This window comes from Streptomyces sp. NPDC094032 (assembly GCF_040303965.1).
Lineage (GTDB): Bacteria > Actinomycetota > Actinomycetes > Streptomycetales > Streptomycetaceae > Streptomyces.
This window is the reverse complement of sequence record NZ_JBEOUE010000005.1, coordinates 57,094-283,356: the sequence shown is the minus strand read 5'-3', so window position 1 is coordinate 283,356 and position 226,263 is coordinate 57,094. Positions and strand designations below refer to the sequence as shown.

General features: G+C 72.5%; 209 protein-coding genes, 3 pseudogenes and 2 riboswitches (2 of these 214 cut by a window edge). Of the genes and pseudogenes, 91 read left to right on the top strand and 121 right to left on the bottom strand.

The window, feature by feature from the left end; translation table 11 throughout:
* The 5 genes from ABTZ54_RS10925 to ABTZ54_RS10905 form a co-directional block, all read left to right on the top strand.
* On the top strand, positions 1-634 hold the 3' portion of the coding sequence (locus ABTZ54_RS10925) for a hypothetical protein (protein WP_351659867.1). It extends 626 nt beyond the left edge of the window; only the last 634 of its 1,260 coding nucleotides appear in the window; its start codon lies beyond the left edge, outside the window; it ends in the stop codon at positions 632-634.
* An 83-nt stretch (positions 635-717) separates the two neighbouring features.
* Positions 718-1,983, top strand: a complete 1,266-nt coding sequence (locus ABTZ54_RS10920; RefSeq protein WP_351659864.1) for a DUF4145 domain-containing protein — start codon at positions 718-720, stop codon at positions 1,981-1,983.
* Positions 1,980-2,837: a carbohydrate kinase family protein gene (locus ABTZ54_RS10915; RefSeq protein ID WP_351659861.1), complete on the top strand. Its 858-nt coding sequence runs from the start codon at positions 1,980-1,982 to the stop codon at positions 2,835-2,837. The genes ABTZ54_RS10920 and ABTZ54_RS10915 overlap by 4 nt, the downstream gene beginning before the upstream one ends.
* A complete protein-coding gene (locus ABTZ54_RS10910) occupies positions 2,834-3,460 on the top strand; it encodes a 2'-5' RNA ligase family protein (RefSeq protein ID WP_351659858.1) in 627 nt (208 codons plus the stop codon). The genes ABTZ54_RS10915 and ABTZ54_RS10910 overlap by 4 nt, the downstream gene beginning before the upstream one ends.
* A complete protein-coding gene (locus ABTZ54_RS10905; protein WP_351659855.1) occupies positions 3,457-4,233 on the top strand; it encodes an inositol monophosphatase family protein in 777 nt (258 codons plus the stop codon). Before ABTZ54_RS10910 ends, ABTZ54_RS10905 begins: the two co-directional genes overlap by 4 nt.
* A gap of 18 nt (positions 4,234-4,251) precedes the next feature.
* Here ABTZ54_RS10905 and ABTZ54_RS10900 read toward each other — a convergent pair whose 3' ends face one another.
* From ABTZ54_RS10900 to ABTZ54_RS10885, 4 genes are read right to left on the bottom strand one after another with little or no spacing between them, the layout of a single operon-like run.
* Positions 4,252-5,409 (bottom strand): acetyl-CoA C-acetyltransferase, encoded by a 1,158-nt coding sequence (locus ABTZ54_RS10900; RefSeq protein WP_351659852.1) that lies wholly within the window; start codon positions 5,407-5,409, stop codon positions 4,252-4,254.
* A gap of 20 nt (positions 5,410-5,429) precedes the next feature.
* The gene (locus ABTZ54_RS10895) at positions 5,430-6,047 is read right to left on the bottom strand and encodes a TetR/AcrR family transcriptional regulator (protein ID WP_351659849.1); all 618 of its coding nucleotides are present in this window, start codon (positions 6,045-6,047) and stop codon (positions 5,430-5,432) included.
* Between the two features lie 15 nt (positions 6,048-6,062).
* The gene (locus tag ABTZ54_RS10890; RefSeq protein ID WP_351659847.1) at positions 6,063-6,848 is read right to left on the bottom strand and encodes an SDR family oxidoreductase; all 786 of its coding nucleotides are present in this window, start codon (positions 6,846-6,848) and stop codon (positions 6,063-6,065) included.
* Positions 6,845-7,996: an acyl-CoA dehydrogenase family protein gene (locus ABTZ54_RS10885; protein ID WP_351659844.1), complete on the bottom strand. Its 1,152-nt coding sequence runs from the start codon at positions 7,994-7,996 to the stop codon at positions 6,845-6,847. Before ABTZ54_RS10885 ends, ABTZ54_RS10890 begins: the two co-directional genes overlap by 4 nt.
* A 62-nt stretch (positions 7,997-8,058) precedes the next feature.
* Between ABTZ54_RS10885 and ABTZ54_RS10880 the strand changes: the two genes are divergently transcribed.
* Complete coding sequence (locus ABTZ54_RS10880; RefSeq protein ID WP_351659841.1) at positions 8,059-9,240, top strand: acyl-CoA dehydrogenase family protein; 1,182 nt, start codon at positions 8,059-8,061, stop codon at positions 9,238-9,240.
* Complete coding sequence (locus ABTZ54_RS10875; RefSeq protein ID WP_351659838.1) at positions 9,240-10,226, top strand: acyl-CoA dehydrogenase family protein; 987 nt, start codon at positions 9,240-9,242, stop codon at positions 10,224-10,226. The genes ABTZ54_RS10880 and ABTZ54_RS10875 overlap by 1 nt, the downstream gene beginning before the upstream one ends.
* Here the strand turns inward: ABTZ54_RS10875 and ABTZ54_RS10870 are convergent.
* The 4 genes from ABTZ54_RS10870 to ABTZ54_RS10855 are packed head-to-tail and all read right to left on the bottom strand — an operon-like array spanning position 10,221 to position 12,502.
* Complete coding sequence (locus ABTZ54_RS10870; RefSeq protein ID WP_351659835.1) at positions 10,221-10,745, bottom strand: pyridoxamine 5'-phosphate oxidase family protein; 525 nt, start codon at positions 10,743-10,745, stop codon at positions 10,221-10,223. The two genes, ABTZ54_RS10875 and ABTZ54_RS10870, sit on opposite strands and share 6 nt — an antisense overlap.
* Before the next feature lie 41 nt (positions 10,746-10,786).
* Positions 10,787-11,158, bottom strand: coding sequence for a VOC family protein (locus tag ABTZ54_RS10865; RefSeq protein WP_351659832.1), 372 nt, complete (start codon positions 11,156-11,158; stop codon positions 10,787-10,789).
* Positions 11,159-11,207: 49 nt separating this feature from the next.
* Positions 11,208-11,927, bottom strand: coding sequence for a VWA domain-containing protein (locus ABTZ54_RS10860; protein ID WP_351659829.1), 720 nt, complete (start codon positions 11,925-11,927; stop codon positions 11,208-11,210).
* Entirely contained in the window at positions 11,924-12,502 is a 579-nt protein-coding gene (locus ABTZ54_RS10855; RefSeq protein ID WP_351659826.1) for a PadR family transcriptional regulator, read from the bottom strand. The genes ABTZ54_RS10860 and ABTZ54_RS10855 overlap by 4 nt, the downstream gene beginning before the upstream one ends.
* A 105-nt stretch (positions 12,503-12,607) precedes the next feature.
* Here ABTZ54_RS10855 and ABTZ54_RS10850 point away from each other — a divergent pair, with 105 nt between their 5' ends.
* From ABTZ54_RS10850 to ABTZ54_RS10840, 3 genes are read left to right on the top strand one after another with little or no spacing between them, the layout of a single operon-like run.
* Entirely contained in the window at positions 12,608-13,735 is a 1,128-nt protein-coding gene (locus tag ABTZ54_RS10850) for an LLM class flavin-dependent oxidoreductase (RefSeq protein WP_351659823.1), read from the top strand.
* Positions 13,732-14,454 carry a glucose 1-dehydrogenase gene (locus tag ABTZ54_RS10845; RefSeq protein ID WP_351659820.1) on the top strand — a complete coding sequence of 241 codons (723 nt, stop codon included), beginning with the start codon at positions 13,732-13,734 and terminating at the stop codon, positions 14,452-14,454. Before ABTZ54_RS10850 ends, ABTZ54_RS10845 begins: the two co-directional genes overlap by 4 nt.
* Positions 14,451-15,338: an alpha/beta hydrolase gene (locus ABTZ54_RS10840; RefSeq protein ID WP_351659818.1), complete on the top strand. Its 888-nt coding sequence runs from the start codon at positions 14,451-14,453 to the stop codon at positions 15,336-15,338. The genes ABTZ54_RS10845 and ABTZ54_RS10840 overlap by 4 nt, the downstream gene beginning before the upstream one ends.
* Positions 15,339-15,446: 108 nt before the next feature.
* Here ABTZ54_RS10840 and ABTZ54_RS10835 read toward each other — a convergent pair whose 3' ends face one another.
* The 3 genes from ABTZ54_RS10835 to ABTZ54_RS10825 form a co-directional block, all read right to left on the bottom strand.
* Positions 15,447-16,907, bottom strand: coding sequence for a glutamate synthase subunit beta (locus tag ABTZ54_RS10835; protein ID WP_351659815.1), 1,461 nt, complete (start codon positions 16,905-16,907; stop codon positions 15,447-15,449).
* Positions 16,900-21,459 (bottom strand): glutamate synthase large subunit, encoded by a 4,560-nt coding sequence (gltB, locus tag ABTZ54_RS10830; protein ID WP_351659812.1) that lies wholly within the window; start codon positions 21,457-21,459, stop codon positions 16,900-16,902. The genes ABTZ54_RS10835 and gltB overlap by 8 nt, the downstream gene beginning before the upstream one ends.
* Before the next feature lie 484 nt (positions 21,460-21,943).
* Positions 21,944-22,672, bottom strand: a complete 729-nt coding sequence (locus ABTZ54_RS10825) for a VIT1/CCC1 transporter family protein (RefSeq protein WP_351659809.1) — start codon at positions 22,670-22,672, stop codon at positions 21,944-21,946.
* A 230-nt stretch (positions 22,673-22,902) separates the two neighbouring features.
* Between ABTZ54_RS10825 and ABTZ54_RS10820 the strand changes: the two genes are divergently transcribed.
* The 7 genes and pseudogenes from ABTZ54_RS10820 to ABTZ54_RS10790 all read left to right on the top strand — a co-directional run bounded on the left by ABTZ54_RS10820 (position 22,903) and on the right by ABTZ54_RS10790 (position 31,131).
* Positions 22,903-23,901 (top strand): ADP-ribosylglycohydrolase family protein, encoded by a 999-nt coding sequence (locus tag ABTZ54_RS10820; protein WP_351659807.1) that lies wholly within the window; start codon positions 22,903-22,905, stop codon positions 23,899-23,901.
* A 365-nt stretch (positions 23,902-24,266) separates the two neighbouring features.
* Complete coding sequence (locus tag ABTZ54_RS10815) at positions 24,267-25,445, top strand: ADP-ribosylglycohydrolase family protein (RefSeq protein WP_502997226.1); 1,179 nt, start codon at positions 24,267-24,269, stop codon at positions 25,443-25,445.
* Positions 25,426-26,577, top strand: coding sequence for an ADP-ribosylglycohydrolase family protein (locus ABTZ54_RS10810; protein WP_351659801.1), 1,152 nt, complete (start codon positions 25,426-25,428; stop codon positions 26,575-26,577). Before ABTZ54_RS10815 ends, ABTZ54_RS10810 begins: the two co-directional genes overlap by 20 nt.
* Before the next feature lie 137 nt (positions 26,578-26,714).
* Positions 26,715-28,188, top strand: a pseudogene (locus tag ABTZ54_RS10805) (ADP-ribosylglycohydrolase family protein).
* A complete protein-coding gene (rbsK, locus tag ABTZ54_RS10800) occupies positions 28,185-29,096 on the top strand; it encodes a ribokinase (RefSeq protein WP_351659798.1) in 912 nt (303 codons plus the stop codon). Before ABTZ54_RS10805 ends, rbsK begins: the two are co-directional and overlap by 4 nt.
* Positions 29,093-30,307 carry a CaiB/BaiF CoA transferase family protein gene (locus ABTZ54_RS10795; RefSeq protein ID WP_351659795.1) on the top strand — a complete coding sequence of 405 codons (1,215 nt, stop codon included), beginning with the start codon at positions 29,093-29,095 and terminating at the stop codon, positions 30,305-30,307. Before rbsK ends, ABTZ54_RS10795 begins: the two co-directional genes overlap by 4 nt.
* A complete protein-coding gene (locus tag ABTZ54_RS10790; RefSeq protein ID WP_351659792.1) occupies positions 30,304-31,131 on the top strand; it encodes an HpcH/HpaI aldolase/citrate lyase family protein in 828 nt (275 codons plus the stop codon). Before ABTZ54_RS10795 ends, ABTZ54_RS10790 begins: the two co-directional genes overlap by 4 nt.
* 80 nt (positions 31,132-31,211) lie before the next feature.
* Here the strand turns inward: ABTZ54_RS10790 and lgt are convergent, their stop codons facing one another.
* The 11 genes from lgt to hisI form a co-directional block, all read right to left on the bottom strand.
* The gene (gene lgt, locus ABTZ54_RS10785; RefSeq protein WP_351659789.1) at positions 31,212-32,234 is read right to left on the bottom strand and encodes a prolipoprotein diacylglyceryl transferase; all 1,023 of its coding nucleotides are present in this window, start codon (positions 32,232-32,234) and stop codon (positions 31,212-31,214) included.
* 64 nt (positions 32,235-32,298) lie between these two features.
* Positions 32,299-33,114 carry a DsbA family protein gene (locus ABTZ54_RS10780; protein ID WP_351659786.1) on the bottom strand — a complete coding sequence of 272 codons (816 nt, stop codon included), beginning with the start codon at positions 33,112-33,114 and terminating at the stop codon, positions 32,299-32,301.
* A 64-nt stretch (positions 33,115-33,178) separates the two neighbouring features.
* On the bottom strand, positions 33,179-33,997 hold the full coding sequence (gene trpA / locus ABTZ54_RS10775) for a tryptophan synthase subunit alpha (RefSeq protein ID WP_351659783.1): 819 nt from the start codon (positions 33,995-33,997) through the stop codon (positions 33,179-33,181).
* Positions 33,994-35,241, bottom strand: coding sequence for a tryptophan synthase subunit beta (trpB, locus tag ABTZ54_RS10770; protein WP_351659780.1), 1,248 nt, complete (start codon positions 35,239-35,241; stop codon positions 33,994-33,996). The genes trpA and trpB overlap by 4 nt, the downstream gene beginning before the upstream one ends.
* A gap of 577 nt (positions 35,242-35,818) precedes the next feature.
* On the bottom strand, positions 35,819-36,061 hold the full coding sequence (trpM, locus tag ABTZ54_RS10765) for a tryptophan biosynthesis modulator TrpM (RefSeq protein ID WP_351659777.1): 243 nt from the start codon (positions 36,059-36,061) through the stop codon (positions 35,819-35,821).
* Between the two features lie 8 nt (positions 36,062-36,069).
* Positions 36,070-36,879, bottom strand: a complete 810-nt coding sequence (trpC, locus tag ABTZ54_RS10760) for an indole-3-glycerol phosphate synthase TrpC (protein WP_351659774.1) — start codon at positions 36,877-36,879, stop codon at positions 36,070-36,072.
* A gap of 131 nt (positions 36,880-37,010) precedes the next feature.
* Positions 37,011-37,496: a DUF2752 domain-containing protein gene (locus ABTZ54_RS10755; protein WP_502997225.1), complete on the bottom strand. Its 486-nt coding sequence runs from the start codon at positions 37,494-37,496 to the stop codon at positions 37,011-37,013.
* A gap of 83 nt (positions 37,497-37,579) precedes the next feature.
* Complete coding sequence (locus ABTZ54_RS10750) at positions 37,580-37,834, bottom strand: HGxxPAAW family protein (protein WP_351659771.1); 255 nt, start codon at positions 37,832-37,834, stop codon at positions 37,580-37,582.
* Positions 37,835-37,948: 114 nt separating this feature from the next.
* The gene (locus ABTZ54_RS10745) at positions 37,949-38,605 is read right to left on the bottom strand and encodes a TIGR02234 family membrane protein (RefSeq protein ID WP_351659768.1); all 657 of its coding nucleotides are present in this window, start codon (positions 38,603-38,605) and stop codon (positions 37,949-37,951) included.
* 25 nt (positions 38,606-38,630) lie between these two features.
* Positions 38,631-40,124 carry an anthranilate synthase component I gene (locus ABTZ54_RS10740; RefSeq protein ID WP_351659765.1) on the bottom strand — a complete coding sequence of 498 codons (1,494 nt, stop codon included), beginning with the start codon at positions 40,122-40,124 and terminating at the stop codon, positions 38,631-38,633.
* A gap of 11 nt (positions 40,125-40,135) precedes the next feature.
* Entirely contained in the window at positions 40,136-40,504 is a 369-nt protein-coding gene (hisI, locus tag ABTZ54_RS10735) for a phosphoribosyl-AMP cyclohydrolase (protein WP_351659762.1), read from the bottom strand.
* A gap of 84 nt (positions 40,505-40,588) precedes the next feature.
* Between hisI and ABTZ54_RS10730 the strand changes: the two genes are divergently transcribed.
* Entirely contained in the window at positions 40,589-41,224 is a 636-nt protein-coding gene (locus tag ABTZ54_RS10730; protein WP_351659760.1) for a TIGR03085 family metal-binding protein, read from the top strand.
* Positions 41,225-41,326: 102 nt separating this feature from the next.
* Here the strand turns inward: ABTZ54_RS10730 and ABTZ54_RS10725 are convergent, their stop codons facing one another.
* The 10 genes from ABTZ54_RS10725 to hisD form a co-directional block, all read right to left on the bottom strand.
* Positions 41,327-42,565: an MFS transporter gene (locus ABTZ54_RS10725; protein ID WP_351659757.1), complete on the bottom strand. Its 1,239-nt coding sequence runs from the start codon at positions 42,563-42,565 to the stop codon at positions 41,327-41,329.
* Between the two features lie 4 nt (positions 42,566-42,569).
* Complete coding sequence (locus ABTZ54_RS10720; protein WP_351659754.1) at positions 42,570-43,157, bottom strand: ArsR/SmtB family transcription factor; 588 nt, start codon at positions 43,155-43,157, stop codon at positions 42,570-42,572.
* Between the two features lie 119 nt (positions 43,158-43,276).
* Entirely contained in the window at positions 43,277-44,032 is a 756-nt protein-coding gene (gene hisF, locus ABTZ54_RS10715) for an imidazole glycerol phosphate synthase subunit HisF (protein ID WP_351659751.1), read from the bottom strand.
* Complete coding sequence (locus ABTZ54_RS10710; protein ID WP_351659748.1) at positions 44,029-44,442, bottom strand: RidA family protein; 414 nt, start codon at positions 44,440-44,442, stop codon at positions 44,029-44,031. Before ABTZ54_RS10710 ends, hisF begins: the two co-directional genes overlap by 4 nt.
* Positions 44,439-45,167 (bottom strand): bifunctional 1-(5-phosphoribosyl)-5-((5-phosphoribosylamino)methylideneamino)imidazole-4-carboxamide isomerase/phosphoribosylanthranilate isomerase PriA, encoded by a 729-nt coding sequence (gene priA / locus ABTZ54_RS10705; protein WP_351659745.1) that lies wholly within the window; start codon positions 45,165-45,167, stop codon positions 44,439-44,441. The genes ABTZ54_RS10710 and priA overlap by 4 nt, the downstream gene beginning before the upstream one ends.
* The gene (gene hisH / locus ABTZ54_RS10700; protein ID WP_351659742.1) at positions 45,164-45,811 is read right to left on the bottom strand and encodes an imidazole glycerol phosphate synthase subunit HisH; all 648 of its coding nucleotides are present in this window, start codon (positions 45,809-45,811) and stop codon (positions 45,164-45,166) included. The genes priA and hisH overlap by 4 nt, the downstream gene beginning before the upstream one ends.
* A complete protein-coding gene (locus ABTZ54_RS10695; protein ID WP_351659739.1) occupies positions 45,808-45,972 on the bottom strand; it encodes a CG2302 family histidine operon protein in 165 nt (54 codons plus the stop codon). The genes hisH and ABTZ54_RS10695 overlap by 4 nt, the downstream gene beginning before the upstream one ends.
* Before the next feature lie 2 nt (positions 45,973-45,974).
* Entirely contained in the window at positions 45,975-46,568 is a 594-nt protein-coding gene (gene hisB, locus ABTZ54_RS10690) for an imidazoleglycerol-phosphate dehydratase HisB (RefSeq protein WP_046907028.1), read from the bottom strand.
* Positions 46,565-47,695, bottom strand: a complete 1,131-nt coding sequence (locus ABTZ54_RS10685; RefSeq protein ID WP_351659736.1) for a histidinol-phosphate transaminase — start codon at positions 47,693-47,695, stop codon at positions 46,565-46,567. Before ABTZ54_RS10685 ends, hisB begins: the two co-directional genes overlap by 4 nt.
* Positions 47,692-49,035 (bottom strand): histidinol dehydrogenase, encoded by a 1,344-nt coding sequence (gene hisD, locus ABTZ54_RS10680; RefSeq protein WP_351659733.1) that lies wholly within the window; start codon positions 49,033-49,035, stop codon positions 47,692-47,694. Before hisD ends, ABTZ54_RS10685 begins: the two co-directional genes overlap by 4 nt.
* 178 nt (positions 49,036-49,213) lie before the next feature.
* Here hisD and ABTZ54_RS10675 point away from each other — a divergent pair, with 178 nt between their 5' ends.
* The 4 genes from ABTZ54_RS10675 to ybaK all read left to right on the top strand — a co-directional run bounded on the left by ABTZ54_RS10675 (position 49,214) and on the right by ybaK (position 53,271).
* Positions 49,214-50,815: an oxidoreductase gene (locus ABTZ54_RS10675; protein ID WP_351659730.1), complete on the top strand. Its 1,602-nt coding sequence runs from the start codon at positions 49,214-49,216 to the stop codon at positions 50,813-50,815.
* A 148-nt stretch (positions 50,816-50,963) separates the two neighbouring features.
* Entirely contained in the window at positions 50,964-51,995 is a 1,032-nt protein-coding gene (locus ABTZ54_RS10670; protein ID WP_351659727.1) for a hypothetical protein, read from the top strand.
* A gap of 30 nt (positions 51,996-52,025) precedes the next feature.
* Entirely contained in the window at positions 52,026-52,763 is a 738-nt protein-coding gene (locus ABTZ54_RS10665; protein ID WP_351659724.1) for an LON peptidase substrate-binding domain-containing protein, read from the top strand.
* Between the two features lie 7 nt (positions 52,764-52,770).
* On the top strand, positions 52,771-53,271 hold the full coding sequence (gene ybaK, locus ABTZ54_RS10660) for a Cys-tRNA(Pro) deacylase (protein ID WP_351659721.1): 501 nt from the start codon (positions 52,771-52,773) through the stop codon (positions 53,269-53,271).
* Positions 53,272-53,292: 21 nt separating this feature from the next.
* On the opposite strand, the gene ABTZ54_RS10655 is transcribed toward ybaK, so the two are convergent.
* From ABTZ54_RS10655 to ABTZ54_RS10640, 4 genes are all read right to left on the bottom strand, one after another.
* Positions 53,293-53,916: a DUF2567 domain-containing protein gene (locus ABTZ54_RS10655; RefSeq protein ID WP_351659718.1), complete on the bottom strand. Its 624-nt coding sequence runs from the start codon at positions 53,914-53,916 to the stop codon at positions 53,293-53,295.
* A 34-nt stretch (positions 53,917-53,950) separates the two neighbouring features.
* Positions 53,951-54,781: an ABC transporter permease gene (locus ABTZ54_RS10650; RefSeq protein ID WP_502997222.1), complete on the bottom strand. Its 831-nt coding sequence runs from the start codon at positions 54,779-54,781 to the stop codon at positions 53,951-53,953.
* A 61-nt stretch (positions 54,782-54,842) separates the two neighbouring features.
* Complete coding sequence (locus ABTZ54_RS10645; RefSeq protein ID WP_351659963.1) at positions 54,843-55,814, bottom strand: ABC transporter ATP-binding protein; 972 nt, start codon at positions 55,812-55,814, stop codon at positions 54,843-54,845.
* 20 nt (positions 55,815-55,834) lie between these two features.
* Positions 55,835-57,133, bottom strand: a complete 1,299-nt coding sequence (locus ABTZ54_RS10640) for an NYN domain-containing protein (protein ID WP_351659715.1) — start codon at positions 57,131-57,133, stop codon at positions 55,835-55,837.
* Positions 57,134-57,350: 217 nt separating this feature from the next.
* On the opposite strand from ABTZ54_RS10640, the gene ABTZ54_RS10635 reads away from it, so the two are divergent.
* On the top strand, positions 57,351-57,524 hold the full coding sequence (locus ABTZ54_RS10635) for a hypothetical protein (protein ID WP_351659712.1): 174 nt from the start codon (positions 57,351-57,353) through the stop codon (positions 57,522-57,524).
* Between the two features lie 74 nt (positions 57,525-57,598).
* Here the strand turns inward: ABTZ54_RS10635 and dnaE are convergent, their stop codons facing one another.
* The gene (gene dnaE / locus ABTZ54_RS10630; RefSeq protein ID WP_351659710.1) at positions 57,599-61,138 is read right to left on the bottom strand and encodes a DNA polymerase III subunit alpha; all 3,540 of its coding nucleotides are present in this window, start codon (positions 61,136-61,138) and stop codon (positions 57,599-57,601) included.
* Positions 61,139-61,306: 168 nt separating this feature from the next.
* Here dnaE and ABTZ54_RS10625 point away from each other — a divergent pair, with 168 nt between their 5' ends.
* The 5 genes from ABTZ54_RS10625 to ABTZ54_RS10605 all read left to right on the top strand — a co-directional run bounded on the left by ABTZ54_RS10625 (position 61,307) and on the right by ABTZ54_RS10605 (position 67,443).
* On the top strand, positions 61,307-62,632 hold the full coding sequence (locus ABTZ54_RS10625; protein WP_351659707.1) for a DUF2252 domain-containing protein: 1,326 nt from the start codon (positions 61,307-61,309) through the stop codon (positions 62,630-62,632).
* A 91-nt stretch (positions 62,633-62,723) separates the two neighbouring features.
* A complete protein-coding gene (locus ABTZ54_RS10620) occupies positions 62,724-63,443 on the top strand; it encodes a hypothetical protein (protein WP_351659706.1) in 720 nt (239 codons plus the stop codon).
* Between the two features lie 58 nt (positions 63,444-63,501).
* Positions 63,502-64,317 (top strand): DsbA family protein, encoded by an 816-nt coding sequence (locus ABTZ54_RS10615; protein ID WP_351659703.1) that lies wholly within the window; start codon positions 63,502-63,504, stop codon positions 64,315-64,317.
* A 159-nt stretch (positions 64,318-64,476) separates the two neighbouring features.
* Positions 64,477-66,126, top strand: coding sequence for an alkaline phosphatase D family protein (locus ABTZ54_RS10610; protein ID WP_351659701.1), 1,650 nt, complete (start codon positions 64,477-64,479; stop codon positions 66,124-66,126).
* A 348-nt stretch (positions 66,127-66,474) separates the two neighbouring features.
* On the top strand, positions 66,475-67,443 hold the full coding sequence (locus ABTZ54_RS10605) for a zinc metalloprotease (RefSeq protein ID WP_351659699.1): 969 nt from the start codon (positions 66,475-66,477) through the stop codon (positions 67,441-67,443).
* Positions 67,444-67,516: 73 nt separating this feature from the next.
* On the opposite strand, the gene ABTZ54_RS10600 is transcribed toward ABTZ54_RS10605, so the two are convergent.
* The 6 genes from ABTZ54_RS10600 to ABTZ54_RS10575 are packed head-to-tail and all read right to left on the bottom strand — an operon-like array spanning position 67,517 to position 72,561.
* Positions 67,517-68,086 (bottom strand): dienelactone hydrolase family protein, encoded by a 570-nt coding sequence (locus ABTZ54_RS10600; protein ID WP_351659697.1) that lies wholly within the window; start codon positions 68,084-68,086, stop codon positions 67,517-67,519.
* Positions 68,087-68,116: 30 nt separating this feature from the next.
* Complete coding sequence (locus ABTZ54_RS10595) at positions 68,117-69,703, bottom strand: Na+/H+ antiporter (protein ID WP_351659695.1); 1,587 nt, start codon at positions 69,701-69,703, stop codon at positions 68,117-68,119.
* Positions 69,704-69,761: 58 nt separating this feature from the next.
* The gene (locus ABTZ54_RS10590) at positions 69,762-70,232 is read right to left on the bottom strand and encodes a GNAT family N-acetyltransferase (protein ID WP_351659692.1); all 471 of its coding nucleotides are present in this window, start codon (positions 70,230-70,232) and stop codon (positions 69,762-69,764) included.
* Entirely contained in the window at positions 70,229-71,170 is a 942-nt protein-coding gene (locus tag ABTZ54_RS10585; RefSeq protein ID WP_351659690.1) for an RluA family pseudouridine synthase, read from the bottom strand. The genes ABTZ54_RS10590 and ABTZ54_RS10585 overlap by 4 nt, the downstream gene beginning before the upstream one ends.
* Before the next feature lie 52 nt (positions 71,171-71,222).
* Positions 71,223-71,804 carry a signal peptidase II gene (gene lspA, locus ABTZ54_RS10580; protein WP_351659687.1) on the bottom strand — a complete coding sequence of 194 codons (582 nt, stop codon included), beginning with the start codon at positions 71,802-71,804 and terminating at the stop codon, positions 71,223-71,225.
* Positions 71,805-71,838: 34 nt separating this feature from the next.
* The gene (locus ABTZ54_RS10575) at positions 71,839-72,561 is read right to left on the bottom strand and encodes a TraR/DksA family transcriptional regulator (protein ID WP_351659685.1); all 723 of its coding nucleotides are present in this window, start codon (positions 72,559-72,561) and stop codon (positions 71,839-71,841) included.
* 562 nt (positions 72,562-73,123) lie between these two features.
* On the opposite strand from ABTZ54_RS10575, the gene ileS reads away from it, so the two are divergent.
* Complete coding sequence (gene ileS / locus ABTZ54_RS10570; RefSeq protein WP_351659682.1) at positions 73,124-76,267, top strand: isoleucine--tRNA ligase; 3,144 nt, start codon at positions 73,124-73,126, stop codon at positions 76,265-76,267.
* A gap of 168 nt (positions 76,268-76,435) precedes the next feature.
* Here the strand turns inward: ileS and ABTZ54_RS10565 are convergent, their stop codons facing one another.
* From ABTZ54_RS10565 to rsmH, 16 genes are all read right to left on the bottom strand, one after another.
* Positions 76,436-77,533, bottom strand: a complete 1,098-nt coding sequence (locus ABTZ54_RS10565) for a DivIVA domain-containing protein (RefSeq protein ID WP_351659679.1) — start codon at positions 77,531-77,533, stop codon at positions 76,436-76,438.
* Between the two features lie 67 nt (positions 77,534-77,600).
* Positions 77,601-77,891, bottom strand: coding sequence for a YggT family protein (locus ABTZ54_RS10560; protein WP_046907005.1), 291 nt, complete (start codon positions 77,889-77,891; stop codon positions 77,601-77,603).
* Positions 77,892-77,961: 70 nt separating this feature from the next.
* The gene (locus tag ABTZ54_RS10555; protein WP_351659675.1) at positions 77,962-78,585 is read right to left on the bottom strand and encodes a cell division protein SepF; all 624 of its coding nucleotides are present in this window, start codon (positions 78,583-78,585) and stop codon (positions 77,962-77,964) included.
* Between the two features lie 139 nt (positions 78,586-78,724).
* Positions 78,725-79,444: a YggS family pyridoxal phosphate-dependent enzyme gene (locus tag ABTZ54_RS10550; RefSeq protein WP_351659672.1), complete on the bottom strand. Its 720-nt coding sequence runs from the start codon at positions 79,442-79,444 to the stop codon at positions 78,725-78,727.
* Positions 79,441-80,181, bottom strand: coding sequence for a peptidoglycan editing factor PgeF (gene pgeF / locus ABTZ54_RS10545; protein ID WP_351659669.1), 741 nt, complete (start codon positions 80,179-80,181; stop codon positions 79,441-79,443). Before pgeF ends, ABTZ54_RS10550 begins: the two co-directional genes overlap by 4 nt.
* Positions 80,178-81,392, bottom strand: a complete 1,215-nt coding sequence (gene ftsZ / locus ABTZ54_RS10540) for a cell division protein FtsZ (RefSeq protein WP_351659666.1) — start codon at positions 81,390-81,392, stop codon at positions 80,178-80,180. The genes pgeF and ftsZ overlap by 4 nt, the downstream gene beginning before the upstream one ends.
* A 280-nt stretch (positions 81,393-81,672) precedes the next feature.
* Positions 81,673-82,470, bottom strand: a complete 798-nt coding sequence (locus ABTZ54_RS10535; protein WP_351659663.1) for a cell division protein FtsQ/DivIB — start codon at positions 82,468-82,470, stop codon at positions 81,673-81,675.
* A gap of 24 nt (positions 82,471-82,494) precedes the next feature.
* A complete protein-coding gene (gene murG / locus ABTZ54_RS10530; RefSeq protein WP_351659660.1) occupies positions 82,495-83,589 on the bottom strand; it encodes an undecaprenyldiphospho-muramoylpentapeptide beta-N-acetylglucosaminyltransferase in 1,095 nt (364 codons plus the stop codon).
* A gap of 6 nt (positions 83,590-83,595) precedes the next feature.
* Positions 83,596-84,936: a putative lipid II flippase FtsW gene (gene ftsW, locus ABTZ54_RS10525; protein ID WP_351659657.1), complete on the bottom strand. Its 1,341-nt coding sequence runs from the start codon at positions 84,934-84,936 to the stop codon at positions 83,596-83,598.
* A 55-nt stretch (positions 84,937-84,991) separates the two neighbouring features.
* The gene (gene murD, locus ABTZ54_RS10520) at positions 84,992-86,428 is read right to left on the bottom strand and encodes a UDP-N-acetylmuramoyl-L-alanine--D-glutamate ligase (protein ID WP_351659654.1); all 1,437 of its coding nucleotides are present in this window, start codon (positions 86,426-86,428) and stop codon (positions 84,992-84,994) included.
* Positions 86,410-87,480 (bottom strand): phospho-N-acetylmuramoyl-pentapeptide-transferase, encoded by a 1,071-nt coding sequence (mraY, locus tag ABTZ54_RS10515; RefSeq protein ID WP_351659651.1) that lies wholly within the window; start codon positions 87,478-87,480, stop codon positions 86,410-86,412. Before mraY ends, murD begins: the two co-directional genes overlap by 19 nt.
* Positions 87,477-88,904 carry a UDP-N-acetylmuramoyl-tripeptide--D-alanyl-D-alanine ligase gene (locus ABTZ54_RS10510; protein ID WP_351659648.1) on the bottom strand — a complete coding sequence of 476 codons (1,428 nt, stop codon included), beginning with the start codon at positions 88,902-88,904 and terminating at the stop codon, positions 87,477-87,479. Before ABTZ54_RS10510 ends, mraY begins: the two co-directional genes overlap by 4 nt.
* A 4-nt stretch (positions 88,905-88,908) precedes the next feature.
* Complete coding sequence (locus ABTZ54_RS10505; RefSeq protein ID WP_502997221.1) at positions 88,909-90,618, bottom strand: UDP-N-acetylmuramoyl-L-alanyl-D-glutamate--2,6-diaminopimelate ligase; 1,710 nt, start codon at positions 90,616-90,618, stop codon at positions 88,909-88,911.
* Between the two features lie 16 nt (positions 90,619-90,634).
* Positions 90,635-92,614, bottom strand: a complete 1,980-nt coding sequence (locus ABTZ54_RS10500; RefSeq protein ID WP_351659642.1) for a peptidoglycan D,D-transpeptidase FtsI family protein — start codon at positions 92,612-92,614, stop codon at positions 90,635-90,637.
* A 4-nt stretch (positions 92,615-92,618) separates the two neighbouring features.
* A complete protein-coding gene (gene ftsL, locus ABTZ54_RS10495; RefSeq protein ID WP_502997224.1) occupies positions 92,619-93,155 on the bottom strand; it encodes a cell division protein FtsL in 537 nt (178 codons plus the stop codon).
* 47 nt (positions 93,156-93,202) lie between these two features.
* On the bottom strand, positions 93,203-94,162 hold the full coding sequence (gene rsmH, locus ABTZ54_RS10490; RefSeq protein ID WP_351659636.1) for a 16S rRNA (cytosine(1402)-N(4))-methyltransferase RsmH: 960 nt from the start codon (positions 94,160-94,162) through the stop codon (positions 93,203-93,205).
* A 329-nt stretch (positions 94,163-94,491) separates the two neighbouring features.
* Here rsmH and ABTZ54_RS10485 point away from each other — a divergent pair, with 329 nt between their 5' ends.
* The 4 genes from ABTZ54_RS10485 to ABTZ54_RS10470 all read left to right on the top strand — a co-directional run bounded on the left by ABTZ54_RS10485 (position 94,492) and on the right by ABTZ54_RS10470 (position 99,947).
* A complete protein-coding gene (locus ABTZ54_RS10485) occupies positions 94,492-95,031 on the top strand; it encodes a beta-class carbonic anhydrase (RefSeq protein ID WP_351659633.1) in 540 nt (179 codons plus the stop codon).
* A gap of 157 nt (positions 95,032-95,188) precedes the next feature.
* On the top strand, positions 95,189-96,217 hold the full coding sequence (locus ABTZ54_RS10480) for an AAA family ATPase (RefSeq protein ID WP_351659630.1): 1,029 nt from the start codon (positions 95,189-95,191) through the stop codon (positions 96,215-96,217).
* Positions 96,217-97,575, top strand: coding sequence for a DUF58 domain-containing protein (locus ABTZ54_RS10475; RefSeq protein ID WP_351659627.1), 1,359 nt, complete (start codon positions 96,217-96,219; stop codon positions 97,573-97,575). Before ABTZ54_RS10480 ends, ABTZ54_RS10475 begins: the two co-directional genes overlap by 1 nt.
* Positions 97,572-99,947: a transglutaminase TgpA family protein gene (locus ABTZ54_RS10470; RefSeq protein WP_351659625.1), complete on the top strand. Its 2,376-nt coding sequence runs from the start codon at positions 97,572-97,574 to the stop codon at positions 99,945-99,947. The genes ABTZ54_RS10475 and ABTZ54_RS10470 overlap by 4 nt, the downstream gene beginning before the upstream one ends.
* Before the next feature lie 111 nt (positions 99,948-100,058).
* On the opposite strand, the gene ABTZ54_RS10465 is transcribed toward ABTZ54_RS10470, so the two are convergent.
* From ABTZ54_RS10465 to ABTZ54_RS10455, 3 genes are all read right to left on the bottom strand, one after another.
* Entirely contained in the window at positions 100,059-100,460 is a 402-nt protein-coding gene (locus tag ABTZ54_RS10465; protein WP_351659622.1) for an SCO2097 family morphological protein, read from the bottom strand.
* 303 nt (positions 100,461-100,763) lie between these two features.
* Positions 100,764-101,552, bottom strand: a complete 789-nt coding sequence (locus tag ABTZ54_RS10460; RefSeq protein ID WP_351659619.1) for a methyltransferase — start codon at positions 101,550-101,552, stop codon at positions 100,764-100,766.
* Positions 101,553-101,618: 66 nt separating this feature from the next.
* Positions 101,619-102,149 (bottom strand): SAV_6107 family HEPN domain-containing protein, encoded by a 531-nt coding sequence (locus ABTZ54_RS10455; protein ID WP_351659616.1) that lies wholly within the window; start codon positions 102,147-102,149, stop codon positions 101,619-101,621.
* A gap of 160 nt (positions 102,150-102,309) precedes the next feature.
* On the opposite strand from ABTZ54_RS10455, the gene ABTZ54_RS10450 reads away from it, so the two are divergent.
* The 5 genes from ABTZ54_RS10450 to ABTZ54_RS10430 all read left to right on the top strand — a co-directional run bounded on the left by ABTZ54_RS10450 (position 102,310) and on the right by ABTZ54_RS10430 (position 108,426).
* Positions 102,310-103,206: an ATP-binding cassette domain-containing protein gene (locus ABTZ54_RS10450; protein WP_351659613.1), complete on the top strand. Its 897-nt coding sequence runs from the start codon at positions 102,310-102,312 to the stop codon at positions 103,204-103,206.
* Positions 103,178-105,265, top strand: a complete 2,088-nt coding sequence (locus ABTZ54_RS10445) for a YhgE/Pip family protein (protein ID WP_351659610.1) — start codon at positions 103,178-103,180, stop codon at positions 105,263-105,265. Before ABTZ54_RS10450 ends, ABTZ54_RS10445 begins: the two co-directional genes overlap by 29 nt.
* Positions 105,266-105,284: 19 nt before the next feature.
* Entirely contained in the window at positions 105,285-105,893 is a 609-nt protein-coding gene (locus ABTZ54_RS10440; RefSeq protein ID WP_351659608.1) for a TetR/AcrR family transcriptional regulator, read from the top strand.
* Positions 105,894-106,337: 444 nt separating this feature from the next.
* Positions 106,338-106,976, top strand: a complete 639-nt coding sequence (locus tag ABTZ54_RS10435) for a DUF4126 domain-containing protein (protein ID WP_351659605.1) — start codon at positions 106,338-106,340, stop codon at positions 106,974-106,976.
* Between the two features lie 22 nt (positions 106,977-106,998).
* On the top strand, positions 106,999-108,426 hold the full coding sequence (locus ABTZ54_RS10430; protein WP_351659602.1) for a phytoene desaturase family protein: 1,428 nt from the start codon (positions 106,999-107,001) through the stop codon (positions 108,424-108,426).
* A 10-nt stretch (positions 108,427-108,436) separates the two neighbouring features.
* Here the strand turns inward: ABTZ54_RS10430 and ABTZ54_RS10425 are convergent, their stop codons facing one another.
* From ABTZ54_RS10425 to ABTZ54_RS10405, 5 genes are all read right to left on the bottom strand, one after another.
* Complete coding sequence (locus ABTZ54_RS10425; RefSeq protein WP_351659600.1) at positions 108,437-109,255, bottom strand: hypothetical protein; 819 nt, start codon at positions 109,253-109,255, stop codon at positions 108,437-108,439.
* A gap of 51 nt (positions 109,256-109,306) precedes the next feature.
* Positions 109,307-110,224: a methylenetetrahydrofolate reductase [NAD(P)H] gene (gene metF / locus ABTZ54_RS10420; protein ID WP_351659597.1), complete on the bottom strand. Its 918-nt coding sequence runs from the start codon at positions 110,222-110,224 to the stop codon at positions 109,307-109,309.
* A 123-nt stretch (positions 110,225-110,347) separates the two neighbouring features.
* Positions 110,348-110,998 (bottom strand): thiamine phosphate synthase, encoded by a 651-nt coding sequence (gene thiE, locus ABTZ54_RS10415; RefSeq protein WP_351659594.1) that lies wholly within the window; start codon positions 110,996-110,998, stop codon positions 110,348-110,350.
* A gap of 92 nt (positions 110,999-111,090) precedes the next feature.
* Positions 111,091-111,456 (bottom strand): Rv2175c family DNA-binding protein, encoded by a 366-nt coding sequence (locus ABTZ54_RS10410; RefSeq protein WP_132915613.1) that lies wholly within the window; start codon positions 111,454-111,456, stop codon positions 111,091-111,093.
* A 43-nt stretch (positions 111,457-111,499) separates the two neighbouring features.
* Complete coding sequence (locus ABTZ54_RS10405; protein WP_351659591.1) at positions 111,500-112,756, bottom strand: NAD(P)/FAD-dependent oxidoreductase; 1,257 nt, start codon at positions 112,754-112,756, stop codon at positions 111,500-111,502.
* A gap of 82 nt (positions 112,757-112,838) precedes the next feature.
* Positions 112,839-112,951: riboswitch (TPP riboswitch) on the top strand.
* Here ABTZ54_RS10405 and thiO point away from each other — a divergent pair.
* The 6 genes from thiO (at position 112,949) to ABTZ54_RS10375 (ending at position 118,712) form a co-directional block, all read left to right on the top strand.
* Positions 112,949-114,112 carry a glycine oxidase ThiO gene (gene thiO / locus ABTZ54_RS10400; RefSeq protein ID WP_351659588.1) on the top strand — a complete coding sequence of 388 codons (1,164 nt, stop codon included), beginning with the start codon at positions 112,949-112,951 and terminating at the stop codon, positions 114,110-114,112. It overlaps the preceding riboswitch by 3 nt.
* Positions 114,109-114,309 (top strand): sulfur carrier protein ThiS, encoded by a 201-nt coding sequence (gene thiS / locus ABTZ54_RS10395; RefSeq protein WP_351659585.1) that lies wholly within the window; start codon positions 114,109-114,111, stop codon positions 114,307-114,309. Before thiO ends, thiS begins: the two co-directional genes overlap by 4 nt.
* A 3-nt stretch (positions 114,310-114,312) precedes the next feature.
* Positions 114,313-115,113, top strand: coding sequence for a thiazole synthase (locus ABTZ54_RS10390; protein WP_351659582.1), 801 nt, complete (start codon positions 114,313-114,315; stop codon positions 115,111-115,113).
* Between the two features lie 187 nt (positions 115,114-115,300).
* A complete protein-coding gene (gene pknB, locus ABTZ54_RS10385; protein WP_351659579.1) occupies positions 115,301-117,193 on the top strand; it encodes a Stk1 family PASTA domain-containing Ser/Thr kinase in 1,893 nt (630 codons plus the stop codon).
* Between the two features lie 6 nt (positions 117,194-117,199).
* Positions 117,200-118,048 (top strand): deoxyribonuclease IV, encoded by an 849-nt coding sequence (locus ABTZ54_RS10380; protein ID WP_351659576.1) that lies wholly within the window; start codon positions 117,200-117,202, stop codon positions 118,046-118,048.
* A 67-nt stretch (positions 118,049-118,115) separates the two neighbouring features.
* The gene (locus tag ABTZ54_RS10375) at positions 118,116-118,712 is read left to right on the top strand and encodes a DUF4396 domain-containing protein (protein ID WP_502997220.1); all 597 of its coding nucleotides are present in this window, start codon (positions 118,116-118,118) and stop codon (positions 118,710-118,712) included.
* Between the two features lie 6 nt (positions 118,713-118,718).
* Here ABTZ54_RS10375 and ABTZ54_RS10370 read toward each other — a convergent pair whose 3' ends face one another.
* Positions 118,719-119,351, bottom strand: a complete 633-nt coding sequence (locus ABTZ54_RS10370) for a sulfite oxidase-like oxidoreductase (protein ID WP_351659574.1) — start codon at positions 119,349-119,351, stop codon at positions 118,719-118,721.
* A 197-nt stretch (positions 119,352-119,548) separates the two neighbouring features.
* On the opposite strand from ABTZ54_RS10370, the gene bfr reads away from it, so the two are divergent.
* On the top strand, positions 119,549-120,025 hold the full coding sequence (gene bfr, locus ABTZ54_RS10365) for a bacterioferritin (protein ID WP_351659571.1): 477 nt from the start codon (positions 119,549-119,551) through the stop codon (positions 120,023-120,025).
* A gap of 24 nt (positions 120,026-120,049) precedes the next feature.
* Here the strand turns inward: bfr and ABTZ54_RS10360 are convergent, their stop codons facing one another.
* Positions 120,050-120,334 (bottom strand): (2Fe-2S)-binding protein, encoded by a 285-nt coding sequence (locus ABTZ54_RS10360; protein WP_351659568.1) that lies wholly within the window; start codon positions 120,332-120,334, stop codon positions 120,050-120,052.
* Positions 120,335-120,456: 122 nt separating this feature from the next.
* The gene (locus ABTZ54_RS10355; RefSeq protein WP_351659565.1) at positions 120,457-121,809 is read right to left on the bottom strand and encodes a class II 3-deoxy-7-phosphoheptulonate synthase; all 1,353 of its coding nucleotides are present in this window, start codon (positions 121,807-121,809) and stop codon (positions 120,457-120,459) included.
* A 91-nt stretch (positions 121,810-121,900) separates the two neighbouring features.
* Here ABTZ54_RS10355 and ABTZ54_RS10350 point away from each other — a divergent pair, with 91 nt between their 5' ends.
* Positions 121,901-121,957: a trp operon leader peptide gene (locus ABTZ54_RS10350; protein WP_206963125.1), complete on the top strand. Its 57-nt coding sequence runs from the start codon at positions 121,901-121,903 to the stop codon at positions 121,955-121,957.
* 123 nt (positions 121,958-122,080) lie between these two features.
* The gene (locus ABTZ54_RS10345) at positions 122,081-123,970 is read left to right on the top strand and encodes an anthranilate synthase family protein (RefSeq protein ID WP_351659562.1); all 1,890 of its coding nucleotides are present in this window, start codon (positions 122,081-122,083) and stop codon (positions 123,968-123,970) included.
* 13 nt (positions 123,971-123,983) lie between these two features.
* Here ABTZ54_RS10345 and ABTZ54_RS10340 read toward each other — a convergent pair whose 3' ends face one another.
* From ABTZ54_RS10340 to ABTZ54_RS10320, 5 genes are all read right to left on the bottom strand, one after another.
* Positions 123,984-124,982, bottom strand: a complete 999-nt coding sequence (locus ABTZ54_RS10340) for a 2-hydroxyacid dehydrogenase (RefSeq protein WP_351659560.1) — start codon at positions 124,980-124,982, stop codon at positions 123,984-123,986.
* A gap of 71 nt (positions 124,983-125,053) precedes the next feature.
* Positions 125,054-126,043 carry an ATP-dependent 6-phosphofructokinase gene (locus tag ABTZ54_RS10335; protein ID WP_351659557.1) on the bottom strand — a complete coding sequence of 330 codons (990 nt, stop codon included), beginning with the start codon at positions 126,041-126,043 and terminating at the stop codon, positions 125,054-125,056.
* An 84-nt stretch (positions 126,044-126,127) separates the two neighbouring features.
* Entirely contained in the window at positions 126,128-126,799 is a 672-nt protein-coding gene (locus ABTZ54_RS10330; RefSeq protein WP_502997219.1) for a response regulator, read from the bottom strand.
* The gene (gene macS / locus ABTZ54_RS10325) at positions 126,796-128,028 is read right to left on the bottom strand and encodes a MacS family sensor histidine kinase (RefSeq protein WP_351659554.1); all 1,233 of its coding nucleotides are present in this window, start codon (positions 128,026-128,028) and stop codon (positions 126,796-126,798) included. Before macS ends, ABTZ54_RS10330 begins: the two co-directional genes overlap by 4 nt.
* Before the next feature lie 34 nt (positions 128,029-128,062).
* Complete coding sequence (locus ABTZ54_RS10320; protein WP_205628205.1) at positions 128,063-128,809, bottom strand: lysophospholipid acyltransferase family protein; 747 nt, start codon at positions 128,807-128,809, stop codon at positions 128,063-128,065.
* A gap of 221 nt (positions 128,810-129,030) precedes the next feature.
* Here ABTZ54_RS10320 and ABTZ54_RS10315 point away from each other — a divergent pair, with 221 nt between their 5' ends.
* Together ABTZ54_RS10315 and ABTZ54_RS10310 are read left to right on the top strand one after the other, a co-directional pair.
* Positions 129,031-129,813, top strand: coding sequence for an alpha/beta hydrolase (locus tag ABTZ54_RS10315; RefSeq protein WP_351659551.1), 783 nt, complete (start codon positions 129,031-129,033; stop codon positions 129,811-129,813).
* Entirely contained in the window at positions 129,806-130,453 is a 648-nt protein-coding gene (locus ABTZ54_RS10310; RefSeq protein WP_351659548.1) for a hypothetical protein, read from the top strand. Before ABTZ54_RS10315 ends, ABTZ54_RS10310 begins: the two co-directional genes overlap by 8 nt.
* Positions 130,454-130,465: 12 nt before the next feature.
* Here ABTZ54_RS10310 and ABTZ54_RS10305 read toward each other — a convergent pair whose 3' ends face one another.
* From ABTZ54_RS10305 to ABTZ54_RS10280, 6 genes are all read right to left on the bottom strand, one after another.
* On the bottom strand, positions 130,466-131,227 hold the full coding sequence (locus tag ABTZ54_RS10305) for an endonuclease/exonuclease/phosphatase family protein (RefSeq protein ID WP_351659954.1): 762 nt from the start codon (positions 131,225-131,227) through the stop codon (positions 130,466-130,468).
* Between the two features lie 116 nt (positions 131,228-131,343).
* Positions 131,344-132,285 (bottom strand): ROK family glucokinase, encoded by a 942-nt coding sequence (locus tag ABTZ54_RS10300; protein ID WP_351659546.1) that lies wholly within the window; start codon positions 132,283-132,285, stop codon positions 131,344-131,346.
* A 78-nt stretch (positions 132,286-132,363) separates the two neighbouring features.
* Positions 132,364-132,804 carry a DUF5304 domain-containing protein gene (locus ABTZ54_RS10295; RefSeq protein WP_351659543.1) on the bottom strand — a complete coding sequence of 147 codons (441 nt, stop codon included), beginning with the start codon at positions 132,802-132,804 and terminating at the stop codon, positions 132,364-132,366.
* A gap of 52 nt (positions 132,805-132,856) precedes the next feature.
* Entirely contained in the window at positions 132,857-133,990 is a 1,134-nt protein-coding gene (locus ABTZ54_RS10290; RefSeq protein ID WP_351659540.1) for an ArsA family ATPase, read from the bottom strand.
* A 206-nt stretch (positions 133,991-134,196) separates the two neighbouring features.
* On the bottom strand, positions 134,197-134,640 hold the full coding sequence (locus ABTZ54_RS10285) for an SRPBCC family protein (protein WP_351659537.1): 444 nt from the start codon (positions 134,638-134,640) through the stop codon (positions 134,197-134,199).
* A 69-nt stretch (positions 134,641-134,709) separates the two neighbouring features.
* Positions 134,710-135,465: a metallophosphoesterase family protein gene (locus ABTZ54_RS10280; protein ID WP_351659951.1), complete on the bottom strand. Its 756-nt coding sequence runs from the start codon at positions 135,463-135,465 to the stop codon at positions 134,710-134,712.
* A 295-nt stretch (positions 135,466-135,760) separates the two neighbouring features.
* On the opposite strand from ABTZ54_RS10280, the gene ABTZ54_RS10275 reads away from it, so the two are divergent.
* The gene (locus ABTZ54_RS10275; RefSeq protein ID WP_351659534.1) at positions 135,761-137,557 is read left to right on the top strand and encodes an AMP-dependent synthetase/ligase; all 1,797 of its coding nucleotides are present in this window, start codon (positions 135,761-135,763) and stop codon (positions 137,555-137,557) included.
* Positions 137,558-137,684: 127 nt separating this feature from the next.
* Complete coding sequence (locus tag ABTZ54_RS10270) at positions 137,685-138,203, top strand: hypothetical protein (protein WP_351659532.1); 519 nt, start codon at positions 137,685-137,687, stop codon at positions 138,201-138,203.
* Between the two features lie 36 nt (positions 138,204-138,239).
* Here ABTZ54_RS10270 and ABTZ54_RS10265 read toward each other — a convergent pair whose 3' ends face one another.
* The gene (locus tag ABTZ54_RS10265) at positions 138,240-139,382 is read right to left on the bottom strand and encodes a glycosyltransferase family 4 protein (RefSeq protein WP_351659529.1); all 1,143 of its coding nucleotides are present in this window, start codon (positions 139,380-139,382) and stop codon (positions 138,240-138,242) included.
* Between the two features lie 86 nt (positions 139,383-139,468).
* On the opposite strand from ABTZ54_RS10265, the gene ABTZ54_RS10260 reads away from it, so the two are divergent.
* Entirely contained in the window at positions 139,469-140,776 is a 1,308-nt protein-coding gene (locus ABTZ54_RS10260; RefSeq protein ID WP_351659526.1) for a glycosyltransferase 87 family protein, read from the top strand.
* On the opposite strand, the gene ABTZ54_RS10255 is transcribed toward ABTZ54_RS10260, so the two are convergent.
* Positions 140,734-141,990, bottom strand: coding sequence for an MATE family efflux transporter (locus tag ABTZ54_RS10255; protein ID WP_502997218.1), 1,257 nt, complete (start codon positions 141,988-141,990; stop codon positions 140,734-140,736). The genes ABTZ54_RS10260 and ABTZ54_RS10255 overlap by 43 nt on opposite strands.
* Positions 141,991-142,032: 42 nt before the next feature.
* Here ABTZ54_RS10255 and ABTZ54_RS10250 point away from each other — a divergent pair.
* A pseudogene (locus ABTZ54_RS10250) lies at positions 142,033-142,482 on the top strand (PadR family transcriptional regulator); the annotation flags it as partial.
* Here the strand turns inward: ABTZ54_RS10250 and ABTZ54_RS10245 are convergent.
* From ABTZ54_RS10245 to ABTZ54_RS10225, 5 genes are all read right to left on the bottom strand, one after another.
* On the bottom strand, positions 142,479-143,693 hold the full coding sequence (locus ABTZ54_RS10245; RefSeq protein ID WP_351659523.1) for a hypothetical protein: 1,215 nt from the start codon (positions 143,691-143,693) through the stop codon (positions 142,479-142,481). The pseudogene ABTZ54_RS10250 and the gene ABTZ54_RS10245 overlap by 4 nt on opposite strands.
* A 48-nt stretch (positions 143,694-143,741) precedes the next feature.
* On the bottom strand, positions 143,742-144,755 hold the full coding sequence (locus ABTZ54_RS10240) for a C40 family peptidase (protein ID WP_351659521.1): 1,014 nt from the start codon (positions 144,753-144,755) through the stop codon (positions 143,742-143,744).
* Positions 144,756-144,944: 189 nt separating this feature from the next.
* Positions 144,945-145,973 carry a C40 family peptidase gene (locus ABTZ54_RS10235; RefSeq protein WP_351659518.1) on the bottom strand — a complete coding sequence of 343 codons (1,029 nt, stop codon included), beginning with the start codon at positions 145,971-145,973 and terminating at the stop codon, positions 144,945-144,947.
* Positions 145,974-146,238: 265 nt separating this feature from the next.
* Positions 146,239-147,603 carry an NYN domain-containing protein gene (locus tag ABTZ54_RS10230; RefSeq protein WP_351659515.1) on the bottom strand — a complete coding sequence of 455 codons (1,365 nt, stop codon included), beginning with the start codon at positions 147,601-147,603 and terminating at the stop codon, positions 146,239-146,241.
* A gap of 45 nt (positions 147,604-147,648) precedes the next feature.
* Positions 147,649-147,891, bottom strand: coding sequence for a hypothetical protein (locus tag ABTZ54_RS10225; RefSeq protein WP_046908952.1), 243 nt, complete (start codon positions 147,889-147,891; stop codon positions 147,649-147,651).
* Positions 147,892-148,055: 164 nt separating this feature from the next.
* Between ABTZ54_RS10225 and ABTZ54_RS10220 the strand changes: the two genes are divergently transcribed.
* On the top strand, positions 148,056-148,790 hold the full coding sequence (locus ABTZ54_RS10220; RefSeq protein ID WP_351659512.1) for a rhomboid family intramembrane serine protease: 735 nt from the start codon (positions 148,056-148,058) through the stop codon (positions 148,788-148,790).
* Positions 148,787-149,068, top strand: a complete 282-nt coding sequence (locus tag ABTZ54_RS10215; protein WP_351659509.1) for an Lrp/AsnC family transcriptional regulator — start codon at positions 148,787-148,789, stop codon at positions 149,066-149,068. The genes ABTZ54_RS10220 and ABTZ54_RS10215 overlap by 4 nt, the downstream gene beginning before the upstream one ends.
* Positions 149,069-149,162: 94 nt before the next feature.
* On the opposite strand, the gene ABTZ54_RS10210 is transcribed toward ABTZ54_RS10215, so the two are convergent.
* From ABTZ54_RS10210 to ctaE, 6 genes are all read right to left on the bottom strand, one after another.
* Complete coding sequence (locus ABTZ54_RS10210) at positions 149,163-150,572, bottom strand: aminotransferase class V-fold PLP-dependent enzyme (RefSeq protein ID WP_351659507.1); 1,410 nt, start codon at positions 150,570-150,572, stop codon at positions 149,163-149,165.
* Between the two features lie 178 nt (positions 150,573-150,750).
* Positions 150,751-150,867: riboswitch (SAM riboswitch) on the bottom strand.
* A gap of 86 nt (positions 150,868-150,953) precedes the next feature.
* Complete coding sequence (gene trpD, locus ABTZ54_RS10205; RefSeq protein ID WP_351659504.1) at positions 150,954-152,018, bottom strand: anthranilate phosphoribosyltransferase; 1,065 nt, start codon at positions 152,016-152,018, stop codon at positions 150,954-150,956.
* Between the two features lie 127 nt (positions 152,019-152,145).
* The gene (qcrB, locus tag ABTZ54_RS10200) at positions 152,146-153,771 is read right to left on the bottom strand and encodes a cytochrome bc1 complex cytochrome b subunit (protein ID WP_351659502.1); all 1,626 of its coding nucleotides are present in this window, start codon (positions 153,769-153,771) and stop codon (positions 152,146-152,148) included.
* Positions 153,768-154,820, bottom strand: a complete 1,053-nt coding sequence (qcrA, locus tag ABTZ54_RS10195; protein WP_351659499.1) for a cytochrome bc1 complex Rieske iron-sulfur subunit — start codon at positions 154,818-154,820, stop codon at positions 153,768-153,770. Before qcrA ends, qcrB begins: the two co-directional genes overlap by 4 nt.
* Entirely contained in the window at positions 154,817-155,626 is an 810-nt protein-coding gene (gene qcrC / locus ABTZ54_RS10190) for a cytochrome bc1 complex diheme cytochrome c subunit (protein WP_351659496.1), read from the bottom strand. Before qcrC ends, qcrA begins: the two co-directional genes overlap by 4 nt.
* 75 nt (positions 155,627-155,701) lie before the next feature.
* Positions 155,702-156,322 (bottom strand): aa3-type cytochrome oxidase subunit III, encoded by a 621-nt coding sequence (gene ctaE / locus ABTZ54_RS10185; RefSeq protein ID WP_351659493.1) that lies wholly within the window; start codon positions 156,320-156,322, stop codon positions 155,702-155,704.
* Positions 156,323-156,509: 187 nt separating this feature from the next.
* Between ctaE and ABTZ54_RS10180 the strand changes: the two genes are divergently transcribed.
* A complete protein-coding gene (locus ABTZ54_RS10180; RefSeq protein ID WP_351659490.1) occupies positions 156,510-156,911 on the top strand; it encodes a DNA-binding transcriptional response regulator in 402 nt (133 codons plus the stop codon).
* Between the two features lie 32 nt (positions 156,912-156,943).
* Here ABTZ54_RS10180 and ABTZ54_RS10175 read toward each other — a convergent pair whose 3' ends face one another.
* The 4 genes from ABTZ54_RS10175 to ctaC all read right to left on the bottom strand — a co-directional run bounded on the left by ABTZ54_RS10175 (position 156,944) and on the right by ctaC (position 161,413).
* Positions 156,944-158,200 (bottom strand): L,D-transpeptidase, encoded by a 1,257-nt coding sequence (locus ABTZ54_RS10175; RefSeq protein WP_351659487.1) that lies wholly within the window; start codon positions 158,198-158,200, stop codon positions 156,944-156,946.
* 119 nt (positions 158,201-158,319) lie between these two features.
* Positions 158,320-158,718, bottom strand: coding sequence for a cytochrome c oxidase subunit 4 (locus ABTZ54_RS10170; protein ID WP_132915653.1), 399 nt, complete (start codon positions 158,716-158,718; stop codon positions 158,320-158,322).
* Entirely contained in the window at positions 158,715-160,451 is a 1,737-nt protein-coding gene (ctaD, locus tag ABTZ54_RS10165; protein WP_351659484.1) for an aa3-type cytochrome oxidase subunit I, read from the bottom strand. The genes ABTZ54_RS10170 and ctaD overlap by 4 nt, the downstream gene beginning before the upstream one ends.
* Complete coding sequence (gene ctaC, locus ABTZ54_RS10160) at positions 160,448-161,413, bottom strand: aa3-type cytochrome oxidase subunit II (protein ID WP_351659481.1); 966 nt, start codon at positions 161,411-161,413, stop codon at positions 160,448-160,450. Before ctaC ends, ctaD begins: the two co-directional genes overlap by 4 nt.
* Before the next feature lie 278 nt (positions 161,414-161,691).
* On the opposite strand from ctaC, the gene ABTZ54_RS10155 reads away from it, so the two are divergent.
* Positions 161,692-163,074, top strand: a complete 1,383-nt coding sequence (locus tag ABTZ54_RS10155) for a cysteine desulfurase/sulfurtransferase TusA family protein (protein WP_351659478.1) — start codon at positions 161,692-161,694, stop codon at positions 163,072-163,074.
* Between the two features lie 102 nt (positions 163,075-163,176).
* Here the strand turns inward: ABTZ54_RS10155 and ABTZ54_RS10150 are convergent, their stop codons facing one another.
* Positions 163,177-164,151 (bottom strand): carbohydrate kinase family protein, encoded by a 975-nt coding sequence (locus tag ABTZ54_RS10150; RefSeq protein ID WP_351659475.1) that lies wholly within the window; start codon positions 164,149-164,151, stop codon positions 163,177-163,179.
* 131 nt (positions 164,152-164,282) lie between these two features.
* Here ABTZ54_RS10150 and ABTZ54_RS10145 point away from each other — a divergent pair, with 131 nt between their 5' ends.
* A complete protein-coding gene (locus ABTZ54_RS10145) occupies positions 164,283-164,489 on the top strand; it encodes a hypothetical protein (RefSeq protein WP_351659472.1) in 207 nt (68 codons plus the stop codon).
* A gap of 73 nt (positions 164,490-164,562) precedes the next feature.
* Complete coding sequence (locus ABTZ54_RS10140) at positions 164,563-165,993, top strand: hypothetical protein (RefSeq protein WP_351659469.1); 1,431 nt, start codon at positions 164,563-164,565, stop codon at positions 165,991-165,993.
* Positions 165,994-166,053: 60 nt separating this feature from the next.
* Here the strand turns inward: ABTZ54_RS10140 and ABTZ54_RS10135 are convergent, their stop codons facing one another.
* Positions 166,054-166,410 carry a HesB/IscA family protein gene (locus ABTZ54_RS10135; protein WP_351659466.1) on the bottom strand — a complete coding sequence of 119 codons (357 nt, stop codon included), beginning with the start codon at positions 166,408-166,410 and terminating at the stop codon, positions 166,054-166,056.
* Positions 166,411-166,676: 266 nt separating this feature from the next.
* Between ABTZ54_RS10135 and nadA the strand changes: the two genes are divergently transcribed.
* The gene (gene nadA / locus ABTZ54_RS10130; protein ID WP_351659464.1) at positions 166,677-167,864 is read left to right on the top strand and encodes a quinolinate synthase NadA; all 1,188 of its coding nucleotides are present in this window, start codon (positions 166,677-166,679) and stop codon (positions 167,862-167,864) included.
* Between the two features lie 75 nt (positions 167,865-167,939).
* Here the strand turns inward: nadA and ABTZ54_RS10125 are convergent, their stop codons facing one another.
* The 5 genes from ABTZ54_RS10125 to ABTZ54_RS10105 form a co-directional block, all read right to left on the bottom strand.
* Positions 167,940-171,062, bottom strand: coding sequence for an efflux RND transporter permease subunit (locus ABTZ54_RS10125; RefSeq protein WP_351659461.1), 3,123 nt, complete (start codon positions 171,060-171,062; stop codon positions 167,940-167,942).
* A 179-nt stretch (positions 171,063-171,241) separates the two neighbouring features.
* Positions 171,242-171,931 carry a response regulator gene (locus ABTZ54_RS10120; protein WP_351659458.1) on the bottom strand — a complete coding sequence of 230 codons (690 nt, stop codon included), beginning with the start codon at positions 171,929-171,931 and terminating at the stop codon, positions 171,242-171,244.
* Positions 171,928-173,175 carry a sensor histidine kinase gene (locus ABTZ54_RS10115; RefSeq protein ID WP_351659455.1) on the bottom strand — a complete coding sequence of 416 codons (1,248 nt, stop codon included), beginning with the start codon at positions 173,173-173,175 and terminating at the stop codon, positions 171,928-171,930. Before ABTZ54_RS10115 ends, ABTZ54_RS10120 begins: the two co-directional genes overlap by 4 nt.
* 63 nt (positions 173,176-173,238) lie before the next feature.
* On the bottom strand, positions 173,239-173,517 hold the full coding sequence (pspAA, locus tag ABTZ54_RS10110; RefSeq protein WP_351659452.1) for a PspA-associated protein PspAA: 279 nt from the start codon (positions 173,515-173,517) through the stop codon (positions 173,239-173,241).
* A gap of 27 nt (positions 173,518-173,544) precedes the next feature.
* Positions 173,545-174,339 carry a PspA/IM30 family protein gene (locus tag ABTZ54_RS10105; protein ID WP_351659449.1) on the bottom strand — a complete coding sequence of 265 codons (795 nt, stop codon included), beginning with the start codon at positions 174,337-174,339 and terminating at the stop codon, positions 173,545-173,547.
* A 249-nt stretch (positions 174,340-174,588) separates the two neighbouring features.
* Between ABTZ54_RS10105 and ABTZ54_RS10100 the strand changes: the two genes are divergently transcribed.
* The gene (locus ABTZ54_RS10100; RefSeq protein WP_351659447.1) at positions 174,589-175,191 is read left to right on the top strand and encodes a DUF3043 domain-containing protein; all 603 of its coding nucleotides are present in this window, start codon (positions 174,589-174,591) and stop codon (positions 175,189-175,191) included.
* A gap of 44 nt (positions 175,192-175,235) precedes the next feature.
* Positions 175,236-175,982 carry a class I SAM-dependent methyltransferase gene (locus ABTZ54_RS10095; RefSeq protein ID WP_351659444.1) on the top strand — a complete coding sequence of 249 codons (747 nt, stop codon included), beginning with the start codon at positions 175,236-175,238 and terminating at the stop codon, positions 175,980-175,982.
* 55 nt (positions 175,983-176,037) lie between these two features.
* On the opposite strand, the gene ABTZ54_RS10090 is transcribed toward ABTZ54_RS10095, so the two are convergent.
* Complete coding sequence (locus ABTZ54_RS10090; RefSeq protein ID WP_132915666.1) at positions 176,038-176,244, bottom strand: hypothetical protein; 207 nt, start codon at positions 176,242-176,244, stop codon at positions 176,038-176,040.
* Positions 176,245-176,324: 80 nt separating this feature from the next.
* Between ABTZ54_RS10090 and ABTZ54_RS10085 the strand changes: the two genes are divergently transcribed.
* The 4 genes from ABTZ54_RS10085 to ABTZ54_RS10070 all read left to right on the top strand — a co-directional run bounded on the left by ABTZ54_RS10085 (position 176,325) and on the right by ABTZ54_RS10070 (position 181,284).
* Positions 176,325-177,527, top strand: coding sequence for a bifunctional adenosylcobinamide kinase/adenosylcobinamide-phosphate guanylyltransferase (locus ABTZ54_RS10085; RefSeq protein WP_351659441.1), 1,203 nt, complete (start codon positions 176,325-176,327; stop codon positions 177,525-177,527).
* A gap of 112 nt (positions 177,528-177,639) precedes the next feature.
* On the top strand, positions 177,640-178,701 hold the full coding sequence (gene cobT, locus ABTZ54_RS10080) for a nicotinate-nucleotide--dimethylbenzimidazole phosphoribosyltransferase (protein ID WP_351659438.1): 1,062 nt from the start codon (positions 177,640-177,642) through the stop codon (positions 178,699-178,701).
* Positions 178,702-178,798: 97 nt separating this feature from the next.
* Positions 178,799-180,559 (top strand): phosphatidylglycerol lysyltransferase domain-containing protein, encoded by a 1,761-nt coding sequence (locus ABTZ54_RS10075; protein WP_351659435.1) that lies wholly within the window; start codon positions 178,799-178,801, stop codon positions 180,557-180,559.
* Entirely contained in the window at positions 180,556-181,284 is a 729-nt protein-coding gene (locus tag ABTZ54_RS10070; RefSeq protein ID WP_351659432.1) for a hypothetical protein, read from the top strand. The genes ABTZ54_RS10075 and ABTZ54_RS10070 overlap by 4 nt, the downstream gene beginning before the upstream one ends.
* Here ABTZ54_RS10070 and ABTZ54_RS10065 read toward each other — a convergent pair.
* Positions 181,224-181,988, bottom strand: a complete 765-nt coding sequence (locus ABTZ54_RS10065; protein WP_351659429.1) for a hypothetical protein — start codon at positions 181,986-181,988, stop codon at positions 181,224-181,226. The two genes, ABTZ54_RS10070 and ABTZ54_RS10065, sit on opposite strands and share 61 nt — an antisense overlap.
* Before the next feature lie 88 nt (positions 181,989-182,076).
* Here ABTZ54_RS10065 and cobS point away from each other — a divergent pair, with 88 nt between their 5' ends.
* Complete coding sequence (gene cobS / locus ABTZ54_RS10060; RefSeq protein WP_351659426.1) at positions 182,077-182,841, top strand: adenosylcobinamide-GDP ribazoletransferase; 765 nt, start codon at positions 182,077-182,079, stop codon at positions 182,839-182,841.
* An 80-nt stretch (positions 182,842-182,921) separates the two neighbouring features.
* A complete protein-coding gene (locus ABTZ54_RS10055) occupies positions 182,922-184,847 on the top strand; it encodes a hypothetical protein (RefSeq protein WP_351659423.1) in 1,926 nt (641 codons plus the stop codon).
* Positions 184,848-184,861: 14 nt separating this feature from the next.
* Here the strand turns inward: ABTZ54_RS10055 and ABTZ54_RS10050 are convergent, their stop codons facing one another.
* The 5 genes and pseudogenes from ABTZ54_RS10050 to ABTZ54_RS10030 form a co-directional block, all read right to left on the bottom strand.
* Complete coding sequence (locus ABTZ54_RS10050; protein ID WP_351659420.1) at positions 184,862-185,668, bottom strand: endo alpha-1,4 polygalactosaminidase; 807 nt, start codon at positions 185,666-185,668, stop codon at positions 184,862-184,864.
* Entirely contained in the window at positions 185,665-186,282 is a 618-nt protein-coding gene (locus ABTZ54_RS10045) for a spherulation-specific family 4 protein (RefSeq protein WP_351659417.1), read from the bottom strand. The genes ABTZ54_RS10050 and ABTZ54_RS10045 overlap by 4 nt, the downstream gene beginning before the upstream one ends.
* Positions 186,283-186,295: 13 nt before the next feature.
* A complete protein-coding gene (locus tag ABTZ54_RS10040) occupies positions 186,296-187,558 on the bottom strand; it encodes a hypothetical protein (protein ID WP_351659414.1) in 1,263 nt (420 codons plus the stop codon).
* Positions 187,559-187,649: 91 nt separating this feature from the next.
* Positions 187,650-189,023, bottom strand: a pseudogene (pelF, locus tag ABTZ54_RS10035) (GT4 family glycosyltransferase PelF); the annotation flags it as partial.
* Positions 189,024-189,059: 36 nt separating this feature from the next.
* Positions 189,060-191,120, bottom strand: a complete 2,061-nt coding sequence (locus ABTZ54_RS10030) for a hypothetical protein (RefSeq protein ID WP_351659411.1) — start codon at positions 191,118-191,120, stop codon at positions 189,060-189,062.
* 300 nt (positions 191,121-191,420) lie between these two features.
* Between ABTZ54_RS10030 and ABTZ54_RS10025 the strand changes: the two genes are divergently transcribed.
* The 6 genes from ABTZ54_RS10025 (at position 191,421) to ABTZ54_RS10000 (ending at position 201,249) form a co-directional block, all read left to right on the top strand.
* Entirely contained in the window at positions 191,421-192,929 is a 1,509-nt protein-coding gene (locus ABTZ54_RS10025; RefSeq protein WP_351659408.1) for a leucyl aminopeptidase, read from the top strand.
* Between the two features lie 295 nt (positions 192,930-193,224).
* Positions 193,225-194,613, top strand: a complete 1,389-nt coding sequence (gene lpdA, locus ABTZ54_RS10020; protein ID WP_351659405.1) for a dihydrolipoyl dehydrogenase — start codon at positions 193,225-193,227, stop codon at positions 194,611-194,613.
* A gap of 62 nt (positions 194,614-194,675) precedes the next feature.
* On the top strand, positions 194,676-196,430 hold the full coding sequence (gene sucB / locus ABTZ54_RS10015) for a 2-oxoglutarate dehydrogenase, E2 component, dihydrolipoamide succinyltransferase (protein WP_351659402.1): 1,755 nt from the start codon (positions 194,676-194,678) through the stop codon (positions 196,428-196,430).
* Positions 196,431-196,551: 121 nt separating this feature from the next.
* Complete coding sequence (locus ABTZ54_RS10010) at positions 196,552-197,175, top strand: GntR family transcriptional regulator (protein ID WP_351659399.1); 624 nt, start codon at positions 196,552-196,554, stop codon at positions 197,173-197,175.
* A 319-nt stretch (positions 197,176-197,494) separates the two neighbouring features.
* Positions 197,495-200,209, top strand: a complete 2,715-nt coding sequence (aceE, locus tag ABTZ54_RS10005) for a pyruvate dehydrogenase (acetyl-transferring), homodimeric type (RefSeq protein WP_351659396.1) — start codon at positions 197,495-197,497, stop codon at positions 200,207-200,209.
* Positions 200,210-200,253: 44 nt separating this feature from the next.
* Entirely contained in the window at positions 200,254-201,249 is a 996-nt protein-coding gene (locus tag ABTZ54_RS10000) for a helix-turn-helix transcriptional regulator (RefSeq protein WP_351659393.1), read from the top strand.
* On the opposite strand, the gene ABTZ54_RS09995 is transcribed toward ABTZ54_RS10000, so the two are convergent.
* Positions 201,240-202,163, bottom strand: coding sequence for an SDR family oxidoreductase (locus tag ABTZ54_RS09995; protein ID WP_351659390.1), 924 nt, complete (start codon positions 202,161-202,163; stop codon positions 201,240-201,242). The two genes, ABTZ54_RS10000 and ABTZ54_RS09995, sit on opposite strands and share 10 nt — an antisense overlap.
* Positions 202,164-202,262: 99 nt before the next feature.
* On the opposite strand from ABTZ54_RS09995, the gene ABTZ54_RS09990 reads away from it, so the two are divergent.
* Positions 202,263-202,778, top strand: a complete 516-nt coding sequence (locus tag ABTZ54_RS09990; RefSeq protein WP_351659948.1) for a DUF4240 domain-containing protein — start codon at positions 202,263-202,265, stop codon at positions 202,776-202,778.
* On the opposite strand, the gene ABTZ54_RS09985 is transcribed toward ABTZ54_RS09990, so the two are convergent.
* Together ABTZ54_RS09985 and ABTZ54_RS09980 are read right to left on the bottom strand one after the other, a co-directional pair.
* On the bottom strand, positions 202,775-203,647 hold the full coding sequence (locus tag ABTZ54_RS09985; protein ID WP_351659387.1) for an SDR family NAD(P)-dependent oxidoreductase: 873 nt from the start codon (positions 203,645-203,647) through the stop codon (positions 202,775-202,777). The genes ABTZ54_RS09990 and ABTZ54_RS09985 overlap by 4 nt on opposite strands.
* On the bottom strand, positions 203,647-204,441 hold the full coding sequence (locus ABTZ54_RS09980; protein ID WP_351659385.1) for an SDR family NAD(P)-dependent oxidoreductase: 795 nt from the start codon (positions 204,439-204,441) through the stop codon (positions 203,647-203,649). The genes ABTZ54_RS09985 and ABTZ54_RS09980 overlap by 1 nt, the downstream gene beginning before the upstream one ends.
* A 120-nt stretch (positions 204,442-204,561) precedes the next feature.
* On the opposite strand from ABTZ54_RS09980, the gene ABTZ54_RS09975 reads away from it, so the two are divergent.
* Positions 204,562-205,230 (top strand): TetR family transcriptional regulator, encoded by a 669-nt coding sequence (locus ABTZ54_RS09975; RefSeq protein WP_351659382.1) that lies wholly within the window; start codon positions 204,562-204,564, stop codon positions 205,228-205,230.
* A gap of 170 nt (positions 205,231-205,400) precedes the next feature.
* Here the strand turns inward: ABTZ54_RS09975 and ABTZ54_RS09970 are convergent, their stop codons facing one another.
* A complete protein-coding gene (locus tag ABTZ54_RS09970) occupies positions 205,401-205,898 on the bottom strand; it encodes a GNAT family N-acetyltransferase (protein ID WP_351659379.1) in 498 nt (165 codons plus the stop codon).
* Between the two features lie 46 nt (positions 205,899-205,944).
* On the opposite strand from ABTZ54_RS09970, the gene ABTZ54_RS09965 reads away from it, so the two are divergent.
* On the top strand, positions 205,945-206,865 hold the full coding sequence (locus ABTZ54_RS09965; protein ID WP_351659376.1) for a TIGR01777 family oxidoreductase: 921 nt from the start codon (positions 205,945-205,947) through the stop codon (positions 206,863-206,865).
* A 223-nt stretch (positions 206,866-207,088) separates the two neighbouring features.
* Positions 207,089-208,384 (top strand): NAD(P)/FAD-dependent oxidoreductase, encoded by a 1,296-nt coding sequence (locus ABTZ54_RS09960; protein ID WP_351659374.1) that lies wholly within the window; start codon positions 207,089-207,091, stop codon positions 208,382-208,384.
* 19 nt (positions 208,385-208,403) lie between these two features.
* On the opposite strand, the gene ABTZ54_RS09955 is transcribed toward ABTZ54_RS09960, so the two are convergent.
* Positions 208,404-209,861, bottom strand: coding sequence for an NsdA family TPR-like regulatory protein (locus tag ABTZ54_RS09955; RefSeq protein WP_351659371.1), 1,458 nt, complete (start codon positions 209,859-209,861; stop codon positions 208,404-208,406).
* 344 nt (positions 209,862-210,205) lie between these two features.
* On the opposite strand from ABTZ54_RS09955, the gene lipB reads away from it, so the two are divergent.
* From lipB to ABTZ54_RS09935, 4 genes are all read left to right on the top strand, one after another.
* Positions 210,206-211,033: a lipoyl(octanoyl) transferase LipB gene (gene lipB, locus ABTZ54_RS09950; protein ID WP_351659369.1), complete on the top strand. Its 828-nt coding sequence runs from the start codon at positions 210,206-210,208 to the stop codon at positions 211,031-211,033.
* Between the two features lie 102 nt (positions 211,034-211,135).
* A complete protein-coding gene (gene lipA / locus ABTZ54_RS09945) occupies positions 211,136-212,104 on the top strand; it encodes a lipoyl synthase (RefSeq protein ID WP_351659366.1) in 969 nt (322 codons plus the stop codon).
* Between the two features lie 185 nt (positions 212,105-212,289).
* Positions 212,290-212,499: an SCO2195 family GlnR-regulated protein gene (locus tag ABTZ54_RS09940; RefSeq protein WP_351659363.1), complete on the top strand. Its 210-nt coding sequence runs from the start codon at positions 212,290-212,292 to the stop codon at positions 212,497-212,499.
* A gap of 10 nt (positions 212,500-212,509) precedes the next feature.
* Positions 212,510-213,220: a DUF4191 domain-containing protein gene (locus ABTZ54_RS09935; RefSeq protein WP_351659361.1), complete on the top strand. Its 711-nt coding sequence runs from the start codon at positions 212,510-212,512 to the stop codon at positions 213,218-213,220.
* A 124-nt stretch (positions 213,221-213,344) separates the two neighbouring features.
* On the opposite strand, the gene ABTZ54_RS09930 is transcribed toward ABTZ54_RS09935, so the two are convergent.
* On the bottom strand, positions 213,345-213,812 hold the full coding sequence (locus tag ABTZ54_RS09930) for an RDD family protein (protein ID WP_351659358.1): 468 nt from the start codon (positions 213,810-213,812) through the stop codon (positions 213,345-213,347).
* Positions 213,813-214,056: 244 nt separating this feature from the next.
* On the opposite strand from ABTZ54_RS09930, the gene glnA reads away from it, so the two are divergent.
* On the top strand, positions 214,057-215,481 hold the full coding sequence (gene glnA, locus ABTZ54_RS09925) for a type I glutamate--ammonia ligase (protein WP_351659355.1): 1,425 nt from the start codon (positions 214,057-214,059) through the stop codon (positions 215,479-215,481).
* 105 nt (positions 215,482-215,586) lie between these two features.
* Here glnA and ABTZ54_RS09920 read toward each other — a convergent pair whose 3' ends face one another.
* Entirely contained in the window at positions 215,587-216,546 is a 960-nt protein-coding gene (locus tag ABTZ54_RS09920; RefSeq protein WP_351659353.1) for a hypothetical protein, read from the bottom strand.
* Positions 216,547-216,736: 190 nt separating this feature from the next.
* Between ABTZ54_RS09920 and ABTZ54_RS09915 the strand changes: the two genes are divergently transcribed.
* From ABTZ54_RS09915 to ABTZ54_RS09900, 4 genes are all read left to right on the top strand, one after another.
* Positions 216,737-218,149, top strand: coding sequence for a hypothetical protein (locus ABTZ54_RS09915; protein WP_351659350.1), 1,413 nt, complete (start codon positions 216,737-216,739; stop codon positions 218,147-218,149).
* A 13-nt stretch (positions 218,150-218,162) separates the two neighbouring features.
* A complete protein-coding gene (locus tag ABTZ54_RS09910) occupies positions 218,163-218,411 on the top strand; it encodes a hypothetical protein (protein ID WP_351659347.1) in 249 nt (82 codons plus the stop codon).
* Positions 218,412-218,661: 250 nt separating this feature from the next.
* A complete protein-coding gene (locus ABTZ54_RS09905; RefSeq protein ID WP_351659344.1) occupies positions 218,662-219,390 on the top strand; it encodes a cyclodityrosine synthase in 729 nt (242 codons plus the stop codon).
* Positions 219,387-220,556, top strand: coding sequence for a cytochrome P450 (locus ABTZ54_RS09900; RefSeq protein ID WP_351659341.1), 1,170 nt, complete (start codon positions 219,387-219,389; stop codon positions 220,554-220,556). The genes ABTZ54_RS09905 and ABTZ54_RS09900 overlap by 4 nt, the downstream gene beginning before the upstream one ends.
* Positions 220,557-220,609: 53 nt before the next feature.
* On the opposite strand, the gene ABTZ54_RS09895 is transcribed toward ABTZ54_RS09900, so the two are convergent.
* Positions 220,610-220,885 carry a hypothetical protein gene (locus ABTZ54_RS09895; protein WP_351659339.1) on the bottom strand — a complete coding sequence of 92 codons (276 nt, stop codon included), beginning with the start codon at positions 220,883-220,885 and terminating at the stop codon, positions 220,610-220,612.
* 149 nt (positions 220,886-221,034) lie between these two features.
* On the opposite strand from ABTZ54_RS09895, the gene ABTZ54_RS09890 reads away from it, so the two are divergent.
* Entirely contained in the window at positions 221,035-221,394 is a 360-nt protein-coding gene (locus ABTZ54_RS09890) for an arsenate reductase family protein (RefSeq protein WP_351659337.1), read from the top strand.
* A gap of 51 nt (positions 221,395-221,445) precedes the next feature.
* Here the strand turns inward: ABTZ54_RS09890 and ABTZ54_RS09885 are convergent, their stop codons facing one another.
* Positions 221,446-222,345, bottom strand: a complete 900-nt coding sequence (locus tag ABTZ54_RS09885) for a Gfo/Idh/MocA family protein (RefSeq protein ID WP_351659334.1) — start codon at positions 222,343-222,345, stop codon at positions 221,446-221,448.
* A 296-nt stretch (positions 222,346-222,641) separates the two neighbouring features.
* On the opposite strand from ABTZ54_RS09885, the gene ABTZ54_RS09880 reads away from it, so the two are divergent.
* The 3 genes from ABTZ54_RS09880 to glnII form a co-directional block, all read left to right on the top strand.
* Positions 222,642-224,051, top strand: a complete 1,410-nt coding sequence (locus ABTZ54_RS09880; RefSeq protein WP_351659331.1) for a hypothetical protein — start codon at positions 222,642-222,644, stop codon at positions 224,049-224,051.
* Complete coding sequence (locus tag ABTZ54_RS09875; RefSeq protein ID WP_351659329.1) at positions 224,048-225,196, top strand: ARPP-2 domain-containing protein; 1,149 nt, start codon at positions 224,048-224,050, stop codon at positions 225,194-225,196. Before ABTZ54_RS09880 ends, ABTZ54_RS09875 begins: the two co-directional genes overlap by 4 nt.
* Positions 225,197-225,346: 150 nt before the next feature.
* Positions 225,347-226,263, top strand: the 5' portion of a protein-coding gene (gene glnII, locus ABTZ54_RS09870; RefSeq protein WP_351659326.1) for a glutamine synthetase. The gene runs 115 nt beyond the window's last position; only the first 917 of its 1,032 coding nucleotides appear in the window; its start codon is at positions 225,347-225,349; its stop codon lies beyond the right edge, outside the window.

Here is a 226,263-nt window from a genome sequence, read left to right as displayed (position 1 = left end):
CCGGCAGACCGCCGACACGGTGCGGATCTCGGCGGACTGGAGCGCGCTGGTGCTGCGGCACGGCGCGGCGTTCCTCGGCCACCGCCCCGACGCGGGCGACGGGGACTTCTACGAGTTCGGCGCGCTGCACGCCCGGACCGTGTACCTGGACGCGATCCTGCTCGGCACCATCCAGCGCGACCATATCGACGAGCTCACCGAGGGCCTGTCGGACGTCTTCGACGGGCCGCGGCTGGCCCGCCGGGTCACCGCCCTCGAACGCCACATCGCCGCCTTCCGCAGCACGTACTGGCGGCAGCACCTGACGGCGCACGGCCCCGCGAACGAGCTGCTCCTCGCCTTCCAGGCGCAGTACCGGCTCGCCGACCGCTTCGCGGAGATCCTCGCCGAGGCGGCCGACTACAGCCGGCTCGTGCAGACGCAGGACAACCAGCAGATCGCGGGCGCGCTCGGTGTGCTGACGATCCTCGGCCTCCCGCTGAGCACGGCCCTGGGCATCCTCCAGGTCATGGGGGACGACAGCGGGGCGCATCTGCTGATCGGTCTCGGCGGGGCCCTGGTCGCCACCGTCGGCGCCTTCGCCACCCGCTACGGCCGCATCGTCCTGGCCTCGCTGAGCGGGGGCCGGAGGTAGCCGGACGAGGCGCAGAAGTGGCTGGCGGGCACCCGCCGGCCTTGGTAACTTCCGCGAAAAACAGTGAAGAGGACACGGGCGACGTGACGGTGAACGAGGGGGAGCCGATCCGGTTGTACCGGAAGGCGTTGCGCTACGCGGAGGCTGACCCGGAGGTCTTCCTCAGCACGGCACGGAGAGCGGCGGAGTCGATCCTGTTGAATATCGCCATGCAGCAAGCGGTCGGTTCCAAGCCGACGCTGGAATCCTTACTGACGACCCTCACGGCGAAGGGCCTGGTCCCGCCCAAGGTCGTGCTCGCCGTGCGGACCATCCAGAACTACGGCAACTTCGGCAGTCACGCGCAGGAAGCCGGCGACGAGGAGATCTCCTCCGAGGACGTGCAGCCGTGCCTCAACGCGCTGAACCAGCTGGCGGTCTGGTACGGCAGGACCACCGCGTCGCTCGCGGAGGACGAGGCCCAGCACGAGCTGTCCGCGCTCCAGCACCGTACGGGGACGACGCGGCTCGCCGACTCCACCCTGATCGTGGTGAAGGCGATCCTGCTGGGCTGCGGGTTCGACGAGCTCCTGGCGCGTCGCCACCATCGCGTCGTCCATGTGCAGATGCCGTGGTCGGACAGTCTGGTGACGGACGTCGCCCGGGGTCTGCTGGACCTCGCCGTCTACAACGAGCAGCGGCTGCTGCGGCTGCTGGAGACGGACCCGGAGGTCGCCGCCCACGTCGTCCCCATCGGCCGGGTCGGCTACTCCATGGGCGGCCGCAACTTCTACCTCCTCGCCGCCCGGGACGGGCGCTGGGGAAACACCACGGGCGAGGAGTTCCTGCGCGATCCCGCGGGGGCGACGATCGCCGTGCCCAAGCACAGCGACATGTTCGACAACATCCTGAGTGTGTTCTCGACGGACGAGGAAGGGCTGGCCGAGCGGGGGATACGGATCCTCGACGTACCGCACCACCTGGGCCTGGAGCTGTTCCACCTCAACGGGGACGTCCTGGCGGTGGGCGGTCAGAACCTGCGGATGCACGCCATGGAGGACGACGCCTACTTCGAGCTGCTGAACTCCGAGATGCTGCCCCCGGGCGCCCAGGCGCAGCTGCGGTCCGCGGCCTCGAACGTCCTGCTGGCCAACCGCCGCTGGCTGGAGGGTCTCAGGGTGCCGCCGGAGCGGCTGCACCAGGAGTTCATGCGTTCCTTCCACGATCTGAGCTCGGACGAGGCGCGGTTCGAGGAGCTGGTCCGCGACCTGGTCACGCACGCCTCGTTCCCGTTGCAGAACACCGCCGAGAGCAGGGAGCGGCTGGTGCGGCACGTCCTGTTCGAGAGCTACCGGCTGGGGCGCCCGTGACGCGGCCCCGCCGTGTCCTGGTGGCCGGGGGCACCAACTTCGACATCATCGTGCACGCCGGGCGGCTGCCCGAGGAGCACGAGAAGCTGCGCGGCGGCGCGTACAGCGCCCAGCCGGGCGGCTCCGCCGCCAACACGGCGCTCGGGCTTGCCCGGCAGGGCTGCGAGGTGCGGCTGGTGTCGGCCGTGGGCGACGACCTGCTCGGCCGGGTGTGCCTGGACGACCTGCGGGCGGGCGGGGTGGGCACCGGACTGATCCGCGTCGAGCCCGCCGCGCGGACCGGCATGGCGATCGTCCTCGCCGCAGGCGAGGGCAAGCGGATGATGACCTTCGCGGGCGCGGACCGCGACGCGGCCATCGCCTCGGTCACCGAGGACGACGTCCGCGCGGTGGACCACGTCCACCTCGTCGGGGAGCCCCGGCCGTCCCTCGTACGGCTGGTTTCGCTCGCCCGTGGGGCCGGCCGCTCCGTCTCCGTGGAGTGGAACGGCCGGGACATGGGGACGTCCCTCGGGCGGGGAGCGCTGAACTTCATGAACGCGGACGAGGCCGCCCGGCTGCCGGAGGCCGTGCCCGGCGACCCGGAGTCCACGGCCCGCCGGTACGCCGCTGCCCTGTCCGGTCATGTGATCCTGACCCTGGGGCCGCGCGGCGCGCTGTGCGCGGCGCCGGACGGGACGGTCGTCACCGAACCGACGGTGGCGGTACGCCCGTTGGACCGCACCGGAGGCGGCGACGCGTTCGACGCGGGCTTCCTCGCCGGCTGGTTGGGCGGGGAGGCTCCGGCGGCCTGTCTGCGCCGGGGGCTCGACGCCGCACTGCACGTGATCACGAAGATTGGAGCTCAGCCGTGACGAGATGGCTCGGCATCGCCCTGCTGCCCAGTGCGGAACACCGCACCACCGCGATTCGCCTCCAGCGGGAGGTGGGCGGCGACCATGTGCTGCACCCGCCGCTGAGCCCGGACGGCAATCTGCCTCATGTCACCGTGTTCCAGGGCCCGTTCCTCGACTCCTTGGACCCGGCGGCGGAGCTCGACCGGATCGTGGCCTCCGTGGACGCGCCGGAGCGGATCGGCCTGGCTTCGCCCGGGGTCGTCTATCAGCCCACCGGCTGGGTGTTCCTCGCGCTGGAGCGGCCCCCGCTGCTCGACCGGATCCAGCAGGTGACGCTGAAGGCGCTGGAGCCGTACCTGGACCGGGCGGCGTTCGACCCGGCCAAGGACGTCTCGCGGTTCACGCCGGACGAGCGGGAGAGCTTCGAGCGGTACGGGTACCGGTACACCGGTCCCGCGTACGCGCCGCACATCACCCTGGGGCGCGCCGAGGAGTCGGTGGCCGAGGAGCTGGTCCGTTCGGCACCCGAGCGGGTCGGCATCCCCGTGGACTGGGTCTTCGACCGCTTCAGTTTCTACGTGATGGGCGAGAACGGCGCCCACGCGGAGATCCTGGAGGAGCGGGCGCTGGTCCCGAGGTGACATCACCGGACGAGCTCCTGGTCCTCGCGGGCGAGGCCGTCGACGCGGGGGCGCGCTGGCTGGCCGGGGCGGGCCCGGACTGGGTCAGGACCCGGCACAAGCCCTCGGGCGAGGAGGTCACCGACGCCGACGTGGAGATCGAGCGGCGGGTCTCGGAGTTCCTGCGCCGCCGGGCCCCGGACGTTCCGGTCGTGGGCGAGGAGGGCTTCGCCGGAGGCCCGCTGCCCGAGCGGTGCTGGCTGCTCGACCCGGTCGACGGCACGATGAACTTCACGCGTGGGGCGCCGCTGTACGGCATCTCGCTGGCGTACGCGGTGGACGGGGTGCCGCGGCTCGGGGTGATCGACGCCCCCGCGCTGGGCCGCCGCTGGACGGCCGGGGGGCGGGATCCGGCCGGCCCGGCGTCGCCCGGTGCCGTGCGGGAGCTCGGGCGTGCAGTCGTCGGTCTGACCGGCACGGGTTCGGGCGGCGCCCGGGCCCGGGCCGTGCTGGCGCTGCTGCACGACGAGGCGTACCGGATCCGGATGCAGGGCTCGATGGCGCTGGACCTGGCCGGTGTCGCCGAGGGCTGGATCGACGCCTGCCTGTGCATCGGCCCGAAGCCCTGGGACGTGGCGGCGGGGGTCCCGCTGGTCCGGGAGCGCGGTCTGACGGTCCTGGGCGCGGACGGCGCGGAGTACGTCCTCGGCTCCCCGGTGCTGGCCGCCGGGAGCCGTGAGGTGGCGCGGGAGCTGCTCGACCGGTGGGGGCGGGCCGCGGCGGCCCGCCCCTGACCGGGGCGCGGACCGGCCCTACAGCCGCTCGATGATCGTCACATTGGCCTGGCCGCCGCCCTCGCACATCGTCTGGAGGCCGTAGCGGCCGCCCGTGCGTTCCAGTTCGTGGAGGAGGGTGGTCATCAGTTTCACGCCGGTCGCGCCGAGGGGGTGGCCGAGGGCGATGGCGCCGCCGTTGACGTTGACGCGGGCGGGGTCGGCGCCGGTCTCCTTGAGCCAGGCGAGGACGACCGGGGCGAAGGCCTCGTTGATCTCGACCAGGTCGATGTCGTCGATGGTCAGGCCGGTCTTCTTCAGGGCGTGGGCGGTGGCGGGGATCGGGGCGGAGAGCATGCGGATGGGGTCCTCGCCGCGGACCGAGAGGTGGTGGACGCGGGCGCGGGGGGTGAGGCCGTGCTCGCGGATCGCGCGTTCGCTCGCGAGGAGCATCGCGGCGGCGCCGTCGGAGACCTGGGAGGAGCAGGCGGCGGTGATGGTGCCGCCCTCGACGACCGGGTTCAGTCCGGCCATCTTCTCCAGGGTGGTGTCGCGGCGCGGGCCCTCGTCGACGGCGACCTCGCCGTAGGGGACGGTCTCGCGGGCGAAGCGGCCCTCGTCGATGGCGCGCAGGGCCCGCTGGTGCGAGCGGAGGGCGAACTCCTCCTGGTCGCGGCGGGTGATGCCCCACTTGGCGGCGATCAGCTCGGCGCCGTGGAACTGGTTGACCGGCGCGTCCCCGTACCGCGCCCGCCAGCCCTCGGAACCGGCGTACGGGCCCTCGGTGAGGCCGAGCGGGTCGGCGGCCTGCCGGGAGGCGAAGGCGATGGGGATCATCGTCATGTTCTGCGTGCCGCCCGCGACGACCAGGTCCTGGGTGCCGGAGAGGACGCCCTGGGCGGCGAAGTGGACGGCCTGCTGGGAGGAGCCGCACTGGCGGTCGATGGTGACGCCCGGGACCTCCTCGGGCAGTCCGGCGGCGAGCCAGCTGGTGCGGGCGATGTCGCCGGCCTGCGGGCCGACGGTGTCGAGGCAGCCGAAGACGACGTCCTCGACGGCGGCCGGGTCGACTCCGCTGCGCTCGACGAGGGCCTTGAGGACGTGGGCGCCGAGGTCCGCCGGGTGGACGGCGCCGAGCCCGCCCTTGCGGCGGCCCACCGGGGTGCGGACCGCTTCGACGATGTAGGCCTCGGGCATGGCTGTTCCTCCTGGGGTGGCTAGATGCGTACGGCGATCCCGTCGAGCACCATCGAGAGGTACTGGCGGGCGATCTCCTCGGGGCTGTGCTGTCCGCCGGGGCGGTACCAGGACGCGGCGACCCAGACGGTGTCGCGCACGAAGCGGTAGGTGAGCCGGACGTCGAGGTCGGCGCGGAAGACGCCGGCCGCGACCCCGCGCTCCAGGGTGCCGAGCCAGGCCTTCTCGAACTTGACCTGGGAGTCGGCGAGGTAGTGGAAGCGGTCCTGGTCGACGAGGTGGCGGGACTCCTTCTGGTAGATGGCGACGGCGGCGCGGTGCCGGTCGATCTCCCGGAAGGACTCCGTGACGAGGGCCTCGATGGTCTCCCGGGGGCCGAGTCCGGCGGCGAGCACGGTGTCGTAGCCGTCCCACAGCTCGTTCAGGAAGGTCGAGAGGATCTCGTCGAGCATCGACTCCTTGGAGTCGAAGTGGTAGTAGAGGCTGCCCGCGAGCATGCCGGCCTCGTCCGCGATGCGGCGGACGGTGGTGGCGTTGTAGCCCTGGGCGGCGAACACCTCGGCGGCGATGTCGAGGAGCTCACGGCGCCGCTCGGGCGAGGCGGTCACCTGGGTCTTCTTCTTACTGGTCGTTGGCACACGTCCATTCTGGTCCTACGGGTGCTGGCTGCTGACGGAGACCGTCTCGCCGGTCATGTACGAGGAGTAGGCGCTGGCCAGGAAGACGATGACGTTGGCGACCTCCCAGGGCTCCGCGTACCGCCCGAATGCCTCGCGGGCGGTCAGCTCGTCCAGGAGTTCGGCGGAGGTGACCTTGACCAGGTGGGGGTGCATGGCGAGGGAGGGGGCGACGGCGTTGACCCGGACCCCGTACGCGGCGGCCTCGACGGCGGCGCAGCGGGTCAGGGCCATCACCCCGGCCTTGGCGGCGGCGTAGTGCGCCTGGCCCTCCTGGGCGCGCCAGCCGACGACGGAGGCGTTGTTGACGATCACGCCGGTGGTGCCGGTGTCGCGGAAGTGGCGCAGGGCGGCCCGGGTGCAGCGGAAGGTGCCGTTCAGGGTGACGTCGAGGACCCGGCTCCACTGCTCGTCGGTCATGTCGGCGAGGGTGGCGGTGCCGCCGAGGCCGGCGTTGTGGACGAGGACGTCGAGTCCGCCGTGGAGCCGTACGGCCGTGTCGTACAGGGCCTGGACCTGGGTCTCGTCGGTGACGTCGCAGGGCTGTGCGGCGACCTTGTCCGCGCCGAACTCGGCGGCGAGGGCGGTCTCGGTCTCCTTGAGGCGGCGGGCGTGGGCGTCGCTGATCAGGACCCGGGCGCCCTCCTCCAGGAGGCGGCGGGCGGTGGCGCCGCCGATGCCCGCGCCGGCGGCGGCGGTGACGACGGCGGTGCGGCCGGCGAGCAGGCCGTGGCCGGGGACGTAGGCGGGCGCGGTGGTCACGGTCGCGGCTCCTTCGGGAGGCCGAGCACCCGCTCGGCGATGATGTTCCGCTGGATCTCGCTGGACCCGGCGTAGATGGTGTCGGCGCGGGAGAAGAGGAACAGGCGCTGCCAGTCGTCGAGTTCGTACGGTTCGGCGGCGGCGAGGGTGGCGGCGGCGCCGCGGATCTCCATGGCGAGTTCGCCGAGGTCGCGGTGCCAGTGGGACCAGTAGAGCTTGGCCATGGAGGGCTCGGTGCCGCAGCGGGCGTTGGCGCGCATGGTGCGCAGTCCGGTCCAGGCGCGGACCAGGCGTTCACGGATGTACGGGTCGCGGGCGGCGCCGTTGGCCTGGGCGAGGGCGACGAGCGCCTCCAGTTCGCGGCGGAAGCCGACCTGCTGGCCGAGGGTGGAGACGCCGCGCTCGTAGCCGAGGGTGGCGAGCGCGATCCGCCAGCCGTCGCCGGGGGCGCCGACGACGTGCGTGGCGGGGGTGCGGGCGCCGTCGAAGACGACCTCGTTGAACTCGCTGGTGCCGGTGAGCTGGACGATGGGCCGGATCTCGACGCCGGGCTGGTCGAGCGGGACGAGGAGGTACGAGAGTCCCTCGTGGCGGCGGGCGGTGCGGGGTTCGGTGCGGGCGAGGACGAAGCACCACTGGGACTCGTGGGCGAGGGAGGTCCAGATCTTGCGCCCGTCCACGACCCACGCGTCGCCGTCGCGGACGGCCCGGGTGCGGACGGCGGCGAGGTCGGATCCGGCGTCGGGCTCGCTGTAGCCCTGGCACCAGAGCTCCTCGACGGCGCGGATGGGCGGCAGGAAGCGGGCCCGCTGCTCCGGGGTGCCGTGGGCGATGAGGGTGGGGCCGAGGAGCTGTTCGCCGATGTGGTTGACGCGGGCGGGCGCGTCGGCGAGGGCGTACTCCTCGTGGAAGGCGATCTGCTGCTCGATGCTCGCGCCGCGCCCGCCGTGCTCCTCCGGCCAGCCGACGCAGGTCCAGCCGTGCGCGGCCATGTGCCGTTCCCAGGCGAGCCGTTCGGCGAACGCCTCGTGCTCGCGGCCGGGTCCGCCGAGGCCCCGGAGGGCGGCGAACTCGCCGTGCAGCCGGTCCTGTAGCCAGTCCCGTATCTCCGCGCGGAACTCCTCGACGCTGCTCATGGCGCTCGTCATGACGGTCAAGGTAACCTACCAAACACTTGTTAGGGAAGTTCGGGGAAGGAGGTGGGGGTCCGATGGACCTCTCGTACACCGCCGAGGAGCAGGCCTTCCGGGCCGAGGCCCGGGACTGGCTGCGCGCGCACGTCCCCGCCGCGCCGCTGCCGTCCCTGGAGACCCGGGAGGGCTTCGCCGCACACCGCGCCTGGGAGGCCGAACTCGCCGCCGCCCGCTGGTCGGTGGTCTCCTGGCCCGAGCAATACGGGGGCCGGGGCGCGGACATCTTCCGCTGGCTAGTCTTCGAGGAGGAGTACTACGCGGCGGGCGGACCCGGCCGGGTCTCGCAGAACGGCATCAACCTGCTCGCCCCCACCCTCTTCGCGCACGCCACCGAGGAGCAGCGGGCCCGGGTCCTGCCGTCCATGGCGACCGGGGAGACGATCTGGGCGCAGGCCTGGTCCGAGCCCGAGGCCGGCTCCGACCTCGCCTCGCTGACCTCCCGGGCGGTACGGACCTCCGGCGGCTGGCTGCTCTCCGGGCAGAAGACCTGGTCCTCCCGGGCGGCCTTCGCCGACCGGGCCTTCGGCATCTTCCGCACCGACCCCACGGGGGCGGCGGAGGGGAAGCCGCACCGGGGCCTGACCTATCTGATGTTCGACCTGCGGGCGCCCGGCGTGACCGTCCGCCCCATCGGACGGCTCGACGGCAAGCCGGCCTTCGCCGAACTCTTCCTCGACGAGGTGTTCGTACCCGACGAGGACGTCATCGGCGAGCCCGGCCAGGGCTGGCGCATCGCGATGTCCACCACCGGCAACGAACGCGGCCTCATGCTCCGCTCCCCCGGCCGCTTCCTGGCCGCCGCCGACCGGCTCGCGCGGCTCTGGCAGGAGCGGGGGGACGGGGGGAGTGCCGCCGGGCACGGCCACGGGGGCGACACCGCGCTGCGGGATCGGGTCGCGGACGCGCTGATCGGGGCCCGCGCCTATCAGCTCTTCACCGCGGCCGGGGCCTCGCGGTTCGCGGCGGGGGCGGTCATCGGGGCGGAGTCGAGCCTCAACAAGGTCTTCTGGTCGCGGCTGGACATCGCCCTGCACGAGACGGCGCTGGACCTGCTCGGCGCGGAGGGCGAGCTGGCCGACACCGAGTGGGCCGAGGGGCATGTCTTCTCCCTCGCCGGGCCGATCTACGCCGGGACCAACGAGATCCAGCGCGACATCATCGCCGAGCGCCTGCTCGGCCTCCCGAAGGGCCGCCGCTGATGCGCTTCCTGCCGACCGACGAGCAGCGCGACTTCGCGCGCTCCCTGGACGCGATGCTCTCCGCGTCGGACACCCCGGCCGCCGTACGCGCCTGGGCCGGGGGCGACCCGGGGCCCGGCCGCGCCCTGTGGACCCGGCTCGCGGAGGCCGGCGTCCTCGCGCTCGCCGCCCCGGAGGCGTACGACGGCGTGGGTCCGCTGCCCGTCGAGCTCGCGCACGCCTTCGTCGCGGCGGGCCGCCACGCCGTCCCGGGCCCGCTCGTGGAGACGGTCGCGGCCACGGCCCTCCTCGCCGACCTGGCCGAGCGCGGCGAGCCGGGCCCGGCCAAGCGGCTGCTGCCGGGGCTGGTGGGCGGCGGGACGGTGGCGACCCTGGCGGTCACCGGGGTCTCGCCCTTCGCGCTCGACGCCGACACCGCCGACCTGGTCCTGGTCGTGGACGGCGAGGAGCTGCGGATCGCCCCCGGCCACGGGGAGGTCCGGGTCTCCGCCGATCCGGCGCGGCGGCTCGCCCGGCCCGCGCCCGGGGGGGAGCCGCTCGCGGCCGGGCCCGCGGTGGCCGCGGCGGCGGCGACGGCCGGGCGGTGGGCGCTGCTCGCGACGGCCGCGCAGGCGCTCGGGGTGGGGCTCGCGCTGCTCGACCGGACGGTGGCGTACGCGAAGCAGCGCACCCAGTTCGGGGTGCCGATCGGCTCGTTCCAGGCGGTCAAGCACCGGCTCGCGGACACCCTGATCGGCCTGGAGTTCGCCCGGCCGCTGCTCTTCGGAGCGGCGCTCACGTTCGAGAGCGGCGATCTCGCCGCGGCGAAGGCGCTCGCGGGCGAGGCGGCGTACGCGGCGGCCTCCACCGCCCTGCGGGTGCACGGCGCCGTCGGCTACACGGAGGAGCTGGACCTCTCGCTGTGGCTGCGCAAGGCCCGGCCGCTGCGGGACGCCTGGGGCACCCCGTCCTGGTGCCGGGCCCAGGTGGTCGCCGCCGCCTCATGACTCCCGGGGCGGGGTGTCGTCGTTGCCACGCCGGATGGTGCGCGGCGGCCGACCCGGCACCCAGGTGCGCAGCACGAGGTCCTCGCCCTCGACCGAGGTGCGGACGACCTCCGTCAGCTCGGCCCGGAAGAGGTGGAACGGCAGCGGCTGACCGGCCTCCTTCGCGTACCACTCCAGGGTCCGGGTGTCGGTGATCTCGACGGCCCGGCCGGAGAGGCGCACGTCGCCGCCGCCCATGCCGGTGCCCTCGCCGGGATTGGCGAGCAGCGCGAAGCGCGGGTCCCGCAGCAGGTCCCGCGCCTTGCGGGAGTGCGGCATCATGCCGAGCCAGAGCTCGTCGGCGCGGAAGTCCGCCTCGATGCCGCTGAGCCGCGGCGAGCCGTCCCTGCGGAGGGTGGCGAGGGCGTGGTGGGTGTACTGCCCGAAGCGCTCGCGCACGGTGGCGGCGAGGTCGGGCTCGGCGGCCTCGAAGACGGCCCAGGCGGCGGGGGCGGCGGGGGTGGTTCCGGTGTCTCCCATGGTTCCAGGAGACACCGGAATCCCGACAACCTCCGTCTGGATTACTCCGCGTGCTCGGCCTTGCTCCGCTCGACGCAGAATTCGTTTCCTTCGGGGTCGGTAAGGACCGCCCAACCCGTGCCGTCGGGCCTGCGGCGGTCGTCGAGCAGCGTGGCGCCGAGGCCGAGCAGCCGCTCGACCTCCTCGTCGCGGGTGCGGTCCTGCGGCTGGAGGTCGAGGTGGACCCGGTTCTTCACCGACTTCCCCTCGGGCACCTGGATGAAGAGCAGGCCGGCGCCCTGCGACTCGACCAGCGCCTCGGGGTCGCCGGGCCGACCGTCGGAGACTTCGGTGTCGAGGACCCGGGCCCAGAAGGACGCCAGGGCGTAGGCGTCGGAACAGTCGATGGTCACATGGCGCACAAGAGAACTCATGCCGCCACTATCGTCCGCCCCCCAGGGGGTCGACCACCCGATTTCCCGGTCAGGGGCGGACGATGCCCTGGGAGCGCGCCGCCGCGAGCCAGGCGGGGAACTCGGCGACCAGCCGGTCGTACAGCTCCTCGTCCGGGACCTGGCGCGGGTCCTTCCCGGCATGGAAGAAGCCCGCGTTGTCGACCGGCCGCTTCGCGGGGACGGCCAGTTCGTCGAGCCGGCGCAGGAAGTCGAACTGGCGGCTCTCCGGGTCGCCGAAGCCGATGAACTGCCAGAAGATCGGCAGCCGGGCCGCCTTGCACACGTACCGCTCGGCGGCGACCTTGTCGATCGGGCCGCCGTCGGTCTGGAAGACGACGAGCGCGGGTGCCGTGCCGCCGCTGTCGAGGTAGTGGTCGATGACCGCGTCCATCGCCAGGTGGTAGCTGGTCTTGCCCATGTGTCCGAGGCCCGCGACGATGCGGTCGATCCGGCCCTCGTGGCCGGCGAGTTCGATGTCGGTCTCGCAGTCGATGCCGGTGGAGAAGAAGACCACCGGCACCCGCCCGTCGTCGTCGAGCTGCGCGGAGAGCCCGAGCACCCGGTCGGCGAGGGCCTGGACGCTGCCGTCGGCGTAGTAGGGGCGCATGGAGCCGGAATAATCGACGACCAGGTAGACGGCGACCCGCTGTCCGTCGACGCCGTGCCGCCGGAGCGCGGCGCCGGCCGTCTTGTACAGGCCGACCAGCGCGGGGGCGGTCTCCTCGACCTTGCGCAGGCTCACCGTCACGGGCGCTCCCTCTCCAGCTCCTCGATGTCCGCGAGCATGGCGTCGGCCAGGTCGCGCTCGGCGGCGTAGTACCGCTCGGCCCACTTGAGGGTGAGCAGGGGGTACGCCCAGGAGGCGTCGGCCCCGGCGTCGGCGGCGTCCGCCTCGGCGCGCAGCCGCATGGTCTCGGCGTGCTCCCGGTGTCCGGCGAGGACCTCCCGGGTCCGCTCGGGTTCGAGCAGGTGACCGAGCCAGAGCCGCAGCATCGGCCCGTGCTTGAGGACCGGCGGGTCGACGGGGGCGGTGCGGGCCCAGGTGCGGACGGCGGCGAGGCCCGCGTCGGTGACGCGGTAGACGCGCTTGTCGCGGGAGCCGGACTCCGGGGCGACCAGGCGGGAGGTGGCGTAGCCGGCCGTCTCCAGGCGCTTGAGCTCGGCGTAGATCTGGCTGAAGGACGGGCTCCAGTAGAAGAGGCTCAGCGAACGGTCGGACCATTTCTTCAGGTCGTAACCGGACAACTCCCGCCCGAAGGAGAGCAGTCCGAGCACGGCCCAGCTGGTCGCGGGCAGCGCGGGCACCTTCTCGTCGTCCACCACGCTCGGCAGTCTACGTCTCTTCCCTCCTCTCCCTATGCCTGCTAGAAGTATTTCGATTAGGCATACGCTGGCGTACCACTGATCGGTTTCGGGAGGAGCTCCCCCGTGAAGTTCTCGATGATCTTCGAAGCACAGCTCGTCGACCCCACCCCCGCCCGCGAGCACCAGGTCATCCGCGACTGCGTCGAACAGGCCGTCCACGCCGAGGAGATGGGCTTCGACCGGATCTGGGCGGTCGAACACCACTCCCTCACCCAGTACGCCCACATGAGCGCGTCCGAGATCTTCCTGACCTGGGTCGCCGCCCGTACCTCGACCATCCGGATCGGCCACGGCGTGGTGACCCTGCCCTTCGGCTACCAGCACCCGGTACGGGTCGCCGAGCGCACCGCCATGCTGGACGTGCTCTCCGGCGGCCGGGTCGACATCGGCGCCGGGCGCGGCGCGACCCGCCAGGAGACCCGCATGTTCGGGGTCGACCCCGCCGACACCCGCCCGCAGATGGAGGAGGCCCTGCGGATCCTCGCCGCCGCCTGGCGCGAGCCCGAGTTCGAGTGGCACGGCTCGATCGACATCGGCCCCGGCGCGGTCCTGCCCCGCCCCGTGCAGGGCCCGCACCCCCCGCTCTTCATGGCCTGCTCGCAGCACGACTCCCTCAAGCGGGCCGCCGAACTCGGCGTCGGCGCACTGGTGATGGGCTTCGCGGGCGCCGACGACGTCCGCGCGATGCGCAAGGTATACGACGAGGCCATCGCCGTACGGGACGGCTCGCAGCTGGTCTCCACCGAGGTCAACGACCACTTCTCCGCGCTCTGTCCGACGCTCGTCCTGGACGACGCCGCCCGCGCCCTGCGGCTCGGCACCCGCGGTCAGCGCTTCTTCGCCGAGTCCATCGCCCACTGGTACGGGGGCGCGCCCGCGCCCACCGGCTACGCCGAGGACGAGGACCACGCGGGGGCGCTGGAGCGGGAGCGGCGGGATCTTGTCGCCCGGCTGCACGAGGCGCACATCCCGGCGCGGCCGGTCGACACCGGCACGTACAACACCGACCACGCCTACGGGGACGCGGACACCGCCATCGCCTATGTCGAGCGGCTGCGGCGGATCGGCGTCGACGAGGTCATGTGCCTGATCCAGATGGGGACCGTGCCGCAGGAGGTCTGCATGGAGACCATCCGGCAGTGGGGCGAGAAGGTCATCCCGCACTTCCGCGCGCTGGAGGCCGCCGCGTGAGCGGGCTCGACGGCAGGACGGTCGTCGTGACCGGCGCGGCGCGCGGGCAGGGCGCCGCCGAGGCCCGGCTGCTCGTCGCGGCGGGCGCGCGGGTGGTCCTCACGGACGTACGCGAGGAGGAGGGCCGGGCGGTCGCCGCCGAGCTCGGCGGGGCGGCGCGCTTCGTCCGGCACGACGTGACCTCGGCCCGGGACTGGCGGGCCGTCACGGACACCGCGCTGGCCGCCTACGGACGCCTCGACGGCCTGGTCAACAACGCGGCGGTGTGGCGGACCGCGCCGGTGGAGTCGGAGACGTACGAGAACTTCGAACTCCTGCTCAGGGTCAATCTGCTGGGCCCCTTCCTCGGCATCCAGGCGGTGGTCCCGGCGCTGCGCGAGGGCGGCGGGGGCGCCATCGTGAACGTGTCGTCGACGGCCGGGCTCGTCGGCGTCCCGGGCCACGCGGCGTACGGCGCGGGCAAGTTCGGGCTGCGCGGCCTCAGCCGCTCGGCGGCCCGGGACCTCGCCCCGTACGGCATCCGCGTCAACTCGGTCCATCCCGGCGCGGTCGACACCCCGATGACGGCGGCGGTCGCGGACAAGGACTGGTCGCATGTGCCGCTGGGCCGGATGGGCCGCCCGGAGGAGGTCGGCGCGCTGGTCGCGTACCTGCTCTCGGACGCCGCGTCGTACGTGACGGGCGCGGAGTTCACGGTGGACGGGGGGCTCACGGCATGACGCCGGAAGGGCTGGAGCCCGATCCCCTGACCCCGGCCGCGCGCGCCCTCTGCGACGCGCTGTCGGCCGGTTTCCCCCGGCCCGAGGCGGGTGCGGAGGCGCTGCGGGCCGCTGCCCGGGCGCATCTGGGCGTGCTCCCGTCGGGGGCCGTGGACATGGTGGCGGACCGCGTCCCCGTGCGCGTGTACGAGGGGGAGGCCGAGCTCGTCGTCGTGTTCGCGCACGGCGGCGGGTGGGTGCTGTGCGATCTGGACACCCACGACCGGCTGTGCCGCGCGCTCGCCGCCCGTACCGGGGCGACCGTGGTCTCGGTCGGCTACCGGCGGGCGCCCGAGCACCGCTTCCCGGCGGCCGAGGACGACGTGTACACGGTCCTGGAGTGGGCGGCGGCCCGGTATCCGGGACGCCCGCTCGTCCTGGCCGGCGACTCCGCCGGGGGCAACCTCGCCGCGGCCGCCGCGCTGCGCGCCCGTGACCTGGGCGGGCCCGCGCTCGCGGGGCAGCTCCTGGTCTACCCGGTCCTGGACCACCGGCTGGCGGGCGCGTCGGCGGAGACGTACGCGGAGGGCTTCTTCCACACCACAGCCCACATGCGCTGGTACTGGGAGCAGTACGTGGGCCCCGGCGGCGACCCGGCGCCCGCCTCCCCCGGTCTGGCGGCCGAGCTCTCCGGTCTGCCGCCCGCCCTGATCGTCCTCGCGGACTGCGACCCGCTGCGCGACGAGGGGCTCGCCTACGCCCGGCGCCTGTCCTCGGCCGGCGTGCCCGCCCACATACAGCTCCACACGGGCATGTTCCACGGCTTCCTGGGCGGCCTGGGGCTGCTGCCCGAGGCGGACGAGGCCCTGGCCGGGGCGGCCTCCTGGCTCGCGGCCCGGTCCTGAACGCGCATCGGCGCCCTACCCCTGTCGTCCGGTCGGGGACATTCGGGGGGGGCGCCGCGCTCAGTTCCGTACCTCGTTGTACGGGACGTTCTCAGGGGGTCCGGCCGGTCAGACCGTCAGGGAACGGTCCGTCGGACGGATCGGGGCCGGCAGGGAGCTGGCGCCCGTCAGGTGCCGGTCCACGCCACGGGCGGCCGAGCGGCCCTCCGCGATGGCCCAGACGATCAGCGACTGGCCACGGCCGGCGTCTCCGGCGACGAAGACGCCATCGACGTTGGTGGCGAAGTCCGCGTCACGGGCGATGTTACCCCGCTCATCGAGGTCTAGACCAAACTGCGCCACGAGGCCGTTCTCGACGTCCGTGCCGGTGAAGCCCATGGCGAGGGTGACCAGCTCGGCGGGGATCTTCCGCTCGGTGCCCGGCTTCTGGGTCAGCTTGCCGTCGACGAACGCGACCTCGACCAGGTGCAGGAACCGGACGTTGCCGTCCTCGTCGCCCTCGAAGTGGGTGGTGGAGACGGAGTAGACCCGCTCGCCGCCCTCCTCGTGCGCCGAGGTGACCTTGTAGAGCATGGGGAAGGTCGGCCAGGGCTGGCCCGGGTTCCGCTCCTCGCCCGGCTTCGGCATGATCTCCAGCTGGGTCACGGAGGCCGCGCCCTGGCGGTGCGCCGTACCGACGCAGTCCGCGCCGGTGTCGCCGCCGCCGATGACGACCACGTGCTTGCCCTCGGCCGAGATCGGCGAGGCCACGAAGTCGCCCTCGACGACCTTGTTGGCGAGCGGCAGGTACTCCATCGCCTGGTACACGCCCTTGAGCTCCCGGCCCGGGACGGGCAGGTCGCGGGCGGTGGTGGCGCCGGCGGCGACGACCACCGCGTCGAACCGCTTGCGCAGGTCCGTCGCGGTCAGGTCGCGGCCGATCTCGATGCCGGTGCGGAACTTGGTGCCCTCCGCGCGCATCTGCTCGATGCGGCGGTTGATGTGCCGCTTCTCCATCTTGAACTCGGGGATGCCGTAGCGCAGCAGACCGCCGATGCGGTCGGCCCGCTCGTACACGACCACGGTGTGGCCGGCCCGGGTCAGCTGCTGGGCCGCGGCGAGACCCGCCGGGCCCGAGCCGATGACCGCGACGGTCTTGCCGGACAGGCGCTCGGGGGCCTGCGGCCGGACGTCGCCGCCGTCCCACGCCTTGTCGATGATCGAGACCTCGACGTTCTTGATGGTCACGGCCGGCTGGTTGATGCCGAGCACGCACGCGGCCTCGCACGGAGCCGGGCACAGGCGGCCGGTGAACTCCGGGAAGTTGTTGGTGGCGTGCAGCCGCTCCGACGCCGCCGACCAGTCCTCGCGGTAGGCGTAGTCGTTCCACTCGGGGATGAGGTTCCCCAGCGGACAGCCGTTGTGGCAGAACGGGATGCCGCAGTCCATGCAGCGGCCGGCCTGCTTGCTGATGATCGGCAGCAGGGAGCCGGGGACGTAGACCTCGTTCCAGTCCTTGACGCGCTCGCCCACCGGCCGGGTCTTGGCGACCTCGCGCCCGGTGGTCAGGAAGCCCTTGGGGTCAGCCATGGGTCGCCGCCTCCATCATCTTCTCGGTGGTCTCGGTCTCGGAGAGACCGGCGAGCTCAGCGGCGTCCTTGGCGGCGAGCACTGCCTTGTACGTGGTGGGGATGATCTTGCTGAACCGGTCCGCGTGCGCGGTCCAGTCGGCAAGCAGCTTCTCGGCGACGGTCGAGCCGGTCTCCTCGGCGTGGCGGCGCACGACGTCGTGCAGCCACGCCTTGTCGGTGTCCGACAGGGCCTCTACCGCGCCCAGGTTGCCGGAGTTGACGTTGTCCCGGTCGAGGTCGATCACATAGGCGACGCCGCCGGACATGCCGGCCGCGAAGTTGCGCCCGGTCTCGCCGAGGACGACCGCCGTGCCGCCGGTCATGTACTCGCAGCCGTGGTCGCCCACGCCCTCCGAGACGACCAGCGCGCCGGAGTTGCGGACGCAGAAGCGCTCGCCGGTACGGCCGCGCAGGAACAGCTCGCCGCCGGTCGCACCGTACGCGATGGTGTTGCCCGCGATGGTGGAGTACTCGGCCAGGTGGTCGGCACCGCGGTCCGGGCGGACCACGACCCGGCCGCCGGAGAGGCCCTTGCCGACGTAGTCGTTGGCGTCGCCCTCCAGGCGGAGGGTGACACCGGCCGGCAGGAAGGCGCCGAAGGACTGGCCCGCGGAGCCGGTGAAGGTGATGTCGATGGTGTCGGCCGGGAGACCGGCACCGCCGAACCGCTTCGTCACCTGGTGGCCGAGCATGGTGCCGACCGTCCGGTTGATGTTGCGGATCGAGACCTGCGCGCGGACCGGCTGGGCGGCCTCGGCGGACTCGGCGTTCAGGGCCTCGGCGGCGAGCTCGATCAGCTCGTTGTCGAGGGCCTTCTCCAGGCCGTGGTCCTGCTCGACCAGGGCGTGGCGGACCGCGCCCTCGGCCAGCTCGGGCACGAAGAACAGCGGCTCCAGGTCCAGGCCCTGCGCCTTCCAGTGGGAGACCGCGCGGCTGGTGTCGAGGAGCTCGGCGTGGCCGACCGCCTCCTCCAGGGTGCGGAAGCCCAGCTCGGCGAGGAGCTCGCGGACCTCTTCGGCGATGAACTCGAAGAAGTTGACGACGAACTCGGGGTCGCCGGCGAAGCGGTCGCGCAGCACCGGGTTCTGGGTGGCGATGCCGACCGGACAGGTGTCCAGGTGACAGACGCGCATCATGACGCAGCCGGAGACGACGAGGGGCGCGGTGGCGAAGCCGAACTCCTCGGCGCCGAGCAGCGCGGCGATGACCACGTCGCGGCCGGTCTTGAGCTGGCCGTCGGTCTGGACCACGATCCGGTCGCGCAGGCCGTTGAGCAGCAGCGTCTGCTGGGTCTCGGCGAGGCCGAGCTCCCAGGGGCCGCCCGCGTGCTTCAGCGAGGTGAGCGGGGAGGCGCCCGTACCGCCGTCGTGGCCGGAGATGAGCACGACGTCCGCGTGGGCCTTGGACACACCGGCCGCGACCGTGCCGACGCCGACCTCGGAGACCAGCTTCACGTGGATGCGGGCGGCCGGGTTGGCGTTCTTCAGGTCGTGGATCAGCTGGGCCAGATCCTCGATGGAGTAGATGTCGTGGTGCGGCGGCGGCGAGATCAGGCCGACGCCGGGCGTCGAGTGCCGGGTCTTGGCGACCCACGGGTAGACCTTGTGGCCGGGCAGCTGGCCGCCCTCGCCGGGCTTGGCGCCCTGGGCCATCTTGATCTGGATGTCGTCCGCGTTGACCAGGTACTCGCTGGTGACGCCGAAGCGGCCGGAGGCGACCTGCTTGATCGCGGAGCGGCGCTCCGGGTCGTAGAGGCGGTCCGGGTCCTCGCCGCCCTCGCCGGTGTTCGACTTGCCGCCGATCCGGTTCATGGCGATGGCGAGGGTCTCGTGGGCCTCGCGCGAGATGGAGCCGTACGACATGGCGCCGGTGGAGAAGCGCTTGACGATCTCGGAGACCGGCTCGACCTCGTCGATCGGGATCGACGAGCGGTCGGCGGCGAAGCCGAACAGGCCGCGGAGCGTCATGAGGCGCTCGGACTGCTCGTTCACCCGGCCCGTGTACTGCTTGAAGATGTCGTACCGCTTGGAGCGCGTGGCGTGCTGGAGGCGGAAGACGGTCTCCGGGTCGAACAGGTGCGGCTCGCCCTCGCGGCGCCACTGGTACTCGCCGCCGATCTCCAGGGCGCGGTGCGCCGAGGGGATGCCGGTGGCGGGGTACGCCTTGGCGTGGCGGGCGGCGACCTCCTTGGCAACGACGTCGAGGCCGGCGCCGCCGATCTTGGTGGCGGTGCCGTTGAAGTACTTCTCGACGAAGGCGGTGTCGAGGCCGACGGCCTCGAAGACCTGCGCGCCGCGGTAGGAGGCGACGGTGGAGATGCCCATCTTGGACATCACCTTGAGGACGCCCTTGCCCAGCGCGTAGATCAGGTTGCGGATGGCCTGCTCGGCCTCCAGGCCCTCGATGAAGGTGCCGGCGCGGACCAGGTCCTCGACGGACTCCATGGCCAGGTACGGGTTGACCGCGGCGGCGCCGTAGCCGATGAGGAGGGCCACGTGGTGCACCTCGCGGACGTCGCCGGCCTCGACCAGCAGGCCCACCTTGGTGCGCTGCTTGGTGCGGATGAGGTGGTGGTGGACGGCCGCGGTGAGCAGCAGCGACGGGATCGGCGCGTGCTCGGCGTCGGAGTGCCGGTCGGACAGGACGATCAGGCGGGCGCCGCCCTCGATCGCCGTGTCGGCCTCGGCGCAGATCTCCTCGATACGGTCGGCCAGCGCGTCGCCGCCGCCGGAGACCCGGTAGAGGCCGGAGAGCGTGGCGGCCTTCATGCCGGGCATGTCGCCGTCGGCGTTGATGTGGATGAGCTTGGCCAGCTCGTCGTTGTCGATCACCGGGAAGGGCAGCGTGACGCTGCGGCAGGACGCGGCGGTCGGGTCGAGCAGGTTGCTGCCGGGGCCCAGCGAGGAGCGCAGGCTCGTCACGAGCTCTTCGCGGATGGCGTCCAGCGGCGGGTTGGTGACCTGCGCGAACAGCTGGGTGAAGTAGTCGAAGAGCAGCCGGGGGCGGGCGGACAGGGCCGCGATGGGCGAGTCCGTGCCCATCGAGCCGATCGGCTCGGCGGCGCTGCGGGCCATCGGGGCGAGGATGACGCGGAGCTCTTCCTCGGTGTAGCCGAAGGTCTGCTGGCGGCGGGTGACCGAGGCGTGGGTGTGCACGATGTGCTCGCGCTCGGGGAGGTCGGAGAGCTCGATCTCGCCGGTCTCCAGCCACTCCGCGTACGGGTTCTCGGCGGCGAGGGCGGCCTTGATCTCGTCGTCCTCGATGATGCGGTGCTCGGCGGTGTCGACGAGGAACATCTTGCCGGGCTGGAGGCGCCCCTTGCGGACGACCTTGGCGGGGTCGATGTCGAGGACGCCGACCTCGGAGGAGAGCACGACCAGGCCCTCGTCGGTGACCCAGTAGCGGCCGGGGCGCAGACCGTTGCGGTCGAGGACCGCGCCGACCTGGACGCCGTCGGTGAAGGTGACGCAGGCGGGGCCGTCCCAGGGCTCCATCATCGTGGAGTGGTACTGGTAGAAGGCGCGCCGGGCCGGGTCCATCGAGTCGTGGTTCTCCCACGCCTCGGGGACCATCATCAGGACCGCGTGCGGCAGCGAACGGCCGCCGAGGTGGAGCAGCTCCAGGACCTCGTCGAAGGAGGCGGAGTCGGAGGCGTCCGGCGTACAGACCGGGAAGATCCGGTCGAGGGAGCCCTCGCCGAAGACGTCCGACTCCAGCTGGGCCTCGCGGGCGGTCATCCAGTTGCGGTTGCCCTTGACCGTGTTGATCTCGCCGTTGTGCGCGACGAAGCGGTACGGGTGGGCGAGCGGCCAGCTCGGGAAGGTGTTGGTGGAGAACCGGGAGTGGACCAGGGCCACGGCGGTGGCGCAGCGGCGGTCCGACAGGTCCGGGAAGAAGGGCTCCAGCTGGCCGGTGGTCAGCATGCCCTTGTAGACGATCGTGCGGGCGGAGAGCGAGGGGAAGTACGTCCCGGCCTCGCGCTCGGCGCGCTTGCGCAGGACGAAGGCCTTGCGGTCCAGCGCGATGCCGGTGCTGGCGCGGTCCGCGACGAAGAGCTGGCGGAAGACCGGCATGGTGGAGCGGGCGGAGGCGCCGAGCAGCTCGGGGGCGACGGGGACCTCGCGCCAGCCGAGGACCTCCAGGCCCTCCTCGGACGCGATCGTCTCGATCCGCGAGACGGCCTGTGCGGAGCCGTCGGCGGGGAGGAACGCGATGCCGACGGCGTACGCGCCGGCCTCGGGGAGCTCGAATCCGGCCACCTCGCGCAGGAACGCGTCGGGGACCTGGAGCAGGATTCCGGCGCCGTCTCCGGAGTCGGGCTCGGAGCCGGTGGCGCCTCGGTGTTCGAGGTTGCGCAGTACGGTCAGCGCCTGCTCGACCAGCGCGTGGCTGGCTACACCGGTGAGGGTGGCCACGAACCCGACACCACAGGCGTCGTGTTCGTTACGGGGGTCGTACATCCCCTGCGGGGCGGGGCGACCGTCCATGGGCGACCAGGCGTCGGAACGCATCGGCTCTCCCGTCGTCGTCGTGGCATATGAAGCTGCCGAGGGACGACGTTGGCCCTCCGCGAAATTTCGTGCAGGTTACATGATGGCTGGCTTCTCGGAAAGTGGATAGCTCATTCCAGCATGCGGACACCGCGCGTGCGAGCGGTGGCGATTTTTCCGGCCGTGATCCTGCCGGGGGAGACGGGAAAAAGGGGTTCCCATGGCTCCCATGGGCGGGGACGGACCGGGATTTCCTGGGGGTCGTCGTCGACCCGTCACAGAGCGGGCCTCATTGCCCGCGGCGCTTACGCCTCATGCCCGGTGGTCAGGCTTTCGAAACCGCCGGGTAACCGGCTAGATATGTGGCGCTGTGCATAGTGTCTCACCGCGGCGGTGGTTCCGCTCCGGGATATACGTCACAGAGACAGGGGCCTTCGGTCGTGTCTTCGGACATGCGGAAGGCCCCCGGTCCGGGGACCGGGGGCCTTGGTGGCGCGGGGGGGAGCTACAGAGCTGCCCCGAGGAGCATGCCGAGTCCGTACGTGACGGCCGCGGCGGCGCCGCCGAGGACGAGCTGGCGCATTCCGCTGAACAACCAGCCCCGGGCGGTGACCCGGGCGACCAGGGCGCCGCAGGCGAAGAGCCCGACGAGCGCGAGCAGCACGGCCGGCCACAGCGCGGTCGCGCCGAGCAGGAACGGCAGTACGGGCAGCAGGGCGCCGAGCGCGAACGAGCCGAACGACGACACGGCGGCGACCATCGGCGACGGCAGGTCGTCGGGGTCGATGCCCAGCTCCTCGCGGGCGTGGATCTCCAGGGCCTGCTCCGGGTCCCTGGACAGCTGCATGGCGACCTCGCGGGCGAGCGCGGGCTCGACACCACGGGAGACGTAGAGCGCGGCCAGCTCCTCCATCTCGTCGACCGGGTGCTTGCGCAACTGGCGCCGCTCGACGTCCAGTTCCGCCTGGACCAGCTCGCGCTGCGAGGCGACCGAGGTGTACTCGCCGGCGGCCATCGAGAAGGCACCGGCCGCGAGCCCGGCGAGGCCGGTGATCACGACGGTCTGCGTGGAGACGGCGCCACCGGCGACACCGGTCATCAGGGCCAGGTTGGAGACGAGTCCGTCCATCGCGCCGAAGACCGCGGGGCGCAGCCAGCCGCCGTTGACGTCCCGGTGGGTGTGGTTGTCGCGGTGGGCCTCGTGGAGCGGTGCGACGGCTTCGATGATGGACATGCTTCTCCCCTGTCTTTCCAGCGGGTTCGGCACGCCCGCCCCCTTCGACACCCTCGAAAATACGCCCGATGTAAGGGGCGCGCCAGCAAGCCAGGCCGTACTTACTAAGGCTCGCTTTACTGAGGAAGGCCTTCCTGACCTGCTGTCACCCGGGTGACAGAAACGTTTCCGTGGAGGGTCGGGCCCCCTTTCGTGGCAGGCATTCGGGCGGGCGTGGAAGGGGAGCGAACATGATCGGCGAGACGGTGTGCGACATCCGGGAGCGCGCGCGGGGCGCGCTGCTCGGACTCGCGGTCGGCGACGCGCTCGGCGCGCCGGCCGAGAACCTGCGGCCCTCGGAGATCCGCCGCCGATGGGGCCGGATCGAGGGCTTCGTGACGGACCGTCCGGCGGGCACGGACGACACCGAGTACGCGATCTTCTCCGGGCTTCTGCTCGCCCGGCACGGCTCGGCGCTGACCGTCGCCCACGTCGAACGGGCCTGGCACCACTGGATCGCCGACCTCGACGAGGGCCCGTTCCGTGGCGCCGGCTTCTCCGAGCGCGGCACCCTGGAGAACCTGCGCCGGGGCCTGGCCGCCCCCATCTCCGCGCAGCACCGGCACGCCTGGAGCGACGGACTCGCCATGCGGGCCGCGCCCTTCGGGGTCTTCGCGGCGGGCCGCCCCGCCGAAGCGGCCCGGCTCGTCGCCATCGACGGGAGCGTCAGCCACGAGGGCGAGGGGATCTACGGCGGCCAGGCCGTCGCGGCGGGCGTCGCGGCGGCGATGACCGGCGCCTCGGTCACCTCCGTCATCGCGGCGGCCCTGTCGGTCGTCCCGATGGACTCCTGGACGGCCCGCTCGATGCGCCGCGCGGTGGTGGCGGCGCAGCGCGTCCAGACCGACCCGCTGACCCGGGAGCGCACGGTCCGCTCGGCGGTCGTCATCGGCGGCTACCCCTGGACGGACCTGGCACCCGAGGCCGTGGCCCTGGCCTTCGGCGCCTACGCGGCCGCCCGCGGCGACTTCCGCACGGCGGTCCTGACCGCCGTCAACATGGGCCGCGACGCCGACACGACGGCCGCGGTGGCCGGCGCCCTGGCCGGCGCCTCGGGCGGCCTGGCCGCCATCCCCGAGACCTGGTCCACAGCCATCGCCCCGGTCACGGGCAGCTGCCTCCCGTCGATGCGCGGCTACCACGTACTGGACATCGCGGACCTGCTGACCCCGGAGGAAGAATCCCGATGAGCGGAGACACGACGACAACAGCACCAACGGAAACCCCGACACCCGCCGGCGCCACCGGCGCGGCCGCTGCCGCCGCTACCACTGGCGCGGCCGCTGCCGCCGCTGCTGGCACGGCCGCTGTCGCCGCCGCTGCTGCCGCCGCTGCCACCCCGGCTGCCTCTGCCACCCCGGCCGCCGCTGGCGCCCCAGGCGCCGCTGCCGCCACCCCAGCCGCCGCTGGCGCCGCTGGCGCCGCCACCTCCGCCCCAGCTGTGGGCAATCGTTCCGCAGGGCGGAACGGGTGGGCACAGCCCACCACGGCGGAGACCGCCCCCCACTACCCCGGCCCCCAGGACCCGCCCCCACGACGGCGCCGCGCCCCGGTCCTGAGCACCAGAACCCCCACCGCCCGCCCTCAAGCAACGCGCCGCGACAAGACGGAAGGCCTCCTCCTGGGCCTGGCGGCCGGCGACGCCGCCGGATGGCCCGCCGCCAGACACCGCGCCACCCGCATGCCCGAATGGACCCGCCGCCTCACCCGCGAACTCGACACCTTCGCCGAGCAGAACGCGACCACCACCCTCCCCGTCCCGATCGCCCTCAACCAGCCCCCCGAACCCCTCCTCCTCGGCCCCTCGGACGACGCCGAATGGGCGGTGTTCACCGCCGAGGCCCTGCTCGCCTCGGCGGGCCCGCCGTTCGACGCCCTGCCCCCCGAGCGCCGCCTCCGCGCCGCCGTCGACACGGCCTGGAACGCACTCGCCGCCCAGGTCGCCGCCGCCGCCGACCGCGCCCCCGAGATCGAGTCCGCCGTCCTCCCCCTCCGCGCCCGGATCTCGGTCCGCGCCGGCCTCGGCAACCTCGCCGCCGGGCTGCGCCCACCCGCCACCGGCCACGACAACCCGCACTACTTCGACGACGCCGCCTGCGTCCGCGCCGCCGTGCTCGCCCTGACCCACCCCGGCGACCCGGCCGCCGCCGCCGGACTCGCCGAGTTCGACGCCCGGTACACCCAGGACGGCGACGGCGTGCACGGCGCGCGGGCGATGGCGGCGGCCACGGCCGCGGCCCTCGGCGGCGCCTCGCCCGAGGAGGCCGTGGCGGCCGCCCTGGCCCAGTTGCCGCCCGCCGCCGAGATCGGCCGCAACGGCCGGTACGCCGTCGAGCTCGCCCGCTCCGCCGGCTCCGCCTTCGAGCTCGTCCCGCTCCTGGAGCACCGGATCGTGGACCACGTCTACAGCTACGGCATCGCCGCCGCCGAGACGGTCCCGGTCGCCCTCGCCCTGACCCTCGCCGCGCGCGGCGAACTGGCCGCCGCCGTACCGGCCGCGGCCTGCCTGTCCCGGGTCGCCGACTCCGCCCCGGCCCTGGTCGGCGCGCTCACCGGCGCGCTGGGCGGCGGCGGTTCGGTCCCGGCGACCTGGCGGGAGGCCTGCCGCACACTCGCGGGCTGCGCGCTGCCCCGGCTCGCGGGCACCGACCTGGTGGAACTCGCCGGTCTCCTCGCAGCCACGGAACCGGCCGACCCGGGTGGACAATTCCGACATGACACCCACTCTGGATGACCGGATCACCGGCAGCCTCATCGGGGCCGCCGTCGGCGACGCCCTCGGCGGCCCCGTCGAGGGCTACACACCCGCCCAGATCCTGGAACGCCACGGCGGCCGCGTCACCGGCATCGTCGGCCCCTGGAACGGCGAGGCCTGGCGCACCGCGCGCCCCATCGCGCCGTACCACAAGGGCGACGGGCACGTCACCGACGACACCTTGATGACGCACGCCCTGATCAGGGTGTACGAGAAGGTCCGCGACCACCTCGACGCGTACGCCGTCGCCGAGCACCTGGTCCCCGAACTCATGGGCCGCCCGGTCTGGATCCCCGAACTGGAGGCGGAGGCCCTCCCCCTCCAGCGGGTGTTCCTCGCCGAGAAGTGGATCGTGACCCGGCTCCACTACGCCCACGCCGACCCGCGCGAGGCCGGGACCGGCAACATCGTCAACTGCGGCGCCGCGATGTACATGGCCCCGGTCGGCCTGGTGAACTCGGCGAACCCGGCGGGCGCCTACGCCGAGGCGCTCGACGTCGCGGGCGCCCACCAGTCCTCGTACGGCCGGGAGGCGGCCGGCGTGTTCGCGGCGGCGGTCGCCGCCGCCTGCGTCCCCGGCGCCACCGCCCGCTCGGTCGTCGACACGGCGCTGTCCCTCGCCAAGGACGGCACCCGCGCGGCGATCCGGGCGGTCGCCGACGTCGCCGTGGAGCACCACGACGTCGAGTCCGCGCTCGACCCGCTGCGCCGCGCGGTCGCCCCCTACGACTCCGTCGGCCCCGACTACCGCGCCCCCTCCCTCGACGCCCGCCGCCCCTCCCGCGTCCACACGATCGAGGAACTGCCCGTGGCCCTCGGCATGCTGCTGGTCGGCGACGGCGACTACCGGCGTACGGTCCTGGGCGCGGTCAACTACGGCCGGGACTGCGACTCGATCGCCACCATGGCGGGCGCGATCAGCGGCGCGCTGGGCGGCGAGTCGGTGATCCCCGCGGAGTGGGCGAAGCGGGTGGCAGAGGCCAGCCGCCTGGACCTACACGCCCCGGCGACCGCCCTCGCCACGGTCGCCCGCGAGGTCCACACCCGTGACACCGCCCGCCGGCGGGCCCACGAGTCGGCCTACGCGATCCTGACCGGCCAGGCCCGGTGACGACCGCCGGGGCCGGGACACCGGCCAGGACCCGCGCGCCCGCCCGACCGGCTGCGGCTGCGCACGGCCCGTCGGACCCGCACGGCCCGTCGGACCCGGCCTGGCCGACCGACCCGCACGACCCGGCCGAAGCCCCGCTGCGGCTGACCTGGGTCCAGCCCGAGGACCTGGTCGGGCACGAGCTGCGCCAGGCCGCGGAGGACGGCCGCGACGCCACGGCGCTCGCCGCCCGCTGGTACGCGGCCGGCGGCCCCCCGGCCCCGGCGACCGCGGGAGCGTCCCCGGCCACCCGCCCAGAACTGCGCCCCCTGGCCGAGGAGCTCCTGGACGCCCTGGCCATCCTCCCCTCCCCCCTGACCTCCCACGAACCGACCGCCCTCCCCGCCATCATGGCGACCTGCCCCGCCTGGCCCCACCGCCCGAACGACCCGGACCCCCACACGAAACGCCCCGGCCTCCCCACGCGGCCCGCATCGCCCGCTCTGCCCCCACCGCCCGCCGCACAGGCCCCCCAAGCGCCCCCCCCCGGGCGCGCCCGACGACCCCCTCCTCCCCCGCCTGCACGCCGCCTGGCTCGGCCGGGCCGTCGGGTGTCTGCTCGGGAAGCCCGTCGAGAAGCTGCCCCTGGACGGCATCCGCGCCCTCGCCCGCGCCGCCGGCAACTGGCCGCTCGCCGACTGGTTCACCGCCCGTGGCGTGCCGCCCGCCCTGCTGGCCGCGTACCCCTGGAACCGGCGTTCCGCTCCCACCTCCCTCGCTGAGAACATCTCCGGGATGCCCGAGGACGACGACCTCAACTACCCCCTGCTCGCCCTGCTCCTGCTCCGCCGTCACGGGCGGGACTTCACCACCGCGGACGTCGCCCGGCTCTGGCTCGACGAGCTCCCGGCCGGCCGTACCTTCACCGCCGAGCGGATCGCCTACCGCAATCTGCTCGACGGCGTCGAACCTCCCTCCACCGCCTCCCGCCGCAACCCGTTCCGGGAGTGGATCGGCGCCCAGATCCGCGCCGACGTGCACGGCTGGACCCACCCGGGCGACCCGGCCGCCGCCGCCCGCCAGGCCCACCGGGACGCGGTGCTGACCCACACCGGCAACGGCGTGTACGGCGCCCTGTTCGTCGCCGCCACCCTCGCGACCGCCGCCGGCGGCACCGCCGACGTCCACGAGGCCCTGGCGTCCGGACTCGCCGTCGTCCCACCGGAGTCACGGCTGGCCGAGGCCGTCCGGTACGGCATCACCGCCGCCCGCGCCGCCGCCCGCGCGCCGCACGCCTTCGACCCGGTCGTGGACCGGCTCCACGCCCGGTACGGCGGGTATCACTGGGTGCATGCCGTCCCCAACACCGCCCTGCTCGCCGCCGCCCTCACCCACGCCGACGGCGACTTCACGCGCTCCGTCTGCGCGGCCGTCTCCGGCGGCTGGGACACCGACTCCAACGGCGCCACGGCCGGCTCCGTCGCCGGACTGCTCGCCGGCCACCCGGACCGGATCCCCGCACACTGGACCTCCCCTCTCGACAACCGTCTCTCCACCTCGGTGCCGTCCTTCGACGGCATCGGTTTCGACACCCTGGCCGCACTGACCCACTCGGAGGCCGTACGCCCATGACCAGCATCGTCGTGCTCGGCAGCACGAACATGGACCTCGTCGCCTATGTGCCGAGGGCCCCCGCCCGCGGCGAGACCGTGACCGGCCGCGAGTTCCGCACCGTCCCCGGCGGCAAGGGCGCCAACCAGGCCGTCGCCGCCGCCCGGGCCGGGGCCGAGGTGTCGATGATCGGCGCGGTCGGCGCCGACGACTTCGGCGCCCGGCTGCGGTCCGCGCTCGAACACAGCGGGGTCGACACCGATCTGCTGCGCACCGCCGAGGGCCCCTCGGGCACCGCGCACATCGTCGTCGACGACGAGGGCGCCAACGCGATCGTCGTCGTCCCCGGCGCCAACGGCACCGTCACCTCCCTCACCCACGGCGACGAGGCCCTGATCGGCACCGCCGACGCCCTGCTGCTCCAGCTCGAACTCCCCCTCTCCGTCGTCGTCGAGGGCGCCCGCACCGCCCGCGGCCTCGGCGTGCGCACCGTCCTCACCCCCGCTCCCGCGCGGGCCCTGCCCGCCGAACTCCTCTCCGTGACGGACCTGTTGGTGCCCAACGAGCACGAGGCCGCCGCCCTCACCGGTCTCACCGACCCGCACGCCGCCGCGCGGGCCCTGCTGCGGGACGTCCCCGAGGTCGTGGTCACCCTCGGCTCCGCCGGCTGCCTGTACGCCGCGCGCGACGCCGAACCGGTCGCCGTGCCCGCGCCCCGCGTCCGGGCCGTGGACACCACCGCCGCGGGCGACACCTTCGTCGGCGCCCTGGCCGTCGCCCTGGCCGAGGGCCGGCCGGTGGCGGACGCCCTGGCCTGGGCCTCGGCCGCCGCCGCGCTCTCGGTCCAGCGCCCCGGCGCGTCCACCTCGATGCCGTACCGCTCCGAGATCGAGGCGGCGGCCGGTGCGCTGGAGGCCGACCCCGCATGACCGCCGCCGACACATCCACCGCCCCGGCCCCGCCCCTGCGCGGACTGCGCGTCCTCGACCTCGCCACCCTCTTCGCCGGTCCGCTCGCGGCGATGATGCTCGGCGACTTCGGCGCCGACGTGGTCAAGATCGAGCACCCCCGCAGGCCCGACCCCTCGCGCGGCCACGGCCCGGCGAAGGACGGGGTCGGTCTGTGGTGGAAGGTCCTGGGCCGCAACAAGCGGACCATGACCCTCGACCTGTCCACCCCCGGCGGCCGCGACACCCTGCTGCGGCTCGCCGCCGACGCCGACGTGATCGTGGAGAACTTCCGGCCCGGCACCCTGGAGCGCTGGGACCTCGGCTGGGACGAGCTGTCCACCGTCAACCCGCGCCTCGTGCTCGCCCGGGTCACCGGCTTCGGCCAGTTCGGCCCGTACGCCCACCGGCCCGGCTTCGGCACCCTCGCCGAGGCCATGAGCGGCTTCGCCGCCATCACCGGCGAACCCGAGGGACCGCCGACCCTGCCGCCCTTCGGCCTCGCCGACTCCATCGCCGCCCTCGCCACCGCGTACGCGGTGATGACGGCACTCACCGCCAGGAACACCACCGGCCAGGGCCAGGTCGTCGACCTGGCCATCATCGAACCGATGCTCTCCGTCATCGGACCCCACCTCCTCTGGTACGACCAGCTCGGATACGTCCAGCCCCGCACCGGCAACCGCTCCCGCAACAACGCCCCGCGCAACACCTACCGGACCGCCGACGGCTCCTGGGTCGCCGTCTCCACCTCGGCCCAGTCCATCGCCGAGCGCGTGCTGCGCCTGGTCGGCCGGCCGGAGCTGATCGCCGAGCCCTGGTTCGCCGACGGCACCGGCCGGGCCGCCCACGCGGAGCTCCTGGACGAGGCGGTCGGCTCCTGGATCGCCCGCCACACCCGCGACGAGGCCATGGCCGCGTTCGAGAAGGCGGAGGCCGCCATCGCCCCGGTCTACGACGTCCGGGACGTGCTCGCCGACCCCCAGTTCCAGGCACTCGGCACCGTCACCGAGGTCCCGGACCCCGAACTGGGCCCGCTCCGCATGCAGAACGTCCTCTTCCGGCTCTCCGGCACCCCCGGCGGAATCCGCTGGGCCGGCCGGCCGCACGGCGCCGACACCACCGCACTCCTCACCGAACTGGGCCTCACCGGAACCGAGATCGACGCCCTGCGCGCGGAGGGAGCCGTATGACCGGCCCCGTCACACCCCCCGGACCCGCTCCCCTCCCCCTCACCTGGCTCTACGCGCCCGGTGACCGCCCGTCCACCGTCCGCCGGGCCCTCACCTCCGGAGCCGACGTCGTCATCGTGGACCTGGAGGACTCGGTGGCCCCGGACCGCAGGGCCTACGCCCTGGCCGCCACCGCCGAACTGCTCGCCGAGCCCCACCCCGTACCGATCCATGTCCGCATCCACGCACCCCGTGACATCCCCGCACTCGCACCCCTCCCCGGGATCGTCGCTCTCCGTGTTCCCAAGGTGACACACCCCACTGACATCCACCGGATCGCCGAGCTCGCCCAGGGCCTCCCGCTCTACCCGCTCCTGGAGAACGCCCTGGCCGTGGAGCACGCCTACGCCATCGCCGCCGCCCATCCCTCGGTCCACGGCATCGCCCTCGGCGAGGCGGACCTCCGGGCCGATCTGGGCGTACGGGAGGACAGCGGCCTCGACTGGCCGCGCAGCCGGATCGTGGTCGCCGCCCGCGCCGCCGCGCTGCCGCCCCCGGTCCAGTCGGTCCACCCCGACGTCCGCGACCTGGACGCGCTGGCCGCGGGGTGCGCGCGGGGCCGGGCTCTGGGCTTCCTCGGCAGGGCCGCGATCCACCCCCGCCAGCTCCCGGTCATCGCGCGGGCCTATCTCCCCACGCCCGACGAGATCGCCGCGGCCGAGGAGGTCGTCAAGGCGGCGGAGACCGAGGAGGGGGCGCTCGCGCTCCCCGACGGCCGCTTCGTGGACGCGGCGGTGGTCGAGGGCGCCCGCCGCGTCCTGGCCCTGGCGGCCCGTACGGCCTGAGGGCGACATACGGAAGGGCCGCCGGGACCCGATGGTCCCGACGGCCCTTCGCCGTGTGTCTGTCGCCCGGATCCTCCGGGTCAGCGCCCGCCGGCCCCGGCGGGCTTGTCCGCGCCGTCCTTGGCGTCGGCGTCCTCGGCCGGCGCGTCGGCGGACGCCTCGCCCGCCTCGTCCCGGGGAGCGTCGTCCCCGTCGGCATCCTTCTTGGCGTCGCCCTCGGCGTCGGCCTTCGCACCCTCGGCGTCGGCCTTCTCGTCCTTCTCGGCCTTCTCCTTGGCGTCCTTCTCGGCCGCCTTCGGCTCCACGATCTCCTCGCGGCCCGGGCGGACCTTCGCGGAGATCACCATGTAGACGACCGCGAGGACGAAGACGATGATCGCCGTCCACACGTTCAGCCGCAGGCCGAGGATGTGGTGCGCCTCGTCGACGCGCAGGTACTCGGTCCAGACGCGGCCCGCGCAGTACGCGGCGACGTACAGCGCGAAGGCGCGGCCGTGGCCCAGCTTGAAGCGGCGGTCCGCCCAGATGACCAGGAGCGCGACGGCGACGCACCACAGCGACTCGTAGAGGAAGGTCGGGTGGTAGAGGCCGGCTTCGCGGTTGGGGCCCGCGGTGATCTTCAGCGCCCAGGGCAGGTCGGTCGGCTTGCCGTAGAGCTCCTGGTTGAACCAGTTGCCCCAGCGGCCGATGGCCTGGGCGAGGGCGATACCGGGCGCGATGGCGTCCGCGTACGCCGGGAGCGGGATGCCGCGGCGGCGGCAGCCGATCCAGGCGCCGACGGCACCGAGCGCGATGGCGCCCCAGATACCGAGGCCGCCCTCCCAGATCTTGAAGGCGTCGACCCAGTTCTCACCCTCGCTGAAGTACAGCTGGTAGTCGGTGATCACGTGGTAGAGCCGGCCGCCGACGAGGCCGAAGGGCACGGCCCAGACGGCGATGTCGGCCACGGTGCCGGCGGTGCCGCCCCGGGCGATCCAGCGCTTGTTGCCGAGCCAGACGGCGACGAAGACACCGATGATGATGCAGAAGGCATAGCCGCGCAGCGGGATCGGTCCGAGGTGGATCACGCCGGTCGACGGGCTGGGAATGTAGGCAAGGTCCATGGCAGGTCCGACGCTACCTTGCCGGGCGGGCCTGGCGGCAGCCAGCCCGGCAACTTCTCCGTAACTACTCGGCCGGGGAGGCCGTGCCCGCCTTCTTGCCCTTGTTGGCCTCGGCGACCCACTTCTTCAGATTCTCCGGGGAGATCTGCTCGTTCCCCTTCGACGGGAAGATCGATTCGCCGTTGAGCAGGACGGACGGGGTGCCGGTGAACTCGCTGGCCTTGAAGGCGTCGTTCGACTTCTTCACCCAGGCGTCGTGGGTGCCGTCCTCGACGCAGCTGCGGAAGGTGGGCGTGTCGAGGCCGGGGACCTTCGCGGCGAGCTCGATGAGCCTGCTGTTCTTCGCGTAGGCGTCGTCGGTCTCCTGCGGCTGGTTGATGTAGAGCACGTCGTGGTACTGCGTGAACTTCCCGGCGTCCTGGGCGCAGGCCGCCGCGTTCGCGGCGCGCAGGGAGCCGCTGCCGCCCATGTTCCCGTCGATGAGGGTGGCGAGGTGGTACTCGGCCTTGACGGCGCCCGAGGCCTCCAGCTCGTGGATGGTGTCCCGGAAGAAGTTCTCGAACTGGGCGCAGGCGGGGCAGCGGAAGTCCTCCCAGATCGCGAGCGTGGACGGGGCGTCCGGCCTGCCCTGGGGGATGGCGGGCTTGTCGCCGCCGATGGCGCCGGTGGGGGCGACCACGGGGCCTGCCTTGTCGGAGCTGCCCTTGCCGCCGCTGTTGGCGGCGATCACGCCGACGACGGCGGCCAGGCCGAGGACGCCGACGACCGCGGCCGACACGATGAGGACGCGCCGCTGCTTCTCACGGGCCTTGTCGCGCTGCCGCTGCTGCTGGAGGCGCTCCCGCGCGCTCTGGGTACCGTCACTGTTCTTCTCGCTCACGCCCTCAGCAACGAACCGGGGAGGCACCACCGTGCCTCCCCGGTCCGAAATCCACCCGTATGGGTTACGCGGTGCGGCGCACGCCCTCGGCGAGTTCGGCCGCCAGTTCCCTTACGGCGCCGAGCGCGGCGGTCTCGTCGCCGTCGGCGTCGAGGATCCGCTGGACGAAGGCGGAGCCGACGATGACGCCGTCGGCGAAGCCCGCGACCTCCTTCGCCTGCTCCGCGTTGGAGACGCCGAGGCCGACGCAGACCGGCAGGTCCGAGGTGGCCCGGGTGCGGCGGACGAGGTCGGAGGCCTGCTCGCCGACCGACGCGCGGGTGCCGGTGACTCCCATGAGGGAGGCGGCGTAGACGAAGCCGGAACCGGCCGCGGTGATCGTGGCGAGCCGGGCGTCCTGGCTGCTGGGCGCGACGACGAAGACGGTCGCGAGACCGTGCTTGTCGGCGTGCTCACGCCAGAGGGCGGACTCCTGGACCGGCAGGTCGGGCAGGATGCAGCCCGCGCCGCCGGCCGCGGCGAGCTCCTCGGTGAAGCGCTCGACGCCGTAGCGGTCGATGGGGTTCCAGTAGGTCATGACGAGGACCGGCTTGCCGGTGGCCGCGTGGGCCTCCCGTACCGTGCGCATGACGTCGGCGATCTTGACGCCGCCGCGCAGGGCGATGTCGTCGGCGGTCTGGATGACCGGGCCGTCGAGGACCGGGTCGCTGTGCGGCAGACCGACCTCGACGACGTCGGCGCCGCCGTCGAAGACCGCCTTGATGGCGGCGATGCCGCCGTCCACGGTCGGGAACCCGGCCGGGAGGTACGCGATGAGCGCGGCGCGGTTCTCGGCCTTGGCCTTGGCCAGGGTGTCGCTGAGCAGGTGGATGTTCCCGGTCACTTGGCGGCCCCCTCGGCTCCGTTGTCGTACAGCCCGAAGTAGCGAGCCGCGGTATCCATGTCCTTGTCGCCGCGCCCGGAGAGGTTGACGAGGAGCAGCGCGTCCTTGCCGAGCTCCTTGCCGACCTCCAGGGCTCCGGCGAGGGCGTGCGCCGACTCGATGGCCGGGATGATGCCCTCGGTACGGGAGAGCAGGCGCAGGGCCTGCATGGCGGCGTCGTCGGTGACGGCGCGGTACTCGCCTCGGCCGCTGTCCTTGAGGTAGGCGTGCTCGGGGCCGATGCCGGGGTAGTCGAGTCCGGCGGAGATCGAGTACGGCTCGGTGATCTGGCCCTCCTCGTCCTGGAGGACGTAGGAGCGGGAGCCGTGCAGGATGCCGGGCTCGCCCGCGGTCAGGGTGGCCGCGTGCTCGCCGGTCTCGACGCCGTGGCCGGCCGGTTCGCAGCCGATCAGGCGGACGTCGGCGTCCGGGATGAAGGCGTGGAAGAGGCCGATGGCGTTGGATCCGCCGCCGACGCAGGCGATGGCCGCGTCGGGGAGGCGGCCGGCGCGCTCCAGGATCTGGCGGCGGGCCTCGACGCCGATGACGCGGTGGAAGTCGCGGACCATGGCGGGGAAGGGGTGCGGGCCCGCGACGGTGCCGAAGAGGTAGTGGGTGTTGTCGACGTTGGCGACCCAGTCGCGGAACGCCTCGTTGATGGCGTCCTTGAGGGTGCGGCTGCCGGACTTCACGGCGATGACCTCGGCGCCGAGGATGCGCATGCGGGCCACGTTGAGGGCCTGGCGCTGGGTGTCGACCTCGCCCATGTAGATGGTGCAGTCGAGGCCGAAGAGGGCGCAGGCGGTGGCGGTGGCGACGCCGTGCTGTCCCGCGCCGGTCTCCGCGATGACGCGGGTCTTGCCCATGCGCTTGGTGAGCAGGGTCTGGCCGAGCACGTTGTTGATCTTGTGCGAGCCGGTGTGGTTGAGGTCCTCGCGCTTGAGGAAGACGCGGGCGCCGCCGGCGTGCTCGGCGAAGCGGGGGGCCTCGGTGAGGGCGCTGGGGCGGCCCGTGTAGTTGACCATCAGGTCGTTGAGCTCGCGGGCGAACTCGGGGTCGGCCTTGGCCTTGTCGTACTCGACGGCGACCTCGTCGACTGCGGCGACGAGGGCCTCGGGGATGAACTTGCCGCCGTAGGCGCCGAAGTAGCCCTCGGGGGTCGGAATCTGACCCTCCGGGTCCGGAATGAAGAACTCGCTGGACATGCGGTTGCTCCTCGCGGGGCGGGTGCCCCGGGTACGCGTGCTGGAAGTGGTCACGGTATGCGCACGATCCCCCACGTCCACCCGTGCCGCCCCGCCCCGCCCCGTTGTGGGCAATCGTTCCGCAGGGCGGAACGGGTGGGCACAACGGAACGGCGCCCCCTGCCGGGCCTAGGCTTCCGCGCCTGAACGCCCCGCCCCCGGTGCGCCGCACTGGTGGGTGCGGGTCAAGGCACTAGGAGCGAAGGCGCCGCAGAGGGCGCCGTCCCGTGTGCCCACCCGTCCCGCCCCAGCGGGACGATTGCCCACACGGGGGTGGGCAAGGCTGGGACGGCGCCCCGGCCCACACGGGGGTGGGCAAGGGTGGGACGGCGCCCCGGCCCACACGGGGGTGGGCAAGGGCGGGACCGCACCCCCCGCCCACACGGGGGTGGGCAAGGACGGGACCGCGCCCCCCCCGGGGGGGGGGACGCGTGCCCGCGCGGGGTGGCATGGGAGACACGGGGTGGCGGCCTCGCTGAGTGGGTCGGCTCGGCTGCCCGCGCGCGTGGCGGGAGTTACGGGCCGGGCTCGGGCGTGGCTACGTGTTGGTGGTGGTGTGCGCCTGGCGCGGGCGCCATCGCATGCCGTTGACCTGGCCCGGCTCGTCGCCGATCACGTACCGGACCCGGCGGCCGTGGACACGGCGGGCGGGTGCGCGGCAGCCGCGCGGCCGGCAGCCCCGGGCCAGCGGGGCGTGGGCGGGCGCGGCGGCGGTGCGGAGGAGAGTACGGCGCGCCGACGGGACCTCTGGCGGGGTCGGCGTGGCGCGTCGGACGGTCATGGCGGAGGTCAGCTCCGGCCGTGGCGCAGGGCCGGGTGGGCGCCGGCGGCGACCAGGTCGGCGACGGCGGTCTTCGGGTCGCGGCCGGTGACCAGCGACTCGCCGACCAGGACCGCGTCGGCGCCGGCGTTGGCGTACGCGATCAGGTCGTGCGGACCGCGCACACCGGACTCGGCGACCTTGACGATGTGGTCAGGGATCTCGGGCCCGACGCGCTCGAAGGTGGAGCGGTCGACCTTGAGGGTCTTCAGGTTGCGCGCGTTGACGCCGATGATCCGGGCGCCCGCCTCGACCGCCCGCTCGACCTCGTCCTCGTCGTGGACCTCGACCAGCGGGGTCAGGCCGATGGACTCGGCCCGCTCGATGAGGGAGACCAGCGCCTCCTGCTCCAGGGCGGCGACGATGAGGAGCGCGAGATCCGCTCCGTACGCCCGCGCTTCCCAGAGCTGGTAGGCCGTGACGATGAAGTCCTTGCGCAGGACCGGGATGTCGACCCGGGCGCGGACGGCCTCCAGGTCGGCGAGCGAGCCGCCGAAGCGGCGCTGCTCGGTGAGGACGGAGATGACGGCGGCGCCGCCCGCCTCGTAGTCGGCGGCGAGGGCGGCCGGGTCGGCGATGGCGGCGAGCGCGCCCTTGGACGGGCTGGAGCGCTTGACCTCGCAGATCACCTTGACGCCGTCGCCGCGCAGCGCGGCGACACCGTCCTTGGCCTGCGGCGCCTTGGCGGCGCGCTCCTTGAGCTCGTCGAGGGAGACCCGCGCCTGCCGCTCTGCGAGGTCGGCGCGCACGCCTTCGATGATCTCGTCGAGCACACTCACGCGAGAGGCCCCCTTCCGGGACGGTGACGGTGTTGATGAACGCCGAGGAACAGTGTTCAGCCATGTCGATGGTATCCGCAGGTGGGCCCCGGACCCGCATCGGTTGGGGACGCGTCCCACCTGCTGGGACTTCAGGGGGCCAGCGCGGAGCCGAACGGGAGGTTCCGCACCAGGGTGAAAAGGGCCAGAACGGCCCCTACGCCCCACCACAGGACCGGGGAGACGGCCAGGCGCATCGGGACGCCCTTGATGGCGCGAATCAGCCAGACGGCCATGACGACCGCGAAGACGCCGTACCCGACGACGGCCAGCGCGTTCGCGCCGAGTGCGGCGCCGAGGTCGCCGTGGACGAAGGCGTGGGCGCTGCGCAGACCGCCGCAGCCGGGGCAGTAGATCCCGGTGAAGCGGAGCAGCGGACAGACGGGGTAGTGGCCGGGTTCGTTGGGGTCGACCGTGCCGACGTACGCGAAGGCGGCGGCGACCCCGGCGAGGGTGCCGAGCGGGGCGAGCAGCCGCCGGGCGAGGGGCCTGGGCGGCACGGGGGCGGCGTACGGGCCGGGTGGCGGCCCCCACGCGTCCCGTACGGGTTCGGTCTCGGCCTGCGCCGTCGGCTTCACGTCCACCCGGTGATTCTCGCCCCTGACGCGCGAAGGCGCAGCCCCGCGTCGCGGGACTGCGCCTTCCGGGTGAACTGGGAGCGTCAGGCGCGGGCCTTGACGCTCTCGGTGGCGACCTCACGGGCGGCGACGACGGCGGCCGACTGCTTCGGCATGCCGAGGCCCGCGACCTTCATCACGCCGCCGACGATGCCGCCGAGGACGATGACGCCGATGCCGCCCCAGAAGCCGGGCACGTTGGCCGCCACCATGAAGACTCCGGCGATGCAGAAGCCGATGAAGGAGATGATGACACCGGTCCAGGCGGCCGGGGTGTGTCCGTGGGCGCTGCCCGCCATGAGTTGCTCCTCGTTGATGTTGCTCGGTGGTGACGTCTCATTCTTCCGCACATGGGGGCGCGGAGATGAATCGGGGTGCCCGAACGATCACGCGTCGCGCCCGCGGTCCGCCCGTCAGTCGCCGCGGGTGGGGTCCTCGCCGCGGTCGAGGGCCTTCCACAGCTCCTCGGGGCGGTCCGGATCGGCCGTCGCGGAGCGGCGTGCCGCGCGGGGTGCGCCGGAGCGCTCGTAGCGGCCGCCCATGGCGGGCCAGGCCTTGCCGTAGCGCAGGGCGAAGAGCCCGGCGGCCAGGATGAGGACGGCGCCGGCGGCCGTCACGTACGGCCAGACGGTGTGGCTGAGGCCGTCGACGACGGCGGCGGTGTTGCCGCTGATACGGGCCGCCTCGGCGTTCAGGGCGGCGCTGTCGGAGGCGCCGAGGACGGCGGCGAGGGCCGCTCCCGCGCCGCTGAGGGCGAGCAGGGCGGCGACCAGGGTGCGGCCGGTGCGGCGGACCGCGAAGACGGCGACGAGCGCGGCGAGGCCGACGATCGCCAGCGCCGTCGGCACGCCGGTGACGGTGCCGCCGTCGGCCTGGACGGGCACGGCGCCGCCGCCGACGGCCGCGGTGCCCTCGGCCCAGATCTGGCCCGCGGAGAGCAGCACGACGGTGGCTCCGAGGGCGCCGAGCAGGAGGGCCGCGGCCAGGCTGCGGCGGGCGCCCGAGGAGGCGGCGCCGACCGGGCGGGCGGCTCGGGGCTGGGGTACGGGTACGGCACTCACGTACCCCACTATCCCCTACCGGCTCAGTGTCCGTTCATCCGGTCGTGGTCATCCGGTTGGCGGTGTGGACGGCGCGGAGCACCGCCGCGGCCTTGTTGCGGCACTCGTTGTCCTCGCCGACCGGGTCGGAGTCGGCGACGACACCGGCGCCCGCCTGCACGTACGCGGTGCCGTCGCGGAGCAGCGCGGTGCGGATGGCGATGGCCGTGTCGGAGTCCCCGGCGAAGTCGAGATACCCGACACACCCGCCGTACAGGCCGCGCCTGGTCGGTTCGAGCTCCTCGATGATCTGCATCGCGCGAGGCTTGGGCGCGCCGGAGAGGGTGCCGGCCGGGAAGCAGGCGGTGAGCACGTCGAAGGCGGTCTTCCCCTCGGCGACGGTGCCGGTCACGGTGGAGACGATGTGCATGACGTGCGAGTAGCGCTCGATCGACATGAAGTCGACGACCTCGACGGAGCCCGGCTCGCAGACCCGGCCGAGGTCGTTGCGGCCGAGGTCGACGAGCATCAGGTGCTCGGCGCGCTCCTTGGGGTCGGCGAGCAGCTCCTCGGCCAGGTCGTGGTCCTCCTGCGGGGTGGCGCCGCGGTGCCGGGTGCCGGCGATCGGGTGGACCATCGCTCGCCCGTCCTCGACCTTGACCAGCGCCTCGGGCGAGGAGCCGACGACGTCGAAGCCGTTCTCGAAGCGGAAGAGGTACATGTACGGGGAGGGGTTGGTGGCCCGCAGGACCCGGTAGACGTCCAGGGCGCTCGCGGCGCACGGGGTCTCGAAGCGCTGCGAGGGCACCACCTGGAAGGCCTCGCCGGCCCGGATGCGCTCCTTGATGTCCTCGACGGCGTCCTGGTAGGCCTTGCCGCCCCACAGGGCGGAGAACTCGGGGAGTTCGGAGGCGGGCAGGGCGGCGGGGACGGTGGCGACCGGGCGGGCCAGGTCGGCCTCCATCGCGTCGAGCCGGGCGACGGCGTCCGCGTACGCCTCGTCGACGCCGGTCTCCAGGTCGTTGTGGTTGATCGCGTTGGCGATCAGCAGGACCGTGCCGTCCCAGTGGTCGAGGACGGCGAGGTCGCTGGTGAGCAGCATGGTGAGCTCGGGCAGCTTGAGGTCGTCGCCGCCGTGCTCGCCGATGCGCTCCAGGCGGCGGACGATGTCGTAGCCGAGGTAGCCGACCATGCCGCCGGTGAAGGGGGGCATGCCCGCCGCGAGGTCGCGGGGCGTGTGGAGGGTCTCGACGGTCGCCTTGAGGGCGGCCAGCGGGTCGCCGTCGACGGGGACGCCGACCGGCGGGGTGCCGAGCCAGTGCGCCTCGCCGTCCTGGACGGTGAGGGTCGCGTCGCTGCGGACTCCGATGAAGGAGTAGCGGGACCAGCTGCGCCCGTTCTCCGCGGATTCGAGGAGGAAGGTGCCGGGGCGTTCGGCGGCCAGCTTGCGGTAGAGCCCGACCGGGGTGTCGCCGTCCGCGAGGAGCCTGCGGCTGACGGGGATGACGCGGCGGTCGGCCGCCAGCTTGCGGAAGTGCTCGAGATCCATGGCGCCAGACCCTACTCGGCCGCGAGGAGGACGTCGGCGTCGAAGCAGGTCCGGGCGCCGGTGTGACAGGCGGCGCCCTCCTGGTCGACCGTGACCAGGATCGTGTCGGCGTCGCAGTCGAGCGCCACCGACTTGACGTGCTGGACGTGGCCGGAGGTGTCGCCCTTGACCCAGTACTCCCGGCGGCTGCGGGACCAGTAGGTGCAGCGGCCGGTGGTGAGGGTGCGGTGCAGGGCCTCGTCGTCCATCCAGCCGAGCATGAGCACCTCGCCGGTGTCGTACTGCTGCGCGATGGCGGGGACGAGACCGTCCTCGCTCCGCTTGAGGCGGGCGGCGATGGCCGGATCGAGGTCGCTGGGGGTGCGGGGCGTGCTGCTCATGCCGCCATTCTGCCGCGCCCGGTGGGGAGGTCCGGCGGTGCGTCCACTGGGCGGACGGGTGGGCGCGGTCGTACCCTGGCGAGCATGTCGACCCATGCCAAGCGTGAACGCCTTCTGCTCGCCGACCTGTTGGAGGCGGCCGGCCCGGACGCGGCCACGCTCTGCGAGGGGTGGCGGACCCGGGATCTGGCCGCCCATGTGGTGGTGCGCGAGCGCCGCCCGGACGCGGCGGCCGGTTCGGTGGTGCCGGCGCTGAAGGCCAGGCTGGAGCGGGTGCAGGCGGAGTTCGCGGAGAAGCCGTACGAGGAGCTGATCCAGCTCATCCGCACGGGTCCGCCGAAGCTCTCCCCGTTCACGATCAAGCAGGTGGACGAGGGCGCGAACGTGGTGGAGTTCTATGTCCACGCCGAGGACGTGCGCCGGGCTCAGCCGGACTGGTCGGCGCGCGAACTCGACCCGGTCTTCTCCGACGCGCTCTGGTCGCGCCTGGAGAAGTCCGCCCGGCTGCTCGGCCGCAAGGCCCCGGTCGGCCTGGTGCTGCGCCGCCCGAACGGGCAGACGGCGGTGGCGCACAAGGGCACCCCGGTGGTGACGGTCTCCGGGGAGCCGGGCGAGCTGACGATGTTCCTGTTCGGGCGCCAGGACGCGGCGAAGGTGTCCCTGGACGGCGAGCAGGAGGCCGTGGACCGGCTGCACGAGACGAAGCAGCTGGGGATCTGAGCCGGGGCGTTCAGGGAGCGGCGCTGTCTATCCGTACAGGGAGCGGCGCTGTCCGTCCGTACAGGGAGCGGCGCGATCCATCCGTACAGGGAGCGGCGCTGTCTACTTCGACAGCTCCGCCCTGCGGACCGCCGGGACGAGGAGCCCGTACACCCCCGACAGGGCGCAGACGGACGCGCTCACCACGTACACCGGGCCGAGGCCCCACAGGCCGATCGCCGCGCCGGTGAGCGGGTAGCTGAGCGGGGCGAGGCCGAGGGAGCAGAGGCCGGCCACGGCGGTGACGCGGCCGAGGTAGGCGGGGTCGCAGTGGGTCTGGAGGAGGGCGTTGCACAGCGCTCCGGAGAGTCCGGCGAGCAGGCCGATGGCCAGGGCGACGGCGACCGCGACGGGCAGCAGCGGCGCGTAGGCGAGCGCGCCGATGGCGACGGCGCCCAGGATCATGGTCCAGCCGCTGACGGCCCCGGCGCGCGGTACGTGTCCCCGTACGGTCAGGAGCAGCGAGGCGGCGCCCGCGCCCGTGCCGAAGCCGGCGAGGATCCAGCCGATGCCGGACGCGCCCCAGCCGCGCTGCTCGGCCAGGACGGCGAGGCCGACGTTGAGGGGGCCCGCGAAGCCGAGGTCGCTGAGGAGCACGATGACGATCAGCGGGCCGAGGACGCGGTGCCCGCGCAGATAGCGCAGGCCGTCGGCGAGGTCGCTCAGGGCGGTGCCGCCGCGGGCCTCCTCGGCGGCCGGGAGCGGGCGGAGCCGCAGCGCGCACAGCAGGGGGATCGAGAGGGCGAAGAGGACGCCGGCGGCCCCGAAGGCGGTGGCCGGGCCGCCGACGGCGACCGCGAGTCCGCCGAGCGGGCCGCCGAGGACGGCGCCGCTGCGGTACGCGAGGCCGCGCAGGCCCTGGATCCGGGCGAGTTGGTCGGGCGGGGCGATGCGCGGCGGCAGGGCGCCGACCGCGGGCAGGAACAGGGCGTCGACGGTGCCGAAGACGAGCGCGGCGGCGGCGAGCACCCACAGGCCCGGCGAGGTGAGGAAGAGGACGGCGGCGAGGCCGAGGACGACGAGGCAGCGGACCGCGTCGGAGCCGATGACCACCCGGCGCGGGCCGAAGCGGTCGGCGACCACTCCCCCGCCGAGCATGAGCAGCGCGCGGGGCACGGCGCCGACGGCGAGGACGAGTCCGGCCTGGACGGGGGTGCCGGTGCTGACGACGCTCCAGGACAGGGCGAGGTAGTAGACGCTGTCGCCGAGCGTGGAGGCGGTGTAGGCGCCGGCCCAGCGCAGCACGTTCGGGTCGCGGTGGGCGGGGCGCGCGGGTGCGGCGGGGGCCGTGGTGGTGGCCATCGACTCAGCCCCGGTACGGGAAGCCGAGGAGGTGGACGGCGACGTTCTCGCGTCCCTCGGTCTCGCCCGCGGCCTCGGCGGCGCGGGCCCGCGCGTCGTACTTCCTGAGGACCGCGTCGAGCTCCTCGCCGAGTGCGGCGAGTTCGGCGGAGGTGAGCCGGGGCAGCCACTCCGAGCTGAGGGCGGCGGACCGCCAGGCCTCGGACCAGGTGTGCCGCTCGTCGAGGAAGCGGCGATGCATCTCGGTGCGCTGGGCGTTGACGGTGCGGCCGAACGCGGCGCTCGCGGCGGCGAGTTCGGGCGCGCCGTCGAGGTCCTCCTCGCGGATGCTGAATCCGTAGGAGCTGGGCTGCCACCAGCGCTCGCGGCCGTCGGCGGACTGGGTCTCGGCCTCCTCGATGAGGCCGTGCTCGGCCAGCTTGCGCAGGTGGTAGCTGACGAGGGAGACGGCCTCGTCGACCTGGTCGGCGAGCTGGGAGGCGGTGGCGGTGCGGGCCACGAAGAGGGCGCGGTAGAGGCGCATCCGCAGCGGGTGGGAGATGGCTTTGAGGGTGCCGAGATCGGTGATCCGGCGGTTCTCCGACGAGGTCATGTCACGACCCTAGATAGGAAAGAAAACTTGCGCAATGGATGTTGCGCAAATAATCCTGCACATCTGGGCAAAGGAGGAGGCCCCCGGGGATCCCGGGGGCCTCCTCACACAGCCTGCGATCAGCGGACCTGGTGGCCCGCCTCCTTCAGCGCCTGCTTGACCTCGCCGATCCGCAGATCGCCGAAGTGGAAGACGGAGGCCGCGAGCACCGCGTCCGCGCCCGCCGCGATGGCCGGCGGGAAGTCGGACAGCTTGCCGGCGCCGCCGGAGGCGATCACCGGCACGGTCACGTGCTTGCGCACGGCCGCGATCATCTCGGTGTCGTAGCCGTCCTTGGTGCCGTCCGCGTCCATCGAGTTGAGCAGGATCTCCCCCGCGCCCAGCTCGGCGGCCCGGTGCGCCCACTCGACGGCGTCGATGCCGGTGCCCCGGCGCCCGCCGTGCGTGGTGACCTCGAAGGAGCCGGTCTCGGTACGGCGGGCGTCGACCGACAGGACGAGCACCTGGCGGCCGAAGCGCTCGGCGATCTCGCGGATCAGCTCCGGGCGGGCGATGGCGGCGGTGTTGACGCCCACCTTGTCCGCGCCGGCCCGCAGCAGCTTGTCGACGTCCTCGGCGGAGCGGACCCCGCCGCCGACGGTCAGCGGGATGAAGACCTGCTCGGCGGTGCGGCGCACCACGTCGTAGGTGGTCTCCCGGTTGCCGGAGGAGGCGGTGATGTCGAGGAAGGTCAGCTCGTCGGCGCCCTCGGCGTCGTACAGCTTGGCCATCTCGACGGGGTCGCCCGCGTCCCGCAGGTTCTGGAAGTTGACGCCCTTGACGACCCGGCCGTTGTCCACGTCCAGGCAGGGGATCACGCGTACGGCGAGGCTCATGCGGGGTCTCCCTCGGTGGCCTCGGGGCGGTACGCCTCGACCTCGACCTCGACGACCAGACGGGGGTCGACGAAGCCGGAGACGATGATCATGGAGGCGGCGGGGCGGACGGCGTCGAAGAGCTCCTTGTGGGCCCGGCCGACCTCGTCCACATCGCGCGCGTGGGTGAGGTACATACGGGTGCGGACGACGTGCTCGGCGCCCAGACCCAGCTGCTTCAACGCGTCGAAGGCCACGTTGAAGGAGTTGACGGTCTGGTCGTACGGACCGCCGTCGGCGATCACGCCGCCCACCACGGAGGTGCAGCCGGAGACCAGGACGGTCCCGTTCGGCAGCTCCACCGCGCGGGAGTAGCCGAACTGCTCCTCCCAGGGGGCGCCGGTCACGACCTTGCGTACGGAGTCGGTCATACGGCCACCGCCTTCAGGGCCTCTTCCAGGGTGAACGCCTTGGCGTACAGCGCCTTGCCGACGATCGCGCCCTCGACGCCCAGCGGGACCAGGCCGGACAGGGCCCGCAGGTCGTCCAGGGAGGAGACGCCGCCGGAGGCCACGACGGGCTTGTCGGTGGCCGCGCAGACGTTCCGCAGGAGCTCCAGGTTGGGGCCCTCCAGGGTGCCGTCCTTGGCGATGTCGGTGACCACGTAGCGGGCGCAGCCCTCGGAGTCGAGGCGGGCCAGCGTCTCGTACAGGTCGCCGCCGTCACGGGTCCAGCCCCGGCCGCGCAGGGTCGTGCCGCGCACATCCAGGCCGACGGCGATCTTGTCGCCGTGCTCGGCGATGACCTTGGCGACCCACTCGGGCGTCTCCAGGGCGGCGGTTCCCAGGTTGACGCGGGTGCAGCCGGTGGCCAGGGCGGCGGCCAGCGAGGCGTCGTCGCGGATGCCGCCGGAGAGCTCGACCTTGATGTCCATGGCTTCGGTGACCTCGCGGACCAGCTGCCGGTTGTCGCCGGTGCCGAAGGCGGCGTCCAGGTCGACCAGGTGCAGCCACTCGGCGCCGGAGCGCTGCCACGCGAGGGCGGCCTCCAGGGGCGAGCCGTAGGAGGTCTCGGTGCCGGACTCGCCGTGCACCAGGCGGACGGCCTGGCCGTCGCGGACGTCTACGGCGGGGAGGAGTTCGAGCGCGCTGGTCACAGGGTTCCGATCCAGTTGGTGAGGAGCTGGGCGCCGGCGTCGCCGGACTTCTCGGGGTGGAACTGGGTCGCCCACAGGGCCCCGTTCTCCACCGCGGAGACGAACGGCTCGCCATGGGTGGACCAGGTCACCTTGGGGGCACGGATGTGCGGGTTGCCGATCTCCAGCTCCCACTGGCGCACCCCGTAGGAGTGCACGAAGTAGTAGCGGGTGTCGGCGTCGAGGCCGGCGAAGAGCTCGCTGCCCTCGGGCGCGTCGACCGTGTTCCAGCCCATGTGGGGCACGACCGGCGCCTTCAGCGGCTCGACCGAGCCGGGCCACTCGTCGAGGCCCTCGGTCTCCACGCCGTGCTCGATGCCACGGGCGAAGAGGATCTGCATGCCGACGCAGATGCCCATGACCGGGCGGCCGCCGGAGAGCCGGCGCCCGATGATCCAGTCGCCGCGGGCCTCCTTGAGGCCCTCCATGCAGGCGGAGAAGGCACCGACACCGGGGACGAGGAGCCCGTCGGCGTTCATGGCCCGCTCGTAGTCGCGGGTGATCTCGACGTCGGCGCCGACCCGGGCGAGGGCCCGCTCGGCGGAGCGGACGTTGCCGAAGCCGTAGTCGAAGACGACGACCTTCTTGGAGCCCGTCACGCTCATGACCACACGTCCAGCCGCAGCACACCGGCCGCCAGGCACATGGCGGCGCCGATGGAGAGCAGCACGATGAGGCCCTTGGGCATCTTCTGCTTGGCGAAGGAGTAGATGCCGCCGAGCAGGAAGAGCCCGACGACGATCAGGATGGTGGAGAGGCCGTTCACGTTTACAGCGCGCCCTTCGTGGAGGGGAGGATTCCGGCGGCGCGCGGGTCGCGCTCGGAGGCGTAGCGCAGGGCGCGGGCGAGCGCCTTGAACTGGCACTCGACGATGTGGTGCGCGTTGCGCCCGTACGGCACGTGGACGTGCAGGGCGATCTGCGCCTGGGCGACGAAGGACTCCATGATGTGCCGGGTCATCGTCGTGTCGTAGGAGCCGATCATCGGCGCCATGTTCTCGGGCTCGGTGTGCACCAGGTAAGGGCGGCCGGAGAGGTCCACGGTGACCTGGGCGAGCGACTCGTCCAGCGGGACGGTGCAGTTGCCGAAGCGGTAGATGCCGACCTTGTCGCCGAGCGCCTGCTTGAAGGCGGCGCCCAGGGCGAGGGCGGTGTCCTCGATGGTGTGGTGCGAGTCGATGTGGAGGTCGCCGTCGGTCTTCACGGTCAGGTCGAACAGACCGTGCCGGCCGAGCTGGTCGAGCATGTGGTCGTAGAAACCGACCCCGGTCGACACATCGACCTTTCCGGTGCCGTCGAGGTCGATCTCGACGACGACGGACGTCTCCTTGGTGGTGCGCTCAACGCGGCCTACGCGGCTCATGCGTCCTGCTCCTTCTTCAACTCACGAACCGCGTCGAGGAACGCGTCGTTCTCTTCGGGGGTGCCCGCGGTGACCCGCAGCCAGCCCGGTACGCCGTTGTCCCGGACCAGGACGCCCCGGTCGAGGATCTTCTGCCAGGCCGCGTGGGAGCCCTCCGCTCCGTCGAAGCGGCCGAACTGGACGAAGTTGGCGTCGGACTCGGTGACCTCGTAGCCGATGGCCCGCAGCTCGGTGACGAGGCGGTCGCGCTCGGCCTTGAGCTGCTCGACGTACCCGAGGAGGGTGTCGGTGTGCTCCAGGGCGGCGAGCGCGGTGGCCTGGGTGACGGCGGACAGGTGGTACGGCAGGCGCACCAGCTGGACGGCGTCGACCACGGCGGGGTGGGCGGCGAGGTAGCCCAGGCGCAGTCCGGCGGCGCCGAAGGCCTTGGACATGGTCCGGGAGACCACCAGGTTCGGCCGGCCCTCGATGAGGGGCAGCAGCGAGTCGCGGTGGCTGAACTCCACGTACGCCTCGTCCACGACCACCAGCGAGGGCTTGGCCGCCTGGGCGGCCTCGTACAGCGCGAGGACCGTCGCGGCCTCGACGGCGGTGCCCGTGGGGTTGTTGGGCGAGGTGACGAAGACGACGTCCGGCGCGTTCTCCGCGATGGCCTGCTCGGCCGCCGCGAGGTCGATGGTGAAGTCCTCGTTGCGGGGTCCTGAGATCCAGCCGGTGCCGGTGCCTCGGGCGATCAGGGCGTGCATCGAGTACGAGGGCTCGAAGCCGATCGCGGTGCGGCCGGGCCCGCCGAAGGTCTGGAGCAGCTGCTGGAGGACCTCGTTGGAGCCGTTGGCGGCCCAGACGTTGCCCATGGCGACCGGGTGCTTGCCGGTACGGGTGAGGTAGCGGGCGAGCTCGGTGCGCAGCTCGACCGCGTCCCGGTCGGGGTAGCGGTTGAGGCCGCGCGCGGCCTCGGCGACCCGCTCCGCGATCCGGGCCACCAGGGGCTCGGGCAGCGGGTACGGGTTCTCGTTGGTGTTCAGCTGGACGGGGACGTCGAGCTGGGGCGCGCCGTACGGGGACTTGCCCTTCAGCTCGTCGCGGATGGGGAGGTCGTCGATGGCGACCTTGTCGTACGCGGTCACTTGCTCTGCGGCACCTTCCACCCGAACCGGGCCTTGATGGCGGCGCCGTGCGCGGGCAGGTCCTCGGCCTCGGCGAGGGTCACCACGTGGTGGGCGACCTCGGCGAGCGCGTCGCGCGTGTAGTCGACGATGTGGACGCCGCGCAGGAAGGACTGCACGGACAGGCCCGAGGAGTGGCAGGCGCAGCCGCCGGTGGGCAGGACGTGGTTGGAGCCGGCGCAGTAGTCGCCGAGCGAGACCGGGGCCCAGGGGCCGACGAAGATCGCGCCCGCGTTGCGGACCCGGTCGGCGACGGCGGCGGCGTCGGCGGTCTGGATCTCCAGGTGCTCGGCGCCGTAGGCGTCCACGACCTTCAGGCCCTCCGCCAGGCCGTCGACCAGGACGATCGCGGACTGGCGGCCGGCCAGCGCCGGGACGATCCGGTCGTCGACGTGCTTGGAGACGGCGACCTGGGTCTTGAGCTCGGCCTCGACGGCCTCGGCGAGCTCCTCGGAGGCGGTGACCAGGACGGAGGCGGCCATCGGGTCGTGCTCGGCCTGGCTGATCAGGTCGGCGGCGACGTGCACCGGGTCGGCGGTGGAGTCCGCGAGGACGGCGATCTCGGTGGGGCCGGCCTCGGCGTCGATGCCGATACGGCCCTTGAGAAGGCGCTTGGCGGCGGCGACGTAGATGTTGCCGGGGCCGGTGACCAGGTTGACGGGGGCGCAGCCGGGCGCGCCCTCGGTGCCTTCGGTGCCGTACGCGAACATGGCGACGGCCTGGGCGCCGCCGGCGGCGTAGACCTCGTCGACGCCGAGCAGGGCGCAGGCGGCGAGGATGGTCGGGTGCGGCAGGCCGCCGAATTCCCTCTGCGGGGGCGAGGAGACGGCGATGCCCTCGACACCGGCCTCCTGGGCCGGGACGACGTTCATCACGACGGAGGACGGGTACACCGACCGTCCGCCCGGCACGTAGAGCCCGACGCGCTCGACGGGGATCCACTTCTCGGTGACCGTGCCGCCGGGCACGACCTGGGTGGTGTGGGTGGTGCGGCGCTGCTCGCGGTGGACGAGGCGGGCGCGCCGGATGGACTCCTCCAGGGCGGCGCGGACGGCCGGGTCGAGCTCGTCGAGGGCGCGGGTCAGCTCCTCGGCGGGCACGCGCAGGCTCTCGACGCGGACGCCGTCGAACTTCTCCCCGTAGTCGATCACCGCCGCTGCGCCATGATGCCGGACGTCCTCGCAGATGGGCCGCACCTTCTCCAGGGCGGCTTCCACGTCGAACTCGGCACGGGGCAGCAGGTCACGCAGGGCGGCACCCTCGGGGAGGGTCGCGCCGCGCAGATCGATTCGAGAGATCACGGGTCAATTCTCTCAGACGCCCCACAGCCCCGGACGCCCGTATCACTGGCTGATACGGGCCACTCTGGCGTCTTGTCGCCACTCCTGACCGTTAGCGTTCAGTCCGTCACTCAGCGGGAAGAACGGCTGTACGAATCCGGGGAAGTGAAGCGGAGTCGTGGAAAGCGAGGGGGCGGCAGTGACCGAGCCGCGCGTGGACGACGGAGTGCCGGAGGGCCTGACCGGCCCGGAGCGGTTCATGTGGAGGGCGTTCCGGATCGGCAAGGCGTGTGATCTCAGGGAGGGGGTCGCGGAGCGGGACGATCCGTTCGACCGGCAGGTGGTGTGGGGCGAGCAGCGCAGCGTGCGGGCCGAGGTGGTGGCGCTGCTGCTGCTCGACGGGCCGCCGGCCCGGTCCGGGCGCGTCGCGGCCCTGAAGCTGCGCGGGGCGCGGATCACGGGGGTGCTCAATCTGGCGGGCGGCACGATAGGGCCGTACGTGGAGATGAGCGGCTGCCGCTTCGACGGCGAGGTGGTGCTGCCGGAGGCCCACTTCGGGACGCTGCGGATGGTCGAGTGCGCGATACCCCGGCTTGAGGCCGCGCGGCTGCACACGGCGGGCGACCTGCATCTGCCGCGCTGCCGGGTGGAGCGGGGCATCCGCCTGACGGACGCCCAGATCGGCACGGACCTGCTGATCAACCAGATCCGGGTGTGGCCGGACCGGCGCGGCCGGGCGATCACGGCGGACGGTCTGGTGGTCGCGCAGGACCTCCAGGCCGAGCTGATCGAGACGTACGGGGAGCTCAGCCTGCGCGGGGCGAAGGTCGGCGTGTCGCTGAGCCTGCGGGGCAGCGTGCTGCGCGGCGCCCAGCAGCGCCGCGCGCTGAACGCGCCGCAGCTGACGGTCGAGCGCACGCTCTATCTGAACGCGGCCTGGGTGTACGACGCCTCGGGCGACGCGACGGCCACCCCGCCGTACGGGGTGACCCCGTCGCAGGGCGCCCGGCGCAAGCCCGTCGAGTGCCACGGCGGGGTGCGGCTCGACGACGGGCGCTTCGGCGACTCGCTGGACCTGCACTACGCCCGCTTCCTGCTGGACGGCTCGCGGCGGGAGGAGCTGTCGCTGCGCCGCATCGCCACGCCCGAGCTGCGGTTCAACGGCGAGCGCCCCGAGGAGGGCCGGGTGGTGCTCAACGGGGCGAAGGTGGTGACGCTCATCGACCTGTCCACCAGCTGGCCGGGCCCGGGCGGCCTCGCGCTGAGCGGCTTCGTCTACGAGAACCTGGTGCCGTACGGGCACTTCCCGCTGAGCCGGCGTCTGGAGTGGGTCGCGGCGGCGACCCCGGAGTACGCGCCGGAGCCGTACGAGCGCCTGGCGACGGTGCTGCGCAACAGCGGGGAGGACGCCGACGCGCGCGAGGTGCTGCTCGCCAAGCAGCGGCGGCGCCGGGAGACCCTGCCGGTGGCCGGGAAGCTGTGGGGGTACGTCCAGGACCTGGCGGTGGCCTACGGCTACCGCCCGGGGCGGGCCATGCTGTGGATGGCGGTGCTGTGGGCGGCGGGCGCGTACGCCTTCTCGCACTACACCCCGGTGGCGCTGAAGCCGGGCGAGGCGCCGAAGTGGAACGCCACCCTCTACGCGCTCGACGTGCTGCTCCCGGTGATCGACCTGGGCCAGGCCGGCTACTGGCGCATGGAGGGCTTCTGGCAGTGGGCCTCCACGGTGCTGATCCTGCTCGGCTGGGTGCTTGCGACGACGGTGGCGGCGGGGGCCTCGCGTCTGCTGAGACGCGGGTAGCCGCCCGGGAAGGGTGAGGAGCGGGGGGCCGGACGAGCACCGTCCCGCCCCTTTCTTTACGCTGTCTTGACCCTGGCCAGAACAACCTTCCCACCGCCACCAAGTCTTCACAGTCGCCCACTGGCGCCGCCCTCACCTGCGGTTTTCAATGATTCGCACCATGTCACTGCTCCGCGCCCTGATCGGCACCGCCCGCATGGTCCGGCACGCCCCGCGTCTGGCCGCCGGGCTCCCGCCGGACGACGACGTGCTGCTCGACGTGCCGGACGGGCGCCTGGCGCCGGCCCTGGTCGCCGCCGCCCAGGGGGACCCGGAGCCGGCCGCCAAACTCCTCGCGACCACCCGGGACGCCGCCGACTGGGAGAACCGCGACCGTTACGTCACCCGGCTGAGCACCTTCGCGTACAGCAGGGACGAGTGGCTGCGGCACTGGCTCTCGACCGCCCCGCACGACCCGGACGCCCTGCTCGTCAAGGCGCAGCTCGCCGTGCGCAGGGCCTGGGAGTCGCCGGCCAGGGCCGAGCGGCTGCGCGAGCTCGGGCCGCTGATCGAGGCGGCGACCGACGCCGCGCCCCGCGACCCGGTGCCGTGGCGGCTCGCCCTCGACCACGCGCGCGGCACCCACGCCCGGCACACGGAGTTCGAGGCGCTGTGGGAGCAGGCCGTGCGCCGCGCCCCGCACCACTACGGGTGCCATGTGGCCGCGCTCAAGTACCTGTCGGCGCAGTGGTACGGCTCGCACCGCGAGTGCTTCGACTTCGCCGAGCAGGCCGCGGAGGACGCGCTGCCGGGCTCGCTGGTCCAGGCCCTGCCGGTGCGGGCGGCCTTCGCGCAGTTGCTCTCGGAGCCGGGCCAGGGGGTGGCGGGCGACCGGATGGACGCGGCGGCCGACCGGGCGCTGGCCCTGTCGGCCGCGTACCCGGCGGGCGACCTGTGGCCCGCCGAGGTGCGCAATCTGCTCGTCCACGTCCTCCTGGGGCGGGCCCGTCACCACGACGCCCTCGCGGAGTTCGCCCGGATCGGGACCCGCGCGACCAGCTTCCCCTGGCGGCTGCTCGCCGACGACCCGCTGGGCGCCTTCCTGGAGGCCCGGACGGCGGCCGTCCGGGCGGTCGCGCGCCGGACGCGGGCGGGCGCGGGGCACCCCGGACCCGCGCCCGGACGACCGGGCCGGTGGTGACGGCTCGGTCGGCCATTACGCTTGACCGCTGTGACCACCGCTCGCCTGCCCCTGTTCCCGCTCAACGCGGTGCTGTTCCCGGGCCTCGTGTTGCCGCTGAACGTCTTCGAGCAGCGCTATCGCGCCATGATGCGCGAACTGCTGAAGACCGACGATTCCGAGCCGCGGCGTTTCGCGGTCGTGGCGATCCGGGACGGCCGGGAGGTCGCGCCGACGGCGCCCGGTCTGCCGGACCAGACGGCGCTGCCCGAGAAGGGCCCCACGGCCGGTTTCGGCCCGGACCCGATCCAGGCCTTCCACCGGGTCGGCTGCATCGCCGACGCCGCCCAGATCCGGGAGCGCCCGGACGGCGGCTTCGAGGTGATGGCCACCGGCACGACCCGGGTGAAGCTGCTCTCGGTCGACGCGAGCGGGCCGTTCCTGACGGCCGAGCTCGAAGAGATCCCCGAGGAGCAGGGCGACGAGGCGGGCACCCTCGCCGAGGGCGTGCTGCGGGCCTTCAGGAACTACCAGAAGCGGCTCGCGGGCGCCCGCGAGCGTTCCCTGACGACCAGTGAGCTGCCGGACGACCCCTCGGTGGTGTCGTACCTGGTGGCGGCGGCGGCCGTCCTCGACACGCCGTCCAAGCAGCGGCTGCTCCAGGCGCCGGACACGGCGACCCGGCTGCGCGAGGAGCTGTCGCTGCTGCGCTCCGAGACGGCGGTCCTGCGCCATCTGCCGTCCCTGCCGGCGGTGGAGCTGACCCGCGCGCCGACCAGCCCCAACTAGGAGAGGCATGGCTGCGAAGAAGCAGAAGAAGAACACCGGCGGCACCCCGGCGACGGTGGCGCTGACGGCGGCCGGCACCCCCTACACCCTGCACTCCTACGACCACGACCCGGCGACCCCGTCGTACGGCGAGGAGGCGGCGGAGGCCATGGGCGTCTCGCCCACCCGGGTCTTCAAGACCCTGGTGGCGGACGTGGACGGCGAGCTGACGGTGGCGGTGGTCCCGGTCGCGGGCCAGCTCGACCTGAAGGCGCTGGCCTCGGCGGTGGGCGGCAAGCGGGCGGCGATGGCGGACCCGGCGGCGGCCGAGCGCACCACCGGCTACGTCCGGGGCGGCATCTCCCCCCTGGGCCAGCGCAAGCGCCTGCGCACGGTCCTGGACTCCTCGGCCGAGGAGCACCCCACCATCTGCATCTCGGCCGGCCGCAGGGGCCTGGAAGTGGAGCTCTCCCCCCAGGACCTGGCGGCGCTCACGGGCGCCGTCGTGGCCCCCATCGGCCGCGGCTGAGCCACCGCGGCCACCCCGGGGTCAGGCCTGGGGCAGCGGCGGCCAGGCGCCGTCCTCGGGCTCCGGGTCACGGGGCCCGAAGAGCGCGGTCAGCGCGAGATGCGTGATCATCGCGGCGATGGGCCAGGCCAGCATCGCAGCGGCCGCCATGTTGAGCTCCAGCGGCGCCTGGAAGTCGACATTGGGGCCGACCGCCTTGGCGTGGGCGACGACATCGCGCGTGGGCCCGAGCCAGACGCCCGTGCCCCAGGCGAGGAGCGAGCCGAGGACGCCGCCGAGGGCGAGCCCGAGGACCAGGGCGATGCCGCCGTGCCGGTGGACGAGGAAGACCAGGACCGCGGCGACCGCGCCGAAGCCGAGGGCGAGCAGGACGAACGTTCCGTCCATGCCGATCGCCGCCTCCCCCTCGCTGTTGCGCAGGAAGACCGCCTTGCCGTCGGAGACCAGGGTGACCCGCGGCGCGAGCCACAGCCAGAGCAGTCCGAGCAGGGCGCCCGCCACGCCGGAGACGGCGGTCACCACGGCGGCCTGGCGCAGCTCGGTGCCGGTGCTCGGGGCGCCGTCCGGGTCGGCCTGCGCGGGGTGGGGCGCGGGCCACCGGGAGTCGTGCGGCGGCTGGTGCGGCGGAGTCAGAGGTGCGGTCACCACGCCATCGTGCCAGGTGCAGCTGTGTGCCGCCTCAGCGGACCGCCGCCCGACGGTACGCCCAGGTGGCGACGGCCAGCGAGACGACGCCGACCGCCGCGCAGACCGCCAGGTCCAGGCAGACGGCCGTCCAGTCCGGGCGGGCGTCGAAGGTACGGGCCAGGGCCTCCACCCCGTACGTGGAGGGCAGCAGGTCGCGCGCCCAGCCGATCGGCGTGGGCAGCCGGTCCGGCGGCAGGACGCCGAGCAGCAGCGCCGCCGACATGCCCAGCTGCCCGAGCAGGGTGGCGATCTCCTGACGCGGCGCGAGCAGTCCCAGCGCGGCGCCGAGCCCGGCGAGGGCGGCGCCGGACAGCGGCACGACCGCGGCCAGGATCCACAGGTTCCCGAGCGGCAGCCCGAACAGCACGGAGCCCGCGACGGCGGTCACGACGGTCCCGGGCACGGTGAAGGAGGCGTACGCCCCGGCCGCGCCGAGCACCACGGCGGCGGGCGGCACGGGCAGCGTCGCGTAGTGGTCGAGTCCGCCGCCGGCCCGCAGCTGCCCGAAGTACTGGGCGAGCAGGTTGAGCGCGACGAAGGCCACGACGAGCACGGCGGAGCCCGCCACGACGGCCCGCGCCTCGTCGCCGCCGTCCACGACCCCCCGCATCAGGACCATGATCCCGACGGACTGGAAGGTCGCCACGAAGAGCAGCGGGATACGGGAGACCCGGGCGCGCGACAGCTGCGCGCGGTACACGGCGGCGAGCGCCGGCAGCAGCCGGGCGCGCGGGGCGAGGGGCGCGGCGGCCTGGTCCTCCGCGTCCGTGGCCGGGTCGCCGAGGACGGTGGCGGGCAGGGCCTCCGCGGGCAGGGTGCTCAACTCGTACAGCTCCTGAGTGGGGGCAGGTGCGACAGGTGCGACAGCCGGGGCGAGGGGGACGTCACGCCTTTACCAGTCCCCGGTTCTCGCCGCCGAGGGCGAGGTAGACGTCCTCCAGGCTCGGCGTCGCCAGCGTGAAGTCGTCGAGGGCGGCGAAGGCCGCCCCGCCGGTCACCGCGGCGACCGCCGCACGGGCCTCGTCGGGGGCGAGCCGGAGCGTCCAGCGGCGCCCGGACTCCTGGGCCGAGGCGCGGAGCGCGGCGACCTCGGGGACCTCCAGGGGGGCCCGTTCGCGCCAGACGAGCTCGACCCGCACCTCCCCCGCGACCCGTTCCTTGAGTCCGGCGGGGGTGTCGCAGGCGATGACCCGGCCGCGGTCGATGACGGCGACCCGGTCGAGGACGGTCTCGGCCTCGATGACGTTGTGGGTGACGAGCAGCACGGTGGCGCCCTGCTCGGCGCGCCGCCGGTCGACGGCGGCCCATACGGCGCGCCGGGCGACGGGGTCCATGCCGGTGGTGGGCTCGTCGAGGACGAGGACCGGGCGCTCGCCGACGAGGGCGGCGGCGACACAGGCGAGCCGGCGCTGTCCGCCGGAGAGCTTCTTCAGGGGGCGCCCGGCGATCTCCGCGAGGCCGAGCTCGTCGAGGACGGCGTCGCGCGCGGCGCGGGCCTCGCGGGCGCCGAGCCCGCGCAGCCGGCCGGTGGTCTCGGCGGCGAGGGCCACGGTCAGCTCGTCGAGCGCGGTGGACTCCTGGCCGAGATGGGCGAGGAGCCGGGAGGCGCGCTCGGGGTGGCGCACCAGGTCGTGGCCGAGCATCCGGACGGAGCCGGAGTCGGGGCGCATGAGTCCGGTCAGCTGGCGGACGAGGGTGGACTTGCCGGCGCCGTTGGGTCCGAGCAGCCCGAAGATCTCGCCGCCGCGCACGTCGAGGCTGATCCCGTCGGTGGCCCGCACCTCGGGGGTCGCGGGTGCTCCGCGGCTGCCGCGCGTGGCGGGGTACGTCTTGACCAGATCCCGCACCACGCACACCGTACTCACGAGGGATGAGCCTACGGGGTCCCCCGGCTCTCCTCGGGCGCGGGGGCGTGTTGGGCGGCGGCATGGACGTCGATCTCGCGCCAGAATCCTGCCCGGATCGCGTACCGGTCGTGCTCGTCGATCTGGTCGTCCTTGTGGGCGAGGAGGCCGAAGCGGGCGGCGTAGCGGAGGAGTTCGCCGTCGATGCGGTGCGGGATGCGCGGGTACATGACGGCCAGCTTCTGGACGTGGAGCGGCTCGGGGAGCCGGTCGAGCCAGCGGCGGGCGAACACCTGACCGACCTCGTAGGGGTCGCCGCCGACGGTGGTGATGTCCTCCTCGCGGTCGGCCCAGCGCTGCTCGGCGCTGGTGAGCTGGGCGAGGGTGGGCAGGAAGGCGGTCTCGGCGGCTTCGCCGAGGGCGGTGCCGGGCCGGTCGATCCAGCCCCGGTCGGAGGACCAGCGCAGGGTGGCGCCGACGGCGTGCGGGGCGGCCGGGGCGGCGGGCCCGCGCAGGGCGGCGAGGTCCTTGGGCGTGGGGACGGTCTTGGCGGAGGCGGGCGCGGGGACGCCGGAGCCGTTCACGCCCTCGTCGTCGACGGGCGAGGCCGCCGGGGGCACCCCGACGGCGTCCGCGCGGGCCCCTTCGCGGGCGGCACCGGCCGCGGCGGCCCGTTCGGCGGAGGCGGCGAGCGCCGACTCGGGCAGCGGGGCGGAGAGGATGGCGGCGATCTCGGGGCGGGGCACCGGCGGCGGGGCGCACAGCCCGCTGAGGTCCTTGGCCCGGACGGCGCGGGTGATCCAGGTCCGGTCGAGCACCCGGCGCTCGTCGGCCTCGGCGACGAGGTCCTCCGACTGGTTGTAGTCGCCGTCGGCGGCCTGGACGGCCCACAGGTGGACGGCGACCCCGTGCTCCTTGGCGGACATGAGTCCGGGCAGCAGGTCGCCGTCGCCGGTGACGAGGACGATGTCGGAGCAGGCCCCGTTCCTGGCGAGCTCGGTGAGCTCGGTGTGCATGGCCGCGTCGACGCCCTTCTGCGCCCAGCGCCCCTCGGCACGGGTCAGGGCGCCGAGCCGGACCGTGACCCGGGGCATCACGCGCAGCCTGCGGTGCTCCGGCTGGGGCACCCGGTCGGGCGCGCCGTCGAACCAGTAGATCCGCAGCAGCGGCAGCTGGGTGTCGGCCTCCGCGCGTTCGCGCAGCTGCTGGATGAGCGCGGCGTGATCGACGGTGATCCGTGAGCGGGCCGGCTCCCCGGCGAGGAGGCTGGCGGCGGCGCCCAGCAGATAGCCGGCGTCCACCAGGACGACGCAGCGGTCCACGTGTTCCACCCTCTTTCGGGAACCTCGGGATCGGAAGTGCTCCAGGTTGCTCCGAGTCTGCCCGACCGGGCCGACGTAGAGGTCCGGAACTGGATCATCGGCGTGGCGGATCTCACGCGGAGGCCCCGATTACCGTCCGTAATGATCCAAAATGCGGCGCTTCCTGCCGTATGTGAATCTGACAGCGGCCCTGGCCCCCACACCCCCTTGAGGAGGCATCATCCCCATGGCCAAGAACCGAAAGCAGGACCGCAGTCAGCAGCGCGGCTCGCAGGCGGAGCGCGGCGCCCAGCAGGCGCAGGCGTCCGCGATGGAGTCCCAGGCCGAGCAGCGCGCCACCCAGGTGACACCTGGTGACATGGCACGCAAGGGCCGTCAGAAGCGCTTCGGGCACAACTGACGGATCCACGGCAAAGGGGCGCGCCCGTGACGACGGGCGCGCCCCTTGCGCGTGCGCGGTGTGCGAGGCGCCGCCTAGCCGGCCAGGCAGGACGGTCCGAGCAGCACCTTCAGGTCGCCGAAGAGCGCCGGGTCGGGCTGGACCCGGTGCCGGTCGAGCCGGAGCACGGTGGTGGAGCGCGGCCCCTGGAGCTTGATGCGGACCTCGGTGTTGCCCCGGTGGTGCTTGAGGATCTCGCCGAGCCGGCTGACCATCGGCGGGGTCACCTTGACGGTGGGGATGGTGAGGATCACGGGCGCGTTGGTCCCGGCGTTGGAGAGGTCGGGGACCATCAGCTCCATGGCGACCAGGCGGGGGATGTCCTCGCGCTTGTCGAGCCGGCCCTTGACGAAGACGACCGTGTCCTCGACGAGCTGGGTGGAGACCAGCTGGTAGGTGGCCGGGAAGAACATGCACTCGATGGAGCCGGCCAGGTCCTCGACGGTGGCGATGGCCCAGGCGTTGCCCTGCTTGGTCATCTTCCGCTGGAGGCCGGAGATGATGCCGCCGATGGTGACGACCGCGCCGTCGGCGTGCTCGCCGCCGGTGAGCTGGGAGATGCCGGCGTCGGTCTTGTCGGACAGGACGTGTTCGAGACCGAAGAGCGGGTGGTCGGAGACGTAGAGGCCGAGCATCTCGCGCTCCTGGGCGAGCAGGTACGACTTCTCCCACTCGACGTCGGAGAACTCGACGTCCAGGCCGAAGCCGGGCTCGTCGCTCGTCTCCTCGCCCATCCCTCCGAACAGGTCGAACTGGCCCTCGGCCTCCTTGCGCTTGACCGCCACCACGTTGTCGATCATGGGTTCGTGGTGGGCGACCATGCCCTTGCGGGTGTGGCCCATCTCGTCGAAGGCGCCGGCCTTGATCAGCGACTCGATGGTCCGCTTGTTGCAGACGACGGCCTCGACCTTGTCGAGGAAGTCGGGGAAGGTGGCGTACTTCCCCTTCGCCTTGCGCGACCTGATGATCGACTCGACGACGTTGGTGCCGACGTTGCGGACGGCGGAGAGGCCGAAGAGGATCACGTCGTCGCCCTGGGCGGCGAAGTTCGACTCGGACTCGTTCACGTTCGGCGGGAGCACCTTGATGCCCATGCGGCGGCACTCGTTGAGGTAGACGGCGGACTTGTCCTTGTCGTCCTTGACCGAGGTGAGCAGACCGGCCATGTACTCGGCGGGGTAGTTCGCCTTGAGGTAGGCGGTCCAGTAGGAGACCAGGCCGTACGCGGCGGAGTGCGCCTTGTTGAAGGCGTAGCCGGCGAAGGGGACCAGGACGTCCCAGAGGGCCTGGATGGCCTCGTCGCTGTAGTTGTTCTTCCGGGCGCCTTCCTGGAAGATCGTGAAGTTCTTGGCCAGCTCGTCGGGCTTCTTCTTGCCCATGACGCGGCGGAGGATGTCGGCCTCGCCGAGGGAGTAGCCGGCGATGATCTGGGCGGCCTTCTGCACCTGCTCCTGGTAGACGATCAGGCCGTAGGTGACCGCGAGCACCTCTTCGAGCGGCTTCTCCAGCTCGGGGTGGATCGGGGTGATCTCCTGCTGCTTGTTCTTGCGCAGGGCGTAGTTCGTGTGCGAGTTCATGCCCATCGGGCCCGGCCGGTACAGGGCGGACACGGCGGAGATGTCTTCGAAGTTGTCGGGCTTCATCAGCCGCAGCAGGGACCGCATGGGTCCGCCGTCGAACTGGAAGACGCCGAGGGTGTCGCCCCGGCAGAGCAGTTCGTACGTCTTCGGGTCGTCGAGCGGCAGGGCCAGGAGGTCGAGCTCGATCCCCTTGTTGGCCTTCACCATCTTGACGGCGTCGTCCATGATCGTGAGGTTCCTGAGGCCCAGGAAGTCCATCTTGATCAGGCCGAGCGACTCGCACTGGGGGTAGTCCCACTGCGTGATCGTCACGCCGTCCGTGTGCCGCACCCAGATCGGGGCGTGGTCGACGATCGGCTCGCTGGACATGATCACGCCGGCCGCGTGCACGCCCATCTGGCGGACCAGGCCCTCGACGCCCCGGGCGGTGTCGATGACCTTCTTGACGTCCGGCTCGTTCTCGTACATCGCGCGGATCTCGCCGGCCTCGCTGTAGCGCGGGTGCGAGGGGTCGGTGATGCCGTTGAGGTCGATGCCCTTGCCGAGGACGTCGGCGGGCATGGCCTTGGTGAGCCGGTCGCCCATGGCGTACGGGTAGCCGAGGACGCGCGCGGAGTCCTTGATGGCGTTCTTCGCCTTGATCTTGCCGTAGGTGCCGATCATGGCGACCTTGTCGGAGCCGTACTTCTCCGTCACGTACCGGATCACCTCGACGCGCCGACGCTCGTCGAAGTCGATGTCGACATCGGGCATCGAGATGCGCTCGGGGTTGAGGAAGCGCTCGAAGATCAGGCCGTGCGGGATCGGGTCGAGGTCGGTGATGCCCATGGCGTACGCGACGATCGAACCGGCCGCGGAGCCTCGGCCGGGGCCCACGGCGATGCCCTGCTTCTTCGCCCACATGATGAAGTCGGCGACGACGAGGAAGTAGCCGGGGAAGCCCATCGAGATGATCGTGTCCATCTCGTACTCGACCTGCTTCAGGCGGTCCTCGGGGATGCCTCCGGGGAACCGGCGGTGCATGCCCCGCATGGTCTCCTCGCGGAACCAGGTGGTGTCGGTGTACCCCTCCGGGATGTCGAACTTCGGCATGAGGTTCTTCTCGACGAACATGCCGGTGGTGTCGATCTGCTCCGCGACCAGGAGGGTGTTGCGGCAGCCCTCCTGCCAGGCGTCCGAGGAGTCGATGGCGTACATCTCGTCCGTGGACTTGAGGTAGTAGCCGGTGCCGTCGAAGCGGAAGCGGTCCGGGTCGGAGAGGTTCTTGCCGGTCTGGATGCAGAGCAGGGCGTCGTGCGCGGTCGACTCGTGCGCGTACGTGTAGTGCGAGTCGTTGGTGACCAGCGGCGGGATGCCCAGCTTCTTGCCGATCTCCAGGAGCCCGTCGCGGACCCGGCGCTCGATCTCGATGCCGTGGTCCATCAGCTCCAGGAAGTAGCGGTCCTTGCCGAAGATGTCCTGGTACTCGGAGGCGGCCTTCAGGGCCTCGTCGAACTGGCCGAGACGCAGCCTCGTCTGGAGCTCGCCGGAGGGGCAGCCGGTGGAGGCGATCAGGCCCTCCGACCACTGGGAGATGGTCTCCTTGTCCATCCGCGGCCACTTCTGGAGCCAGCCCTCGGCGTACGCGTCGGAGGACAGCCGGAAGAGGTTGTGGAGGCCGGTGGCGTTCGCCGCCCAGATGGTCTTGTGGGTGTAGCCGCCGGAACCCGAGACGTCGTCCCGCTTCTGGTGCGGCTGGCCCCACTGGATCTTCCGCTTGTTGCGCCGGGACTCCGGGGCGACATAGGCCTCGATGCCGATGATCGGCGTCACACCGGCCTTCTTGGCGCTGTGGAAGAAGTCGTAGGCCCCGTGCAGGTTGCCGTGGTCGGACATGGCGATATGGGTCATGCCCATCTCGTTGCACGCGTTGAACATGTCCTTCAGCCGCGCGGCACCGTCCAGCAGGGAGTACTGGGTGTGGACGTGGAGGTGCGTGAAGGGCGGCTTGGTCACGGGGAGGGCCTCCGATGAATTCCTGGGGGGACAGCGTGGAAGTCTACGTCGCTCGACTGACAACGGGCGGGCACTCGCGAGTAGCGTCGGGCGTTGGGGACAGAGAACACCTGTCCCATTTGTCATGCACCCTTTTGAGCCATACCCCCGCACCAGGAGGCACCCTCGATGTCGGTCCCCCAGCCCACCGCGACCGAGCGCGGTGAGCAGATCCTCGCCGTCTTCGACACCGCCTTCGGCGAGCTGCTCGCCGCCGACCCCGCCGCCTTCAAGGTCAAGTTCCGCAAGATGGCCGGCTCCGCCTTCGCCTTCTACCGGGGCACCGCCTGCCTGTTCTACAGGGACCTGGAGCGCGAGGCGCACGGCGGCCCGTACCTGGACGAGCGGACCGGCCGGGTGTGGATCCACGGCGATCTGCACGCCGAGAACTTCGGCACGTACATGGACGCCAACGGACGGCTGATCTTCAACGTCAACGACTTCGACGAGGCCTACGTCGGCCCCTTCACCTGGGACCTCAAGCGGCTCGCCGCCTCCCTGGCGCTGCTGGGCTACACCAAGGCGCTCAGTGACGAGCAGATCACCGAGCTGGTGCGGATCTACGCCGCCGCGTACCGGGAGCGGATCCACGCGCTGGCGACCGGCGCCAAGGACGACGAGATCCCGCCCTTCACGCTGGACACCGCGGGCGGCGCCCTGCTCGACGCCCTGCGGGACGCGCGCGGGATGACCCGTTTCGGCCTGCTGGACTCGATGACGGAGATCCGCGAGTTCGAGCGCCGCTTCGCCTCCGGCGGCGGGGCGATCGACCTGGACGCGGCCACCCGCTACAAGGTCCTCGCCGCCTTCGACGGCTACCTGGAGACCCTGCCGGAGTCGAGCCTGGTCCGCCCGGACTCGTACCGGGTGAAGGACGTCGTCGGCCGCCGCGGCATCGGCATCGGCTCGGCCGGCCTCCCCTCGTACAACATCCTCCTGGAGGGCCACAGCGACGCCCTGGAGAACGACGTCGTCATCTACATGAAGCAGGCGCAGACGCCGGCGGTGTCGCGCCATGTGACGGACGCGGCGGTACGGGAGTACTTCCGGCACGAGGGCCACCGCACCGTGATCTCGCAGCGGGCGCTCCAGGCGCACGCCGACCCGTGGCTGGGCTGGACCGAGCTGGACGGGGCGGGGCAGCTGGTCGCCGAGGTGTCGCCGTACGCGGTGGACCTGGACTGGTCGGACATCGACGACCCGGAGGAGATCGCGGCGACCGTGGCCGACCTCGGGCGGGCCACGGCGGCCATGCACGCGGCGGCGGACGACTCCAGCGGGCAGTCCCTGGTGCCGTTCTCCACGGAGCGGGCCATCGACGCCGCCATCGCAGCGGACGAGGACGGTTTCGCCGAGCTCCTGGTGGAGTTCGCGCACTCCTACGGCGCGCGGGCGCGGGCCGACCACCAGATCTTCGTGGACCTCTTCCGCAACGGGCGCATCCCGGGGCTGTAGGGGCGGAAGGGGCCGGTGGGACCGCCCGGCGCGGTCCCACAGCTCTCCCTTAGGGACGCCTTACGGGCGGGCATGACACACTTCCACGGCGATGGACATGGCAAGCACCCAGCTGAGAGCCCTCCGGGCGGCGCTCTTCACGACCCTGGTCGTGGCGCTGTCCGTGGCCTCGCATGTGCTGCTGTCCGGGGTCCCGCTGCCGCTGGCCACGGTCGTCCCGGTCGCGGCCGGCGTCTTCGCCGTGGCGTACGCGCTGGCCGGGCGGGAGCGCGGCTTCGGCCCGATCGCCGGGCTGCTCGTCCCGCTGGAGCTGGCCGCCGACACGCTGTTCACCAGCGGCCAGGTCGCCTGTTACGGCCCCGCCGGCGGCCCGGTCGCCGGGTCGCTGCGCGCGGTGGGCTTCGACGTGGAGGCGCTGTGCGGCGGCGCCGTCGGCTCCCCGCTGCCGGGTGTGGCGGTCCCGGGGAGCGGCACCGCCACGGCGCTGCTGAGCTCCCCCGATCCGGCGGTGCCCTGGCTGCTGCTCGCCGCCCATGTGGCGGTCGGGCTCGCGGCGGCCTCCTGGCTGCGCGGCGGGGAGCGGGCGCTCGCCCGGCTGCTCCGGGCGGCCATGGCCCTCGCCTTCCGGCCGCTGCTCCTGGTGGCGGCCTTCTTCCGCGCCGTGGGGTCCGCCCCGCGGCGCGCCGGCCGTCCCGTGGACCGGCCTCGCCGGTCGACGGCCCGGCTGCTCGTGCACTCCGTGGGACGGCGTGGACCGCCGTGCTCGGCGGGTCTCCGGCGCGTCTGTGCGCCGGCGCTCGCCCTCGTCTGAGCAAGCACGCGGTCCTTTCGCCCTTTCCTTCCTCCCTCACGTCACGGAGTCCACGATCATGAGCAAGCGCAACACCCAGGCCAACAAGGCAGCGGCCCGCGAGCGGCTGCGCGAGGAGCGCGACCGCCAGGCCAAGAAGGACAAGGCGCGCCGCCAGGTGATCGTCGCGGTGTCGGCGGTCGCCGCCCTCGCGGTGGTCGGCGGCATCAGCTACGCCGTCGTCCAGTCCACCAAGCCCTCCGCGTGGGAGGCGGCCGCCGACGCGAAGAACGTCACGGCCCCGAAGAACACCGAGGGCACGGACGGCACGACCGTCGTCATCGGCAAGCCCGAGGCCAAGAAGACCCTGGAGCTGTACGAGGACTCCCGCTGCCCGGTCTGCGCCACCTTCGAGCAGGGCGTGGGCGCGACCGTGGCGAAGGACGTCGCCGACGGCAAGTACAAGATCAAGTACGTGGGTGCCACCTTCATCGACAACTCCGACCGGGGCGAGGGCTCGAAGAACGCCCTGTCGGCCCTCGGCGCGGCCCTGAACGTGAGCCCGGACGCCTTCCTGAAGTACAAGGAGGCGCTGTACTCGACCAAGTTCCACCCGGAGGAGAGCCAGGACAAGTTCGCCAAGGACGCGTACCTCCTGGAGGCCGCCGACTCGGTGCCGGCGCTGAAGGGCAACGCCGAGTTCAAGAAGAACGTCGAGGAGGGCACCTTCGACGCCTGGGCGATGAAGATGTCGAAGGCCTTCGACAAGAGCGGGGTCACGGGCACGCCGACGCTGAAGATGGACGGCAAGACCCTGACCGCCGAGGGCAGCGACAACCCGCCGCTGACGGTGGACCAGTTCAACGCGGCGCTCGGCAAGGTGATGAAGGGCTGACCCCTTCCCCGGGACCCCTTCTCCGGGACCCCTCCCCTTGAGCCGCCGCGTTCGGGGAGGGGTGCCGCGGGGCCCGCTCGGCGACGTCCCGTCGACGACTCGGCGAACTTTCCGCGCGGGTCTGCCGAATCTCCGTACCGGCCGGTAATCTGACGGCCCGTGACCAGTCGTAACCTCATATCCGCCCCCACGCGCCGTACCGTCGTGAAGGCCGCCGCAGTGACGGCCGTCGTGACCCCGGCACTGGTGGCCGCCGCCTCGCCCGCGCTCGCCGAGCCCACGGCGCCCGCGTTCCTGCACGGTGTCGCCTCGGGCGACCCGCTGCCCGACGGCGTCCTGCTCTGGACGCGCGTCACCCCCACCCCCGACGCCGTACCCGGCTCCGGCCTGGGCCCCGACACCACCGTCACCTGGGAGCTCGCCGAGGACCGCGCCTTCACCCGGACCGTCGCCCACGGCACGGCCCTGGCCACCGCCGCCTCCGACCACACCGTGAAGGCGGACGTCCGGGGCCTGCGCCCGGCCACCGCCTACTGGTTCCGCTTCACCGCCGACGGGGCCGTCTCCCCGGCCGGCCGCACCCGCACCGCGCCCGCCGCCGACTCGGCGGGCCCCGGCGTCCGCTTCGGCGTGGTCTCCTGCGCCAACTGGGAGGCCGGCTACTTCTCGCCGTACCGCCACCTGGCCGCCCGCGCCGACCTGGACGCGATCCTCCATCTCGGCGACTACATCTACGAGTACGCCACCGGCGCCTACCCGGCGGCCAAGTACGTGGTGCGTCAGCACGAGCCGGCCCACGAGATCGTCTCGCTCGCCGACTACCGCACCCGGCACGGGAAGTACAAGACGGACGCCGACCTCCAGGCGCTGCACGCGGCGCACCCGATCGTCGCGATCTGGGACGACCACGAGTTCGCCAACGACGCCTGGTCGGGCGGGGCCGAGAACCACACGCCGGGCGCCGAGGGCGACTGGGCGGACCGGGTGGCGGCGGCCAAGCGGGCGTACTTCGAGTGGATGCCGGTGCGCACCTCGACCGAGGGCACGGTCTTCCGGCGGCTGCGCTTCGGCAAGCTGGCCGATCTGCACCTGCTCGACCTGCGTTCCTTCCGCTCCCAGCAGGCGGCCGTGGGCAACGGCACGGTGGACGACCCGGAGCGCTCCCTCACCGGCCGGGCGCAGCTGGACTGGCTGAAGTCGGGGCTCTCGGCCTCGGACGCGGCCTGGCAGCTGGTCGGCACCTCGGTGATGATCTCGCCGGTGGCCTTCGGCTCCCTGCCGGCCCATCTGCTGGAACCGCTCGCCGGGCTGCTCGGGCTGCCCAAGGAGGGCATCGCCGTCAACGTCGACCAGTGGGACGGCTATACGGACGACCGCAAGGAGCTGTTGAGGCACCTGACGGACCGGTCCATCCGGAACACGGTCTTCCTCACCGGTGACATCCACATGGCCTGGGCCAACGACGTGCCGGTGACGGCGGCGACGTACCCGCTGTCGGCCTCGGCCGCGACGGAGTTCGTGGTGACCTCGGTGACCTCGGACAACCTGGACGACCTGCTGCACGTGGCGCCGGGCACGCTCTCGGTGGTGGCGGCGGGGGCGGTCAAGGCGGCCAACCGGCATGTGAAGTGGGTGGACATGGACCACCACGGCTACGGCGTGCTCGACGTGACGGCCGAGCGCTCGCAGATGGACTACTACACGGTCTCCGACCGGGCGGACGTCCACGCGACGGCGTCCTGGGCCCGCTCGTACCGCACGCTCAGCGGAACGCAGCGTGTCGAGCGGGTGTACCAGCCCGTGCGCTGACGCGTACACACGGTCGCCAAGCGAGCCTCTTGGCGATGCTTTCCGGCCATGATCCTCTCTGTTAACGGGAGATCACATGACTACGGCGGGTGGCGAGTTCGGGCGTTCGAAACCGGACACACCACCCGCCTTTGTCGTCACTTCTGTTACGTCCCTGTCTCAAACTCCGGGAGCGGCAGAAGTTTTTCTTCCCGATGCCCTCATTTGCCCCACGAATGATTGGGCTTGATCAATCCTCAACGACCTGTGACATGGACGCGTAATCTCCCGGCCAGTGGCGAGGAAGTGCCTCCCCACCACCCCCCGCTAGGAGTCACCGTGCGTGCTCTCGTCCGTATATCGCCGCGTATGTCACGTCGTATGATCGGCACCGCCGTCATGGCCGGAACTCTGGCCCTCGCTCCCCTCTCCGCCCCCGCGGCGACCCCGGCCACCTCCACGCTGGCCTCCGCCGAGAAGTGCGCGGACGGCTCCGCCACCCTCTCCGGCGCCCGCAAGGCCAAGGGCAGCGCCACCGAGGCCGAGCCGAACGAGATCACCGCCGCCCAGGCCAAGGCCATGGACGAGGACCTGAAGAAGAAGGTCGGCGAGGCCCGCGTCTCCGGCCGCGCCTCCCTGGCCGCCGGGGCGAACGCCGCCGCCGCGACGACGATCCCCGTCTACTTCCACGTGATCCACAGCGGCACGACGGGCAAGCTCAGCGCCACCGCCATCAACAACCAGATGGCCGTCCTCAACGCCGCCTACGGCGGCCAGGGCACCGGCAACGTGAACTCCAACTTCCAGTTCTCGCTGGCCGGCACGGACTACACGGACAACGCCACCTGGTACAACCTCTCCGACGGCACCCAGGCGGAGAAGGACATGAAGAGCACCCTGCGCAAGGGCGGCGCCAACGCGCTGAACGTCTACACCGCCAACCTCGGCGGCGGCCTGCTCGGCTGGGCGACCTTCCCGTCCTCCTACAAGGCCAGCCCGAGCATGGACGGCGTCGTCATCCTCGACGCCTCGCTCCCGGGCGGCTCCGCGGCCAACTACAACGAGGGCGACACCGCCACCCACGAGGTCGGCCACTGGATGGGCCTCTACCACACCTTCCAGGGCGGCTGCACCGGCAACGGCGACTACGTCAGCGACACCCCGGCCGAGAAGAGCGCCGCCTTCCAGTGCCCGACCGGCCGCGACACCTGCACCGCCAAGGCCGGTGTGGACCCGATCCACAACTTCATGGACTACACGTACGACTCCTGCATGACCCAGTTCACGTCGGGCCAGGTGACCCGCATGAGCGACTCCTGGATCGCGTACCGCGCCTGACGCACCGTCCGCGCACACAGGTGTGGCCCCCGGGGGACTCCCCCGGGGGCCACACCCCGTCATACGCGCCGCTCTACAGGCTGTCCAGGAACGCCAGCGCGACCGACCAGGTCCGCTCCGCCGCCTCCGCGTCCCAGTCCGGCAGCTCCGGGTCCGTGTACAGGTGCCCGGCGCCCCGGTAGCGGTAGACCTCCACGTCCGCCCCCGCCTTGCACATCTGGAGGTACCAGGAGGACAGCCAGTCGTCCGTCTCGAACGGGTCGGGCTCGGCCACGTGCAGCTGCACCGGCAGGTCGTCCACCGACGCCGAAGCGGCGATGTCCGAGGTGCCGTGGAGCAGCAGCAGCCCGCGGGCCTTCTCGTCGCCCAGCGCCAGCGTCTGCGCCACCGAGGCCCCGAACGAGAAGCCCATGTAGACGAGCCCGCGCTCCGAGTACGGCGCGGCGGCCAGCACCGCGCGGCGCAGCAGCTCGTCCTTCCCGATCCCGTCCCTGAGCGCCATGCCCTCCTCGACCGTGCCGGCGGTGCGGCCCTCGAAGAGGTCCGGCGTCCAGACCTGGTGCCCGGCGGCCCGCAGCCGCTCGGCCGCGGCCTCCACCGCGGGGCGCATCCCGTAGACCGAGTGGAAAAGCATGATGTCCATGCGGCCATCCTCCCATCCGTACGCCGAGGTCTAGCGCATGCTGCGCACGTCCAGCTGGCGCAGCACCCGGTCCACCACCTCCGGGTCGGAGCCCGGCTCGCTGCGCGCCGACAGCACCTCGTGGCGGGCCGCCGACATCAGCTCCTTCTGGATCCGCTGGACCTTCTTCACCCGGTCCACCCGCTCGGTGAACGCGGCCCGCCGCTCGTCGTCGACCATGTCCGGACTGATCCGCGCCCCGATGTCGAAGGCCCCGCGCTGGAGCCGCTCGGCGACGTCCTCGGGCAGCTCCTCGACCTCCTCGATCTCCTTCAGGCGGCGCTTGGCGGCCTTGGCCGCGCGGATCGCCAGCTCCCGCTCGAAGGCCCGCTCGGCGTCCGCGTCGGCCTTCACGCCGAGCCGCTTGACCAGCCAGGGCAGGGTGAGGCCCTGGACGACGAGGGTGGCGATGATCACGCAGAAGGCGATGAAGACGATCTCGTCGCGGCCGGGGAAGGGCGAGCCGTCGTCGGTGCGCAGCGGGATGGCGAGCGCCAGCGCCACCGAGGCCACCCCGCGCATCCCGGACCACCACATGACGACGCTCTCGCGCCAGCTCATCGGGATCTCCTCGGCGTAGTCGCGGCCGGTGTGCAGCCGCTTCGCCAGCCAGCTCGCGGGCAGCAGCCAGATCAGCCGGACCCCGACCACCACGCCGACCACGGCCGCGCCCCAGCCGAGCACCTGCTGTCCGTGCTCCTCCACGACCCCGAAGACGTTCACGAGCTCCAGGCCGATGAGCCCGAAGGCGATCCCGGTGACCAGGGTGTCGACGATCTCCCAGAAGGTCTGCCCGGCCAGCCGGCCCATCACGTCGTCGGCGTCGCTCGCGTACTCGGCGAGGAAGAGCGCGGTGACCAGCACGGCGAGGACGCCGGAGCCGTGCAGCTCCTCGGCGAGCACGTAGGAGACGAAGGGCACGAGGAGGGTGAGGCCGGTCTGGAGCGGGGCCTCGCCGAGCAGGCCCATCAGCTTGTTGGCGGCCCAGCCGAGGGCGAGCCCGACGGCGACGGCGACGACAGCGGACAGGACGAGCTCGCCGAGCGCCTCGGGCCAGGAGAAGGAGCCGCTCACCACGGCGGTGATGGCCACGTTGTAGAGCACGATCGCGGTGACGTCGTTGAAGAGCCCCTCGCCCTCCAGGATCGACACCAGCCGCCGGGGCAGCCCGAGTGACCCGGCGACGGCGGTGGCCGCCACCGGGTCCGGCGGGGCCACCAGGGCGCCCAGCGCCAGCGCGGCGGCCAGCGGGATCCCCGGCACGAGCGCGTCGGCGACCGCCCCGACGGCGGCCGTGGTGACGAAGACCAGGGCCACCGCGAGCAGGAAGATCGGCCGCTTGTTGGCCGCGAACTGGCGCCAGGAGGTGCGCTGCACGGAGGCGTACAGCAGCGGTGGCAGCACCAGCGGGAGGATGTACTCGGGCGGGATGTCGACGTCGGGCACGAAGGGCGTGAAGGCCAGCGCGATCCCGACGAGGGTCATCAGGACGGGTGCCGGCAGCCCCAGCCGCTCCCCGAGGGGCACGGTCAGGACGGCGCCGAGCAGCAACAGGAAGAGCAGGGCCAATTGATCCACGGCCCCACCCTGTCACGTACGTCCGGTTTGACCGTGATTGCCCCCGCCGGAATGACGATCAGATCGCGCGGCGCATCGCCCGGTGCGGCATCCCGGCGTCCGGGAACTCGGGGCCGTACGCCGTGTAGCCGAGCCGCTCGTAGAAGCCGAGGGCCTGCGTCTGGGCGTGCAGGTCGACGGCGGCGAGCCCGCGCCCGCGGGCCGCGTCCTCGATGGCCCGCACCAGCGCGGCGCCCACCCCGAGTCCGCGCGCGGCCTTGCTCACCGCGAGCCGCCCGAGCGAGCCCACCGAGGCGTCGGCGCCGGTCTTGCCGGTCGCGTCCGCCCCGTACAGCAGCCGCCCGGTGCCCAGCGGCACCCCGTCCGCGCCGACGGCGAGCACATGCACGGCGGTCTCGTCGTACGTGTCGTACTCCAGCTCCTGCGGCACGCCCTGCTCCTCCACGAAGACCTCGCGGCGCACCGCGAAGCACGCGTCGAGGTCGACGCCCGCCACGGCCTCGCGGACGGTGTACGCGGCGGCGGTCACCGGCTCTCCGAGGCGATCCGGTCGAGCGCGGTCTGCAGGTCCGCCGGGTAGGTGCTGGCGAACTCGACCCACTGGCCGTCGCCGGGGTGCTCGAAGCCGAGCCGCACCGCGTGCAGCCACTGGCGGGTCAGGCCGAGGCGCTTGGCCATCGTGGGGTCGGCGCCGTAGGTGAGGTCGCCGACGCAGGGGTGGCGGAGGGTGGACATGTGCACCCGGATCTGGTGGGTGCGGCCCGTCTCCAGCTTGATGTCGAGCAGCGAGGCCGCGCGGTAGGCCTCGATCAGGTCGTAGTGGGTCACGGACGCCTTGCCGTCGGCGGTCACGGCCCACTTGTAGTCGTGGTTCGGGTGCCGGCCGATGGGCGCGTCGATCGTGCCGCTCAGCGGGTCCGGGTGGCCCTGCACCAGGGCGTGGTAGCGCTTGTCGACCACGCGCTCCTTGAACTGGCGCTTCAGCGAGGTGTACGCGTACTCCGACTTCGCCACCACCATCAGGCCGGAGGTGCCGACGTCGAGGCGGTGCACGATGCCCTGGCGCTCGGCGGCGCCGGAGGTGGAGATCCGGTAGCCCGCGGCGGCGAGGCCGCCGATCACGGTGGTGCCGGTCCAGCCGGGGCTGGGGTGCGCGGCGACGCCGACCGGCTTCATGATCACGACGATGTCGTCGTCGTCGTGGATGATCTCCATGCCCTCGACGGGCTCGGCCACGATCTGCACCGGGGCGGCCGCGCCCGGCATCTCGACTTCCAGCCACGCGCCGCCGCTGACCCGCTCGGACTTGCCGACGACGGCGCCGTCGACCAGGACCTTGCCTGCGGCGGCCAGCTCGGCCGCCTTCGTACGGGAGAACCCGAACATACGGGCGATGGCGGCGTCGACGCGCTCGCCCTCCAGGCCATCGGGAACGGGCAGGGTGCGGATCTCGGGACTCGTACTCACCCGTCGAGTATGCCTTGCCCGGAGGACACTCCGTCGTCCGCCGGGGTCGGGCTCAGTCCTTGTGGATGGTCCCGTCGGGGTCCAGACCCCGGAAGGACAGGATGACGATCAGGATGCCGCCGCAGACGATCGCCGAGTCGGCGAGGTTGAAGACGGCGAAGTGGGCGGGCGCGATGAAGTCGACGACCGCCCCCTCGAAGACGCCCGGCGAGCGGAAGATCCGGTCGGTGAGGTTGCCCAGCGCGCCACCGAGCAGCAGGCCAAGGGCGATCGCCCAGGGCAGGCTGTACAGCTTGCGCGAGAGGCGGATGATCACCACGATGACCACGGCCGCGATCCCGGTGAAGATGATCGTGAACGCCTCACCCATGCCGAAGGCGGCACCCGGGTTGCGGATGGCCTCGAAGCGCAGCAGGTCACCGATGACCTTGATCGGCGCGTGCCCCTCCAGCTTCTCGACCACCAGCATCTTGCTGCCGAGGTCGAGAAGGTAGGCCAGGACGGCCACCACGAGGAGGGCGACGATCCGTCGCCTCCCCTTGGGCCGTTCCTCGGGGACGGCCGTCTCGTCGGCCCCTGCTGAATCCGGCGTACCTGAATCCGGCGTACCGATGACGCTCTCCGCCTCTGCCATGGTCACGAGGGTACGGCACACTCCCGCGGCCGCGTCAGCCGCGGCGCTCCTGCTTCTGCTTGTCCTCCACGCAGAGCGTGGCCCGGGGAAACGCCTGCATCCTGGCCTTGCCGATGGGCTTGCCGCAGACCTCGCACAGGCCGTACGTGCCGGCGTCGAGCCGCTCCAGGGCGTGCTCGCTCTGCTCCAGCATCTCGCGCGCGTTGGCCGCCAGGGCGAGCTCGTGCTCGCGCGTGATGTTCTTGGTCCCCGTGTCGGCCTGGTCGTCGCCCGCCCCGTCGCCGGAGTCGCGCATCAGCCCGGTCAGCTCCTCCTGGGAGTGGACCAGCTCGCTGCGCAGCCGCAGCACCTCGGCCTGGAGGCCGCTGCGGGCCTCGGCGACCTCCTCGGGGGTCCAGGGCTCCTCCCCCGGACGTACGGCGAGCTCACCGGGCCGGGAGTGCGGCACCGCCGCCTCGCCCCGGGCCGTCGTGACGCCACCCGCGGTCTTCTTCGCTGCCACCGTCCTGGCTCCTGTCTTCTTCTGGGTCACGGTCTTCGCCGTCCTGGCCGTCCCGGCCGCCTTGGCCGCCTTCGCGGGCGCCTTCTTGGCGGGCGCCTTCTTCGCGGCCTTCGCGGGCACGGCCTTCTTCGCCGCCGCCTTCGCCGCCTTCTTCGCCGCCGCCTTCTTCGCGGGGGCCGCGGGTTCCTCCGTCGCCGGTGCGGCCGTCTTCCGGGCGGCCGTCGTCTTCTTCGCGGCGGTCTTCTTCGCCACCATGTCGCGGCCCCTTCACATTTAGTGATCTTGCTCGCGAATCGTGCTGGGACGATAAATCGGCCCAGGGCCCGCGGCAACGGGGCACGCCGCCCTGCACACCCGCCCCCCGCGCCCCGTGGGACGAGCCTGCCTCCGTTGTGCCCAGCCGCCCGGCGGGTTATCCGTCCCTGCCTTCCCCCACTTGGCCGAAGTCCGACTCCGCGGGGGCCCGTGTGCCCATTCGGGTCACCGGGAAACACCCGAAATCCGGTCGGCCGGGCCCGCCCCGGCCCCGTACACTGGGCTCAGCGAAAGGCTTGGATGGGGACGAGTAGCGTCGTACGCAGCCATGAGCGACCCGGGGACGGTGAGAGCCCGGGGGCGAGCCCGATGTGAAGCATCACCCCGGAGCTGCCGGAAGAAAGCCGTGGTCCGCCGCGGCGAGTAGACCCGGCGTCGCGACCCCAATGAGGGGGCTCAGGACGGCAGCGGCCGCCCGGGGCCAAGGAGGGTGGTACCGCGGGAGCTGCGCTCTCGTCCCTCCGGACGGAAGCGAAACAGTCCGCCGGAGGAGCTCGCAAGCATGACGCCGCCGCAATACCGCCAGGTGCCCGCCCAGGTCGACCTGCCCGCGCTCGAGCACGCGGTGCTCGACTTCTGGCAGGACAACAAGATCTTCGCCAAGACCCTGGAGCAGTCCGAGGGACGCCCCGAGTGGGTGTTCTACGAGGGCCCGCCCACCGCCAACGGCATGCCCGGCGCCCACCACATCGAGGCCCGCGTCTTCAAGGACGTCTTCCCCCGCTTCCGGACCATGCGCGGCTACCACGTGGCCCGCAAGGCCGGCTGGGACTGCCACGGCCTGCCGGTCGAGCTCGCCGTCGAGAAGGAGCTCGGCTTCTCCGGCAAGAAGGACATCGAGGCGTACGGCATCGCCGAGTTCAACGCCAAGTGCCGCGAGTCCGTGACCCGGCACACCGACGCCTTCGCCGAGCTCACGACCCGGATGGGCTACTGGGTCGACCTCGACGACGCGTACCGCACCATGGACCCCTCGTACATCGAGTCGGTCTGGTGGTCGCTGAAGCAGATCTTCGACAAGGACCTGCTGGTCCAGGACCACCGTGTCGCCCCCTGGTGCCCCCGCTGCGGCACCGGCCTCTCCGACCACGAGCTGGCCCAGGGGTACGAGACGGTCGTCGACCCCTCGGTCTACGTGCGCTTCCCGCTGACCTCCGGCCCGCTGGCCGGCAAGGCGGCCCTGGTGGTCTGGACGACGACCCCGTGGACCCTGGTGTCCAACACGGCCGTCGCCGCCCACCCCGAGGTGACCTACGTGGTCGCCACCGACGGCGACGAGCGTCTGGTCGTCGCCGAGCCGCTCCTGGAGAAGGCGCTCGGCGACGGCTGGGTGACCACCGGCGAGTCCTTCACCGGCGCCGAGATGGAGCGCTGGACCTACCAGCGCCCCTTCGAGCTGATCGACTTCCCGGCCGAGGCCCACTACGTGGTCAACGCCGAGTACGTCACCACCGAGGACGGCACGGGTCTGGTCCACCAGTCCCCCGCCTTCGGTGAGGACGACCTCAAGGTCTGCCGCGCCTACGGCCTGCCGGTCGTGAACCCGGTCCGCCCCGACGGCACCTTCGAGGAGGACGTGCCGCTGGTCGGCGGCGTCTTCTTCAAGAAGGCCGACGAGCAGCTGACCGCCGACCTGGACGCCCGCGGCCTGCTCTACCGGCACATCCCGTACGAGCACAGCTACCCGCACTGCTGGCGCTGCCACACGGCGCTGCTCTACTACGCGCAGCCGTCCTGGTACATCCGTACGACCGCCGTGAAGGACCGGCTTCTCGAAGAGAACGAGAAGACCAACTGGTTCCCGGACTCGGTCAAGCACGGGCGCTTCGGCGACTGGCTGAACAACAACATCGACTGGGCGCTCTCCCGCAACCGCTACTGGGGCACCCCGCTGCCGATCTGGCGCTGCGAGGACGACCACCTGACGTGCGTGGGCTCGCGCGCGGAGCTGACCGAGCTGACCGGCACGGACCAGTCCGAGCTGGACCCGCACCGCCCGTTCATCGACGCGGTCACCTTCACCTGCCCCACCGAGGGCTGCTCCCACGAGGCCGTCCGCGTGCCGGAGGTCATCGACGCCTGGTACGACTCGGGCTCCATGCCGTTCGCGCAGTACGGCTACCCGTACCAGAACAAGGAGCTGTTCGAGAGCCGCTACCCGGCCCAGTTCATCTCCGAGGCCATCGACCAGACCCGCGGCTGGTTCTACACGCTGATGGCGGTCGGCACGCTGGTGTTCGACAAGTCCTCGTACGAGAACGTGGTCTGCCTGGGCCACATCCTCGCCGAGGACGGCCGCAAGATGTCCAAGCACCTCGGCAACATCCTCCAGCCCATCCCGCTGATGGACCAGCACGGCGCCGACGCGGTGCGCTGGTTCATGGCGGCCGGCGGCTCGCCGTGGGCGGCCCGCCGGGTCGGCCACGGCACGATCCAGGAGGTCGTCCGCAAGACCCTCCTGACGTACTGGAACACGGTCGCCTTCCAGGCCCTGTACGCCCGTACCTCGGGCTGGGCCCCGTCGGCCGCGGACCCGGCCCCGGCCGACCGCACGGTCCTCGACAAGTGGCTGCTGTCCGAGCTGAACACGCTGGTCGCCGCGGTCACCGAGGCGATGGAGGCGTACGACACCCAGCGCGCCGGCAAGCTGCTCTCGGCCTTCGTGGACGACCTGTCCAACTGGTACGTGCGCCGCTCGCGCCGCCGCTTCTGGCAGGGCGACAAGGCCGCGCTGCGCACCCTGCACGAGGTCGTCGAGACGGTCACCCGTCTGCTGGCCCCGCTGACCCCCTTCATCACGGAGCGGGTCTGGCAGGACCTGGTCGTCCCGGTCACCCCGGACGCCCCGGACTCCGTCCACCTGGCCACCTGGCCGGAGGCGGACGCCGCGCTCGTCGACGAGGTGCTGTCCGAGCAGATGCTGCTGGTCCGCCGCCTGGTCGAGCTGGGCCGCGCGACGCGCGCCGAGTCGGGCGTGAAGACCCGTCAGCCGCTCCAGCGCGCGCTGGTCGCGGCGAACGGCTTCGCGGCCCTCTCCCCCGAGCTCCAGGCCCAGATCACGGAGGAGCTGAACGTCTCCTCGCTCGCCTCCCTCTCCGAGGTCGGCGGCAGCCTGGTCGACACCACGGCCAAGGCCAACTTCCGGGCGCTGGGCAAGCGCTTCGGCAAGGGCGTCCAGGACGTGGCGAAGGCGGTGGCCGCGGCCGACGCGGCGGCCCTGTCGCTGGCGCTGCGCGGCGGTGAGGCGGTCGTCACGGTGAACGGCGAGGAGGTGACGCTCACTCCGGAGGAGGTCATCATCACGGAGACCCCGCGCGAGGGCTGGTCGGTGGCCTCCGACTCCGGCGCGACGGTCGCCCTGGACCTGGAGATCACCCCGGAGCTGCGCAAGGCCGGTCTGGCCCGTGACGCGATCCGCCTGATCCAGGAGGCCCGCAAGAACAGCGGCCTGGACGTGGCGGACCGGATCGCGCTGCGCTGGACCTCCACGTCGCCGGAGACGGCCGAGGCGCTGGCCGCCCACGCCGGTCTGATCGCGGACGAGGTGCTGGCCACGGACCACGCGGAGGGCGCCGCCGACGACTCGTACGGCACCGCGTTCGAGGACGAGGGCCTGGCCCTCAGCTTCCGCCTCCGCAAGGCGTAGCCGATACGGCGAAGGGCCCGGCACCGGTCTCCGGTGCCGGGCCCTTCGGCGTATCCCCCCAAGAAACGACGGCACGCAAAAGGGCCGGGCCCCGGGTTCTCACCCGGGGCCCGGCCCTTGAGACTGCCGCCGACGGCTACGCGCTCAGCGCGTGGACCTGCGGCGCCGTCAGTTGTCGTCCTCGTCGATCAGGAAACCGCGCATCGGCGCCGGTGCCTGCTGCATCGGCTGCGGGGCCTGCGGGCGGACCGGAGCCATCGGCTGGGTCATCGCCGGGGACATCTGCTGCTGACCGCCGTACGACGGGGCGCCGCCCATCGGGCCGTTGCCGCCGAAGGCCGGGGCGGGGGCACCCGCGGAGGCCATCGAGGGGGCCGGCGGCAGGGACGCGGTCGCGGGGGTGCGCGCCGGGGCCAGCGAGTCGTCGGCCTGGGTCTCCAGCTGACGCAGCTGCGACTCCAGGTACGACTTCAGGCGGGTCCGGTACTCACGCTCGAAGCCCCGCAGGTCCTCGACCTTGCGCTCCAGGGTGGCGCGGGCGGACTCCAGGGAGCCCATCGCGACGCGGTGCTTCTCCTGCGCGTCCCGCTCCAGGGCGTCGGCCTTGGCGCGGGCGTCCCGCTCCAGGCCCTCGGCGCGCGAACGCGCCTCGCCGACGATCTTGTTGGCCTCGGAACGGGCCTCCGCGATCGCCTGGTCGGCGGTCTGCTGGGCCAGCGAGAGGACACGCGCGGCGCTGTCGCCACCCGGGCCCTGGGCCGGCTGCATGGGCTGCATCTGCTGCTGCGGGTGACCCATGGGGCCGCCCTGCATCGGACCGCCCTGCATGGGGCCGCCCTGCATCGGGCCACCCTGCATGGGACCGCCCTGCATCGGACCGGGGCCCATCGGGCCGCCCTGCATCGGGCCACCCTGCATGGGGCCCGCGGGCAGCGCGGGGGCACCGGAGGGCAGCTGCGGCGGGCCCATCTGCGGGGGCTGCTGCTGGACCGGAGGTCCGGATATGGCGGCGGGCACGGGAGCGCCGGGACCGACAGGACGGTCCTGCGGCTCCGGGGGCTTGCGCATGCCCTGCTGCTGGTTCTGCGCGGCGGCACGGGTCGCGGCGGCCAGCTTGGCGCGCAGGTCCTCGTTCTCGCGGAGCAGACGGGTCAGTTCGGCTTCGACCTCGTCGAGGAAGGCATCGACCTCGTCCTCGTCATAGCCTTCTCGAAGGCGGACGGTCGTGAACTGCTTGTTCCGCACGTCCTCGGGGGTCAGCGGCATCTCTTCTTCACCTCTACGTAGTCGTCGGCAGTCGGCAAGACCGTATCGTCCACATTTCCCTCCACCATCACCTCGCGAAGCCGCTCACGATGGAGATCAGGATGTAGACGATGATCATCAGAACGAAGAAGGACAGGTCGAGTGCCACGCCCCCGAGACGCAGCGGCGGGATGAGCCGCCGCAGGAGCTTGAGCGGTGGATCGGTGACAGTGTAGGTGGCCTCCAGAACGACCACCATCGCCTTACCGGGTTGCCATGAACGGGCGAACTGGAAGACGTAGTCCATGACGAGCCGGAAGATCAGCAGGACAAGGAAGCACATCAGCGCGATGTAGACCACCTGTAGTGCGACGCCCATCCCGCGCTTCCCTCTCCCCTGGCTCTCGCCTGTCCGACCTGACGGCCGGGTCGTTCTCGGTCTCGTGTTCTCAGCTCTGGTTGAAGAATCCGCCCTCTGCGATGCGGGCCTTGTCCTCCGCCGTGACATCGACGTTAGCAGGCGACAACAGGAACACCTTCTGCGTCACGCGCTCAATGCTGCCATGGAGCCCGAAGACGAGACCGGCGGCAAAGTCGACAAGTCGCTTCGCGTCGGTGTCGTCCATCTCCGTGAGATTCATGATCACCGGGGTGCCCTCGCGGAAGTGTTCCCCGATGGTACGGGCCTCGTTGTAGGTCCGCGGGTGCAGCGTGGTGATGCGGTACGGCTCCCGCTCGGACACGACCTTGGGCATGATCACCGGTGCGTTCTTCTCCAGGCTGGGGCGTTCGGGTGTGATGGATGCCACGGGGGCAATTCGGGCCGGACGCCCGCTCTCGGCGGCTACCGGGACAGAATGGGACACCGGCTCGCGGGGCGCGGGCGGGGAGACCACTCGTACCGGTTCCTCCCGCTCCACCTGGCGCGGGGGCTGGTGATGGCGCCGGTCGCGCTCGGGCTCCGGCTCCAGCTCGGGTTCGAAGTCGTCGTCGGGGTCGAAGCCCCGGCCGTCGTATCCATCGTCCTCCACGAGGCCGAGGTAGACCGCCATCTTGCGCATCGCGCCGGCCATTCTCTGAATCCTCCGCTCAGTGGTGGATCGCCCTTACCGAATGTCGCAGTGTCACCAAGTGCCCGCGATCCACGTGGCCTCCCCGCCTCCCTGGCGGAATGACCATATTTTCTGCTGTGGTCCGACTTGCTTGGCGACGTTACCCGAGCTTCGGGCGGACTCCGAGTACCGCCGTACCGATGCGCACGTGTGTCGCTCCGGCCGCCACGGCCTCCTCGAGGTCCGCACTCATCCCCGCGGACACCATGTTCGCAGCCGGACGGGTCGCGCGCAGGGCAGTCGACAAATCCATCAGCCGGTCGAAGGCCTCCCGTTGCCGCCCCGCGAAGGGGCCGGAGAGCGGGGCGACGGTCATCAGTCCGTCGAGCCGCAGTCCGGGCGCCGCGTCCACCGCGGCGGCCAACTCCTCGATCCCGTCGGGGGCCACCCCGCCCCGGTCGCCCCGCGCGCCGGACTCGGCGTCGAGCGCCACCTGGAGGAGGCAGCCGAGCTCGCGCTCCGCCTTCTCCGCGGCGGCGGAGAGGGAGGAGACCAGCTTCAAACGGTCGACGGACTGCACCACATCGGCATAACCCACCACGGAACGGACCTTGTTGGTCTGCAACTGGCCCACGAAGTGCCAGTTCAGGTCCAGATCCGCACAGGCCGCGGCCTTGGGGGCGGCGTCCTGGTCGCGGTTCTCGGCGACATGACGCACACCGAGTCCGTGCAGGATTCTCACGTCGCTCGCGGGGTAGGTCTTGGTGACCACGATGAGGGTCACCTCCTCCCGCGCTCGACCGGCGGCGGCGCAGGCGGCGGCGATCCGCTCCTCCACCCGGGCCAGGTTCGCGGCGAGTTCCGCTGTGCGGTCCGTCATGTCTCTTCTCGGTTCAGCCAGACATATCCCGCGAGTCGCCCGGTGGTGCGGTCGCGGCGGTACGAGTAGTGGTCCGGGGACTCCAGGGTGCAGACCCCGCTCGCCGCCACGTCGGTGACGCCCAGTCGGGCGAGCTGGTCCAGCACGCCCGCGGTCACGTCGACGGCGGGGGTCCCCCAGGAGGTCTCGGCACGCGCGGCCGGTTCCACGGCGGCGACCTCGGCGCGCATCGCCTCCGGCACCTCGTAGCAGCGCCCGCAGACGGCGGGGCCGGTGCGGGCGACGATCCGCTCGGGGCGGGCGCCGAGCTCGGTCATCCGGGCCACCGCGGCCGGGACGACTCCGGCGACCATCCCCGGCCGCCCGGCGTGGGCGGCGGCGACGACCCCGGCGACGGGGTCGGCGAGGAGGACCGGCACGCAGTCCGCGGTGAGCACCGCGAGGGCGAGTCCGGGCCGGTCGGTGACGAGGGCGTCCACGGAGGGGACGGGGTCCGTCCCCCAGGGGCGGTCCACGACGGCGACGTCGGCTCCGTGGACCTGGTTCATCCAGACCACCCGGGCCGGGTCGAGGCCGAGCCCGGTCGCGGCCCGCTCGCGGTTGGCGAGCACGGCCGCGGGGTCGTCGCCGACGGCTCCGCCGAGGTTGAGCTCCTCGTACGGAACGGCGCTCACCCCGCCCCACCGGTCGGTGAAGGCGAAGTGGGCGCCGCTCGCGTGGTGACGCTGTCCTATCACTTCAAGAAGTCCGGGACATCCAGCTCTTCGGCCTGGCTGTCCGGGTACGGGCGGGCCGGCGGGACGACCGGCGAGGAGAGCGGCGGCAGCGGGGTCTCGCCGACCGCCGGCACCGGCTCGACCGGGATCGAGGGCTCCTCGCGCGGGGCCACCGTGCCCAGGCCGCCCAGCGGGCGGGAGGTCTCGGCGACGCGGGGGGCCGGGGCCGGCTCCTCGCGCTTGGCCGAGACCGAGCCGATGATGTTGTCCCGGCGGGCCGGCGGCTGGCCGCCGTCGAAGCCCGCGGCGATGACGGTGACGCGCACCTCGTCGCCGAGGGCGTCGTCGATGACGGCGCCGAAGATGATGTTCGCCTCGGGGTGGGCGGCCTCGCTCACCAGCTGGGCGGCCTCGTTGATCTCGAAGAGACCGAGGTCGCTGCCGCCGGAGATGGAGAGCAGCACGCCGCGGGCGCCGTCGATGGACGCCTCCAGGAGCGGCGAGGAGATCGCCATCTCCGCGGCGGCCACGGCGCGGTCGTCGCCGCGGGCGGAGCCGATGCCCATGAGGGCGGAACCCGCCTCGGACATGACCGACTTGACGTCGGCGAAGTCGAGGTTGATCAGACCCGGGGTGGTGATGAGGTCGGTGATGCCCTGGACACCGCTCAGCAGCACCTGGTCGGCCGACTTGAACGCGTCGAGCACGGAGACCTGACGGTCCGAGATCGAGAGCAGTCGGTCGTTCGGGATGACGATGAGGGTGTCGACCTCTTCGCGGAGCTCGGCGATGCCGTCCTCCGCCTGGTTGGCGCGACGGCGGCCCTCGAACGTGAACGGGCGGGTGACCACACCGATCGTCAGGGCGCCGAGCGAGCGCGCGATGTTGGCGACGACGGGTGCGCCGCCGGTGCCGGTGCCGCCGCCTTCGCCGGCGGTCACGAAGACCATGTCGGCCCCCTTGAGGACCTCCTCGATCTCCTCACGGTGGTCCTCTGCCGCCTTGCGGCCGACGGCCGGGTTGGCCCCGGCCCCGAGGCCGCGGGTGAGTTCACGGCCGACGTCCAGCTTGACGTCGGCGTCGCTCATCAACAGCGCTTGCGCGTCGGTGTTGATGGCGATGAACTCGACGCCTTTGAGACCGACCTCGATCATTCGGTTGATGGCATTGACACCACCGCCGCCGACACCGATGACCTTGATGACTGCGAGGTAGTTCTGCGGTGCTGCCACGTCGAAGGCCTCTCGCCTCGAGTTACGTGTCGCCGCTTCGCGGTGGTAAGCGCGCCGCGACGACGGATGCCGATTGGGACGGTCCGAAACGCCGACCCAAACCCTAACGTTGAAGTTTAGGGTTACCAGTGTCTCTGTTCGCTGGACTCTTCCGAACAGGACACTAAGTCGACAAGTGGCGCACGTTCAACGAACACGCCGAACCTCCCGTTTTTCTTTTCACCCTATGTGATCACCCGTAGCGCTGGCCAACCAGGGTGCTGGCCAGGGCTGATGAGCGTCAACTTCCCGACGAAGCGGGCGCCGTGGGGGCACTTACGTCGAAGTGCCCCGCTTTGGGTGTCGCCTTCATCAGCGCGGTGAGGACGCGGGCCTTGACCGGCCCGTCCGCACCACTGCCCCAGAAGACCGTGCGCCCTCCGCCGAGCTCCAGGGTGATGGAGTCGTACGACGTGATCCGGACGACACGGGCGTCCTGGGCGATTTTCTCCGGGAGTTCGCCCGTCACGCCTACCGCCTCGGTGAGGAGCCGGTCCTCGTCGAAGCGGCGCAGGCTCGGCGAGGCGGCCGCGTCGAGGACGAGCCGGGGCACCCCGCGGGGCGCTTTGGCCACGGTGGCGAACCGCACACCACCGGCGTCCACTTCGATGAACTTTCCGCCCTTTTCCAGCAGGAGGACGGGCTTCCGCTCCGTCACTTTCAGACCGATTCCGTGCGGCCAGGACCGCACGACGTCCACGGTGTCGATCCGGGGCAGCCGCTCGCGCAGCCGCGCCTCGATGGAGTCGGTGTCGACGGAGACCATCGGCGCGCCGACGGGAACGGCCGCGATCCGCTCCACCTCGGCCGGGGTGAGCACCTCCGTGCCGGAGATGCCCACCCGCTCCACCCGGAGCCAGGTCGAGCCGTAGAGCGCCCAGACGCCGCCGGCCACCAGGGCCAGGGCGCCGAAGGCGCCGAGGAGCACCCGCGGGCCGGGCACCCGGAACCGCCGGGCGCCCGGCCGGCCCGACGGCCCGGGCGAGCCCTTGGACCTGCCGCTCGCGCTCTTCTGCTCGGTCGCAGGTCCGGCTGCCACAGGGCGTCTCCCTTTCCGCCGCCGCTACGCCTGACGGCGGGCGGCGATCGCCTCGTACACCATGCCGACGAGCAGGTCGTCGGCGTCCCGGCGGCCGAACTCGGAGGCGGCGCGGGACATCTCGTACAGCCGGTGCGGATCGGCCAGTACGGGCAGGACGTTGCCCTGCACCCACTGCGGCGAGAGCTCCGCGTCGTCGACGAGGAGGCCACCGCCGGCCTTGACCACCGGCTGGGCGTTCAGCCGCTGTTCGCCGTTGCCGATGGGCAGCGGGACGTAGGCGGCCGGCAGTCCGACGGCGGAGAGCTCGGCGACGGTCATCGCGCCCGCGCGGCAGAGCATCATGTCGGCGGCGGCGTACGCGAGGTCCATCCGGTCCACGTACGGTACCGGCACGTACGGCGGCATTCCGGGCATGTTGTCGACACGCGGCATCTCGTTCTTCGGGCCGACCGCGTGCAGGATCTGGATGCCCGAGCGCTGGAGCACGGGGGCGATCTGCTGGACGACCTCGTTGAGCCGCCGGGCGCCCTGGGAGCCGCCGGAGACCAGCAGGGTCGGCAGGTTCGGGTCCAGGCCGAACGCGGCGCGCGCCTCGGGGCGCACGCGGGCGCGGTCGAGGGTCGCGATGGTGTGCCGCAGCGGGATGCCGATGTAGCGGGCGTTGCGCAGCTTGGAGTCCGGGGTGGCCACGGCGACCCCGGCCGCGTACCGCGAGCCGATCTTGTTGGCCAGGCCGGGCCTGGCGTTGGCCTCGTGGACCACGATCGGCACACCGAGCCGCTTGGCGGCCAGATAGCCGGGCAGGGCCACGTAGCCGCCGAAGCCGACCACGCAGTCCGCCTTGGTGCGCTCCAGGACCTGCTCGGCGGCCTTGATGGTGCCGCGCAGCCGTCCGGGGACGGTGATCAGCTCGGGGGTGGGCTTGCGGGGCAGCGGCACGGCGGGGATGAGCGCCAGCTCGTAGCCCCGCTCGGGGACCAGCCGGGTCTCCAGGCCCTTCTCCGTGCCCAGCGCCGTGATCCCCACGGAGGGGTCCTGCCTGCGCAGGGCGTCCGCGAGTGCGAGCGCGGGCTCGATGTGGCCGGCGGTACCTCCGCCGGCGAGGACGACATGCACCGAAATTCACCGCTCTCCGGACGGACGCTTCTTGACGCGCCGTCGCATCGACTTCCATCTCCCCCCGGCCCGCTTGCCCCAGCCGGGGCGGCGCAGGGCCAGGGCCGCCTTCGCGGCGGGTTCCTGTCGCGCGAAGGCGATCAGGAGCCCGACGGCGAACATGGTCGGCAGCAGGGCCGATCCTCCGTAGGAGAACAGCGGGAGCGGGACTCCGGCGATCGGCAGCAGACCGAGCACCGCACCGATGTTGATCACGGCCTGCGCCGTGATCCAGGTGGTCACGCCTCCCGCGGCAAACCTGACGAAGGGGTCCTCCGTACGTCCGGCCACGCGGATACCCGCATAGCCTAGAGCCGCGAACAGGGCCAGTACCGACAGCGTCCCCGCCAGACCCAGTTCCTCGCCGGTGACGGCGAAGATGAAGTCGGTGTGCGCTTCGGGGAGTTGACCCCATTTTTCCACACTCGCCCCCAGACCGGAACCGAACCATCCGCCCGAGGCGAGGGCGTAGATCCCGTGCGCGGCCTGGAGGCACGGGGCGCCCTCCCCGCCGGGGTCGGTGGCGCCGATGCAGGCGAAGCGCTTCAGCCGGTTGTCGCTCGTCCTGATCAGCAGGAAGCCGATGGCCCCGGCGACCGAGAGCACCCCGACGAAGAGCCGGGTGGGGGCGCCGGCGGTCCACAGCAGTCCGAAGAGGATCGCCGAGAGGATGATCGCCGTGCCCATGTCACCACCCAGCATGATGAGCCCGAGCAGCAGAAACGTTCCGGGAACCAGCGGCACGAGCATGTGCTTCCACTGCGTGAGCAGCTTCATGTCCTGTTTGCGGGCCAGCAGGTCGGCTCCCCACAGGATCAGCGCCAGCTTGCCGAACTCGCTGGGCTGCAGCATGAACGGCCCGCCCAGTGAGATCCAGTTCTGGTTGCCGCCGACCGCCACGCCTATCCCGGGCACCTGGACGAGCACCATCAGGAAGATGGCGCCGACCAGGATCGGGTAGGCCAGCGCCCGGTGCAGCTTCACCGGCATCCGGGAGGCCACCAGGAGCAGCCCCGCCCCGAGCAGCGCCGCGAAGAACTGCTTGCGGAAGAAGTACGAGGGCACCAGGTCGTAGCGGAGCGCCGTGATCATCGAGGCCGAGTAGACCATCACCAGGCCGAGCGCGGTGATGAGCAGCCCGGCGCCGACGATCACGTAGTACGCGGTGAGCGGCCGGTCCCAGGCCCTGCGGGCCCGCTCGTGGATCCCGCGAAGACCGCCCCGGCGTGGCTTCCTCGGCGCCGCGGGGGCGCGCCCTCCGCCGCGTACGGCGGACGGCCCGCGCGTCCCTGCGGTTCGGCTCGGCATGGTCGCCGTCCCCTCCAGTCGTGCCCGGCCCGGCCGGACCTCCTTGCTGGTCAGGTCAGGCGCGCCCGGTCGCGGCGAGGGCGCGGACGGCGTCCGCGAAGGCCTCGCCCCGCTTGTTGTAGTTGGTGAACATGTCCATCGACGCACAGGCCGGGGCCAGCAGGACCGTGTCCCCCGGCCGGGCGAGCGAGGCCGCCTCCTGGACCGCCGCGGACATCGCACCAGTGTCGGTCCGGTCGAGGTCCACCACCGGGACCTCGGGGGCGTGTCGGGCCAGCGCTTCGCGGATCAGCGCCCGGTCCTGGCCGATCAGCACCACCCCGCGCAGCCGCTGGGCCGCGTTCCGGACGAGCTCGTCGAACTCGGCGCCCTTGGCGAGGCCGCCGGCGATCCAGACGATCGGGTCGTAGGCCGCCAACGAGGCTTCGGCGGCGTGGGTGTTGGTCGCCTTGGAGTCGTCGACGTAGACCACGCCCTCGATCTCCTCGACCAGCTCGATGCGGTGCGGGTCGGGCCGGAAGGCCCGCAGCCCGTCCCGTACGGCCTTCGGCTCGACGCCGAAGGCGCGGGCGAGGGCGGCCGCGGCGAGGGCGTTGGCGATGTTGTGCGGGGCCGGCGGCTGGACGTCGGCGACCTCCGCGAGCTCCTGGGCGTTCTTCTGCCGGTTCTCGACGAAGGCCCGGTCGACCAGGATGCCCTCGACGATGCCGAGCTGCGAGGGGCCGGGGGTGCCGAGGGTGAAGCCGATGGCCCGGCAGCCCTCCTCGACGTCGGCCTCGCGCACCAGGTCCTCGGTGGCCTTGTCGGCCACGTTGTAGACGCAGGCGACCTGGTTGCCCTCGTAGATCCGGCCCTTGTCGGCGGCGTACGCCTCCATGGAGCCGTGCCAGTCGAGGTGGTCGGGGGCCAGGTTGAGCACGGCGGCCGAGTGGGCGCGCAGCGAGGGCGCCCAGTGCAGCTGGTAGCTGGAGAGCTCCACGGCGAGCACGTCGTACTCCTCGTCGCCGAGGACGGCGTCGAGGAGCGAGACGCCGATGTTGCCGACGGCGGCGGTCCGCAGACCGGCCGCCTCCAGGATGGCGGCGAGCATCCGTACGGTCGTGGTCTTGCCGTTGGTGCCGGTGACCGCGAGCCACGGGGCCGCGTCCGGGCCGCGCAGCCGCCAGGCGAGCTCGACGTCGCCCCAGATCTCCACGCCCGCTTCGGCGGCGGCCAGGAACAGGGGCTTGTCGGGCTGCCAGCCGGGCGCGGTCACGATGAGCTCGGTGCCGGGCGGCAGGGTCGCCCCGTCGCCGAGGCGGACGGTGACGCCCACCGCCTCCAGCTCCGCGGCCTGCGCCCGGGAGCGCTCGTCGTCGCCGTCGTTGACGACCGTGACGACCGCGCCCAGGGCGTGCAAGGCGCGGGCGGCGGGGATGCCGCTCACGCCGAGCCCGGCGACGGTGACCTTCTTGCCCTGCCAGTCCAGCTCGCTCACTTCTCTGCTGCCCATCCCGCGTAGAAGAGGCCCAGGCCCACGATCACGCACATGCCCTGGATGATCCAGAACCGGACGACGACCAGGACTTCCGACCACCCCTTGAGTTCGAAGTGGTGCTGGAGCGGTGCCATCCGGAAGACGCGCTTGCCGGTCATCTTGAACGAGCCGACCTGGATGACCACGGACATCGTGATCATCACGAACAGGCCGCCGAGGATGGCCAGCAGCAGCTCCGTACGGGAGCAGATGGCGAGACCGGCCAGCGCGCCGCCGAGGGCCAGCGAGCCGGTGTCGCCCATGAAGATCTTGGCGGGCGAGGTGTTCCACCACAGGAAGCCGAAGCAGGCGCCCATCAGCGCCGCGGCGACGACCGCGAGGTCGAGCGGGTCGCGGACCTCGAAGCAGGCGTTCGGGTTGGTCAGCGTCATCGCGTTGGCGCAGGACTCCTGGAACTGCCAGAGCCCGATGAAGGTGTACGCGCCGAAGACCATCACCGACGCGCCGGTGGCCAGGCCGTCCAGACCGTCCGTCAGGTTCACGCCGTTGGACATGGCCAGGATCATGAAGAGCGCCCAGACCACGAACAGCACCGGGCCGATGGACCAGCCGAAGTCGGTGATGAAGGAGAGCTTCTCGGAGGCCGGGGTGTTGCCGCGCAGGTCCGCGAACTGCAGCGAGAGCACGGCGAAGGCGATGCCGACGATGAGCTGGCCGGCCATCTTCGCCTTGGCCCGCAGGCCCAGCGAACGCTGCTTGACGATCTTGATGTAGTCGTCGAGGAAGCCGACCAGGCCCATTCCGGCCATCAGGAACAGCACCAGGACGCCCGAGTACGTCGGGTCCTCACCGGTGATGACCTTGGTCAGGGCGTACGCGATGAGGGTGGCCAGGATGAAGGAGATGCCGCCCATGGTGGGCGTGCCCTTCTTCCCGGCGTGGCCGCGCGGGCCGTCGTCGCGGATGAACTGCCCGTATCCCTTGCGGGCGAGCAGCTTGATGAGCAGCGGGGTGCCGATCAGGGTCAGGAAGAGGCCGATGGCCCCCGCGAAGAGGATCTGCCTCATCGGGCGGCACCCTCACCCTCGGCCGTGTCGAGCAGTGCCAGGGCGACCCGCTCCAGACCCACCGACCTGGACGCCTTCACCAGGACGATGTCCCCCGGTCGCAGCTCACTGCGCAACAGGTCGACCGCCGCCTGCGCGTCGGACACGTGCACCGACTCCTCACCCCACGAACCCTCGTTATAGGCGCCCAGTTGCAGCCAGGACGCTTCCCTGTCCCCGACCGCCACGAGCTTGCTGACGTTGAGCCGGACGGCGAGCCGTCCGACCGCGTCGTGCTCGGCGAGCGACTCGTCCCCGAGCTCGGCCATCTTGCCGAGCACCGCCCACGTACGGGAGCCCCTGGCCTGTGCGGGCCTGCCCATGGCCGCGAGCGCGCGCAGAGCGGCTCGCATGGACTCGGGGTTCGCGTTGTAGGCGTCGTTGACGATCGTCACGCCGTCCGGACGCTCGGTGACCTCCATGCGCCAGCGGGACAGGGTGCCTGCCTCGGAGAGCGCGGTGGCGATCTCCTCGACGGGCATGCCGACCTCATGGGCGACGGCGGCCGCGGCGAGCGCGTTCGACACGTGGTGCTCACCGTACAGGCGCAAGGTCACGTCGCTGCACCCGGTGGGTGTGTGAAGCCTGAAAGAAGGCTGTCCGCTCTCTGTGAGCCGGACATTCTCGGCACGGACGGCCGCGTCCTCGGCCTCGCCGAAGAGGACGACGCGCGCCTTCGTACGGCTCGCCATGGCCCGTACGAGCGGGTCGTCGGCGTTGAGAACGGCGACGCCCCCGTCGGCCTCGGCCGGCAGGGACTCGACCAGTTCGCCCTTGGCCACGGCGATCTGCTCGCGGCCGCCGAACTCGCCGATGTGCGCGGTGCCCACGTTGAGGACCAGGCCGATCCGCGGCGGGGTGAGTCCGGTGAGGTAGCGGATGTGGCCGATTCCGCGCGCTCCCATCTCCAGGACGAGGTGCCGGGTACCGGCGTCGGCCCGCAGCGCGGTCAGCGGCAGGCCGATCTCGTTGTTGAGGGAGCCGGGAGTCCACACGGTCGGCGCGTGACGCTCCAGGACCTGGGCGATCAGGTCCTTGGTGGAGGTCTTGCCGGCCGAGCCGGTGAGCGCGACGACATCGGTGCCGAGGCGGTCGACGACCGCGCGGGCCAGCGCCCCGAGCGCGGCCTGCACGTCGGCCACGACGATCGAGGGCACGCCGACGGGGCGGGCGGCGAGCACCGCCGCCGCGCCCGCCTGGACGGCGCGCTCCGCGTAGGCGTGGCCGTCGACGTGCTCACCGGCGAAGGCGGCGAAGAGGCTGCCAGGCTTCACCTCGCGGGAGTCGATGACGACGGGGCCGGTGACCTGGACGGCCTGATCCGGTATGTCGTGCGGCTGCCCGCCGACGATTTCGGCGATCTCGGCGAGGGAGAGGGCGATCACTGCTTCATCCCTGACTGTTCTCGTGACGGTGTGCGTCCTGTGCGTCCTGCACGTCCTGTGCGTCCTGCTGACCGAGCCGGGCCAGCACCGCTTCGCGCAGGACCTGGCGGTCGTCGAAGGGGCGGACCACGCCGGCCGCCTCCTGGCCCTGCTCGTGGCCCTTGCCCGCGACCAGGACGGTGTCGCCGGGCCTGGCCCGGGCCACGGCCGCCGCGATGGCGGCCGCCCGGTCGGCGTTCACGAGGACCTCGCCGCGCTCGGCGGCGGGGACCTCGGCGGCGCCCGCGAGCATCGCGGTGAGGATCGCGAGCGGGTCCTCGGAGCGCGGGTTGTCCGAGGTGAGCACGGCGGTGTCGGCGAGCCGGGCCGCCGCCGCGCCCATCGGGCCGCGCTTGGTGGTGTCGCGGTCGCCGCCGCAGCCGATGACGACGTGCAGCCTGCCGCGGGTCACCTCGCGCAGCGAGCGCAGGACCGACTCGACGGCGTCCGTCTTGTGCGCGTAGTCGACGACCGCGAGGTACGGCTGGCCGGCGTCGATCCGCTCCAGGCGCCCGGGGACGCCGGGGACGGCGGCGACGCCGTCGGCGGCGGTCTGCGGGTCGAGCCCGGCGGCGGCGAGGGTGACGATCGCGGCGAGGGTGTTCGCGACGTTGAACGGGCCGGGCAGCGGCGCGGTGGCGGAGATCCGCTGTCCGTCCGGGCCGACGGCGGTGAACGTCGAGTCGGCGGGGCCGGTGACGACGTCCTCGGCGCGCCAGTCGGCGTCCGGGTCGCCGGCGGCGGAGAAGGAGACGACCGGGACGCCCGACTCCTTGACGAGCCGTCGGCCGTAGGTGTCGTCCAGGTTCACCACGCCGCGTCTGCTGCGCTCGGGGGTGAACAGCCGCGCCTTGGCCTGGAAGTAGTCCTCCATGTCGGAGTGGAACTCCATGTGCTCCGGGCTCAGGTTGTTGAAGACGGCGACGTCGAAGACGCAGCCGTCGACCCGGCCCAGCACGAGGGCGTGGCTGGAGACCTCCATGGCGACCGCCTCGACGCCGCGCTCGCGCATGACCGCGAAGAGGGCCTGGAGGTCGGTGGCCTCGGGGGTGGTGCGCTCGGACTTGATGCGCTCGTCGCCGATGCGCATCTCGACGGTGCCGACCAGGCCCGTGGCGCGGCCCGCGCCGCGCAGCCCGCCCTCGACGAGGTAGGCGGTGGTGGTCTTGCCGGAGGTGCCGGTGATGCCGATCTGGAGCAGGTCCGCGCCGGGCCGGCCGTAGATCTCGGCGGCGAGCTCGCCCATCCGGGCGCGCGGGTCCTCGGCGACCAGGACCGGCAGGCCGGTCGCGGCGGCGCGGGCGGCGCCGGCCGGGTCGGTCAGGATCGCGGCGGCGCCGAGCCCGGCGGCCTGGGCGACGAAGTCGGCGCCGTGCATCCGGGCCCCGGGCAGGGCCGCGTACACGTCACCCGGACGCACCGCCCGCGAGTCGTGCGTGATGCCCGTGACCTCGGCGGCTTCGATGGCTGCGTCGGGCTCGGTGCCCAGCCGTACGGCGAGCTCGCCCAGGGGTGTCGGGCGGAGCCGCTCCGGGCGGGGCGGGGTGGTTCGGTACTGATCAGCGTGTGGCACGGCGGTGAGCGTACCGGGCGCACCGGCCGGGGGACCAAATGAGGCCACGGCGTCGCCGGAGTTCGATTTCCGGTTCCCGGAAGGGGGGGTGATGGTGGTCACTGGTGCTCCCGGCGTGTCACGGGGTCGGTTTGAACGTGGTGGGCAGCTTGGCGGGCTGGCTGCCGGTGGGGGCGACGTGGAGGGTCTTGAGGGCGAACTCCATGACCTTCTTGTAGATCGGTCCGCAGAGCTGGCCGCCGAAGTAGGTGCCCTTGGTGGGGTTCTGGATGGCGCAGTAGACGGCGATCCGCGGCTCGTCGGCGGGCGCGAAGCCCGCGAAGGAGGCGGTGTAGCCCTTGTAGATGCCGAGCTCGGGGTCGACCCGGTTGGCGGTGCCGGTCTTGCCGGCGACCCGGTAGCCGGGGATGGCCGCCTTGTTGCCGGTGCCGTCCTCGTCGTCGACGACGGACTCCAGCATCTGTCCGAGGGTCTTGGCGGTCTTCTCGCTGATCACCCGGCTCTCCTTGGGCGCCGGGGCGGCGGTGAAGCGCCCGTCGGGTCCCTTGGTGCCGCGTACCAGGGTCGGCTCGATCCGTACGCCTCCGTTGGCGATGGTCTGGTAGACGGAGGTGGCCTGCATGGCGCTGAGCGAGAGGCCCTGGCCGAAGGGGATCGTGTACTGCTGCGAGGTCGACCAGTCCTCCGGCTTGGCGAGGATGCCGGGGGTCTCGCCGGGGAAGTCGAGACCGGTCGGGCTGCCGACGCCGAACTTGCGCAGATAGCTGTAGAGCACCCGGTTGACCTCGGCCTGGTCCTTGCCGAGCTGACCGGTGGCGAGGATGGTGCCGATGTTGCTGGACCTGGCCAGGACGCCGTTGAGGGTCAGGTACCAGGTGATGTGGTCGATGTCGTCGCTGAAGAGGCGGTCGCCGCGGTGCAGCCGGTTGGGGACGGTGACCCGGGTCCCGGGGGTGGCGACGCCCTCCTCCAGGACGGCGGCCATGGACATCACCTTGCTGGTGGAGCCGGGCTCGTAGGCGTCCTGGAGAGCGGCGTTGCCCATGGCGGTGGCGTTGGCCTGGGAGAGGTCGTTGGGGTCGAAGCCGGGGGCGTTGGCCATGGCCAGGACCTCGCCGGTCCTGGTGTCCTGCACGACGACGTAGCCGCGGTCGGCCTTGGACTTCTTGACCTGGTCGGTGATGGCCTGCTGGGCGGCCCACTGGATGTCCCGGTCGATGGTCAGCTCGATGTCGGAGCCGGGCACCGCCGGGGTGCCCTGGGAGCCCGCGGTGGGCACCCGGCGCCCGCCGGACTGGGCGAACCGGATCTTGCCGTCCTTGCCGGCCAGGTCCTTGTCGAGCATGGACTCCACGCCGCCGGCGCCACGGCCCTCGGCGTTGACGTAGCCCAGTATCCCGGCGGCCAGCTCGCCGTTCGGGTACACGCGCTTGGTGACGGGCTCGCTCAGTATCCCGCCGAGCAGGTTGATCCCGTTGCCGCCGTTCTCCTTCTTCGCCTTCTGCTCGTAGACCTTCTTCAGGTCCTTGATCTGGTTCCAGACCTGCGGGGTCTGCTTGCGGGCGAGCAGGGTGTAGCGGGACTTGGGGGTGCGCAGCTTCTTCGCGAGGTCGGCGGGCTCCTTGCCGAGGATCGGGGCGAGGAGCGCGGCGGCCTGCTCGGGGGCATCCGCGACCTTGGACTCCTCGGGCGTGAAGAGCTTGGGGTCGGCGGTGATGTCGTACGCGTCGACGCTCGCGGCCAGCGCGACGCCGGACCGGTCGGTGATCTCGCCGCGGTCGGCGGAGAGCGTGTACTCCTGGTAGCGGTGCTTCTCGGCCTTGGCCGCGTAGGCGCTGGCGTCCACGGCCTGCACCTGGAGCAGCCGCACCACGAACACCAGCATGACCAGGGTCAGCCCGAGGGAGACCAGGCGCAGCCGGGGCTTGGGGCTGCCGAGCCGGATGGTGCGCGCCCTGGCCGGGGGCCGGGACGCCGGGCGCCGTGCCCGCTCGGGTCGCGGCGCGGGGCGGCCGGACGCGGCGGTCCGGGGAGTGGCGGGCCGGGCGGGCCGGGCGGGGCCGGGGACGCGGCGGCGCGGGGGCTCCTTGGAGGGCACGGGGTCACCTGCCGGAGGTCGTGGGGGCGGTCGCGGTGGTCTTCGGCGTGTCGGGGGTCTTCGAGGCGGGCGGCCCCGGTGTCCCGGACGCGGGCGGCTTCGGCGTGTCGCCGGGTCTCGCGGACGCGCCGGCGGGCGGGGGCGTGCTCCCGGTGGCCGGCGTGTTCCCGGCGCTCGGCGTGGTCGCCGGCGGGGTGGACGGGGTGGGCTTCGGGGTGGGCTTCACCGAGGCGGCCGCCGAGGGCACGCCGCGCACCTTGCCGTCGGGGTCGAGGAAGACGGGGCTGCCGCCGGGCACCATGCCGAGCTCCCGGGCGCGCCGCTCCAGGGCGTCGGGGGCGGAGCTGTCGTCCACGTCCCGCTGGAGGGCCTGCTCCTCGTCGGTGAGCTCGGTGGTCTTCTTCTTCAGCTCGCTGAGCTCGAAGGAGCCCTGGTTGAGGGCGGAGTTGAGCAGCAGCAGGCTGATCAGGCCGCCGCCGAGCAGCACCACGACGAGCAGGACGAAGGGGGTACGGGCCGCGCTGCTCGGCCCGGACGGCATCAGCCGCCCGAGTCGCGCGGCCCGCCCTTTGAGGGGCCCCTGCTTCGTCACTCGGCCTCGTCCTCCCTGATCCGCTGCGCACCCCGCAGACGCGCGGGGGCCGCCCGGCGGTTCTCGGCGACCTCCTCCTCGGTGGGGAGCTCGGCGCCGCGGGTGAGCAGCTTCAGGCGGGGCTGGTAGCGCTCGGGGACGATCGGGAGTCCGGGCGGCGCGGTGTTCGCGGCGCCCGCCGCGAACACCTGCTTGACCAGCCGGTCCTCCAGGGAGTGGTACGACAGGACGGCGATCCGGCCGCCGACGGCGAGGGCCTTCACGGCCGCCGGGATGGCCGCCTCCAGGACCGAGAGCTCCCCGTTGACCTCGATGCGCAGGGCCTGGAAGGTGCGCTTGGCGGGGTTGCCGCCGGTGCGCTTGGCCGCCTGCGGCAGCGAGTCGCGGATCAGCTCGACCAGCCGCGCGCTGTTGCTGAACGGCTCCTTCTCGCGCTCGCGGACGATCGCGGAGACGATCCGCTTGGCCTGCTTCTCCTCGCCGTACGCGCGCAGGATGCGGACCAGCTCGCCGGGCGCGTACGTGTTGAGGACCTCGGCCGCGCTGATGCCGGTCGTCTGGTCCATGCGCATGTCGAGCGGGGCGTCCTGCGCGTAGGCGAAGCCGCGGTCGGCCTCGTCCAGCTGCATGGAGGAGACGCCCAGGTCGAACAGGACGCCGTCGACGCGCGGGATGCCGAGCCGGTCGAGGACCTCGGGCAGCTCGTCGTAGACCGCGTGCACCAGCGTGGCGCGCTCCCCGTACGGGGCGAGCCGCTCGCCGGAGAGGCGCAGCGCCTCCTTGTCCCGGTCGAGGGCGACCAGCCGGGCTTCGGGGAAGCTGCGCAGCAGCGCCTCGCTGTGGCCGCCGAGGCCGAGGGTGCAGTCGACGACGACCGCGCCGGGGCGCTCCAGGGCGGGGGCCAACATGTCCAGGCACCGCTGGAGCATCACCGGGACGTGTCGGTCGTTGCTCAATGCGCCCTCTCAGGTCCGGCGGGAACAGGTACCACCGGCGAGCGGAAGGAGGCCGAGCCGCAGGTACCGCCGCGCATACGGGGAGAAACGGCGAAAATCGCTCGATGTCTCCGTGAACTTCGCGTCACTTTAGTCCACCGGACGGGCCGGTCAACCAACCGGCTGGCGCGTCGCGCGCCCGGCCCGCACTCCCGGATCCGTCCGGACCGCTCACCCGGACGGCCCCGTCCCCGTACGGGCTGTGGGTTCCCTCACAACAAGGTTCATTGGCGCTCTTTGTCCACTCTCACAGCAGGCTCGGACACTCCGTGACCGTTAACGTCGGAGACATGTCGACCTCTGCGCACCCCTCCACCGACGCCATACGCGACGAGAGCGCGGTCACGGACCGCCTCGTCGAGGCCAACACGCGGTACGCCGCCGACTTCACCGACCCCGGGATGGACGCGCGCCCCGTGCTGCACGTCGCCGTGGTCGCCTGCATGGACGCCCGCCTCGACCTGCACGCCGCGCTCGGCCTCGAACTCGGCGACTGCCACACCATCCGCAACGCCGGCGGCGTGGTCACCGACGACGTGATCCGCTCCCTCACCATCAGCCAGCGGGCGCTCGGCACCCGCAGCGTGATGCTGGTGCACCACACCAACTGCGGCCTCGAATCGCTGACCGAGGACTTCCGGCACGAGCTGGAGGACGAGGTCGGCCAGCGCCCGGCCTGGGCCGTGGAGGCCTTCCGCGACGTCGACCAGGACGTGCGCCAGTCGATGCAGCGGGTGCGCACCTCCCCGTTCCTGCTGCACACCGACGACGTCCGGGGCTTCGTCTTCGATGTGACGACGGGTCTGCTGCGGGAGATCACCCCGGCGTAAGGCCGTAAATCCCGGCAATTCGCCCGGAGTTATCCACAGGGCGGCCGCAGGCAAGTGACACGACCCGGCCACGGCAACAAGAATGCACGGGTGACACCCCCCGGACCTCGTTCCGGGGGCAGGTGTCGGTGCTGCCGGAAGGGCCGAGGAGGGCCGGGTGACGACCTATGACGATCGAGCGAGCCTCACAGATCTGACCACCACAGCGGAGCGGGTGCGCCGGTCGGTGGAAGGTGTGATCGAGGGCAAGCCCGAGGTCGTACGGCTTGCGCTGACCGTGCTGCTCGCCGAGGGACATCTCCTCATCGAGGACGTCCCGGGCGTCGGCAAGACGATGCTCGCCAAGACGCTGGCGCGGTCGATCGACTGCTCGGTCCGCCGCGTACAGTTCACGCCCGACCTGCTGCCGTCGGACATCACCGGCGTGTCGATCTTCGACCAGCAGCGGCGCGAGTTCGAGTTCAAGCCCGGCGCGATCTTCGCCCAGATCGTGATCGGCGACGAGATCAACCGGGCCTCCCCCAAGACCCAGTCCGCGCTCCTGGAGTCCATGGAGGAGCGCCAGGTCACGGTCGACGGCCAGACCTACGAGCTGCCCAGCCCGTTCATGGTGGTCGCCACGCAGAACCCGGTCGAGATGGAGGGCACCTACCCGCTGCCCGAGGCCCAGCGCGACCGCTTCATGGCCCGGGTCTCCATGGGATATCCGAGCGCCGAGGCCGAGCTCCAGATGCTCGACACGCACGGCTCGGTCTCCCCGCTGGACGACCTCCAGCCGGTCGCCCACGCCCACGACGTGGTCAAGCTGATCGACGCCGTGCGCGGGGTGCACGTGGCCGAGGCCGTCCGCCGGTACGCGGTGGACATCGTGGCGGCCACCCGCAGCCACCCGGACCTCAGACTCGGCGCCTCCCCGCGCGCCACGCTCCACCTGCTGCGGGCCGCCAAGGCCTCCGCCGCGCTCAGCGGCCGGGAGTACGTGCTGCCCGACGACCTCCAGGCGCTCGCCGCGCCGGTGCTCGCCCACCGGCTGCTGCCCACCGCCCAGGCCCAGCTCAACCGGCGCACGGCCGAGCAGGTCGTCCGCGACATCCTCCAGCGCACGCCCGTCCCGGCCGCCGCGCCCCCGGCGCCGCCCGCCGGACCGCTCTACGGCCAGCAGCAGCCCGGCGCCCGGCGGCTGTGATGGGCACCGCCGCCGACCCGCGGGCACCACGGGAGGACGGCGACGACGACCGGGGCGGCCTGCGGGCCGCGCTGGCCGGACTCACCACCCGCGGCAGGTCCTTCCTCGCCGCCGGGATCGCCGCCGGCGTCTGCGCCTACGTGCTCGGCCAGACCGATCTGCTCCGCGTCGGCCTGCTGCTCGCCGCGCTGCCGCTGGTCTGCGTCGTCGTGCTGCACCGCACCCGCCACCGGGTCGCGGGCAGCCGCCGGCTCACCCCGCACCGCGTCGAGACCGGCACGGAGGCCCGGGTCCACCTGCGCATGGACAACGTCTCCCGGCTGCCCACCGGGCTGCTGATGCTCCAGGACCACGTGCCGTACATGCTGGGGCCCCGCCCCCGCTTCGTGCTCGACCGGGTGGAGGCCGGCGGCCGCCGCGAGGTGTCCTACCGGGTCCGCTCCGACCTGCGCGGACGCTTCGCCCTCGGCCCGCTCCAGCTGCGGCTCAACGACCCCTTCGGCATGTGCGAGCTCACCCGCTCCTTCAGCGCGTACGACACGCTCACCGTCATCCCCCGCACCGAACCGCTGCCGCCGGTGGGACCGGCCGGCGAGTCCGCGGGGTACGGGGAGGGCCATCAGCGGGCGCTCGCGCTCGCCGGGGACGACGACATCATCCCGCGCGCCTACCGGCATGGCGACGACCTGCGCCGCGTCCACTGGCGCTCCACGGCCCGCTACGGCGAGCTGATGGTGCGCCGGGAGGAGCAGCCGCAGCGGGCCCGCTGCACCGTGCTCCTGGACACCCGCAGGATCGCCTACGAAGGCGGCGGACCCGACTCGGCCTTCGAATGGGCCGTCTCCGGCGCCGCCTCCGTCCTCGCGCACATGCTGGAGCGCGGCTACTCGGTGCGGCTGCTCACCGACACCGGCAGCACGGTCCCCGGGGACGGCGCCGAGGGCTTCGCCGGCTCCGGACAGAACACGGCGGAGGCCGTCGGCCTGATGCTGGACACCCTCGCGGTCGTCGACCACTCCGACGGGGCCGGACTCTCCCGCGCGTACGACGTGCTGCGCGGCGGACACGAGGGCCTCCTGGTCGCCTTCGTCGGCGACCTCGACGAGGAGCAGGCGGCCCTGGCCGCGCGGATGCGGCAGCGCGGCGGCGCCGCCCTCGCCTTCGTGCTCGACTCCGGGACCTGGCTGACCGGCGGCGCCGTCACCGGCGCGGTCGAGGACCGGGTGCGGCGGCTGCGGGAGGCCGGCTGGACGGCCGTCACCGTGCCCCCGGGCGCCCGCCTCGCCCCGCTCTGGCAGCAGACCGGCGGCGCACCGAACCAGGCCCCCGCGGCCGACACGTACGGAGGTTGGTCATGAGCGGGCGCGGACGGCTGACGCTTGCGGCCTTCGGCGCGACGCTCCTGGCGTCGGCCGCGCTGCTGCCGCTGGTGAAGCCGGCGACCTGGATCTTCACCGCGGCGATCGTGCTGGGCCTGCAGAGCGGGATCGGCACGATCACCCGGCGGGTGCCGCTGGCCCGGCCGCTCACGATCGCCGCCCAGGCGGTCGTCACGCTGCTGGTGCTCACCGTGGTCTTCGCCCGCGAGCAGGCGGTCCTCGGGCTGCTGCCCGGGCCCGAGGCCCTCGCCTCCCTGGGCACGCTCTTCCAGGCGGGCGTGGACGACGTCGGGACGTACGCGATCCCCGCGCCCGACACGGCCGGCATCCAGCTGCTGCTCGTCGTCGGCGTGGCCGCCGTCGGGCTGCTCGTGGACACCCTCGCGGTGACCTTCCGCAGCGCCGCGCCGGCGGGGCTCCCCCTGCTCGCCCTGTACTCGGTGGCCGCCGGGCTCTCCGGCGGCGGCGCCGGCTGGCTGTTCTTCCTGCTGGCCGCCGTCGGCTATCTGCTGCTGCTCCTGGCCGAGGGCCGGGACCGGCTCTCCCAGTGGGGGCGGGTCTTCGGCGGCGCCCACCGCTCGGGCCGGCCCGGCTCGGCGGCCGGCGAGAGCGGCTCCGCGTTCGCCCCGGCCCGCACCGGGCGGCGGATCGGCGCGGTCGCCATGGGCATCGCGCTGGTGGTGCCGTTCGGCCTGCCCGGGCTGAGCGGCGGGATCTTCGGCGGCGGCTCCGGCGACGGCGAGGGCGCCGGCGGCAAGGGCGGCACGATCTCGGCGGTCAACCCGCTGGTCTCCCTCCAGAACGACCTGCGCCAGCCGGACGACCGCGAGGTGCTGCGCTACCGCACCAACGCCCGGGACGTGTCCGGGATGTATCTGCGGCTGGTCGCGCTCGACCAGTTCGACGGGACGGCGTGGAAGTCCTCGGTCCGCCCGATCGAGGACGTGCCCGAGCTGCTGCCCTGGCCGGACGGGCTCTCCCAGGACGTCACGACCAGCGAGGTCACCAGCAACTTCGTCGCCTCCGCCGCGTACGAGCAGAAGTGGCTGCCGATGCCGTACCCGGCGTCGAAGATCTCCATCGGCGGCAACTGGCGGTACGAGCCGGCCGGGCGGATGCTCGTCGGCGACAACGGGCAGAACACCAAGGGCGCGCGGTACTCGGTGACCAGCCTGGACATCCGGCCCACCGCCGAGCAGCTGGCCACGGCGCCGGCCGCGCCGGAGAAGCTGCGCCACGAGTACACCAAGGTCCCGGCCTCGCTCCCGGCCGATGTGAAGGCGACGGCCCTGGAGATCACCCGGGGCGCGCGCAACGACTACGAGCGGGCGGTGAAGCTCCAGGACTGGTTCGCCCGGGAGGGCGGCTTCCGCTACGACGTCGACGTCGACTCCGGCACCGGGGTCCAGGCGATCTCCCGGTTCCTGAAGGACAAGGAGGGCTTCTGCGTCCACTTCTCCTTCACGATGGCGGCGATGGCCCGCTCGCTCGGCATCCCGGCGCGGGTCGCGGTCGGCTTCATGCCGGGCACCCCGCAGCAGGACGGCTCCCTGTCGGTCGGCATACGCGACGCGCACGCCTGGCCCGAGCTGTACTTCGAGGGGGCGGGCTGGACCCGCTTCGAGCCGACGCCCTCGCGCGGCACGGTGCCGGAGTACACCCGGGAGCAGTCCGCGGGTGGGGCGGCGACCCCGTCGGCGCAGCCCTCCACGGGCGCGTCGGCCGAGCCCTCGGCGGCGCCCAGCGCCTCGGAGAGCTGCCCGCCGCAGTTGCGCCGACTGGGTGAGTGCGGTCCGGACAAGGCGGCGGGTGCGGCGGAGTCGGACGCCACGGGCCTGCCTCCGCTCCAGCTGGCCCTCCTTGTGGCGGGCGTCCTGCTGGTCCTCGGTCTCCCCCTCCTGCCCTGGCTGTGGCGCTCCCGGCTGAGGGCGCGGCGGCTGGGGCCGGGCGAGGTCCTCGCGGTGTGGTCGGAGGTCAAGGACACGGCCTGGGACTACGGGGTGGCCCCGGACGACTCGCTGACGCCGCGCGGTACGGCGGCGCGGCTGGTCCGTCTGGGTGAGCTCGCTCCCGATGCGGCCGACGCGGTGCACCGGGTGGCCCGGGCGGTGGAGCAGGCGCTGTACGCGCCGCGCCCCCAGCCGGTGGACGGGCTCTCCGCCGAGGCCGAGTCGATCCGCCGGGGCTTCCACGAGGCCGCCTCGCGCGGGAACCGGCTGCGGGCGGTGCTGGCGCCACGCTCGGCGGTCCGGGTCTCCTGGGCGGCCCACGCCCGCTGGGACGCGGTCCGCACCACGGTGTCGGCGAGGGCCCGCTCCCTCTTCCGCCGCCCGTCGGCCGAGTCGCCCTGACCCGGACCTGGGGGGCCGGGGCTCCCCGCCCCCCCAGGTCGGGAGCGACTGAGCCCCGTAGGACCGTGGTGCGGTCCTACGGGGCTCAGCTGCGTCGTGGGGTCGGGCGGGTCAGTGGTGGCCGCCGCCCTGCTGCTCGTCGCGGCGGCGCTGCCACCGCTCTTCGATACGGGTCATCATCGAACGTCGCTGCCGGGCCTGTCGCCCGCCGTCCGCCGTCCGGGCCTGCTCGCCCGGCTTGGGCGCCTTGCGCCATCCGGTGACCGCCAGGACCGCGCAGCCCAGCATGATGAGGAAACCCACCACACTGAGCGGCCAGATCTGCGGAGCGATCATTCCGGCCATGAGGAGCGCGATACCCACCAGGAAGCCGGCGACTGCCTGGTAGACCCGTCGCCGGGTGTACGTACGCAGCCCGCTTCCCTCGAGCGCTGTCGCGAACTTGGGATCTTCGGCGTACAGCGCTCGCTCCATCTGCTCGAGCATTCGCTGCTCGTGCTCCGAGAGCGGCACGGAGTCCTCCTAGTCGTCGGTCGCGGGGGCGACCGGTTTGCGGCCCTTTCAGGATAGGCAGGGAATCGCCCCCGTGAAACCCGCCCTCAATGCCAAATGCCAATCCGGGCCGCCATGCGGTTCGGATGCTGAGGCGTTGATTCCCCAGCCCCCTGCCCGTCATGCCGGATCGTGTCTCCCGATCATACGGGGACAAGTCCCCGAACGGGCGGCCTGTGGCGTACTCCATCTGCGGTTGCGTCGCTGATCAGCCGGTGCGGCGGTGTCCCGGGGCCCGAGCCGCGCGACACCGCCGTGCGGGTGTCAGGCGCGCTTGTCGCCCAGGACGTGCAGCTGGGTGGCGATGGCGTGGAAGGACGGCAGCTCGGCCGCCGCGGCCTCCAGCTTGAGCAGCGCCTCGGCGGCACCGGGCTCGGTGTCGACGAGGGCGCCGGGCACCAGGTCGGCGAAGACCCGCACGCCGTGCACGGCGCCGACCGCCAGGCCCGCGTCCTCGGCGAGCCCGGTGAGCTGCTCGGCGGTGAAGCGGCGGGGCACCGGGTCGCCGTCGCCCCAGCGGCCCGCGGGGTCGCTCAGCGCGTGCCGGGCCTCGGTGAAGTGGCCGGCCAGCGCGCGGGCGAGCACGGCGCCACCGAGTCCGGCGGCGAGCAGGCTGAGGCCGCCGCCGGGACGCAGCGCGGCGACCGCGTTGCGCACGCCCTCGGCCGGGTCGTCCACGTACTCCAGGACGCCGTGGCACAGGACGACGTCGAAGCCCGCGCGGTCGACGACGTCGAAGAGGCCGCGGATGTCGCCCTGGACCCCGCGCACCCGGTCGGCGACGCCGGCCTCGGCGGCGCGCCGCTCCAGGGCGAAGAGCGCGTTGGGGCTGGGGTCGACCACGGTGACGCGGTGCCCGAGGCCGGCCACGGGCACCGCGAAGTTCCCGGAGCCGCCGCCCGTGTCGAGGACATCGAGGCAGTCGTTCCCGGTGGCCTTGACCCGGCGGTCGAGGGCGTCTTTGAGGACGTCCCAGACGACGGCGGTGCGCAGGGAGGCGCGCGACGGGCGCGAGGTCGCCTCACGACCGAAGACAGGGGAAGGGTCCGACACGGTTGCTGACTCCTCGGTGACGGGGACGAACCCCTCCACCCTATGGCCTCGGGCCTCCGGTCCCGATCATCCCGTGGCCTCCTCGGCGCCCGGCTGCCTGGGCAGCACCGGCTGGAGCGCCAGGAGGCGCTCGACCAGCCGCAGGAACATCGCCGCGTCCCTCAGGAGGTCGTCGGCGTCCCGCCGGCTCGCGGCGCCGGTGATCCCGGCCTCGGCCCTGGCCCGGCGGGCGGCCCCGGAGGCGAACAGGGCGCTCCACTCGGTGAGCTCGGGCGCTATCTCCGGGAGCACCTCCCACGTGCTGCGGATGCGGGCCCTCCTGCGAGGGTCCCGCTCGGGCCGGCCGCGGGCGGCGAGCACGGCGGCGGCGGTGCGCAGGGCGGCGAGATGGGCGGTGGCGTACCGCTCGTTGGGCACGTCGAGCGCGGCGGCCTCGTCGAGTCCGGCCGCGGCCTTGGCGAGCAGGTCGAGCGCGGCGGGCGGCGCCGAGGCGCGGCGCGGGACCGGGTGGATGTCGGACGCGGGTCCGAGCTGGGCGGGGGCGGGGCGCGCGGCGGTGTGGCGCCGGGGTGCGGCTGCGGCGGGGTGGCCGGCCATGACGAGCCTCCTGTCGTCGGGTGACGGCGCTGTGGCCGTATGTGTTCATCGTGCCCGGCCCCACTGACAATCCCGCTGACCTGCTGTTTTGCCTGGAGGGCGACTCAGCGGTAACTTTTTGCACTGACCGGTCAGTTCAAAAGAATTCCTAGGGGGGATCGTGGACGCGCACCCGGACGAGCCGCACGCGCACGGCGCCACCGTCGTCGCGGACGGATACGGGCTGAAGGGCCCGCGCGGCTGGGCCTTCCGCGGCATCGGCTTCGAGGCCGCGCCCGGATCGCTGGTCGCCATCGAGGGCCCCTCCGGCACCGGCCGCACCTGTCTGCTGCTCGCGCTCACCGGCCGCATGAAGGCCCAGGAGGGCCACGCGGAGGTGGCGGGGCTCCGGCTGCCCAAGAAGATGGCGGCCGTACGGCGGATCAGCGCGCTCGGCCCGGTGCCGGGCGTCAGCGACCTCGACCCGGCCCTCACCGTCGCCGAGCACCTGCGCGAGCGGGCCCTGCTCCAGCGCCGCTTCGACGGCTCGCTCAAGGCGCTGCTCCGGCCGCCCGCCGAGCGCGCCGCCGCCACCCGGGCCCGGATCGACGAGGCCCTGCACGCCGCGGGTCTCGACCCGGAGACCCTGCCGAAGGGCGACCGGACCTCCGTACGGGACCTGGAGCGCCTGGAGGCCCTGCGCCTGTCGCTGGCGCTCGCCCTCATCGGCCGCCCCGGGCTCGTCGCCCTGGACGACGCCGACCTCAAGCTCTCGGACGCCGACCGCGCCGAGGCCTGGGCCCTGCTCCGGTCCGTCGCCGCCTCCGGCACCACCGTCCTCGCCGTGTGCAGCGAGGCCCCGGAGGACGCCCTGCGCGTCTCCACGGCCGCCGCCACCCGGACCACGCCGAAGAAGACCGAAGCCGCGCCCGCGCCCGCGCCCGCGCCCGCGCCCGCGCCCGCCACGGAAACGGACACGGCCACGGACACGGACACGGACACGGACACGGACACCGTCATCATCCAGAAGGCCCAGAAGGGGGAGGCCGATGCGTTCGCCGCGACTGGCCGCGCTTGAGCTCAAGCGGTTCGGCAGGGGGAAGCTGCCGCGGGCCGCACTCGTCGCGATCCTGCTGCTGCCGCTGCTCTACGGCGCCCTGTACCTGTGGTCCTTCTGGGACCCGTACAGCAGGCTCGACAAGATCCCCGTGGCGCTCGTCAACGAGGACCGCGGCGCCACCGCCGGCGGCAAGAAGGTCACCGCGGGCTCGGACATCACCGAGAGCCTGCGCGAGAGCGCCGTCTTCGAGTGGCACGAGGTGAGCGACGACGAGGCCCGCGAGGGCGTCGAGGACGGGAGGTACTACCTCTCCCTCACCATGCCGTCGGACTTCAGCGAGCGGATCGCCTCCAGCTCCGGGGACTCCCCCGAGGCCGGCGCCCTCAAGGTGCGCACCAACGACGCCAACAACTACATCGTCGGGCAGATCTCCCGGACGGTCTTCTCCGAGGTGCGCACCGCCGCCTCGACCAAGTCCTCGCGCACCTTCCTGGACAAGATCTTCATCTCCTTCTCCGACATCCACGAGGCCACCGCCAAGGCGGCCAAGGGCGCCGACGACCTCAAGGAGGGCGTCGACAAGGCGAAGGAGGGCTCCAAGAGCCTCGCCGACGGCCTCAAGGACGCCAAGAAGGGCAGCGGCGACCTGTCCACCGGCATCAAGAAGCTGGACAAGGGCGCCAAGGACCTGGAGACCGGCTCGCGCAAGGTCGCCAACGGCACCCAGGCGCTGGCCGACAAGGTGAACGGCACGGCCGACAAGGTCCGCCCCTACCTGGCGAACAACGGCAAGTCGATCCGTGACACCGCCCGGCTGGTCTCCGACTCCACGACCGCCGTCCGGCACAACCTGGACGACCTGGTCCGCCGCGCGCCGGCCGCCCGCAGCGCCGCGCACCTGGCCGACGACAAGCTGGCCGCGCTCTACAAGAAGCGGTGCGAGGCGAACCCGCAGCCCGACGCCCAGGAGTGCGAGGTCCTCAAGGAGGCCTCCGTCTCCGCCGCCGACGTCGCCAAGGTCGCCGACGACCTGCACGAGCTGACCAAGGACCAGAAGGGCGACCTGAAGACCCTGGACACCCGGCTGGCCCAGCTGAAGAAGGACGCCGACGAGCTGGCCCGGCGCGCCCCGCACCTGGACCAGGACGTCGAGGGCGCGATCAAGAAGATCAACGAGCTGAACGCGGGCGCCCGGAAGGTCGCCGACGGCGCGGACCGGCTGCACACCGGCCTGACCGACGCGCGCACCGGCGCCGGCAGCCTCGACACGGGGGTCGGCAAGCTCAAGAAGGGCGCCGGCGAGCTCGACGGCGGCCTGTTCAAGCTGGCCGACGGCTCGGGCGAGCTGGCCACCGGTCTCAACGACGGGGTGAAGCAGATCCCCGACTACGACAAGCCGGACCGCGACAAGCGCACCGAGGCGATGGCCGACCCGGTCAAGCTGGCCGCCCAGTCGATGCACAAGGCGCCCAACTACGGCACCGGTTTCGCCCCGTACTTCATCCCGCTCTCCCTCTGGGTCGGCGCGATGGTCGCGTACATGATCATCCAGCCGCTCAACCGGCGCGCGCTGGCCGCCGGCGCCTCCGCCTGGCGGATCGCGCTCGCGGGCTGGCTGCCGGTCGCCGCGATCGGCGTCCTCCAGGTCGGCGCGCTGATGTCGGTGCTCCACTGGGGCCTGGGGCTCCAGATGGCGCGGGCCGCCGGGACCGTGGGCTTCCTCGCCCTGGTGACCTGCTGCTTCGCCGCCATCATCCAGTGGCTGAACGCCAAGTTCGGCGCGGCGGGACGCATCCTGGTGCTCGCGGTGCTGATGCTCCAGCTGACCTCGGCGGGCGGCACGTACCCCGTGCAGACCAGTCCGGGCTTCTTCAACGCCATCCACCCGTACCTGCCGATGACGTACGTGGTCGAGGCGCTGCGCCGGCTCATCACGGGTGGCGGCATCGGGCCGGTCTGGCAGGCCGTCGCCGTCCTCACCGCCTTCACGGTGGGCGCGCTGGCCCTGACCGCCCTGACCGCCCGCCAGAAGCAGGTGTGGTCGCTCGACCGGCTTCACCCCGAACTGTCGCTCTGAACCTGTGAGAATCGAGCCCATGGACAGCAGCAGCACCAGACGTCAGGCCACGCGCACCAAGCTCTACGAGGCGGCGGTCACGCTCATCGCGGAGCAGGGCTTCTCGGCGACGACCGTCGACGAGATCGCCGAGCGGGCGGGCGTGGCCAAGGGCACGGTCTACTACAACTTCAAGAGCAAGACCGAGCTCTTCGAGGAGCTGCTGCGGCACGGCGTCGCCCTCCTGACGGCCTCCCTCAGGGAGGCGGCCGAGGGGACGGCGGCGCGGGGCGGCAGCCGGGTCGACGCGCTGGACGCGATGATCCGGGCGGGCCTGGTCTTCATCGACCGCTACCCGGCCTTCACCCAGCTGTACGTGGCCGAGCTCTGGCGCACCAACCGCGCCTGGAACTCGACGCTCCTGGTGGTCCGCCAGGAGGCCGTCGCGGTGGTCGAGGGCGTGCTGCGCGAGGGCGTGGAGGCCGGTGAGCTGAGCGACGAGATCGACGTCAAGCTGACGGCGGCGGCGCTGGTCGGCATGGTCCTGGTGGCCGCGCTCGACTGGCAGGCGTTCCAGAGCGAGCGCTCCCTGGACGACGTCCACGCGGCGCTCTCGCGCCTCCTGCACGGGCGCGTGGGCGGCCGCTGACCCGGGCCGCGCAGGCGGCCGAGCAACGAAGGAAGCGCCGACCGGCGAGGCTCGATCCCCCCGAGCCACGCCGGACCGGCGCTTCTTCCGTACTCCCGCGGATCCTCGTATCCCCCGTGGATCCCCGTCTAACCCCGTGGATCCGCGTATCCCCCGTGGATCCCCGTCTTACCCCGCGGATCCGCGTATCCCCCGTGGATCCCCGGTTTCCCCCGTAACTCCCCCGTGCTCCCCCGCGAGTCCCTAGAACACCCCCGTGTTCCCCCGTGGACCCCCGGGACCGGCAGGCGCGCGGCCCCGTTCCGCAGCCCCGTGCCGGCGGTGCCGGAGCCGCGCCCCTTCCGTGCGGTCCACTCTCCCTTCCCCGCAGGTCACGGCCCATCCGCGCACCTACTCATCTCGCGCCCTAGGTACGGATACTCAGAGCTGGCTACGATCGCGGACGTGTCCGTACTCCCCCTGGTGTTCACGAGCGGCTGGGCGAGTGGGATCAACGCGTACGCGGTGGTCCTGCTGCTCGGTCTGTTCGGTGCGACCGGGCTCTCCGACGAGGTGCCCGAGGCGCTGCAACGGCCCGATGTCCTGATCGCCGCCGGCGTGCTGTTCCTGTGCGAGGCGGTGGCGGACAAGATTCCGTACGTCGACTCCGTCTGGGACTCCGTCCACACGGTGATCCGCCCCATCGCCGGGGCCGTGGTCGCCGCCCTGCTCGCGGGGCAGTCCGGTTCGCTGCCGGAGCTCGCGGCGGGTGCGGTGGGCGGGACGACGGCGCTGCTGAGCCACTTCGTGAAGGCCGGCACCAGGATGGCGGTCAACACCTCGCCGGAGCCCTTCTCCAACATCGGCGTCTCCACGGCGGAGGACCTCGCGGTCGCCGGGATCATCACCTTCGCCATGTTCCATCCGGTCGCCGCCGCCTCGATCGCCGCCGTGCTGCTCGTGGGCGGCCTGGTGATACTGGTCTTCCTGGCCCGGAGCATCCGCCGCTTCTGGCGGCGCCGGGCGCAGCGCCGCGAGGAGCGGCGGCTGGCGGGCGTCAGGGAGCGGGAGCCCGCGCCGACGGACGGTTCGGAGCATTTCTGAGCGGCCCGATAGGGTCGCTCGCATGGCACGCATAGTGGTGATCGGCGCGGGACTCGGCTCGATGGCGGCCGCCGCCCGGCTGGCGGTGGCGGGCCACCGGGTGACGGTCTACGAGAGCGGCTCGACGTACGGGGGCGGGGTCCGGCGCTTCGAGCGGGACGGCTTCGGCTTCGACACCGGCCCGGGGCTGCTGCACGTCCCGGCGGTCTACCGCGACCTCTTCGTCAAGACCGGCAAGCAGCCGCTGGAGGAGTGCGTCACGCTGACGCAGGTCGATCCGGCGAGCCGTCATGTCTTCGCCGACGGCACCCGCGTGGACCTGCCCAACGCGTCGCGGGCCGGCACGGTCGCCGCCCTGGACGCGGCGCTCGGCGCGGGCGCGGGCGAGCGCTGGGGCGACTTCATGGGGCGGGCCCGCGAGACCTGGGACCGCACCCGGCGCCCCCTCCTGGAGGAGCCGCAGCCCGAGGACGTCTCGGCGCTGGGCCGTGAGCTGTATCCGGCGCCCAAGGCGGGCCTGCTGCGCCGCCCGACGACGACGCTCGCCCGGATCGGCGAGCGCGAGCTGCGCGACCCCCGGCTCGCCGCGCTCCTCGACTCGTACGCCGAGAGCTACGGCTTCGACCCGGCCACCGCCCCCGCCTCGGCGGCCGTGCTGCCGTACATGGAGCAGACCTTCGGCAGCTGGTACGTGGCCGGGGGCATCCGGGCGCTCGCCGACGCGGTGTACGAGCGCTGCCTCCAGCGGCGGGTGGAGTTCGTCTTCGACACCGAGGTGACCGACGTCCTGGAGGAGCGGGGCCGGGCGTCCGGCCTCGCGCTGCCGGGCGGCGAGACGGTGGCGGCCGACCACGTGGTCGCGGGCGCGCCCGTGCCCGCGCTCTACACCGAGCAGATCGTGGGCTGGGAGTCCGGGGACGACTGGCCGCGCTACCAGCCGATGCCCACCGGCCGGGTGACGCTCTGTCTGGCGCTGCGCGGGGCCCGGGAGTCCGGCGCCGCGCACCGCACGGTCGTGCACGCCTCCGGGGAGCTGCCGACGGTGACGGTGCTGCGGCCCGACGACCCGGCGCTGCGGCCGGACGGGGCGCACGAGTCGGTGACGGTCACGGCGACGGTGGGGATCCGGGCGTCCTGGGCGGAGTGCGCCGAGCGGATGCTGGGCCAGGCCGCGACGGCCGTGCCGGAGCTGCGCGAGCGGCTGCTGTGGCAGGAGGTCCGCACCCCGGACGACACCCTCCTGGAGACGGGCGCCGCCGAGGTCCCGGGACCGGCGCTCGCCGGGGCCCGCGGGCTGTGGCTGCCCGCCGCCAACACGTCCCCGGTCCCGGGGCTCTGGTTCGTCGGCGGCTGGTCGCACCCGGGCGGCGGGCTCGCGCACGCGGGCATGTCCGGCGCGCTGGTCGCCGGACTGATCGTGGAGGGCGCGGACTTCCGCGGCTCGCAGTGACCCGCCCGGCTCAGTAGCGGTGCTGCGGGTCCTCGCCGTAGCCGTACGGCTGCTCCGGCGGGTGCTGCTGCGTGCCGTCCTGGCCGGCCCGGCCCTGCTGCTGGGGCACCCAGACGCCGCCGGGCGGGGTGTCGTACGTGTACGAGGGCGCGTACGGGTCGGTGTACGGCTGCTGGTAGGTGCCGTACTCCTGGCCCACGTCGGTGTACGTCTGCTGGCCGATGTACGGGTCGGAGTAGGCCGCGTACTGCTGCCCGCCCTCGGCGCCGTAGTCGTAGCCGGGCTGCTGCTGCTCGTATCCGCCCGCGTAGGCGTCGGCGTAGGGCTGCTGCTGGTCGTAGGAGGTGCCGTAGACCGCGTACTGGCCGGTGTCCTCGGGCATCGGCTGGGGCTCGTACACGTCCGTGGCCTCGGCGGCCCGCGCCTCCCCCTGCGCGGGGAAGGCGTCGGCGTCGGCCGCGAAGGAGTCCTCCGCGTGCGGCTCCGCCGGCTCGTAGGAGAGGTCGCTGACCTCCAGCGTCGGGCCCTCCTTCGCGGCCTTCCCGCCGGCCCTGCGGCGGCGGCTCGCGCCCGGACTGCCGCCGAGGGCCCAGCCGGTGGAGAAGCCGCGCCGGAAGGAGAGGGTCACATAGGTCTGGCCGACAGCGAACGCGACGGCGCCCACGACGATCACCACCACGGAGGGCAGCAGCACACCGAGGACGACGCCGAGGAAGCCGCCGAAGGCGAGCAGCCGCCAGCGCAGCCGCGCCTTGTACTGGAGGAGCACCTCACCCAGCAGCCACAGCGCCACGACACCGAACGCGATGTAGAGGACCGTCCACCCCATGCCCGCCCCTCTCCTACGGCCATCGCCGCGGGTAGGGGCGAGTACGGCCGGTCACGACTGCTGGTGCAGTCCGAGATTCTCGTAGATCTCGAGCGTCGCCCTGGAGTTGTTCAGCGTGATGAAGTGCAGTCCGGGGACACCCTCGGAGAGCAGCCGCGCGCAGAACTCCGTCGCGAACTCGATGCCAATGGAGCGTACAGCGGCCGGATCGTCCTTGACCGCGAGGATGCGGTCTTTCACATCCTCGGGGAACGCGGCGTTGCTCAGCTGGGGCAGCCGCTCCAGGCTCCGCACGCTCACCACGGGCATGACCTCGGGGATGATCGGGGTCTCGCAGCCGGCCTTCTCGGCGCTGTCGCGCAGCCGCAGGTAGTTCTCCGGGTCGAAGAACATCTGGGTGATGGCGTAGTCCGCCCCGGCACGGCACTTCTCCACGAAGTGCTTGATGTCCGTGTCCCAGTCGGAGGAACGCGGGTGCATCTCGGGGAAGGCCGCGACGCCGACGCAGAAGTCCCCGGACTCCTTGATCAGCCGGACCAGGTCGGCCGCGTAGTGGACGCCCTCGGGGTGGGCGATCCAGTCGCCCAGCGGGTCGCCCGGCGGGTCTCCGCGGACGGCCAGCATGTTCCGGATGCCCGCGTCGGCGTACTGGCCGAGGATGTTGCGGAGCTCGGCGATCGAGTGGTCGACGGCCGTGAGGTGGGCGACCGGGGTGAGGGTGGTGTCGGAGGCGATCTTCTGGGTGGCCTTGACCGTGCCGCCGCGCGTGGAGCCGCCGGCCCCGTAGGTCACCGAGACGAAGCTGGGAGCGACCGCCTCGATCCGCCGCATGGCGTTCCAGAGGCTCTGCTCGCTCTTCTCGGTCCGGGGCGCGAAGAACTCGAAGGAGTACGAGGTGCCCCCCTCGGCGAGGATGTCCCGCACCGTGCGGGCGCGGTCCGGGCGGGTGGAAGCGGTACCAAGGGCCATACGGGCAGGTTAGACGGGGTGCGGGCGGAGACTGAAGGCGCGTCCGCGTTATGGACAGGTTCTGGACACGTTTCCGGCCAGCGCGGCGTGGCCGGTGGGCGTGCCGGGACCCGGTCCCGGCGGTTACGCCAGGCGGTCGCGGACGCGCTTGGCGAGCGAGGCGGTCGCGGCGGCCGGGTCGTCGGCCTCGGTGATCGCCCGGACGACGACGATCCGGCGGGCGCCCGCGTCCAGCACCTCGTCGAGGGTGGACTCGTCGATGCCGCCGATGGCGAACCAGGGCCGGTCCTGCTCCAGGGCCGCCGTGTAGCGCACGAGGTCGAGCCCCGGCGCGTACCGCCCCGGCTTGGTGGGGGTGGGCCAGCAGGGCCCGGTGCAGAAGTAGTCCACGCCCGGCTCGACGGCGGCCGCGGCCGCCTCGGACTCGGCGTGGCAGGAGCGCCCGATCAGCACCTCGTCGCCGAGGATCGCGCGGGCGGCGGGCACGGGCAGGTCGCCCTGGCCGAGGTGGAGCACGTCGGAGCCGATGGCGTGGGCGACGTCGGCCCGGTCGTTGACCGCGAGCAGCTTGCCGTGGCGGCGGCAGGCCTCGGCGAACACGGCCAGGTGCTCCAGCTCCTCGCCGGCCTCCATGCCCTTGTCGCGGAGCTGCACGATGTCCACGCCGGAGGAGAGCACGGCGTCGAGGAAGGCGGGCAGGTCGCCCTGGCGCTTCCGGGCGTCGGTGCACAGGTAGAGCCGGGCGTCGGCGAGGCGCGCGCGAGGTGTGGGCATGGTGGTCCCCCCGTCGGGTGGTGCCGGTGCCGGGCCGGCCTGGAACGGCCGGCCCGGCACCCGCGGTGGTGTCTTCGGTGCTGCGCGGAGGATCAGACGGCGAGCGCCTGGGCGCGGCGCTTCACCTCCGTGCCGCGATTCTCACTCAGGGCCTGCGCGGGGGTGCCGGGCAGGCTGGGGTCCGGAGTGAAGAGCCACTCCAGCATCTCTTCGTCGCTGAAGCCGTCGTCCCGCAGGAGCGTCAGGGTGCCGGCGAGGCCCTTGACGACCTTGTCGCCGTCGATGAAGGCGGCGGGCACCTGGAGCACGTTGCGCTCGCCGCGGCGGACGGCGATCAGCTGGCCCTCCTTGACCAGCTGGCGCACGCGCGTCACCTCGACATCGAGCATTTCCGCGATGTCGGGGAGAAACAGCCAGGCGGGGACGAGAGCATCGGTCTTTGCGTCAATCTCGGTCACGGGACAAGCGTGCCATCCCGGACTGACAGCCGGTAGTCGGGCCCTACCGGACTGCCGCCTTCAGGGGGACCGACGGGTCGGCGGCCTTCGCCGGGTCGAGGGGCGTGCGGCGCTCGATCAGCCGCCGGCCCTGGGCGAGGTCGCGGGGGCGGCTGACGGTCAGCAGGGCGACGGGCACCTCGTCCTGGAGCCAGAGCACGGTCCAGGCCTCGTCGGCCGGGTCGCCGCGCCACAGCAGGGTGTCGGCGGCGGCGTGGTGGCCCGCGTACTGGACGAAGCGGCCGAACTGCTCGGACCAGAAGTAGGGCACCGGGTCGTAGGGCGCGGGCTCCCCCGCCTCGCGGGCGAGGATGTCGGCGGCGACCGTGCGCGGTCCCTGGAGGGCGTTGTCCCAGTGGTGGACGAGGAGCCGCTCGCCGTAGCGGGCGGAGGGGAACGAGGCGCAGTCGCCGACCGCGTACACGTCGGGCAGGGAGCTGCGCAGCCGGTCGTCGGCGGTGACGGCGCCGCTCGGGTCGAGGGCGATGCCGGAGCCGTCGAGCCAGCCGGTGGCGGGGCGGGCGCCGATGCCGACGACCACGGCGTCGGCGGGCAGTTCGGCGCGCTCGCCGGAGCGTTCGGCGCCCTCGGCGAGGACCACCCTGCCCTCCTCGACACCGGCCACGCGCGCGTTGAGCCGCAGGTCGGCGCCGTTCTCGGCGTACCAGGCGGTCATCGGCGCGGTGACCTCGGCGGGCAGGGCGCCCGCGAGGGGGCGGTCGGCGGCCTCGACGACGGTGACGGCGCAGCCGGCCGCGCGGGCGGCGGTGGCGAACTCGGCGCCGATCCACCCGGCGCCGACGACCACGACGTCGTGGCGGCGTTCCAGGACGGTGCCGAGCCGGACGGCGTCGTCGAGGGTGCGCAGCAGGTGGACGCCGGGCACCCCCTCGGTGCCGGGCAGGGTGAGCGGGTGGGCGCCGGTGGCGAGGACCAGGGTGTCGTACGGGACGGGGCCCGCCTCGGTGTCGAGTTCGCGGTCGGCGGGGCGCAGTCCGGTGACGTCGAGGCCGAGCCGCAGGGTGATGCCGAGGGAGTCGAAGTCGATGTCGAAGGCGGAGCCCTCGGCGGTGCCGAGGAGGACGGCTTTGGAGAGCGGGGGCCGGTCGTAGGGCTGGTGGGGTTCGGCGCCGATGAGGGTCACGGGTCCGGTGAAGCCCTGTTCGCGCAGGGCGACGGCGGTCTGGACGCCCGCCATGCCGGCGCCGACGATCACGATGTGCCGCTCGGTGGGCCGCTGGGTCTGCTTCTGCTCGCTCACCCGCCCACCTTACGCATCTGACGGACCGTCAGGAAGGGAGGGGCCTGCGACCGGCCGCGCCCTGCGGCTAGTGTGGCGGGCGTAAAGCACTCGCGGGAGCCCGGACGCACCGGGCTGAGAGGGAGGCTGTCCGGCCTCCGACCGTACGAACCTGATCCGGGTCATGCCGGCGAAGGGAGGGGCTGGACGCCCATGTCGCGTACACGCGGTATCTCCGACGTCCTCGTCATCGGGGGCGGCATCATCGGCCTGGTCACGGCCTGGCGGGCGGCGCAGCGCGGGCTGCGCGTCGCCGTGGCCGACCCCGAACCGGGCGGCGGCGCGGCCCGGGTGGCGGCGGGCATGCTGGCCGCCGTCACCGAACTGCACTTCGGCGAGGAGACCCTGCTCGGGCTCAACCTCGACTCCGCCCGCCGCTACCCCTCGTTCGTCGCCGAACTCGCCGAGGCCACCGGCCACGACGTCGGCTACCGCGCCTGCGGCACCCTCGCCGTCGCGCTCGACGCCGACGACCGGGCGCATCTGCGCGAGCTGCATTCCCTCCAGACCCGCTGCGGGCTCACCTCGGAGTGGCTGAACGGGCGCGAGTGCCGCCGCCTGGAGCCCATGCTGGCCCCGGGCGTACGGGGCGGGCTGCGGGTGGACGGCGACCACCAGGTGGACCCGCGCCGCCTCGCCGACGCGCTGCTCGCCGCCTGCGAGCGGGCCGGGGTGGTGTTCCACCGGGCGCTCGCCGAGCGGCTCACGGTCTCCGGCGACCGGGCCCGCGGCGCGGTCCTGGCCGGTGGCGACGAGCTGGTGGCGGACCAGGTGGTGCTGGCCGCCGGGAGCCTCAGCGGCCGGCTCGCGGGCGTACCGGAGCGGGTGCTGCCGCCGGTCCGGCCGGTGAAGGGCCAGGTGCTGCGGCTGCGGGTGCCGCCCGCGTACGCGCCGTTCCTCTCCCGCACCGTCCGCGCGGTGGTCCGCGGCAGCCATGTCTACCTGGTGCCGCGCGAGAACGGCGAGCTGGTCGTCGGCGCGACCAGCGAGGAGCTCGGCTGGGACACCACCGTCACGGCGGGCGGCGTGTACGAGCTGCTGCGCGACGCGCACGAGCTGGTGCCCGGCATCACCGAGCTGCCGCTCACCGAGACCCGCGCCGGGCTGCGGCCCGCCTCCCCCGACAACGCGCCGCTGCTCGGCCCGAGCGCGCTGCCCGGTCTGCACCTGGCGACCGGCCACTACCGCAACGGGGTGCTGCTGACGCCCGTCACCGGCGACGTCATGGCCGAGGCCCTGACCACCGGGACGCTGCCCGACGAAGCCCGCCCCTTCACTGCCCGCCGCTTCTCCCCCGTACACCTGGAGCACGCGTGAACGTGTCCGTGAACGGAGAGCCCCGCGAGCTCGCGGACCCGCTCTTCCTCGACGCCCTCGTCGCGACCCTCACCGTCGCCCCCGCCGGGGTGGCCGCCGCCGTCAACGAGGCGGTCGTGCCGCGCAGCCAGTGGGCCGCGACCCTGCTCGGCGAGGGCGACCGGGTCGAGGTCCTCACCGCGGTCCAGGGGGGCTGAGCCATGTCCGACGACGTCTTCCCGCTCGGCGACACCGAGTTCTCCTCCCGCCTGATCATGGGCACCGGCGGGGCGCCCAGCCTCGACGTGCTCGAACGCTCCCTCGTCGCCAGCGGTACGGAGCTGACCACGGTCGCCATGCGCCGCCTGGACCCGACCGTGCGCGGCTCGGTGCTGTCCGTCCTGGAGCGGCTCGGCATCCGCGTGCTGCCGAACACCGCGGGCTGCTACACCGCCGGGGAGGCCGTGCTCACCGCGCGCCTGGCCCGGGAGGCGCTCGGCACGAACTGGATCAAGGTCGAGGTCATCGCCGACGAGCGGACCCTGCTGCCGGACCCGGTCGAGCTGCTCGACGCGGCCGAGACCCTGGTCGACGACGGCTTCGTCGTGCTGCCGTACACCAACGACGACCCGGTCCTCGCGCAGAAGCTGGAGGACGTGGGCTGTGCGGCGATCATGCCGCTCGGCTCGCCGATCGGCTCCGGGCTAGGCATCCGCAACCCGCACAACTTCGAGCTGATCGTGGAGCGCGCCGGGGTCCCGGTGATCCTGGACGCGGGCGCCGGGACCGCCTCGGACGCGGCCCTGGCGATGGAGCTCGGCTGCTCGGCGGTGATGCTGGCCTCGGCGGTGACCCGGGCCCAGGAGCCCGTCCTGATGGCCGAGGCGATGCGCCACGCGGTCGAGGCGGGCCGCCTGGCCCACCGCGCGGGCCGCATCCCCCGCCGCCACTTCGCCGAGGCCTCCTCCCCACACGAGGGCCGGGCCCGTCTGGACCCGGAGCGGCCGGCGTTCGGGGCCTGAGGGCACGGCTCGGGCTGGGCCTGAGGGCACCGCCCGGCAGGCCGCGTACGGGCCCGGGCGTACCGCCCCGGCCGGGCGCCGAAGCCGGCCTCGGCCGGGCCCGGGCCCGCGTCGCACGCGTCACAACCGCGTCGCAGTGCGGTCGGCGCGGCGGGCGGGCCCGTACGTGGCTCGTAGACTCGACGCCGTGGACACGACCCTTCAGGACCCCCTCGTCGGGCGGCTGCTCGACGGCCGCTACCGCGTCGACGCGCGCATCGCCGTCGGCGGGATGGCCACGGTCTACCGGGCCGTCGACACCCGCCTCGACCGGGTGCTCGCGCTCAAGGTGATGCACCCGGACCTCGCCACGGACGCCGCCTTCGTGGAGCGGTTCATGCGCGAGGCCAAGTCCGTCGCGCGCCTGGCGCACCCCAATGTCGTCGGGGTCTTCGACCAGGGCGCGGACGGCGCCTACGTGTACCTGGCGATGGAGTACGTCGCCGGATGCACCCTCCGTGACGTGCTGCGCGAGCGCGGCGCGCTCACGCCCCGGGCCGCGCTGGACATCCTGGAGCCGGTCCTCGCCGCGCTCGGCGCCGCGCACCGGGCCGGGTTCGTGCACCGGGACATGAAGCCGGAGAACGTCCTGATAGGCGACGACGGCCGGGTGAAGGTCGCCGACTTCGGCCTCGTACGGGCCGTGGGCTCGGCCACCGACACCACCGGCTCGGTGCTCGGCACCGTCTCCTACCTCGCCCCGGAGCAGATCGAGCACGGCACCGCCGACACCCGCGCCGACGTGTACGCGTGCGGGGTCGTCCTGTACGAGACGCTGACGGGCGGCAAGCCGCACTCCGGCGACACCCCCGCCCAGGTGCTCTACCAGCACCTGAACACCGACGTGCCCGCGCCGTCCGCCGCCTTCCCGGGGCTCGCCCCGGAGCTGGACGACCTGGTGGCGGGCGCCACGGCCCGCAACCCCGAGCTGCGCCCGTACGACGCGGTCGCGCTGCTCGCCCAGCTCCGCGAGGCCCGCGCCGCGCTCGACGACGCCCAGCTGGACGCCGTACCCCCGCAGGCGCTGACGCCCGGGCGTTCCGGCGCCGAGGACCGCACCAGCGTCATCCCGCGCCTGCTGCCCCAGCCCGTGGAGCACACCAGCCTGCTGCCCACCCCGCCGCCGGTCTCCCCGGCGTCCCGGCGCCGGACGGCGCCCCGGGGGCCGTTCCTGATCGTGGCCGCCGTCCTGCTGGCCCTCGGCATCGGGGCGGGCGTCTGGTACATCAACTCGGGTCAGTTCACCCGGGTCCCCGCCGTCCTCGGCCAGAGCGAGGAGCAGGCCACCCGGCGCCTCGCGGACGCCGGGCTCGACGTGGGCGCGACGAAGCGCGCGTACAGCGACGTGTACGAGCGGGGCACGGTCATGGCCACCGACCCCGCGTCCGGCGAGCGCATCCGGGGCAACGGCACGGTGACGCTGACCGTCTCGCGCGGCCCCGAGATCGTGAAGGTCCCGAACCTCAAGGGCGTCCCGCTCGCCGACGCCAAGAAGCGCCTGACCGACGAGGGGCTTGCGCCCGGGGTGATCACGTACGCCTTCAGCCAGGCCGTCGCCCAGGGCGCCGTCATCAGCTCGGACCCGGAGCCCGGCACCGAGCGCAGAGCCGAATCGGCCGTCGCCCTGGTGGTCAGCAAGGGCGCGCCGATCGACGTCCCCGACGTCACGGGCGAGTCGGTGGCCGAGGCCACGGCCGCGCTCCAGGAGGCCGGTCTCAAGGTGACCGTGGCCGCCGAGCGGATCAACTCGCCCGAGGACGCCGGCACCGTCGCCGCGCAGTCCCTCGCCGAGGGCAGCCGGGCCGCCAAGGGCGACGCGATCACCCTCACCGTCTCCAAGGGCCCACGGATGGTCGAGGTCCCGGACGTCGTCGGCATGACGACCGACGAGGCCCGCGCCGAGCTGGAGTCGGCCGGCTTCGACGTGAAGGTCGAGAAGACCTTCCCGTTCCTCGGCGACACCGTCGCCGACCAGTCCACGGAGGGCGGCTCCACCGCCGCCGAGGGCTCCACCGTCACCATCACGATCAAGGGACTGTAGACACTCATGCGCAACCCCGTCGGCGGACATGTCCCCGTGGCCGGCGGCCTCGCCACCACCGGTCTCGGTTACGCGCGCGAGCTCGGCGCCGAGACCGTGCAGGTCTTCGTCGCCAACCCGCGCGGCTGGGCCACCCCGGTCGGCAACCCGGCCCAGGACGAGCTGTTCCGGGCGGGCTGCGAGGCCGAGGGCATCTCGGCCTGGGTGCACGCCCCGTATCTGATCAACTTCGGCTCGCACACCGAGGCCACGGTGGAGAAGTCGGTGGAGTCGATGCGCCACTCGCTGCGCCGGGGGCGGGAGATCGGCGCCCGGGGCGTGGTGGTGCACACCGGCTCGGCGACCGGCGGCCGTCCGCGCGCCGAGGCGCTCGCGCAGGTGCGGGAGCGGATGCTGCCGCTGCTCGACGAGCTGACCCACGAGGACGACCCCTTCCTGCTCCTGGAGTCGACTGCGGGACAGGGCTTCTCGCTCTGCTCGCGGGCGGAGGACTTCGGGCCGTACTTCGACGCGCTCGACCACCACCCGAAGCTGGGCATCTGCCTCGACACCTGCCACATCTTCGCCGCCGGGCACGACCTGACCGGCCCGCACGGGGCCGCCCAGACCCTCGACGCGCTGGTCGCGGTCGTCGGCGAGGGACGGCTGAAACTGATCCATGCCAACGACTCCAAGGACGTCGTCGGCGCGCACAAGGACCGGCACGCGAACATCGGCGCGGGGCACATCGGGCAGGAGGCCTTCGGAAATCTCCTGAGCCATCCGGCCACCGACGGAGTACCGTTGATCATCGAGACGCCGGGTGGTCCCGAGGGGCACCGGGCGGACGTGGAGCTGCTGAAGAAACTGCGTTGATCAATACCCCAGGGGGGTATACGTTTCCCAGGTAAGAGGAACCGTATATCCGGCCTTGGGGGCATCCATGCAGCACGACGCACACACCGGTCACGAGCACCCCACCGGCCACGAGGGCCACCACGAGAACCACGCCCACCACGAAGGCCACGAAGGCCACGGGGACCACACCGCCCACGAGGGCCACATAGCCCACGAAGGCCACCACGCCCATCACGCCGGCATGGGCGAGGTCTCCTGGGCCATGGCGGCCAAGGCGACGCTCCACTGCCTCACCGGCTGCGCCATCGGCGAGGTCCTCGGCATGATCATCGGCACCGCGCTCGGCTGGGGCAACATGCCGACGATGATCCTGGCGATCATCCTGGCCTTCTTCTTCGGCTACGCGCTCACCCTGCGCGGCATCCTCGCGGCCGGCGTCGACTTCAAGACCGCCTTCAAGGTCGCGCTCGCCGCCGACACCCTGTCCATCGCCGTCATGGAGCTCATCGACAACGGCGTCATCGCGCTGTGGCCGGGCGCCATGGACGCCCACCTGTCCGACTCGCTCTTCTGGATCGTGCTGGCGATCTCGCTGGGGATCGCCTTCGTCCTGACCACGCCGGTCAACAAGTGGATGATCGGCCGCGGCAAGGGCCACGCCGTCGTCCACCAGTACCACTAGGCACCGCTAGAGCTCGGGGCCGTCGCCCGGCTCCTCCTGGTACGAGTAGCGCTGCTCCGTCCACGGGTCACCGATGTTGTGGTAGCCGCGCTCCTCCCAGAAGCCACGCCGGTCGGCGGCCATGTACTCCACGCCCCGCACCCACTTCGGGCCCTTCCAGGCGTACAGGTGGGGCACCACGAGCCGCAGCGGGAAGCCGTGCTCCGCGGTGAGCAGCTCGCCGTCCTTGTGGGTGGCGAAGATGGTGCTCTCGGAGGCGAAGTCGGCCAGGCGCATGTTGGCGCTGTAGCCGTACTCGGCCCAGACCATGACATGGGTGACGCCCGGCGCGGGCGGCGCGAGCTCCAGGATCGTACGGGCGGGCACCCCGCCCCACTCGGCCCCGAGCATGCTGAACTTCGTCACGCAGTGCAGATCGGCCACGACCGAGCCGAAGGGCAGCGCCGAGAACTCCTCGTGGTTCCAGCAGCGCTTGTCGCCGTCGGCGGTCGCCCCGAAGACCCGGAACTCCCAGCGCTCCGGCTTGAAGCGCGGCACCGGACCGTAGTGGGTGACCGGCCAGCCACGCTGAAGACGCTGCCCCGGCGGCAGATCCGACGCTCCTGCTTCCTGGCGCACTCCGCCCTCCGGCTGACCCATGTCATCCATGGTGACAGACGGCGAGGGGTGGTCATGACCAGTCACGGACCGACATCCCGGGGGCATCCAGGCGATTGGGACAACTCACAGTAAGCCTGCACTTACTGGACGCCACCCATTCGCGCTGCGAGGATGCGGCCATCCTGCCCAGTGGCGGCGGCGACGTACTGCGACATACACGGAAGGATCCTGAAGCGATGCAGGGCGACCCCGAGGTCCTCGAGTTCCTCAACGAGCAGCTGACCGGCGAGCTGACCGCGATCAACCAGTACTGGCTGCACTACCGCATCCAGGACAACAAGGGCTGGACGAAGCTGGCCAAGTACACCCGCGAAGAATCCATCGACGAGATGAAGCACGCGGACAAGCTCACCGAACGCATCCTCATGCTGGACGGGCTGCCCAACTACCAGCGGCTCTTCCACGTCCGGGTGGGCCAGACGGTCAAGGAGATGTTCGAGGCCGACCGTCAGGTCGAGGTGGAGGCGATCGACCGGCTGCGGCGCGGGATCGAGGTCATGCGGGCCAAGGGCGACGTCACCTCGGCCAACCTCTTCGAGGAGATCCTGGCCGACGAGGAGCACCACATCGACTACCTGGACACCCAGCTGGAGCTCCTTGAGCAGCTGGGCGAGGCGCTCTACTGCTCGACGCTCATCGAGCAGCCCAGCTAGCCCAGCTAGCCCAGCCGGCCGGGCTCAGGCCGCCTCGGAGAGGCCCGCCGAGAGGTCCGCCGACAGATCCGCCGAGAGGTCCGTCGCGAGCTCGGCCGCCAGGGCGGGCCTGCCCTGGTCCACCAGCTCGCGCCGCGGGCAGTTGCCGCGCCCGAGGAGGGACTGGATGCGCTTCACGCACGACCCGCAGTCCGTGCCGGCCTTGCAGGCCGAGGCGATCTGGCGGGGCGTGCAGGCGCCGGCGTCCGCGTGGTCCTTGACCTGCTTCTCCGTGACACCGAAGCATGAGCAGACGTACACGCGGTTCACCTCCCGCCGAGATCGATAAGGCTAACCTAACCTTACCCGGCGGTCCGGGGCCGTAAAAGACCCGGATACGACTATGGGGCGCGGATCACATGGATCCGCGCCCCATAGTCGTACGAAGCTCCTTACTGATCGCGGCACATCTCCGCGACCAGGAAGGCCAGGTCGAGCGACTGGCTGCGGTTGAGGCGCGGGTCGCAGGCCGTCTCGTAGCGCTGGTGCAGGTCGTCGACGAAGATCTCGTCGCCGCCGCCCACGCACTCGGTGACGTCGTCGCCGGTCAGCTCCACGTGGATGCCGCCGGGGTGGGTGCCGAGCTCCTTGTGGACCTCGAAGAAGCCCTTGACCTCGTCGAGCACGTCGTCGAAGCGGCGGGTCTTGTGGCCCGAGGCCGCCTCGAAGGTGTTGCCGTGCATCGGGTCGGTCACCCAGGCGACCAGCGCGCCCGAGGCGGTGACCTTCTCGACCAGCTCGGGCAGCTTGTCGCGGACCTTGTCGGCGCCCATGCGGACGATGAAGGTCAGCCGGCCCGGCTCGCGGTCGGGGTCGAGGCGGTCGATGTAGGTGAGCGCCTCCTCCGCGGTGGTCGTCGGGCCCAGCTTGATGCCGATCGGGTTGGCGATCCGCGCCGCGAACTCGACGTGGGCGTGGTCCAGCTGGCGGGTGCGCTCGCCGATCCAGACCATGTGGCCCGAGGTGTCGTACAGCTTGCCGGTCCGCGAGTCCGTACGGGTCAGCGCGCCCTCGTAGTCGAGCAGCAGCGCCTCGTGCGAGGCGTAGAACTCCACCGCCTTGAACTCGGCCGGGTCGGTGCCGCAGGCCTTCATGAAGTTCAGCGCGTTGTCGATCTCGCGGGCGAGCGCCTCGTAGCGCTGGCCCGACGGGGACGACTTCACGAAGTCCTGGTTCCAGGCGTGCACCTGGCGCAGGTCGGCGTAGCCACCGGTGGTGAAGGCGCGCACCAGGTTCAGCGTCGACGAGGACGCGTGGTACATCCGCTTCAGGCGCTCGGGGTCCGGGATGCGGGCGGCCTCGGTGAAGTCGAAGCCGTTGACGGAGTCGCCGCGGTAGGTCGGCAGGGTCACCCCGTCACGGGTCTCGGTGCCCTTGGAGCGCGGCTTGGAGTACTGCCCGGCGATGCGGCCGACCTTCACCACGGGCACGGAGGCCGCGTAGGTCAGGACGGCGCTCATCTGGAGCAGCGTCTTCAGCTTGGCGCGGATGTGGTCGGCGGACACGGCGTCGAAGGCCTCGGCGCAGTCACCGCCCTGGAGGAGGAACGCCTCGCCACGGGCGACGGCTCCCATCCGGGTGCGCAGCTGGTCGCACTCGCCGGCGAAGACGAGCGGGGGATAGCTCTGGAGCTCCGCGACGACGTCGCGCAGAGCCTCGGCATCGGGGTACTCGGGCTGCTGCGCCGCGGGCAGGTCTCGCCAGGTCGCCTTGGCGACGGCGTGGGTATCAGCGTTCACGGTCACGTCACCACAGTACGGTGCCGAGGGCCGCGTCCACGCCAGTGACCGCTGAGTGAGACGGGTGTGACGGGGCTCATGCGCTACGATCGGCGCCATGTTCACGCAGACGAACCAGAACTGGTGGTGGCCCGCTCATCCGGCGGCCCACTGACTGCGCGTACCCGAAGACCACGCGAAGGCCGCCCCGAGGGGCGGCCTTTCTCGTACCCGCGAGGCCGTTCCTCTCCGCAATCCGAGCCCCATCGGAACCTCATCGGAAGGAACGACACCCGCCATGGACTCCCCTCTCTTCCCCCGTCTCCTCTCCCGCCTGCTCGACGACTCCTGCCCGCCCTTCGCCCTGCTGCGCCGGCGCACGCCGGGCCGGGACCACGACACGGTCGAGGTGCTGATCGGCCCGGTGCACGAGGCCGGGCTGCTCGCCGAGCTGCCGGTGGGCGCGCGGCCGACGCTGGCGCTCGTGCCGTTCCGGCAGATCCGCGAGCGCGGCTTCGAGGTGCGCGACGACGGCACCCCGCTCGCCGTCCTGGTCGCCGAGGAGGCGTACGAGCTGCCGCTCGCCGAGGTCCTGGACCACCTCCCGGCCCATGACGTACGGGTCGAGGGCGGCGGGTTCGACGTCTCCGACGAGGAGTACGGGCGGATCGTGCGGCGGGTGATCGACGAGGAGATCGGCGGCGGCGAGGGCGCGAACTTCGTCGTCCGGCGCACCTACACCGGCGAGATCCCGGGCTTCGGGCGGGCCGACGCACTGGCCCTGTTCCGGCGGCTGCTCGCGGGCGAGCGGGGCGCGTACTGGACCTTTGTCGTGCACACCGGGGACCGGACGCTGGTCGGCGCGAGTCCGGAGGTGCATGTGCGGATGTCCGGCGGGACGGTCGTGATGAACCCGATCAGCGGCACCTTCCGCTACCCGTCGGGGGCCGCCCCGACCGCCGAGGAGCTGCTCTCCTTCCTCTCCGACCGGAAGGAGACCGAGGAGCTCTCGATGGTGGTCGACGAGGAGCTGAAGATGATGTGCACCGTCGGCGACCGGGGCGGGGTGGTGATCGGACCCCGGCTGAAGGAGATGGCACATCTCGCCCATACGGAGTACGAGCTGCGCGGCCGGTCCTCGCTGGACGTGCGCGAGGTGCTGCGCGAGACGATGTTCGCGGCGACCGTCACCGGCTCCCCGGTGCAGAACGCCTGCCGGGTGATCGAGCGGCACGAGGCCGGCGGGCGCGGCTACTACGCGGGGGCGCTCGCGCTGCTCGGCACCGACGAGAACGGGGCGCAGACCCTCGACTCCCCGATCCTGATCCGTACCGCCGACATCTCGCCCGAGGGGCGGCTGCGGGTCCCGGTCGGCGCGACGCTGGTGCGGCACTCCGACCCGGCGGGCGAGGTCGCCGAGACCCACGCCAAGGCGGCGGGGGTGCTGACCGCGCTGGGCGTGCGGGAGGGGCGTCCCGCCGACGCGGGCGCGGTGCCGCCGCGGCTGGCGGAGGACCCGCGGGTCCGGGCGGCGCTCGACGCGCGCCGGGCGGACCTGGCGCCTTTCTGGCTGAAGATGCAGGCCCGGTCGGCGGAGCTGTCGGGGCACGCGCTGGTGGTCGACGCCGAGGACACCTTCACCGCGATGCTGGCGCACCTGCTGCGCTCCTCGGGCCTTGAGGTGTCGGTGCTGCGCTACGACGAGCCGGGACTGCGGGAGCTGGCGCTCGCCCATGAGGGCCCGGTGGTGCTCGGGCCCGGGCCCGGGGACCCCTCGGACGCGGCCGACCCGAAGATGCGCTTCCTGCGCGGGCTCACCGCGGAGCTCCTGCGCGGCCACCGCCACGGCCTGCTCGGGGTCTGCCTCGGCCATGAGCTGATCGCCGCCGAACTGGGCCTGGAGATCGTCCGCAAGCGGGTCCCGTTCCAGGGCGCGCAGGTGCGGATCGACCTGTTCGGGCAGGAGCGGACGGTCGGCTTCTACAACAGCTTCACGGCGCGCTGCGACGAGCGGACGGCGACCGAGCTGGCGCTGCACCGGATCGAGGTGAGCCGGGACGCGGCGACGGACGAGGTGCACGCGCTGCGCGGGCCGGGCTTCGCGGGGGTGCAGTTCCACCCGGAGTCGGTCCTGACGAAGGAGGGGGCGGCGGTGACCGCCTCGCTCCTGGCGGGCGTGCTCGTCTGACGCCTTCCGGCGCCTACGGCAGCTTCGGCACCAGGACGTTCTCGCTGCGCCGCCCGGCGACGTAGTCGAGGACGTTCTGGACCGTGGTGTCGATGATCTGGCCCACCGCGTCGACCGTGTAGTAGGCCTGGTGGGAGGTGACCACCACGTTGGGGAAGGTCACCAGGCGGGCCAGGGTGTCGTCCTCGACGACCTCCAGCGACTTGTCGAGGAAGAAGAGTCCGGCCTCCGCCTCGTACACGTCGAGTCCGACCCCGGTGAAGCGGCCGGAGCGCAGTTCGCGGACGAGGGCGTCGGTGTCGACGAGGCCGCCTCGGCTGGAGTTCACCAGGATGGCGTCGTCCTTCATCATGCCGAGCGCGGCGGCGTCGATGATGTGCTGGGTGGCCGGGAGCAGCGGCACATGGAGGCTGATGAGGTCGGACTCGGCGAAGAGGCGTTCCTTCTCCACGTACGTCATGCCGAGTTCCACACAGGCGGGGTTCTCCGCGACGTCCCAGCCGAGCAGCTTCATCCCGAAGCCGTGGGCGATCCGGGTGAACGCCTCGCCGATCTTGCCGGTGCCGAGGACGCCGACCGTGCGCCCGCGCATGTCGCGGCCCATCAGCCCGTCGAGCCGGAAGTCGAAGTCCCGGGTCCGGTTGGAGGCGCGGACGATCCGCCGGTTGACGCACATCGCGAGGGTCCAGGCGAACTCGGCGACGGAGTACGGCGAGTAGTACGAGACCCGGGCGACCCGGAGGCCCAGCCGCTCGGCCACCTCCAGGTCGATGTTGTTGAAGCCGGTGGAGCGCTGGGCGATCATCTGGGTGCCGCCGGCCGCCAGGGTCTGGAGCACCCGGTGGTTGAGGTTGGCGTTGACGCTGGTCGAGACGATCTCGTAGCCGGCCGCGATGGGCGCGGTGTCCTCGGTGAGGAAGACGTCCACGCAGCGCACGTCGTGGTGCCCCGCGAAGGCCTTCTCGATCAGCGGCTTCTCGTCCGCCTGCACGCCGAATGCCAGGATCTCCACGGGGCCCCTCCGGGGATTGCGCCGGATTTGTCTGGTTACGGGAGCGAATATACGGGCTCCCCCGCCGGGCGTCAGCCGAAGAACACCCCCGCCTCCGCGTACAGCGCCGGGTCGACCGTCTTGAGCCGGGCGGTCGCGGCGGCCAGCGGGACCCGGACCACCTCCGTGCCGCGCAGCGCCACCATCGTGCCGTGCGCCCCGTCCCGTACGGCGTCCACGGCGTGCAGCCCGAACCGGGTGGCCAGCCAGCGGTCGAAGGCGCTCGGGCTGCCGCCGCGCTGGACGTGCCCGAGGACGGTGGTGCGGGCCTCCTTGCCGGTGCGCCGCTCGATCGCGTCCGCCAGCCACACCCCCACCGAGCCGCTGACGGCGGCGCCGTCACGGGGCCGCGCCCCCTCGGCGACGACCAGGATCGGGGCGTACGTGGCCTCGAAGCGGGCCTCGACCCAGGCACACACCTGGTCGAGGTCGAAGCGCTGCTCGGGGACGAGGATGACGTTGGCCCCGCCGGCCAGGCCCGCGTGCAGCGCGATCCAGCCGGTGTGCCGGCCCATCACCTCCACGACCAGGACCCGGCTGTGCGAGTCGGCGGTGGTGTGCAGCCGGTCGATGGCCTCGGTGGCGATGCCGACGGCGGTGTCGAAGCCGAAGGTCCAGTCGGTGGCGGACAGGTCGTTGTCGATGGTCTTCGGCACGCCGACGCACGGCACCCCGTGCTCGGCGTGCAGCCGGGCGGCGATGCCCAGGGTGCCGCGCCCGCCGATGGCGATCAGCGCGTCGGTCCGGCGCTTGGCCAGCTGCTCCCCGATCCGCCGCACCCCGTCCGGGACGCCGAAGGGATCGGTGCGGGAGGAGCCGAGCACGGTGCCGCCGCGCGGCAGGATGCCCCGGACGGCCCGCACGTCCAGCGGGACCGTGTCGCCCTCGACGACCCCGCGCCAGCCGTCGCGGAAACCGGTGAAGCTCCAGCCGTGCTCCTGGACGCCCTTGCGGACGACCGCTCGGATCACCGCGTTGAGCCCGGGGCAGTCGCCGCCGCCGGTCAGCACACCGACGTGCATGGGCACACTCCTTCGCCGTACGTGGGGGGATGCGGCCCACGCTAGTGGTGACGTGGGTCACCCCGACACGGCGATCCGAGTGAATCAGGCGTCGTCGAGTCCGCGCTCGATGGCGTATCTGACCAGCTCGACCCGGTTGTGCAGCTGCAGCTTGCCCAGGGTGTTCTGGACGTGGTTCTGCACCGTGCGGTGCGAGATGACGAGCCGCTCGGCGATCTGCTTGTAGCTCAGCCCCTTGGCGACCAGGCGCAGCACCTCGGTCTCCCGCTCGGTCAGCTGCGGCGCCTTCGGCTCGTCCGCGCCGGACGCCGGGAGCGGCTCGGAGGCGAGCCGCCGGTACTCGCCGAGGACCAGGCCCGCCAGGCCCGGCGTGAAGACGGGGTCACCGACGGAGGTGCGGCGCACCGCGTCGATCAGCTCCTCGGTGCTGGCCGACTTCAGCAGATAGCCGGTGGCGCCGGACTTCACCGCCTCCAGGACGTCGGCGTGCTCACCGCTCGCGGAGAGCACCAGGACCCGCAGCCGGGGGTTGGCCCCGACGAGCTCCTTGCAGACCTGGACGCCCGGCTTGAGCGGCAGGTTCAGGTCGAGGACGAGGACGTCCGGGCCGACGGCCGCCGCGCGCCGCACCGCCTGCTCGCCGTCGCCCGCGGTGGCCACCACGTCGAGGCCCGCCTCGGCGAGGTCGCGGGCCACCGCGTCCCGCCACATCGGGTGGTCGTCGACGACCATCACCTTGATCTGCTGCTCGCTCACTGCGCTCCTGCCTTCCCCCGCCGCTCCCGCGGTGCCCGCGGGACCTTCAGTTCCACTTCGGTGCCCTGGCCCGGGACCGAGATCAGCTCGGCGCTGCCGCCGAGGTCCCGCAGTCTGCCCCGGATGGACAGGGCGACGCCCATCCGGCCCTCGCCCTCGGCCTGGGCGAGCCGGCCCTCGGGGATGCCGGGGCCGTCGTCCCGGACCGTCACGATCACCTCGTCGCCCCAGTCCTCGACCAGGATCCAGGCCCGCGCGCGCTCGCCCGCGTGCACCCGCACATTGTCCAGGGCGGCGCCGACGGCGGCGGCCAGTTCGCGGGCGGCGGGGGGCGGCAGGAGCACCGGGGTGCCCGGGTCGGACAGGGTCACCCTCGCGCCGGCGCGCGGCAGGAGCAGGGTGCGCAGATCGACCCCGGCACCGGAGCCGGCCTCGTCGTCCGGCTCCTCCACGACCCGGACGACGGCGCCCTCGGACTCGTCCTCGGAGACGTACGAGGTACGGGTGAGCCCGCCCGCGACCAGGGTGCGCAGGGCGACCTCCTGCTCGCCGGCCATCCTGCCGAGCTCCGCCGCCTCGCCGCCGAGCGCGGTGCCGCGCCGCTGCACCATCGCGAGGACCTGGAGGACACCGTCGTGGATGTCCCGGGCGAGCCGCTCCCGCTCGCGGGTCGCGGCCTCGATCTCCAGGGCGCGGGCGAGGGTGCGCTCGGAGGCGCGGGCGACCTCGACCACGTAACCGATGGCGATGGAGGCGACCCAGACGAGCAGCACGTTGTGCAGGGTGTCCCGGCTGGGGTGGCCGCGCTCGACGATGTTGGCGACGGCGACCAGGGAGGAGGCGAAGCCCGCCCAGCGCCAGCCGCCCTTGATCGCGTACGCGAGGACGGCGCCCGCGGTCCATATCGACGGCAGGGTGGTGCCGTCCATCTGCTGCGCCTGCTCATCGGCGAGCGGGGTGAGCAGGATGCCGGCCAGGGCGATGGTGAGGTCGGCGACGAGAAAACGGCGGGTGCAGCTGACCGCGCTCGCCACCTTGGGGAGGGTGGCGAGGGTCCACACGCACATGACGACGAGGAAGCCGACCGCCACCCAGGGGCGCTCGTAGCGGCCGTGCCCGAAGGCGAACAGCAGCACCGCGTAGATCATCGTCAGGACGCGGTACGCGGTGAGCGCGCGCCACAGCGGCTGCTCCACCGACATGCGCACGACCCGTTCGCGCCTGGCCATCTCCCCCACCCCTGGGCACCCCCCTCTCAGAGGGTCAGGCGCCGGACTCTTCCCGTGCCGCGATCTCGGCCTTGACGGCCTCCTTGGCGGCCTTCTCGGCATCGGCGATCTGCCGCTTGGCGGCGGTCGCGTAGATGTCCACGTACTCCTGGCCGGACAGCTTCATGATCTCGTACATGACCTCGTCCGTGACCGAACGCAGGATGAAGCGGTCGCCCTCCATGCCCTGGTAGCGGGTGAAGTCGAGCGGCTTGCCGATCCGGATGCCCGGGCGCATCAGCTTGGGGACGACCTTGCCGGGGGGCTGGATCTTCTCGGTGTCGATCATGGCGACCGGGATCACCGGGGCGCCGGTGGCGAGCGCCACGCGGGCCAGGCCACCGGGCTTGCCGCGGTAGAGCCGCCCGTCGGGCGAGCGGGTGCCCTCGGGGTAGATGCCGAAGAGGCCGCCGCCCTTGATGACCTCGATGCCGGCCTTGATCGCCGCCTCGCCCGCGCCGCGGGCGCCGGAGCGGTCCACCGGGAGCTGGCCGACGCCCTTGAAGAAGGCGGCCGTCAGCTTGCCCTTGACGCCGGGGGTGGTGAAGTACTCGGCCTTCGCGATGAAGGTGACCTTGCGGTCCAGGACCGCGGGCAGGAAGAAGGAGTCCGAGAAGGAGAGGTGGTTGCTCGCGAGGATCGCCGGCCCCTCGGCGGGGATGTTCTCCAGGCCCTCCACCCAGGGCCTGAAGGCGAGCTTCAGGGACCCGCCGAGGGAGAACTTCATTGCGCCGTAGATCAACTCGCCATGCCTTCCGTGTGCCGTCACGACGACTTTATCCCGTGTGGACCCGCCCGGGCCCGCGCGGGCGGGCCCGCCGCACCGGACCCCGTCGCTCCTTGGTGCGAACGGCCCTGGTCGGTGTCGGTCCGGTCGCGTACGGTGAAAGCCTTCCCCTTTCCGTCGCCGCTTCGGGCGTCCGCGAGAGCCAGGTCCGAAGTCGAACCCGAACAGGAGACCCCGTGCCGGTCCTTCCTGGAGCCGAGCCGTACCGCCACGAGGGCGGAGAGGTCGGCGTGCTCCTCTGTCACGGATTCACCGGTTCCCCGCAGTCGCTGCGCCCCTGGGCCGAGTATCTGGCCGGGCGCGGGCTCACGGTGTCGCTGCCGCTGCTGCCGGGCCACGGCACGCGCTGGCAGGACATGCAGCTCACCACCTGGGAGGACTGGTACGCGGAGGTCGACCAGGCCCTGCGGGAGCTGTCCGCCCGCTGCGAGCGGGTCTTCGTCATGGGCCTGTCGATGGGCGGCGCGCTGACGCTGCGGCTCGCGGCCCGGCACGGCGAGGCGGTCAGCGGCATCGTCCTGGTCAACCCGGGCAACAAGGTGCACGGCCTGGCCGCGAAGGCGCTGCCGGTGGTCCGGCACCTGGCGCCCTCCACCAAGGGCATCGCCAGCGACATCGCGAAGCCGGGCGCGGCCGAGGTCGGCTACGACCGGGTGCCGCTGCACGCGGCGCACTCGCTGCGGCGCTTCTTCCAGGTCGTGGACGCGGAGCTGCCGCAGGTGACGCAGCCGATGCTGCTGCTGCACAGCCCCCAGGACCATGTGGTGCCGCCGGCCGACTCGGCGCGGGTGCTCAGCCGGGTGTCGTCGACGGACGTCAAGGAGGTCCTGCTGGAACAGAGCTACCACGTCGCGACGTTGGACTTTGACGCGGAGCGGATCTTCGAGGAGAGCTGGGCGTTCGTGACCCGGCTCGCTCCGGAACTCGTCGGTGAGAAGGGGAGCGCGAGCGGTGGCTGAGCAGCAGGACGGGGAGCGCGAGCCGCAGCCCATCGACGAGGAGGCGGCCTGGGCCGCGATCGTCGCGGGCTACGGCGAGGAGCCGGTGGACCCTCCGGGCACCAGGCCGTTCCGGTCCGTGGAGGACCTGGCGCTCCCGGCGCTGCCCGAGGACGGCGGGGCGGCGGAGAAGCCGGACAAGTTCCGGAAGCCGGCGGACGAGGAGGACGGCGGCGCCGAGGACGGCGACGGGGCCGGGCGCCCCGCGCTGGGGTCCTCGATCGTCTTCGCCCCGGGGGTGGGCCTCGGCCCGCGCGACTACTCGGTGGTCGACCCGGACGAGGCGCCCGAGGGCGCGGACGGAAAGAAGTCCAAGAAGGGCAAGGACGCCAAGGACTCCGACGAGGGCCATTTCGTCCCGCCGGAGCCGCCGCCCCTGCCGGAGGCCGACGCGACGACCAAGTTCGCCTGGCTCGCGGTGGTCGGCGGCCCGGTCCTGATGCTGCTCGCGGTGCTGCTCCAGTGGGACATGACCTGGTGGCTGACCACCGTGTGCGTGGGCGGCTTCCTGGGCGGCTTCGCGACCCTGGTGGCCCGGATGAAGCACGACGACGAGGACGAGGACGGCTTCGACGACCCGGGGCGCGGGGCGGTCGTGTAGCGCACCACGGACTTACGAGGCAGGGATACGGACCACCGCCAGTACGGGCAGGTGGTCCGTCGCCGTTCTCAGGTCGTGCGGGTCCAGGTCGGTGGGGACGCCGCAGGCGAGGAACTCGATGCCCGGGGTGGCGAGGATCGCGTCGATGCGGCGGCGCGGGGCGGTCGGGTCGAAGGTGTGCTCGGCGCCCCAGGGTCTTGTCGCCCAGCCGTCCTGGAGCTCCTCGGTCAGGCGGCCGAAACTCCGGCCTTCGGGGCCCTCGTTGAGGTCGCCGGCCACGATCGTGTACGGGGTGCCGAGGGCGGCGACGCGGTCGAGGACCAGGCCGGCCTGGTGGTGGCGCTCGGCGGCGTCCAGGCTCAGATGGCAGCTGACGAGCCCGACCCGGGCGCCGCCGAGGCGGACCACGGCGGTGGCGAGGCCGCGCCGGTGCAGGCCCGGGGTGAGCGGGAGGAGGACGTCCTCGGTGCGTTCGACGGTGGCCCGCAGCGAGCACAGCAGCATCGGCCCGGCGGCGGTCGCGCCGCCGCCGAGGTACACGAGTTCGCTCTTGGCGGCGAGCCGGGCCGCGTGCTTGCGCCAGCGGAAGAAGCGCGGGGCCTCCTGGACGAGGACCAGGTCGGGGGCGCAGGCGCGGATCACCCGGGCGAGGGCGTCCTCGTCGTCGCGCATCGAGCGGATGTTGTAGGACAGGACCCGGACGACGGCCGAACCGTCGGGCTCCGTACGGGACTTGGGCAGCTCGCCGATCGAGGTCGTGGAGGTCGTCGACATCGTCGAGGTCGTCGAGGGGGTCGCACCGGTCGCCATGGGCCCCAACATAGGCGCAGTGCCCGCCGCGCCCCGGAGGGCACGACGGGCACTGACGCGAAGGGGTGGCCCCCGGTGGCTCAGCCCTGGCGGGCCAGGTCGGCCGCGCCGACGAGTCCGGCCTTGTTGCCGAGCTGGGCGGCGAGCACCTGGGCGTGCGGACGCCATTGGCCGCCGATCAGCCAGCGCCGGAACGACTTGCGGATCGGGTCGAGGACCAGCTCGCCCTCGTCGGAGACGCCGCCGCCGACGATGAACGCCGACGGGTCGAAGAGCGAGGCCAGGTCGGCGAGACCGGCTCCGGCCCAGCGGGCCAGCTCGCGGAAGGAGTCGACGGCCACCAGGTCGCCCGCGCGGGCGGCCTGGCTGATGTGCTTGCCCTCGATGCCCTCGGGGGTGCCGTCGCCGAGCCCGAGCAGCACCTCGGCGTTCTCAGGGGTGGCGGCGGCGCGCTGCTTCGCGTACCGGACGAGGGCGCGGCCGGAGGCGTACTGCTCCCAGCAGCCCTGGCTGCCGCAGCCGCACAGCAGGCCGTCGGGGACGACCCGGATGTGGCCGAACTCGGCGGCGACGCCGAAGCGGCCGCGGCGCAGCTTGTTGCCGATGATGATGCCGCCGCCCAGGCCGGTGCCGAGGGTGATGCAGATGACGTCCTCGTGGCCCTGGCCCGCGCCGAAGCGGTACTCGCCCCAGGCCGCCGCGTTGGCGTCGTTCTCCACCACGACGGGGAGGCCGACCCGCTGCTCGACCTTGTCCTTCAGCGGCTCGTGCCGCCAGTCGATGTTCGGCGCGAAGAGGACCGTGGCGCGCTTGTCGTCGACGTAGCCCGCGGCTCCGATGCCGACGGCCTCGATCCGGTGCCCCTTGCCGGCCTCGGAGACCGCGGCGCAGATCGCGTCGACGATGCCCTCGGGGGTCGGCGGGGTGGGCACGGTGTGCGTGTCGAGGATGTTGCCCTCCTCGTCGACCACGCCGGCCGCGATCTTCGTGCCGCCGATGTCGACGCCGATGGTGAGTCCCATGTGTCCCTCAGTTTTCGGTCGAGCCCCGCTAGGGCCAACCGTACCCGAGGGGGACGGCGCTCCCGATCAGTCCGAAGATCAGTCCAGATCGATGTGCTGCCCGGTGTCCGGGCCCTCGTCACGGCCCTCGCGGCCCTCGTCGCGCGGATCGCCCGGCTCGGTGCCGCTGGTGTCGCCACGGGTCCAGCGGGTCTCGTGGCCCTGGACGGCGGAGCGGTAGGCGGCGAGGAGCTCGTTGCCCGCGGCCGCGAGGTGGTCGAAGACCTGCGGGTTGCGCTCGATGACGGGCTCGACGAGGGCCTTCGCCTGGTTGACGACCTGCTGGACGGTCTCGGCGGCCTGGCCGCCGAGGAGCGGGCCGCCGAGGGTGCCGGAGAACTTCTCGGCGACGGCTTCGAAGAGCTTGCGGAACTCCTCCGCCGGGGTGCCGGGCTCCTCCCCGCGCTCCGCGCGGCGGCGGGCCTTCTCGGCCTCCAGGTCTTCGGCGCAGGCCTTGGCCCAGGCGTCCGAATCGCTCATGGCGTACTCCTCAGGTTCTCCTACCGTCGACGGTACACGCCTTCGCGCGGGCTCAGGGGGTGGCCTTCGGCCAGAGTCCCGGGTCGGGCGTGAAGCGGATCCGGAGGTCGCCGTCGACGAGTCCCGCGCCGGTGACGGTGCAGCGGCGCAGGACGGCGGGGAGCGGGACGTTGCGGCGGAACGGGGCGGCGGTGAGGAGCAGTTCGTCGCCGCGGCGGACCAGTGAGAGGCCGTCCTTGACGGCGCCGGGCAGCGGGACGTGCCAGACCAGGATGCCGTCCGCCTCGCGGCGGTCCTCGACCCGCCAGTCGGGCGCGGGGGCGTGGGGTCCGGACTGCACGGCGAGCAGGGCGAGGTCCTCGGGTCCGCGGGGGGCGCGGCCGAGGTGCGGCAGCTCGTGCACGGCGGGGTGCTCCTCGCGCAGGGCGGCGAGGTGCTGGTGCTGCTCGGCGGCGAGGGCGGCGAACCAGGGGTCGGCGGAGTCGGCGGGCAGCACGCGGTTGGCGACGACGGTGTCCAGGGCGAGGCCCTGGAGGGCGAGGCCGAGGCGGGCGGCGCGGAGGGCCTCGGCGGCGGCGGGGCCGGGTTCGACGACGAGCCGGACGGTGGTGTCCGGGGAGTCGACGACGTCCTGGACGGCGGCGAGTTCGGCCTCCCAGCGGGAGGTGGTCTCGTACAGCCACTGCGCGGGCAGGGGTACGCCGGCGAGCTGGGCGAGCATGGGGCGCAGGGCGCGGGCGGCCTGGCGCTCGGGGGGCAGGAGGCGGCGCAGGTAGCGGCGGAGCTGTTCGGGGAGGGCGAGCAGGGCGAGGGCGTCTCGCAGCGGGGGGAGGTCGACGACGACCAGGTCCGCGTCGGTCGCTGCGGCGTCTCGTACGGCCCTGAGCAGGGCGAACTGGGCGCTGCCGGGGAGTTCGGTGAGCTCGGCGTCCTCGAAGGGGGTGGTGCCGAGGAGGTCGAGGGCGATGGTGGAGCGGGACTGGAGGGTGAGGAATTCTCGGCGGAAGTCTGCGGCGGGGTCGGGGGTGAGCGTGCGCAGGGTGTCGGCCTCGGCGAGCTCCTTTGCCTCCGCCTCCGACGACACGAGTACGACGCGTCGGCCCGTCCTTGCCTCTGCGAGGGCCGTGCCCGTGGCTACGGAGGTGCGTCCGGCTCCGCCGGTTCCGGTGACGAGAATGATCCGCATGGGGGGACGGTACCGGGGGTGCGGCGTTCGTCGGGGTGCGGGTCGGGGCGCTGGGAGCGGAGGCGCCGCTAGAGGGCGCCGTCCCGTTGTGCCCACCCGTCCCGCCCCAGCGGGACGATTGCCCACAACGGGCGGGGGCGGCGGGTGGGTGCGGGGCGATTGCCCGCGCGGGCGGGGGCGGGGGTTCTGCCGTCCCCGGCAGCTCGCTAGTTCTTCGACTCCACGCGCTGCTTCAGGCCCTGGAGGGCTCGGTCGATGATGACCTTTTCGGCCTTGCGCTTGATCATGCCGAGCATGGGGATCTTGACGTCGACGGTCAGCTGGTAGGTGACCTCGGTGTTCGCGCCGCCGGCCGCCGGGGCGAGTCGGTAGGAGCCGTCGAGGGAGCGGAGCATCTGGGACTTGACGAGGGTCCAGCTGACCTCGTCGTCGCCGGTCCAGGTGTACGCGAGGGTGTGGTCGTCCTTGATCGCGCCCGCGTCGAGGAGGAGGCGGACCTTCTCCGCGCGGCCGGCCGCGTCGGTCTCCAGGACCTCGGCCTCCTTCACCTCGCCCGTCCACTCGGGGTAGCGCGCGAAGTCGGCGATCACGCTCATGACCTCGGCCGGGGCCGCCTCGATGGTGATGCTAGAGCTGGTGTGTTCCGCCATCGCGGGGGCTCCTCGTATGGACGCGAGTCGTATCTGTCAGAAGGCTATCGCGCCGTCATCGGGCTTCCGTCACCACTCCAGCGTCCACGGGCGGCCGGTCGCGGCGAAGTGGCCGACGTTCACGCACTCGGTCGCGCCGATCCGCATCCGGCGGGCGAGCGGCTGGTGGACATGGCCGAAGAGGGCGTAGCGGGGGCGGACCCGGTGGATGGCGGCGAGGAGGGCGCGGCTGCCGCGTTCGAAGCGGCGGGCGACGGTGTCGTAGGTGAGCTCGGGGACGTCCGGCGGGATGTGGGAGCAGAGCACGTCGACCTCGCCGAGGGCCTCGACCTTGGCCGCGTACTCCTCCTCGGAGATCTCGTAGGGGGTGCGCATGGGGCTGTGCAGGCCGCCGCCGACGAAGCCGAAGACGAGGCCGCCGAGCTCGACGCGGTCGCCGTCGAGGACGGTGGTGCCGGGGCGGGCGTACTCGGGCCAGAGGCCGGGGATGTCGACGTTGCCGTAGGTGGCGTACGTGGGGGTGGGCAGGGCGGCGAACATCTCGGCGTACTGGCGGCGGACGGCGGACTCGATGGCGGTGGCGCGGTCGATGCCGAGCTCGCCCCAGAGCCGGCGGCCGAGGTCGCGGGCCTCGTCGAAGCGGCGGGCGGTGCGCAGCTCGACGATGAGGTCGGCGTTCTCGACGCCGAAGAGGTCGGGGAAGATGCCGCGCGCGTGGTCGGCGTAGTCGAGGAAGAGCACCAGGTCGCCGAGGCATATCAGGGCGTCGGCGCCCTCCCCGGCCTTGGCGAGGGCCCCGGTGTTGCCGTGCACGTCGCTCACCACGTTGATCCTCATGGCGTCAGGGTAGGGGGCGGGGCCTGTCGGGTGGTGGGCGGCCGGTCGGACCTGCGGTTACTTCCGAGTCGGGAAAGCGGTGGATTACTGTGCGCGGAGCAACGCCATACACGTGTGACGCATGGAACATCTGGCCAGGACCCCCTTTCCGGAACCGCGTACTGATGGGTAACGTCCGGGCAGTCCGGTCGTGCTCACCCCCACTGAGCACCTGCCCGATCTTGGACCGCACCGACGCATCACACAGAGCCGTGGCGCCGGCGCCCGATGAGGAGCAGCAGTCTTGCGCGAGTTCAGCCTTCCGGCCCTGTACGAGGTCCCCACGGACGGCAACCTGACGGATCTCATCCGCCGCAACGCCGCACAGCACCCAGACGTCGCGGTCATGGGACGCAAGGTGGCCGGCGGCTGGGAGGACGTCACCGCCAAGCAGTTCCTCGCCGAGGTCCGCGGGGCCGCCAAGGGCCTCATCGCGGCGGGCGTCGAGGCCGGCGACCGGGTCGCGCTGCTCTCCCGCACCCGCTACGAGTGGGTCCTCCTCGACTTCGCGATCTGGAGCGCGGGCGCCGTGACGGTGCCGGTGTACGAGACCAGCTCGCCGGAGCAGATCCAGTGGATCCTCGGCGACTCGGGCGCCTCGCTCGCCCTCGTCGAGTCCGCCGCGCACGAGGCGTCGCTGGCGTCGGTCCGGGCGGCGCTGCCGGACCTCAAGGGCATCTGGCAGATCGAGGCGGACGCCGTGGCCCGCCTGACGGAGACCGGTGCGGAGGTCTCCGACGAGGAGCTGGACCGCCGGATGTCCACCGCGCACGCGGACGACCCGGCGACGATCGTCTACACCTCGGGCACCACGGGCCGCCCCAAGGGCTGTGTGCTGACCCACCGCGCCTTCTTCGCCGAGTGCGGCAACGTCGTCGAGCGGCTGAAGCCGCTGTTCCGTACGGGCGAGTGCTCGGTCCTGCTGTTCCTGCCGGCCGCGCACGTCTTCGGCCGGCTGGTCGAGGTCGCCTCCGTGATGGCGCCGATCAAGCTGGGCTGCCTGCCCGACATCAAGAACCTCACCGACGAGCTGGCCTCCTTCCGGCCGACGCTGATCCTCGGTGTGCCCCGGGTCTTCGAGAAGGTCTACAACTCGGCGCGGGCCAAGGCGCAGGCGGACGGCAAGGGCAAGATCTTCGACAAGGCCGCGCACACGGCCATCGCGTACAGCCGGGCGCTGAGCACCCCGCAGGGCCCGTCGTTCGGCCTGAAGCTGAAGCACAAGGTCTTCGACAAGCTGGTCTACTCGAAGCTGCGCGCGGTCCTCGGCGGCCGGGGCGAGTACGCGATCTCGGGCGGCGCGCCGCTGGGCGAGCGGCTCGGGCACTTCTTCCGGGGCATCGGCTTCACGGTCCTGGAGGGCTACGGCCTGACGGAGTCCTGCGCGGCGACCGCGTTCAACCCCTGGGACCGGCAGAAGATCGGCACCGTGGGGCAGCCGCTGCCGGGCTCGGTGGTGCGGATCGCCGACGACGGCGAGGTGCTGCTGCACGGCGAGCACATCTTCTCCGGCTACTGGAACAACGAGGCCGCGACGGCCGAGGCGCTGGCGGACGGCTGGTTCCACACCGGTGACATCGGCACCCTCGACGAGGACGGCTATCTCGCGATCACCGGCCGCAAGAAGGAGATCCTGGTGACGGCGGGCGGCAAGAACGTCGCCCCGGCGGTCATCGAGGACCGGATCCGGGCGCACGCCCTGGTCGCCGAGTGCATGGTGGTCGGCGACGGGCGCCCGTTCGTGGGCGCGCTCGTCACCATCGACGAGGAGTTCCTGGGCCGCTGGGCGTCCGAGCACGGCAAGCCGGCCGGCTCGACGGCGGCGTCGCTGCGCGAGGACCCGGAGCTGCTCGCGGAGGTGCAGCGCGCGGTGGACGACGGCAACGCGGCGGTCTCGAAGGCGGAGTCGGTGCGGAAGTTCCGTATCCTGTCCGCGCAGTTCACCGAGGAGGCGGGGCACATCACCCCGTCGCTGAAGCTGAAGCGGAACGTGGTGGCGAAGGACTTCGCCGACGAGATCGAGGCGATCTACCGGGGCTGACGAGGCCTCAGAGCGCCCCTGGCGGGCCCGCGTCGCGGGCCGGCCGGGGGCGTTCGCGCGCGTCGGGCCCGGACCGGACGATTCCGTCAGACGCCACCACACCGATACGAAACGGAAGCAGGGAGTCATGCGGGTCAAGCGCACCGCCGCCGTCCTGGGCGCGGCACTCACCGCCCTCGTCACGCTCACCGGGTGCGGCAGCACCTGGGGAGAGGACGCCGGGCTGCCCGCGGCCGACGACATGGCGGCGATGGAGAAACTGGTCGGCGCGCACACCATGTGCAGCGACCTGCGCACCAACGGCGGCGGCGCCATGCGCGAGCAGTCCGCGGACCCGGCCTGGGCGATATCCGGGCGCGGGGTCTGCGGCGACGACGACCGGGACACCGTGACGCTGCTGTCCGTCTCCGACATGGAGAAGTTCCAGCAGGCCAACAAGGCCGCCGCGGCCAAGGGCAAGGGCGTGCGGGTGCTCGTCGGGCAGAACTTCGCGCTCTACCCGGGCGACGAGAAGACCGCGAAGGCCCTGCTCGCCTCCGACGTGCTGCTCTTCACCTGCGAGAAGGACTTCAAGGTCCCCGACGGCTACCGGAACGAGAAGCTGCTCGTCGACGGGTGCGCGCTGACCGACTACCTGCCCGGCTAGAGCCGGGCGGGTAGCCGGTCGGGCCCGGCAGAGGCCCTACAGCAGTTCCCGCAGCCGCTCGGCCAGCAGGTCCCAGCGCCAGCGCTCCTCGACCCAGGCCCGGCCGCGCTCGCCCATACGGGCGCGCAGCTCGGGGTCGAGGAGCAGGGTGGCGACGCGGTCGGCGGTCTCCTCGGGGACGCCGCCCCGGACCACCCAGCCGGTCTCGCCGTCGAGGACGGCGTCCGGGGCGCCGCCCGAGTCGCCCGCGACGACCGGAAGGCCGGTGGCCGAGGCCTCCAGGTAGACGATGCCGAGGCCCTCGACGTCGAGCCCGCCGCGCCGGGTGCGGCAGGGCATCGCGAAGACGTCGCCCGCCCCGTAGTGCGCGGGCAGCTCCGCCCACGGCACGGCGCCGGTGAAGCGCACGGATCCGGTCACGCCGGTACGGGCCGCCAGCTTGCGCAGCTCCTGCTCGTACGGGCCGCCGCCGACGATCAGCAGGACGGCGTCCGGCACCCGGCGCAGGATCTCGGGCATGGCGAGGATCAGGGTGTCCTGGCCCTTGCGCGGCACCAGCCGGGAGACGCACACGACCACCGGGCGGTCGCTGAGCCCGAGCCGCTCGCGCACCTCGGCGCCGCCCGAGTCGGGGTGGAAGGTCTTCTCGTCGACGCCCGGCGGGAGCTGGACCATGCGCGCGGCGGCGGCCGGGGTGAGCGCGGCGGCGATCCGGGAGCGGGTGTACTCGCCGAGGTAGGTGATCGTGTCGGTGCCCTCGCCGATCCGCCGCAGCAGCTGCCGGGAGGCCGGCAGCTGGGCCCAGCCCGCCTCGTGGCCGTGGGTGGTGGCGACCAGGCGGCGGGCTCCGGCGCGCCGCAGGGCGGGGGCCATCAGGCCGAGCGGGGCGGCCGCGCCGAACCAGACGGACTCGCAGCCGTGCTCGCGCAGCAGCGCGGTGGCACGGGCGGTGACCCGGGGGGTCGGCAGCAGCATGGTGGTGCGGTCGCGGACCACCGTGAAAGGCTGTTCCGCGTCGAACGCGGCGGTCGCCTCGATCCCCTCGCGGCTCCGCTTCCACGTGGAGGCGTAGACCACGATCCGGTCGGGATCGAGCCGCAGCGCCATGTTGTGCAGGAAGGCCTGGATTCCGCCGGGGCGCGGCGGGAAGTCGTTCGTTACGATCAGGGTCTTGTGCATCGTGGCCGACAGTACCGCGACCGCGCCCTCAGCCCGGCAGCACCACCCTCCGCCCCGGCGGACCGACGGACAGGAACAGGACAGGTATGACGGGCGCAGTGGGCACGACGGCACCGGACCGCCTCGGACGGGGCGCGCTGGCGCGCGAGGTGGCCCGCGACGGGCTGCGGCTGCCGCTCGGCATCTGGGCGCTCACCCGGGTCCTGCTGCTGCTCTGCGTCTTCAAGGTCGTGGTCATCCCGGGCCCGGACGTGACGAGCGACGTCGAGCAGATCTACCAGGGCTGGTACGAGGTGCTGCGGGGCGGCACGTATCCGCTGGACGACGTCACCTGGCAGTACCCGCCGGCCGCCGCGCTCGCGATCCTCTCCCCCGCGCTGCTGCCCTTCCTCGGCTACTCGGCCGCCTTCTTCGTGCTCAGCCTGGTGTGCGACGCGTTCGTCTTCGGCCTGCTGCTGTACGCGGGCCGGCGGCCGGGCCGCTCGTCGCGCGGGGCGTGGCTGTGGATCGCCGGTGTCGCGCTGCTCGGGCCGACCGCGTACGCGCGCTACGACCTGATGGTGACGGCCGTGGCGGTGGCGGGCCTCCTCGCGGCGGTGCGCAGGCCCGCCGTGCTGGGCGCGCTCGCCGGGTTCGGCGCGATGCTGAAGGTCTGGCCGGTGCTGCTGCTCGCGGGCACCGCGCGGGGCCGGGCCACCCTGCGCGCCTGGCCCGCGGCGGCCGGGACTGCGGCCGGGGTGCTGCTGCTGTGCGTGCTGGCGGCGCCCGGGGCGCTCGCCTTCCTGGGCTTCCAGCGGGACCGGGGCACCGAGGTCGAGTCGCTGGGCGCGCTGGTCTTCCACGTGGCCAAGCACTTCGGCTGGTCGGGCGAGGCGCGGATGAACTACGGCTCGATCGAGTTCCTCGGCCCGGGAGTCTCGGCGGTGTCCACGGCGGCGATGGTGCTGACCTTCGTCGCCTTCGGCTGGCTCCTCGTGTGGCGGCTGCGGACCCGTGTCTTCTCGACGACCACGACGGCGGACGCGGCATTCGTGGCGCTGCTGCTGTTCGTCACGACGAGCCGGGTGATCAGCCCCCAGTACATGATCTGGCTGGTGGGTCTGGCGGCGGTGTGCCTGGTCTACCGGGCGAGCCGGATGCGCAGGCCCGCCCATCTGGTGCTGTGGGCGACGGCGGTGACGCAGTTCGAGTTCCCGGTGTGGTTCTCGCACGTCTCGCACAGCGACCCGCTGGGCATCGCGCTGCTCCTGGTCCGCAACGGGCTGCTGGTCGCCGCCACCCTCTCCGCCTGCCGGATCCTGTGGCGGCAGACGGTCACCGAGCCGCGTCTGACGCCGGTGCCGGTCCAGGCTCAGCCGGAGCGCGAGAAGACCCCGGTCGCGGCCTCCTCCTGACGGTCCGCCGTCGCCCCGCCGCCGTGGGCGCGGCGGCGCAGCAGCCCGAGCGCCGCGCACTGGCCCGCCATCGCGAGCGCCATGGCCAGGCAGACCCCGGCGAGTCCGAGGGCCGCCGACAGGACGTACGCGAGGGGGAGCTGGACGAGGACCCCGGCGACGGTGATCCTGGCCAGCCGGGGTGAGCCGCCGCTGCCCTCGAAGACCCCCGCCAGGGCGATGAACCCGGCCATCAGGAGCAGGTACGGCCCGAGGCAGCGCAGGAACAGCGCCCCCGCGTCGGCCACGGCGGGCTCCGCGCCGAAGCCGCGCATGACCGGTCCGGCCGCCGCGAGGAGCAGGAGGGCCGCGCCGGTGCCGAGGAGGGCGCCCAGGACGAGGGCATGCCGTCCGACGGCCCGCCGCTCGTCCTTCCCGGCGCCGAGCAGATGGGCGGTGTGGATCGACGCGGCCTGCCGGACCGCGTAGAAGGCCATGGTGGCGACGTACATGGCCTTGGTGGCGATGCCGTAGGCGGCGATCTCGGTGACGCCGAGGCGGGCGACGACGGAGATCAGGGCGAGCGCCCCGGCCATGCGGACGACGAAGTCGACGGACATGGGCAGCCCGGTGGCGGCGGTGCGGCGCAGGGCGGTCGGGGTGGTGACGGCCGGGCGGGCGGCGCGGGCGGCCCGCAGGAGCGCGTTGCGGCGCAGCACGAGCAGTCCTACGGCGAGGGCGGCGGTGCGGCCGACGACCGTGGAGACGGCGGCGCCCTCCACTCCGTACGCGTGCACGAGCAGCGGGTCGAGGACCAGGATCAGCCCGTTGGCGAGGAAGGCGAGCCGCATGGGGGTGCGGGTGTCGCCGGTGCCCTTGAGGACGCCGTCGAGGACGGTGGTGGCGAAGAAGACGGCGGTGCCGGGCAGCGAGATCGCGAAGTAGGCGGTCGCGAGGGCGTGGGCCGGGTGGTCCGCGCCGCCGAGCAGGAGCGCGGCGAGCGGGTCGCGCAGCAGGTAGCCGCCGAGGGCGACGGGCGGCACGAGCAGCGCGCCGAGGGCGGCGCCGCCCCGGACGGCGGAGCGCAGCGCCCCGGGGTCGTCCGCTCCTCTGGCGCGGGCGACCAGGACGGTGGTGCCGGAGGCGGCCATGAGGACGACGCCGAGGAGCAGGTTCTCGACGTTGGTGGCGACGGCGACGGCGGCGTCCCCGCCGAGGCGGGCGACCCAGACCATGTTGATGACACCGGCGGCGACCCCGGCGAGGAGTTCGAGAGCCCGGTGAGCGACGGCGCGCTCTACCCGGCGATCAGCCGGCTGGTGAAGAACGGCCTGGTCGACAGCCGTACGGAGCCGGGCGCGGGCGCGGCCCCCCGCCGCACCCTCTCGCTCACCGACGAGGGCCGCGCCGAGCTCTTCGCCCGGCTGCGCTCCCCCAAGGACATCGAGATCAGCGACGGGCAGCGCTTCTTCACGCTGCTCTCGTTCCTGGGCCGGCTGCCCGACCCGGCCGGGCAGGCCGCCGTGCTCCGCCGCCGCCAGGCCTTCCTCACCGCCCCGACCAGCTTCTTCTACGCGGACGGCGCACCGGTCCGCGCCGAGCAGGAGCCCGATCTGTTCCGGCGCGGGATGCTGCGGATCGCCCGGGCGACGGGCACGGAGGAGCAGGCCTGGCTCACCGAGGCCCTGGCGGAGCTGGACCGCCGGACGGCGGAGGGGACGGCCTAGGCCAGCCGCTCCCCCACGTACGCGCGCCAGCTCGCCGTGAACTCCTCCGGGGTGGTGCCGAGGACGTCCTTCAGGGCCTTCTCCAGCGCGCCCTCGCGCTGCGGGTGGGCGCCGACCGCCCGGTAGAACGCGGTCAGCTTCGCCTCGCCCCACCGCTCGGCGACCAGCTCGCAGGCCAGCCAGCCGCCCTCGTAGGCGCGGGCCATCGCGTCCGCGTCGCCGCCGAAGGTGAAGTCCGCGTCGCCGGGCAGGGCGGCCGGCGCCTCGCCCGCCTGGACCGCGCGGCGCAGCTCGGGGGCGGCCTGGGCGGCGGTGCGGCCGGTGCCCCGGTAGGCGACCCAGTCGGCGAAGCCCTCGGAGAGCCAGACCGGGGTGGCCTTCGTGGTCCGGGCGCGGGTCGCGACATGGGTGGTCTCGTGGGTGAGGACCAGCTGGCGGCCGAACGAGCCGAGCGTGGCGTACGCGTCGGGGTTGACGATGACCCGGTCGGCGGGGGCCGTCGGGCCGCCGCCGGTCTCGCCGGTGGTGACGGCCGCGATGCCCCGGTAGGAGGCGGCCGGCGCGCCGAGCAGCCCGCCCATCGCCTCGACCGAGGCGGGCACCAGGACCACCACCCGGCCCGCCCACTCCCCGTGCCAGGCGCCCTCGACCGCGGGCACCGCCCGGTCCGCCGCGGCCGCGATCTCCTTCAGCCGCTCGGGGCTCTGGCCCACGCCGAGGACGAGGCTGCGCCGACCCGTGACGGTCCGCACCTCGCCCTGCTGCCACAGCTGCTGCGGGGCGCCCTCGGCGGGGCGGTCGCCGGTCACGTACCAGCGGCCGTCGCGTTCGGCGAGCTCCAGGACCCGCTCGCTGGTGGCGGGCCCGGAGTCGTAGCCCTCGATCCGGTAGCCGAGCTCGGCCCTGGCGGTGGCCCGGCCCCCTGCGGCCCGGTCGACCTCGGTGACCCGGTACCGCCAGCCGCCCAGCGGGAGCGCCGCGAGGCGGTCGAACTCGGTGCGGGCGGCCGGGGCGAGGGCGGGGTCGAGGGCCGCGAGATAGGCGGCCTCGTCGCGGTCGAGCAGCGCCCGGGCGTGCCGGTCGAGCAGGCGCTGGATCTGCCCGGGCGCCGGGTCGGCGGGGGCCGGGGCCGTACAGCCGGTCAGCACCAGCAGGGCCACGGCCAGGCACCCGGCCGCGCCGCGCGCCCTTCCACTCCCCTGACCTGCCACGCCCCCGATCGTACGGGGCGGCGGCGGCGCCGGGTCGGGAGCGGCGGCTCAGACCCTGGTCACGGTGACGTGGGACATCATGTTCACCGGGTCGTAGCGGACCCGGGCCCCCGGGTAGGGCGCGTGGATGACCTGCCCGTTCCCGGCGTAGATCGCCACATGGCTGGCGTCGCCCCGGTACGTGACGAGGTCGCCGGGCTGGGCCTGCGAGAGCGGCACCCGGCGGCCCGCGTTCCGCTGCGCGGAGGAGGTACGGGGCAGGGCGATCCCGGCCTGCCGGTACGACCAGACCATCAGGCCCGAGCAGTCGAAGGCCGAGGGCCCGGTGGCGCCCCACACATACGGCCTGCCGATGGCGCTGCGGGCGGCGATCACCGCGGCGGCGGCCCGGGAGGGGCCGAGGTCGGCGAGCGGCGGGAGCTCCTCGTCGAGGGAGTCCCGGCCCGAGCGGGAGGCCCGGTCGTAGCCGGCCCGCTCGTCGGCGGAGAGCGAGGCGAGCACCCGGCGGGCCTCGGCCAGCTTCCGCTCGACGGTGCGCTTGTGCCGGGCCACCTCGGTCCTGCTGCGCTCCAGTTCGGCCAGCGCCCGGCCCGCCTCGGTCCGCTCCTGGGCCAGCTTGCGCAGCTCGCGGTGGAGTTCGGCGAGGGCGGCGCCTTGCCGGGCGGTGACCCGGTCGAGGACGGAGGCCCGGTCGAGATAGGTCTCCGGGTCGGAGGAGAGCAGCAGGGCGAGGGCCGGGTCGATGCCGCCGGAGCGGTACTGGGCGCCGGCCACCGAACCGAGCGCGCCGCGCATCCGGTTGACGCGCTCCTGGCCGCGGGCGAGGCCGTCCCGCGCGAGCGCGACGGTCCTGCGCAGCCCGTCGGCCTTCTCGTCGGCCTGGTTGTAGCCCTCGGTGGCCTTCTCGGCCTCCTCGAAGAGGCGGTCGACGGTGACGCGGGTGGCCTCGGGGCCGGGGGCGCCCGGGTCGGCGTGCGCGGGGACGGCACCGAGGGCCGTGGCCGCGGTGGCCGCGGCTGCGGTGAGGACGGTGACCCTGGCGGGTCGTCGGTGGGACGCCACGGAACGCGCTCCGTTCGGTTCGACGGACTGGCGCGGCAGACAGTAGCCGGTGATCACCCCAGGTCCAACGAACCCGCCGGGCACAGAAAGTGACGCCCCGCCCGTGACCACAGGTCACCGGCGGGGCGTCACGTCAGTCCAGGATCCGGCGAACCACCCGTTCGGAGGGCAGGTGCCGTCGCGTCGGCGTCAGATACGGACGCCGAACTGGAAGGTGCCCATGTAGTCCATCGACTCGTAGCGGACGTAGGCGCCCGGCTTCGGGGCGTGCAGGATCGTGTTGTTGCCCGCGTACAGGCCCACGTGCGACAGGTTGTTGAAGAAGACCAGGTCGCCCGGCTTGAGCTGGCTGCGGCCGATCTTCACGCCGTCGTTCTGCTGGGTGTAGGTGGTGCGGGTGAGCGAGACGTTGGCCTGGCGGTAGGCCCACTGCGTCAGACCCGAGCAGTCGTAGGAGCCGGGGCCCGTGCCGCCGCGGAAGTACGGCTTGCCGATCTGGGTGGCGGCGGCGCTGAGGGCGGCGGCGCCGCGCTGCGAGGCGGGCACCTCGTTGCCGAGCTCGACCCGCTCGCCGGCGGCGCGGCTGGCGCGCTGCTCCTCCTGCTCCATCTTGGAGCGCTCGGCGGCGGTCAGCGTGTTGAGCAGCTTGCGGGCCTCGGCCAGCTTGCCGGTGGCCTTGTTCTTCTTCTCGTTGAGCGTCTTGCGGACGTCTTCGAGGTCGGTCAGCTTGGTGGCGGCCTCGGCGCGCTGCTGGGCGAGGGTCCGCTGCTTGGCCTGGATCGACTGGAGCACGTCGGCCTGCTTGGCGCCGAGCTGGTCGATCGCGGACGCCTTGTCGAGGTAGGTGTCCGGGTCGGCGGAGAGGAAGAGCTGGAGCGCCGGGTCGATGCCGCCGGAGCGGTACTGCGCGCTGGCGACCGAACCGATCTGCTCGCGCAGGGTGTTGAGGTCCTGCTGGCCGCGGGCGACCTTGTCCTGGAGGGCGCCGATCTCCTTGTGGAGCTTGCCGCGGCGCTCTTCCGCCAGGTTGGCCTGCTCCGTGGCCTCCTCGGCCTCGTGGTAGAGCTTGTCGACCTTGGACTTGACCTCGTCGATCTTCGGCTTGGGGGCGGCGGAGGCGCCGCTCTGGGCGGAGATCGCGACGGCGAGGCCGGCGGTCGCGGTGAGCACGGTCACACGGGTGCGGCTCGGCTGCTTGGGACGACGGTGGGACGCCACGAAGGCGAGCTCCTTCTTCCTTCAGCCGCCGACCGGGTGAGCGGCAGGCGGGCCCTCCGCTGTCACCCCGGATGGATGATCAACCGCGCGAAGGTTCGAGCCCCGACCCTAGTGACCATCTTGTGATCAGTTCAAATCCCGATAGGCAAAATCTCGCTCGCGCGACGAAGTATTCACACACATCACACGGGCAGTAATGGTCACTTGACCCTGCGCGGATCAGAAAAAGGACATCAGGCGCAGACGTTACGAGACGTCACGAGCCTCACGAGAGGCGCGAAAGCCGCTTCAGCAGCAAGGCGGACGCGACCGGGCGCGCACCGGACTTGGCGACCCCGTCGGCCACCTCGCGGTCGGTGGAGACCACCACGACCGGACGGCCCGGCGGCTCGGCCCGCACCAGCTGACGGATCAACTCGTCCGCCGTGACACCGGGCTTGGAGAACAGCACCCGCACCCCGCGCGGCGGCGCGAGCAGCACCGGCGCGGCGAGCTCGGCCCCGTCGAAGACACAGGTGACCTCGGCGCCCGAGCGGGCCGCGAGCGCGGACAGGCCGCCGAGCAGCCGCAGCCGCTGCTTCTCCAGCGGCATCGTCGGATAGCCGGTCTTGGTGACGTTGTAGCCGTCCACCACCAGGTGCGCCTGCGGCAGTTCGAGCAGCTGGTCCAGGAGCGCCGGGTCGGTCTCGGACAGGGCGCGCGCCGCGATGTCCTTCGGCGACATCCGGCCCGGCTCCACCGCGTCCACGGTGTCCGCGGGGTGCATCGAGACCGGGGGCAGGGCCAGTTCGCGGCGCAGCCCCTGGGCGGCGTCGAGCACGGTGTCCAGGAGCAGCCGCAGCCGCATGTCCTCCACCGAGCGGCCCTCGCGGCCGGCGCGCCGGCTGGCCTCCAGGGCCGCCTCGACCTCGCCGAGCCGGGACTTGAGCCGCCGGCTCTCGCTCTCGGCGGCGGAGACCTGCGCGGCGGCCTCGGTCCTGGCGCCGTCGATCTCGGCCTGGGCGCGCCGCAGCGCCGCCTCGCCGCGCTTCACGTCGCTCTGGGCGCTGCGCAGCTTGCGGTGAAGCGATTCGGCTTCCTTGCGGGCCGCCTCCAGGTCGTGGCGCAGCTGCTCGGTCTCGGTCCTGGTGCGCTCCCGGGCGTGCGCGACCTCCTCGCGCAGCCGGTCGAGTTCGCGCCGGCCGGCCTCGTCGGCGCGCTCGGCGTCGGCGCGCTCGGCCTCCTCGCCGGCGGCGGCGACCAGCTTGCCCCAGCCGGCCGGCCGCAGCACATAGGCGGCCGCGGCCACGTCGACGGGGTCGGCGGCGGCGGGCGGGGCGCCGGACTCGACGGCGCCGGCCAGCTCGGGCTGCGCCTCCTTGAAGCGCTCGCCGATCCGCTGCCGGAACAGCGGGTCGCTCTCCAGGGCGGCCGCCATCGCGTTCCCGGCGAACTTGGCCCGCCGGGAGGCGGTGAAGCGGGCGTACTGGCGCAGCGGGGCGGGCAGCTCGGCGACGGTCAGGCCGCCGAAGGCGTCCGCGACCAGCGCGACCACCTTGCGCCGTACAGGCTCGGGCAGCGGCCGGTCGAGCGCCTCTGCGGCGTCGTGCGCCGAGGCCGTCGGCTCCTCACCGTGCGCGGGCTGCGCCACGATCCGTCACCCCACTTCCCTGTCGTCGCCCTTCCGGGCCGCTTCTCAGGAAGCGGAACCCGGCCTGTCCACCAGTTCGATCTGGTCCACCGCGTTGCACCAGCGGCAGCGGACCGACTCGATGGTCTCACTGACCACCTCGCGTTCCTCGACCTTGGGCTCTCCGGCGAGGTCCAGATGGACGTACTCGACGACCTTGGAGGACCGCGTGACGTCGAATCGGGTCAGGTTGCCGCAGAGCGTGCAACGCCAGCGGGTCTCCGGGGTCGGCAGGGGAACCGTCGTCATCGTGCCGCCTCTTTCTGGGCTTTCCCTGGAATTCCGGGGTTGTACGGGACCGCGGTGCGCCGTCGGACTGCGGAAGTCTGCCCGTAACCCTACGGCCTCCCGGGTACCCCGCGGCACGGCGAGGCACTCTGTCCAGTTCGACCCCGGTACGCCATGATCTGTCCATGATCGACTGGCGGGGCACGGCCCTCGGCGCGTGGCAGGGGGCCCGGAACGGGCCGACCGTGACGTACGGCCTCATCGCGCTGTGCGTCCTGCTCTTCGCCGTGAGCCCGGTGTCGGGGCTCAACCCGGGGTACGGCACCGGCGACCGGCTGCTCGCGGCGCAGAGCGCGTACTTCGAGCGCTGGGGCGTGATCCCGGCCGAGCTGACGAGCGGGCAGCCGCGCGCGCTGCTCACCCCGCTGACCGCGCTCTTCGTGCACGGCAGCTGGCTGCACCTGCTGGGGAACATGCTGTTCCTGTACGTCTTCGGCGCGATGGCCGAGGAGCGGATGGGCCCGGCCGAGTTCGCCCTGTTCTACCTGGGCTGCGGCTACCTGGCCCTGTTCGGGTACGCCGCCGCGCACGCGGACAGCGAGCAGACCCTGGTGGGGGCGTCGGGGGCGATCTCGGGGGTGCTCGGGGCCTTCCTCTACCTCTTCCCGCGCTCCCGGGTGACCAGCCTCTTCCCCTTCCTCTTCTTCCTGCCGCTGCGCTTCCCCGCCTGGATCGTGCTGATCTTCTGGTTCGTGCTCCAGTGGCTGGCGGCGCGCTCGGCCGGGGCGGGGCCCGGGGTGGCGTATCTGGCGCACGTGGTGGGGTTCGCCCTCGGCTTCCTCTACGCGTGGGGCCGGTACAGAGGTGGCGTTAAAGTGAAACCACCAGCCGCGGCCACCGAGGGAGAAAGCCAGCCGTGATCACCGCGATCGTGCTCATCAAGACCAGCGTGGACCGCATTCCCGAGATCGCGGAGGCCATCGCCGCGATCGACTGCGTCAGTGAGGTCTTCTCGGTGACCGGGACGTACGACCTGATCGCCATGGTCCGGGTGGGGCGCCACGACGACCTGGCCGATGTCATCCCCGGGAAGATCAGCAAGATCCCCGGCGTCGAGGGCACCGACACCCATGTCGCCTTCCGCGCCTACTCCCAGAACGACCTGGACGCGGCCTTCGCCATCGGCCTGGAGTCCTGAGGGCCCCGAAGGACACGCGTGAAGCCGGCCTCTCCCCCGCGGGAGGCCGGCTTCACGCGTGTGCGCCCGTCTTCACTCGTACGGAGGAGGGAGCTCAGCCGCGGTCCGGCACGCAGCGGCCGTCCTCGGTGCGGTACTTCCACTGGGCGCCCTCGCGCACCAGCCGCTTCACCGCGCCCACGAAGCGCTCCACGTGCTCGTCGGGCGTGCCCGCGCCGAAGCTGACCCGGATGGCGTTGAGGGAGCGCTCGCCGGGGGCCGCCTCCGGGGCGCCGCACTCGCCCGGGTCCTGCGGGTCGCTGCCCAGCAGGGTGCGCACCAGCGGGTGGGCGCAGAACAGGCCGTCGCGGACGCCGATGCCGTACTCGGCGGAGAGCGCGGCGGCGAAGTGGGAGCTGTTCCAGCCCTCCACGACGAAGGAGATGACACCGACCCGCGGGGCGTCGTCGCCGAAGAGCGAGAGCACCCGCACCTCGGGCACCTCGGCCAGACCCTCGCGGACCTTGGCGATCAGGTGCCGCTCGCGGGCGACGAGCTGGTCGAAGCCGGCCTCGGTGAGCGCCTTGCAGGCGGAGGCGATGGAGTAGACGCCGATGACGTTGGGCGAACCGGCCTCGTGGCGGGCGGCGGTGGTGTGCCACTCCACGTCCACGCCGCCGTCGGCCCGGCGGGCCACCTTGCGGGAGGCGCCGCCGCCCGCGAGGTAGGGCTCGGCGTCCTGGAGCCAGTCGGCGCGTCCGGCGAGGACGCCGGAGCCGAACGGGGCGTACAGCTTGTGCCCGGAGAAGGCGACCCAGTCGACGTCCAACTCCTGCACGGAGACCGGGTGGTGGGGCGCGAGCTGGGCGGCGTCGAGGACGATGCGGGCGCCGTGCGCGTGGGCGGCGGCGGCCAGCTCCTTCACCGGCCACAGCTCGCCGGTGACGTTGGAGGCGCCGGTCACGCAGACCAGGGCGGGGCCATGGGGGTCGCGGTCGGCGAGGGCGCGCTCCAGGGTCTCGACGGCCTGGCGCGGCGTGCGCGGCGCGTTGAGGTAGGTGACCCGGGCGTCGCGCCAGGGCAGCAGCGAGGCGTGGTGCTCGGTCTCGAAGACGAAGACCTCGCAGCCGGCGGGGATCACCTGGGCGAGCAGGTTGAGCGAGTCGGTGGTGGAGCGGGTGAAGACGACCTGGTCGCCGGGGCGGCAGTCGAGGAACTCGGCGACGGTGTCGCGGCTGTTCTCGAAGAGGTCGGTGGAGAGCTGGGAGAGGTAGCCGGCGCCGCGGTGGACGCTGCCGTAGTACGGGGCGTACGCGGCGACGTCGTCCCAGACGCGCTGGAGGGCCGGGGCGCTGGCGGCGTAGTCGAGCGCCGCGTAGCTGACCTCGCCGCCGGTGACGAGCGGGACGGTGACGTCCCGGCCGAGGACCGGCAGCGGGGCGGCGCAGCAGGGGTCGGCGGACTCGACGGCCTCACCGGAAGCGGCGGAAGCGGTGGCGGTGGCGGCGTTCGGGCATGCGGACATGACGGTGTCTCCCAGCGGGAAAGAGGGCGCGAAAAGGCGTGAAAGGGCCCGCAGGGCAGCGCGAAGTGGGGTGCCGCGTACGGGTGTTGATGGAGAAGGGGGCCGGAGGCCCTATCGCATTCGCTTGCTCACGAGACACTGCTCCTAGAGGACCAAGGACCCCAGGGTTCTGCGCAGGGGTCCGCGCTTGCCGCAGGCTTCTGCTCGTGCGGCCTGGTCTTCACCCGGGGCACCCCGCCACGGACGGAGGGTTGCCGGACAGCTAGCCGGGGCTTTGTCGCTGTCACTCATGACCTGTTCCAGAACCTATGCCAGTCGATCACGACGACGCAACCCCGTTCCGGCATTCGGAACGGGGCTGCGTACGGGGGTCTGGCGCGGCTACGCGTTGCTGGCGGCGATCCAGCGTTCCAGGGCCCGGCGGGCGGCGCCGGAGTCGAGGGACTCGGCCGCCTTGGCGATGCCGGTGCGCAGCTGCTCCGCGAGGGTGCCGCCGCCCGGTTCGAGGGCGGTGAGCGCCGCCGCCGAGTTGAGCAGCACCGCGTCCCGTACCGGACCGGTCTCGCCGGCCAGCAGACGGCGGGCCACATCGGCGTTGTACGAGGCGTCGGCGCCGCGCAGGGCCTCCACGGGGACGATGTCGATGCCGACGTCCCGCGGGTCGAAGGACTCCTCGCGCACGGCGCCGTCCCGGACGATCCACACCCGGGAGGTCGCGGTGGTGGTGAGCTCGTCCAGTCCGTCGTCGCCGCGGAAGACCAGCGCCGAGGAGCCGCGCTCGGCGAGCACCCCGGCGACGATCGGGGCCATCCGGGGATCGGCCACGCCGGTCGCCTGGGCCCGCACCCTGGCCGGGTTGGTGAGCGGCCCCAGGAAGTTGAAGACCGTGCGGATGCCCAGCTCCTTGCGGGCCTTCGCGACATGGCGCAGCGCCGGGTGGAACTTCACCGCGAAGCAGAAGGTGATGCCGGCCTCGTCGGCGACCTCGGCCACCCGCCGGGGGGTGAGCTCCAGGTTGACGCCCAGCTTCTCCAGGACGTCGGAGGCGCCGCTGGCGCTGGAGGCGGCCCGGTTGCCGTGCTTGACGACCTTGGCGCCGGTGCCGGCCACCACGATCGCGGACATGGTGGAGATGTTGACGGTCTTGGCGCCGTCGCCGCCGGTGCCGACGATGTCCACGGACGGTCCCGGCACGTCGATCGTGTTGGCGTGCGCGTACATGGTCCGGACGAGGCCGGTGATCTCCTCGACGGTCTCGCCCTTGGCGCGCAGGGCGACGACGAAGCCGGCGATCTGCGCGTCGGTGGCCTCGCCGCGCAGGATGCGGTCCATCGCCCAGGCGGTGTCCTCCGCGCTCTGGTCGCGGCCGCTCAGCAGGCCGTCCAGGACGGCGGGCCAGGAGCGGCCCGCCGAGTCGAGTCCTCCAGCGGGGGTCGCAGCGCTCATGGCAGCTCCTGGTGATCTGTGAAGTGGATGCCTTCCCACCCTATCGAGCCCCGGGGACGGCAAAGAGCCCCGTCCATCGAATGGACGGGGCTCTCGCCGTGGCGACCTGCTTCAGGAGGTCAGGGGATCAGTGGTGGCCGTGGCCGCTCGTGATCTCCTTGTACTCCTCGGCGGTGGGCTTGGCGATCTGGTTGTCGTCGCCGTAGTAGCCCTTGTTGAGCTTGATCCGGAGCTTCTCCATGCGCCCGATCTTGCGCTCCACGCCGTTCTCGTCGACGGCCGGCGGCAGGGCCGCGGCCTCGTACTGCTCGTGCGCGGTGAGGCGGTGCAGCTCGCCCTGGCTGAGCGGCTGGTGGACCTCGACGAACTCACCGTGCGGCAGGCGCTTGATGATGCCGGACTCGCGCCCGTGCAGCACCTTGTCCTTGTCCCGGCGCTGGAGGCCGAGGCAGATGCGCTTGGTGATGATGAACGCGATGACCGGTCCGGCGAAGAAGAAGATCCGGACGAACCAGGTGATCGAGTTGATCGACAGGTGGAAGTGCGTGGCCCAGAGGTCGTTGCCGCCACCGACGAGCATGATCATGTACGCGGTGATCCAGGCGACACCGAAGGCGGTGCGCGTCGGAGCGTTGCGCGGGCGCTGCGCGATGTGGTGCTCGCGCTTGTCGCCGGTGATCCAGGACTCGATGAACGGGTAGACCGCGATGGCGCCGAGCACCGCCGGGAAGATCGCCAGCGGGATCATCACGCCGAGGACCAGCGTGTGGCCCCAGAGGTTGATCTCCCAGCCCGGCATGACACGGATCAGACCCTCGGCGAAGCCCATGTACCAGTCGGGCTGGGCGCCGGTGGACACCTGGTCCGGGCGGTACGGGCCGAGGGCCCAGATCGGGTTGATCGAGGCGATGGCCGCGACGATCGCGATGACGCCGAAGACCAGGAAGAAGAAGCCTCCGGCCTTCGCCATGTACACCGGGAGCAGCGGCATGCCGACGACGTTCTTGTTCGTACGGCCGGGGCCCTCGAAGTGCGTGTGCTTGTGGACGAACACCAGGATGAGGTGCGCGACCACGAGACCCAGCATGATGCCGGGCAGCAGCAGCACGTGCGCCGAGTAGAACCGGGCGACGAAGTCGCCGCCGGGGAACTCCCCGCCGAACAGGAACATCGACAGGTACGTGCCGACGATCGGCACGGACAGGATCGCGCCCTGCATGAAGCGCACACCGGTGCCGGAGAGCAGGTCGTCCGGGAGCGAGTAACCGGTGAAGCCGGTGAACATGCCCAGGAAGAACAGCAGGAAGCCGAACAGCCAGTTGATCTCACGCGGCTTGCGGAACGCGCCGGTGAAGAACACGCGCATCATGTGCACGAACATGCCGGCGAGGAAGATCAGCGCCGCCCAGTGGTGGATCTGCCGGATCAGCAGACCACCGCGCACCTCGAACGAGATGTGCATGGTCGAGTTGAACGCCTCGGACATCAGCTGTCCCTGGAGCGGGACGTACGGTCCGACGTACTCCACCTCGTTCATCGACGGGTGGAAGAACATCGTCAGATAGACGCCCGTCAGGATGATGATGAGGAAGCTGTAGAGGCAGATCTCGCCCAGCATGAAGGACCAGTGGTCCGGGAAGATCTTCCGCATGTTGGCCTTGGCCAGGGTGTAGATCCCCAGCCGGCCGTCGGCCCAGTCGGCGACTCGCTCACCGGCGGGTGCCTTCTTCTGCGTATTGGTCACAGTGCTCATCCGCGCTCCCAGAAGGCGGGACCGACGGGCTCATCGAAGTCGCCGTGCGCCTCCAGGAAGCCCTTGTCGTTCACGCCGATCCGCAGCTGCGGAAGGGCGTGGCCGGCCGGGCCGAAGATGACACGGGCGCCGTCGGACAGGTCGAAGGTGGACTGGTGGCACGGGCAGAGCACGTGGTGCGTCTGCTGCTCGTACAGCGAGATCGGGCAACCGACATGGGTGCAGATCTTCGAGAAGGCGACGATGCCCTCGTGCGACCACTCGAGCTCGCGCTTGTCCTTGATGTCGTCCGGCTGGATCCGGACGATCATCAGGGCGGCCTTGGCGATCTCGGTCTGGAAGTTCTCGTCGTGCTCCGTGAGGCCCTCGGGCATCGCGAAGGTCAGCGAACCGACCGCGACGTCCTCGGGACGCAGCGGCTCGTGCGTGTTCATGTTGACGAGCAGCTTGCCCTTGGCCCACAGGGTGGAGCGGAGCTTCTTCTCGGGCAGCGGGCCCATGTCGCGCAGCAGGACGATGCCGGAGAGCGGCACCATGGCCAGCGCGCCGAACAGCGTGTTGCGGATCAGCTTGCGACGGCCGAAGCCGGACTCGGCGGCACCGGCCGCGAAGTCCGCCATGACCTTGGCCTTCACCTCGGGCGTGGCCGCCATCGGGTGACGCTCGTCGGCGACCTCGACGTCGGACATCAGGGTGCGGGCCCAGTGGACCGCGCCCGCGCCGATGAAGAACAGGGCCGCACCGAGGGTCAGACCCAGGGAGAAGTTGAGCGCGGACACCCGGCCGAAGGGCCAGATGTACACGATCTTGTCCACCGGGAAGATCACGTACGAGGCGATGAAGCCGATCGTGGCCAGCATCGACAGCGTGAACATGAAGGCGACCGCACGCTCGGACCGCTTGGCGGCCCGCTCGTCGATGTCCTGGATGCGCGGCTTGTGGGGCGGGAGGCCCGGGTCGGCGAACGGGTCGTCGACGACCTTCACCGCGCCGTGCGCGGTGTCCTGCTCGGACGGCAGGTTCTCTTCTGGATTCTCTTGGGTACTCATGACTTCTTGGCCTTAGCGGTGTGGGCCGCGACCCAGATGGCAACTGCGATCAGCGCGCCCAGACCGAAGATCCACGCGAACAGACCCTCGCTGACGGGGCCGAGGCCACCCAGCTTGAGACCACCCGGGTTGTCGGCCTTGTCGCTGTTGACGGCCTGGACGTAGGCGATGATGTCCTTCTTCTGCTTCTCCGGCATGGTCGTGTCGGGGAAGGAGGGCATGTTCTGCGGGCCCGTCTGCATGGCCTCGTAGAGGTGCTTCGGGCTCACGCCTTCGAGGCTCGGGGCGTACTTGCCGTAGGTCAGCGCGCCACCCTCACCGGTGAAGTTGTGGCACTGGGCGCAGTTCGAGCGGAACAGCTCGCCGCCCTTGGCGATGTCGGCGCCGTCAGGGCTGTACTGGCCCTCGGTCGGCACGATCGGGCCGGCACCGAGGGAGGCCACGTACGCCGCGAGCTGATCGATCTCGGCCTGCGTGTAGATGACCTTCTTCTTCGGCACCTGGGCGCCGGGCTGCTGGGCCGGCATACGGCCCGTGCCGACCTGGAAGTCCACGGCCGCCGAGCCCACGCCGACCAGCGAGGGGCCGTCAGTGGTGCCCTGACCGCCGGTGCCGTGGCAGCTGGCGCAGCCGACGGCGTAGAGCTTCTGGCCCTCCTCGATGGCGAGGGACTGGGCGGTTACGTCGGCCTTCGCCGTGCCCGCGGGCGCGAACGCGGCGTACAGCCCCCCGGTTGCCGCCAGCGCGAGAAGTAGGACGACGACCGCCGCCAGCGGATGGCGTCGTCGTGCGGAGAGCTTTTTCACGGATTACCCCGGTGTCAGGATCTTCTGCGTCGATGCTTGCTGGATGAGTCGGTCCGCCGGAGCGGCGGAGCCCGATTACTTGATCAAGTAGATCGTGGCGAAGAGGCCGATCCAGACGACATCGACGAAGTGCCAGTAGTAGGACACGACGATGGCGGCGGTTGCCTGCTCGTGGGTGAACCTCTTGGCGGCGTACGTCCGGCCCAGGACCAGCAGGAAGGCGATGAGACCGCCCGTCACGTGCAGGCCGTGGAAGCCGGTGGTCAGGTAGAACACCGTGCCGTACGGGTCCGAGGAGAGGGAGAGCCCCTCCTCCTTGACCAGCTCGGTGTACTCGAAGACCTGGCCGCCGATGAAGATCGCGCCCATCACGAACGTGATGATGAACCACGTCCGGAGCTTCTTCACGTCGCCCCGCTCCGCGGCGAAGACGCCGAGCTGGCAGGTGAGTGAGGAGAGCACCAGGATCGTGGTGTTCGTCGCGGAGAACGGGAGGTTCAAGGCCGAAGCCTTTTCCGCCCAGAACTCGGCGCCCATCACGGATCGCAGGGTGAAGTACATCGCGAAGAGGGCCGCGAAGAACATCAGCTCGGAGCTCAACCAGATGATGGTTCCGACGCTGGTGAGGTTCGGTCGATTGACCGACGGGTGCGCGTGCCCTGTTTCTACTGTCGTTACTGTCGCCACGACCGACATTATGTCGGTCGCTTATCCCGCCCTCACTCCGGGGGGTGCCGTTCGGAGTGTCCGGGGGGCGTGTCCTGCCCGAACGGCCCATCGGAAGCGGGTTCCGGCACCCTTCGAACAGGTGTTGAACGGGTGTTGACGGGGTGTGGACCGGAGTAGCATCCGCGCAACGACCGACCACCTTCACGGAGGAACGATGCAGTCGAGCGCCACGGTCCTGGTCTACAGCGACGACGCGAACACCCGCGCGCAGGTCCGCCTGGCGGCGGGTCGCAGGCCCGCGGCCGATGTTCCCCCGGTCGAGTTCGTCGAGTGCGCGACGCTGCCCGCCGTGTTGACGGCGCTGGACGCGGGCGGCATCGACGTGTGCGTGCTGGACGGCGAGGCGGTCCCGGCGGGCGGCATGGGCGTGTGCCGGCAGATCAAGGACGAGATCTTCCACTGCCCTCCGGTCCTGCTGCTGATCGGCCGCCCGCAGGACGCCTGGCTCGCCACCTGGAGCCGGGCGGACGCCGCGGTCACCCTTCCGGTGGAACCGGTGGAGTTCGCGGCGTCCCTGGCGTCCCTGCTGCGGGCGCGGCTCTCCCTGAACGCCTGAGGCCCCTGGGGCCCCGAAAGGCCCCGGAGGCCCTACAGGGAGGGCCTGAGCCGGGCCTTGGCGTCCTCGGTGGCGGCCGGGACGGAGCTGTCCGCCACCAGGGCGCTGCCCTTGCGCCACTTGGCCCAGTCCAGGTTCCAGTCGCCGAAGCCGTTGCCGAAGGTGTCCATCATCTCGCCGTAGCTGTTGACGACGCGGACGATGTCCCCGGGGCGCACGTTCTCGTAGAACCAGGCGGCGTTCCCGGTCGACATGCCGGTGCAGCCGTGGCTGACGTTCTCGACGCCCTGGGAGCCGACGGACCAGGGGGCGGCGTGCACGTACTCGCCGCTCCAGGTGACCCGGGTCGCGTAGTAGACGGGCAGGTCGTACGAGTCGGAGCTGCCCTCGGAGATGCCGATGCTGGTGCCCCGCATCCGGACGTAGTACTCCTTGCCGAGCACCACTTTGATCCCGTTTCGGGTGGAGAAGCCCGGTTTCCCGGTGGTCACCGGAATGGTGTTGATCACTTCTCCGTTGCGCTTCACGGTCATCTCGTGGGTGGAGGCGTCGGTGAGGGCCTCGATCCGGTCGCCGATGGTGAGCTTGAGCGGCTTGGACGGGCCGCCGTAGAGCTTGTCGCCCACCTTGAGGCCGTCCAGGTTGCCCGCGACGGTGACGACGGCCCCGGTGGGCCAGTACTCCTTCGGGCGGAAGTGCAGCTTCTTGTCGTCCACCCAGTACCAGGCGCCCTCCACCGAGGGGGTGGAGCGGACCTTGAGGGCCCGTTCCACCACCGCGCGGGCCGCCTTGTCCTTGACCGGGAGGCTGAGGTCGGCGGTGATCGGCTGGCCGACGCCGTACGTGCCCGCCTCCGGGCCGAACGTCACGGTGAGGGCCCGTTTGGCCGGGGCCGTCTCGAAAGTGAACGTACGGGCCCCAGGAGCGCCGTCGTCGTCCTCCGTGGCGACCTGGACGGTGTAGCGGGCGCCGGCCGCCAGCGCGGCCGTGGAGCGCCATCTGCGCCCGTCCGCGGTGAGCTCGCCCGCCAGGTGGTGGCCCGACGCGTCCAGGGCGGTGACATCGGTGATCCGGCCGTCGTCGCCCTTGGCCGTGATCTCCAGCGGCTTCTCGGGATCGGCCTTCTTCCCCCCGGCGGGGGTGTTGGAGGCGATCTCGTCCGCCGCGTCGTAGGGCTTCGCCGACAGCGGATGGTCTCCCGAGCCCGCGCACGCGGTGGCGCCCGCGGTGACGGTGAGGGCCAGAAGGGTGCAGCTCAGAACAGTCCGAATGCGCGGCGTGTCGTTCATGACCTCACGTTAAGAACGATCCCGCGCCACGGCGCGCCGAGCATGGCAAACGAGGGGCCCGGTCACTTCGTCGGACGAAGTGACCGGGCCCCTCGGGGTGTTACGGGGTACTGCGGGTGCTACTGGTTCTGGTTCTCACCGCGGTAGAACTCGAAGACCCAGCCGAAGATGCCGACCAGGATCAGCGGAGCGGAGAAGTACAGCAGCCACCAGCCCATCGCGATGGCGAGGAAGGCGAGCGCACCGCCGATGGCCAGCGAGAGCGGCTGCCAGCTGTGGGGGGCGAAGAAGCCCACCTCGCCGGCCTCGTCCGCGACGTCGGCCTCCTTCTCGTCCTGCGCCATGGCGTCGACCCGCCGGGCCGTGAAGGCCAGGTAGTAGCCGATCATGATGCAGAGACCGAACGCCAGGAACAGCGCCGTCGTACCGACCGGCTCCTTCGACCACACGCCATAGAGGATCGCCATGGCGAGGACGAAGACGCTCAGCCAGATGAACATCTTGCCCTGGATCTTCACTTGCCGGTCTCCTTGCCGCCGGTGAGCGCCGCCGCCTCGTGACCCTTGTTCTCAAGCTGGTCGAGAGCAGCGATCTCGGGGTGGTGCAGGTCGAACGCCGGGGATTCGGAACGGATCCGCGGCAGGGTGAGGAAGTTGTGCCGCGGCGGCGGGCAGGACGTCGCCCACTCCAGCGAGCGGCCGTAGCCCCACGGGTCGTCGACCTCGATCTTCTTGCCGTACTTGGCGGTCTTCCACACGTTGTAGAAGAACGGCAGCATCGACAGGCCGAGCAGGAAGGACGAGATCGTGGAGATCGTGTTCAGCGCCGTGAAGCCGTCGGCGTCGAGGTAGTCCGCGTAACGACGCGGCATGCCCTCGGCGCCCAGCCAGTGCTGGACCAGGAACGTGCCGTGGAAGCCCACGAACAGCGTCCAGAAGGTCATCTTGCCCAGTCGCTCGTCCAGCATCTTGCCGGTGAACTTCGGCCACCAGAAGTGGAAGCCGGAGAACATCGCGAAGACCACGGTGCCGAAGATGACGTAGTGGAAGTGCGCGACGACGAAGTACGAGTCCGAGACGTGGAAGTCCATCGGCGGCGAGGCCAGGATGACGCCGGTCAGACCACCGAAGGTGAAGGTGATCAGGAAGCCTACGGCCCAGAGCATCGGGGTCTCGAAGGACAGCGAGCCCTTCCACATCGTGCCGATCCAGTTGAAGAACTTCACGCCCGTCGGAACGGCGATGAGGAACGTCATGAAGGAGAAGAACGGCAGGAGCACGCCGCCGGTGACGTACATGTGGTGGGCCCACACGGTCACGGACAGACCGGCGATGGCGATGGTCGCGGCCACCAGACCGATGTAGCCGAACATCGGCTTACGGCTGAAGACCGGGATGACCTCGGAGATGATGCCGAAGAAGGGCAAGGCGATGATGTACACCTCTGGGTGTCCGAAGAACCAGAAGAGGTGTTGCCAGAGCAGGGCTCCGCCGTTGGCCGCGTCGAAGACGTGGGCACCGAACTTGCGGTCCGCCTCCAGGGCGAACAGCGCGGCCGCCAGCACCGGGAAGGCGAGCAGGACCAGGACACCGGTCAGCAGCACGTTCCAGGTGAAGATCGGCATGCGGAACATCGTCATGCCCGGAGCGCGCATGCAGATGATCGTGGTGATGAAGTTGACCGAGCCGAGGATCGTGCCGAAGCCGGAGAAGGCCAGACCCATGATCCACATGTCGGCGCCGACACCCGGCGAGCGGACGGCGTCCGACAGCGGGGAGTAGGCGAACCAGCCGAAGTCCGCCGCACCCTGCGGGGTGAGGAAGCCGGCCACGGCGATGATCGAGCCGAAGAGGTACAGCCAGTACGCGAACATGTTCAGCCGCGGGAACGCCACGTCGGGCGCGCCGATCTGCAGCGGCATGATCCAGTTCGCGAAGCCCGCGAAGAGCGGGGTGGCGAACATCAGCAGCATGATCGTGCCATGCATGGTGAACGCCTGGTTGAACTGCTCGTTCGACATGATCTGCGTGCCCGGACGGGCAAGCTCGGCGCGCATGAAGAGCGCCATCAGACCGCCGATGATGAAGAACACGAACGACGTCACCAGGTACATGGTGCCGATCGTCTTGTGGTCGGTGGTGGTAAGCCACTTCACCACGATGTTGCCGGGCTGCTTGCGGCGGACCGGGAGCTCGTTCTCGTACGAGTCCTCAGCCGCGGCTGCCCCATGGGGTTCGTTGAGGATGCTCACAGCTTGTTCGTCTCCGCATTCCTGGCCGGGTCCGTCTGCTCAATGCCCGACGGGATGTAGCCGGTCTGCCCCTTCTCCGCCAGCTCCTTCAGGTGCTGCTGGTAGCGCTCCGGAGAGACCACCTTGACGTTGAAGAGCATCCGGGAGTGGTCGACACCGCACAGCTCGGCGCACTTGCCGAGGAACGTGCCCTCCTGGGTCGGGGTGACCTCGAAGGCGTTGGTGTGACCGGGGATGACGTCCTGCTTCATGAGGAAGGGGACGACCCAGAAGGAGTGGATGACGTCGCGGGAGGTCAGGACGAACCGGACCTTCTCGCCCTTGGGCAGCCACAGGGTCGGGCCCGGGTTACCGGTCTGCGGGTTCCGGGTACCGGGGATGCCGGCGTCGTAGACGCCGCCCGCGTTCGCGGGGAACGCTTCCTTGTACTTGTCCGGAATGGCCGCGAGGTTCTTGTCCGTCTTGGCGTCGCCCTTCACACCGGGCACGTCCTCGACGTAGTTGAAGCCCCAGCTCCACTGGTAGCCGACCACGTTCACGGTGTGGGCCGGCTTGGGGGAGAGCTCAAGGAGCTTCGACTCGTCGCGTGCGGTGAAGTAGAAGAGCACCGAGACGATGATGAGCGGAGTGACCGTGTACAGCGCCTCGATCGGCATGTTGTACCGGGTCTGCGGAGGGACCTCCACCTTGGTGCGGCTGCGCCGGTGGAAGATGGTCGCCCACAGGATCAGGCCCCACACCAGCACGCCCGTGATGAGCGCTGCCGCCCACGAGCCCTGCCAGAGGGAGAGGATCCGAGGCGCCTCTTCCGTCACCGGGGTGGGCATGCCAAGGCGGGGGAAGTCTTCCCAGTTGTACGAGCAGCCGGTGGCTGTCGCCAGGATCAGGCCCGCAGTCAGCACCTGCGGCAGCTTCCGCCGCATCGGGCGCCGCGACGAGCGGTCGGAGCCGTTGGGACTCACGTAGCGCCTTCCCGAGAGTCTCGGCCCGCGTTTGGTCGGCCACGGCCGTCCGTCTCGCTGGTCGGTCGCCGCCCCGGCCGCGGGCAGGGGTTTGGATGTTTATGCGGACCAAACCCTACTGGACGCTATTTGGGGTCGCGCGGGGAGGGTGCCCAACGCGCCGTCCGAGCCCCCGAAGGGGTGGACTCCTTCGTTCCGCGGGCCCCTTCCGGAGGGCCGATCGGCCGTGCGGGCGGGGCATCTGACGGGGACTCGGGCGGCGGGGTTAGCGTGGGCGGATGCCGTACTTCGACACCGCGTCCGCCGCGCCGCTGCACCCCGTCGCCCGCCAGGCCCTGCTGGCCTCCCTGGACGAGGGGTGGGCCGATCCGGCCCGCCTCCACCGGGAGGGACGGCGGGCCCGGATGCTGCTTGACGCGGCCCGGGAGGCCGCGGCGGAGGCGGTGGGGTGCCGCCCGGACGAGCTGGTCTTCACTCCTTCGGGGACACGCGCGGTTCACGCGGGAATCTCCGGGGCGCTCGCCGGGCGTCGGCGTGTCGGGGACCGTCTGGTGGTCTCGGCGGTCGAGCACTCCTGTGTGCTGCACGCGGGAGAGGCGCACACGGCGGCCGGCGGCTCGGTGACCGAGGTGCCGGTGGGGCGGTCGGGCGCGGTGGAACCGGAGGTCTTCGCGGCGGCCCTGGACGCCCGTACGGCGCTGGCCTGTCTGCAGTCCGCCAACCACGAGGTGGGCACCGAGCAGCCGGTGGCCGAGGTGGCGGCGGCCTGCCGGGCGGCCGGGGTGCCGCTGCTGGTGGACGCGGCGCAGTCGCTCGGCTGGGGGCTAGTGCCGGAGGGCTGGTCGCTGCTCGCGGCGAGCGCGCACAAGTGGGGCGGCCCGCCGGGGGTCGGGCTCCTCGCGGTGCGCAAGGGGGTCCGGTTCGCCCCGCAAGGCCCGGCCGACGAGCGGGAGTCGGGGCGGGCGCCCGGCTTCGAGAACCTGCCGGCGATCGTGGCGGCGGCGGCCTCGCTGCGGGCGGTCCGGGCGGAGGCGGCGGCCGAGGCGGCGCGGCTGCGGGCCCTGGTGGACCGGATCCGGGCGCGGGTGCCGGAGCTGGTGCCGGACGTGGAGGTGGTGGGCGATCCGGTGCGGCGGCTGCCGCATCTGGTGACCTTCTCCTGTCTCTATGTCGACGGGGAGACGCTGCTGCACGAGCTGGACCGGGAGGGTTTCTCCGTTTCGTCCGGTTCGTCGTGTACGAGTTCGACGCTGACGCCCAGCCATGTGCTGCGGGCGATGGGGGTGCTGAGCGAGGGCAACGTCCGGGTGTCGCTGCCCCCGGGCACCTCCGGGGAGGACGTGGACCGCTTCCTCGCGGTGCTGCCGGGCGTGGTCGCCTCGGTACGGGACCGGCTCGGGGCCCCGGGGGCCGGGGCGGCGCCCGCCCCGGCCGGCCCGCTGGTGGTGGACGCGCTGGGCAAGCGCTGCCCGATCCCGGTGATCGAACTCGCGAAGATGTTCGGCTCGGTACCGGTGGGCGGCACGGTGACGGTCCTGTCGGACGACGAGGCGGCCCGGCTGGACATCCCGGCATGGTGCGAGATGCGCGGGCAGGAGTACGTGGGCGAGGAGCCGTCGCCGAAGGGCGGCACGGCGTACGTGGTGCGGCGGGTCTCCTGACGCGCCGGAGCCCCGGTCCGCGCCGTACGGGCGGCGGGCCGGGGCTCCGGGGGGCTGTTTCAGGACAACCTCGGGTCAGGACAACCTCGGGTCAGGACGACCTCAGGCGAGGTGCGCCTTGACCTCGGCGGCGGCCTCGTCGCCGTAGGCCTTGGCGAAGCGGTCCATGAAGTTGGTGCGGCGCAGGGTGTACTCCTGCGTGCCCAGGGTCTCGATCACCAGGGTGGCCAGCATGCAGCCGATCTGGGCGGCGCGCTCCAGGCCGACACCCCAGGAGAGGCCGGTCAGGAAGCCGGCGCGGAAGGCGTCGCCGACACCGGTCGGGTCGACCTTGGCGTCCTCCTCCGGGCAGCCGACCTCGATGGCCGGCTCGCCGACGCGCTCGATGCGCACACCGCGGGAGCCGAGGGTGGTGACCCGGTGGCCGACGCGCTCCAGGATCTCCTGCTCGGTCCAGCCGGTCTTGGACTCGATGAGGCCCTTCTCGTACTCGTTCGAGAAGAGGTAGGTCGCGCCCTCCAGGAGGGTGCGGATCTCCTCGCCGTCCATGCGCGCGATCTGCTGCGAGAAGTCGGCCGCGAAGGGGATCTCTCGGGTCCGGCACTCCTCCGTGTGGCGCAGCATCGCCTCGGGGTCGTCGGCGCCGATCAGCACCAGGTCGAGGCCGCCGACGCGGTCGGCGACGGCCTTCAGCTCGATCAGCCGGGCCTCGCTCATGGCTCCGGTGTAGAAGGAGCCGATCTGGTTGTGGTCGGCGTCCGTGGTGCACACGAAGCGGGCCGTGTGCAGGACCTCGGAGATGCGGACCGAACCGGTGTCGACGCCGTGGCGGTCGAGCCAGGCGCGGTACTCGTCGAAGTCGTAGCCCGCGGCGCCGACGAGGACCGGGCTGCCGCCCAGCTGGCCCATGCCGAAGCAGATGTTGGGGCCGACGCCGCCGCGGCGGATGTCGAGGTTGTCGACGAGGAAGGAGAGGGAGACCGTGTGGAGCTGGTCCGCCACGAGCTGGTCGGCGAACCGGCCCGGGAAGGTCATGAGGTGGTCGGTGGCGATGGAGCCGGTGACTGCGATACGCACGGCTGGACGCTCCTGCGGTAAGGACGGTGATGACAGTTCACGCTACCGGGTGCGGACCGGCATGCCGAACAGGGGAAACTACCCCAGAGTAGGGCTTTTCACCGAACGGAGGGTCTGCGTACGGTGCGGCCATGACCCAGTACCCCGCTCCCCGTGAGCATCAGGAGTCCGAGTTCAGTCTTGCGCAGCTGTGCGGTGACAGTGCGCGGATGGTCCCGCACTGGGTGACTCCGGCCACTCCCGCGGCCGCCCCCGTCTCCCCCGCGCTCATCCACGGCGTCCGGGTCCCGGCCGCCTCGGCCCGGCTGATCGCCGCCACGTCCGAGTACGGGGCCTGACGGAACCGGCCGGACGCTTCTCCCGTCCCATGGGTGTCTTTGGCAGGGATGCCCTGGTCAGGAGGAGCGTGCGGTGAGCAGTACGGAGAACCGGTCCGGGAAGCCCCGAAAGCACGGCCCGCTCCTCGTCGCCTCGGTGGCGGCGGGGGTGCTGCTGGCCGGCGGCGGGGGCGTGTACTACGCCACGGCCTCCGACGGCGGCGGCGCGAGGACGGCGCCCGCCGCCGTGCCGGCGCCGACCCTGGAGCAGAAGGGCGACGGCGGCCAGGGGATCGCGCCCGGCGAACCCGACCCCGGCGGCGGGGACGGGACCGTCTACAAGGCCGCCGGCCCGCTCCCCCAGGGCCCGTCCGAGGCCGCGGTGCACCGGCCGGAGGGCCGGATCACCTCGGCGGACGTGACCCGGCTCGCGAAGGCCCTGGGCATGGCGGGCACCCCGCGCCTGGTGGGCGACGTGTGGCGGCTGGCCCCCGACCGGGACGAGAACGGGCCGCGCCTGGACGTCTCGGCGAAGGCGCCCGGGAGCTGGACGTACAGCCAGTACCAGGGCGGCCCGGTGGGCGACACCTGTCTGAAGGGCAAGGCCTGTCCGCCGCCCGGGGAGGCGGAGCCCTCGCGCGGTGGCAGCCCGGTGAGCGAGGCCGCGGCGAAGGCGGCGGTGGCGCCGGTGCTGAAGGCGACCGGTCAGGACGACGCCAAGCTGGACGCGCGCCAGCTGATGAACGGCTCGGTGCGGGTGGTCAACGCCGACCCGGTGGTGGGCGGCCTGCCGACGTACGGCTGGTCGACCGGGATCCAGGTGGGTCCGGACGGCTCGCTGGTCGCCGGGAGCGGGCGTCTGAAGGAGCCGCCCGCGGGCACCACGTATCCGGTCATCGGCGCGCGCGAGGCGCTGGACGAGCTGAACAGGGCCTCGCGGGGCACCGGCCCGGTCGGGATCGGGGGCTGCGCCACCGATCCGCCGGCGGGGGCCGCCGACACCTCGGGCGAGCGGCCGGACATGCCGTGCCGGACGGCGGGCGACACCGCGCCGCCCCGGGTGGTGACCGTGACCGGGGCGCGGTTCGGGCTCGCCGCGCAGTACGTGGACGGCGAGCCGGTGCTCGTACCGGCGTGGCTGTTCGAGGCGCGGGCGGCGGGCGGCGCCCCGTACACGGTGGTGCGGACGGCGGTGGAGGCGCGGCGCATGGCGCCGTCGGCCACACCCTCCGCCACCCCGGACGCGGGGACGGCGCCGGAGCGGCAGCTGACCTCGTACACGACGGACCCGGCGGGCCGGAAGCTGTCGGTGAGCTTCTGGGGCGGGGTGTGCGGCACGTACACGGTGACGGCCGTGGAGACCCCGGCGAAGGTCACGGTGCGGATCGCGGAGAAGCCGGCCGACCCGGACCGGGTCTGTGTCGCGCTCGCCGTGGACATCACGAGGACGGTGACGCTGGAGCGGCCGCTGGGCGCCCGCACCGTGGTGGACGGGGCGAGCGGGCAGGCCGTGCCCCGGAAGTGAGCGGACGCGCGAGAGGGCGGCACCCGGCTCGCGGGTGCCGCCCTCTGGTGCGCTCAGGGCTTAGCTGAAGCTGTCGCCGCAGGCGCAGGAGCCCGTGGCGTTCGGGTTGTCGATCGTGAAGCCCTGCTTCTCGATGGTGTCGACGAAGTCGATGGAGGCGCCGCCCAGGTACGGGGCGCTCATGCGGTCGGTGACGACCTTGACGCCGCCGAAGTCCTTGACGACGTCGCCGTCGAGCGAGCGCTCGTCGAAGAAGAGCTGGTAACGCAGGCCGGAGCAGCCGCCGGGCTGAACGGCGACGCGCAGCGCGAGGTCGTCGCGGCCTTCCTGGTCGAGGAGGGCCTTGACCTTCTCCGCGGCGGCGTCGGACAGGAGGATGCCGTCGCTGACAGTGGTCTTCTCGTCCGATACGGACATCTGCTTCTCTCCAGGGTTGGTACGGAGACTGCTTGCCGACGGTTGCAACCGGCGGGACCGCGGATTCATTCCGGGCCGGGCGCGTCTTTCCCTTTCATGCTCGCACACCCGGCGTGGAAGGCGGGAGCGGTGGGCGCCGGGGGGACGGGACGGCGAATTCGTCACATCGACACTATGGCCATCGTCAAAGTGACGTGAACCGGTTATGATAGATAGCGTCATTTAGACGAAAAGGCTTTTCGAGGCTCACCGTAGAAGTAGAAAGGGTGCGTGACGTGACCACCGCCCAGCCCCTGGACGTCCAGCCGACGCCGCTCGCCCTGCTGCTCCTCGGCCGCGAGGCCGACCCGAAGAGCGAGCGCGGCGTGGAGTGCCCCGGCGACCTGCCGTCGCCCTCCGACCCCGACCTGGTGGAGCGTGCCCGCGCCGCCAAGGAGAAGCTGGGGGACAAGGTCTTCGTCCTCGGGCACCACTACCAGCGGGACGAGGTCATCCAGTTCGCCGACGTCACCGGTGACTCCTTCAAGCTGGCCCGTGACGCCGCCGCCAAGCCGGAGGCCGAGTACATCGTCTTCTGCGGTGTGCACTTCATGGCCGAGTCGGCCGACATCCTGACCGGGGACGACCAGAAGGTCGTGCTGCCCGACCTGGCCGCCGGCTGCTCGATGGCCGACATGGCCACCGCCGAGCAGGTCGCGGAGTGCTGGGACGTGCTGACCGAGGCCGGCATCGCCGAGCAGGTCGTGCCCGTCTCGTACATGAACTCCTCCGCCGACATCAAGGCCTTCACCGGCAAGCACGGCGGCACCATCTGCACCTCCTCCAACGCGAAGAAGGCCCTGGACTGGGCCTTCGAGCAGGGCGAGAAGGTGCTGTTCCTGCCGGACCAGCACCTGGGCCGCAACACCGCCGTGCGCGACATGGGCATGTCCCTGGACGACTGCGTGCTCTACAACCCGCACAAGCCCAACGGCGGCCTGACCGCCGAGGAGCTGCGGAACGCGAAGATGATCCTGTGGCGCGGCCACTGCTCCGTGCACGGGCGCTTCTCGCTGGACTCGGTCAACGACGTGCGCGAGCGCGTGCCGGGCGTCAACGTCCTGGTCCACCCGGAGTGCAAGCACGAGGTCGTCGCCGCCGCGGACTACGTGGGCTCGACCGAGTACATCATCAACACCCTGGAGGCGGCCCCGGCCGGTTCCAAGTGGGCGATCGGCACCGAGCTGAACCTGGTGCGCCGCCTGGCGAACCGGTTCGCCGACCAGGACAAGGAGATCGTCTTCCTCGACAAGACGGTCTGCTTCTGCTCGACCATGAACCGGATCGACCTGCCGCACCTGGTGTGGACCCTGGAGTCGCTGGCCGAGGGCACCCTGGTCAACCAGATCCAGGTCGACCAGGAGACCGAGTCCTTCGCCAAGCTGGCGCTTGAGCGGATGCTGGCGCTGCCGTAACGATTCACCCGGTACGGAGTACGGAACAGGGGCGCCCCGCAGGCTGCGGGGCGCCCCTCGTTCATGCCGTACGGGTCAGACGCCCGCCGGCTCCTTCGCCTGCGGCGGGACCGACGCGCCGCCGTCGGCCGCCTTCTCCCGCTTCGCCGCCTTCTTCTTCGCGCGGCGCTCCTTGCGGAGCTCCACCATCGCGTAGAGGGTCGGCACGAGCAGCAGGGTGAGCAGCGTCGAGCTGATCAGGCCGCCGATGACGACCACGGCCAGCGGCTGGGCGATGAAGCCGCCCTGGCCGGTGACGCCGAGGGCCATCGGGAGCAGGGCGAAGATCGTCGCCAGGGCGGTCATCAGGATCGGGCGGAGCCGGTGCCGGCCGCCCTCGACCACCGCTTCGACGACGCCCAGGCCCTGGGCCCGGTACTGGTTGATCAGGTCGATCAGGACGATCGCGTTGGTGACCACGATGCCGATCAGCATCAGCATGCCGATGAGCGCGGGCACGCCCATCGCGGTGCCGGTGGCCACCAGCAGGCCGAGCGCGCCGGTCGCCGCGAACGGGATGGAGACCAGCAGGATCAGCGGCTGGATCAGCGAGCGGAAGGTCGCGACCAGCAGCATGAAGACGATCGCGATGGCGGCGAGCATCGCCAGGAACAGGTTGACGAAGGCGTCGGACTGGTCCTCGGAGACACCGCCGATGGTCGCGGTCGCGCCCGCCGGCAGCTTCAGCTCCTTGAGCTTGGTCTGGAGCGCGGCGCTGACCGCGCCGGTGTTGTCACCGGCCGGGGTGGCGGTGATCGTCGCCGCGCGAGCGCCGTCGATCCGGGTCTTGGAGACCGGTCCCGCCACCAGCTCGACGGTGGCGATGTCACCCAGCTTCACCGGGCCCAGCGGCAGCGCCTTCAGCTCGGCGAGCGTGGTGGCCGGGTGGGCCGAGGTGATGAGGACGTCCCGCTCGGTGTCGTCGAGGATCGCCTTGCCGGACGGGGTGCCGTGCACGGCCTGCCCGACGATCATGCCGAGGGTGGTGGCGTCGAAGCCCGCGTCGGCGGCCTTCGCGTTCGGCCGGACCGAGATCCGCGGGACCGACTGCGACAGGTCGCTCTGCACGTCCGTGACGTCGTCGATCTGCCCGACCGCGGTCTTCACCTGGTCGGCGGCGGCCTTGAGGACCTGCGGGTCGGCGGCCTTGACCACGACGCTCAGGTTCTGGCTGCCGAAGGCCGCGCCCGCGGAGATGGTGGTGTCGCCGATGTCCTTCAGCTTCGCGAGCTCGGCCTCGACGCTGTCGTGGATCCGCTCGTACGAGGCGGAGTCCTCCAGGGCGACCTGGTAGGTGGCCTGGTTGGCACCGGTGCCGCCGCCGAAGGCCGCCATGAAGCCGGAGGAGCCGACGGTGACCTGGTAGTCCTTGACGCCCTTCGTACCGGCGAGGACCTTCTCGACCTTCTTGGCGGCCTCGTCGGCGGCCGTCAGGCTGGTGCCGGGCGCCAGCTCCTGACGTACGGTCATGACCTCCTGCTCGCCCTGGTCGAAGAAGTTGGTCTTCAGGAGCGGGGTCATGCCGAAGGTGACCACGAGCACCACGAGGGCGATGGCCACGCTGGTGAGACGGCGCCGGGTGGCGAACCGCAGCACCGGCACGTAAAGCCGCTGGAGCCGGCTCCTGTTCTCCTTCTCCTCGGCGAGCCGCCGCGCCTCGTCCTGGTCCTCCGAGGTGCCCTTGGGGGCGCGCAGGAACCAGTACGAGAGCACCGGGACGACGGTGAGGGAGACCAGCAGCGAGGCGAGCAGGGCCGCCGTGACGGTCAGCGAGAAGGAGCCGAAGAGCTGCCCGATCATGCCGCCGACCAGGCCGATCGGCAGGAAGACCGCGACCGTGGTGAGGGTGGAGGAGGTGACGGCGCCGGCCACCTCGCGGACCGCGGTGAGGATCGCGGTCTCGCGCTCCTCGCCGTACCCGAGGTGCCGCTTGATGTTCTCCAGGACCACGATCGAGTCGTCGACGACCCGGCCGATGGCGATGGTGAGCGCGCCGAGCGTGAGCATGTTCAGGGAGAGGTCGCGGGTCCACAGCACGATCAGGGCGAGGACGACCGAGAGCGGGATGGAGACCGCGGTGACCAGGGTGGAGCGGATCGAGGCGAGGAAGACCAGGATCACCAGGACGGCCATGACCAGGCCGAGCATGCCCTCCGTGGTGAGGCCGGAGATCGACTTGGCGACGGCCGGGCCCTGGTCGGAGACGACGGTCAGCTCGGCGCCGGAGCCGAGGTCCTGACGCAGCTTCGGCAGCTTGTCCTTGACCGCGTCGGAGATGCCGACGGCGCTGCCGTCCTTGTCCATGGTGGCGTACACGGCGAGGCTGGGCTTGCCGTTGGTACGGGTGAGGGAGACCCGCGGGGACTCCTCCTGCTTCACGGTGGCCACGTCGCCGAGGCGGACGGCCCTGCCCTGCTCGGGCTTGATCCGCAGGTCCTGGATCTGCTCCAGGGAGGTGAAGCCGCCGCCGACCTGGACGGTGCGGCTCTTGCCGTCCTCGGAGAAGGCACCGGCCGGGAGGGTGGCGCCGCCGTTGCGGACGGCCTCGGCCAGCTTCATGGTGTTCAGGCCGGCCGCGGCCAGCTTGCGCGGGTCGGGGGTGATGGAGACCTGGAGGTCCTGGACGCCCGAGACGGTGACCTGGCCGACGCCGTCGATGCCTTCGAGGGCGGGGACGACGGTCCGCTCCAGCTGGTCGGCGAGCGCCTGCGGGTCCTTGTCCGAGGAGACCGCGAGGACCACGGTCGGCATGTCGTCCGTGGAGCCCGCGACGACCTGCGGGTCGACCGAGTCGGGGAGCTGGGCGCGGGCCCGGTTCACGGCCTGCTGGACGTCGGCGACCAGCTGCTTGGTCGACTCGTCGCCGTAGTCGAAGCTGGCCATGATGACGGCGCTGCCCTCGGAGGCGGTCGAGGTGACGCCCTTGATGCCGTCGACGGCCTTGAGGGCGTTCTCGATCGGCTCGACGACCTGCTTCTCGACCACGTCGGGCGAGGCGCCCTGGTAGGGGGCGAGGACCGAGACCATCGGGAACTCGATCGACGGGAACAGCTGCTGCTTCAGCTGCGGGATCGCTATCGCTCCGAAGACGATCGCGACGATGGACATCAGCCCGATCAGGGCCCGTTGCGCGAGGCTGAATCTGGACAGCCAGGACATGCGGTCTCACTTCCGGTGGCGTGCTCGGCAGGCGTCCGGTCACCCCCCGAGGAGTGCCGTCCGGGCACCCCAGGGGTGCCCGCCTACACCATCAGCCATGGGGCGGGGCAGATCCTCGCCCCCCGGGCCCAATTCCTTATGCCGCGCATACCGCGTCTGGAGTACGCCGGACCCCGGGCTCACTCCACCCTTGGACGTACGAGCCCCGACTCGTAGGCCGTGACCACCAGCTGGGCGCGGTCGCGGGCGCCCAGCTTGCCCATGGTCCGGTTCACATGGGTCTTGACGGTGAGCGGGCTGACGTCGAGCCGCTCGGCGATCTCGTCGTTGGAGTGCCCGCCCGCGACGAGCACCAGGACCTCGCGCTCGCGGGCGGTCAGCGCCCCGAGCCGTTCGGAGTACGCGGGCCCCGTCCCGTCCGCCGGGTCCGAACCGCCGCCCTGCGCGAGGAACTTGGCGATCAGGCCCTTGGTCGCCACCGGGGACAGCAGGGCCTCGCCGGCGGCCGCGATCCGGATGGCGCCCAGCAGCTCCTCCGGTTCGGCGCCCTTGCCCAGGAAGCCGGAGGCCCCGGCGCGCAGCGACTGCACCACGTACTCGTCCACCTCGAAGGTGGTCAGCATGACGATCCGTACGGCGGCGAGATCCGGGTCCGCGGTGATCATGCGGGTGGCGGCGAGGCCGTCGGTCCCCGGCATCCGGATGTCCATGAGGACCACGTCGGCCCGCTCCGAGCGGGCCAGGGCCACCGCCTCGGCCCCGTCGGCGGCCTCGGCGACGACCTCCATGTCCGGCTCGGAGTTCACCAGGACCTTGAAGGCGCTGCGCAGCAGTGCCTGGTCGTCGGCGAGCAGCACGCGAATGGTCACGCTTCCTCCCCCTCGCCGATGTCATCGGCGTTCACGGGCAGTATCGCCTGCACCCGGAAGCCGCCCCCGTACCGGGGCGCGGCGGTGAGCGAGCCGCCGAGCGCGGTCACCCGCTCCCGCATGCCGAGCAGCCCGTGACCGCCCCCGTCGGCGTCTTCGGTGTCCTCGGCGGGTGGCGGCATCGGGGGGCCGTCGTCCAGGACGGTGATCTCCACGGTGCGGCCGACCCGGACGACGCTCACCTCGGCCCGGGCGTCGGCGCCCGCGTGCTTGCGCACGTTGGTCAGCGCCTCCTGGACGATCCGGTACGCGGCGAGGTCGACGGCGGCCGGCAGGGCGGTGCCGCCGTCGGTGCGGGCCAGCTCCACGGGCAGCCCGGCGTTGCGGAAGGTGGCCAGCAGGTCGTCCAGGACCGCGAGCCCCGCCACCGGCTCGGTGGGGGCCTCCGGGTCGCCCGACTGGCGCAGCAGTCCGACCGTGGCGCGCAGCTCGTCGAGGGCCGAGCGGCTGGCCGCGCGGACGTGCCCGAGGGCCTCCTTGGCCTGGTCGGGGCGCTTGTCCATGACGTGCGCGGCGACTCCGGCCTGCACGTTGACCAGGGCGATGTGGTGGGCGACGACGTCGTGGAGGTCGCGGGCGATCCGCAGCCGCTCCTCGGCGACCCGGCGGCGGGCCTCCTCCTCGCGGGTGCGTTCGGCCCGCTCGGCCCGCTCGCGGATGGCGTCGACGAAGGCGCGGCGGCTGCGCACCGCGTCCCCCGCGGCGGCGGCCATCCCGGTCCAGGCGAAGACGCCCAGGTTCTCCTGCGCGTACCAGGGGGTGGGTCCGAAGAACATGGCGGCGGCGGTCAGCACGCCCATGGTGGCGAGCCCGAGCCGCCAGGTGGTGGGCCGGTCGGTGCGCGAGGCGACGGTGTAGAGGGCGACGACGGCGCTCATGGTGACCGGCGCGGGCCGCGCGTCGCCGACCAGCTCGATGAGGGCGAAGCCCGCGGTGACGATCAGCACCGGGATGGGCCGGCGGCGCCGGAGGACCAGGGCGGTGGCGCCGAGCAGCATCAGCACGACGCCCTCGGTGGTGGGCGCGCGGGTGCCGAAGGTGGGCCCGTCGGGGCCGTGCGGGTCGGTGAAGGAGCTGATGACCATCGCCACGAGCACCAGGAAGGCGAGGCCCGCGTCGAAGGCGAGGGGGTGGGTCCGCTGCCGGTCCCGGGCCCGGGCGAGGAGGGTGCCGTCGGTCGTCACAGCGGGAAACGGTACGGCGCCGCCGGGCCGGGGCGGGCGCCCCGGCCCGGTCACGGGCACCGGTCAGCCCGGGATCAGGCCGTCGTCGGACAGCATCTCGCGCACCTCATCGAGGCTCGCGTCGGCGGCCGGGAGGATCAGCTCCGACGGTTCGAGCGCGTCGTCGGGCAGCGGCTCGCCGAGCCGCCGTACGGCGTCCAGGAGGGCGTCGAGGGTCCGGCGGAAGCCCGCCTCGTCCCCCGACTCCATCTCTTCGAGGAGCTCGTCGTCCAGCTTGTTGAGCTCGATGAAATGACTGTCGGCCAGCTTCCACTGGCCCTCCCCCATGATCCGTACGATCATGACGTGCCGTCCTCCTGACGGGGGCCGCTACTTCTCGAACCGCGGGTGGGACTGCTGCTGCGACTGGTCCTGCGGGGTGGCGCCGCCGCCCTCGATGGCCTGCTGCTGCGCGGACGGGCCACCGGCCAGCTCCGCCTTCATCCGCTGGAGCTCCAGCTCGACGTCCGTACCGCCGGACAGCCGGTCGAGCTCCGCCTGGATGTCGTCCTTGCCCAGGCCCGACTGGTCGTCGAGCGCGCCCGAGGCGAGCAGCTCGTCGATCGCGCCGGCCCGCGCCTGGAGCTGGGCGGTCTTGTCCTCGGCCCGCTGGATCGCGAGGCCGACGTCGCTCATCTCCTCCGAGATGCCGGAGAAGGACTCGGCGATCCGGGTCTGCGCCTGGGCCGCCGTGTAGGTCGCCTTGATCGTCTCCTTCTTGGTGCGGAAGGCGTCGACCTTGGCCTGGAGGCGCTGCGCCGCGAGGGTGAGCTTCTCCTCCTCGCCCTGCAGCGTCTGGTGCTGCACCTCCAGGTCGCTGACCTGCTGCTGGAGCGCGGCGCGCCGGGACAGCGCCTCGCGCGCCAGGTCCTCGCGGCCCAGCGCCAGCGCCTTGCGGCCCTGGTCCTCCAGCTTGGCGGACTGGCCCTGCAGCTGGTTCAGCTGCAGTTCGAGCCGCTTGCGGGACGTCGCCACGTCGGCGACGCCGCGGCGCACCTTCTGGAGCAGCTCCAGCTGCTTCTGGTACGAGTAATCGAGGGTCTCGCGCGGATCCTCGGCCCGGTCGAGGGCCTTGTTTGCCTTCGCGCGGAAGATCATCCCCATACGCTTCATGACACCGCTCATGGGCTTCGCGCGCCCCCTTCTGACGGACTGGGCTCCAGCTCTCCAACAGAAACCACAGTACGGTTCCTGACTCCATTACCGCACTGTTCGGGACCCGATGTGCTCCTCCCCAAGGACGACTGACGATCACGCGTCCTCCCGCCCAGGGAGTAGAGGAACCCCGGTGTCCCCCGCTAGGGACGCGGGCCGTTAGCGGATCGTTCCCGCCGACGCTGGGGTCCATGCGTGGCACCACGTACCCTTGGCCTTGTGTTCCGAAGCCGTTCGAAGGATGAGAAGGCCCCCACCGAGAAGGTGACGGCGGACCTCTCCAAGCAGCCCCGCGACCCCGAGGCCCCCAAGGGCCGCCCGACCCCGAAGCGGAGTGATGCCCAGTCCCAGCGCCGTCGCGCGCAGTCCGCGCCGCTGGACCGCAAGGAAGCCGCCAAGCGTCAGCGCGAGGCGCGCCGCACCGACATGGTCAAGCAGCGCGAGGCGCTGGCCAGCGGTGACGAGCGCTATCTGCCCGCCCGCGACAAGGGTCCGGTGCGCCGCTTCGTGCGTGACTTCGTCGACTCGCGCTTCGCGGTCGCCGAGTTCTTCCTGCCGATGGCCGTGGTGATCCTCGTGCTGTCGCTGTTCGGCAGCAAGGCGCCCCAGCTCCAGACCATCTCGCTGGTCCTCTGGGCCGGTGTGATCGTGATGATCGTCATCGACTCGATCGGCATCGTGTTCCGCCTGCGCAAGCAGCTGAACGAGCGCTTCCCGAACGAGTCGAAGCGCGGCGCCGTCGCGTACGGCCTGATGCGCACGCTCCAGATGCGCCGGCTGCGGCTGCCGAAGCCGCAGGTCAAGCGCGGAGAGCGGCCCTGAGCGGGGACGGCTCCGGGCTGCCCGTCGTCGCCCACTGGCCGGTCGTGCCCGGCGGACTGCGTGACACCGTCCGCCAGGAGCTGATCGCGCGCCAGCTCGACGAGCAGATAGCCGCCCGCTACCCGGTGGGGCAGCGGCTGCGGATCCTGGACGCGGGGATGGGGCAGGGCACCCAGGCCCTGCGCCTGGCCCGGGCCGGACACACCGTGACCGGCCTGGAGGCCGACCCCGAGCTGCTGAAGGCCGCCCGCGACTCGCTGGCGACCGAACCGGCCGGCATCCGCGAGCGGGTCCGGCTGATCGAGGGCGAGGGACGCGACACCGGGGTGCACTTCCTGCCCGGCAGCTTCGACGTCGTCCTCTGCCACGGTGTGCTGATGTACGCCGACGAGCCCGACGCGCTGCTCGCGGGTCTGGCCCGGATGCTGGCCCCCGGCGGCCTGCTCTCCCTGGTGGTCCCCAACGCGGAGGCGCTGGCCATGCGGCCGGGCCTGGCCGGGGACTGGACGGGCGCGCTCGACGGCTTCGAGTCGGACGTGTACACCGACCGCAACGGCACCAAGGTGCGGGCCGACCGGCTCGACGCGCTGACCGCGACCCTCGCCGGGATCGCGGCGCCGCTGCACGCCTGGTACGGCGTGCGGGTCTTCACCGACAGCGTTCCCGGCGACGAGGGCCTGCCGGCCGCGGACGAGCTGGAGCGCCTGCTCACGGTCGAGGACCGGGCCTCGCGCACCGAGCCGTACCGGCGGATCGCGGGACTGCTGCACCTCTGCGGCGTACGGGGCTGAGTCACCCCGGGTTCTTCGGGGTGCGGGCCGCGGGCCCGCACCCCGTTCGTCTTCTCTAGCCCTCGGCGTCGAGCGCCATCGGGCCGTAGATCTTCGTCCCGTCCTCGGACAGCGTCACCTGGTCCGCGCCGCCGTCGAGCAGGTCGCGCCAGTTCTCACCGATCCAGGATTCCGCGTCGCCCTGCGTGGGGAACTCCTCGGGGGTCACCGCCGGTGCGACCTCGGTGCCGTCGGACTTCTCGAACCGCCACGTCCATGCCATGTCAGCCTCCGGATGATCGGTTTCCTGCCCGCAGCGTAGCCGGGCGAGCACCGCTTGCGGTGACGCGGGAGGATCTGAGGGTGGAACTGACTCTGCTCGGCACCGGCGCACCCCTCGGACTCCCCCGCCCGGACTGCCCCTGCGCGGTGTGCGCGCTGTCCCGGGGGGCGCGTGCGCGGGCGGCCACCTCGCTGCTCGTGGACGGGGCGCTGCTGCTCGACCTGACGCCCGGGGCCGCGCTGGCCGCGGCCCGCTCGGGGCACTCGCTGGTCGGGGTGCGGCAGGTGCTGCTGACGCATCCGCACGACGGTCCCGCCGTGGAGCTGCCGCCGGGGCTGCCCTCGGCGGGGCGGGTGCCGGACGGGCGGGAGCTGACGCTGATCAGCGGACACCGGGTGCGGGCGGTGCCGATCGACGCGCCGGGCACGGGGTACGAGGTGACCTCGGCGGAGGGCGAGCGGCTGCTCTACCTGCCGCCGGGCGGCGCGGTGGCCGGGCTGCCGGACGACCACCGTCCGCCGTACGACATGGTGGTCGGGGACGTGACGGGCCGGCCGGACGGTCTTGCCCGGCTGCGGGCGGTCGGGGCGGTCGGGCCCGGCACGGACGTGATCGCCGCGCACCTGGACCACGACGCGCCCACCGGGGCCGAGCTGGACCGGCGGCTCGCGGCGGCCGGGGCGCGGGCGGTGCCGGACGGGACGACGCTGTACGTGGGCGAGTACCACGCCGTGCCGGACGTGCCGCGGCGGACGCTGGTGACGGGCGGGGCCAGGTCGGGCAAGTCGGTGGAGGCCGAGCGGCGCCTTGAGGCCTTCCCCGAGGTGCTGTACGTGGCGACCGGCGGGACCCGCGAGGGCGACCCGGACTGGGCGGAGCGGGTGGGGCTGCACCGGGAGCGGCGGCCGGGCTCCTGGCGTACGGCCGAGACCACCGATCTCGTCCCCCTGCTCGCGGGGGAAGGACCGGCGCTGCTGGTCGACTGTCTGTCGCTGTGGCTGACGGACGCCATGGACCGGGTCGGGGCGTGGGACGACGAGCGCTGGGCGGCCGGCGGCCGGGAGGCCCTCGCGGAGCGGGTCGCGGAGCTGGTGGCGGCGGTGCGGGCGACGCCCCGCACGGTCGTGGCGGTGACGAACGAGGTGGGTTCGGGCGTGGTCCCCGCGACGGCGTCGGGCCGCCGCTTCCGCGACGAGCTGGGCCGCCTGAACGCGGCCTTCGCCGACGAGTGCGAGCAGGTGCTGCTGGTGGTCGCGGGGCAGGCGCTGGTGCTGCGGGGGTAGGGCGGGGCGGGTCCGGCGGGACCTTGGGGACGGCGTTCGGGGGCCCCGGGTAGGGTTCGAACGTCCTACGACCATGGCCACGAACGATTGACGTCCCTAGGCGGAACGAACCTTGAACCTCGACGACTTCTCCGATCTGATCGAGCGCCCCGACGGGGGGATCCGGCGTGACGCCGAGGAGCGCAGGGAGCGGCTGAGCGTCCGCCCCGGCGCGCTCGGGCGGCTCGACGAGCTGGGCGAGTGGCTGTCGGCGGCGCAGGGCGCGGTCCCGCCGCGGCCGGTGGAGCAGCCGAAGGTGGTGCTCTTCGCGGGCGACCACGGTGTGGCCTCGCTGGATGTGTCCGGGCGGGCCGCGGGCGGCGGGTACGCGCTGGTGCGCGCCGTGCTCGACGGGGCCAGCCCGGTGGCGGTGCTCGCGCGGGCCCAGGGGGTCCCGGTGCGGGTGGTGGACGCGGGTCTGGACTGCGACCCGGAGCTGCTGCCGGCGGAGGTGACCCGGCGCCGGGTGCGGCGCGGCACGGGCCGGATCGACGTCGAGAACGCGCTGACCCTCGACGAGACCCGCACGGCGCTCGAACTGGGCATCGCGATCGCCGACGAGGAGGCCGACTCGGGCACCGATCTGGTGGTGCTCGGGGATCTGAGCGTGGGCGGCACGACGCCCGCCTCGACGCTGATCGCCGCGCTGTGCGGGACGGACGCCTCCGTGGTGACCGGCCGGGGCGGCGCCGGGATCGACGACCTGGCGTGGATGCGCAAGTGCGCGGCGGTCCGGGACGCGCTGCGCCGGGCCCGTCCGGTCCTGGGCGACCAGCTGGAGCTGCTCGCGGCGGTCGGCGGGCCGGACCTGGCGGCGACGGTCGGCTTCCTGCTCCAGGCCTCGGTGCGGCGCCTGCCGGTGATCCTGGACGGTGTGGTGGGCGCGGCCTGTGCGCTGGTGGCGCAGCGGGCGGCGTTCCGGGCGCCGGACTGGTGGCTGGCGGGCCAGGTGAGCGGGGAGCCGGCGCAGGCGAAGGCGCTGGACCGGATGTCGCTCAACCCGCTGCTCGATCACGGCGTCACTGTGGGCGAGGGAACCGGGGCGTTGCTCGCGCTCCCCCTCGTCCGGGCCGCCGCCGCGCTGGCCGCGGAGCTGCCGGAGGTGACCACTCCGGTGGCGGACGAGGTGGACTGAGCGGGATCACGGGTCCGGATGCGGACGTTCCGCCACGTGCGGACGGTCGCATCCGGCGCCCAGCCATGCACAGTGATGCCCCATATGATCGCTTTTCATGGGAGAGGTCCGTTTGTCCACCGAAGAAGCGCCCCGGACCACGGTCCGTTCGCGGCGCGCCGCCGCGTTCGCCGTCTGGTATCTGCGGGCCGTCACGTTCATCAATTTCCTGAGCGCCGTGTGGGTCTCGTTCGGCCAGGACCTGCGCCGGCACAACGAGGACAACTACTTCACCCCGTACATGCTCACCGCCGGTTTCGCCTCCGGTGTCTTCACCCTCTTCCTGGCGATCACCATGCGCCGCCGCAAGCGGGCCGCGTGGATCCTCAACCTCGTCCTCGCCGGGCTCTTCCTGCTGCTCTTCCTGCTGGTGATGATCTTCCCGGAGATCCGCCAGCACCCCCAGAACTGGATCTCGCTGGTTCTGACCACCGCCTTCTTCGTCTCCCTGCTGCTGGGCCGCAAGGAGTTCTACGCGAAGGGCGACCGCTCCAACCCGCTGCTCGCCGCCGCGGTGGCGGTCGGCGGACTGCTCGTCACCTCGCTGCTCGCCGCGGTCCTGGTGACCGCCACCAACACCGCCGCCGGCCACTCCACCTTCCTGGAGCGCTGGAAGTACGGCGTGATGCGGCTGATCACGCTGGCCTCCGACGACAGCGCGTACGCCTCGATCACCACCCCGGGCTGGGTGGACGTGGTCATCAACATCATGTCGACGCTGCTGCTCTTCGCCGTGCTGTTCGCCGCCTTCCGCGCCCGGCGGGCCGTCGACCCGCTGACCGAGGAGGACGAGGACCGGCTGCGGGCGCTGCTCGACAAGCAGGGCGACCGGGACTCGCTCGGCTACTTCGCGCTGCGCCGCGAGAAGAGCGTCATCTGGTCGCCCAGCGAGAAGGCCGCCATCGCCTACCGGGTGGTCGGCGGGGTCTCCCTCGCCTCCGGCGACCCGATCGGCGACCCGGAGGCCTGGCCCGGGGCCATCGAGCCCTGGCTGGCCGAGGCCCGCGAGCACGGCTGGATCCCGGCCGTGATGGGCGCGAGCGAGGAGGCCGGCACCATCTACGGCCGGCACGGCCTGGACGCCCTGGAGCTGGGCGACGAGGCGATCGTGGAGACCGACGAGTTCACCCTCGACGGGCGGGCCATGCGCACCGTCCGGCAGGCCTTCAACCGGGTCAAGCGGGCCGGGTACGAGGTCCGCATCCGGCGCCACGAGGACATCCCCGCCGACGAGATGGACGAGCTGCTCCGCAAGGCCGACGACTGGCGCGACGGGGCCACCGAGCGCGGCTTCTCGATGGCGCTCGGACGGCTTGGCGACCCCCGGGACGGCCGGTGCGTGATGCTGGAGTGCTCGGACGAGTCGGGCGAGCTGCGGGCCCTGCTGTCCTTCGTGCCCTGGGGGCCGAAGGGCCTCTCGCTGGACCTGATGCGCCGGGACCGGGACTCCGAGAACGGCCTGATGGAGTTCATGGTCATCGAGTTGCTCCAGCGGGCGAAGGAGATCGGGATCACTCAGGTCTCGCTCAACTTCGCGATGTTCCGATCCGTCTTCGAACGTGGCTCGAAGCTGGGGGCGGGACCCGTGCTGCGCATGTGGCGCTCGCTGCTCAGTTTCTTCTCCCGCTGGTGGCAGATCGAGTCGCTGTACCGCGCCAACGCCAAGTACCGACCGATCTGGGAGCCCCGTTTCATGCTCTTCGAGAAGAGCGCCGACCTGCTGCGCATCGGCCTCGCGGCCGGGCGCGCCGAGGGCTTCCTGGAAGCCCCCGGACTGCCGAAGTGGCTGCACCGCAAGCATCTGGAGGGACGGCGTTGAGAAACGCTTCGGGGGCGCGCGGGGCACTGAGGAGCTTCGCCATACGGGAGTGGGGGCCGCTGTACGCGACCGTGCGGGCGGCGCTCGTCGCCCGCGGGTGGCGGGCGATCCCCATGACCCTGGCGGCGGTCTGCCTCACCTCCGTCTTCCAGATCGTGCAGAACCAGGACTGGGGCTACCAGCCGGTGCAGGACATCGGCTCGGTCCGGGCCGAGGACCCGCTGGTCCTGGCCCTGCTGCGGACCCCGCTCTCGCTCTTCGTACCGGCGCTCGACCTGCCGGTGTGGGGCGCGCTCGCCCAGATCCTGCTGGTCTTCGGCATCGCCGAGATCTGCCTGGGCCGGTGGCGGACGCTGGTCGTCGCGTACGCGGCGACGCTGGCCGGCACGCTGTACGCCCGGCTCGCCATCGCGCTCGGGCCCGACAGCCCGTTCGGCCTGCCCGCCTCCGACGCGCAGGTGGTGGACACCGGCCCGTCGGCGGCGGTGGTCGGCCTCGCCGTGTACGTGTGCTGGCGCTACCGGGCCCGGTGGACCGGGACGCTGGTGGTCGTGGCGATGGTGGTCGAGGTGCTGATCAAGAACAACCTGGCCGGCAAGGAGCACATCGCCGCCATCGCCGCGGTGCTCGCGGTCATCGCCTTCCAGCGGTGGCGGGAGCGGGGTCAGCGCGGTGCGGAGCCCCGCCCGGGGACGCGCTCCTGGAAGCCGCCGATCAGGTCCTGAGCCCTGCGGCGGACCCGGGTCCAGCGCTTGTCGTGCCGGTAGGCGCGGACCCAGGAGCGGGCCCTGGCCCGGTGCCGTCGGGCGTAGAGGCGGCGGGACCACCAGGAGCCGGGGCGGGCGAGACGGACGGCGCCGACGATCGCGACGAACGGCACGAGGGTGCCGAGCACGGCCATCCGGAACTTCCCCTTCACCAGGGTGGTCAGGACGAAGAGGAAGTTCACCGCGAGGGTCAGGATGAACCCGGCCCGGTCCTGGCGTTCACTCGCCGTCATGTCGTTGACGCCGAGCGGGGAGAAGCCCGCCAGGGTGAGCAGCACGAGGGCCGCGGTCAGGACCACGACCTCGACGCTCTTGCGGCCGTCCTCCGACCAGTAGACGTCGTCGAGATGCAGGATCAGCGCGAACTCGTCCAGGACGAGCCCCGCGCCGATCCCGAAGACCACGGCGAAGACGGCCGCCCCGATCCCCTCCCGGCCGCTGGCCACCGCGCCGAACCCGCCGAGGACGGTGAGCACCACGCCCGGCACCACGTGGTGGATGTGCAGCCCGCCCGAGGAGACGTTGCGGAACGGGCCCTTGCCGGCCCGGATGAGCCGGGTCACCGTACGGGTGACCAGGAAGGTCAGCACGAAGGAGGTCAGGGCGAGGAACAGCGGGAGTTTCCCGGGTTCGACGATGTTGCGCGAGAACCAGTGACCCATGCCACCCCTCTGCCGATCATTCTGTTTCGATCACTTTCGTGCCATATGGCCAATTTAGCCTTCTGGCCGGGGCACTAACCTTCCGCGGATGGACGGCCTGCGTTTCGCCTTCGGCACCCTCACCGTGCTCCCCGCCCGCATCACCCGCTGGGACCGCGACGCGGCCCGCGCCGGGATGCTCTGCGCCCCGGTCGCGGGCCTCGTCGTCGGCCTGTGCGCGGCCGCGGTCGGAGGGGTGTTCCTGCTGCTCGGCTCGAGCCCGCTGCTCGCCGCCGTCCTCACCGTCGGCGTCCCCGCGCTGATGACCCGCGGCCTCCACCTCGACGGGCTCGCCGACACCGCCGACGGACTCGGCAGCGCCAAGCCCGCCGAGGACGCGCTGCGCATCATGAAGCAGTCCGACATCGGCCCCTTCGGCGTGCTCGCCATCCTCTTCGCGCTGCTCGCCCAGGTCGCCGCGCTCTACGAGCTGTACGCCGAGGGCTGGGCCCACGGCATCGTCGGCGCCGTCCTCGCCGCCACCGTCGCCCGCCTCGCCCTCACCCACGCCTCCCGCCACGGCGTGCCGGCCGCCCGCCCCGAAGGCCTCGGCGCGATCGTCGCCGCCACCGTCCCGTACCGCTCCGCCGTCCTGACGACCTGTCTGGTGCTCGTCCTGTGCGCGGCGGCCGGCGCGCTCCTCTCCCCGTACGACGCCCTCCGCCTCCCCCTCGCCGCCCTCGCCGCCCTCGGCGTCGCCGAACTGCTGCTGCGGCGGTGCGTACGGCGCTTCGGCGGGGTGACCGGGGACGTGTTCGGCGCGGTCGAGGAGACGGCGGCGACGGTGGCGCTGGTGGCGCTCACCTTGGGGTGAACCCCGGGGCGCGTCGGCACGGACCGGCACCGCCCCGGGTAGGGATCCAGCCTCGCTGGAGCTCGCCGAGAGGGGCACCCGTGTTTCCCGGACCCGTACGCGTCTTCGTCCCCCGGTTCACCTGGCGCACACCCAGCCCCGACGCCCCGGCCACCGTGGTCTGGGGAGACGCGTTCTTCGACGCGCTGTGCGGGCGGCCCGACGGCTGGAGCCTGCGCGACTACTGGGCGCGCTCCACCTTCGGGCTGCTCGACCTCCAGTTCACGCTCTCCCCGCAATGGCTTGTGCTCGACCGCGACCAGTCGGCGCTGCGCGACGACCGGCACGGCATGGTCGTCGCCTGCCGCGAGGCGACCGAGGCGGCGGGGCAGTCGCTCTCCGGCTTCGACCATGTCGCCTGCTTCCTCAACCCGCCGCCGTGCAACGCGGGCGCCGACGGCGGCGGGGACCTCGCGCTCGACCAGGGCGGGGGTCTGGAGTTCTTCCAGCACGAGGTCGGCCATCTGCTCGGCTTCGAGCACGCCTGGGGGTACGGCGGCGCCTACGCCGATCCGTACTGCGTGATGGGCTGGACCGGGACCAACAGCCACGCCATCGACCGGCCCGCCGAGTTCGCCGACGTGGTGACCGTCCCCGACTTCTGGCGCAGCGGGCGCAGGGCCGCCGCCGCGTCGCTGTACCGGCTGTTCGTCCGCCGCGAGTTCGGCGGCAGCGGCGCGTACACCTCCGGGAGCGGCGCGGCGGGCGCCTTCGACCGGCGTGTGGTCCACTCCCGGTTCGGCACCGACGCCACGGTGGCGGCGCTCACCCGGGCCGGCGAGAGCCCGGTGCTCGCGGTGGCGAACCTCGACGGCGGCGGCGTCCTCACCGTCGAGTACCGGCTCCCCGTCGGGGACGACGCCGGTATCGGCGACCCGGCGGTGGTCGTGCACACCATCGGCGCGCGGTCGATCGGGCCGGGGCACCACGAGGTAGATCCGCCCTGGTTCGAGACCTCCTTCCCGCCGGCCGTCGGCCTGGGCGCCACGATCGCGTTCGGCGGCACCGGCTACCGGGTCCAGGTCGTCGAGCGGCAGGACGAGGGCGTGCCCGGCGTCCGCGTGAGCCTCATCGGCTCCTTCCCCGTCCCCGACTACCCGCACCAGCAGCCGGGCTGGCGCTGGTGCGCCAAGTGCCAGGGGATCGCCTTCGCCTTCGGCACCAAGGTGGGCGAGTGCCCGGTCGGCGGCACCCACGACCACGGCCCGAGCTGGCCGTACAGCCTCCTCCACGAGTTCCCCGCGCCGGCGGTGCAGGCGGGCTGGCGGTGGTGCGCGAAGTGCCAGAGCCTCGCCTTCGCGGGCGGCTCCCCGGGGCCGTGCCAGGCCGGTGGCAGCCATGACCACACCGGCAGCGGTGAGTACCACATGCTGCACGGGGTCGAGCCGATGGCCGGTGAGTACGGGTGGCGGTGGTGCGCCAAGTGCCAGGTGCTCGCTAGCGGGATCGGCACGCCCGGGCCCTGCGCGGCCGGGGGGCGCCACGACCACGCGTCCAGCGGCAACTACAGCATGCAGCACGACGTGACCCTGCCGACCGCGCAGTCCGGCTGGCGCGAGTGCGGGGCGTGCCGGGCGCTCGTGTTCGGCGACGGGTCGCCCGGTCCTTGCCCGGGTGGCGGGGCACATCAGCCGTCCACTCTGCGCAACTACCAGATGCTGCATGAGCTTCGGGGGCTGACCAGCCAGGACGACTGGCGGTGGTGCCGCAACTGCCAGGGGCTCGTCTTCGGTGGCGGGCCCGCCGCGGCCTGCCCCACGGGGGGTGTCCACGATCTGTCGGCCAGTGGGAACTACACCCTGCTGCACGGGGTGCAGATCTCCCAGGCGGACTGGAAGTGGTGTGCCAAGTGCCAGGGGCTGGCCTATGGCGGGGGCGAGGCCGGGCGGTGTCCTGCGGGTGGGGTGCATGACCATGCCGCGAGTGGGAACTACAGCATGCTGCCGGAGCCGCCTCAGGTGTGGTGACTCCGTCTTCTCGTTCAGCAGGTCTGGCGCCAGGCTCCCAGTTCGTACTTCTTGAGGAGTGAGCTCAGGCCCAGGCGGCTTGTCTTCGGGCAGAACTCCGATGTCTGTTGCTCGTATTCGGCGTGGAACACCGCCTTGCCCGCCTTCACGAAGGGGGTCAGCAGGTCGCACTCGTCGTACTGCGCGCACTGCTCGTTGACCGCGAAGTCGAAGTCCGGCAGGAGTTGGGGGATCTGGTCCAGGTCGTTCTTCAGGCCCACCGCCAGGCCTCGGTCGTGGGCCATGCGGGCGATCAGGCGGTTGTACGCGAGTTGGTCGGCTGGTGTGAGGGGGAAGCCTGTTTCGTTTTTGTAGGCGTCCATGTTGTCCGGTTCCACCGCGTCGAAGCCCTTCGCCCGGCACATGTCCAGGCGGGTCGCCATCAGGGGGGCCAGGACGTCCGTGCGGCGGATGTCCAGCCAGCGTTCGCCCTTCCAGCCGTTGCCCTTGCCCAGGACCGACCTGGGGAACTTCGCCGCGTCCGGGCGGAAGTCCTCCCAGGCGCCGGTGGACAGGTAGCAGATGACCTTGCGGCCGCGGCGGTGCAGGTCCGCCACCGTGGCCGCCGGGTGGTCGAAGCCGTCGATGTCGTAGACCTGGGCGTCCACGGACTTGTCCAGGGGGCCGCTCAGTTGCCATTGCCAGGGGGTGCCGGGGGGTGGGTGCCAGCGGGTGGAGGGTGGGGAGGGTGGGGGTTTCGGAGTGTCCGGGGCCGGGGGCGGGGGTGCCGTGCAGCCTGCCAGGAGGATCAGCAGGGCCAGTGCCTGAAGCAGGCGTCTCATCGGGCGGGCTCCAACGTGTGCGGGAGGGTGCCCCACGGGTGCGCGCCCGTGCCGGGGACCGCGCAGTGCACCGGGGTCGTGGGGCGGACGTCGGCCGGGGCCGCGTACACCAGGTGGCAGTAGTGGTCCGCCACCGGCAGGTCCAGGTCGCGGTACGTGTCCCACGGGCCCTCGAAGGTCACGAGGAGGTCGGCCAGGGCCTCGTAGCCGGGGGCAGGGTGGGCACCGTGGTTCAGGACCAGGGTGCGGACGCCTGCCGCCCGCGCCGACACCGCCAGGCGGCGGTAGTGCGGCAGCGCGGTCGGATCCGTCGGCACCTGGTCCAGGAACGCGCCGTCCGCCCGGTACCAGTCGCGGTGCCGCAGCAGGTCCGCGACGACCTCGGCGTGCGGGCGGCGGCCGTAGTCGGTGTCCGCGTAGCCGAGGACCCGGACGCCGGCCGTCCGCAGCCGGGCCGCCAGCTCCGCGAAGGCCGGGTCCGCCGCCTGGCCCGCGCCGCTCGCCGGGTTCAGGACCACGCCGTAGAGGGCCGGGGCCGCCGCCACCACCGCGGCCCAGTCCTCGGGGCGGTCGGCCGGGTGCTCGTAGAAGGGGATCAGGAGGGAGGGGGGCATGTCCGGTCCGTTCCTAGAAGCGGTGGGTGGTCGGGCGGGCCAGCAGGACGCCGGTGAGCACGCACAGCACCGCCGCCGCCGCGCCCGCCGCCACCGGGGCCGCCGCCGGCGGCATCAGCGTCTGCGCGCCCGCCGCCAGCAGGCAGACCGCCGCCGCGCTCGACACCCCGCCGAAGGCCTGCAACAGGAGGCCCAGCCACAGCACCGCGCCCACCAGGAGCAGCGAGCCGATCCGCCCGGGGGCGAGGGCCGCCGTGCCCGGCCACAGCGCGGCGGCGGTGAGGGTCAGGGCGGCCAGCACCCCGAGGTACGCGCCCAGGGAGCGGGCGAGCATGCCGGTGACGGCGCGGCGGAACTCGTACGCCGTCGTCAGGAGGCGCAGACGGGTCAGGCTCGCGCCTCTGAAGCGGTGCAGCAGCCACTCGGCCGGGCCCATGGAAAGGGTCAGCGCGACGACCGCGTCCGCTCCCGCGTACAGCACGAGCAGTCCGCTGCCCAGGCCGAACAGGCCGTACGGGAGGGAGGCCGCGAACGGTGGTCCGCCCCTGGTCCTGGGGGGCTGCTCCCCCGGCTCCGGGCGCAGGGCTCGGGCGGCCACGCAGGTCGTCGCCGTGAGCGAGGCGAGCAGCAGGGCGATCCGGAACGGCTCGGGGAGGTCGTAGCGGAAGGCCGGGACGGCTCCGGCGAGTGGCAGCAGCGCGCAGAGCAGGGCGCGTTCGCGGCCCAGGACCAGGAGGACGGTCGCGGCGGCCAGGTACAGGGCCTGGCCCGCGCCGAACAGGACCGCCGGGGTCTCGCCCGGGGCCGCCGCGGCTACGGCTACGGCCGCGCCCGCCGCCGCGCCCGCCGGGGCGCCGGTGAGCAGCGCTCGGGTGGCGGCTCGGCGGTCGCCCAGGCCCAGCCAGGTGTACGCGCGGTGGGACAGGGCCTGGTTCCACACCCAGCCGGTGACCGCCCCCGCGAACAGCGGAACCGTGCCGGGCGGCAAACCGTATCTGCCCGGTCCGGTGGCCAGCAGCGGTGCGCCCAGCACGTAGGCGAGGCCGGGCAGGGCGAAGACCAGGCCGCGGAGCAGGCAGCCGGCCAGGCCGGTGTGCCAGGGGGTGGGCTGGGGGGGCTCGGGGGCCGGGTGGCGGCGGTCGGTCCGCTCGTAGAGGGCCTCGGCCAGGGCGAAGGAGTCCTGGCGGCCGTAGGTGAGGCGGATGTGGGTGTCGGTCATGCCGTCGGATTCCAGGATCGCGGCTATCTCGTCCGGGTGGACTGCCGCTGCCGTCAAGTCGTCCAGGCGGTGGGCCAGTTCCTCTATCGGGTCGGGGGCGTGCTGTGGGACCGCGCCCGGCCGTGGGTCCACGGGGTCCGGGGCCTCCGCGGGGGAGGGTGAAGCGGTCCACCACTCGTTGGCGGGCCGATCGGGCCAGTTCCGTGCGGTGGGTGTCGTTCTGGAGGAGGGTTGTTATTGCCGCTGCCATCACCGCCGGTTCTCGGGGTGGGACCACCAGGCCCGTGTCGCCCACCGCCTCCCGGACTCCGCCCACGTCCGTGGAGACCGTGGCCCGGCCGCAGGACATGGCCTCGATGAGGGAGAACGGGAAGCCCTCGCTGATCGAGGAGAGCATCACGATGTTGCCTGCCGCGTAGGCGCCCGCCACGTCGGACGTGCGGCCCTCGAAGGTGACTCCGTCGGCCACGCCCAGTTCGGCGGCCAGCTTCTCCAGGCGGGTGCGGTAGTCCTCGTTGCCCGCGGGGACCGGGCCGAAGAGACGCAGGAGCAGTTCGGGGAGTTCGGCGCGGACGATCGCGTACGCCCTGATCAGGGTCTCCAGGTCCTTGATCGGGTCGACGCGGCCCACCCAGCTGAGGGTGGGGGTCTCCGGTTCGGGGCCCGCCCAGGGGAACGCGGTGGGGTCGACGCCGTTGTAGACGGTGCGGATGCGGTCGGCGGGGGCGCCGCCGCGCTCCTCCCAGCGCCGGTTGTACTGGTTGCACGGGGTGATCAGGTCGGCCTTGCGGTAGCCGAGGGAGTTGAGCTCTCGGTAGAAGCCGAGGAGGAAGGCCTTCACCGGCCAGCGCTGGGGCTCCGTGCGGTAGCCGAGGTAGCGCTCGCGGAGGTAGATGCCGTGTTCGGTGAGCAGGAAGGGCACCCCTTCGAAGTGCTGCGCGGCGAGCGCCGGCAGCGTGGCGAGACCGCTGGACACGGCGTGTGCCACGCGGTCGCCGGGTATCCGGGCGGCGAGCGGGCGCAGGGCGTGTTCCAGCAGGTCGGTGGCGGTGAGGGCGTCGTGGACGGTGGGGCGGGCCACGGCCGTCGGCAGGTGGGGCATGGACCAGATCCACATGAGGGAGCGCAGGACCTGTTCCGAGCGCAGGGCGGCGGTCAGGCGTCCCTCGCGGGCGAGTTCGGCGAGGGCGTACAGGGACTCGCCGAAGTCGCAGCCCGCGGTCGGGTCGAGGATGGCGAGCAGGAAGCGTTCGTAGGTGGCGAGGAAGTCGCGGCGTGCCCTGCCCCTGAGCGCCCCGCCCCGCTCCGGGGTGCCCCAGAGCGGGAACGAGCGGTGCTCGGAGATGTTCGGCGGCAGCTCCCAGGTCACGGGTTCGCGGCCGCTGCCGGTGAGGGCGAGGATGTGGAAGTCGACCTCCGGCATCCCGCGCACCAGCTGGTCGCACCACGTGCTGACGCCCCCGTGCACGTGTGGATAGGTGCCTTCGGTGAGCATGGTGACGTGTCGGCCACTGCTCGGCATGTTGTCCCCCCGGACGTATCGGATCCCTGGCTTCGGTCAGGTGGTCGGCAGCTTGAGCGTGATCGCGGTCTGGAGCAGGTCGGGGGTCGTCCAGGCCGAGCGGGCGCCCGCGTACGCCGTGCCGAAGGGTGTGGTGCCGAGGAGGAGTTGCTTGCGGGTGCCCTCGGGGACGGTGAGGGGGACGTCCGTGCCGGACGGGGCCTTCACCGTGATCGTGGTGCCGATGCGGTATGCCGTTACCTGGCCGGCTGCCAGGGCCTTGTCCCAGGCTGTGCGGCGGTCCAGTTCGGTGCCCGCGTCCTTCTGGCGCGGGTTGACCAGGGGCGTGTTCGGGGCGAACAGCTCGCGGTAGTCGGCGAGGATCCGGTCCAGGACCGGGTAGAGGATGCGCTCCTCGGCGAGGTTGGACTGGTGCACGTAGTGCGGGCGCGGGTCGTTGCCCATCACGTGGGCGAGGGCGGTGCGGGCCTCCTGCGGCACGATGTGGGCCGCGTAGCCGGTGGCCGGGTCGAGCGGGGCTCGCAGGCAGGTCGAGGTCGGGTTGGACTCGCAGATGCCGCTGCCGCCGTCGGCCCGGGAGGTGTAGATCCAGTTGTACTCGTCGGTCATCTCGGCCGCGGTGCCCACGTTGTAGTACACGTTCATGGGGTGGCGGGGGACGGTCTGCGCGGAGCCGACGGAACGTTGCTGCGGCTCGCGGGAGTTGTCGCTCGCCGTCCATTTCACGCCGTTGTCCGCGAGCGCCGCGGCGAGGTTGGGGTTGTCCACGGGCTGCTGGGGCAGCGTCTTCAGGCCGGAGTGCTCGCCGGTGACCAGTTCGGCGCGGTCGACGGAGATCCCCTTGCCGAGGGCCCAGAGGTAGTTGTCGCGGATCTGGGCGGAGATCTCGCTGCGGCTCGTCCACTTCACCGCGCCCGTCACCGGGTCCTTGGCGCACTGCCAGGGGACGGTGGTGGTGTCCTGGACGCAGCCGAGGAACGGGTGGGTGTAGGTGTGGTTGACCCAGCGGTACTGGGCGCGGTCGGCGAGCAGCCGGGTGGCGAGCGGGTCGGTGCCGCCGTGCTCGGTCTTCCACTGCTCGCCCTGGCCGCCGTTGTAGACCAGGTCGAGGAGGAAGCCCGAGGACTTCTGCCAGGCGGCCGCGTACTGCGCGTCGGCGGCGGTCATCCGGATCGGGTTCTCGGCCGCCCCGTCGTCGCCCGCGCAGTCGAGGTCGCCCGGGGTGCAGTTGCGCACGGTGTCCCAGCGGGCGTCGGGGGCGAGCACGTCGTCGACGTGGACGGAGAGGTAGTTGAGGTCCTGACCGAGGTGGACGCCCTGGGTCAGCCATTCGACGATGCCCCGGGCCAGCGCCCGGAACTGGCGCTGGTACTGGTTGTACGCGAAGGAGACCACCAGCTCGCGCCGCCCGTCGTGGGCGTACTCGCCGATCAGGCTGGCCCGCGCGCCGTTCCCGACGGGCATGTCGAGGTAGCTGGTGTAGCCGGCGCGGGGGCGGCCCGCGTAGCCGTAACTCTCGGAGGTGGAGGGGTCGTTGTCCTCGAAGGCCAGTGTTCCCTTGAGGTACCGGAAGGGGCCTGTCCGGCCGGCGGGCGTGACGGAGGCCTGGGTGCCGTCCAGGACGCCGGAGTAGCCGCCGTCGTCGGTGTAGTCGAGCCCGACGCCGGGGTGGGCCCAGGTGTACGCGTCGACCTGCGGGATGCCGAAGGTCCTCTCGTACGCGACGAGGGCGGTCTGCTCGGCGGAGTCGGGGCCGAAGACGGCCTCGTGCGGCAGGACGACGCCCTGGTACCGGGCGCGCGGGCGGCCGTCCACGGTGTCGCTGAGGAAGGCCGGGGTGAGCACGGGGCGGTGCTCGTCGGTCAGGTCGAGCGTGCGGTACGGCACTCCGGAGCTCTTCAGCTCGGCGGTGATCGCCTCGACCGCGCTGCCGCCGTCGTCGACGACGAGCACGGTGAGGTCGACGCGCGGGGCCGGCTCGGCGGCGCCCGCCTGCGCGGACGGCACGACGGTGGCCAGCAGCCCGGCGGCGGCGAGCGCCGCGAGGCGTGCCGTGCGGGTGGTTCTGGGCGTACGGATTCGGCCGGAGTCCTTCACGTGGTGTCCCCCCTCGGGCAGGTCCGCCCGGTGGGGGGACCTGTGGAGATGCTGCAGAGGATGCAAAGGCGAGGGCGTCGCCCTTGCGCGAATGAGGCGAGTGTGAACGAGCTCCGCGAGCTGACGGGGTAAACCCGAAAGAGACACCACGGACGAGTGAATCAGCGCCGCCGTGAGCGAACACGGTGAGCGGGCGTAGGCTCGTTCTCGGCGCTCATCGGGCCGAAATACGATGCGGCGGGGCACGGTCGGCCCATCCCTCGACCGCCAAGAACTCAATGGAAGCGAGATTTCACCACCGTGACTGCTCTCACTCTCAGCACCGCCGGAGCGGCGACGCTGCGTGCCGACGCCCTCGTGGTCGGCGTCGCGAAGTCCGGCAAGGCGCTCGTCGTCGCCCCCGGCGCCGAGGCCGTCGACCAGGCCTTCGACGGCGGGCTCGCCGCCGTCCTGGAGACTCTGGGTGCCTCCGGTGCCGAAGGTGAGGCGACCAAGCTGCCCGCCCCCGCCGGTGTGAAGGCCCCCGTGGTCCTGGCCGTCGGTCTGGGCGGCGCGCCCGAGGACGGCGAGCCCTACCCGGCCGAGACGCTGCGCCGTGCCGCCGGCACCGCCGCGCGTGCCCTGGCCGGTGCGAAGAAGGCCGCGTTCGCGCTGCCGATCGCCGCCCCCGAGGACGCCGCCGCCATCGCGGAGGGCGCCCTGCTCGGCGCGTACGCCTACACCGCCTACCAGGACGTCCCCAAGGACGCCAAGAAGCCGCTGGGCGAGGTCGCCCTGCTCGGCGCCAAGCCCCGCGACAAGGCCTACAAGGCCGCCGCGGAGCGCGCGCAGGTCGTCGCCGAGGAGATCAACCGCTCCCGCGACCTGATCAACCAGCCGCCGAACGACCTCCACCCGGTCGCCTTCGCCGCCGCCGCCCAGGCCGCCGGCAAGGAGTACGGCCTCAAGGTCCAGGTGCTCGACGAGAAGGCGCTCGCCAAGGGCGGCTTCGGCGGCATCCTCGGCGTCGGCGTCGGCTCGGTGAACCCGCCGCGCCTGGTCCGGATCGCCTACACCCACCCGAAGGCGGAGCAGACCCTCGCCCTGGTCGGCAAGGGCATCACCTACGACTCGGGCGGCATCTCCCTGAAGCCGGCCGGCCACAACGAGACGATGAAGTGCGACATGAGCGGCGCCGCCGCCGTGTTCTCCGCCGTCGTCGCCGCGGCCCGCCTCGGCCTGACCGTCAACGTCACCGGCTGGCTGGCGCTGGCCGAGAACATGCCGTCCGGCTCGGCCACCCGCCCCGGCGACGTGCTGCGCATGTACAGCGGCAAGACCGTCGAGGTCCTCAACACGGACGCCGAGGGCCGGCTGGTCCTGGCCGACGCGCTGACCAAGGCCTCGGAGGAGAACCCGGACGCGATCATCGACGTGGCCACCCTGACCGGCGCCATGGTGCTGGCCCTGGGCGACCGCACCTTCGGCATCATGGCCAACGACGACGCCTACCGGACCGCGATCCACGAGGTCGCCGAGGAGGTCGGCGAGCAGTCCTGGCCGATGCCGCTCCCGGCGGACCTGCGCAAGTCCATGGACTCCCCCACCGCCGACATCGCGAACATGGGCGTCCGGATGGGCGGCGGCCTGGTCGCCGGTCTCTTCCTCCAGGAGTTCGTGGGCGAGGGCATCACCTGGGCGCACCTGGACATCGCGGGCCCGGCCTTCCACGAGGGCGCCCCGTACGGCTACACCCCCAAGGGCGGCACCGGCTCCTCGGTGCGGACCCTGGTGCGGCTGGCCGAGCTGCACGCGGAGGGCGAGCTCTGAGCCTCCCGCTGATCACCCGCTGATCCGCTGGACGAACGGCCCCCGGGTTCCGCCCGGGGGCCGTTCGCCTGCGACGAAATCCGCAGCCCCGCACCCCCGCGTTACCCGTCCGTACGGACGATCCGCCGGTCTCAACCACCGGCCCCGCGTCCCGTCGTCCGTCAACAAGTGCGAAGATGGGTTCTCGGCAGGACAGGGCCCCCACCACAGGGCCGAAGAAAATGCGGCCGGACACCAGAGCCGCCGCCCGGTCATCGACGACCGGCGACGAGCGCACATGCATGGAGGACGTGACGTGGCGAACGACGCCAGCACCGTTTTCGACCTAGTGATCCTCGGCGGCGGTAGCGGCGGTTACGCCGCGGCGCTGCGCGGAGCGCAGCTGGGCCTGGACGTCGCACTGATCGAGAAGAACAAGCTCGGCGGCACCTGCCTGCACAACGGCTGCATCCCGACGAAGGCCCTGCTCCACGCCGGCGAGGTCGCCGACCAGGCGCGCGAGGCGGAGCAGTTCGGTGTCAAGGCCACCTTCGAGGGCATCGACATCAAGGCCGTGCACAAGTACAAGGACGACGTGATCTCGGGCCTGTACAAGGGTCTGCAGGGTCTCGTCGCCTCCCGCAAGGTGACCTACATCGAGGGCACCGGCCACCTGTCCTCGCCGACCTCGGTCGACGTGGACGGCCGCCGGGTCGAGGGCCGTCACGTCCTGCTCGCCACCGGCTCCGTGCCGAAGTCGCTCCCCGGCCTGGAGATCGACGGCAACCGGATCATCTCCTCGGACCACGCGCTGACCCTGGACCGGGTCCCGGAGTCCGCGATCATCCTCGGCGGCGGCGTCATCGGCGTCGAGTTCGCCTCCGCGTGGAAGTCCTTCGGCACCGACGTCACCGTCATCGAGGGCCTGAAGCACCTGGTCCCGGTCGAGGACGAGAACAGCTCGAAGCTGCTGGAGCGCGCGTTCCGCAAGCGCGGCATCAAGTTCAACCTCGGCACCTTCTTCCAGTCGGCCGAGTGCACCGAGACCGGTGTCAAGGTCACGCTGGCCGACGGCAAGACCTTCGAGGCCGAGGTGCTGCTCGTCGCCATCGGCCGCGGCCCGGTCTCCGCCGGTCTCGGTTACGAGGAGCAGGGCGTCGCGATGGACCGCGGCTACGTGCTCGTCGACGAGTACATGCGCACCAACGTGCCCACGATCTCCGCGGTCGGCGACCTGGTCCCGACCCTCCAGCTCGCCCACGTCGGCTTCGCCGAGGGCATCCTGGTCGCGGAGCGGCTGGCCGGTCTGAAGACCGTCCCGATCGACTACGACGGTGTGCCGCGGGTGACGTACTGCCACCCCGAGGTCGCCTCCGTCGGCATCACCGAGGCCAAGGCCAAGGAGATCTACGGCGCGGACAAGGTCGTCGCCCTCAAGTACAACCTCGCGGGCAACGGCAAGAGCAAGATCCTCAAGACCGCGGGCGAGATCAAGCTGGTCCAGGTCAAGGACGGTGCCGTGGTCGGCGTCCACATGGTCGGTGACCGCATGGGCGAGCAGGTCGGCGAGGCGCAGCTGATCTACAACTGGGAGGCGCTGCCGGCCGAGGTCGCGCAGCTCATCCACGCCCACCCGACGCAGAACGAGGCCCTCGGCGAGGCCCACCTGGCCCTGGCCGGCAAGCCTCTCCACTCCCACGACTGACGCTCACGTCACTCAGGGCGCGACGACCACTTTCCGCACATTCGATAGGAGCAACCGAAACCATGTCGGTTTCCGTAACCCTGCCGGCGCTCGGCGAGAGCGTCACCGAGGGCACCGTCACCCGCTGGCTCAAGGCCGAGGGCGAGCGCGTCGAGGCTGACGAGCCGTTGCTCGAGGTCTCGACCGACAAGGTCGACACCGAGATCCCCGCCCCCGCCTCGGGCATCCTGGCCTCCATCAAGGTCGCCGAGGACGAGACGGTCGAGGTCGGCGCCGAGCTGGCCATCATCGACGACGGCAGCGGCGCCCCCGCCGCCGCCCCGGCGCCGGCCGCCGAGCCGGTCGCCGCTCCGGCCCCGGTCGCCCCGGCGCCGGTCGCCGAGGCCCCCGCCGCCCCGGCCCCCGTGGCCGAGGCTCCGGCCGCCGCCCCCGCCGGTGCCGCTCAGGGCACCGACGTCGTCCTTCCGGCGCTCGGCGAGTCCGTGACCGAGGGCACCGTCACCCGCTGGCTGAAGTCGGTCGGCGAGACCGTCGAGGCCGACGAGCCGCTTCTTGAGGTCTCCACGGACAAGGTCGACACCGAGATCCCGGCGCCCGCCTCCGGCGTGCTCCTGGAGATCGTGGTCGGCGAGGACGAGACCGCCGAGGTCGGCGCCAAGCTGGCCGTCATCGGTGCCGCCGGTGCCGCGCCCGCCGCCGCTCCGGCTCCGGCCGCCCCGGCCCCCGTCGCGGCTCCGGCCCCGGTGGCTCCGGCCGCTCCGGTCGCCGCCCCGGCTCCGGTCGCGCCGGCCGCCCCGGTCGCCGCTCCGGCCCCGGTCGCGCCCGCCGCGCCGGTCGCCGCCCCGGCTCCGGTCGCCCCGGTCGCCCCCGCCGCCGCACAGCCGGCGGAGGACGGCGCGTACGTGACCCCGCTGGTCCGCAAGCTGGCCACCGAGAACGGTGTCGACCTGGCGGCCGTCAAGGGCACCGGCGTCGGCGGCCGTATCCGCAAGCAGGACGTCCTCGCGGCCGCCGAGGCCAAGAAGGCCGCCCCGGCTCCGGTCGCCGCTCCGGCTCCGGTCGCCGCCGCCAAGGCCCCGGCCCTTGAGGTCTCCCCGCTGCGCGGTCAGACCGTCAAGATGACCCGCATGCGCAAGGTCATCGGCGACAACATGATGAAGGCGCTGCACGGCCAGGCCCAGCTGTCCTCGGTCGTCGAGGTCGACATCACCAAGCTGATGAAGCTGCGCGGCCGCGCGAAGGACGCCTTCGCCGCCCGTGAGGGTGTCAAGCTCTCCCCGATGCCGTTCTTCGTGAAGGCGGCGGCCCAGGCGCTGAAGGCCCACCCGGTCATCAACGCCCGGATCAACGAGGCCGAGGGCACCATCACCTACTTCGACTCCGAGAACATCGGGATCGCGGTGGACTCCGAGAAGGGCCTGATGACCCCGGTCATCAAGGGTGCGGGCGACCTGAACATCGCCGGCATCTCCAAGGCCACCGCCGAGCTGGCCGGCAAGGTCCGCGGCAACAAGATCACGCCGGACGAGCTGGCCGGTGCGACCTTCACCATCAGCAACACCGGTTCGCGCGGTGCGCTGTTCGACACGATCATCGTGCCGCCGAACCAGGTCGCCATCCTGGGCATCGGTGCCACGGTCAAGCGTCCGGCCGTCATCGAGACCGCCGAGGGCACCGTCATCGGCGTCCGCGACATGACCTACCTGACGCTCTCCTACGACCACCGTCTGGTGGACGGCGCCGACGCCGCCCGCTACCTGACGGCCGTCAAGGCGATCCTGGAGGCCGGCGAGTTCGAGGTCGACCTCGGTCTGTAAGGCACGCTGCCGGAAGGCAACGTAACAAGCCTCACCTGCGGTGTCCCCGTCCGGATGTGTTTCCGGGCGGGGACACCGCCGTATTGTCTAAGGGTCAATGACTCCCTAAGGAGCGGCTTCCATGACCATGCCCGTCGTCCATTCGCTGCGCGAGCAGATCCGCGAGCACATCGTGGAGGGCATCGTCAGCGGGCGCTGGAAGCCGGGCGAGCGGATCGTGGAGCGGCGGATCGCCACGGAGCTGGAGGTCTCGCAGACCCCGGTCCGGGAGGCGCTGCGCGAGCTGGAGTCGCTGCGGCTGATCGAGTCGGCGCCGAACAAGGGCGTCCGGGTGCGCAATCTCACCGCCGCCGACCTGGAGGAGAGCTACCCCGTACGGGCCGGTCTTGAGCAGATCGCGGCCGAGCTGGCGGCGGGGCGGCTGGCGTCCGACTGCTCGACCCTGGAGCCGCATGTGGCGGCGCTGTACGAGGCGGACGCGGCGGCGGACGGCACGGCGCAGGTGCGGCACACGGTGGCGTTCCACCGGGAGCTGGTGAAGGCGGCGGGCAACAGCGTGCTGCTCCACACCTGGGAGGGCCTGGGCATCGAGGTGTTCACGGCGCTGTCGATCCGCTGGCTCGGCACGGTGCAGAAGTCGTACGCGGAGGAGCACCAGGAGCTCGTGGAGGCCTTCCGCAGGGGCGACCCGAACATCGGGGCGCTGGTGAAGGCGCATGTCCTCGGGTGCGCCCCGAGGGCGTGACGCGAGGGCGTGATCCGGCCACGCGCCGCCCCTTCTCCGAGTGAGCGGGTCCGTTTCGAACGGGCCCGCTCATTCGTGCGTACGGGCTCTCAATCGCTCCCCCACCTGCGCAAATCCTTCGAAAAGTAGGCACCGGGTGCCCTTTTTCGCGGCACCCTGTGCCGACTTTGGTGCTCGGGGCAAGTTTTTCCCTTCAACACTTTGATCGATCATCGATCGGCGGCTTACAGTCTTCGGCGGGCCGTACCCCGGCCCTTCGCCCTGTCCTGCCAGACAAGGCCTCTTTTCACCACCCCCACCTGTCCGGAAGGCGGCGATCATGACCGATCCCGTAGGCAAGATTCCGAGCGAGCTCGACCAGCTCCCGGACCGTGACACCGAGGAGACCGCCGAGTGGGCGGCCTCCCTGGACGCCGTCACCAAGGCCGCCGGCCCCCACCGGGCCGCCTACCTGATGCGCCGCACGCTCCAGCACGCCGAGGGCGCGGGCCTGGCCCTGCCCAAGCTGCTGGAGACGGACTACGTCAACACCATCCCCACCTCCGCCGAGCCCTCGGTCACCGAGTTCGGCGGCGACGAGGAGATGGAGCGGAAGATCACCGCGTGGAACCGCTGGAACGCGGCCGCGATGGTCACCCGCGGCTCCAAGTACGGCGTCGGCGGCCACATCGCCACCTTCGCCTCCGCGGCCTGGCTCTACGAGACCGGCTTCAACCACTTCTTCAAGGGCAAGGAGTCGGGCGCCGCCGAGGGCTCCGGCGACCAGCTCTACATCCAGGGCCACGCCTCCCCCGGCATCTACGCCCGCGCCTTCCTCGACGGGCGGCTGAACGAGGGCCACCTCGACAACTTCCGGCAGGAGTCCGGCGGCAACGGCCTGCCCTCCTACCCGCACCCGCGCCGGCTGCCCTGGCTGTGGGAGTTCCCCACCGTCTCCATGGGCCTCGGCCCGCTCTCCGCGATCTACCAGGCGCGTTTCAACCGCTACCTGACCAACCGCTCCATCAAGGACGTCTCCGCCTCGCACGTGTGGGCGTTCCTCGGTGACGGCGAGATGGACGAGCCGGAGTCGACCGCCGCCCTGGCGCTCGCCGCCCGCGAGGGTCTGGACAACCTGACCTTCGTCATCAACTGCAACCTGCAGCGCCTCGACGGCCCGGTCCGCGCCAACTTCAAGATCGTGCAGGAGCTGGAGGCCCAGTTCCGCGGCGCCGGCTGGAACGTGGTCAAGTCCCTGTGGGGCAACGCCTGGGACGAGCTGTTCGCGCTCGACACCACCGGCGCCCTCGTCCGCCGCCTGCGCCAGGTGCCGGACGCGCAGGTCCAGACGTACCAGACCCGCGACGCCGCCTACATCCGCCAGGACTTCTTCGGCTCCGAGCCGGCCCTCGTCGAGATGGCGAAGCTGCTCAGCGACGACAAGATCCTGGAGTGCTTCCACCTCTCCCGCGGTGGCCACGAGCCGCGCAAGGTGTACGCCGCGTACAAGGCCGCCCTGGAGTTCAAGGGCGCGCCGACGGTCATCCTCGCGCAGACCGTCAAGGGCTTCACCCTGGGTGAGGGCTTCGCGTCGAAGAACGCGAACCACCAGATGAAGAAGCTGACGACGGACGAGTTCAAGAACATGCGTGACCTTCTTGAGCTGCCGATCTCGGACGCCCAGTTCGTCGACGGGCAGGTCCCGTACGGTCACCCGGGCGCCGACGCGCCGGAGGTCCGCTACCTCCAGGAGCGCCGCGCGGCCCTCGGCGGCCCCGCCCCGGCCCGCCGCGTGCACCCGCTCGCGCCGCTGCCCGCGCCCGCCGAGAAGACCTTCGCCGCCTTCGACAAGGGCTCCGGCTCGCAGTCCATCGCCACCACGATGGCCTTCGTCCGCCTGGTGAAGGACCTGGTCCGCGACAAGGAGACCGGCAAGCGCTGGGTCCCGATCGTCCCGGACGAGGCCCGCACCTTCGGCATGGAGTCGCTGTTCCCCTCGCTCGGCATCTACTCGCCGAAGGGCCAGACGTACGAGCCGGTCGACCGCGACCAGCTGATGTACTACAAGGAGGCCGTCAACGGCCAGATCCTGAACGAGGGCATCACCGAGGCCGGCTCGATGGCCGACTTCATCGCCGCCTCCACGTCGTACGCGACGCACGGCGAGGCGATGATCCCGTTCTACATCTTCTACTCGATGTTCGGCTGGCAGCGGACCGCCGACCAGATGTGGCAGCTCGGCGACCAGCTCGGCCGCGGCTTCCTCGTCGGCGCGACCGCCGGCCGCACCACGCTGACCGGTGAGGGCCTCCAGCACGCCGACGGCCACTCCCCGGTGATCGCGGCCACCAACCCGGCGGCGCTCACCTACGACCCGGCGTTCGCCTACGAGGTCGCGGCCATCGTCAAGGAGGGCCTGCGCCGCATGTACGGCGAGGCGGCCGAGGGCGAGGACCAGAACGTCTTCTACTACCTCACCGTCTACAACGAGCCCATGCCGCAGCCGGCCAAGCCGTCCGGTGTCGACGAGGGCATCATCAAGGGCCTCTACCGCTTCAACACGGCCGAGTCGGCCGGCCTGGAGCTCCCGGCCAACGCCACGCGCATCCAGCTGCTCTCCTCCGGCACGGCCATCCACTGGGCCCTGGAGGCGCAGAAGCTGCTCGCCGCCGAGTGGGGCGTGGCCGCCGACGTGTGGTCCGCCACCTCCTGGACCGAGCTGCGCCGCGACGCGCTGGAGGCCGACGCGGCCCTGCTGCGCGGCGAGGAGCGCGTGCCGTACGTCCGCAAGGCGCTGGAGGGCGTGGACTCCCCGGTCCTCGCCGTCTCGGACTACATGCGCCAGGTCCCGGACCAGATCGCGCAGTGGGTCGAGCAGGACTGGTCCTCGCTGGGCGCCGACGGCTTCGGCCTGTCGGACACCCGCGACGCCGCCCGCCGCCACTTCGGCATCGACGCCCAGTCGATCGTGGTCGCCGCGCTCGCCCAGCTCGCCCGCAAGGGCCAGGTCCAGGCGACCTCGGTGAAGGAGGCGCGCGAGCGCTACGGCCTGTAAGGGCCCCCGCTCCGTGTGAGGCGGGCGGCACGCATGATGGAGTCATGCGTGCCGCCCGCCTCATCAAGTTGGTGCTCCTGCTCCAGTCCCGGCCGTCCATGACGGCCGCCGAACTCGCCGCCGAGCTGGAGGTGTCGGAGCGCACCATCACCCGTGACGCCCTCGCCCTCTCGGAGGCGGGGGTGCCGGTCTACGCGGACCGGGGCCGGGCGGGCGGCTACCGGCTCGTCGGCGGCTACCGGACCCGGCTGACCGGGCTCGCGCGCGGGGAGGCGGAGGCGCTGTTCCTCTCGGGGCTCCCGGAGGCGCTGCGGGACCTGGGGCTCGCCGACGCGGCCTCGGCGGCCCGGCTGAAGGTGTCGGCGGCGCTGACGCCCTCGCTGCGGGACGCGCCGGAGGCGGTGGGCCGGCGCTTCCACCTGGACGCGCCCGCCTGGTTCCAGGAGCCGGAGACACCCGGGCTGCTCGCGCCGGTCGCGGACGCGGTGTGGGACGACCGGCCGGTGCGGGCCCGCTACCGGCGGGGCGACGGCGAGGTGGAGCGCGCGCTCGAACCGTACGGTCTCGTCCTGAAGGCGGGCGTCTGGTACGTCTGCGCGCGTCTCGGGGACGGGAGCGGCGCGTTCCGCACCTACCGGGTGGACCGGTTCACCGAGGTGGTCGTGGGCGAGGAGCGCTTCGAGCGGGATCCCGGCTTCGACCTGGCGGCGTTCTGGACCGAGCGCTCCGCCGAGTTCGCCCGCTCGCTGCTGCGGGCCGAGGTCGTGCTCCGGCTGACTCCGGCGGGGGCGCGGCGGCTGCCGTATGTGACGGACCGGGCGGCGGCGGAGGCGGCGCTGGAGGAGGCTTCCAGGGCTTCCAGGGCTTCCGGGGGCGGGGACGGCGACGGCCTCGTCACCGTGACGCTCCCGGTGGAGGACGAGGACGTCGCCTTCGGGCAGTTGCTCGGGCTCGGCCCGGAGGCGGAGGTGCTGGCCCCCGCCTCCCTGCGCGCGCGGTTCACGGAGGCCGCGCGGGGCCTGGGCGAGCTCTACCGGTAGTCCGCCACCTTGGTGTCCGGGTCCGTCTCCTTGGCCGTGATGAAGCCCCAGGAGTCGGGCCGGGAGCCGTCGGCGTCGGTGAAGCCGTACTCCCTGGCGAGCTGGCCGCTGTCGAGCGACCGCCCGTTCCAGCGGGCCCGGTCGGGGTCGGCGGCGAGGGCGGCGACGGCCCGGCCGACGTACACCGGGGACTCGGAGACGCCGAAGTCGGGGAGCTCCTTCACGGCCTCGTGCCAGGTGTCCTCGGTGACGCCGAAGTGGGCGAGCATCTGCTCGGACCTGAGCCAGCCGGGGCTGACGCAGACGGCCGTTCCCCCGTGCTCCTTCAGCTCCTCGCCGAGTCCGAAGGCCATCCGGATCGGGGCGTTCTTGGCGAGGTCGTAGAAGAGGTTCTCGCGGTAGCGGGTGCCGTTGTACGCGGCGGTGCCGTCGGTGACCTCGACGACGAGCCCGCCGGGGTGCCGGATCAGCAGCGGCAGCGCGGTGTGGGAGGTGATGGCGTGCGTCTTCACGCCGAGTTCGAGCATCCGAAGGCCGCCGTCGAGGTCGTACTCCCAGGTCTTCTTCCCGAAGGCGAGAAGGTGCTCACCGCCCCAGACGTCGTTGACGAGCACGTCGAGCCGGCCGTGGTCGCGGTCGATCCGCTCGACCAGGGCGCGCACCTGGCCGGGGTCCAGGTGGTCGGTGGGGACGGCGATGCCCTCGCCGCCGGCGGCGGTGACGAGCTCGGCGGTGCCCTCGATGGTCTCGGTGGCGCGGCCGACCTCGCTGACCTTGTCGCGGGTGGTCCGTCCGGTGACGTAGACGGTGGCTCCGGCGGCGCCGAGCTGCACGGCGATGGCCCGCCCGGCACCTCGGGTGGCGCCCGCGACGAGGACGATCCGGCCGGACAGGGGCTTCGTTTCGGTGGTCATGGGCCGAGCCTGACAGGAAAATACGACATCTTCCGTCCGGATTGTTTTCGGCCGTTTCCGGGTGCGTCGCCCGGCGGCAGCCACGATGCTTGTCCCGTGATGGACGAGACGGAGTTCTGGGAGATCATCGACTCCACCCGGGAGGGCGCCGACGGCGACCCGGAGGAGCATGCCGACCTGCTCGTCGAACGCCTGACGCAGCTGGACCCCGACGCCGTCCTCGACTTCGCCCGCCACTTCGAGGCCCGCTTCAACCGCGCGTACACGTGGGAGCTGTGGGGCGCGGCGGCGGTGCTGTTCGACGGGGCGGGCGACGACGTCTTCGACTTCTTCCGCTGCTGGCTGATCGGCCAGGGTCGGGAGGTCTTCGAGGGGGCGGTGCACGATCCGGACGCGCTGGCGGAGCTGCTCGACGCCTTCGACGAGGAGATCGACGGGGACGGCGAGGAGCTGGGCTTCGCGGCGGACGAGGCCTATGAGCGGCTGACCGGCGTGGAGGCGCCGGATCTGGGGATCCCGCCGCAGGCCGCGGAGCCGGCGGGCACCCCGCTCGTCCTGGAGGACGACGAGGTGCTCGCGGCCCGCTTCCCGAGGCTGTGGGCCCGGTTCGGTTAGCCGCCGAGCCGGAGCTGCGGGTTCTCCTGGGCGAGGATCATGTCGGTCCTCGGCTGGAGGGCGGGGAAGAGCTGCTCGGGCTGCGGTATCGCCCAGTACTTCCCCTCGGCGACCATCTCGAAGACGCGCTCGGCGTGCTCCTCGGGGGTGAGGCCGTGCTCGTCGGCGAGCTGCTGGAGCTGCTCGTTGAAGGCGGCGATCTCCGGGGGCTCGCTCTCGCCGGGGCGGGCGGCCTTGAAGATCTCGCTCTTGACCGAGCCGGGGGTCACCACGGACACCTGGATCGGCGCGCCCTTCATCTGCATCTCGTAGTGCAGCGACTCGCTGAGCGCGAGGGTGCCGAACTTGGTGACGCTGTACGGGGCCATGAGCGGGCTCGGCAGCAGGCCGCCGACGGACGAGACGTTGACGATCCAGGCCTTCTCGCCGCGCTCCAGCATGCGCGGGACGAAGGCCCGGATGCCGTTGACGTATCCGCCGATGTTGATCCGCAGCATGGCGTCCCAGCGCGCGGCGGGGATCTCCCAGGAGTAGCCCATGGCCATGATCCCGGCGTTGTTGACCAGCAGGTCGACGCTGCCGAAGCGGGTGTACGCGGTGTCGGCGAGCGCCTCGACGGAGGCGGGGTCGGAGACGTCGGTGACGACGGCCTCGGCCTCGGCTCCGGTGGCCCGCAGCTCCTCGGCGAAGGCGGCGAGGCGGTCGGCGGCGATGTCGGCGAGGACCAGCTTCATGCCGAGGGAGGCGGCGTGCCGGGCGAGTCCGGCGCCGATGCCGGAGGAGGCCCCGGTGATGACGGCGGTGCGGCCGGCGAAGACCTCGGCGGCGGTCGGGACGGGGGTCTGGGCGGCGGTGTTCTGGTCGGACATCAGAAGTGGGTCCCGCCGTCGATGCGGATCTCGGTGCCGGTGATGAAGCGGCCGTCCTCGGAGGCGAGCATCGCGACGACGCCCGCGACGGTCTCGGGTCCCGCGAAGCCCTGGCCGAGGGCGGGGGCCAGCTTCGCGAAGAGCGACCAGTCGGTGTCCTCGGGCAGGCCGGGGCCCGCGGACTGCTTGCTGGCGCCGCTGCCGTCGGTCATGCCGGAGGAGATGGAGCCGGGCTGGACGGCGGTGAAGCGGATGCCCTGCTTGGCGTACTCGGCGGCGAGCGCGTGGGTCATGGACTGGATGCCGCCCTTGCTGGCCGCGTAGGCCGCCATGTAGGGGTGCGCGAACGTCGCGGAGGTGGAGGAGAAGTTGACGACGGCGGCGCCCTCGCCCTCCAGGAGCGCGGGGATCGCCTCGCGGATCATGAGGAAGGTGCCGGTGAGGTTGACCCGGAGCACCTGCTCGAAGGCGTCGAGGCTGGTCTCGTGGGTGTGCGAGGAGCGCAGGATGCCCGCCGCGTTGACCAGCACGTCCAGGCCGCCGAGGGCCGTGACGGCGGCGGCGACGCCCTCGCGCACCGAGGACTCGTCGCCGATGTTCACGACGAGGGTGGTCAGGCGCTCGGCGTCGTCGCCGGCCTTGGCGACGGTGTCCTTGAGGCCGTCCTCGCTGATGTCGGCGGCGACGACGGTGCCGCCCTCCGCGAGCATGCGCAGGACGGTGGCCTGGCCGATGCCGGAGCCGCCGCCGGTGACCAGGGCACGGCGTCCTACGTAGCGGGTGAGCTGCTTCATGACAGCAACCTCTCGATGTCGAGCTATCCGGGTATGTCTGCCACCGTACGCCCATGTGGCACGTTTTGCCATAGGTGCACAGCGTGCACTTATGGCAGTCACGGGCGTACGCTGGGTGGCGTGAGCGACAAGAACCCGGCCGACGGCGCCGCACCCGCCAGGGCCCCCTCCCTGACCGAGCGCCGCAAGGCGGCCACGCAGCTGGACATCGCGCGCGCCGCCGCCGAGCTGTTCACCGAGCGCGGCCCGGACGACACCACCGCCGAGGACATCGCCCAGCGGGCCGGGGTCGCGCTGCGCACCTTCTACCGCTACTTCCGCTCCAAGCAGGACGCCGTCGCCCCGCTCCTCGCGGGCGGCGCCGACCGCTGGCGGGCCGAGCTCGCCACCACCCCGCCCGGCACGGCGCTGCCCACCGCCCTGGAGCGGTCCATCGCCGCGTCGCTCGCGGCGGAGGACGAGGAGGCGGAGGAGGGCCTGCGCTGGACCCGCGGGCTGCTGCGCGCGGCCGAGCACGACCCGGCGCTGCGGGCCGTCTGGTTCCGCGTCAACCAGGAGTCCGAGGACCGCCTGCGCGGCGTCCTCGCCGCACTCGCGGGCCCCGCCGCCGACCCCCTGGAGCTGCGCCTCACGGCCGCGGCGGCGACGGGCGCGATCCGGGTCGCCCTGGAGACCTGGGCGGAGACGGACGCGCCCGCCCACGGCGAGGACGCGCCGGCCGCCCTGGCGTCGCGGTGCCTGCGGGAGTTGATGGGCGGGATGCGGGGGGCTGGGACGGGCGGGGGGTGAATCCCGGGGTCACCGGGGTCACCCGGGCCATGCGAGGCACCCGGGATCGCCGGCGTCACCCGGGCCGCGCGGAGGGACCCTGGCGCCTGGTGCGCTGTTCGGACCGCTCGGTCCGGCCCAGCGCCCCACCCGCGCCGCTCGGTCCCGGCCCAGCGCCCCACCCGCACCGCTCAGTCCAGCGCCCGCCCCATGCACACGTCGTCCACATACGCGCCCTCCAGCAGGAACTCCCCCGGCAGGACGCCCTCGACGGCGAAGCCCTCCGCCGCGTAGAGCGCGCGGGCCGGGGCGTTGTGGCCGAGGACCCGCAGGGTGATCCGGGTCGCGCCCTGCCACCGGGCGCGGTCCATCGCGGCGCGCAGGAGCGCGCGGGCGACGCCCTTGCCGCGGGCGGCCTCGCCGACGACGAGGCCCTGGATCTGGCGTACATGGGCGTTACTGGGGAGCGGGACGGACCGGGCGAGCCGGACGTAGCCGACGACGCCGGTGTCCGGCAGCTCCGCGACCAGGTAGTCCTCGGGCACGTGCCGCTCGTCGAAGAAGGGCTCGCCGCCCTCGGGGGCGGGCAGGACCGCGTGCAGCGGCGACCAGGTGGTGCGGTCGAGCTCGGCGAGGACGGGCTCGTCCGCGAGCAGGGCCGCGCGTATCCGAATCTCCGGAACGATCATGCGGGCCACTGTGCCACGGACCGGCCGGGAAGGGCAGGATGAACGCATGCAGCGCTCCCCCCGCCCCGCCGCCCGCAAGCGCGTCGCCGTCACCGGCGCCACCGGACTGATCGGCTCCGCCCTCGTGCGCTCCCTGCGCGCCGACGGCCATGACGTCCTGCGCCTGGTCCGGCGGCCCGCCGCCACGGCGGACGAGGTGGAGTGGGACCCGGCCCAGCTGTACGTGGACGCCGCCGCCCTCGTCGGGGTCGACGCGGTCGTGCACCTGGCGGGCGCGGGCGTCGGCGAGCGGCGCTGGAGCGAGGCGTACAAGAAGGAGATCCGCGACAGCCGGGTGCTGGGCACGCGGGCGGTCGCCGAGGCGCTGGCCTCGCTGGCCGAGCCGCCCGAGGTGCTGGTGTGCGGCACCGCGCTCGGCTACTACGGCGACACCGGCTCCCGCGCGGTGGACGAGAGCGCGCCCGCGGGCGAGGGCTTCCTGCCGTCGGTGTGCGTGGAGTGGGAGGCCGCCGCGGCCCCCGCCGAAGCGGCGGGCATCCGCGTGGCGTACGCCCGTACCGGCCTGGTCGTGGCGCGCGAGGGCGGGGCGTGGGGGCGCCTGTTCCCGATCTTCAAGGCGGGGCTCGGCGGGCGGATGGGCGACGGGAGCCAGTACTGGAGCTTCATCGCGCTGCACGACGAGGTCGCCGCGCTGCGGCACCTGGTGGACACCCCGTCGGTGTCGGGCCCGGTGAACCTGACCGCGCCCGAGCCGGTCACCAACCGCGAGGTGACCGAGGCGATGGGCCGCGTGCTGCGCCGCCCGGCCTTCTGCCATGTGCCGGCCGCCGCGCTGCGGGTGGCGCTCGGGGAGTTCGCGCAGGACGTGCTGGGCAGTCAGCGGGTGCTGCCGGGGCGCCTCTTGGAGACGGGCTTCGACTTCGCGTTCCCGACGATCGACGAGTCGGTGCGCGCGGCGGTCCGCTGACGTTCCGCCACCGCCGCCGCCCCCTTCGGCCCCGCCACCTGGCACCTTCCCCGGCCCCTCCCCGGCCCGGCCCCGCCCGTGCGCTCCCCCGTGCTGCGTGCACCCCGTCGCGCGCGGCTTCGCGGCGTGGGAGCGCTGCCTACTCTTCTGCGAACTCGGGCATTCCGGGGGCATGTTGGGGGCATAGGCCTCCCACCAACCGCGCCGACCTGGGGAGGGGCACGTGCTCAACAACTCGGACGTCGTCGTCGTAGGAGCCGGGATCGCGGGTCTCGCCGCGGCCCGGCTGCTGACCGAGGCCGGGCTCTCGGTCACGGTCCTGGAGGCCGCGCCACGGATCGGCGGCCGGATGGCGACCGACACCGTCGACGGCTTCCGGCTCGACCGGGTCGGGCCGCTGCTCACCACGCCACAGCTGGAGGGCGTCCCGCTGCGCGCCTTCGCCCCGGGGGTCGTCGTGCACAGCGACGGCCGGTACGGGAGGTGGGGCGCGCCGCACGCCCCGTGGAGCTCGCGGGGCGTGGGTTCCTCCGGCGTGGGGGGAGCGCGGGTCAGGGCGCGCGCCCTCGCGAGCGCCCCGCGGAATCCGGCCACCTCGCTGGACCAGGCGCGGCTCGGCGCCTCCCTGGTCCGGCTGGCCACGACGCCCGCCCAGCGGCTGCTCGGGCGCGCGGAGCGGAGCGCCCGCGAGGCGCTGACGGCCCGGCTGCCCGCGCGTACCGTCCAGGGGGTGGTGCGTCCGCTCGTCGCCGCGCTGCTCGGCGACCCGGACCTCACGACCTCCAGCCGCCGCGCGGACCTGGCGCTGCGGTCCTTCGCGCGGGGCCGGCCGAGCGTGCCCGCGGGCGGTTCGGACGCGCTGCCGGACCGGCTCGCGGCGGCGCTGCCGCCGGGCACGGTCCGTACCGGGGTGAAGGTCACCGAGGTGTCGATCGCGCGGGTCACGACGGCGGAGCACGGGGTGTTCACGTGTCGCTCGGTGGTCCTGGCGACGGGCGGCCGGACGGCGGCGGAGCTGCTGCCGGGGCTGTGCGTGCCGGAGTACCACGCGGCGACGGTGCTGCACCACACGGCGCCCCTCGCGCCCCGGGCGGACCCGGTGCTGCTCCTGGAGTCCGACGCGGGCGGCCCGGTGGCCCACACGGCGGTGATGAGCGCGGTCGACCCGGGCCGGGCGCCGGCCGGGCGGACGCTGATCACCTCGACGGTGCTCGGCACCGCGCCGGACGACACCGAGCGGCGGGTCCGCAAGCACCTGGCGACGCTGTACGGCACGTCGACGGACGAGTGGGAGCTGCTGGCGCTGCACCACACCCCGTACGCCTTCCCGGCGATGCGGCCGCCGTTCGACCCGGAGCGGCCGGTACGGCTCCTGTCCGGCCTCTACGTGTGCGGCGACCACCGCGCCACCGGCACCCCGGTGGGCGCCCTCACCTCGGCCCGCCGCGCGGCCATGAGCCTCCTGACGGACCTGGGGCTGCGCCCGGCGGGGACGGCCGCGGAGTCGGAGGCGGCGTAGGCGCCGCCCTTGGGAGGGCCTACCCCAGGGCCGCCACCCGGTCGCGGTAGGTCCGGACGGCCGGGGCGTCCCGGTAGGGCTCCAGGCGGCGTTCGAAGTCGCGGACGTACTCGACCGCGCGGGCCGAGCGCATCTCGGAGGCCTGCTGGGCGGCCTCGGCGCCCAGGGCGCAGGCCTGGTCGAGTTCGCCGAGGGCGAGCCGGGCGGAGGCCAGGACGACGCGGCAGAAGAGGCGGCTGCGGGCGTAGCCGGGGGCGCGGAGCTGGAGGGCCCGTTCGGCGTGCTGGGCGGCGGCGCGGTACTGCTGGAGGTCGCGGTGGCAGTGCCCGAACTCGTCGGCGAGCTGGGCCTCGTCGAAGGGCTTGGCCCAGTAGGGCACCTCGTCGCCGGGCCGGGCGGCCTCCAGGGCGCGCTCGGCGCGGGCGAGGGAGGCGCCGCAGGCCCGGGAGTCGCCGAGGACGGCGTGCCCGCGGGCCTCGACCGAGTGCAGCAGCGCCTGGACGACGGGCGGGGCGGCGGAGCCGACGCCCTGCTGGGCGACCCTGGCGAGCTGGACGGCCTCGCGGCCGTGCCCGAGGTAGACGGCCTGGTGGCTCATGGTGATCAGGACGTACGAGCCGTACGCGCGGTCGCCGGCCGCCTGCGCGAGCCGCAGCGCCTGGACGAAGTAGCGCTGGGCGAGGCCGTGCGCGGCGATGTCGTACGAGGTCCAGCCGGCCAGCCGGGTGAGGTCGGCCGCGGCCCCGAAGAGCCGGCGGCCGGTGTTCTCGCCGTACGTGCCGCGCAGCATCGGCTCGGCCTCGTGCTCCAGGTAGCGGACGAGGGCCTGGCGGGCGTGGCCGCCGCCGTAGGCGTGGTCGAGGGTGCGGAAGAGCTCGCCGACGGAGCGCAGGGCGGCGATGTCGCCGCCGGAGACGCGCTGTCCGGGGCCGCGGTCGGTGCCGCGCTGGCGGGGCACCGAGTAGCGGCCCTGGACGGGCACGCGCGGGTCCGCCGGGGTGCCGGCGGTCCCGCCGGGCTCGCCGCGGGCCACCCGTTCGTCGGCCCGGCCGATCAGCCAGTCCCGGCTGGGGACGACGAGACCGGCCGGGGTGAAGGCGATCTTCCGCAGCTCGGCGTGGCTGCCGGAGTCCTTGCGCCAGAGGCCGCTGACGATGTCGACGGCCTCCTCCGGCGTCGCCGCGAACTCCAGGCCCGCGTAGACCGGGGCACAGGCGTCGAGCCCCAGGTCCTGGGCGGAGAGGCGGCGCCCGAGGCGCCGGGTGAAGACCTCGGCGATCAGCGCGGGCGTCGTGCCGCGCGGCTGCTGCCCGCGCAGCCAGCGGGTGACCGAGGTCTTGTCGTACCGCAGGTCGAGCCCGTGTTCCAGGCCGAGCTGGTCCACCCGTCTGGCGAGGCCCGCGTTGGAGAAGCCGGCCTCGGTGATGAGCGCGGCGAGCTGGCGGTTCGGGATGCGCTGCGGGGGTCGTTCCGTCATCAGCTGTGCGGTCTCCTGCCTTCCGGGCCCGGGTCGCAGCCCGCCCGTCATGGACCCTCATGGCCCTCATGGAACGGCGTGAATTTAGCGGCAGACACTGCCCTAACCGCCACCTTCGCCCCACATTCATCCGATCGTGTGAGGAACATGGAGTGTTCTTTACGGCAGTCCCCGAAGCGCAGGCCTCCGGAGCAGCGCGCACGCGCCCCACGCACCTGCCGGACTGCTGTTCGGCGCTCCGCCGTACAGTGGCATGGGCGCGTATGACGCATGGTGCCGAGCCGGCTCCCGCCCCGGGACGACCCCCGGAACCCGGCCTTCGGCATCCAGGAGGAGGCATGGCCGTGAGTGAGCTGCGATTCGTCCGTCTGGGCTTCGGCGAGGACGCCGTCGAGTACCGGGCGGCGTGGGACAAGCAGCGCGAGGTGCACGCCGCCCGGTTCGCGGACGAGGTCGACGACACCTGTCTGCTGCTGGAGCACCCGCCCGTGTACACCGCGGGCCGGCGCACCGCGGAGAGCGAGCGCCCCCTGGACGGGACGCCGGTCGTGGACGTGGACCGCGGCGGCAAGATCACCTGGCACGGCCCGGGCCAGCTGGTCGGCTACCCGATCATGAAGCTGCCCCGCCCGGTCGACGTGGTGGCCCACGTCCGCCGCCTGGAGGAGGCCCTGATCCGCACGGCCGCCGACTTCGGCCTGGAGACCACCCGCATCGAGGGCCGCAGCGGCGTCTGGGTGCTCGGCGACCCGGTCGAGCAGCGCCCCTCGCTCGGCGGGCTCTCGCTGGACTTCGACCCGCGGCTGACCGACGACGAGTTCGACCCCCGGCTCAACGGCCCCGAGTACGCCCCGTCCAACGCGGGCCAGCGGCGCGAGGACCGGAAGCTGGCGGCCATCGGCATCCGGGTCGCCAAGGGCGTCACGATGCACGGCTTCGCGCTCAACGTGAACCCGGACAACACCTGGTTCGACCGGATCATCCCGTGCGGCATCCGCGACGCGGGCGTGGCCTCGCTCGCCAACGAGCTGGGCCGGGACATCACCATCGAGGAGGTGCTCCCGGTGATCGAGGGGCATCTGCGGGAGGTCCTGGAGAACGCGGAGCTCAGGCCGCGGGAGACCGAGCGTCCGGCGGAGACCGGGCGGGCCACGGAGACCGCCTCGGTCTGAGGAATGCGTGGTCCTGGCCAGAGGTTGGCCAGACGTAGTAAGGCATGGGAAGCAACGGCGTACCCTGGTGTGCGCCGAAGAATCGAAGCTACAGGAGCCGATGTGTCCGCAGTCGCACCCGACGGACGCAAGATGCTGCGCCTGGAGGTCCGGAACGCCCAGACCCCCATCGAGCGCAAGCCCGAGTGGATCAAGACCCGCGCGAAGATGGGACCGGAGTACAACAAGCTCCAGGGCCTGGTGAAGAGCGAGGGCCTGCACACGGTCTGCCAGGAGGCGGGCTGTCCCAACATCTTCGAGTGCTGGGAGGACCGCGAGGCGACCTTCCTCATCGGCGGCGACCAGTGCACGCGCCGCTGCGACTTCTGCCAGATCGACACGGGCAAGCCGCAGGCGCTGGACCGTGACGAGCCGCGCCGCGTCGGCGAGTCCGTCGTCACGATGGACCTGAACTACGCCACCATCACCGGCGTCGCCCGCGACGACCTGGAGGACGGCGGCGCCTGGCTGTACGCGGAGACCGTGCGCCAGATCCACGAGCAGACCGCGGGGCGCGCCGAGGGCCGCACCAAGGTCGAGCTGCTCGCCCCCGACTTCAACGCGGTGCCGGAGCTCCTGGAGGAGGTCTTCGCCTCCCGCCCCGAGGTCTTCGCGCACAACGTGGAGACCGTGCCGCGGATCTTCAAGCGGATCCGCCCCGGCTTCCGCTACGAGCGTTCGCTGGAGGTCATCACCAAGGCGCGTGACTACGGTCTGGTCACGAAGTCGAACCTGATCCTCGGCATGGGCGAGACCCGCGAGGAGGTCAGCGAGGCCCTCCAGCACCTGCACGACGCGGGCTGCGAGCTGATCACCATCACGCAGTACCTGCGCCCCTCCGTCCGGCACCACCCCGTGGAGCGCTGGGTGAAGCCGCAGGAGTTCGTGGAGCTGAAGGAGGAGGCCGACGAGATCGGCTTCTCCGGTGTGATGTCGGGCCCGCTGGTCCGCTCCTCGTACCGGGCCGGCCGCCTCTACCAGCAGGCGATCGAGAAGCGCGCGGGCGCCGTCGAGGCCTCGCAGGCCGTCTGACCAGCGCACTCCCGACGCGGCCGTCCGTCCGGACGGCCGCGTCGGCGTAACGGGAGCACCCCTTCGGCCCTGCCGACGCCGTCAAGGTGTCATCAGTGTTTGACCGCGGGGTCACGCCCTGGTAACACCGATCTGTGAGGATTTACTCACTCACCGCCACCGAGCGTTCACGGAGGCCCTCGCCCATGCAGGCCGCGCAGATCCGCGCCACGGCGCTCCCGTCCGTCACCGACGCCCTCCGGGCCGTCGAGTCCCTGCTGCTCTCGCGCGGGCAGCGCAGGGCCCGCCGCAACGCCTGGACGTCGGTCCTGGAGGACCGCCGCCGCGCCAAGGACCGGGTCGAGGCCCAGCACGTCCTGGAGGCGGTGTCGGGCCAGGCTTCCCGGGCCACGTAAACTTCAGGACATGGCGAGGAGTGCAAACACGGGCGGCGCTGACGCCGCGAACCCCGGGCGACTGAAGCAGATCGCCCTCACGTACAAGATGACCCGGAAGGCCGATCCCAAGGTCGGTCTCGTCGTCGCGGGCGTGGGCATCGTCGTACTCGGTGTCTTCCTCGCGATCGGGTTCCTGATCGGTCACCCGGTCTATCTGGGCATCCTCGGCTTCGTGCTGGCGTTCCTGGCGATGGCCATCATCTTCGGGCGGCGCGCCGAGAAGGCGGCCTTCGGGCAGATGGAGGGCCAGCCGGGCGCGGCCGCGGCGGTGCTGCAGAACATCGGGCGCGGCTGGACGGTCACCCCCGCGGTGGCGATGAACCGCAACCAGGACGTCGTGCACCGGGCGGTCGGCCGTCAGGGCGTCGTGCTGGTCGGCGAGGGCAACCCGAACCGGCTGAAGACGCTGCTCGCGGCCGAGAAGAAGAAGGTCGCCCGCGTCGTCGTCGACGTGCCGGTGACCGACATCATCGTCGGCAACGACGAGGACCAGGGCCAGGTGCCGCTCAAGAAGATCCGCACCAAGATGCTGAAGCTGCCCCGGCTGCTGTCCGGCCCCCAGGTGACCGCCACCAACGACCGGCTGCGCGCGATGGGCGACCTGATGAGCAACATGCCGCTGCCAAAGGGCCCCATGCCCAAGGGCATGCGGATGCCGCGCGGCGGAAAGATGCGCTGAGCGTACGAAGAGCTGAGCGCACGAGGACGGGAATGACGGGAAGCGCCCCGGACCTGATCGGCTGATTGGCTGATCGGTCCGGGGCGCTTCCCGTTGTACGTGTGCGGTCTCGCCGGGGTCTCGTTCAGATGCGGACCTGGACGGCGCCCGAGAAGCGGTCGTGCAGGCCGCGGCCGTCCCGGTCCCAGATGAGGGCGGGGATGGCCAGGCAGACCAGGAGGCTGCGCAGGACCACTCGCAGGATGCCGAGGCGGCCGCCGTGCACCGAGGCCACCCGGAGGCCGAACAGGCGCTTGCCGGGGGTGGAGCCGACGGTGCCGACCGTGAGCACGCTCAGGACCAGCAGGATGAGCAGCGCCCAGTTGCCGGTGGCCTGGCTGTAGCCGTCGGTGATCAGGCCGTATGCGATCAGCATGCAGAGGGCCCAGTCGACGGCGAGGGCGCCGAGCCGGCGGCCGGGGCGGGCGATCGAGCCGGGCCCCTCCTCGGGCAGACCGAGCTGCTGCCCCCGGTAACCGAAGTCCACGCCCGCGTCTTCGGCCGCCGCGCGGGGTCCGGAGAGCCATGATCCGAGTGCTTGCCTGTTGTCCACCCGACCACGGTACTGTGCCCGTTTTTGATCACTTCGGCCTGGGTCGGCACGGGCGCGCGGAGGGCCCGGTGAGGGCTTGGGGAGGGCTTGGGGCGCACCCGCCCCGGTTAACTTCGACGAAACAAATGGGTCATGCTTGAGAAATCCCGTCTGCCTATGGTCGGGTCCTGCGTGTGCCACCGCACTGGCCGCACGACCGAGCTGCAAGCCCGCCCCTCCCCGGGCCGGGAGTAGGAGGAGTTGGATGTCCGAGAAGCACGGGTTCCAGAACGCCGACGAGGTCCAGAAGTTCATCAAGGACAACGACGTCAAGATGGTCGACGTCCGCTTCTGTGACCTTCCGGGCGTGATGCAGCACTTCACGATCCCGGCGACGGCCTTCAACCCGTCGGAGGAGCTCGCGTTCGACGGTTCGTCGATCCGCGGCTTCCAGGCCATCCACGAGTCGGACATGGCGCTGCGCGCCGACCTGTCGACGGCCCGGGTGGACCCCTTCCGCCGCGACAAGACGCTCAACATCAACTTCTTCATCCACGACCCGATCACGGGCGAGGCCTACAGCCGCGACCCGCGCAACATCGCGAAGAAGGCCGAGACCTACCTCGCCTCCACCGGCATCGCCGACACCGCGTACTTCGGCCCCGAGGCGGAGTTCTACGTCTTCGACTCGGTCCGCTTCGAGACCTCGGCGAACCAGGGCTTCTACCACATCGACTCCGAGGCCGGCGCCTGGAACACCGGTGCGGAGGAGAACAACCGCGGTTACAAGGTCCGCTACAAGGGCGGCTACTTCCCGGCCCCGCCGGTCGACCACTTCGCCGACCTGCGCTCCGAGATGTCCCTGGAGCTGGAGAACGTCGGCCTCCAGGTCGAGCGCCAGCACCACGAGGTCGGCACCGCCGGCCAGGCCGAGATCAACTACAAGTTCAACACGCTGCTGGCCTCGGCCGACGACCTGATGCTGTTCAAGTACATCATCAAGAACGTCGCCTGGCGGAACGGCAAGACCGCGACCTTCATGCCGAAGCCGATCTTCGGCGACAACGGCTCGGGCATGCACGTCCACCAGTCGCTGTGGTCCAACGGCGACCCGCTGTTCTACGACGAGGCCGGCTACGCGGGCCTGTCGGACACCGCGCGCTACTACATCGGCGGCATCCTCAAGCACGCCCCGTCGCTGCTCGCCTTCACCAACCCGACGGTGAACTCGTACCACCGCCTGGTCCCGGGCTTCGAGGCCCCGGTCAACATGGTGTACTCGCAGCGTAACCGCTCCGCCGCCATGCGCATCCCGATCACGGGCTCGAACCCGAAGGCCAAGCGCGTCGAGTTCCGCGCGCCGGACCCGTCCTCGAACCCGTACCTCGCCTTCTCGGCCCTGCTCCTCGCGGGCCTCGACGGCATCAAGAACAAGATCGAGCCCATGGAGCCGATCGACAAGGACCTGTACGAGCTGGCTCCCGAGGAGCACGCGAACGTCCCCCAGGTCCCGACCAACCTGGAGGCCGTCCTCACCGCCCTGGAGGAGGACAACGAGTACCTCCAGGCGGGCGGCGTCTTCACGTCCGACCTGATCGAGACCTGGATCGACTACAAGCGCACCAACGAAATCGCCCCGATCCAGCTCCGCCCGCACCCGCACGAGTTCGAGCTGTACTTCGACCTCTAAGCCGGTGAGCTGCGGAAACGCAGCTGATACCTCGTCGTGTCCGCAGGTCGGCGTCTCGCCGGCCTGCGGGCACGCGTATGGACCGCTTCTACGAGCCGGCGGGAGCTATTCCGCGGCGGGTTCGGGAACGCGCCAGAGGATCGGGAAGCGCTCCGCGTCCGGCAGGCTGAGCGGGCCCGGCGGGCCAATCTGCTTGATCAAATAGCCGAAGACCATGTGGTGGGCTTCCTCGGACACCTCGTCCCAGGTATCCGGCGTCACGATCATGACCTCCCTCATCAGGCCCAGGTCCGACTCGTTCTCCAGCATCCCCGCCCGGTCGTCCCGGTCCATCGTCTCGTCGGCCCGCATCGCGCGGATCGACTCCGCGAGGAGGTTGGGCTCCGCCCGCAGGCGGCGGCGCACCTCCTGGCAGCCGTGGCGGAATGCCGCGAACGCGTCCATCGCCTCCCGGTCCATGTCCTGGTAGCCGTAGGGCGTGCCTTCGGTGGCTCCGATGTAGTCGCCCTTCAGCGTGTGCAGCAGGACCCGTAGGGCGTGCTCGGCCCCGTCCTCTTCGATGAACCTCTCCATCGCCCGGATCCACACGTCCTCGGAGACGATCGGTTCGTGCGGGACCGCGAGCCCGGGGGCGATCTGGATGGCACTGAACGGGTTGACCAGGATGCCCATGATCATCTCGGGTGTCCATGTGCCGTCCTCCCCGCCCCAGCCGCTGTTGGCCAGCTCCTGGAACGACTTCCTGGCGCCCTTCTCCCCTTCGCGGACCGCGCGCCACAGCAGCAGGAACCTTCCGGCCTCCGTCTCCTCGTCCCGAGGCGGGCTGCACAGGGCTGCCAGCGCCACCACGATGTCGCGCACCGTCTCCCAGCGCGGAAGCTGCTTTCCGTTGATCGCCGAGCGCACGGTCTCGTGGCTGGGTCCCGACAGCGCGTCGTCCCGTTCGCGGATCAGCGCGCTCACCTTGCGGTAGCTCAGCTCGCCGGCCGCCCGGTGCAGTTCCTGCAACGCGTCGACCAGTTCCTGATGCCGGCCATCCGGCCGGGACTCATCGGGGGTGCCCACCACGGGGATCCTCCTCTTTCGGGGCCGGTGAACTCCGGCGGAGGTGTCAAGTTTCGCCGCCACGGCAGGCACCCGCAGTCAGCTTCCGTCATATTCGACGCCCGATCGTCCACCTCGTGACTAACGGCAGAACACCCAGGTGAGCATGGTGAGGACAGCAACGGAGCACGGCACCCAAGGAGTTCTCCACGTGCACATTCCCGCCTACGCGCACGGCACGATCCGTGCCGCCCTGCCCGCCTTGCCGACAGGCCGGCAGATGGCGAACCTGGACTGCTGCGTGTGCGGCACCCCGTTCGGCCGGGATCTCGGGTCGGTGCCACTCGCGTCCGATCCGGAGACCGGCCCCTCCGGGTGCCGCCCGTGCCTGAGCCAACTGGTCACCCGGGCGCGGGAGGCCCGGGATTCCGCCCTGTGGCGGAACGCCGAGCAGGCCCGCAAGGATGCGGAAGCCTGGGGAGCCCACCGCGACCACTACGTGAGGCGGCTCGAAGCGGTCCGGCGGGCCGCGGAGGCGGTCGCCGAGGTGGCGGGGAACGAGGAAGTCCCCGTCCTGCGGATCGCCTGGCTGTCGGTAGCGCTGGAGTCGGCCCACGCCTGGATCTCCGACGCCCCGGAACCTCCCGCCTCGGTCGACCGGGAGGACCACTCGCTGAACCACGCGGAACTGCTGCTGGGCGACGCCATGATCACGGCCCGCGAGACCGTGGCCGACCGGCTCGTCTACCACCTGATCAACGAGGCGCAGCCTGGGGAACCGGAGATGTGCGAGGAGCTGGAGTGCCCGGAGGGCTGCTCGGGACGGCACGACACGTCACACATCGACTGCGGACCCGACACCGTCTTCGAGGACCTTCGGGAGCACGGCATCATCATCGAGGACCCCGGCCCAGGTCCCCTGTCCCCTCGCATCGCCGCGCTGTTCGCGCCACGGCCCGAGGATCCGCCTTCGCTGTTCCCCGAGCTGAAGGAGCAGGCTTCGGCCGCGCTCCTTCCGCTCGGAATCGACCCCGACGACCCGGAGGCCCTGCTGAGCGCGGCGGCGGCCGGGCTGGTCGCCGAGGCGTTGTCGAGCAAGGCGCTCGAGGCGATCAGCGCGGCGCCCGGCGGTCCGGACGCCGGGGATCTCTTCGCGCAGGAGGCCGACTTGTACCGCCGAGCCCGCAAGGCGCTCGTCGCGGCCCGCGACGGCGGGCCCGAACGGCTGGGCGCGTTCACAGCCGTCGCCACGGATCAGGACCTCCCCTGGGCGGGGGGCTCCCTATTCACGCTGCGGTCCTCCTCCGGGCCGGTGGCCGACTTCGTCCGGGACGTCGAGCAGCAGGTGTGGATCACCGGAGAGGTGATGCGCCGCCAGGGCTGGCGTACGGCGCTCCTGCACCGGGCGTTCACGGCCGTCTTCCGGAGCGCACACGGCTTCGGGATGCCCGGCTGGCCCGCTGTGGTTGACGCCGCGATGCAGCGCCTCGCCTCGCTGGACCGGACGTCCGCGCCCGCGGAGCTCACCGATCTCGGTGCCGTGGAGACCGCCCTGCTGCGGGAGCCGGACCGGCTGGGAGTGAACGCCCTCGGGTGGCTCGCCCGCCATGGCGTCCTCGGTTAGCGGGGCTCGCGTAATGAGCTGGGATCAGGCGGCCTTGTTCGTGCTCGCGTCGTTCGGCTGCCTCACTCTGCTGCTGACACAGATCAGCGAGGTGCTGACGCGGGTGCCACCGATCATCCGTGCCTGGCGGCGGGTCCGGAACGAGCTGCGCCGCGGCATCCATGAGCGTCCGGCCGCCGGCCGGCCGGATCGGGGGGAACCCGCGGAAGACACGGAGGCGGAGGAGGTGACGGCGCGGCGCGAGGAGAGCCGAGGCGAGTGACGAGAGGCCCGGGAGCACTTTGGCTCCGGCTGCACGTCTCCTGCGGCTGGCTGTCCTCGGCGCCCGTGCCGCCGCCCGAGGTCCGTGTCGCCTGCGCGACGGGAGTGCGAAGAGCTGACGAATTCTCGCTCCTACTCACGGGTAGTCCATTCGCTCTCCGTGACCGGCCGGTAGCGTGTCGTCGTCGTGGCCGCCACACCCGGGGCACTGGGCTCCGTTGGGACTAGTGGGTGCGATGAGGGAACCGAACGTGACTCAGGCGGCTTTCGCCCCTGTGGAGACGCTTCTGCTTCAGCCGTATACCGAGCATTGCCGCGTCATCGCCGACGAGGGCGCGCACGTGGTCATCGGCGTCTCCCCGGGGAACAGCTACTTCACGGCCCAGCGACTGCGCGAGCTCGCGCGCTGGGGGCTCGCACATTTCGAGACGGTCGACTTCGTCTATACCGATCTGCATGTCGCCGACATGTACGAGGCACTCGGGTACGGGGCCGACGAGGCGCGGCGGAAGGCCGTGAAGAATCTGCGGGGGGTGCGGGCCAAGGTGCACGCGGCCGTGGGTGAGGGGGATCCGGCGGGGGTGCGGATGCGGGCGCGGGGGATGTCGGAGTTCGCCGCCCTCCCCGAGTACCGGGCGTTGCACCGGGAGACCTTGGCCGCCTTGGACGGGGATCCTGTGGTGCGGCGGACCTGTGACGCGCTCGCCGGGATCTTCATGGCAGGGAAGCTGGCGCCGGGGCAGGAGGTCAGTGAGCGGCAGCGGGAGGTGTGCCGGGAGTACATCTGTGCCGAGGTGCCGCTGTTCCTGGACACGCCCGCGATCCTCGGGGTGCCGTCCTCGCTGAACGTCTACCACCAGGCCCTGCCGCTCGCCGACCTGCTGTACGCCCGGGGGTCAGGGCTGCGGGCCTCGCGCAATCAGGGGCATGGGATTCTCACGCCCGCCGGCATCACCCGTACCGAGGGAGATTCGCGATGACCGCCATCAGCTTTCCCTTTGACTGGGACGGGACCCGGCTGCCCGAGGAGATCGGGCGGCTGCGTGCCGAGCCCGTGTGCACAGTGCGGACCATCGCGGGGGACGAGGCCTGGCTCGTCTCCTCGTACGGGTTGTGCCGGCAGGTTCTGGAGGATCCGCGGTTCAGTCTGAAGGACACCTCCGCGCCGGGGGTGCCGCGGCAGTACGCGCTGACCATCCCGCCGCACGTCGTGAACAACATGGGCAACATCACCGGGGCCGGGCTTCGCAAGGCGGTGATGCGGGCGATCAGTCCGAAGGCGCCCGGGCTTGAGGAGTGGCTGCGGGCGCGGGCCGGTTCGCTGGTGGACGCGCTCGTGGGCGAGGGCGCGCCCGGGGAGTTGCGGAGCGGGTTCGCCGACCCGTACTCGGCGGGGCTGCACTGCCGGCTGCTCGGCATCCCCGAGGACGACGGGCCCCGGCTGCTGCGGAGCCTGGACGTGGCGTTCATGAACGCCCCGCGCGAGATCGAGGCGGCGCGGCTCAACTGGGACCGCGACATGGCGTACATGGTGGCGCGGCTCGACGATCCGGCGACCGGCGGGCTCATGGCGGAGCTCGCGGCGCTTCGGGACGATCCCGACTACGCGCATCTCACGGACGAGATGCTCGCCACCGTCGGCGTGACCCTGTTCGGGGCCGGGGTCATCTCCACCGCCGGATTCCTGACGATGGCCCTGGTGTCGGTCCTGACCCGGCCGGATGTGCGGGACGCGCTGGCCGGGGGCGGGGTCGTCGGGGCCATGGACGAGCTGCTGCGGGTGAATCTGTCGATCGGCGACGGGCTGCCGCGCATCGCGCTGGAGGACGTGTGGCTGGGTGACGTGCTCGTGCGGGCCGGTGAGCTCGTGCTCGTGCTCGTGGAGGCGGCCAACCACGATCCGGAGCACTTCGCCGATCCGCTGGTGTTCCGGCCGGGGCGGGAGAACGCCGCCGACCATCTGTCGTTCGGCGGGGGCCGGCACTATTGCCCGGCCACCGCGCTCGGGAAGCGGCACGCCGAGATCGCCCTGGAGGTGGTGCTTGAACGGCTGCCGGGGCTGCGGCTCGCGGTGCCGGTCGAACAGCTGGTGTGGCGTACCAACTTCATGAAGCGGTTGCCCGAGCGGCTGCCCGTGGCCTGGTAGGGCGCCCGGCCGCGTGCGCTGCCCGGCCGTGGGCCGGGCAGCGCCTCACCCGGTCAGCGGCCGTAGCGGATCAGGGCGCGGACCATGTGGCAGGTGGTGTCGGAGGGCGGGTGGATGCCGAGCTGGACGGCGGTCGTGCGGATCTTCGCGTTCGTGGCCCGCGACGGGATGTAGACGCCCGCGTCCAGCAGGGCTATCGCGAGGCGCATGGCCTTCAGTCGGCGGTTGTGGGTGACGTACCACTCGCGCGGGCGGCCCGCGGGGAGCGGCTGCTTCTGGAGGGGCTTCCACTGTTCGATGGACGGTGTCCGGATCACGGCGAGAGCCATGCGCGACCTCCTGGCGAAACGGTGGGCGAGAGCCCTCCCCGGGACCCTCACCTTCACCCCCGATTTTAGTCGCCCCCACTGACAATCGCCCCTGGTCGGACGGGCTTTAGTGGCTCGTCGGGCAGGTCTTCGGGGGTACGTTGGAGGGCATGGAGATCTGGATCAATCCCGCCTGTTCGAAGTGCCGCAGCGCGCTGACCCTGCTGGACGCCGAGGGCGCCGACTACACCGTGCGGCGTTACCTGGAGGACGTGCCGAGCCCCGACGAGATCCGGGCCGTGCTCGACCGGCTCGGCCTGGAGCCGTGGGACATCACGCGCACCCAGGAGGCGGCCGCGAAGGAGCTCGGGCTGAAGGACTGGCCCCGGGACGCGGCGGGCCGGGACCGCTGGGTGGAGGCGCTGGCCGCGCATCCGAAGCTGATCCAGCGGCCCATCATCACCGCCGAGGACGGCACGGCCGTCGTCGCCCGCACCGAGGAGGCGGTTCGGGACGCGCTGTCCCGCTGACCCGGGCCGGGCGTTTCCGGCGCGCTGTCCCGCTGACCCCGGCCGGGCGGCTCAGGCGGACGCCGCCTCCGCCTCCGCCAGGATCTCGGTGAGCCGCACCCCGAAGCGCACGTCGCAGGCGTGCGGCTCGCCGCTGCGGGCGGCCTCCAGGAGGGCGTCCACCGCGCCCCCGAACGCGCCCAGGGCGCCGTCCCAGCCCGGCATCGTCACCCGCCCCCGCTCCCCGTACAGCGAGAGCGCGGCCTCGGCCGCCCCGGGCGGGGCGCTGAGGGTGAGGGTCGCGGTGCTGCTCGCGCCCGAGGCATGGCGCAGGACCAGGTGCCGGGTGTCCTCCGGGCCCCTGGCGCAGGTCACCGAGGTGACGTCGCCGAGGACCGGCAGGTAGACGGAGAGAACGTGCGGGCCGACGTCCCACAGGGCGCCCTTCTCGCGCCGCCACGGGGACGCCGCGTACGCGCTCTCCGAGCCCGGCGCGAAGAGGGAGCCCAGCCAGTGCGCCTCGCCGAGGAACCAGCCGCCGGACGCCGCCTGTTCGTCGATCCAGCGGGCGGTGGGCTCCGCGAACCGCAGGGTGCAGAAGACCACGGAGGCGACGCCCGCCGCCGTCACGGCCGCCGCCAGGTCGCGGGCCGCCCCGGCCGAGGTCGCCACCGGCTTGTCGAGGATCACATGGCAGCCGGCCGCCGCCGCCCGGGCCGCGAGCGGGGCCTGGACGTCCGGCGGCAGCGCGAGGGCGACGGCGTCGCTCGCCTCGAACAGGGCGTCCACGTCCTCGTACGCCCGCGTCCCGAACCGGGCGGCCAGCGCCGCCGCGGCCTCGGGCCGCCTGCCCCAGACCCCGGCGAACTCGACGCCCTCGTGCGCCGCCAGCGCGGGAGCGTGCGTGCGCTCGGCCCAGGGGCCGGTGCCGAGCAGACCGATACGGGGCTTCGCGCCGGGGATCTTCGTCATGCCCCCAGTCTGCCGCCCCGCTCGGACATCCGGACCCGGGGTCTCCCCGGACCCGACCCGGATCCGACCCGCAGCCGACCCGGAGCCGAGCCTCAACCGACCCTGCCCCGCCCCGAGCCCACGCCCGCCCCCACCCCAAAACCCGGATGCCCCTCCCCCGCCCCGGTGTTAGCGTCGACCCCGCCGGCCGCGGGACTCCGGTGCGACTTCCGGGACCTGCCTCTGAAGCAACGTATTCGCTGTTCGCACCCCCATTCCCCGGCCGGCACCCCCGCAGGCACGCAAGGAGCATCCGGATGTCCGATCTCGTCGCCGCCGAGGACGTCCTGCTCTTCGTCAACGCGGCCCTCACGGCCACCGGGCAGCGCGAGTTCCGGTCCACGGCCGAGGAGCAGCGGCTGTCGCTCGACTTCCTGCACGCGTACGTGTGCGTCAACTACCGGCCCCTGTACGCCGCCGCGCTGGCGCTCGACATCAACGACCACAACGCCGGCCTGATCGCGGAGCGGCTGCTGCGCACGCCCCGGGAGGCCGGGCCCGGTGAGGGGCGGCTGATCGCGGCGCGGCTCGCCGTGATGCCGCCGCAGCGCGTGTACCGGCTCTTCGGCGCCCTGCGCGCGGCCGGGGTCAACAACCGCCGCACCCGCGCGATCGTGCGCGACTGGCTGGCCGGGCGGCCCGATCTCGCGCACGACGCCGTGAAGTACCGGCCCGGTCTGAAGGCCGCCGTCCGGCACACGCACCTGGCCTTGTCCGGAGGGGCCGGGGAGGCCGGGGAGGTCGGGGACTTCCTCTTCGCCCCGGGCCGCAGGAACCGTTACGCGGACCGCACGCTGGAGGCGTTCCGTCGGGCTCCCCACGAGCAGGGGGCGCTGTACGAGCTGCCGTTCACGGTCGCCGAGGGGTTCGCCGCGCGGCACGGGGTGGCCCGTGAGGTGTTCCTGGAGCGGATCGCGCCGCGCATGACCCGGCTGGAGCGGCTGCGGACGCGCCCCGGGCGGACGGAGCTCGGTGTGATGCCGCTGACCCGGCTCGCGCTGTACGTGGTGTCTCTCCCCTTCGGGGAGAGAGTGGCGCGCCGTGCCGAGCTGACGGGGGCGCTGCGGGCCGCCGCGGGGCGGGTGGCGGGGCCGTACGCGGGGAGCTGGGGGCGGGTGGCGGCCGTGCTCGACGACAGTTTCTCGTCCTCCGGTTCGGCGGTGAAGCGGCGCCGTCCGCTGGCGGTCGCCCTGGGCTGCCACTTCCTCCTGGAGGCGCTGGCCGCCCCCGGCGGGTACGCGGCGCACTGGACCTCGGGCGCCGGTGATCCGCTGCTGGTGCGGCCGTGGGGGCCGACGCCGCTGGGGACGCGGATCCTCGACGCCCTGGAGGGGCCGCAGGGTGCCCCGGAGCGGCTGGTGATCGTCTCGGACGGCTGGGACAACGCGCCGCCGGGGCTCGCGGGCGAGGTGCTGCGGGTGTGGCGGGAACGGCTCGATCCGGGGCACCGGACGAGCGTGGTGCATGTGAACCCCGTATACGACGCGGAGGTCTTCGACGTGCGCCGGCTGGCTCCGGGTGTGCCGACGGCCGGGATCCGGGACGCGGAGGACCTGCCGGCGCTGGTGGAGATCGCGCGGTTCGCCGAGGGGCGTGAGCGGCTCGCGGAGCTGCGGGCGTATCTGGACCGCCGGGTGGAGCTGTTTCTCGGGGAGGGGGCGCGGTGACGCGGATCGATCTGACGGGGCTCGACGTCCGGCCCGCCCAGGTGTGGGGCGGGGTGCGGCTGGTCCCGCTGGTACGGGAGGAGCCGGTCGAGGGGCTGCGGCTGCACCGCAGGGTGTACGAGGGCGGCCTCGGCCCGGTGGAGCTCGGCGACGGCACGGCGTACTCCTCGTACATCCCGCACGGTTTCGTCGCCGACTGGTCGGGGGCGGGCGCGGAGGCCGCCGCCTATGGGACCCGGCTCGGGGAGGAGCCGCCCGCCTCGATGCCGCTGCGGCGGCTGGCCCGGCGCCGCAGGGGTGAGCAGCGGCTGCGGTTCCTGCCGCTGCACCTGGCCCTTGAGGGGTATCTCGCGCTCCACTTCGGCGGTCCTTCGGTCGCCTGGGAGGAGTGGTCCGGGGAGGCGGTGCGCCGGGGTCTCTCGCCGCGCGCGGAGGCCGCGTACGGCGGGTGGCAGGTGCCGGGGCTCGCCGAGGCGCTGCGGGTCTTCGAGATCCATCCGGGGCAGTGCGGGATGCTCCTTTACGTGTCCGACGCGCTGGCCGCGGCCTTCGTCGTGCCGCATCCCGAGGACTACCGGGTCCTGCATCCGACCCTGGTGGAGGACCTGTTCGGGGAGCTGGTGCACCAGTACGCGCACTATGGGGCGCCGGTCGCGGACTTCACCGCGTCCCTGGAAAGCGGCGCTGTCCATTCGCTGGCCCAGTTGCGGGCCGCCGCTCGGGCGCAGGAGCGGGCGTGGGCGCAGGCGCACGACGCCCTGATGGCGCGGGACCTGCTTGAGACCCCGTACGCCTTCGAGCGGGTGCACCGGATGGGGGACTTCCGGCTCTTCCGCTTCCTGCCGCCGTTCCTGCGGTCGGGGCAGGAGCAGCACATCGGCGAGCTGATCAGCGACCACCGGGGGCGGACGGCGTACCTGAAGACGTTCCGGCTGTCGGAGAGCCAGATCCGGCGGGGGCATCTGCTGCGCCGGCTCGCGGACCAGGACTGGCACCTGGGGCGGACCGCGGAGGCGCTGGGGACCTCGTACGCCGAGCTGGTGGAGCGGATCCGGCGGGCCGGGTTCGGGACGCTCCTGAACGCGCACGTGGTCGCACGCCGGATCCGGGATACCGGGGATACCCGGGATACCCAGGAAGGCTGAGTAACACGGGGTTCACAATCGGGCAACCATCGGGAAATCCGATATTGCGATGCTGCGCGCAGACACCGCCACCGCAGCTCTCGCAGCGTCGCGAGCGTAGCGAAGCCCGGTGCACCGAGCACCCGCAGCGCACGCCAAAGGATGAGGCCCGTGACCTTCAAGGCTGAGTACATCTGGATCGACGGAACCGAGCCGACCGCCAAGCTCCGCTCGAAGACGAAGATCATGCCGGGCACGGGCGCCACCCTGGAGGAGCTGCCGCTCTGGGGCTTCGACGGTTCCAGCACCAACCAGGCCAAGGGCCACGCCTCGGACCGGGTCCTCAAGCCGGTCTTCTCCTGCCCGGACCCGATCCGCGGCGGCGACGACGTCCTGGTGCTGTGCGAGGTCCTGAACACGGACATGACGCCGCACGAGTCCAACACGCGTGCCGCGCTGGCCGAGGTCTACGCGAAGTACGCCGCCCAGGAGCCGATCTTCGGCATCGAGCAGGAGTACACCTTCTTCGACGGCGAGCGTCCGCTCGGCTTCCCGGTCGGCGGCTTCCCCGCCCCGCAGGGCGGCTACTACTGCGGTGTCGGCGCGGACGAGATCTTCGGCCGTGACGTCGTCGAGGCGCACCTGGAGAACTGCCTGACGGCGGGCCTGGGCATCTCCGGCATCAACGCCGAGGTCATGCCCGGCCAGTGGGAGTTCCAGGTCGGCCCGCTGGCGCCGCTGGAGGTCGCCGACCAGCTGTGGGTGGCCCGCTGGCTGCTCTACCGCACCGCCGAGGACTTCAAGGTCACCGCGACGCTGGACCCGAAGCCGGTGAAGGGCGACTGGAACGGCGCGGGCGCGCACACCAACTTCTCCACCAAGGCGATGCGCGAGGGTTACGACGCGATCATCACCGCGTGCGAGTCGCTGGGCGAGGGCTCGAAGCCGCTCGACCACGTGAAGAACTACGGCGCGGGCATCGACGACCGTCTGACCGGTCTGCACGAGACCGCCCCGTGGGACCAGTACTCCTACGGCGTCTCCGACCGCGGCGCCTCGGTGCGCATCCCGTGGCAGGTCGAGCAGGA

What these genes read in the sequence shown, in the direction of transcription:
- ABTZ54_RS10900 (WP_351659852.1), bottom strand. Translation starts at nt 5,409, where the DNA reads ATGCCCGAGGCCTACATCGTCGAAGCGGTCCGCACCCCGGTGGGCCGC.
- ABTZ54_RS10885 (WP_351659844.1), bottom strand. Translation starts at nt 7,996, where the DNA reads ATGACGAGCGCCATGAGCAGCGTCGAGGAGTTCCGCGCGGAGATACGG.
- ABTZ54_RS10880 (WP_351659841.1), top strand. Translation starts at nt 8,059, where the DNA reads ATGGACCTCTCGTACACCGCCGAGGAGCAGGCCTTCCGGGCCGAGGCC.
- ABTZ54_RS10875 (WP_351659838.1), top strand. Translation starts at nt 9,240, where the DNA reads ATGCGCTTCCTGCCGACCGACGAGCAGCGCGACTTCGCGCGCTCCCTG.
- ABTZ54_RS10870 (WP_351659835.1), bottom strand. Translation starts at nt 10,745, where the DNA reads ATGGGAGACACCGGAACCACCCCCGCCGCCCCCGCCGCCTGGGCCGTC.
- ABTZ54_RS10865 (WP_351659832.1), bottom strand. Translation starts at nt 11,158, where the DNA reads ATGAGTTCTCTTGTGCGCCATGTGACCATCGACTGTTCCGACGCCTAC.
- ABTZ54_RS10840 (WP_351659818.1), top strand. Translation starts at nt 14,451, where the DNA reads ATGACGCCGGAAGGGCTGGAGCCCGATCCCCTGACCCCGGCCGCGCGC.
- ABTZ54_RS10835 (WP_351659815.1), bottom strand. Translation starts at nt 16,907, where the DNA reads ATGGCTGACCCCAAGGGCTTCCTGACCACCGGGCGCGAGGTCGCCAAG.
- gltB (WP_351659812.1), bottom strand. Translation starts at nt 21,459, where the DNA reads ATGCGTTCCGACGCCTGGTCGCCCATGGACGGTCGCCCCGCCCCGCAG.
- ABTZ54_RS10825 (WP_351659809.1), bottom strand. Translation starts at nt 22,672, where the DNA reads ATGTCCATCATCGAAGCCGTCGCACCGCTCCACGAGGCCCACCGCGAC.
- ABTZ54_RS10820 (WP_351659807.1), top strand. Translation starts at nt 22,903, where the DNA reads ATGATCGGCGAGACGGTGTGCGACATCCGGGAGCGCGCGCGGGGCGCG.
- ABTZ54_RS10810 (WP_351659801.1), top strand. Translation starts at nt 25,426, where the DNA reads ATGACACCCACTCTGGATGACCGGATCACCGGCAGCCTCATCGGGGCC.
- rbsK (WP_351659798.1), top strand. Translation starts at nt 28,185, where the DNA reads ATGACCAGCATCGTCGTGCTCGGCAGCACGAACATGGACCTCGTCGCC.
- ABTZ54_RS10795 (WP_351659795.1), top strand. Translation starts at nt 29,093, where the DNA reads ATGACCGCCGCCGACACATCCACCGCCCCGGCCCCGCCCCTGCGCGGA.
- ABTZ54_RS10790 (WP_351659792.1), top strand. Translation starts at nt 30,304, where the DNA reads ATGACCGGCCCCGTCACACCCCCCGGACCCGCTCCCCTCCCCCTCACC.
- lgt (WP_351659789.1), bottom strand. Translation starts at nt 32,234, where the DNA reads ATGGACCTTGCCTACATTCCCAGCCCGTCGACCGGCGTGATCCACCTC.
- trpB (WP_351659780.1), bottom strand. Translation starts at nt 35,241, where the DNA reads ATGTCCAGCGAGTTCTTCATTCCGGACCCGGAGGGTCAGATTCCGACC.
- trpM (WP_351659777.1), bottom strand. Translation starts at nt 36,061, where the DNA reads ATGACCGTCCGACGCGCCACGCCGACCCCGCCAGAGGTCCCGTCGGCG.
- ABTZ54_RS10750 (WP_351659771.1), bottom strand. Translation starts at nt 37,834, where the DNA reads ATGGCGGGCAGCGCCCACGGACACACCCCGGCCGCCTGGACCGGTGTC.
- ABTZ54_RS10740 (WP_351659765.1), bottom strand. Translation starts at nt 40,124, where the DNA reads ATGGATCTCGAGCACTTCCGCAAGCTGGCGGCCGACCGCCGCGTCATC.
- hisI (WP_351659762.1), bottom strand. Translation starts at nt 40,504, where the DNA reads ATGAGCAGCACGCCCCGCACCCCCAGCGACCTCGATCCGGCCATCGCC.
- ABTZ54_RS10730 (WP_351659760.1), top strand. Translation starts at nt 40,589, where the DNA reads ATGTCGACCCATGCCAAGCGTGAACGCCTTCTGCTCGCCGACCTGTTG.
- ABTZ54_RS10725 (WP_351659757.1), bottom strand. Translation starts at nt 42,565, where the DNA reads ATGGCCACCACCACGGCCCCCGCCGCACCCGCGCGCCCCGCCCACCGC.
- ABTZ54_RS10720 (WP_351659754.1), bottom strand. Translation starts at nt 43,157, where the DNA reads ATGACCTCGTCGGAGAACCGCCGGATCACCGATCTCGGCACCCTCAAA.
- hisF (WP_351659751.1), bottom strand. Translation starts at nt 44,032, where the DNA reads ATGAGCCTCGCCGTACGCGTGATCCCCTGCCTGGACGTGGACAACGGC.
- ABTZ54_RS10710 (WP_351659748.1), bottom strand. Translation starts at nt 44,442, where the DNA reads ATGACCGACTCCGTACGCAAGGTCGTGACCGGCGCCCCCTGGGAGGAG.
- hisH (WP_351659742.1), bottom strand. Translation starts at nt 45,811, where the DNA reads ATGAGCGTGACGGGCTCCAAGAAGGTCGTCGTCTTCGACTACGGCTTC.
- hisB (WP_046907028.1), bottom strand. Translation starts at nt 46,568, where the DNA reads ATGAGCCGCGTAGGCCGCGTTGAGCGCACCACCAAGGAGACGTCCGTC.
- ABTZ54_RS10670 (WP_351659727.1), top strand. Translation starts at nt 50,964, where the DNA reads ATGATTCGCACCATGTCACTGCTCCGCGCCCTGATCGGCACCGCCCGC.
- ybaK (WP_351659721.1), top strand. Translation starts at nt 52,771, where the DNA reads ATGGCTGCGAAGAAGCAGAAGAAGAACACCGGCGGCACCCCGGCGACG.
- ABTZ54_RS10635 (WP_351659712.1), top strand. Translation starts at nt 57,351, where the DNA reads ATGGCCAAGAACCGAAAGCAGGACCGCAGTCAGCAGCGCGGCTCGCAG.
- ABTZ54_RS10625 (WP_351659707.1), top strand. Translation starts at nt 61,307, where the DNA reads ATGTCGGTCCCCCAGCCCACCGCGACCGAGCGCGGTGAGCAGATCCTC.
- ABTZ54_RS10620 (WP_351659706.1), top strand. Translation starts at nt 62,724, where the DNA reads ATGGACATGGCAAGCACCCAGCTGAGAGCCCTCCGGGCGGCGCTCTTC.
- ABTZ54_RS10615 (WP_351659703.1), top strand. Translation starts at nt 63,502, where the DNA reads ATGAGCAAGCGCAACACCCAGGCCAACAAGGCAGCGGCCCGCGAGCGG.
- ABTZ54_RS10605 (WP_351659699.1), top strand. Translation starts at nt 66,475, where the DNA reads ATGTCACGTCGTATGATCGGCACCGCCGTCATGGCCGGAACTCTGGCC.
- ABTZ54_RS10600 (WP_351659697.1), bottom strand. Translation starts at nt 68,086, where the DNA reads ATGGACATCATGCTTTTCCACTCGGTCTACGGGATGCGCCCCGCGGTG.
- lspA (WP_351659687.1), bottom strand. Translation starts at nt 71,804, where the DNA reads ATGGCAGAGGCGGAGAGCGTCATCGGTACGCCGGATTCAGGTACGCCG.
- ABTZ54_RS10575 (WP_351659685.1), bottom strand. Translation starts at nt 72,561, where the DNA reads ATGGTGGCGAAGAAGACCGCCGCGAAGAAGACGACGGCCGCCCGGAAG.
- ileS (WP_351659682.1), top strand. Translation starts at nt 73,124, where the DNA reads ATGACGCCGCCGCAATACCGCCAGGTGCCCGCCCAGGTCGACCTGCCC.
- ABTZ54_RS10565 (WP_351659679.1), bottom strand. Translation starts at nt 77,533, where the DNA reads ATGCCGCTGACCCCCGAGGACGTGCGGAACAAGCAGTTCACGACCGTC.
- ABTZ54_RS10560 (WP_046907005.1), bottom strand. Translation starts at nt 77,891, where the DNA reads ATGGGCGTCGCACTACAGGTGGTCTACATCGCGCTGATGTGCTTCCTT.
- ABTZ54_RS10555 (WP_351659675.1), bottom strand. Translation starts at nt 78,585, where the DNA reads ATGGCCGGCGCGATGCGCAAGATGGCGGTCTACCTCGGCCTCGTGGAG.
- ABTZ54_RS10550 (WP_351659672.1), bottom strand. Translation starts at nt 79,444, where the DNA reads ATGACGGACCGCACAGCGGAACTCGCCGCGAACCTGGCCCGGGTGGAG.
- ftsW (WP_351659657.1), bottom strand. Translation starts at nt 84,936, where the DNA reads ATGCCGAGCCGAACCGCAGGGACGCGCGGGCCGTCCGCCGTACGCGGC.
- murD (WP_351659654.1), bottom strand. Translation starts at nt 86,428, where the DNA reads ATGGGCAGCAGAGAAGTGAGCGAGCTGGACTGGCAGGGCAAGAAGGTC.
- mraY (WP_351659651.1), bottom strand. Translation starts at nt 87,480, where the DNA reads ATGAGGCAGATCCTCTTCGCGGGGGCCATCGGCCTCTTCCTGACCCTG.
- ftsL (WP_502997224.1), bottom strand. Translation starts at nt 93,155, where the DNA reads ATGCCGTCCGGGCCGAGCAGCGCGGCCCGTACCCCCTTCGTCCTGCTC.
- ABTZ54_RS10485 (WP_351659633.1), top strand. Translation starts at nt 94,492, where the DNA reads ATGTCGACCTCTGCGCACCCCTCCACCGACGCCATACGCGACGAGAGC.
- ABTZ54_RS10475 (WP_351659627.1), top strand. Translation starts at nt 96,217, where the DNA reads ATGGGCACCGCCGCCGACCCGCGGGCACCACGGGAGGACGGCGACGAC.
- ABTZ54_RS10470 (WP_351659625.1), top strand. Translation starts at nt 97,572, where the DNA reads ATGAGCGGGCGCGGACGGCTGACGCTTGCGGCCTTCGGCGCGACGCTC.
- ABTZ54_RS10455 (WP_351659616.1), bottom strand. Translation starts at nt 102,149, where the DNA reads ATGGCCGGCCACCCCGCCGCAGCCGCACCCCGGCGCCACACCGCCGCG.
- ABTZ54_RS10445 (WP_351659610.1), top strand. Translation starts at nt 103,178, where the DNA reads ATGCGTTCGCCGCGACTGGCCGCGCTTGAGCTCAAGCGGTTCGGCAGG.
- ABTZ54_RS10440 (WP_351659608.1), top strand. Translation starts at nt 105,285, where the DNA reads ATGGACAGCAGCAGCACCAGACGTCAGGCCACGCGCACCAAGCTCTAC.
- ABTZ54_RS10430 (WP_351659602.1), top strand. Translation starts at nt 106,999, where the DNA reads ATGGCACGCATAGTGGTGATCGGCGCGGGACTCGGCTCGATGGCGGCC.
- ABTZ54_RS10425 (WP_351659600.1), bottom strand. Translation starts at nt 109,255, where the DNA reads ATGGGGTGGACGGTCCTCTACATCGCGTTCGGTGTCGTGGCGCTGTGG.
- metF (WP_351659597.1), bottom strand. Translation starts at nt 110,224, where the DNA reads ATGGCCCTTGGTACCGCTTCCACCCGCCCGGACCGCGCCCGCACGGTG.
- thiE (WP_351659594.1), bottom strand. Translation starts at nt 110,998, where the DNA reads ATGCCCACACCTCGCGCGCGCCTCGCCGACGCCCGGCTCTACCTGTGC.
- thiO (WP_351659588.1), top strand. Translation starts at nt 112,949, where the DNA reads ATGTCGCGTACACGCGGTATCTCCGACGTCCTCGTCATCGGGGGCGGC.
- ABTZ54_RS10390 (WP_351659582.1), top strand. Translation starts at nt 114,313, where the DNA reads ATGTCCGACGACGTCTTCCCGCTCGGCGACACCGAGTTCTCCTCCCGC.
- ABTZ54_RS10380 (WP_351659576.1), top strand. Translation starts at nt 117,200, where the DNA reads ATGCGCAACCCCGTCGGCGGACATGTCCCCGTGGCCGGCGGCCTCGCC.
- ABTZ54_RS10375 (WP_502997220.1), top strand. Translation starts at nt 118,116, where the DNA reads ATGCAGCACGACGCACACACCGGTCACGAGCACCCCACCGGCCACGAG.
- ABTZ54_RS10370 (WP_351659574.1), bottom strand. Translation starts at nt 119,351, where the DNA reads ATGGGTCAGCCGGAGGGCGGAGTGCGCCAGGAAGCAGGAGCGTCGGAT.
- bfr (WP_351659571.1), top strand. Translation starts at nt 119,549, where the DNA reads ATGCAGGGCGACCCCGAGGTCCTCGAGTTCCTCAACGAGCAGCTGACC.
- ABTZ54_RS10345 (WP_351659562.1), top strand. Translation starts at nt 122,081, where the DNA reads ATGGACTCCCCTCTCTTCCCCCGTCTCCTCTCCCGCCTGCTCGACGAC.
- ABTZ54_RS10335 (WP_351659557.1), bottom strand. Translation starts at nt 126,043, where the DNA reads ATGCACGTCGGTGTGCTGACCGGCGGCGGCGACTGCCCCGGGCTCAAC.
- macS (WP_351659554.1), bottom strand. Translation starts at nt 128,028, where the DNA reads ATGGCCAGGCGCGAACGGGTCGTGCGCATGTCGGTGGAGCAGCCGCTG.
- ABTZ54_RS10305 (WP_351659954.1), bottom strand. Translation starts at nt 131,227, where the DNA reads ATGTCGACGACCTCCACGACCTCGATCGGCGAGCTGCCCAAGTCCCGT.
- ABTZ54_RS10300 (WP_351659546.1), bottom strand. Translation starts at nt 132,285, where the DNA reads ATGGGACTCACCATCGGCGTCGACATCGGCGGCACGAAGATCGCGGCC.
- ABTZ54_RS10295 (WP_351659543.1), bottom strand. Translation starts at nt 132,804, where the DNA reads ATGAGCGATTCGGACGCCTGGGCCAAGGCCTGCGCCGAAGACCTGGAG.
- ABTZ54_RS10290 (WP_351659540.1), bottom strand. Translation starts at nt 133,990, where the DNA reads ATGCGGATCATTCTCGTCACCGGAACCGGCGGAGCCGGACGCACCTCC.
- ABTZ54_RS10285 (WP_351659537.1), bottom strand. Translation starts at nt 134,640, where the DNA reads ATGGCGGAACACACCAGCTCTAGCATCACCATCGAGGCGGCCCCGGCC.
- ABTZ54_RS10270 (WP_351659532.1), top strand. Translation starts at nt 137,685, where the DNA reads ATGCGGGTCAAGCGCACCGCCGCCGTCCTGGGCGCGGCACTCACCGCC.
- ABTZ54_RS10265 (WP_351659529.1), bottom strand. Translation starts at nt 139,382, where the DNA reads ATGCACAAGACCCTGATCGTAACGAACGACTTCCCGCCGCGCCCCGGC.
- ABTZ54_RS10260 (WP_351659526.1), top strand. Translation starts at nt 139,469, where the DNA reads ATGACGGGCGCAGTGGGCACGACGGCACCGGACCGCCTCGGACGGGGC.
- ABTZ54_RS10255 (WP_502997218.1), bottom strand. Translation starts at nt 141,990, where the DNA reads ATGGTCTGGGTCGCCCGCCTCGGCGGGGACGCCGCCGTCGCCGTCGCC.
- ABTZ54_RS10225 (WP_046908952.1), bottom strand. Translation starts at nt 147,891, where the DNA reads ATGACGACGGTTCCCCTGCCGACCCCGGAGACCCGCTGGCGTTGCACG.
- ABTZ54_RS10220 (WP_351659512.1), top strand. Translation starts at nt 148,056, where the DNA reads ATGATCGACTGGCGGGGCACGGCCCTCGGCGCGTGGCAGGGGGCCCGG.
- ABTZ54_RS10210 (WP_351659507.1), bottom strand. Translation starts at nt 150,572, where the DNA reads ATGTCCGCATGCCCGAACGCCGCCACCGCCACCGCTTCCGCCGCTTCC.
- trpD (WP_351659504.1), bottom strand. Translation starts at nt 152,018, where the DNA reads ATGAGCGCTGCGACCCCCGCTGGAGGACTCGACTCGGCGGGCCGCTCC.
- qcrB (WP_351659502.1), bottom strand. Translation starts at nt 153,771, where the DNA reads ATGAGCACTGTGACCAATACGCAGAAGAAGGCACCCGCCGGTGAGCGA.
- qcrA (WP_351659499.1), bottom strand. Translation starts at nt 154,820, where the DNA reads ATGAGTACCCAAGAGAATCCAGAAGAGAACCTGCCGTCCGAGCAGGAC.
- ctaE (WP_351659493.1), bottom strand. Translation starts at nt 156,322, where the DNA reads ATGTCGGTCGTGGCGACAGTAACGACAGTAGAAACAGGGCACGCGCAC.
- ABTZ54_RS10180 (WP_351659490.1), top strand. Translation starts at nt 156,510, where the DNA reads ATGCAGTCGAGCGCCACGGTCCTGGTCTACAGCGACGACGCGAACACC.
- ABTZ54_RS10175 (WP_351659487.1), bottom strand. Translation starts at nt 158,200, where the DNA reads ATGAACGACACGCCGCGCATTCGGACTGTTCTGAGCTGCACCCTTCTG.
- ABTZ54_RS10155 (WP_351659478.1), top strand. Translation starts at nt 161,692, where the DNA reads ATGCCGTACTTCGACACCGCGTCCGCCGCGCCGCTGCACCCCGTCGCC.
- ABTZ54_RS10145 (WP_351659472.1), top strand. Translation starts at nt 164,283, where the DNA reads ATGACCCAGTACCCCGCTCCCCGTGAGCATCAGGAGTCCGAGTTCAGT.
- ABTZ54_RS10135 (WP_351659466.1), bottom strand. Translation starts at nt 166,410, where the DNA reads ATGTCCGTATCGGACGAGAAGACCACTGTCAGCGACGGCATCCTCCTG.
- ABTZ54_RS10125 (WP_351659461.1), bottom strand. Translation starts at nt 171,062, where the DNA reads ATGTCCTGGCTGTCCAGATTCAGCCTCGCGCAACGGGCCCTGATCGGG.
- pspAA (WP_351659452.1), bottom strand. Translation starts at nt 173,517, where the DNA reads ATGATCGTACGGATCATGGGGGAGGGCCAGTGGAAGCTGGCCGACAGT.
- ABTZ54_RS10105 (WP_351659449.1), bottom strand. Translation starts at nt 174,339, where the DNA reads ATGAGCGGTGTCATGAAGCGTATGGGGATGATCTTCCGCGCGAAGGCA.
- ABTZ54_RS10090 (WP_132915666.1), bottom strand. Translation starts at nt 176,244, where the DNA reads ATGGCATGGACGTGGCGGTTCGAGAAGTCCGACGGCACCGAGGTCGCA.
- ABTZ54_RS10075 (WP_351659435.1), top strand. Translation starts at nt 178,799, where the DNA reads ATGGGAGAGGTCCGTTTGTCCACCGAAGAAGCGCCCCGGACCACGGTC.
- ABTZ54_RS10065 (WP_351659429.1), bottom strand. Translation starts at nt 181,988, where the DNA reads ATGGGTCACTGGTTCTCGCGCAACATCGTCGAACCCGGGAAACTCCCG.
- cobS (WP_351659426.1), top strand. Translation starts at nt 182,077, where the DNA reads ATGGACGGCCTGCGTTTCGCCTTCGGCACCCTCACCGTGCTCCCCGCC.
- ABTZ54_RS10050 (WP_351659420.1), bottom strand. Translation starts at nt 185,668, where the DNA reads ATGAGACGCCTGCTTCAGGCACTGGCCCTGCTGATCCTCCTGGCAGGC.
- ABTZ54_RS10045 (WP_351659417.1), bottom strand. Translation starts at nt 186,282, where the DNA reads ATGCCCCCCTCCCTCCTGATCCCCTTCTACGAGCACCCGGCCGACCGC.
- sucB (WP_351659402.1), top strand. Translation starts at nt 194,676, where the DNA reads ATGTCGGTTTCCGTAACCCTGCCGGCGCTCGGCGAGAGCGTCACCGAG.
- ABTZ54_RS10010 (WP_351659399.1), top strand. Translation starts at nt 196,552, where the DNA reads ATGACCATGCCCGTCGTCCATTCGCTGCGCGAGCAGATCCGCGAGCAC.
- aceE (WP_351659396.1), top strand. Translation starts at nt 197,495, where the DNA reads ATGACCGATCCCGTAGGCAAGATTCCGAGCGAGCTCGACCAGCTCCCG.
- ABTZ54_RS10000 (WP_351659393.1), top strand. Translation starts at nt 200,254, where the DNA reads ATGCGTGCCGCCCGCCTCATCAAGTTGGTGCTCCTGCTCCAGTCCCGG.
- ABTZ54_RS09995 (WP_351659390.1), bottom strand. Translation starts at nt 202,163, where the DNA reads ATGACCACCGAAACGAAGCCCCTGTCCGGCCGGATCGTCCTCGTCGCG.
- ABTZ54_RS09990 (WP_351659948.1), top strand. Translation starts at nt 202,263, where the DNA reads ATGGACGAGACGGAGTTCTGGGAGATCATCGACTCCACCCGGGAGGGC.
- ABTZ54_RS09985 (WP_351659387.1), bottom strand. Translation starts at nt 203,647, where the DNA reads ATGTCCGACCAGAACACCGCCGCCCAGACCCCCGTCCCGACCGCCGCC.
- ABTZ54_RS09980 (WP_351659385.1), bottom strand. Translation starts at nt 204,441, where the DNA reads ATGAAGCAGCTCACCCGCTACGTAGGACGCCGTGCCCTGGTCACCGGC.
- ABTZ54_RS09970 (WP_351659379.1), bottom strand. Translation starts at nt 205,898, where the DNA reads ATGATCGTTCCGGAGATTCGGATACGCGCGGCCCTGCTCGCGGACGAG.
- ABTZ54_RS09965 (WP_351659376.1), top strand. Translation starts at nt 205,945, where the DNA reads ATGCAGCGCTCCCCCCGCCCCGCCGCCCGCAAGCGCGTCGCCGTCACC.
- ABTZ54_RS09955 (WP_351659371.1), bottom strand. Translation starts at nt 209,861, where the DNA reads ATGACGGAACGACCCCCGCAGCGCATCCCGAACCGCCAGCTCGCCGCG.
- ABTZ54_RS09940 (WP_351659363.1), top strand. Translation starts at nt 212,290, where the DNA reads ATGCAGGCCGCGCAGATCCGCGCCACGGCGCTCCCGTCCGTCACCGAC.
- ABTZ54_RS09935 (WP_351659361.1), top strand. Translation starts at nt 212,510, where the DNA reads ATGGCGAGGAGTGCAAACACGGGCGGCGCTGACGCCGCGAACCCCGGG.
- glnA (WP_351659355.1), top strand. Translation starts at nt 214,057, where the DNA reads ATGTCCGAGAAGCACGGGTTCCAGAACGCCGACGAGGTCCAGAAGTTC.
- ABTZ54_RS09910 (WP_351659347.1), top strand. Translation starts at nt 218,163, where the DNA reads ATGAGCTGGGATCAGGCGGCCTTGTTCGTGCTCGCGTCGTTCGGCTGC.
- ABTZ54_RS09900 (WP_351659341.1), top strand. Translation starts at nt 219,387, where the DNA reads ATGACCGCCATCAGCTTTCCCTTTGACTGGGACGGGACCCGGCTGCCC.
- ABTZ54_RS09895 (WP_351659339.1), bottom strand. Translation starts at nt 220,885, where the DNA reads ATGGCTCTCGCCGTGATCCGGACACCGTCCATCGAACAGTGGAAGCCC.
- ABTZ54_RS09890 (WP_351659337.1), top strand. Translation starts at nt 221,035, where the DNA reads ATGGAGATCTGGATCAATCCCGCCTGTTCGAAGTGCCGCAGCGCGCTG.
- ABTZ54_RS09885 (WP_351659334.1), bottom strand. Translation starts at nt 222,345, where the DNA reads ATGACGAAGATCCCCGGCGCGAAGCCCCGTATCGGTCTGCTCGGCACC.
- ABTZ54_RS09880 (WP_351659331.1), top strand. Translation starts at nt 222,642, where the DNA reads ATGTCCGATCTCGTCGCCGCCGAGGACGTCCTGCTCTTCGTCAACGCG.